Here is a 230686-nt window from a genome sequence, read left to right as displayed (position 1 = left end):
CAAGGATTTTAGGGGGAATGTCAAGCGGTGAAAGGATTAGGCTTGTAGAATATATATATTGAAATTCTGGTTCAATTATTCCTCAAGCGGAATTAATGCGGTAAGTAAAAAGCTAATCTCATCATTGTTACCATTGGAGAGCGGTAAATCAATCCAGGCGACTTGCCGTAGAGGATTATCTAGTTTTGGTGAGTTGCCAACGCTAATCGCGTAATGATAATTCATAAAACAACCAAGCGATTTAAGATATTTTTCTCTATTATCTGCTGTTGCATCTTTAGATGCTACAAATCGGTTATACATTGTATCATTTCCCCAATAACGTTTGTATGTTTCACCAAGAATGATGTTGTGTTTGGGGGAATTAATTTCCTCACCAAGATCAACTAGACGAATATTGGTATGCCAGCCTTTTAGATTTTCAAAAGTATAATCTTGGCGGCTAGGGATTTTCTTGCCATCTCGCAATTTGTTCCAAAGCTGATAAAAAGAGGTTAATTCGCCCGCATCTGATGGGGGCAATTCATCAAGATTATAGAAGTTCATGACGAACTGTCGATTGTTGAAAATATATTCAACTGATTTTAAAGGCATGTTACTCATAAAACTAACTATTAATCACCAATTCTTGGCTTGCCGTTTTCTCTTACACCGAAGGCACGGTTTAGTACAGTTGTGCTGTCTTCGGCCAATTTTATGGAATCTTCTAAGTACTGTAAGATTTGAATATTATTGTTTAAAACATGCTGTGCTTCCGGTCTATTATCATTCATGATTTTGGTCGCACGATAAATCACATCATTTCTGATGTGTTTTAATATATCCTCAAGCTTATGACCTTTCGGATTTTTATCTGACGATAGAAAATGTGTCATGTGTCCCTCTTGCTTTGATATAAATTGGTTTATCAATACTATGATTATAAACCATTATTATTAATGATGGGTAAAGAGGGCACATGACACACATTGGGGGAGGAAATTCCGGTCATACGGGGCATCCATCCAGCCCCGGTTTTATATGTTACCACTTAGATTACTGTTGATGTCGCAACTGCTGATAATACTTCTGATCCTTTGCCGATGACTGACATAATAGCTAGGCTGACAATTGCAAATCCAGCGAATACCTGACGACTATGAGTTTCTTGCTCTTTAGTTGTTGTTTCGATGTTGTTGCTTACTAGAGCCATGAAGCCGTTTTGATCGATTGCATCTTTATATAGGTTAAACATTTTAAATTCCTTTCAAGTTTATATCTTCTGTTTTGGTTACCTGTTTAGCTGTGTTGCTGATTAGGTGTTGTAGTTATATATAACACCAATACAAAAATAGTCAACAACATTTGGATAAAAAATGAAAGTTTTTTAAAAATCGTTTTTAATCAGTATGTTAGATTGATGATAATTTGAGGTGGGGTAGAGGGGTAGGTGTGTTATATGGGGTAAAACAGTGTTATACCTGTGGTGATTCTTGTGAAATAATACACCACTAACACAGTTAAAAGTTCCAATGATTGTTTAAAGTTTGGTATGCGGCAGTCGTACGATGGCAGTTGTACCCATTCCCAGATCACTATCAAGTTTAAAACTGCCACCATGAAGTTCGGTTAGCTTGTTTACAATAGATAGGCCAAGGCCGGTGCCTTCTTCGTTAATATTTGAATCTTGTTCGATTTGTTCAAATGGCTTGATGACTTGTTCAAGTTTATCCTTAGGGATACCGATGCCACTATCTTTCACATAAATGATAATATCATCTTCGATGGAAAGGGTAATGGATATACTGCCATTTTCCGGTGTAAATTTAACAGCATTGGAAAGAAGATTGATAAAAATTCTTTTTAAAGCGTTTTTATCTGCATAAATTTCATAAGACGATCCATACTGGGTAAGCGATATTTTTTGACGTTCAGCTGAGTTCTGAACCATCTTGACGGCCTCGGTAATACATTCATTTAAATCAAAGGGTGATTTAACAAGCTGCATTTTACCGGCTTCGATTTTTGAAAGATCAAGAATGTCGTTGATGATTGTCACAAGATGAAGGCCGCTATTATTAATATCTTTCAGATATTCTTTATATTTCGGGTTATCCAGTTTTCCGTAAATTTCTGCGGACATGACGTCGGAAAAACCGATAATCGCATTTAAGGGGGTACGCAGTTCATGAGACATATTTGCAAGGAATGTTGACTTTGCCCTGTTGGCATCTTCGGCTTCACGTTTAGCGACTTGGGCTTTTACGCGTTCGCCTTCAGCGATGGATCTGGATTTATGAAGTTCATTTTCGGTTTTAATACGCCTTGAAACTTCTTTCCTAAGGCTCGCGTTCCAGAATAATACAATCAATGTAAAGGTGATTAATACACCTGTAATGCTTAGAACTAATGTATAATCCTGTTTTGCTTGTGTGCGTGGGATCATCCATTCATTGTTTATGGTTGCTTTTTCTACTGCCGTGATGCTTGCCATCGCTTTTTTTATTACGCTAGACAATATCGTAAGGTCTTTTCTTATGCCAATGGTTTCAATAATTTCATACGGGCTACTTCCGGTGGCAATAATATCATCCATACTATGTTGGGCAATGATAGGGGTCACCAGTAAAGTGCTTGCGATAAAGGCGTCGGCCTGTTGATCATTAACGAGGTTTAATGCATCTGTGGCGGTTTCAGTTTCAATGATTTCAATATCTGGATAGTCATTTCTCAAAAAATCAGTGATTGCAAAGTTACTTACTTGGGCAATTTTTTTACCTCTTAAGTCTTGCATCGAAGAATAATTATTACCGCGAATAGAGAATATCATATTGTTAAGTGATAAATATGGGTCAGAATATGAAAGATATTCATCGCGTTCTGGCGTTGATGTTGTTGCCGAAATGATGTCGGCGGTTCCGGATTTGATCATTTCAAATCCTTGTTCCCAGGTCTCATTTCTTACCCATTCAAATCTGATGCCCAATAATTCTGAAAGTATATCAAGGTATGTTCCTGTAATCCCACTAATACGCCCATCGGGTGTAACAAATTCCAATGGTTCAATGTTCGGAAAAGAAGCAACCCTAATAATAGGGTTATTGTCTAACCAATTTCTTTCTTCTTCAGTTAAGCGGAAATTACCCGCTCTTAAGGAACTTGTCTGCCATTTATCCACGAGAAATTGATACTCGTTATCTGTAACAGCGCTCATTCCTTTTTCAATGATAGCCATTAATAAAGGGTTGCTATTATGTACTGCAATACGAAGCCGTGCATCACGGTTACTGTAGGTAAAAATTGCGCCGCCTAGAAAATCAAGGTTCGTATAGCGATTGGTTGAGATAGCGTGATTTACAATTGGAACACGTCCGGCATAAATATCAATAATGCCGCCACTTAATGCGACAAGTGCTTCATTGATATCAGTAAATTCCAGTATAGTACTTCCTGGGCTTTCTTTTTTAAGGACGTTTGCAGTACCAGAGTTTCGAATTGATCCAACAGCCTTTCCAGATAAATCCTCTACGCTTTCTACAGGAGCGCTTCCAGGTAGACCATAAAAACCAACGGGTAATTCAAGATAATGATCAGAAAATAAGAAATGCTTTTCTCTTTCTTCTGTGCGAATAACGCTATGGATAATATCCACTTCATTATTTATTGCCATAGAATGAAGGTCATTCCATGCTAAGCCATTTATATAGCTTGCATTAAGGCCAACCTTGCTTAGAACTAAGTTTAAATAATCAATGGAAAAACCAGAAGGGCGATCACCATCAACAAAATCAATAGGTGCCCAGTTCATCTGATTGGTAACGGTAAGCGTTGGATTTTCAGAAATCCATTGTTGTTCTTCAGCCGAAAGATTTAGCACGAAATTGTTGCTGGTCTGCGCAAAGGCAGAACCGAGCAATGTTGTAATGATAATTACAGCATAACCTAAAAGGGGTTTAATACGCCAACCCCCATTGGGTAACAAACTCATATATTCTTCCCCGTTATTCTCAATTGAGTAAATTTACATCAACTGGTGATAATAGGGAATAAGTATTAAGTCATTCTTAAAAAAGCGTATTAATTTATTGTGACGCTGCCTTGGCTGCCTTTTTACGCTCATGCGGAATTAGGAAACGTTTTCTAAGGCGAATGCTTTCCGGTGTCACTTCCACAAGTTCATCATCCTGAATATAGGCAATTGCCTGCTCAAGGCTTAATTTACGTGGTGGTGTCAGCTTGATCGCATCATCCTTACCCGCAGCACGGATGTTGGTTAATTGCTTACCTTTAAGAACGTTTACATCAAGATCATTGGAACGAGCGTGTTCACCGATGATCATGCCTTCGTATACTTCTTCCTGTGGGTGGATCATGATCACACCGCGGTCTTCCAGGTTAAAGAGGGCGTATGCAACTGCCTTACCCATACCCATGCTGATCAGAACACCAACGCGGCGGCCCTGAATTGGGCCTTTATATGGACCATAGCTATGGTATGTGCGGTTCATAATACCTGTACCGCGCGTATCGGTTAGAAATTCACCGTGATAACCAATTAATCCGCGTGACGGGGCGAGGAAGGTAATGCGAGTTTTGCCAGTACCACTTGAACGCATGTCTGTCATTTCTGCCTTGCGTTCGGCCATTTTTTCAACAACAACACCTGAATAATCTTCGTCAACGTCAACGATGACTTCTTCGAATGGTTCTGTTCGGCCGCCATTTTCGTCCGTTTGATAAAGAACGCGTGGGCGGGATATGGATAATTCGAACCCTTCGCGGCGCATTGTTTCAATAAGAACACCCAATTGAAGCTCGCCACGTCCGGCAACATCAAAGCTATCTTTGCTTTCTGCTTCGGTGATGCGGATGGCGACGTTACCTTCTGCCTCTTTTAACAGTCTGTCACGGATCATACGTGACGTAACTTTGTCGCCTTCGCGTCCAGCAAGCGGGCTGTCATTCACCGTAAATGCCATTGATAGCGTTGGTGGATCAATTGGCTGTGCTTTTAATGGTTCTGTTACCTCTGGCGCGCAAATGGTATCGGCAACCGTACCGATGCTAAGTCCAGCGATGGCGATGATGTCACCCGCGATCGCCTCATCAACCGGAACACGGTCAAGGCCATCGAATGACATAAGTTTGGTTGCACGTCCTGCTTCCACTTCTTCGCCAGCTTGGTTGATCACTTTAATCGGGTCATTGACCTTGATTTTACCGCTTTGAACACGGCCCGTCAGAACACGGCCCATGAAATTATCACGGTCAAGCAGTGTCGCAAGCATTGTGAATGGTTCATCAATGATTTCTTTTGTGCGCATGGCTGGCTTGTCATAATAATCAATGATCGTTTCAAAAAGCGGATCAAGGTTTTCCTGCGGCCCATCAAGTTCACGGGATGCCCAACCATCACGGCCGGATGCATATAACATTGGGAAATCAAGCTGTTCATCATTGGCGTCCAGCGATACAAACAGATCGAATACTTCGTCGTGTACTTCGTCCGGGCGGCGGTCAGCCTTATCAATTTTATTGATAACCACAATTGGCTTAAGGCCAAGTGAGAGGGCCTTACCGGTTACGAATTTGGTTTGTGGCATTGGGCCTTCGGCGCTATCCACGAGCAGGATCACACCATCCACCATATTAAGGATACGTTCCACTTCACCACCGAAGTCGGCGTGTCCCGGTGTATCGACGATATTGATGCGATGATCACCCCAGTCAACCGCCGTACATTTTGCAAAAATGGTAATGCCGCGTTCTTTTTCAATCTCGTTGCTGTCCATTGCCAGCTCTTCAACGGTTTCATTTTCACGGTACATGCCGCTTTGTTTAAACATGCCGTCAACGAGTGTGGTTTTGCCGTGGTCAACGTGGGCAATAATAGCAATATTGCGTAAGGTCATCTGATTTCGCCAATTGTTGGTGCCTAAAATAAAGTTGGCGCAGTATAGCGATCTTTTATGACATGTCTATTTAAAGATTTATTTAGTTGGAACTGGCGTTTCTAAGTTCCATTCCTGCCATTACTGTAAGGGCACGAATAATGGTCTCGTCGCTATCCTGCCAATGCCTGTAAGTGGATGTTGTTTCACAACAAATCAGGCCCGTTGGCTTGCCATTTGTATATATAATATAATCAAGTAATGATTTAATGTCATTGGGATTAAAATATGCGTCAACCAATTCAATCGTGTTGCGGTCACTTGTGACATCATCTGCCCTAATGGTGACTCCTTCGATCATTGCGGTGAAATAATTTGGAAAATCAGCCGCCAGAAGAACCGTATCTTTTAATTCGCGTTTTTTAAATTTATCAACGGAATGTTGGCATGTTATCTTGCTTAACCCATCATCAAAATACCAAATGCTGACAAGATCCACATCAAGTTGATCCAGAACATCCTGCGCCAGGGCGGACAAGATGTCTTTTTCCGGTAACGGTCCATCACTTTCTAATATGAGCTTCTTAATATTTTCCATATGTCTTTCAACTGGTTAAGTGAGCTTGTTTATATTGATAACAGTAATGACCATCCCTTTCAAGGTCATTCGACAACGGTGGTTTCGCTGTTTTCATTATCACTGGAAACCGTTTCATGTTCAAATTCACGGCCATGAACATATTTTTCAAACCATGTCATTTCCAAATTCATTTTTCCAAGGCGGTGGCGTAATTCGCGCCAACCATGCCCTTCGCGTGGCACGATATAAAGGTCGCTTTCAACACCATTTGATTTTAACGCGCGGTATAATTCAATTGATTGTTCCTTGGGAACGCGGACATCAGCACCACCAACAATGATCATTGTTGGTGTTGTGACCTTTGCAACGTCTTTTAACGGGGAATGATCCCAATATGTTTCAATTGGTGCGTCAGTTTGCCACGGTGTGCCGCCAAACCATGGTGTGCGGTAAATGCGCGTGTCCGATTGGCTATACATGGATATCCAGTTCACGGTACCGGCGGCGGATGATGCCGCCTTGAAGCGGCCCGTGTAGGTGATGATTTTATTGGTCATATGACCACCGGCGCTATATCCCATTTTGACCATTTTATCGCCATCAACAATTCCGGCTTCGATTAAATGATCAACGCCTGCCATTACATCAAGGTGGGATTGATTGAAATAGCTATCCACCATATCACGGACGAAGTCATCACCATAGCCAAGGCTACCGCGGTAATTTGGTCTTAAAATCACATAACCATGTGCCGCAAGTATCGGTGCGTATGATGTGCTGCTAAAAAGTCCACCCCATTGATCCGATGCTCTTGGGCCACCGTGGGTTTGCACCACAAGCGGGTATCTTTTGCTCGCGTCATAATCATGGGGGTAATAAATGGTGCCCTCAATATCTACGCCATCGGCGCCTTTCCAACGCACGATGTCCTGACGTGGCAGGTCAAAATCACGCTTAAGATAATCATAAATGTTTGTGATACGTGATGGTTCATTATCATTTGATGCCATGTGCCAGAAATCACCATTGTTATGTTCTGATCTGATGGACATAAGGTGATGATTACGGCGCGCATTATAATGCCAGCTTGAAACGGTATGATCACCGTTTGTTAATTGCTTAATTTCTGCGCTTTCAAGGGTATATTCAAATAATTCGTTGTGAACACCCATGTTCGCTTTGAAATATATGCGTTCACCGTCCTGCGACCAATGTGCCTGTTGAATATCTTGATCGAAATTACCCAGCATTTGACGTGGCGTGCCGCCATTCGCAGAAATTAAAAATAGATTATTTTCAAAATAGGGGACATCATTTTCATCGGTCCATGACAGATAAAGCACCGTTTTATTATCCGGGGAAAGTTCCGCGCGCGATTCCGGGTTTTTATTTTCTGTGACCTGACCAGCGTTTGTCCCATCAGAATCCATGATCCAAATTTCACTTTCCAGTGCCGCATCAAGAAGCGGGTTTGGAGCACGGCTATGGACGATTTTTTTACCGTCTTGTGATTGTTTGTAACTCGTTACACTGAAATCACCATAGGTAAGGCGGGTTTCTAACCCTTCATCAACGGATACTTTCCACAGGTGCTTTTGTTTATAATTTTGTTCGAACTTGTAAATATCGTCGCCGCTTGCTTCGTTTTCTTGTTCCGTTTTTGATTTTGGTTGTGCGGCAATGAAATAAATTAGCGACCCGTCTTGGGACCATGTGGCCGATGTCACGGCGGTTTTATGATCGGTTAATCTTAATGCCTCGCCACCATCAGCGGGCATAATATAAACCTGATTTACATCATCGGCGCCACGTTTACTAATAAACATGATCTTTTTACCATCAGGTGACCATCTTGGGGATGTGGCGTTTGTGGCATTGGTTGATACCTGCATCATGTTGTTGCCATTTGTATCCACCTGCCAAATGCTGGTGACGTTTTTATTCTCTGCCCAATCGGCAACGCTTTTTACGAATAAAATTTTATCGTCATTTGGTGATAATTGTCCGTCACGTACGCTTGGGACATTTAATAAATCAACCATGTTCATGGTATCCGCGTGGGCGGTTATGGATGAAACACATAAAACGATTACGGCAAAAAGTCGCATGAATAAATTCCCCTTCTATATATTTATGGAAAATATCCTATCAGTTCATATGCTTATTGGCAATATGGCGGGTTTTATGAAAATATCCACGCAAAAAAGATTGGAAATGCTGGCATGATTAACCGAATAAGTGGCGTTGCATATTCATCATGCACCAGTCCAAGTATATCTTCCGAATAAAAAATCATGGTCAATATCACGAGGGAAAAACCAAGTGACGGATCAGTGCCGTGCATCTGCATGGCTACACTTAATATAATAAGGAAACCGGGATAAAGCGCCGATGCACCAAAAGGAAATTTGGGTTTTGGAAAATTAAGCACCAGATAAGCACCGAATGATGCAATCAAAATCATCATCAGATTTTCACTTAAAGGGATATTGGCGCCCTTAGCAACAACGAATAACCCCACCGCCGCCCAGAATAACGATACGGGCGCTTGTAACGCATTATATTGAATGTCTTCGAGTTTCAGGAAAAGGATGATTGATATAATGGTAATGAAAGCAAGCGCATATATATTGACCCGCGCTACGGGGAAATTTGCATTATTGGCATAAATCCAGAATACCACCAGTATCATGAGTGCAATATGAACTTGCGGTGATAACAGGTTCATTTTCGGGTATCGGTCCTGCAACATGCCAAAACATAATGAAATCAGACATATGAAAAACAATTGATCCGTATTCACACGGATCGGCAGGGTAGGGACGCCGTAATAAATCAACATAGTAATCATGAATGCGATAATAAGTGATGAATTGGCAAGGGTATGGCCGATCCCTTCGCCGGCAAAAAAACGGAATAGCGCATGACCAATAACGGTGATTGCCGCTGGTAATACCATCAACATCATTATCGGTTCATTGAAATTAAGCACTTGTTTTTCCCTTATTGTTTTTAGGGAATCTATAGGAAAGATATGACGCGAACAACCGCGAATTTAAAAGAACTTAAGTATAAGAAATGCCGAAATTCATAAATTTGGCAAAAAATAGTGATTTTTTTTAAAAAATCGTATGCGTGACATTTTTGCAAAATATGCCGTATTTTGGGGGTAAGGTGCTGAAAAATAAGCATATTTTCACGTTTTTCTTAGTGTGTCATATTTGCCACAGTGTGGTATTTTTGCACGGGCTAACTTATTGAAAAATAAAGACATTTTTCTACTTGCGTTAATTCTAAGAATAGGTAAATATAAGTTAACAACAGCGTTCATGGTGTAGGAACACTGTTACCGCTCTAAAGAGCATTTCCTCCCTAGACTTGGGCCATTCGGAAGAACCGGATGGCCTTTTGTTTTGTATAAAGCTAAATCAAATTTTCCATATCACGGTCGAGCCATTTCATCAAAATATTGAGCATGGATTTGGTTTGATGAAAGCCGGAATTTGGGCAGCGGTTATGTTCATCCATATAAAGTGATTTGTTAATTTCAATCTGAATGGCGTGTTTGTTTTCGGATGGGCGGCCGTAATGGTCGGTGTTATATCCACCGGCGAAAGGATCATTCATGGCAACGGAAAGGTCCGCATCTTCAAAGAAATGTTTAATGTATTCTGTAATTTTATCTGAACAGCTATTTCCATATAAATCACCGATGACGATATCGGGCTGGCTATGGATTGTTTTAATATCCAAAAATTCATTGGAAGGCATCGAATGACAATCAATCAGTAATGAATATCCAAAGTCATTGAAATTTTCGTTTAATAAGTGTTCAAGCTGTTTATGAACCGGGAAATAGAATTTGTTGATGCGTTCTTCGGCCTCTTTAAACGGGATCGTGTCCATATAAATATCCTGTCTTGTATAGGCGTATTTGGCAATTGATCCATAGCCAAGATCAACTTTGCGGCTGTGATCCAGCAGATGTTCGGGGATATCACCGGAAAACATGGTTTTATCCAGTTCATATGCAGCACGGTTCGTGTCCATGAAGCTGCGGGCATAATTATTGGCCATTATCGACGATCCATACTTCGGCGCATCATCAAACAGCCTATCAACAAAGCTGTCCCCCGAGCATAGAAGAATATGTTTATCAATTGAAATTTGATCAAGAAAATCATCAGGGAATAATTCACCGCTATGGGGCGAATTATAGATGATATTATTGCTTTTATTATCCGCAGATTTAATTGAAAATAAAACCATGCATTGAGGTTAGCGAATAGTTTAAAAAAAGAATAGATAAAAATTGAAATTATCGCTAGACTTAATGAATAAGTCCTGTAATCACAGGATGTTAAAAGTTTGTGGAGAAGACGGGACAGTGCCGCGTATATTATTAGCAGAAGATGATGAAACAATGCGTTCGTTTCTAAGCCGTTCGCTTGAAAAAGCAGGCTATGAGGTTGTGTCCGTTTCACACGGACTTGAAGCCATTCCACATCTTCGTGAAAATCATTTTGATTTACTTTTAACTGATATTGTAATGCCGGGGATGGACGGTATTGAACTGGCGCGTCAGGCGACAGCGATCATTGATGATTTACCGGTTATGTTTATCACGGGCTTTGCCGCGGTGGCCATGGACAGGACAAAAGAACGCCCGAAAAGTTCGAAACTACTGCAAAAACCATTTCATCTGCGTGATTTGGTGGATGAGGTCGAGCGGCTATTGGCTGCATAAAATTTTCTTTTAAGTTCACGATTATTTGATTGTAGATGACGGTCCAGTTCATCTATTCTGACAAAAAGTAACAATTCACCAAGAAAGAATAATTATGGGTATAAATGTCACCACATCAGTACAGGAAAGATATTCCGAAGGCGCAAACGCAAGACAGGCGGAATTATGTTGTCCAGTTGATTATAATACGGAATATTTGAAGATCATCCCGTCAGAAGTAATCGAACGCGATTACGGCTGCGGTGACCCGTCACAATATGTTCGTGAGGGGGACGTTGTTCTTGACCTTGGTTCTGGTGGCGGCAAGATTTGTTTCATTGCGTCACAAGTTGTTGGTGAAAAAGGGCGTGTGATCGGCGTTGATATGACCGATGATATGCTTGATCTGGCGCGCCGCAATGCGCCAATTGTTGCGGAAAAGATCGGATATTCCAATGTGGAATTTAGAAAAGGTCAAATTCAGGATTTAAAAACTGATATGGGATTGGTGGATGAATATTTAAATGATCATCCGGTAACGGACAGCGCGTCATATGCAGCTCTTCAAAATAAAATGGCGGAAATCAGGGAAGCATCGCCACTGATTGCAGATGATAGCATTGATATTATCGTGAGTAACTGCGTGCTTAATCTGGTATCGGATCAGGAAAAAAAGGAACTGTTTAAAGAAATGTTCCGTGTTTTAAAACCGGGTGGACGTATTGCCATTTCCGATATCGTGTCCGATGAATATTCGCCAGAACATTTAAAACGTGATGAGAAGCTTTGGTCCGGATGCATTTCCGGTGCGTTTCAAGAAGCGGAATTTGGTGAATTATTAGAAGAAGTCGGCTTTTACGGCATCACCATCGACAAGCTTGATCAAACACCATGGCAAGTGGTTGAGGGGATTGAATATCGTTCCATGACAATCCTTGCGTGGAAAGGGGACCCAGCCACGGAATATGATAAAAACCAAGCGGTTATTTATAAAGGGCCGTTTAAAGAAGTTACTGATGAAGAGGGGCGTACATTCCCGCGCGGCAAACGTATGGCCGTTGGGGATAAGACATTTGCCCGTATGCAAAAAGAACCTTACAAAAGCCATATGGAATTTGTTGAGCCGTTAATTGCTGTTACGGAAGATATTCCGCTATCCTGTTGTTCATTTAAAGAACGCACACCGGAAGAAACAAAACGCGGCGCAGAAAAGCTTACAACCGACCCAAGCCAAAGCAGCGGATGTTGTTAAGTCATTTACCGGAAATTTAGAGATAATAATAAGAGAGTTTAAATATGCTTGATTTCACAGCGCAGGAAGCTGCACCGGAAACAAAATATCTACGTGATTATAAAATTCCTGATTTCACCATCGAAACGGTGGACCTTAATTTTGACCTTCATGATAATGTGACACATGTTACATCACGTATGCATATTAAACGCCAAGGGGAAAAAGACGCGCCGCTCGTTCTGGATGGCAAGGATATCAAACTTATTTCCGTGATTTTGAATAATGCAAATGCGGAATATGAAGTTGATGATGAAACATTAACGATCCATAACGTTCCTGATGAATTTGACCTTATGATTGTGAATGACATTGATCCGGCAAGCAATACGGCCTTGGAAGGGCTTTATGTATCAAACGGCATGTTCTGCACCCAGTGTGAGGCACAAGGCTTTCGCCGTATCACATATTTTATTGACCGCCCTGATGTAATGTCAAAATATCGCGTGCGGATCGAAGCCAATAACGCGAAATACCCGATCCTGCTTTCCAATGGTAATGAAATTGAACGTGGGGACGCAGCAGACGGTCGTCATTTTGTTGTATGGGATGATCCCTTTCCAAAGCCAAGTTACCTATTCGCGCTGGTTGGTGGACGTCTTGGCATGGTTGAAGACAGCTTTACCACCAAAAGCGGCATGGATGTTGTCTTACGCATTTTTGCGGAAGAACAAGACTTGGATAAATGTCCGCATGCGATGGACAGCCTTATTAAATCCATGAAATGGGATGAGGACGTATACGGTCTTGAATATGATCTGGAAATTTTCAATATCGTTGCGGTAAGCCATTTCAATATGGGGGCTATGGAAAATAAATCGCTAAATATTTTTAATACCAAATGCGTACTTGCGAAGGCGGAAACCGCAACGGATACGGATTTCTCATTTGTGGAAGCGGTAGTCGCCCATGAATATTTCCATAACTGGACGGGAAACCGTGTTACCTGCCGTGATTGGTTTCAATTAAGCCTTAAAGAAGGATTGACCGTATTCCGTGATCATGAATTTTCATCGGATATGGGCAGCCGCGCCGTATGCCGGATAAATGATGTGCGTACATTACGCCAACATCAATTCGCCGAAGACAGCAGCCCAATGGCCCATCCGGTACGCCCGGAAGAATATATGGAAATCAATAATTTCTATACCATGACCGTATATGAAAAGGGCGCAGAAGTCATCCGCATGATGCACCGTATTCTTGGCCCTGAAAAATACAGAAAGGCAATGGACCTTTATTTTGAACGTCATGACGGGCAGGCTGTCACATGCGAAGATTTCGTTAAAGCGATGGAAGATGGTTCTGGCATTGATCTTTCTCAATTCAGACTTTGGTATAGCCAGGCCGGCACACCGGAGGTGGATGTAAAATCATCATTTAATAATGGAAAATATACACTAACCTTTTCACAAAAAATTCCGGATACCCGCGGTCAAACCAATAAGAAACCAATGCATATCCCAATTGAGCTTGGTTTAATTGACCGTTATGGCAATGAATTATTACCAAATGAAACGATCTTGCTTGATCTTAAAAAATCAGAACAAGAATTCACATTTGAAGGATTAGAGCACAAACCTATTCCATCTATCCTACGTGGGTTTTCTGCGCCGATTAAGCTGAATACGGACCTTACCCGTGATGAACAGATATTCCTGATCGGTCATGACAGTGACAGTTTTAATCGCTGGGAAGCGGCACAGGAAATATCAACCGATATTATTCTTAAGCTTGTTGATGACCTTGATAATGGCCGTGAACTTGATCTTGATTATGCATTTATTGATGCCATTCGACTTGTGCTGACTGATAAGTCACTTGATAAAGCATTCATTGGTGAAATGCTTGCGCTGCCATCAGAAGGGGTGCTTGGCCAAAAGATGGATACTATCAATGTGGACGGCATTCATGAGGCACGTAAACTGGTGGTTGCTGGGCTTGCGACTGCGCTAAAGGATGAAATGCTTGCCGTATATCATGAATGCAACACGGGTGAGAGTTACGAATTTACACCAGAAGCCGTTGGTCGTCGTCGTCTAAAGAATATGGTTCTTGGATATTTAATGGAAATTGCCGATACGGAAATTTATCAAATTTGCAAAAACCAATTCTATAACGCCAATAATATGACCGATGAAATTTCGGCGTTTACCTTCCTTGTGAATAGCAATAGCCCTGACCGTGATAAGGCGATTACAAATTTTTATGATAAATGGCATCATGATCAATTGGTACTTGATAAATGGTTCAGTGCACAAGCCATGTCATCAAGGGAAGACGTGTTGGACCAAATAGAAAAACTTAATGAACACAAGGATTTTGATCTTAAAACACCAAACCGTGTTCGTTCGTTGATCAGTGTTTTCTGCGGATTAAATCAGGTTCGTTTCCACGATAAATCAGGCAGGGGGTATGAGTTTTTAGGCAAGAACATCAAAGCACTCGACCCGTTAAACCCGCAAATCGCAGCGGGACTGGCCAAGCAGCTTACACGTTGGAAATCATTTGATGAAAACCGTCAAAACATGATGAAAAAGACATTGAATGATATTTTAGCACAAGACGGTCTATCCAAGAATGTCCATGAAATCGTTTCAAAAAGCTTAGATTAGGTATTGTTTTGGCACTATGCCGCAATAACTCTATTAGCGGGAAGGGTGATCGTTGCACGGGTGCCTTTCCCGACTTCGCTTTTTATGCTGAAGTTACCGTCATGTAATTTGACAAGGTTTTGCACGATAGAAAGCCCAAGGCCAGTGCCTTCTTCTTTCAAATACTGATTATCATGTGCCTGATCAAACGGGTGGACAACATGGTCAATACGGTCTTCTGGAATGCCAACACCGGTATCAATAATTTCAATCATCAGCTCACCTGTGCCATTGATGTTGGTTTGACAGTAAACTTTACCATTTTCAGGGGTAAACTTAACTGAATTAGAGATCAGGTTAATGATGGCGCGCATAATGCAGTGGGCGTCACCCTTGACGACGATTTTTTCGATATCTTTTTGACAATGACATGACATTTCAACGCCTTTGGTGTTGGCCAGCTCTTTAAACATATCCAGTGCATCATCAAGGCATTTGTTTATGTGAAATTCTTCTTCATTCAGTTTCCATTTTCCGGCTTCGATTTTCGAAAGATCAAGTATGTCATTAATAACAGTTGCCAGATGCTGACCGCTGTTATGGATATCTTTTAGATATTCACTGTATTTCTCATTTTGTATCTTGCCGAATGTTCCTGATGACATGACCTCTGAAAAGCCGATGATGGCATTAAGCGGTGTTCTGATTTCATGGGACATATTGGCAAGGAAGGCTGACTTGGCACGACTTGCTTCTTCGGCCTCTCGTCTAGCTGTTTGCATTTCCAGTTCGGCTTCTTTGCGTCGCCCAATCTCATTTCTTAATTTGCCGTTCCAAATCAACACGAATGTAATTACTGCAATCGCGCCAATTATAAAACGGAACAGAAGGCTATAATCGCTGACAGGCGCGATTTGCGTTGCCATCCATTTTTTGGAAATTTCGTTATGTTCAATTTCAGTGATTGAATTCATCGCTTTTTCAATTGCACTGGATAACAAGGGTAATTCTTTTCTGGTGCCTATGCTAATGAACGCTTTAAACTCACTTTCACCAATAATGTTCACATGCAACAGTCCTTTTGATGAAATAACGCTCGCGGCGGATGGGATGCTTCCGGCATATGCGTCTGCTTCACCGTTATTAACGGCTATAAGTGCATCTTCAACAGATGTATATTCAGTGATATTTATATCCGGGTAATTTTCTTTAATGTATGTGGTGATTGCAAAACCTGCGACTTGTGCAAAATTAAACCCGCTCATTGCTGATAAATTGGCGAACGAGCTTTCATCGGACCTGGCGAAAATAAACGTCGAAATTGTCAGATATGAACTTGAAAAATCAAGATATTCAAGTCTTTCCCTGTTTGGGCTGGCTGCAGAGAATAAATCTGCTTCGCCGCGTTTAAGGCTTTCAGCACCATCTTGTATGGTTTCATTACCCAGCCATTTAAATTCAACGTTTAATTTATTAGCAATTAAATTTAAATAGTCGCCGGATATGCCGGAAATGTTACCGTCCTGATCAATATATTCAATTGGTGCTGCTTGTGGGTCTGCGGCAACAAGAAAGGTCTGGTTTTCTGATAAGAACTCAAGCTCTTCTTGAGTAAGGCCGATATTTTCAATCTCGTTATATTCATTTAGCCAACGTTGCGATATGACTGATAATTCTTGTTCAGTGACGGCGTAGGCCGCCTTGATTAGAATATCGGTTAAAATTGGAATGTCATTTCTGACCCCTAATGCAAGTAGGTCCCCTGAATGTTCCTCTGGGAAAAACTGTCTGCCGATAACTTCTACACCGGAAATGAAGTGTTGGTTCAATGTGTAGTTACCCACGGGAAGCTGGGCAACAAAGATGTCAATTTCATTTGCTGAAATTGCGTTTAAACCTTCTATTATTCCTGAATATTCACTTAAATTAAATTCGGGATGTTCTGTTTTATAGATTTCTGTTGTTAACCATCCGGTTACTGCGCCCACCCTTTGACCATTTAAATCTTCAATTGATCTGATCTGGTCGCTTCCGGTACGTCCGAAATATACGAGAGGCACATTCATATACGTTGGGGTAAAATTCATATGCGCCCTTCGTTCTTCGGACGGTGTCAAGCTATGCATGACATCTATTTCCCGCTGTTCTAACATAAGAACAAAATCGCCATGGCTGGCGGCATTAACAAATTCAAGCTCAAACCCGGCCTTATTTGCAACCAGTTTCATATAATCAATGGAATAACCTGTTGGCACACCTTGACGGAAATAATGTAAAGGTGGAACATCGATGGCACTACCAGCGCGCAGTACAGGGTTTTCATTAATCCAATTTAGTTCTTCTTGTGTGAATGAGACGTCTTGAGCCTTTACAGGGTTAAGGTAACCATGCAACGAAACCCCCAATAAAATAATCCATACTATAAATTTACTCAAAACATGCTGCTCTAGATTTATTATTCTTAACTTTTAATTGTAGAGCATTTTAGTGACTAAATAGTTAACATGTATAAAAAAGGCTACTTTAAAAGAAAAGTAGCCTAATTTATTCTAAGTTATTGATTTTACTTATTGCTGGTGTTTGATGTCACCATGAACAATAGTTAAAACAGCATTGGATGACATGATTTGATCCTCTGGAATGACCATTAAATCCTTATCAAATACCACAAGATCAGCAAGCTTACCCATTTCAATGGAGCCAAGAGCATCTTCTTGGAATGCAGCATATGCGCCCCAAATGGTTAGCATTTTTAAGGCTTCTTCACGTGTTACCGCATATTCAGGGTGCCATCCTTGGGCTGAGAAGCCATTAAGATCTTTACGGGCAATGGCCGCGTAAAATTCAATACGAGGATCACCAATTTCAACCGGCTGGTCTGAGCCGCCAGGAATAATGGCACCTTTATCAATGAATACGCGCCATAGGTAAGCGTTCTTAAGGCGTTCAAGTCCAAGGCGGTCTTCGGCAAAGTGAAGATCGCCAATCGCATGTGACGGTTGCATTGATGGCAGAACATCAAGATCGATGAAACGGTCAACATCGTCCGGCTGAACATTTTGTGCATGTTCAATACGCCAGCGAACGTCATTCACTTTACGCTGTGATTTCGGGACATTGTTAAATGCCATTTCATATGCATCAAGAACCTTACGGTTTGCATCATCACCAATGGCATGAGTTTCAATTTGAATGCCGGCTTTTAGTGCGCCTTCTAGTAATGGCAGAATTTCTTCCGGTGTATAACGCATCAAACCACGCGTATCATAATCAGCATATGGTTCGATGAATGCTGCACCGCGTGATCCAAGGGCACCATCCATTACGATTTTAATATCACGAACGGTTAGATAATGTTCCGGATCAATGATTGCACCATCCGCAACCAGCTTGCTCGCGCTATCGCCGTAACCCATTGCGTCATAAATACGGTGAGCGAGCTTCCCTTCATCACGAAGTTCTTTCATCAGGTTAAAGGATTCCCATGAACTGCCCGCGTTTTGGAAGCCAGTCCAGCCAAGTTTAACATTACGTTCAGTACCAGCCTGGATTGCACGTTTTACATCCGCAGATGTCGGTGCAGGGATAAGCGGACGCACGTAACGCATTGCCGTATCAATCAGCATGCCTGTCGGTTCACCATTTTCATCAAGATTAATATGTCCACCAACCGGGTTTTCACTTTGCCCTGTGATTTCAGCCATATTCATAGCGACCGTATTAATAACGGATGCATGGCCGTCAGCACGGGTTAGGTAAACTGGACGATCAGGTACGATTTCATCAAGATCCTGACGGGTTGGGAAACGTTTTTCCGGCCACACTTTTTCAATCCAGCCACGGCCGACGATCCATGGTTGATCCGGGTTTGCATCAGCATATTCCTTAACCGCGGCAAGCATTTCAGCAAGACTATTGATACCTTGAAGGTTCAGGTTTACTTCGCGGAAACCAACGCCGGAAATATGTCCGTGGGATTCAATAAAACCCGGATAAACGGCCTTACCCGCCAAATCAATAACATTTGCATCGCCGCAGGCATAACGTTCTGCACCACCATTATCGCCGACATAAATGAATTTACTGTCTTTAATGGCAATGGCTTCTGCAGATGGGTTGTTGTCATTAACCGTATAAACGGTACCGTTTGTTAAAACGATATCTGCCGGTGTACAAACGGCATTTGATGCAGATGTTTCTTTTGATCCTCCGCTTCCTTGTTCTGCGGAACAAGCAGCAAGCAGCCCCATGGCCGCAGTGGCAAGCAATATGTTTTTTATCATATTATTTCCTCGTTAAATTTTGCGCGATTTTTGATTTTTAAATTTTGTCACATGCAAGATAGAACGTATATGCTGCAGATTACAACGAGTTTTTACCGAAAAGGGGGGATTTAAAGGGAAAATGAACAAAAAAAATACGGGAGTTAGAAAATATGGGTGATTTATTTCCTAACTCTCGTACATGTAGTTCGTTTTTTTACTGCATCTAAGTTTATGTGCCCAAATATAAAAAATATATTTTCCAAACTGTAATTTAAAAAATACCCCTGCCAAGATTTTTTATAAGTTATAAATCTAACCTACATGATCTGACGCAGTAAAAGAAAACTACCCTGCCAATGTTTCTGGAAAATGACTAAATAAGTACTTTTGTGTAATTTATTGTAATGAATTGTAACCAAATGTAACCAAAGGACTGTTTATTTGATTATTTATGCGATTCAAATTATAAATCATTGATTAATAATAATGAATTATTCGGATGATGATCAAGACCTTACTACATATTATTTTTGGATTATGTTTGTTATCGGTATCTGCCGATGCGCAAACTTATGTTCAGCCAGATGGTAGTGAAAATGATCTTCTTGATACGCCGATCTTAACCACGGAAGAAGTGGAATGGATTGCAAACAATCCGAAGATAACTGTTACTGCAAAATTCAATGCCGCCCCAATTGAATTTATGAGAGCGGGTGAACCCGCGGGTTTTTCAATTGATTACTTTCGACTTGTTGCCGAAAAAGTCGGTTTAGAGCTAGAGTTCGTCACAGATGAAATATGGGCAAACCTTATCACAAGGCTTGAAAACCGTGAAATTGATGTTTCTCATAATATTGTTCAAACACCGGTACGTGAAAGTTTCCTTGATTTTTCGCCGCCATATCTTGAATTGTTACCAGCTGTGTTTGGTAGCACATCGCACGAAGATATTAACTCTGTTGAACAGTTAAGAGGTAAAAGAATACTGGTTCTTAAAGGGTGGGCAGCAACAAGACAGTATAAAGAAAAATACCCTGATTTAGAATTTATTGATGTTGATAATTCAACGTCCGCGATGCTTGCTATTGCAAATGGTACGGGTGATTTGTTCTTTTTGCCGTTGTTAATTGGTAAATATGTAATCGACAGTGAATTTATTCCCAATGTTAAAGTGCTTGGCAACCTTGGCTTTATGAATATTCCAAATATGGATTATGTTCGTATAGCGACACGTAATGATCAACCGATGCTTGGTTCTATTATTCAAAAAGGAATGCTCAGTATATCGGAAGAAGAATTTAAATCATTAAAAGATAAGTGGTTTTTGCCGGACCGTGCGGATAGTGATTTATTGCTTACCCCGTCAGAAGAAGATTGGTTGGCAAAGAACCCGGTTGTTAGGGTGGCGGTTGATCCAACGATTTTACCTGTTGAATTCATTGACGAAAATGGCGAAATTTCGGGAATTTCAGGGTCTTATATTAATATTTTAAAGGAAAAACTCGGGCTTCAGTTTGAATGGGTGGAAAATAATAATTTCCGCCAAGGACTGGCCATGAGCTAAATAAACAAGCCGATGTCATAACCGCGATTACCCCGTCAATGGATAGGGAAAAATACATTGATTTCACCGAAGTATATATGACGCTCGACAGTGTGATTTTTGCCCGCGAAAATGAAGATGTATTTGTGGATTTGTCTGGCCTTAGTGGCAGAACGGTTGCACAAGTTGCAGGTTTCAGGGTCACCAGAAGAATTAAAGAATTTTACCCCGATATCAATGTGATTGAAGTTGCAACAATTCCAGAGGCTTTAAAGCTCGTGTCATCGGGTGAGGCTGATGCCTATGTCGGAAGCGTGCCGATCACGTCCTATAATATCGCCATGGAAAATCTGACGAACTTGGTGACAGTTGGTAGTACGCCATATTCGACAAAGATCGCAATTGGTATTCGTTCTGATCTACCACATTTAAGTAGCGCGGTGAGAAAAGCCATCGATAGCGTAACGGTACAGGAAAAAGCGGAAATCAACCGTCAATGGATCATGCTTGAAAAAGCGCCGGACCCAGATTATTCGCTTATATTAAGGATTATTGGGGCTTCGCTTATTATTATTCTTTTATTCTTGTTATGGAATTACAGTCTTCGTAAAGAAATCTCACTTAGAAAGTCCAGTGAAGAACGTTTTAAGCAAATTGCAGAAACTGTTGATGGTTTATTTTATATCCTGAAGCCAAATATGAGAGATATTGAATATATTAGCCCTAATTTTGAGGAATGGACAAAATTTACCTGCGAAGAAATTTATCAGGATCCATTTATCTGGGATCAGATTTTACACCGTGAAGACAGGGATTTTTATAAGAATGCAATAGAGCGCGTTATAAAAAGCGACTATAAAGCCAAAATTCCCGATTATAGAATTGTTCATAAGGATGGAACCGTCAGATGGTTATCAAGTCAAATTCATCCAGTTTATGAAGAGGGAAAGATAAAAAACATCATTGGTTTTTCAAGCGATATTACTCAAAGTAAAATATCATCATCCAAACTTGATGAAATGAGTAACCAGTTCCAAAATGCCTTTGATTATGCGACCAATGGCATGGCCCTTATTTCCATTGATGGCAATTTTTTAAGGGTTAATGATGCGCTTTGTAATATTTTGGATTTCAGCGAAGATGAGATGCTTGAAAAGACACTTATGCAAGTAACGCATAAGGATGATCTTAAAAACAGCATGTCAATGATGAAAGAGGTTCTAAAGGGCATCCGTCCATCATTTGAACTGGAAGAACGTTACGTACGTGCTGATAATAGTATTGTGCCAGTTCAATTTAATGCGTCTTTGGTTCGTGATGGGGAAGGTAAACCAAAACATTTCGTGGCGCAGTTCCAGGATCTTTCCGAGCTTAAAGAAAGGGAAGACCAGCTGCGTCATTCGCAAAAAATGGATGCTGTGGGCCAACTTACGGGTGGTATTGCCCATGACTTTAATAATATCCTTGGTATTATTCTTGGAAATCTCGAAATTCTGGATAGTACGATTGAAGCAGAAGCAAAACAAAAAAGCAGATTGCAAAAAGCGATTAAAAGTGTGGATCGGGGCAGTAATCTGATCAAAAAGCTTCTTAGTTTTTCGAGGAATTCATCACCGCAAAGAGCGGTTACCAACGTCAATGACTGTATTCGAATTTTTCAGGATTCTATGAGCAAATCACTTGGTCATACTATTCAGTTTGAAACATCATTATTAGAAAACTTGTGGCCGGCGGAAATTGACGAAAGTGAATTTGAGGATGCAGTATTAAATATCTGCCTTAATGCACGAGACGCGATGCCGAACGGCGGTTCGTTCACCATAAAAACAGAAAATGTTGTGCTCAATGAACAATATGTAGAAAGAGTATCAGATAGTAAAATCGGCGATCATATTCTTATATCTTTTACTGATACCGGTGAGGGGATAGCCCCAGCGATTAAAGATAAAGTTTTAGAACCATTTTTCACAACCAAGTCAGTGAATAAAGGCACCGGTCTTGGTTTAAGCATGGTTCACGGGTTTGCGCAGCGTACAGGTGGGCATCTACGAATTCATTCTGAAATTGGTGTTGGTACAACGATCAATTTATATATCCCGCGTTCTTATAGAGCATTCGAAGCGGATGAAGAGGTAAGAGAAGAACAAGTATTATTGCCAACGGGTAAGGAAAAAATACTTGTTCTTGATGATGAAGAAAACCTATGCGAGGTGGCTGAGAACCAGCTTAAAAACCTTGGTTATTCGGTGTTTGCGGCCAATGATAGCAAGACAGCGATAGATATCTTGAAAAAAAACAGCGATATTGAATTATTATTCAGTGATATCGTTATGCCAGATGATGATGATGGATATAAGGTTTCCCAAATTGCGCGGGAATTAAATCCATCCATAAAAATTCTATTGACCAGTGGATATTCAGATAATGTCGAGGTTGATGTGTCAGGAAGCAGAATTAAAGAAGAATTGAAAAGAAGTGTGCTTGCAAAACCATATAGCCATCATGAGCTTGCCTTTGCGGTAAGGCGCACATTGGATAGATAAATTCGTTATTCAATTTTTCCGATGAACATATAACCTACTTGCCTGATGGTGCGAATATACTGTGGGTTTTTTGCATCATCTTTTAATTTACGGCGTAATTTGGCGACCATAACATCAAGGCTTCTATCGAAGGGAGTATAATCCCTTGAATTGGCACCGATATGATCTAATAACTGTTCACGGCTTAATGTGCGGCCTGCTGCTGAAATCAGTGCGCTTAAAATTGCATATTCGTGTCCTGTGATAGCGATGTTTTCACCATCTGGAGCAAATAAAGTTCTTGAATGGGTATCAAGCTTCCAGCCGTTAAATACAATCATATCGTCGTTCTGGGCAGCCCCGGAGCCATTATCATTATTGCTGGACGATCTTCTTAAAATGTTTTTAAGGCGTGCGACCAATTCATGGGAATGGAATGGTTTAGTGATATAATCATCAGCACCAAGCTCAAGGCCGACAACTTTATAGTTAATGTCACCTTTACCCGTTAGAAGAACGATAGGGATATCATTGCCTTCTCTTAATTCTTTTAAGGCCGATAGACCATCCTGATCCGGAAGTGATATATCAAGAAGAATAAGAGATATATTGCGGTTTTCAAGATGGCTGTACATCTCGTTCACATTTTGCGTTTCGAGCACTTCAAAACCATTCAGTTCCAAAAGTGCTGAAACGACATCTCTAAATTCGTCTTCATCATCAACTATCAGGATGACATCTGACATTAATAACTCCCTATTAAATGTCCCCCAATTTATAAAATTCAAAGGCAGTATAATGAGTATTTATCATGATGTAAAAAACAAAATGTACATAAATTGTTGTTTTTTGAAACAATATGAAACTTATGTGATCACGTTAAGTGCTTTATTTATATAAGGTTTTTCTGATATTGTGCCTGAGGGCGGGTGTTTATACATGCATACTGGTTTGTTTTAATATGTCATAAACATTCCAAATTTTGCGGAAAGACCACGAAGCGGTGTACCATTTTCCAATCCTTCGACGTATGAAAAGTTTTTATAATATTTATCAAATAAATTATTGGCTTTAACATAAAGCTGTACATTATCATTCACTTGATACGATAACTTGGCATTAAAATGGGTAAAGGCATCAATATTGATGTTTTCAGGGTATAAGTTGCCATCGGCTAGCTTGGAAATAAAACCGCTACGATAAAATCCGTTTATATTAAAATTCCATTGGTTCAGATTATAATTTAAAACCCAAAAGGCCTGTTTTTCAGCAACGCCAACTTCATCGGCATTGTTCATAATAGAACCACCAACTTTTAATGTTACATTTTCAACGGGATTAAATAATGCTTCTGCTTCCCAACCGGTATTTGTGATTTTATTTAAGTTCTGTGCCTGAAATGCGTTAAAACCTTCGATGATGTCTTCTACGAGAACGGGTTTGATGACGTCCGACAATTCATTTCTAAACCATGTAATGGTAAAAATGCTTTTACCAAAACGCTGTGAAATGGATGCTTCAAATGTTGTGATATGTTCAGGATTAAGGTTAGGGTTACCAACCGCATTGGTGGCAATTTCTGAATCTGTTTCTGCAATGGTTGGCGCCCTGAATGCTTGTCCAAACAATCCTTTGACTGTTGTGTCATCCGTTAATTTATAAACAACACCGCCACGAAGACTTATTTTGCTGCCAATTTCTTTATGATCATCGTATCTTATGCCACTTGTTATAGATAAATTGTCGGTTGGTCGCCATTGACTTTGCAGGTAAGTACCAATGATTTGTTGAGAGGTGGCATCAATAAGATAATATTCATCAGGGTTAAGCGGTAATCCATACCCGCCAAAGAAACCAATGACATGCTCGTCGCCGGGGATAAAATCCACGCCATCGCTTGCAAAAAAAGCATCCTGATCCCAGTTACCCTGAAATGAATTTCGATCAATGCTGTTTTCTTTAAAATTAGCGCCCATTGTAATGGTATGATTTTCTGCATGTTCCCAATTGGCAGAAAAACCAATACGGTAATCTTTACCTTCGCGGTAATTGCCACCTTCGGCGTCAACCTCGGCCCCGTTAGTCCATACTAAGTCCGCAGCAGCGGATGCAGGGAATAATAGTGACCTAAAATCAGATTGGAAATATTTGAAATCGGCATATGGTTCAATTGTAAGTTTAGGATTAACTTGATACGGATAACGTGCGGATATAATCACATTATGGGTGTCGGTTCTTTGTTTGCCGCTTAAGTCACCCTGAGCACCGCCAGCGACAAATTCACCCATGCGTCTATAGAAAAAATAACCGTTTAACTGTAGTCCGGAAATGTCGAGATTTAACGCACCATCAAAGCCTTTCACAGGGTCTTTGGTTGGGTTTAGTTCGCCAAAATGATTGAAGAATGGTTCATAATATTCGCCGTCATCTTCAAAATACTTGCCCGATATGGATGATTTAATCGTTTCCCATTCAGCGCTGTTTTGAAAGCTGACCTCTCTGGCATAGAAGGAACCATAAGATGCGCTTATGTTATTGCTGTCTTTACGGGAAATGATGTTTACAACACCGTAAAGTGCACCTGATCCATAAATCGCTGAACCGGGGCCACGGATAACCTCTATTTGTTCAATGTTTGAAACGCTCATGAAAGGAAGGCCTTCGGCGGCCCCGCCACAAACACTGTCATTTACTGCAACATTATCAAGCAGGAATAAAACCCCATTTCCACAGGGGCCCGTTGATCTTCCACGGAAAATGGCACTTTTACCAAGTGCATCACTGCGGTTGGTATAGGCGCCCGGAATAAAATTAAGAAGGTCTTCAACCGTATCGACACCCATGCTCATGATTTCTTGACGGGTATATACAGTGACGGAAGAGGGGGCTTCCATTGCTGTTTGTGGTGTCAGTGTCGATACAGTCGTTCTAATGTTTAGCAATTCTTCGATTGAATAATTGGTAAGGTCGGTATCTGGCAATGTATCATTTGCCGATGCCCATGAACCTAATAGAACAGAAGCATATATTGAAAGTGGTGTAAGCCTTTTCATTTTATATAAGCTAATCTCTCGTTATCCTTTCAATCCCCAAGAGGCGCTAATTAAAAATAACTTTAAATCTAAAATAGTTAACTTAAAGTTATTTCTGATAAACAATTTTTCCATTTACAATTGTCATCACATTTTCAGCACTCATAATCTGATCTTCTGGAATGGTCATAAGATCTTTGTCAAAAATACTGAAATCAGCAAGTTTACCAACTTCGATAGAACCAAGCACATCTTCTTGGAATGCGGCCATTGCACCCCAAATTGTAAACATTTTTAGTGCTTCTTCACGGGTTACCGCATATTCCGGATGCCATCCGTCAGCAGAAAAACCGCTTAAGTCTTTACGGGCTACAGCTGCATAAAATTCAATGCGTGGATCACCAATTTCAACAGGCTGATCCGAACCGCCGGGGATAATTGCGCCCTTATCAATCATTATACGCCATGGATAAGCATTGGCAAGTCGTTCACGTCCCAAGCGGTCCTCTGCGAAATGAAGATCACCAATCGCGTGGGATGGTTGCATTGATGGGATGACATCAAGGTCAATGAAACGGTCCTGATCATTTGGTTGAATGTTCTGCGCATGTTCAATACGCCATCTTGCATCTGCCACTTTACGTTTTGATTTTGGCACGGCTTTGAACGCATCTTCGTAAATATCAAGCATGATGCGGTTCGCCCCATCGCCGATGGCATGTGTTTGAATTTGAATGCCGTTTTCAAGTGCCTTGATGATCAATGGCATCATTTCTTCCTGTGTAAACATCGGAAGACCTTTGGTGTCATAATCGGCATATTTATCAATGAAAAGCGCACCACGGGAACCAAGTGCACCATCCATCATCATTTTGATACCACGTGTGGTTACATAATGTTCAGGGTCAATGTCTGGCCCTTCTTCAGCCAGTCTTTCGGCATTTTCGTCCATCCACATTACTTGATATAGTCTATGTGCAAGGGCACCTTCTGCACGAAGCTCTTTGGCAAGTTCAAGGCTTTCGTAAGTACTTCCAGCATTATGGAAACCTGTCCAGCCAAGGGATGCATTTCGTTCTGCGCCACGTTTTATGGCTGCTTTTGTTTGCTCTCTATTTGGTGAAGGGATTAGGCTGCTAACGATGTTCATTGCGTTATCAATCAACATACCTGTCGGTTCACCATTGTCATCAAGGTTAATATGGCCACCAACCGGATTTTCAGTTGTGCCTGTGATACCGGCCATTTCCATGGCTTTGGTATTGATAACGGCACTATGGCCATCTGCACGGCCAAGATATACGGGACGGTCAGGAACAATTTCATCAAGATCCTGACGTGTTGGGAAGCGACCTTCCGGCCAAACTTTTTCGATCCATCCGCGGCCGGATACCCATTCTGCATCCGGGTTTTCATCAGCATATGCTTTAACGGCAGCAAGCATTTCAGCAAGACTATCAATACCTTGCAGGTTCAGGTTTACTTCACGGAAACCGACACCTTCCAAATGTCCGTGGGATTCAATAAGTCCTGGATAAACGGCCTTACCAGCGAGGTCGATGATATTTGCATCACCACATGCATAACGTTCAACACCGATATTATCGCCAACATAAATAATTTTATTACCCAAAATGGCTGTTGCTTCTGCGGTTGGTTGGTTGTCGTTAACGGTATATATTTTACCATTCTTAAGAACGATATCAGCATCAACACAGCTTTGTGCAAATGATGTTGTTGTCATTAATGCAGTTAATGCTGCGGTTCCTAATATTTTTTTAATCATATTTTCTACTCTTATTTTTGATAAACAATTTTTCCGTTAACGACCGTCATGACATTTTCAGCTGTCATAATCTGGTCTTCTGGGATGGTCATTATGTCTTTATCCATAATACTTAGGTCAGCCAGCTTTCCAACTTCAATACTGCCTAGAATATTTTCCTGAAACGCGGTATGCGCACCCCAGATGGTTAACATTTTTAGGGCCTCTTCACGAGTTACCGCATATTCAGGGTGCCATCCTTCACCGGTATAGCCATCGAAATCTTTTCTGGCAACGGCGGCGTAAAATTCAATACGTGGGTCGCCAATTTCAACTGGCTGATCAGATCCGCCGGCAATAATCGAACCCTTGTCAATTAACGTACGCCATAGATAGGCATTGGCAAGTCGCGGAATGCCCAATCTAATGCCGGCAAAATGAAGGTCACCAATGGCATGCGACGCCTGCATTGACGGAATGACGTCAAGGTCAATAAAGCGATCAACGTCTTCTGGTTGGATGTTTTGTGCATGTTCCACACGCCATCTTGGATCTTGAACGGCACGTTGTGATTTTGGAACCGCTTTAAAGGCTTCCTCGTATAAATCCAGAATTATCCTGTTGGCGGCATCACCAATGGCATGTGTTTCAACCTGGAAACCCATTTTGATGGCTTTTAACAGAACGGGTCTGATGTCTTCACTTTTTGTGATGATTAACCCTTTGGTATCATAATCGGAATATGGTTCAAGCAATGCCGCACCCCGTGACCCAAGGGCACCATCAAGCCTTACTTTAATGCCGCGAACGGTGACAATATTATCTTTGTCGACCTCTATCCCGCGTTCATAAAGGGTATCGAGTTCTGGTCCAAAGTTCACAGCCACAAAAACACGGTGGGCAAGATTGTTTTCTGAATATAATTCCTGAAATAATCCGATGGTGTCGTAATTACTGCCTGCATCTTGGAAATTGGTCCAACCCATACGGACATTACGTTCTGCACCCATGCGAATAGCATCTTTTCGTTCAGCTGCCGTTGGGGCGGGGATAAGTGGATTGACAAGATCACGTGCTGTATCCACCAATATACCAGTAGGTTCACCATTTTCATCTAGGTTGATGGCGCCGCCTTGCGGTGATTTGGTCTCACCAGTAATGCCCGCAAGTTCAAGTGCCATTGTGTTTAATACTGATGCATGACCGTCAGCGCGACCAAGCGATACAGGACGGTCAGGAATAATGGCGTCCAAATCATCTTTGTTTGGAAAACGCCCTTCCGGCCAATTTGTTTCGATCCAGCCTGTGCCGGTAATCCATGCGCTATCTGGGTTTGCATCGGCATGTGACTTTACAGCCTCCAGCATATCCGCGAGGCTGCTTATCCCCTGAAGGTTTAGATTTTTTTCACGAAAACCCACTCGCATTAAATGACCGTGGCTGTCAATGAAGCCCGGGAAAATGGTTTTACCCGTCATATCAATCACATTGGCATTTCCACATGCATAACGCTCCGCACCAATATCATCACCGACATAAATGATTTTATCACCACGTGTTGCAATGGCAGATGCAGTAGGTTGATTATCATTGACAGTATAAACAGTTGCCCCTGTCATTACGATGTCAGCAGGCTTGCAATCCTGTGCCATAACAACGCTCGTCATAGCACTAAATAATAGTAAAGATTTTGTGATCATTTTCGTCCCTTTTATATTTGGATCAGGATAAAACGATCATGCGACCGATATCAATAAAATTATACGGTGGATTGAATATTATTTTTGCGCTAAATGTAATTCACGTATCTTCTTATCGGGAAAATAAAAAATATGAATTTGGGCATAAAGAAAATTGGCATATTCGGGGCGGGGATTATATCGCTGTCAGGTCTGTTGCTAAGCAGTGCATCCGCGCAAGCGGTGGCCGAGGCACTTATGCCAGAAATGGAAGAAATGACCGAGGAAGTCTATGTCCTAAGAGAACCCACAAAAGAAGAATTAAAGAGGTACGCCATCAATGCGGAAATTGATGAACTGTGGGATAGAATTTTTGATAATTCTGGTAACTGGTTGTTACGTCAACAAATTGCAAAAAAATACATTCTTCTTGGGAACGCGGATATCGCTCTTCATGAATTGAAACGTGCTGAACAACTCGGTATGCCAAGAAATTTGCTGCTTGGCGATATCGGTAAAACATATTTGATCACCAAGCAATATGATTTAATTGGCGAAGAGATCCTTATCGAAGAAGCCGCACCGGAAATTCATGGTGAAGTATATTTGGTGCAAGGGTTGATGCATAACGCCCTTGGTCAAAAACGTCAGGCATTTCTTAAATTATATCAAGCAAGTATTTATTTGCCTGATCAATATGATTTAAATGCATCGCTTGCCAGTCTTTATAATGATATGGGGGAATATGAAAAAGCGGAACTTAATGTCGATAAGGCATTAAATTTTGAACCCCGTAAAGCAGAAATTCTTTTATTAAAAGGAGAGCTGGTTCAAAGGCGCGCTGGATCAGAAAAATCATTAAAATATTTTGAACTGGCCAATTTTTATGAACCGGAAAATACCGAAACGGAAAGCAAGCTTGCTGGTGCCTATTTCAATTTAAGAAATCATGATGAAAGCATGAAATGGGCCCGTAAAATACTGGCCAGAGACCAACGTAACCCATATGCCAATTTCATGGTTGCGGCACTATTCGCTGAAGGCAACAATATCAGAACAGCCACCAGATATTTAAATCAGGCAGGATTTAATGCTTATTTAAATTCTGTTCCGGCGCTTTTGTTATGGGGTAAGCTTGGATATGCAACAGGTGATTATGACCGTTCTGTGCGTTCTTTATCCAGATTAAAAGAAATCGACCCGTTACATATTGAAGCAAGCAGAATACTTGCTGCGTCAAACTTAAAATTGGGTAACGGTATGGGCGCGGTTGACGCGCTATTGGACCTAAATGAAAATGGCCTTATGACCGGGCTTGATTATTATTTAATCGGCAGTGCTTATTCGCTGGTGAGGGAATATGATAATGCGGCCTTATTTATGGATAAGGCGGTTACTGACGGTGTATCAGCATTAAGTGCTGCGGATAATCAATATGCAGATGAATTTGGCCGTGAACAAAATTTTGGTATTACCATCGATTTTGCGGAAATTTTAAACCAGAATAATGCGGATGATTACCGCCTTGTGATTGAGGCGTACCAAGCATTGGAAGATAATGATTTTGAAAGTGCGTTTGATAGTGCAGCACGTTTGATCGATGCGAACCGTCAAAACCCGCTTGGTTATTATTTGATCGGCAGGTCTTATCAGGGGCAGGGGCAAGCCGATGATGCCCGCAGTAATTTCAGCAGAGCATTACAGTTAGACCGCAATTTTCATCAGGCAAGGTTAGCGCTTGCGAAAATTCAATTTGAACGTGGCAATGAAAATGATGCGGTTCTTTCATTAAACACAATTCTTTCCCGTGATGAAGAATATCTTCCGGCATATGATTTGTTATATGAATTCGCCATGATGCAGGGGGATTTTATCCGCGCAGAGCGTTATTTAAGAACGGCGACAAGCGCACGTGCCGATTTGATGGAACCGCGTTTGAAATTAATTAATTTTTATTTTGATCGCGGCAATGTTAACGGTGCACGTAATAACGCATTCAGATTAACGGAAATTTTCCCTGATCATTATCTGTCGCATAAAATGGCCGGTAAATCATTGTTGCTCGGTGGAAATGCAGAACAGTCGCTGACATTCCTTGAGCAATCAATCGCAAAAAATGCCAGCGACCAAGAAACGTTTTTATTACTAGCACGCGCGTATATGCAAACAAGTGAAATGCATAAGGTAAGACCTTTATTGGTGTCTGGTTTGGAGACGGTAAAAGACAGACTTCCTTTGGTTTTAGAGCTCGTAGAACTTACCAAAACTGATCGCAATTTCCAAAGTGGTTATCATTATATTGATCAATTGAAACTGGATGAAACCACGATTGCGGTGGCATATCTTTATCAGGGGGAGCTGAATTTACTGGAAAATCGTGTTGATGATGCGATGAACGCATTTAATAAGGCAAAGGACGCTGGCGCAACAGAAGAACAAATCGCAAGCGTTCGTAATAATATGCCGATTGTTGGGTTGCAGGTGAATTAATGCGTGTTCTGCATGTGCTTGAACGGTCGCTTCCTTTTGTTAATGGATATACTTTCCGTGCACAGCGCTTGATCAAAGCATTACATGATAATGATATTGAAACAATTCAGGTAACAGGCATTCACCATGATCAATTTCAGAAAACCAAAGAATATGTTGACGGGGTAGAGTTTGAAAGAACGGCCAAAGGCATAAACCCGCTTGTGAAAATCCCTTACGTGGATCAAAAAATAGCAGCATCAAAATTAAAGAAGAAAATTTCAAAAATACTATCGTCTAATAAAGTCGATCTTATCCATATTCATGGGCCAGCTTATAATGGAATAGCGGCGATAAATGCGGCAAAAAAGCATAATATACCGCTACTTTATGATTATGATCTGTTTTTAGAAACGACTGATTTAAAAGACAGTGTTTTGGATCATGTTGATCTTATTACAGTGTCGACGGATGCGGTAAAAAATGATCTTGAAAGATCCGGGGTTAACGAGCAAAAAATAGCGGTGATCGAAGATGGAATAGTGCCATGTGATGTTGAAATTACAGAAGATGAATATAATGATCTTCGTGCGCGCTTGAATTTCGAAGGGATGACCGTTTTTGGCTATATTGGTTTTTTCCATGATTATGAAGGGGGGGATATTTTAATCAGGTCCATGCGAAGTATCATGCTTAGGGAACCCAATGCTTGTTTATTGATTGTTGGGGACGGTGATATGGATCAGGAATGGCAACATTTGGCATCAAGAAAAATGCTTGGGGACCGTGTCATTTTTACCGGTTTTGTGCCACAAGAAAAGATACCCAAGTTCCTTGATCAAATCGATATATACGTATCCCCGCGTCAAAAAGTACCACATTCGGAAAGTGTGGTTCCAAATAAATTAAAAGAAGCCATGCAAAAAGGTAAATTGGTTTTGGCATCAAATATCGGTGGCCACCGAATGGTCATCGAAGATGGCAAGAACGGCTTTTTATTTAAGGCGGGTGACCCAATTGCGCTTGCGGAAAAATACGGTGAAATGCTTGAATGTAAGGATCAATGGGATAGCATCAAAAATAATGCGAAATTGGATGCGCAGGAAAAGTACGACTTTAATCTATCCATGGAAATACTGATCAATAATTATAATCGTTTGTTAGGGAATGTTTAATGCAGGAAATCCGTCTTAAAAGCAGCATAAGAGTAGCCGCGGAAATAAAAAGATGTGAAGCTGAATTTATTCCTGCAATGGTGCTGCATAAAGGGGACGAAGAAAGAGGACAGATCATCATAAAGCAGTATGTGCATGGAATGGGTGCCAGAATATATTCCGAGACCCGTGATATGGATGATAAGCTTATTTGGCATGAGCCGCTCGGCGAAGGATATATGGAAGAACAAAAGGCCGATGACTATATCGTCAGACAAAAAAGTTTTGATGAGGATTTATGGGTGATAGAAATCGATGATCCAAAAGAGAAATATGTAGTTGGAATAATTGAATGAATAATGTTGAAGAATTATATCAACAGGGTGTTGAATTATATAGACAACAAAAATTTATAGAAGCAAAAGATATCTTCTTAAAGGCCAGTAAACTTGTGCCAAATGATCCGCAAATTGCTAGAATGCTTGCTGTTCTGTTAGCGCAGCTTGGCAATTTTAAAGAAGCGCGAATTTATTTTGAAATTTCCCTTAAATATTCAATAGAAAAACCGTCCCTTCAGTTTTTAAATAATTACGGTCTTATTTTAAGAAAAACAGGTGATAGCAAAGAGGCGATAAAAATATTCCGACAGATCATATATCGTGATAAAAATTCCGCAGAGGCGTGGACTAATCTAGGGGGGTGTTACAATGCATTTTTTCAATTAAATGAAGCGGTAAAATGTTTTGAAAAAGTTAGAGAAATTGTAAAAGATGACCCTAATATTTTAACCCGTCTTAGTTTCAGCTATCATAGTCTTTGTATGTGGGATAAGGCGAAAGAAGTTGATAGTAAGTTAGTTGAAATTTCGAAGTCTAAAATGGCGATAGGAGAACCTTCGCCGCTAAATGTCCATTCTGCATTCTTTTTAGATATTGATGGTTTTCTTTTTAAGGAATTAGCTGAAAATCGTTGTTTTCATATGAAAAAAAAACAACAAGCAAGTGGTATATTTCTACAACAAAGACCTAGTAGAGATAATCATGGTCGCATTAAAGTTGGTTATGTTTCATCAGCATTAAAAAGACATGCAACAGCGTTTTTGGTGCAAGATTTGTTCAGGCATCATGATTATGATAAATTTGAAGTCTTTATATACGCCCTAAATGTTAAAGGGGAATGTCCGTATTATGACAAGATTTCATCGTCCGGCGCGCATATTTATGAATTAAGTTCAAAAAGTGAATTGGAAGTTGCAGAATTTATCCAAAGTCATGAAATTGATGTATTGATTGATCTGGATGGTGAAATCAGCAGAAGCCAGCCGGGCGTGTTTTTATTGAAACCGGCGCCGGTTCAAGTTACTTGGCTGGGGACACCGGTGACATCTGGTGCGCCGTGGATGGATTATATATTGGTTGATGATGTGATCGTACCGATAGAGCTTGAAAATCATTATACTGAAGAAATACTTAGAATGCCAAATAGCTTTTTCTTTAATAGCTGTACATCCTTGCCATTAATAGAAAGCAAAAAAGAAGATTGGAATTTGCCAACCGATAAATTCATTTTCGCGAGTTTCAATATTAGCCGTAAAATTGATCAAACATCATTTCAAGCATGGTGTTCAATCTTAAAGGGTGTTGAAAATAGTGTTCTATGGATTCTTGTTGATGATGAAATGACGCTTAAAAATCTTCGTAAAGAAATGAAACAGCAGGGCGTGGATGCAGATAGGTTAATTATTGCGGATAGACTATCAAATGAAGATCATTTGTCACGATTGCAACATGCTGATTTGATGCTTGACTGTTTTGTTTGCAATGCACATACGACCTGTGTGGAGGCGCTTTATGCTCATCTTCCAGTGTTAACAAAAATTGGGGAAACATTTATTTCCCGGGTCGCAGCTAGTATTTTATCGGCCGGGAAACTGGATAGTTTGATTACCCATACTATTGATGAGTTTGTTGAAAGGGGTATTGAAATTGGCAATTCTGCAGAAGAATTGGCGCGACTTAAAAATCATTTAAGTGAAAATAAAAATGATTTGCCTGTATTTGACCAAAGACAATGGGTAAAAGATTGGGAACAAATATTACAAGAAATTACCCAAAATAAGGGTTTATGCTGAATGTCTGATGTTAGAAGGTTATATCAACTTGGTATGGGCCATTTTAAAAGTAAAAAACTGTTCGAGGCCAAAGAGTGTTTTGAAAAAGCCAATGTAATAGCCCCTAATGATCCAAAAGTATCAGAGATATTGGGATATTGTTATTATTTGCTCGGGGATTTTGCCAAGGCAAAATTTCAATACGAAAATTCAATAAAAAATTCTCCTAACGGCGCAACAAGTCAGCAGCTTGGTTTATATGCAAATTTATTGCTGGATATTAATGATGAAGCAGGGTGCGAACATTTTTGTAAAATGATCCTTGAAAAAGATCCTGGATATATGCCCGCTTTAAAAACTCTGGGGGATATGTACCGCGCAAAGCATAATCAGACAGATGCAATAAAATGTTATGGAAAAATCATTGAGAAAACACCGAATGATTATTCAACGCTAACGAAATTAAGCGGTTGTTATCATAGTATCTGTTTATGGGATAAAGCAGAAGGAGTCGATAACAGGCTGATCGATTTTTGCGAAGAAATATTTGAAACCGGAATGGCATCGCCCGTTGATATTCATTCGGCTTTAATGTTTTCAGAAAATGCTGATTTTATGAAGAAAATTGCGGTTAATCTTAGCAATGCGTATATTGAAATTCAGAAAAAAATGGGGGTGGAGTTACCACAATATTCCACGGTATAAGAATAACAAAAAAAGAAGAAAGAATAAAGGTTGGCTTTCTTTCTGCTGCCTTATCAAAGCATGTCACCGCCATTGTTTTAAACAGTTTTTTTGAACATTTTGATCAAGCGAAATTTGACGTTATTGTGTATGCGGTTAACCCAGATCACCAATGCCCTAATTATCAAAAAATCAGTAAAAGTGCAGAAAACCTGATTGAATTTAATTCACAAAGTGATGAAGAAATGGTGGATGTTATAAAAAAACATTCTCTTGATGTTCTGGTTGATCTGGATGGTTTTGTGGGCGCTAAAAGACGTGGTGTGTTTAGCCAAAAACCAGCACCAATCCAGATTGCTTGGATGGGGACGCCGGCGACAGCTGGTGCACCGTGGATTGATTATGTTTTGATTGATAATATTATCGCGCCTAAAGAGCTAGAATATCAATATACTGAAAAAATATTGCGGATGCCGCATTCGTATTTTTTCAATTCAATGTCGTCTTTAAAAAGAAGTGTAAAAGACCGTGCATATTGGAATTTGCCAGAAGGCAAATTCGTTTTTGCCAGTTTTAATATTAGTTGGAAAATTGACAAAGAGACATTCTTGGCATGGTGCGAGATATTGAAGAAAGTGGAAAACAGTATTCTTTGGTTGTTTCTTGAAGATGAGCAGGCAATTACAAACATAAAAGATACATTGGAAGAAAATGGGGTAGATAGTAATCGGTTACATTGTACCGGCCGTGTTCAAAATGATATTCATCTTGCCCGTTTTGATCATGCAGATTTAATGCTGGATAGTTTTATTTGCGGGGCACATACAACATGTACGGAAGCATTATATGCAGAACTTCCCGTACTAACTAAAATAGGCACAACATTTCATGGTAGGGTAGCAGCAAGTATTATCAAAGCTGCTGATATGGAAGATTGCATAACAAATTCCAAAGACGAATATATCGAACGTGCTATTGAAATTGCGACAAAGGATGGCGAGCTGGAAAGATTGAAAAATCATCTGAAAGAAAATAAAGATGAATTACCTTTATTCGATCAAAAAAGGTGGGTTCGCGATTTTGAAGAAATACTGATACATATATTAGAAAAATAAAGAAACAAGAAAAACATGTCTACGAATGTCAGATCTCTTTTTGAAGAAGGGCTTAAATATTATAAAGCAAAAAACAACTTTAAGGCGAAAGAATGTTTTTTAAGTGTTTGTAAGAATGCGCCTGATTTTTGGCTGGCTTATGAAATGCTTGGGCATGCCTCTTTTGCAACGGGCGATTTTTTATTAGCGAAAAACAGTTTTGAAGAAGCCATACGCAGAGCCGGAAATGGTATTGGCACTGAACTATTGGTGAAATATGCACGCGTTCAAATCGAGCTAAGAAATTTTAAAAGTACCGAAGAAATATGTAAATATCTTGTTGATCAGGATCCTAACTTAACTGATGCCTGGATGGTGTTGGGGGATTGTTATAAATTACAATTTAAAACAAACCTCGCAATGGATTGTTTTGAACACATATTCGAACAAGATCCCACAAATATTAATAATATGGTCAAATTGCACCGTTGTTATCATGATATGTGTATGTGGGATGATGCGAAAAAGCTTGATGATAAATTATATTCCATAAGTTCAAATTTAATGCAGACAGGTGAAGCGGCCCCATTAACTGTTTATGACGCAATGAAGTTCATCGAAAATGGCAGTTTTATGCGTGACTTGGCGGAAAATGAATGCAAAAAATTTATTGATATAATGGAACGCTCGGGTGTTACCTTTACTCAATATCATACTGAAGCTAAGCAGGTAAAAAAGAAGGGTAAAATTAAGCTCGGCTTTTTTTCTTCTTGTTTATCTAGGCATGTAACGGCTTATGTACTTTTTAATTTCTTTGATCTCTTTGATCGTGATGTCGTCGAAATTCATATTTTCCCTGTAAATCCTGACCAAACCTGTACGCATTATGAAAAAATATCAGGCGATTGTGATTATGTGCATGAGCTAATTTCAATGACCGATCAGGAAATGGCAGAGAAAATTGCATCAACTGAAATGGATGTACTTATTGATCTGGACGGGTTTGTCGGAAATCGCCGTATGGGGGTGCTTGCTCAAAAACCGGCCCCAATTCAAATTGCTTGGCTTGGAACACCTTGTACGACTGGAGCAACATGGAATGATTATGCTTTAACGGATCATGTAATTGCGCCAGCTGAATTGGAAGATCATTATACTGAAATGCCACTAAGGATGCCGAATAGTTATTTCTTTCCAAATATTCAGGGTGACGAAGCCAAGGAACTTGGACGGGATTATTGGAATATTCCGGAAGATAAGTTTGTTTTTTGTAGTTTCAATAACAGCTGGAAAATTGATGAAGCAACATTTCTTGCTTGGTGCGAAATATTAAGAAGGGCAGAGGATAGTGTACTTTGGTTAATGTTGGAAAATGATGAAACAATCGAAAATGTAAAACAAAAATTACAGGATAATGGCATAGACCCGAATAGACTTTATATTTCGGGAAGGGTTGAAAATACAGAACATTTATCTAGGTTTATATGTTCAGATTTATTACTCGATAGCTTTATTTGTGGGGCACATACAACGTGCATCGAAGCATTAGGGGTTGGCCTGCCTGTGCTTGCTAAAATTGGCAAGCCATTTTATTCGCGCGTTTCATCTAGCATGTTAAGTGCGGCAGATCTGGAAAGTCTTATTACCCATACAAAAGAAGAATATATTGAACGCGCAGTTGAAATTGCAAAAAATCCTGATACCCTTGCGGCGTTAAAAACACATTTAAAAGAAAATAAAGACACATTGCCATTATTCGATCAGAAGAAATGGGTGAAAGACTTTGAAGATATTCTGGTCTCTGTCGTAAAAAGGGAAAAATAATTACATGGAAGCGACCATCAATTTCGGGGTGTGGGCATTATTGCCATTACTATTAGCATTAATCACAGCCTTCTGGACCAGAAGCGCGATCTTTTCACTTTTCGCAGGTTGCTTGGTCGGTGTGATGATGATGGGATATAATCCAGATGAATTTATGATGGGACTTGATCCTGCGGGTGGTTTTGTGAATTTGGTTGCCGCGAGCCTTGATGGTGAATTTATCCGCATCTGTGTGATTATTATCTTTATCGGAATTCTTTTTGAACTCTTTAAACGGGCAGGGGTGCTTGTTGCATTCGCTAATAAGGTTTCCAAAACAGGCACCAGCCCGAAAAAGGTGAAATTCACCACATGGATGATGGGTTTCTTTATTGTTGATGATTATTTTAGCCCGTTGATGACTGGTCCGATTATGCGCCCCTTAACAGATAAGGCGCGTATTTCCCGTGAAAAGCTTGCGTTTATTTTGGATAGTACGACGGCGTCCGTTTGTGTGCTTGTACCATTTATGTCATGGGGGGCTTATATCGGTGGCTTAATCGCAAAGGAAGGTGGCCCTGTGAATGGTGCGGAAGAGGCAATAACATTATTTGCGTCATCCATTCCTTATAACATTTACCCGATGCTGTTGATTTTCTTTACTATGTTGATTTGTTTGGAAATCATTCCTGATTACGGCTTTATGAGAAAAGCGGAAAAGCGTGCCCGTGATGAAGGAAAAGTACTGCGTGATGGCGCCATTCCAATGGTCAGTGATGAAGGCGATGATATATTCGATCAAAAATTTGAAAAGGCTTATTTGTTCTGGGATTTTGGATTACCAATTTTCATGGTGTTCGGTACGGTGATTATCACTTACTTTATGTTCGGTAGCTTAATGATCCTTGAAGCCTTTATCATGGCGGTGATTTATCTTGGCTTTTCGCTATATTTCAAAAAATATGTAAAAGATTTCAGCGACCTTACCGAAATCGGTATCAAGGGCGCGAAAAGTGTCATGTCCGCGATTATCATTACCGCGCTTGCCTATTGTATTAATACGGTGACCAAGGGGCTTGGCGCTGCGGAATTTATCATGGCGCTAAGCGATGGGTTCATGACGCCGTCATTACTCGTGGCGTCGACGTTTTTCTTAACGGCGGTGATTTCATTTTCAACCGGAACATCATGGGGCGCATTTGCATTAATGATCCCGTTCGTTCTGCCGATTGCATATGGCTTTAGCGGTGGTGTTGCTCATGACCCGATTGTTTATAAAGTAATCGCGGCCGTGGTTGGCGGTGGTATCTTTGGTGATCATTCATCACCGGTTTCCGATACATCGGTACTGGCGTCCGTTGGTGCCGGCAGTGACCATATGGACCACGTGATTACCCAGCTTCCGTACGCGTTAACCGTTGGTGCGGGTACGATTGCGCTTTATCTGGTGATTTAATTTAAAAAAAGTGCATTTTTTTTAAATCTGGCCCTTGAAGTATTAAACCCTATCCACTATCTGTTCTGTGTGGCTTTTAGCACTCCTGTTCTAAGAGTGCTAAAAGCGTAAATGTAATTAACTTTAACAACCTAAATCAAAGAGGGTTTCAAAATGGGATTTCGTCCATTACACGATCGCGTACTTGTACGTCGCGTTGAAAATGAAATTAAAACAGCTGGTGGAATTATCATTCCTGATACAGCACAAGAAAAACCAAGTGAAGGTGAAGTTGTTGCCGTTGGTAATGGCGTAAAGGGCAATGACGGTTCTGTTGCTGCGCTTGACGTTAAAGCGGGCGACAAAGTGCTTTTCGGTAAATGGTCAGGCACAGAAATCAAGGTTGACGGTGAAGAGCTGTTGATCATGAAAGAAGCTGACATTCTTGGCATTATTGAATAAGAAATTTTAAGAGGAATATATAATTATGGCTGCTAAAGACGTAAAATTCGGATCAGACGCACGTGCACGTATCGTTGCTGGTGTTGATATCCTTGCAAACGCTGTAAAAGTAACACTTGGTCCAAAAGGCCGTAACGTACTTCTACAAAAATCATTCGGCGCACCACGTATCACGAAAGACGGTGTATCTGTTGCAAAAGAAATCGAACTAAAAGACGTTTATGAAAACATGGGCGCACAAATGGTTCGTGAAGTGGCATCACGCACAAACGACGTTGCGGGTGACGGTACAACTACTGCAACTGTTCTTGGTCAAGCACTTGTTCGTGAAGGTTTCAAATCTGTTGCTGCAGGAATGAACCCAATGGACCTACGTCGTGGTATTGATCTTGCTGTTTCAAAAGTAAGCGCATCACTTAAAGAGCGTTCAAACCCAATTTCAACATCTGAAGAAGTTGCGCAAGTTGGCTCAATTTCAGCAAACGGTGAAACTGAAATCGGTGACATGATTGCAAACGCAATGGAAAAAGTTGGTAAAGAAGGCGTTATCACAGTTGAAGAAGCTAAAGGTCTGGATTCAGAGCTTGACGTTGTTGAAGGTATGCAGTTCGATCGCGGTTACCTTTCACCATACTTCATCACAAATGCTGAAAAGATGTCTGTGGAACTTGAAAACCCATACATCCTTCTTCACGAAGCTAAACTTTCAAACCTACAATCAATGCTTCCACTTCTTGAAGCTGCTGCACAATCAGGTCGTCCGCTACTTATCATCGCGGAAGACGTTGAAGGTGAAGCACTTGCTGCGCTTGTTGTGAACAAGCTACGTGGCGGTCTTAAGATTGCTGCGATTAAAGCGCCTGGTTTCGGTGATCGCCGTAAAGCAATGCTTGAAGACATCGCGATCCTAACAGGTGGTCAGGTTATTTCTGAAGATCTTGGTATCAAGCTTGAGACAGTAACACTTGATATGCTTGGTACTGCTAAAGGCGTTAACATCACGAAAGAAGACACAGTGGTTGTTGACGGTGCTGGCGAAAAAGGTGACATCGAAGCACGTTGCGCACAAATCCGTGCACAAGTTGAAGCAACGTCATCTGATTACGACAAAGAAAAACTTCAAGAGCGTCTTGCAAAACTTTCTGGCGGTGTTGCCGTTATTAAAGTTGGCGGTGCAACAGAGATCGAAGTTAAAGAACGTAAAGACCGAGTTGATGATGCGCTTCACGCAACACGCGCAGCTGTTGAAGAAGGTATCGTACCAGGTGGTGGCTCTGCGCTTCTTTACTCAACACGTGTACTTGAAGGCCTAGAAGGCGAGAACGCTGATCAAACAGTTGGTGTTAATATCGTTCGCCGTGCACTAGAAGCACCAGTTCGTCAGATCGCTGAGAACGCTGGTAAAGACGGTGCGGTTATCGCTGGTAAGATGATCGAACAGGATGACAATTCATTCGGTTACGACGCACAAGGCGAAGAATATAAGAACCTAGTAGAAGCTGGTATTATCGACCCGACTAAGGTTGTTCGTACTGCGCTTGAAGATGCTGCATCAGTTGCCGGTCTATTGATCACGACCGAAGCAATGGTTGCTGATATCCCATCTGATGATGCTGGACCTGCAATGCCTGATATGGGCGGCATGGGCGGCATGGGTGGAATGGGCGGTATGGGCGGTTTCTAAACCCCTATATAATACAGCACTTTACATCTATTACTTAATGTACTATATAAAGGTCAGGGTATTTCCCTGGCCTTTTTTCATGCAATGGTTAACGTTGTCTTAATTTGGCTTTAATTAAATTGTAAACATTTTGGTATAAAAAAAAGATAAGGCGATTCCCATTATGGATAGCCCATGCTTTTAAGAGAAAAGACATGAATAAATGTACCGATATATATAGTGTAGAATACTATCTGCAGGCGGCAGGCAAGCCACGTGCAGCGAAGACTTTTTCAAAAAAGCTGTTAAAAAAGCAAAAGAATTTCAAAATTCTTGTTAGAGATGATGTTAAAGATAGCGTCTATCTCGTTGATGCTTAACGCTAATTTATAGTTTTACACCCATTCTACCGGCGAGGTCCTGAATAAATTGAAAGGCCACGCGACCTGATCTTGCGCCTCTGGTTCTTGACCATGTGAGTGCTTCTGCGTGTGCGTCATCGCGGTCATACTTGATGCCGAAATGATCAAGGTATCCGTCAATCATCTTAAGATAATCATCCTGATTACAGCTATGGAAACCAAGCCATAGGCCGAAACGATCGGATAGGGATACTTTTTCCTCTATCGCTTCTGATGGGTTAATGGCTGTGCCGCGTTCATTTTCCATCATATCACGGGGCATAAGATGGCGACGGTTTGATGTAGCATAAAAAATCACATTCTTTGGTCTGCCTTCGATGCCGCCTTCGAGTACGGCTTTTAATGATTTATAGTTACCATCATCATGATCAAACGACAGATCATCACAAAATAAAATACACTGACGACCACTGTCGCGAATGATTTCAAGTAGTCGTGGTAGGCTTGGGATATCTTCACGGTGAATTTCAATAAGCGCTAAATTGCCCACCTTCGCATGCAGTGCTTTCACAAGGGAACTTTTACCCATGCCGCGAGCCCCCCACAGTAGGGCATTATTGGCCGCATACCCGTTTGCGAATTGTTCCGTGTTTTTAAGCAGAATATCACGAACATGATCAATCCCCTGAAGCAGGTTAAAATCAACGCGGCTGACATTATGAATAGGGTCAAGGCGGTCGGGATCAGCATGCCAAACAAATGCATCTGCGCCATCAAGCGTAGGTTTAACGCTATCATTCGGTGCAAGACGTTCAAGGGCATCCGCTATTCTGTTTAGGGTTTTATCGTTAATTTCTGCCATATTGATCCCAATCTATAATTTTATCGGCTTTAACCTTGTTTTTAACGCGCCATACGCTTATATCCAATAGATAATTTTTTATAAATATAAAAGGAATATCGAAATGTTTATTTCTGAAGCATATGCACAAACAGCCGGGGGTGGTGATGGTGGCCTTATGGGGTTATTACTATTTGTACTAATTTTTGTTGTTTTTTACTTTTTGCTCATCCGTCCGCAGCAAAAACGCGCTAAAGAACATCAAGCCATGGTCGGCGCCTTGAAACGCGGTGACAAAGTGGTTACATCAGGTGGTATCGTTGGTAAAGTCAGCAAGGTTGTAGATGACAATCATGTTGAAGTTGAAATCGCAACTGATGTTAAAGTTAAAATCGTTCGCTCAACAATCGGGCAGGTTATTGACAAAACTCAACCGGCCAACGACGATAAAAAATAAACATTTATTGGATTAAACGATGCTTGATTTTCCAAGATGGAAGGTAATTTCAATTGCGCTATTTTCCCTTATCGGGGTGATGCTTGCGGTGCCGAATTTTCTTTCTGATGAACAAATCGAAAATTTACCGGGCTTTATGCCATCAAGTCAGGTGACACTTGGTCTTGACCTTCAGGGTGGTGCGCATTTCTTGATGGAAGTGGACACAGCCGGTGTTATTTCAAACATGCTTCTTGACCGTGGACAATCCATCCGTGATCTATTAAGTGATGAAAGAATTCGTCATCGTTACCGTGTAAACGGCGATCGTTTGATCTTTACCCTTACCAATCCGGAAGACCGTGTCCGTGCACTTGAAATTATTCAAGGGACAGTGACACAGGTTGGTATTGACCTGATGACCGGCGCAAGTTCCCCAGATATTGAAATCGCAGAGGGAACAGGCGCGGTAATTAATATCAATATGTCTGAAGGTGCGATTGAAGAAAAGAAAATCCAATCTGTTGAACAGTCAATTGAGGTTATCCGCCGCCGTATTGATGGCACAGGTACCAAGGAACCGACCATTCAACAAAATGGCCTTGACCGCATTTTGATCCAATTGCCAGGTGTTGAAGATACAACTTATTTCAAAAATATCTTAAGTGAAACGGCACAAATGAACTTTCATCTGACCAATCTTACGGTTAGTCAGGAAGATATTAATCGTGGCCGTGTGCCGCCACGCACAACCATTTACCCATCCCTTGAAAAAGATGAAAATGGCGCACCACTTTTCCAATATGCGATCCGTGATGAAGTGATGGTTTCCGGTGAAGATCTTGTGAACGCCAGTTATTCCACAGATGAAAATGGTCGCCCGGCTGTCAGTATCAATTTCAATTCAAAAGGCGGGAAACAGTTTGCCGATGCGACGCGCGCCAATGTGGGTAAACCATTTGCCATCGTTCTTGATAACGAAGTGATCAGTGCGCCGAACATTAATTCAGCCATCCTTGGTGGATCGGCGATCATTATGGGTAGTTTCACTGTGGAAGAAGCAAATGACCTGGCATTGCTGCTTCGTGCGGGTGCGCTTCCTGCGCCGCTCAATTTGCTTGAGGAACGTACCGTTGGGCCGGGCCTTGGTGCGGATAGTGTGGCGGCAGGTCAAATTGCCTCTCTTATCGGACTTGCGGCCGTGATGATTTATATTGTCTTAAGTTACGGTTTCTTTGGTGTTATTGCCAATGTGGCCTTGATTATCAATATCTTCATGATTTTTGGTGTGTTGTCCTTATTTGGCGCTACGCTGACGCTGCCGGGAATTGCCGGTATCGTTCTGACGATCGGTATGGCGGTTGACGCCAACGTGCTTATTTTTGAACGTATCCGCGAAGAACTGCGTCGTGGTAAAAATGTATTATCGTGTATTGATGTGGGTTATAGCCGTGCGTTTAGCACCATTATGGATGCGAACGTAACGACGCTTATTGCGGCACTTATTCTGTTCCAATTTGGATCAGGCCCGGTGAAGGGGTTTGCGGTGACACTTGCCGCGGGTATCTTTACATCCGTCTTCACAGCGGTCAGCCTTTCACGTTTGTTCATTGTAACCTGGGCACGTAAGAAAAAGCCCGCCAGTTTGAAGCTTTAAGGGAAGGGTATTTGATATGTTACTTAAATTAGTCCCACAAGACACAAATATTCCTTTCGTTAATTTCAGAAAAATTGCTTATGTTTTTTCTGTTTTGATGATTGTTGCATCAATTGGTTTATTTTTCACAAAAGAACTTAACTTCGGTATCGATTTTAAAGGTGGGTTTCTTATTGAAGCACATCTGGATAAAACTGCTGACCTTGCGCATATCAGGGGGTTAACAGGTGATTTGGATCTGGGCGATGTTTCCATTCAAACCTTTGGTGCGGATAATCAAATTTTGATCCGTATTGAAGAACACGAAACAATGTCCCTGAACGAAGTTGTTAATCTTGTTCAATCGACATTGGAAGCTGGTGTTGATGACAATATTGTTTTCCAACGTACTGAATCAGTAGGTAGCGTAGTATCAGGAGAGCTTATCCAATCCGGTATTATGTCGGTTGGTTTGGCGATTGGTGCCGTGCTTTTCTATATCTGGATCAGATTTGAATGGCAATTTGGCCTTGGGGCGGTAATTGCGCTGGTTCATGATATTATTTTGACAATTGGTATGTTTGCTTTAACGCAATTGGAATTTAACCTTTCTATTATTGCGGCGATCCTCACCATTGTTGGTTACTCGCTTAACGATACGGTGGTTGTGTATGACCGCATCCGTGAAAATTTACGCAAATACCGTAAGAAAGAAATGCCGGAACTGATTAATTTTAGTCTTAATGAAACATTGGCCCGTACGGTGATGACATCTGTGACGACCTTAATCGCTCTTGCTTCACTATATTTCCTTGGCGGTGAAGCGATTAGAGGATTCACAGCGGCGATGATCTGGGGTATTTTCGTTGGTACTTATTCATCTGTATTCATTGCGTCACCAGTATTACTCTGGTTTGAAATTCGCCGTGAAGAGGAAGAAGAGATGACCAAAGACGGAAAAGAAATCATTCCGGAACAATTCAGATAATGGAATTTTCAGAAATTAAATCTGGTGAAGAAGCCTTCATTGCCGGTTATGGTAATGGGGGCTTTCGTATGGGGGATAGCCGCTTTGAAGGAAGTATGCTGATCACACCAAAAGGATTTTACCCATGGGATGTGACATCAAAAGAAGACATCACCGTAGAAAGCTTAGAAAAAATTATCGAATTTAAAGACGAGATTGAAATGCTGATCATCGGCATGGGCGAAGGGATGGCATTCTTACCGAAAGAGGTTCGCCTTGGGTTAAAGGAAAAAGGCATCGTTCCTGAAATGATGGACACGGGCGCCGCCGCGCGTACCTATAACGTGTTACTATCCGAAGGGCGCCGTGTTACGGCCGCGCTGATTGCCGTTTAATAAAAACTATCATTTGACAGTGACGGTATTGTAAGACATTCTTTCCAAAAATTATAACTATAGGAAGGGGGAATTATGTCTCTGTGTTATCATCAAACATTTTCTGTGTTTAATGCGCTATCTGATGGTGTGCGTGTAATGAAAAATGAATTTCAGTTTTTTGGTGTTCTAGTTGTTCTTTATGCACTGCTTGCATCGCTTCCTTATATTTTGTTTTATCAAAATGTGGATTTAAGCGATCCAGCAGAGGTACTTGAATTTATACAAAATGGTGATGTTCCATTTGTAGCAATTTATGCATTTTATTATATTTTATATGCAATTTTTATCATCATAACGCTCGATAAAACACATGCATCATTCCACGATATTTCATTTAGCGAATACCCATATATATCCCGGGCAATTAAGGCGGTTATCCCTGTCATCGGATTATATATCCTTTCGATGATTTTAACCGTACTTGGGTTATTATTATTAATTATTCCAGGGATTATTGTGATGCTGACGCTTTATCTATCTATTCCGGCAAAGCTCGCAGAAAATATCGGAATACTTGCTGCCCTTGATAGAAGTAAAGACCTGACCAAAGGGAATCGCTGGGCAATATTGGGCACTGTCCTTGTGCCAGTAATTCCAATGGTGGTTGTGTCCTTATTACTTATGACTATTTTGCTTGGTGATCTGCAGGCAACAGGAGATGTATCCCCGTTATTCCAATTCCTAAATGCACTAGTAAGTAGCTTGTTTGCCGTTTATTTTGTTGTTGTCATGGGGGTGATTTACCAACAAATTGTCGCTGAGCGAAAATTCATGGCGGATGAAAGTTATTAATTTAAAAGCCGGGCTAGTTATAGCCCGGCTTTATTCGTTTTAATTAGACCACTTAATTTGAACGAAGTGCATGAACCGGATTGGCGCGGGCGATTTTTAGGGCGTGACCAATTACGACACCCCACGCAATCAATAACGTGATACCGCCAGCGAATAAAAAGTAAGCGAGGCTGATATCAATCCGGTAAGCGAACGTGCTAAGCCATTCTTCCATATTCAGATAAGCAACAGGCCAGGCAATGATGTTGGCAATTAGCACTGGTTTTGAAAACTGAATAATAAGCAGTTTTACGATATCCAGTACCGTTGCCCCCAATACCTTGCGAATGCCAATTTCACGGGTGCGGCTTTCGGCGACGAATGCGGCAAGGCCGTATAATCCAATGCTTGAAATGAATATTGATAGCAATGAGAATGTCGCGAAAATTTTCGTGCGGCGCGTTTCATCGATATAGAGCGCATCATAAACATCTGTCGTCAGGTTAGAAATAAGTGGCACATCTGGAAGAACTTGACCCCAAACTCGTTCAAGACGCTGGCCCATTTCACCGTTATAGGCATCATTTAAATGAACGGTGATGAAATCAAGCCCTGCTTCGGTTGCGAAGTAAACTTGTGGGGTAGGTGTTTGACGGGTTGATTCCGTATGCAGATCATTAACCACGCCAACAATTGTAATATCGATTGGGCGGTCATTTGCCGCGCGGATGACTTTACCGATTGCATCATCTGCATTTTCATAACCGGCAAGTTTAACCAGTCCTTCGTTAACAACGGCGCTACGGGTGATAGGTAGATTGTCATTTTCCGGAATGGTTTCAAAATCACCGATGAAATCATTTGAAAATAAACGACCTGCGACCGGTATCACGCCATATGTTTTAAGAAAATCTGCATCCATATACATGGTTTGGATGTTTACGGGTTCGGCATTATTACTTTCCGGCAATAAAAAATTCGCGAAATTACCATATTGATTTGGGAAACTATCCGATGAAATACCGACCGATTTTACACCGGGAATATTGGCGATTTGTTCTTTCAATAATTTGGATGCAGGGGCAACCTGATTAAACCCAGAACCAGAAAGAACAATTCTGTTTTCTTTTTCAAATCCGGCGTCGATATTTTGCGAATAAAGCGTCTGCGCATAAATAATCAATGTTGAAATGATAAGCCCGATTGAAATGGTAAACTGAACAACGAGTAATATATGACGCAGTTTTGTTGAACCGGGGATATCGGATTTATTGGCAAGCAGGATTTTTGCCGGTCTAAAGGATGATGAAACAAATGCAGGATAAAAACCGGCACATATTCCAACAAATAAACTAAACCCGAGTAAGGTGATGGCTTCAAGTGGGTTACTTAACGGGTAAAGGGTAATATTTTTTCCTAAGAAATCATTATAAAGTGGCAACAACATTTCCACCACTGCAACGCCAATAATCATGGCGATGAAGCTTGTTAATATAGTCTCACCAAGGAACTGGGCAATAAGCTGTTTTCGATTTGCACCCATGACTTTGCGGATTGATACTTCTTTTGCTTTTTTAATGGCTTGTGCGGATGCAAGGTTGGTGAAATTGATGCTCGCCATGATTAAAATCAAGATGGCGATCATTGAAAATGTATTTACCGTTTTAATATCACCGCCTGGTTTAAGGGGGCGCAGTGCCGTGGATTTTAAATGAATATCCGCAACGTTGATCATGCTGAATGTAAAACGCGGTGTTTTGTCAGCGTCATTATTTGCTGTAATCGGTAGTGTTCTTGTAAAGCTCGCGAAATTATTTTGAAAGCTCGTAATGTCCGCCGTTTCATTAAATTTCACATATGTGTGATTGGTTAATGAATTCCAGTCTTCTGTAACCCATGGCCAGTTCACATATCTTGATGGATCGAGAAGGGCAATGAAAGTTGAATTTAGATGGCTATTTGATGGGATATCGTCAAAAACAGCAACGACCTGATAATCAATGCGACTGGCGCTTGGGGAATGATTAATATCCAATATTTGGCCAATTGGATTTTCAGTGCCAAAATATTTTGTGGCCATAGATTTACTTATTGCGATGTTGTTGCTGTTTGATAGCACGGCGTCGCTAGCTCCCATGTTAAAAGGGATATTGAAAATATCAAAGAAGCCCTGGTCAACATAATGCACGGTTTCATTAAATTGTGACGTTCCGCGGCGAACCGAGGTTTCATTGGGGTAAACGCGAACAGCGTGTTCGATTTCATTTTCAAAACGGGTATTTAATTCTGGTGCCATCCGACCGGGGGTATAGGCAACCTTAACCGGTGCGCCGCCCGGCGGGGTTGCGGTTGCTTCTAATTTATAAATACGGTTGTGACCCGTTAACCATTTATCATATCCCAATTCATCACGCACAAATAATGCGATCAGGATCACAATGCTTAAGGCAACAGAAAGCCCGATGACGTTAATCAGGAAATATTGTTTATCTTTTAATATGCCGCGTAAGGCCGTTTTGAAATAATGGTTTAACATGCTCGTTCCAGTTTTGATAAATATACTTCCCGAATAACAGCAAATATTATGCCAGAATGAAAATGATGAATTTTCAATGGGTTATGAAAATGCATATGTGGCAACTGTTCATTTTCGGACATCATTGTGTTCGTTATTGAACATCTGGGCGGTTCAAAGCTGTAATATTTCTATCGAATTATTCTTATCAATCACGAAAACAGAATTGGTTGGTAATTTCCGCCAGTTTTCACGTACCTTGCTAAGAGGTTCGCTGGCAAAGATAACAGCGTCATCGGTTTCTGAATAATAAAGCGATGGTGCCGCATCAATTTTACCACATGTTGCACGGGTCAGAATAATATTTTCCCCGTCCGTCATGGCGAAATTGAGCATAGAATGGGCGGTGATTTCAAGTTCACTTAATGCATGACGCAGATTTTCAATCATCAACATCATATTGGCGCCTAATGTGTCCGCAGATGCGTTTTTATCAAGCCCGATTTGATTTAAGAAGTATGCGAAACTAAATTCGCTATCGGTATTGCCCTCAATTAAATTAAAGGCATCATCGGAAAGGTCTTTCATTAATCTGCGTCTGATTAATTTAAATGAATTGATAAATCCATTATGCATCCAAAGATAATTACCATATCTGAAGGGATGGCAATTTAATTCCGTGACCGGCATGCCAATGGTCGCGTCCCTGACATGGGCAAAAAAGCATGATGTGACAATTTTTTCAGATAGGCGTCTTAAATTTCTGTTGCTCCATGCCGGTTCAATGCTGGTGAAAACACCGGGTTCAGGATCACTATGTTCCGGATACCATCCAAGGCCAAAACCATCACCGTTAACAGGTTTGATGCTTTCTTTTGCGTCGATTGATTGGACAATAAGGGAATTTTCGGATCTGATTAAAAGATCCGCGACAGTAATAGGATTTCCTTTGTAACCAACAAAGCGGCACATGTCATATTCCTTTCATATAAAAAGAATAAAGCAAAAGCATGAATAAAGATTTAAGGCGGTTTTTGGGGGAACGTATCGGCCTTCTTCAGACTCGCTATTTTACAAATTAAATATTATAGTAACAAAAAATAAAGTTTTATAAATTTATAGTAGTCATATCAGGTAAGTAATATTCGAGTGTACGACCCATGAACAATGTCATTAAAAAGAGGATGAATAACATTAGGTATTTGTTCCTAATATTTATTATGACCGTTTTTCCTGTTTCAATTATGGCGCAGGACGCAGAGGATGATACGAATATTGTCGGTTTAACCGATGCTGAAAAAGCATGGATTGCAGAGCACCCCGTTTTAAGACTGACCAACCAGATGGACTGGCCGCCATTTGATTTTGTCCTTGGCGGTGAACCCGCGGGATATTCCATTGATTATATTAATTTACTTGCTGAAAAAATTGGTGTGCGCATTGAATTTACCAATGGCTATTCATGGGAAGAATTAAGCGGTAAAGTCGCAAATAAAGAACTCGATATCCTTCATAGTGTCGTTAGATCACCTGAACGGGAAGAATTTCTTGAATTTACCGAGGCTTATATTGCCTTACCGATGGTGTATTTCGGCCGCGCTGGATCCGATCCGATTAATTCTATAAATGATTTATCCGACAAAAGAATTGGCGTGATCGAGGATTTCGCCCATTTTGATATTTATAAACGCGATTATCCCGATTTTAATTTGGTTATTCAGGAAAATATTAAAGAGGCACTCGTCGCGCTTTCCGCCGGTGAAATTGATGTTTTTTCAGTAACGCTGCCGATTGCTAATTATGCAATTACCAAAAATTTTATTCCGGGACTTGCTGTTCTTGGGCGCGATCATTTACCGGAATTTGCATCAAACATTGAATTAAGATTTGGTGTGCGCAAAGACTGGCCGGAACTTGTTCCAATCCTGGAAAAAGGGATGGCGGCCATTTCATCACAAGAACTTCAGGATTTATCGAACAGGTGGCAACAAGAATATGAATTAAACCCTGAACTTGAATTAACCGCAGAAGAACGCAATTGGCTTGCGAATAATCCGGTTGTGCAGGTTGTTGCGGATCCGTTTATCGTGCCGCTGGAACTTATTGATGAAAACGGTAATATTTCGGGTATTTCCGGGGCATATCTGGATAATATTGCAGAAAAATTAAATGTAACATTTCAGTGGGCTGGAAATAAAGATTGGCCAGAGGGAATGGCAAAAGTTGAAGCAGGCGAAGCAGACGTGCTTTCGGCGATTGTATCAACGCCGGAACGTAGACGTTTTCTTGAGTTTACGGATTCATATATATCGCTTAACAATGTGATTTTCGCACTTGATGAGGGTGAATTTTTTGGCAATATGAATGGCTTAAACGGCAGGACAATTGCGCAACTTAAAGATTTTTCAGTTACCGAATTTATCAAGCAGGATTACCCTAATATCAATATAATAGAGGTGGATACAATTGGTGAGGCCTTGTCGCTTGTATCAAACGGAAGTGCTGATGCATATATCGGTGACCTTACAACCACATCATATTATATGGCCGCAGAAGGGTATGCAGGACTTGTTGTTGCGGGTGATGCACCATATCAAACGGCAATTTCAATGGGAATTAGAAATGAATTGCCATTACTAGCCAGTTCCATGCAAAAGGCAATCATTTCCATGACGGAAATTGAGAAAATCGAAATCAGCAGAAATTGGATGGCGTTGCGTGTTGAGGTGAGTCAGAATAATGAATTGATCTATAGAATTATTGCAATATCAGCGATTGCGTTACTTGCAATTTTATCATGGGTGATGATTTTGCGTCGTGAAATTGCCAGAAGAAAAGAAACAGAAAAAAAACTGATCATTTCCCAAAGACAGGCTCACAAGGCCAATCAGGCGAAATCAACATTTCTCGCGAATATCAGTCATGAATTAAGAACCCCGTTAAATGCAATCATTGGGTTTTCCGACGTGATGAAATCCGAAGTATACGGCGCCATTCCACAACTGAAATATAGAGAATATCTTGAAGATATTCACAGCAGCGGTAACCATTTGGCCGATGTAATTAAGGATTTGCTTGATCTATCGAAAATTGAAGCCGGTAAAATGCAACTGGCCGAGGTGGATTTTGATATCAAAGCTTGCATTAACGAAACTGTGAAAATGATACAGGGCGCGGCAGATGCAAAAGAAATTAAAATTAACAATCAATTAGCTGGTATTGAAGAACCATTTATTTTTTATGGCGATAAGCAAGCATGTAAGCGGATCTTTATCAATTTGCTGTCTAATGCGGTTAAATTCACCAAAAATGGTGGTGATATCACGATTACGGCGGAATTGAATGATGAAGTTGGCAGAATTGAAATCAAGGATACGGGTATTGGTATCCCGGAAGACCGCATTGAACATGTGTTAACCCCATTCGGGCAAATTCAGGATGACCATGAATTAAACGAAGAGGGCACAGGGCTAGGGCTGGCCATCGTGACCCAACTTGTTACCATGCATAACTGTCGTTTTAGACTTGAAAGTGAAGTTGGTGTTGGCACCACAGCCATTATCGAACTTGATATGGACAGGATTTCTTAAAGGCAATAAAAAGCCGGACTTAAAAAAGCCCGGCTTTTTTGAATTCATTATTTCCAAAAATTACATGATTGGGTTTTGAGCCGAAATCATTGATGCAAGCATTGGAATTGAAAGCATTGTGTTTGTGCGGCTGAATAGCATCGCTTTGCGTGCTGCTGCCGGTTTTGCTTCTGCTGGTGCATCAACAATGCCAAGTGCGATTTTCTGATTTGGCCAAATAACGAACCAAACGTTGAACCACATGATTGTACCAAACCACATGCCAAAGCCAATATTAGGCATTTTCAGTGTGTAAGCATCAACCAGATAGCCATTAAACATGGCAAGGAAGATACCAAATACAAGTGTTGCCATCGCAGCCCAGCGGAACCAGAATAGTGCCTCAGGTGCGATTACTTTACCAATTGCCGGTTTTTGATCATCCGGAATTTTCGGCATGCTTGGAATTTGTACAAAGTTAAAATAATAAAGCAGACCAATCCAAAGAATGCCGCTTAATACATGCATATAACGAATTATAAATAATACTGTTTCATCCATAGTGTGCCTCCTTACATATTGTCCATCATGTCAGAAACGGCCTTTTCCGGCGCGCTCATCTGACTGTCATAAATTGCTTCAGTAGCGAAAATCATCACGATTGTAATGACAACTCCCGCTGCGATGGTAAGTGGCAGTGATTCTAGGATTTTAGCCATTTGATACCCTCTCCGTTGTTTTAATAATTATTTGTCCCTTGCTCGGGTTTACCCTGTTCATTTTTAGAACGGTGCTAAATTTAACAGTAAATTAACCTTAGGTCAAAATGTCTCTTATTTTTTAAAATAATTAGATGGTATTTTTCAGTCATTTAGGTGGTAAACGAATAAAATAATGGGTATAAAACCAAACATGGCTGAACTTGAAACATACTGTGCAAAACAGATTAAACAATATGATTACGACCGCTTTTTGGTGACACTTTTTGCACCAGCAGACGTTCGTGAGGACTTGTTTGCGCTTTATGCCTTTAACCACGAGGTCGCAAAAATCCGTGAGGCGGTATCAGAACCAATGCTTGGTGAAATAAGGCTTCAATGGTGGCGGGAATCTATCGATGGCATTTATGACGATAACCCCAGAAACCATGAAGTTGTGTTGCCACTATCCGCCGCCATTAAACGCAGCGGCATTGCAAAAGACAGATTTATGGCGATCATTGATGCAAGGCAGGCCGATATTTATGACGAAAATCCGAAAACGGTTTCGGAATTCGAAGAATATCTTGGTAATACGTCGGGAAATCTAATGCGTCTTGCGGCGCTGATGATCGGGGAACGTGATGAAAAGGTGCTTGAGCTATCCTATGATCTTGGTATGGTTTGGGGGCTTGTGGGCACGTTACGGGCCATTCGTTACCATATTTCCATGAATAAATTATCATTCCCACAGGATGCGATGGATAGCTTTGGTGTTAAAAAGAATGATATTTTCGCCGCAGAGAAAAATGAAAATCTTTCCAAAATGATCGAAAGCTTCTGCATGTCCGCAACCGGATATCTTGATCAAATCGCGAATGAAAAGGGAAGGCTTTCCAAAGAAACCAAAAGCATATTCCTGCTCGGCGCATTAAGCCGCAGTTATTTGAATATGTTTAAAGCAGCAGGTTATAACCCGTTTGAAATCAATGAAAAGGCGAGTACGTTTCAACGCCAATGTCGTTTGTTTTTTAGTGCGCTGTTGGGTCGGATATAAAACCATAAAAAATTGTCACCCTCGGACTTGATCCGAGGGTCTCGAGATACTCGGAACAAGTCCGAGTATGACTGAAGTGGGAGCATTAAGAATTTAACCAAACCTCTAACGCATCAAGCGCCCGTTTTGATTTAAGCGGTTTTCTGAACTTGCGTTTAATCTTGACCATACGGCCATCAACCATATGTTTCTTTTCTTCAAGCGGCGGCATAATACCGAAATTCACATTCATTGGTTGGAATGTTTTGGCGGTGCCGGCCCCTTCGATGTGGCCGCCGGTGATGTGATTGATCAGCGCGCCAAAGCCGGTAACGATTGGCGGGGCGGTGATTTCTTCGCCCAAGGTTTCCGCCGCCAGGAAACGGCCCGCCATAATGCCCATGGCGCCGCTTTCCACATATCCTTCAACGCCTGTGATTTGTCCGGCAAACCTTATGCGCGGCATTGATTTTAATCGTAATTGATCATCAAGCAGTTTCGGGCTGTTGATAAATGTATTTCGGTGAAGGCCGCCAAGCCGGGCGAACTCCGCATTTTCAAGGCCAGGTATTTTCTTAAAGATTTCCTTTTGGAATTTATATTTCATCTTAGTCTGGAACCCGACCATATTATAAAGGGTACCAAGCTTATTATCCTGACGCAGTTGCACAACCGCATAAGGGCGTTCATCAGAATGCGGATTGGTCAGGCCAACAGGTTTCATTGGCCCGTGGGCAAGCGTTTCCTTACCACGTTCAGCCATGACCTCGATGGGCATACAGCCTTCAAAAAACGGGATATCCTGTTCCCAATCTTTATAATCCGATTTTTCAGCGTCGGTAATTTCATCAATGAATGTGTAATATTGATCTTTGGTCATCGGCAGATTGATATAATCCGCGCCATCCCCCTTGTCATAACGGCTCTGGAACCATGCCTTATCGAAATCAATGCTTTCTTTATAAATAATCGGCGCAATCGCATCAAAAAACTGCAATTCATCAACACCCGTGATATCAAGCACAGCTTTCGCGAGCGCGTCAGAGGTGAGGGGGCCAGTGGCAATAATCACATTGCCCCATTCCGTTGGTGGTATGGTGTCCACTTCACCACGTTCGAGTGTGAATAATGGATGAGCCAGTAATTTCGATTGAACATATTCACTAAAACCGTCACGGTCGACGGCAAGGGCGCTTCCGGCGGGGACTTTGGTTGCCTCTGCGGCTTCCATCATCAATGAACCAAGGCGTCGCATTTCCTCATGCAGCAGTCCAACCGCATTATTTTCCATATCATCTGATCTAAAGCTATTGGAACAAACCAGCTCCGCAAGGCCATCTGTTGAATGTGCGTTGGTGGTTTTAACACCACGCATTTCGTGCAGGATCACAGGAATATCACGCTGTAACAATTGCCACGCTGCCTCAGTCCCGGCCATGCCGCCGCCAATAATATGTATAGGTTTAATGCTCATATTTCCATCCATCAAAATCGTGAGCGGCTTTTAGCACTTTTTTTATGAGGGAGGAATAGAAAAATGTCCCACAAAATGAAACACCTGCACTTGGGCAAATGCAGGCGTATCAAAATGGAGTAAGTTGAGTATTATGGTATTACAGTTTTGGGCATCTGTAATATTGTAACTATCAACCAAGAAGGTTAACAAAAGGTTAACGAATGTGATAATTTTATAAAATATTTGCCAAATATTGACCTGTATAGCTGTTTTTGACCTTTGCGACGTCTTCTGGCGTGCCTTCGGCGATGATTTGGCCGCCACCACTGCCCCCTTCTGGGCCGATATCGAGAATCCAATCAGCGGTTTTAATCACATCCAGATTATGTTCAATAATGATCACCGTATTGCCCTTGTCGACAAGCGCTTGTATGACCTCTAGCAATTTTTTGATGTCTTCAAAATGAAGGCCGGTTGTCGGTTCATCAAGGATATAAAGCGTGCGTCCCGTGGACCGTTTCGATAGTTCCTTGGAAAGCTTAACGCGCTGCGCTTCACCGCCCGATAGGGTGGTGGCCGCTTGGCCGATTTTGATATAATCAAGGCCCACTTTCTGCATCATTTTAATCTTGTCACGCACGCTCGGGATCGCGGAGAAAAATTCAAGACCATCTTCCACGGTCATATCAAGGACATCGGAAATCGATTTCCCTTTAAATTTTATCTCAAGCGTTTCACGGTTATATCGTTTGCCTTCGCAAACATCGCATTTCACATACACATCAGGTAAGAAATGCATTTCGATCTTGATGACGCCGTCGCCTTGGCATGCCTCACAGCGGCCGCCTTTAACGTTAAAGGAAAAACGGCCCGGTTTATAACCGCGTGACTTTGCCTCTGGCAGTCCGGCGAACCAGTCACGGATCGGGGTAAAGGCGCCCGTGTATGTGGCCGGGTTTGAACGCGGTGTGCGGCCAATGGGGGATTGATCGATTTCAACGATTTTATCGATAAACTCTAACCCAGTGATGTCCTCATGTTTTCCAGGGACAACGCGGCTGCGGTTAATTTTCCGCGCGACCGCCTTATATAATGTATCAATGGTAAGCGTCGATTTACCGGAACCGGAAACCCCCGTGATACAAGTCATGACGCCAAGCGGGAATTTCGCGGTAACATTTTTAAGGTTATTACCCGTTGCGCCCTTAACCACGATTTCTTTTCGTTTTTTGCCAGCCATATGGCCTTTACGGCGTTCGGACGGAACGGCGATCGATAGCTCCCCGCTTAAATATTTACCCGTCAGGCTCTTTTTCGACTTCATGATTTGTTTTGGCGTGCCTTGGGCGACGACCTCACCGCCATGAACGCCAGCACCCGGGCCCATATCAATGACATGGTCGGCGGTCATGATCGCTTCTTCGTCATGTTCCACCACCAGCACTGTATTACCCATATCGCGCAGGTTCGATAATGTTTGTAATAACCGGTCATTATCGCGTTGATGAAGGCCGATTGACGGTTCATCAAGCACGTATAAAACACCCGTTAAGCCGGAACCGATCTGGCTAGCGAGGCGAATACGCTGGCTTTCGCCGCCGGAAAGGGTGCCTGATGTGCGGCTAAGGTTCAGATATTCAAGGCCGACATTATTTAAGAAACCAAGACGTTCTGTTATTTCTTTAAGCACACGGCTGGCAATTTCATTATCTTTATCGGACAGCTTGTCCGAAAGATTTGTGAACCATTCCAATGATTTACGCACCGAAAGTTCGGTGATTTCGCTAATGTGTTTACCGTCGATTTTGACCGCTAAGGCTTCTTGCTTTAATCGGTGGCCATCACAGGCATCACAGGTGGTCGATGATTGATATTTCGCAAGCTCTTCACGCATCATATTACTGTCGGTTTCCCGCCAGCGACGTTTGATGTTGCCAATCACCCCTTCGAAGGTTTTCTTGACCTTATAATCTTTGATGTTGTCACTGTTATAGGAAATCTCGATTTCTTCATCACCGCTACCGAACAGCAGGACATCCTGATGCTTTTTGGAAAGCTTATTCCATGGTGTGTTGGTTTTAAATCTATAATGTTTAGCAATACTTTCAAGCGTTTGCGCGTAATATGGCGAATTGGATTTGCCCCACGGCGCAAGTGCCCCTTCGGTTAACGCCAGCGACTTATCCGGCACAACAAGTTCAGGATCAAAATATAATTTTTCACCAAGTCCGTCACAGGTCGGGCAGGCGCCAAACGGGTTATTAAAAGAAAATAGCCTTGGTTCGATTTCCTCAATTGTAAAGCCGGAAACGGGGCATGCGAATTTAGCGGAAAATAAAATGCGTTCCCCTTCCGCGCCGTCCTTTGTCGCTTCTTCAACAACCGCGAGGCCATCTGTTAAATTAAGCGCGGTTTCCATACTATCGGCGAGGCGGGTTTCTAACCCTTCACGCACCACAAGGCGGTCCACCACAACTTCGATATCATGTTTGATTTTCTTATTTAAATCGGGAACATCTTCGATTTCGTAAAATTCACCGTCGACCTTAACCCGTTGAAAACCTGCCTTTAACAGTTCCATGAATTCTTTTCTATATTCGCCCTTACGTCCCCGTACAATGGGCGCGAGCAGGAATAAACGCGTGCCTTCCTCCAGCTCCATTACACGGTCTACCATCTGACTAACCGTCTGGCTGGTGATTGGAAGACCCGTCGTGGGGGAATAAGGAACACCAATGCGCGCATATAATAAACGCATGTAATCGTAAACTTCGGTCACCGTGCCGACGGTGGAACGCGGGTTGCGGGACGTGGTTTTTTGTTCAATGGAAATGGCGGGCGATAGTCCCTCAATATGATCGGCGTCCGGCTTTTGCATCATTTCAAGGAATTGGCGCGCATAGGCAGAAAGGCTTTCCACGTATCTGCGTTGCCCTTCGGCATAAATGGTATCAAACGCCAGTGACGATTTACCCGAACCCGAAAGACCGGTTATCACCACCAGTTTGTCACGGGGAATGTCCACATCGACGGATTTAAGGTTATGTTCTTTTGCCCCGCGCACGGAAATTTTGGTGAGCATCTTTTCGACCCTATTTAATTCTATTAATCCCGAATTTAAGGGATTCTCTCAATATGTAAAGTTCTTATTTTGTTCTTTTTTAAAATATGTTATAAAATGCGTAAAAAAGAGCTTTGTCAAAGACGCATTTCTGTCTATGGTGAAGCATATTAGATTCGAAATTTATAAGAAAGGCACATCATGGCGGGGAGCGTAAATAAAGTAATTCTGGTGGGTAATTTGGGACGTGATCCTGAAATCAGGCACACCAATGACGGTTCACCAATTGCGCAATTAAGCATTGCCACATCCGATAGCTGGAAAGACCGCGCCACTGGCGAACGTCGTGAACGCACAGAATGGCACCGTGTGGTGATTTTTAACGAAAATCTTTGTAAAATCGCGGAACAATATCTGCGTAAAGGATCAAAGGTTTACGTGGAAGGCGCACTTCAAACCCGTAAGTGGACGGACCAAAGCGGCGTTGAAAAATACACGACAGAAATCGTACTGCAACGCTTTAACGGTGTGCTAACCATGCTTGACGGCCGTAACGAAGGCGGCGGCTTTGGTGGCGGCGACAATGGCGGCTTTAACCAAGACAGCGGCGGATTCGGTGGTGGATCTGGCGGCGGAATGGGCGGCGGCGGTTCTGCCCCGGCAAGCGGCGGCAGCGATTTCGACGACGACATTCCGTTCTAGGATAGAATAAATAAGAGCCTCGGTTACGCCGGGGCTTTTTTATTATGGGGCATATTATTGAAGAAAGGTTTTTATAATGGGATCAGGATCAACAAGACCAAACACAGCCGACGATAAAATGATCGCCGCGTTAGAGCGCGGTGACCAAGGAAAATTCACCGACAGAAAACCACCCAAGATTAAAGAAAACAGGCTGATGAAAGAAAAACAAGCCCGCGCCGACGAAGCTCGCAACAAAGCCAACAAATTAAAAGCTTTAAGACTTGCCGCCGAAGCAGAGGCGAAAGCGAAGAAGAAGTAAAGTATAATACAACGTTTTATTGGGGATATCATGGGTGTGTCATCGCAAAATATTATGACCTTTGGAGTGTCTAATGCAAGAGCTGTCTTTAGCATCATAATTTGGTCATTCTTATCAATAGTACTATCTATGTTTTTATTTGAGATTTGGAGCGAAGCTGCCTCAAAAGCTATATATTCAACGTTATTTTTTCACGTTATTGTAACTTTAGTTGCATTAGTAAAGATCATAGATTTTTTAAGGGGAAGACCAAAACTTATTATTAATGATAAAGGTTTGGTATACAAATTTACTTTTAGAGAGTTATTTTGCCCTTGGGATGATGTGGGTCCTTTTTCTGTTGGTGTACAAAGAATATTTTTCAATAAATTTGTTTATATATGCGCTTATAAAAGAGAAAATTATGAAGTATTAAAAAGGCATAGCAGTTTAAATAAAGCAGGCTTATTTAATGCTGATATACAATTATTGGTGAAAGATCTTGATGATGGGAAAAATGAGAAACGGGCAAATTCACTCGTTAATCACATTAATAGGTATCGAGAACTATATCACTCACCTGTAAGAAATGATTTGTATATTCCAAATGAGAGTAAGAAGAGAATTATTCGTGGAAAAATAATAATGCAGATTGCTTCTGTAGCTGTAATAATTTTGATGATGGCGTTGTATGTTTTTGCTAAAATATATTGGTGAATAACTCTAACTTATTACACATGTTAGGATATAATTTTATCAACCTTCGAAAGCGTCACATCCGCATCCAAATAATCATGTTCAATGAAATGATGGTTTCCGTTATGGGCGAGGACCAGTGATGGAAAGCCGCGGTGGGTTAATTTTCGGGATAGCATGATTTGCCCCATGAGTTCTTGATTGATCTCATCAGAATTTAGGTCTGATTTAAATTTTTCTATGCCCATTGATAATTCATCAGCCAGTCCGATTAAGACATGATCATCGGACGGGTTTAATGCGTGTCTGTAATAGGCCGTTTGAATGGCGGCGATCATTTCTTTTTCGTAACCTTGCGCACGGGCGGCGAGGACGGCGCGGCAGGCGGGGTATGTTGACCGTCTGGGGGTGTTATTTTCCCAAAAATCAAAATTAAATTCTGTGCCAAGCATTTCATTGATTTTATGCCATGCGCCCTTAACCATCCGAGTGGTTGCTTCAGGCATTGGTTCATCGCTATCGGGGGCGAGGCCACCGACAACATATTCAACGGCAATGTCATCCGGTAATTGATCCATGATTTTTTGCCATGTGGGCGCAAAGCCATAACACCAGCTGCACATTGGATCATGAATATAATATAGGGTTGATGTCATTGAATGGTTTCTCCTGTGAACTTATCAGAAACTATTCGCTTTAAGGAATAAAGGCAACCTGTGAAGGCTGCCTTTATCGTTTGTTATTCTTATAGATAGCTAAGCCACCAGTCCTTGCGCCGTGCCTTAACGTGTGCAACCCACTTACAGAACGGGTAAAGCGTGGCGATCACGAGTATCCAAACCGCATAAACACCAACAAGATCGGTGCCATATGTGGGCGGATAGAGGAAGAAGAAACGGGTCATTTGTCCGATTTCAAATCCCTGATAAAGACCGAATAGGATGCTTAATGTGTGAATCAGGTAAAAATGCGCCACATAAAAAGCGAACGGAACCCGGCCAAACATAACAAGTGTGTCTTTAATCCATCCTGTCCATTTATCCGCAAGCGCACAAATAATTGCCACCGGCCCAAGCGTGATTAGAAGAAACAGAAAGCTTGGCGGATATTTGCTGACATGCATAAAATCAAAAAATGTCGCCAGTAATCCCTGTTCCTGTATCTGCCATGGGTTTGGTTCGCCGTATATATCAAGCGCGCGTAAAATGATGAATAACGCAATGGAAATGATGCCCACTTTCATCAAATATTTATCGCGTGATGATGGTTCTTTTTTAAATATGTATGCCGCACCATAGCCCAACAACATAACACCGACCCACGCAAGTAGCGGATACATATTCATCACGTAAAAAGGCCCAAGTGCGTGCGAGCCACGCCCATGCAGGAATAACCAAAACGGGTCATTGCCGCTGCCCATGGAACCAAGCGGCCAAATGGGATCAAGCAAATGTTGGAATATGATGATGGCGATACCAGTGAATAAACATACCCGTGCCCCCAGATATTGGAAAAAGGCAAGGATTAACATCGCAATCCCCATTACCCAGATCACTTGAATAAAGGCAATGGTTAAGCCGCCCATGGCCGCTTCACCAAGTGGGCGAAAGGAAAGGGCCGTTGATATAATCGCGATTTCCACGAATAATAACCATAACCCCCGTTTAATCAGGAAGTTACGGATTTCCGTCTTTGTTTTGCGCCCTTCCATTAATCCAATGGATGTACCCGCCAGAAACACAAACGCAGGGGCACAGAAATGCGTGATCCAACGCGTGAAATAAAGGGCAGGGCCGATATCCGGCTGTGATAATGGTAAGGCAAAGCCACCAACCATGAAAAAATCCCTGGTGTGGTCAATTGCCATGATCAAAAGAACTAATCCCCTGACCATGTCGATGTTGCTTAACCGATATGATCTTTGATCGGTTGCGTTAGAACTGATTGATTGTGTCATGATGTTCCCCATATGACTTGAATGTCATTTTTATTTTTTATTCTGTGCGTGTGCAGTGGATTATTTGAACGCCATCGTACCAGTTTTCACCGTCATCAAGGGACGCTGATCCTTTCCAGATAAAACCTTTATCGGTGATATCGTTAAATTCAATTTTCCAGCGTAGGTCCGGAACGTCGGCTTCGAACATGATTTTATCATCTGTAATTTTAACGCCGCCTTTATCATCCATTCCCAATGCCATCCAGCTTGATGCTTCGGGGTCAAACCATCTCATAACCCATTTGTTTGCAGCAGAATCATAGCTTCTGAAATTGCTGCCTCTGCGGATTGTGGTGCCATTTTCATCGATTTCGCGGTATGCGTCGGCAATGGCAAACCCGTCCAGAATATACTGACCATCCCAAAGGGCGGTATGTTCATCAACACTACCGTCGCGCTGATATGTTTTGCTTAGACATTTATGGCTACCCACCAAGAATGAAAAATCGGAAAGGTCCGGTTTTGGTGTTACTTCTTGTGCAAGTGTGATGGTTGGTATGGTGATTAAAACACCAAGTGTAAGTAAAGATTTCATAATAATTTCCCATTTATATTTTGTGTTGGCGAGAACATAATCGCCACATGGCAATAGTTTCAAATGAAATGAATTCACATAACTGTGATTGAATGAGAGGATTGGTTTACAACTGACATATTTTTATATTTCGATAAATATTGAAATATAATTCGAATCCGGTTATATATGAATTTATGAAACAGGAATTAGCAGTAAAAAGAATGGCGGAACTTGGGCATGACACACGCATGTCGGTTTATCGCTTGCTGGTGAAGGCGGGCAATAATGGCCTTCCAGTTGGTGAAATTCAGGAACACCTTAATGTTTCCGGGTCAACACTATCGCACCATATCCACCGTTTGATGCATGCAGGACTTGTCCGTCAGGAAAGGGACGGTAGAACGCTTTACTGTTTTGCAGAACTTGATGCCTTGAAAGAGGTGGTGAACTTTTTAGACGCCGAGTGCTGTACTTTGTGATGTCATACTCGGACTTGTTCCGAGTGTCTCGAGACCCACGGGATTTTTTATAACTTTGGCCCGAGGGTGACGGTTAAGAAAAAATATACAAGCGGAGCAATCCGCTTTTTTAAAAATTAATATTTCGATAATTTTGGAAATATAGAAAGGATTTAAATAATGACACCGGAATTTGAAATGATGCTACTGGAAAGTGGCAAGATGTTTATTGAATTATTTGTTGAGCTAACTGTATTGTTTCTCGCGATCAGTTTTGGTGTGGCGTTGATTAATCAAAAATTACCAGCTGAGAAAATACAAAGAATACTTGGTGGGCAAGGTGGTCGTGGGTATTTCGTTGCAGCGGGGCTTGGGGCCGTTACACCATTTTGCAGTTGTTCGACAATTCCGATGCTTGTCGGGCTGTTAAAGGCGCGGGCAGGGTTTGGCCCGATTATGACCTTTTTATTTACGTCCCCACTGCTTAATCCTATTGTTATTGCGCTATTTATCCCTGTTCTGGGCTTGGAAGTGACCATTTGGTATGCTGTGCTTGCCTTAAGTGTTTCTGTCGCTGCTGGCATCATTCTGCAGGCTTTGGGCTTTGATCGGTATATCAAACAAGAAATGCTTGTTGAAAAGCAATCTGGTTGTGGCACACCAAAATCATGTGGTGCTGCGGTGGCGGAAATCCAAACACCAACCATCTGGCAAAAAGCATGGGATGAGTGCTGGTCGCTGTTTAAACAAATGATGCCTTATATGGTAATCGCAATGGCTATCGGTTCTGTTGTGCACGGTTTTGTGCCAGCTGAATTCTTTGGTGATGTGGCTGGTCCGGATAACCCGCTTGCCGTACCAACAGCCGCTGTAATTGGTATTCCATTATACATCCGTGTAACAGCGTTACTTCCGTTAATCGGGTCCTTTGTCGCAAAGGGTGTCAGCATCGGTGCAATCATTGCGTTGGTGATCGGTAGCGGCGGGGCAAGTTTGCCTGAATTAATCCTCTTGAAAAAGCTCTTTAAAGCACCACTTTTGATTGCTTTTTTGATGGTGATTTTTGTGATGGCGATTATCGGTGGATATGCGTTTAATTTATTCCTGAGCGTATAATATTTTTGATATTTTAAGTTATTGAAAATAAAGGAGTATTTGCAAGATAAAATTGTATAAAAAATAATTGTCAAAAAACCGTAAAAATATGGTCCAATTGCTTGCTATGGGGGGATAAATTTTGTATAAATTTTGGATGAATTTTATCAGGTGTTTTTATAGGGAAGTTACCTGATGGGAAAAGTAAAAACACATTAAGCAAAAGGGCCATATTTTGACCGATAATAATGCTGCTGAATCGTCTGATTTGAGTATCTCCAATATCACTATTGAAGAGGAAATGAAGAATAGTTACCTAGATTACGCCATGAGCGTGATTGTATCCCGTGCGTTGCCGGATGTGAGGGACGGATTAAAACCGGTACACCGCCGTATTCTTTATTCCATGTATGAAAATAATTATGATTGGACGAAACCTTACCGTAAATCGGCCCGTGTGGTCGGTGATGTGATGGGTAAATACCATCCCCATGGTGACAGCGCGATTTATGATGCTATGGTCCGTATGGCACAGGATTTTTCATTACGTCTGCCGCTAATTGACGGGCAAGGTAACTTTGGTTCCATGGACGGTGATCCACCCGCCGCGATGCGTTATACGGAAGCCCGTATGGCGAAATCCGCGAGTGGCTTACTCGAAGATATCGATAAAGATACAGTAACATTTCAGCCAAACTATGATGAAAGCGAACATGAACCAACTGTGCTTCCTGCACGTTTTCCTGCACTTCTCGTGAATGGTGCAGGCGGTATTGCGGTTGGTATGGCAACGAATATTCCGCCGCATAACCTTGGTGAAGTGTTGGATGCCTGTTGTGCATATGTTGATAATCCTGAAATTACACTTGAAGAATTAGTTGAAATCGTGCCTGGCCCTGATTTCCCGACCGGTGGTCTTATTATGGGCGGTGCGGGTGCCAGAAGTGCTGAAATGACAGGGCGTGGCTCTATTGTTATGCGCGGCAGAACCCACATCGAAGAATTCAAAAAAGATCGTGAAGCGATTATTATTACCGAGGTTCCATACCAGGTTAATAAATCACGCATGATTGAAAATTTCGTGGATTGCGTTAAGACGAAACGTATTGAAGGCATTTCAGATATCCGCGATGAAAGTGACCGTGATGGCGTGCGCGTTGTTGTCGAAGTAAAACGTGATGCAGTGGCGGATGTGGTTCTGAACCAGTTGTTCCGATATACACCATTACAAACAAGCTTTGGTGCCAATATGCTGGCGCTTTGTGCTGGTCGTCCGCAAGTATTGAACCTTCATAATATTATTGAACAATTCATCCGTTTCCGTGAAGAAGTGATCACCCGCAGAACCAAATTTAAACTTGGTAAAGCCCGTGACCGTGCCCATCTTTTGGTTGGTCTTGTGATTGCGGTTAATAACCTTGATAAGGTTGTTGCCATGATCCGTAAAGCGCCAAACCCCGCGGCTGCACGTGAAGCATTGCTTGCGGAAAACTGGGATGCGGTTGATGTGGCCGGATATATTGAGCTGATCAACGAACCGGGCCGTGATATCGTCGACGGAAAATACAAACTTTCCGAAAAACAGGTTCGTGCGATCCTTGAATTAAGACTTCACCGTTTAACGGCACTTGGCCGTGATGATATTGGTGATGAACTTAAAGAGCTTTCTGTTGAGATCGAAGATTACATCGATATTCTGCGTTCGCGTGAACGCCTATACGGCATTATGCGTGAAGAGTTCGTAAATTATAAACAAGAATTTGCAAACCCGCGCCGTTCTGAATTTGCGGCTGATGCCTTCGGGTTCGAAGATGAAGATCTTATCCAAGTAGAAGACATGGTCGTCACCGTGACAAACACAGGTTATATTAAACGTGTGGCCCTTGATACGTACCGCGCACAGCGTCGCGGCGGTAAAGGTCGCAGTGGCATGAGCACCAAAGACGAAGATGTATTAACAAACGTCTTTGTGTCAAATACACACGTTCCGATCTTGTTCTTTAGTAATCTGGGGCAGGTTTATAAACTTAAAGTATGGAAATTGCCGCTTGGTGGCCCAACATCCAAAGGAAAGGCGTTAATTAACATCCTTCCTCTGCAGCAGGGCGAAACAATATCCACGATCTTACCTCTTCCGGAAGATGAGGATACATGGGAAGATCTACATGCGATTTTCGTTACTGCAAAAGGTAACGTGCGCCGTAATTTGCTTTCTGATTTCTCAAACGTGCGTGCAAATGGTAAAATCGCCATACGCCTGTCGGAAGATGACAAACTTGTTGGTGTTGCTGCATGTTCCGAAGATGACGATGTATTGATGGCGGCCAAGGGTGGTAAATGTATCCGTTTCCCAGCGACGAAAGTGCGTTTGTTTAAAGGGCGTAATTCAGATGGTGTTCGCGGTATCAAACTTGCGGATGGGGACGAGGTTGTATCCATGTCGATCCTGCATCATGTGAATATGGATCAGGAACAAAAGGTTGCTTACCTAAGGTACGCTGCGGCGAAACGCCGTGGTGAAAATCCGGAAAAACCAGCGGAAATTGATGAAGAGCGCCTCGCGGCACTTGAAGAACGTGAAGAGTTTATCTTAAGCATCACCGTAAACGGTTATGGTAAGCGTACATCATCATATGAATACCGTGTCACCGGTCGTGGCGGTAGCGGTCTGATCAATATTGAAACGTCAGCACGTAACGGCGATGTGATTGCCGCATTCCCGATTGAAGAAAGTGATCAATTGATGATGGTTACCGATCAGGGACGCTTGATCCGTGTGCCTGTTCATGATGTTCGTGTCGCAGGCCGTAATACACAAGGTGTGACGCTGTTTAAGGTTGGTGACGACGAACATATTGTTTCTGTTGACCGAATTACCGATTCAGGTGATGATAGTGACGAAAATAGTGACGAGGCAGATGGCGAAGAAAGTGCCGAAGGTGCGGATAACGCTGAGACAGCTGCAGAAGACACCGGTTCAGAGGAAACATCATCCGAGGAGTAAGCAATGGCTGCTCAGAAACGTATAGGGTTATACCCTGGAACATTTGACCCAATCACGCTTGGTCATATTGATATTATCAAGCGTGGTGCCAGTCTGGTTGATCATATGATTGTCGGGGTTTCCAATAATCCTGGCAAAAATCCACTTTTTACCATTGATGAACGCATTGAAATGACGCGCCGGGAAATGGATGTCATTTCAAAAGAAAGTTCTGCGACCATCGAAGTGATGCCCTTTAACAGTCTGTTGATGCATTTCGCGGAAGAGGTGGGTGCATCCGTTATTATCCGCGGGCTTCGTGCGACATCGGATTTTGAATATGAATTTCAGATGACCGCCATGAATGACAAACTGAACCCGGATGTGGAAACGGTCTTTTTAATGGCTGATCCATCGTTACAGGCGATTGCCTCTCGACTTGTGAAGGAAATTGCCATATATGACGGTGAGATTGCCAAATTTGTGACACCTTCTATTCGTATTGATGTGCTAAAGAAACTTGGCAAAATTTAATTTTTAACAGGACGAAATGATGAAAAAATCTATTAAGGCTTTTGTGGCCCTGATTATGATGTGTGTTATGCCATTTGCTGTAAATGCGCAAAATGCGGATCTTGATCCTGAAAATACAATTTATCTTGATCTGGAATATGGTCGCGTTGTGATTAAGATGTACCCTGAAGTGGCGCCAAATCATGTGGCCCGTATCAAGGAATTAACACGCGAAGGGTTTTATGACGGGCTTGTGTTTCACCGTGTGATTGATGGCTTTATGGCGCAAACCGGTGATCCTGATGGTCTTGATCCGGATTTATCCGGTCGTGGTGGTTCCGGTCAAAATATTGACGCGGAATTTTCCGATCTTTCTCATTATAAAGGAATGGTTTCAATGGCACGTGGCAATGATGAAAATAGTGCGGATAGCCAATTTTTCATCGTGCGTGGTTTTTCACCGCATCTTGACGGTCAATATACCGTTTGGGGCGAGGTTGTTCAGGGTATGCGCTACGTTGATAAAATCAAAATCGGTGTGGTGGCGCAAGGTTTGGCCGACCCTGACAAAATTATTAAAATGCAGGTTGCTGCAGACGTTAATGAATAAGGAATAAACAATGAGTATGGAAGATACTTTATATCTTGACCTTGAAGCGGGTCGTGTAACAATTGAACTTTACCCTGATGTGGCACCAAAACATGTGGCCCGCATTAAGGAACTTGCCCGTAACGGTTTTTATGACGGTCTTACATTTCACCGTGTAATCGACGGCTTTATGGCACAGGGCGGTGACCCTGATGGCACTGGTATGGGTGGTTCTGGTCAAAAAATTGACGCAGAATTTTCTGATAAACCACACCACCGTGGTGCGTGTTCAATGGCCCGTTCTATGGACCCTAATAGTGGCGACAGCCAGTTTTTCATCTGTTTCGGTGATGCATCCTATCTTGACGGTCAATATTCCGTATGGGGTCAGGTAACAGACGGCATGGAACATGTTGATGGCCTTAAGCGTGGCGAAGGTATGGATTTCTGCATGAATGGAAATCCTGACAAGATCGTGAAAATGCAGGTTGCTGCAGACGCGTAAAGGCTTTCCATGAAAGTTGATCAGTTCGATTTCGAGCTTCCAAAAGAGCTCATCGCAATAAGACCCGCCCCGTCCCGTGACGGGGCGCGGTTGCTTGTGGTGAATGGAAAATCAATAAGTGACAGCAAGGTTACTGAATTGCCGGATAATATTAATCCCGGTGATTTGATGATTTTCAATGACACCCGTGTGATACCAGCACGCCTTAAGGGCAAGCGTGGCATCGCGAAAATGGAACTGACGCTGCATATGAATATGACAGGCGGTGTATGGAAAGCATTCGCCAAACCCGCAAAGAAATTAAAAGTGGCCGATGTTATTAATTTTGATGGTGGTCTTGATGCGTTATGTACCCATAAGGGCGACGCCGGTGAGGTCACAATCAAATTTAATAAATCCGATGATGAATTAAGTGATGCGTTAAAAACGGCGGGTGTGATGCCACTACCGCCCTATATCGCGTCGCAGCGCCCGGTTGATGCACGTGATGAAGAAGATTACCAAACCATCTATAGCAAAAATGATGGTGCGGTCGCGGCACCGACTGCAGGGCTTCACTTTACTGAAAATCTTCAGAATGCTTTAAAGGAAAAAGGTGTTAATTCGGCTTATGTCACGTTGCATGTGGGCGCGGGAACGTTTTTGCCCGTTAAGGTCGATGATACCGAAGATCATAAGATGCACGAAGAATACGGCGAATTATCCAAAGACGTCGCCGATCTGATTAATGAAACGCATGCGCGTGGTAACAAGGTGATTGCGGTTGGTACAACGTCATTACGGCTTCTTGAAAGTGCGACGGATGAAGATGGCGTTACCCGTGAATTCGCCGAAGCAACCGACATATTCATCACGCCGGGTTATAAATTTAGATGCGTCGATATGTTGATGACCAATTTCCATCTTCCGAAATCGACATTATTTATGTTAGTAAGTGCCTTTGCCGGATTTGAAAATATGAAAGCGGCATACGCACATGCCATTCAAAATGAATATCGTTTTTATTCATATGGCGACAGCAGCATTTTATTCCGCGAGGACAGATAAATGACATTCAATATGGAAATCCATGAAACCGATGGTAATGCCCGCACAGGCGTGATTAACACGGTTCGCGGTGAGATTAGAACTCCTGCATTTATGCCGGTCGGCACCGCCGCCACCGTTAAGGCAATGAAACCGGAAACCGTGCGTGAAACGGGTGCGGATATCCTGCTTGGCAATACTTACCATTTGATGTTACGTCCAACAGCGGAACGTATTCATAACCTTGGTGGCCTTCATAAATTTATGAATTGGGACCGCCCGATTTTGACGGACAGTGGCGGTTTCCAAGTAATGTCACTCGCGAAACTTCGAAAAATTACGGAAGAGGGGGTAGCTTTCCAATCCCACATTGACGGCAGCAAACATATGTTAAGCCCGGAACGCAGCATGGAAATTCAACGCTTGCTTGGGTCCAATATTGTGATGGCTTTTGATGAATGTACGCCTTATCCGGCAACGGAAAAGGAAACGGAAGAAAGCATGCTGCTTTCCATGCGCTGGGCGCAGCGTTCCTATGATGCGTTTCATAATGGTTCTGAACATGCGGAACAAAACGCGCTATTCGGTATTGTACAGGGCGGCGTGTTTGAGCACCTGCGTCATCAATCGGTTGCCGCGCTTAAGGAAATTGATTTTCATGGCCTTGCCATTGGTGGTCTTGCTGTGGGTGAGGGACAGGACGTGATGTTCGAAGTACTTGATTTCACCATGCCTGTGATGCCGAAAAATAAACCACGTTATTTGATGGGGGTGGGTAAGCCCGATGATCTTGTTGGGGCGGTGGAACGCGGTATTGATATGTTTGATTGCGTAATGCCGTCCAGATCAGGCAGAACCGGACAAGCATTCACAAGACGCGGTACGGTGAACATGAAAAATGCCCGTCATACTGATGATCCGCGCCCGATTGATGCTGAATGTAAATGTTCGGCGTGTCGCAATTACAGTCGTGCATATATTTCGCATTTGATCCGTAGCGGAGAGATTCTCGGTCCAATGTTACTGACCGAACACAATTTAACCTATTATCAGGACCTTATGGCCGGGATGCGTGAAGCAATTTCACAAAAAAAGCTTAGTGAATTTGTTGAAAAATTCCACGAAAACCGCGCCCTTGGCGATATTGACGCAGTGTGATAAAATTTTTTACAAAAATAAGTCAAATTTCTATTGACGATTAAAGGAACTGGCCTTATGTTCCGCTCACCTCTTCATGAGGGCCCGTAGCTCAGCTGGTAGAGCAACTGACTTTTAATCAGTAGGTCACAGGTTCGAACCCTGTCGGGCTCACCAAAAACTCAAAAACCCGCTTCGTGCGGGTTTTTTTGTTTTTGATGTGTCGCATCAGGTTTGATCCTTGTTCGGTTCCGAAGCGTAGCGCAGGAGACGGAAGGAGCAAAGCGACTGACGACAACCCTGTCGGGCTCACCATTTTTCAAAACCCGCCTTCTGGCGGGTTTTTTGTTTTTAGAATAGCTTGAATGAGTTTTTGTCATAAATCATACAGTTATGCTGATTATTTGTTGTATTTAAAATTTCTTTTCCGCATTGAAATGTGATCAAAAAAATGCTTTGCTTCATTAATAATATTTAATTCAGGAATAAAGATAATGAAACGATCACTTTTAATGGCGGCGGGGATACTAACTGCTTCTTTTTCAACATCAATTGCGGCACCGAAAAACATCATTCTTTTAATCGGTGATGGTATGGGCGAGGCAGAAATCGCACTGACACGTGCCTATGAATTTGATGGTGAAGCGGGGCTTTTTGTGGACACCATGAAAAACCGCGGTTCTGTGATCGTTAAGCAAAAAATGGTTCATGACCCAAGCAAGATAGAATTTGCGGGCGAAAGCGCCAGTGGCGGTACGACCATTTCAACCGGAAACCGCACGAGTTCGGGACGCGTTGCCGTACGCGCAGAGGACGGCGCCCCTTATGAAACCATCCTAGAGCAAGCAAAGGCAAAAGGCTTTAAAACGGGTCTTGTCACCACTTCAATCATTACGGACGCGACACCGGCATCATTCGCTGCCCACGCGCAAAACCGTTATTGTTTCATGGTTGGCTCAAGCGCCTGTAACGAATTCGGTGATACACCGATCGTTGAACAAATGCTTGATACCAATGTTGATGTGATGCTCGGTGGTGGTACAAACCTTTTACCAGCATCCGAGGCAAGTGGCGGCACTGTCGAAGAAAAGGCAAAATCACACGGATACACGGTGATTACCAAGCGTGATGAATTAATGAACCTTGAAACGGGAACAAAGACATTTGGTGTATTTTCAAACGGACATATGCCAGTTGAATGGGTTGGCCCAGGTGGTAAGGGTGCCGATTTTGTTGAGGTTGACGAAGACAGAGTTGTGATTTTCCCAGAGCCAGCGGCATGTGAAATTAATCCGGCCCATGCGGGTATGCCAAGATTAGAAGAAATGTCAAAATACGCCATGGAAAGCCTTAAAAATGATGATAAGGGTTTCTTCCTGATGATTGAGGGCGCATCGATTGATAAACAGGCGCACGTGGCAAAACCTTGCGGTACCATTGGTGAAATGCTTGCATTCGATAGAACCGTTGAAATGGCGGTTGAGTTCGCGAAAGAAAATGGTGATACAGCCGTTATCGTGACCGCCGACCACGGGCAAGCCACACAAGTGATTTACCGCCCGGAATCATATGATGGTTCACCGTTTCGCCGTGATCATATCCCGGGCCTTTATCAATTACTGCTTTCAAAAGGCGGTAATGAAATTGGTGCCTATTACGGTACAAACAATATCAATGACCAATCACACACAGGTGTTAATGTTCCGGTTTATACATTTGGCATGGATAACGCAGAAGACTTGATGGGTGTTATTCAACAAACGGAAATTTATCCGGCCATGAAAAAATTCCTTTTTGATTAGGGGACATGATGAAAAAAACGTTTCTTTCAACCGCCGCGGCATTGATTATGCCAATGATGGCTGCTGAGGCCGCACCGAAAAATGTGATCCTTTTAATCGGTGATGGCATGGGTGAGGCGGAAATTTCCGCGACCCGCAATTATGAATTCGACAGCGGTGCGGGGCTTTTCCTTGATACAATGGAAAATACCGCGTCAGCGATCGTGATTTCCAAACGCAATGATAATGCGGATAATATCGCGTTTGTTGGTGACAGCGCCAGTGGCGGCACAGCGCTTGCGACAGGAATGCTTACGAGCGTACGCCGAATTTCAACCACAGCGCAGCATGGTAAGCCGATGAAAACCATCGCGGAAGAGGCGAAAGAAAATGGATTTAAAGTCGGCCTTGTGACAACGGCGGTGATCACCGACGCGACCCCCGCAGCATTTGGATCACATGTGAATAACAGATATTGCATGTACGCCGGACAAGAGGCATGTACGGACGGCGAAGCACCGATCATTAATCAATATCTTGATCTGGGTGTTGATGTGATGATGGGCGGTGGATATAGGTTGCTTCCGGCCCAAAAGGACGGAACAACGGTTGAAAATGACGCAAAATCAAAAGGATACACCATTGTTAAATCGGCGGATGACCTTGATGGTGTGACAGCAGATAAAGTATGGGGTGTCTTTTCCGATTATCATTTGCCACGTACATGGAAATCTGTTGACGGCAAGCCTGCTGAAAAAGTATCGGTTGGTGCAGACGGTAATGTGATTTTTCCAGACGCAGAAAGATGTATTGTAAATCCGGATCATACGGTCGCACCGTCACTGGAACAAATGACCGAAAAGGCCTTATCATCATTATCCAGTAATAATGATAAGGGTTTCTTCCTGATGGTTGAGGGCGCATCAATTGATAAAGCGGCCCATGACGCGGATATTTGTGGGTCAATGGGTTCAATGCTTGAATTTGACCGCACGGCGAAACTGGCGGTTGATTATGCGAAAAATCATCCGGATACGGTGGTGATAATCACGGCGGATCATGGTGGCTCAACGCAAAATATCCATCATCCATACTATGAAAATTATATACGCACCGCTGAAAATCTGCCGGGATTATATGAAATGTTGCTTTCAAAAGGCGGCAATGAAATGGTCATTTATTACGGTACGGATAACGCCGATGATCAGGCCCATACCGGTATTAATGTTCCGGTTTATTCATATGGTTTGCCGCAAGACATGACCTTTAAAGGAACTATTCGTCAAACGGACATCAAGGGTGTGATGGCGAAATTCCTGTTTGATTAATCATCAATTTTTTTCGGGCGATGATTTTCATCTAGGGCGACGAAGATAAAGTCGCCCTCGGTGACTAGTGTTTCGTCTTCTGTATCACGGCTGACCACGGTTACTTCAATATGGATGGTTAGTGATGTTGTGCCCACTTTTGTGATGTCGGTATAAACGCTCATCCAGTCGCCGACATTGACGGGTGCGTGGAATTTCATGGCCTCAATGGCGACGGTGGCCACAGGGCCGCCCACCCGGCGGATGGCTTCGATCCCGGCGGCGCTATCCATTTGTGATAAAATCCAACCGCCAAAAATATGGCCGTTTGAATTAATGTTGCTATGTTTAGGAAGCGTGCGAATGGTCGGTTGGCGTTTATATATTTTTTCCATTGTGTACCCTTAAGTCATGATTATCCATATGAATAATTATGCAATAACACCGTGAAAATACGAAGCGAATTATGAAAAGTACTTCGTAAAGGGTTGATTTAAAATGATATCGGATGCTTCATCCGCGGGTACAGCCTTGGAAAACAGGAACCCTTGCCCGTAATGGCATCCAAGTTCTTTTAATTTCTGGCATTGGGCCTCTGTTTCGATGCCTTCTGCGACCACGGTCATACCAAGCGATTTGGCAAGGTTAATGATAACCTTGACCATATTGATGCCTTCGTCGCCCTTATCCATTTTGGAAATGAATGCGCGGTCGATTTTAATGCTGTCGGCGGGAATTTGGCTTAAATAAGAAAGCGATGAATATCCGGTGCCGAAATCATCAACGGCTAGCGTTATACCCAGGGTTTTTAAATCAAGCAGGATGTTTTTCGCCACATCGGAATTTTCCATGATGGTGGATTCCGTGAGTTCCAATTTTAAATTTTGCCCGCTTAAATCCCATTGTGCCAAGTTATCACGCACAAGCGGTGTGACGCTTTCTGAAATAATATGGCTGCTAGAAACATTCACTGCCTTTTGTAATGATGACGCGAGCGGATTGGCGTCAATCCAACCCTTAAGGTCACGGCATGCCGTGGCCGTTACCCATTCACCAAGCTTGATGATAAGGCCGGTTTCTTCGGCAATGGTGATAAATTCGAGTGGGGAAATGTAACCACGTGATGAATTTAACCATCGTGATAGCCCCTCAAACCCCATGATCAGTCCATTTTGCATATTCACTATCGGCTGATAATGAAGTTCCAGTTCATTTCTATCAAGCGCTTCACGGAATTCGGTTTCCAATTTGATTTTTCGCGCGGCTTGTGCCTGAATTTCCTGATTGAATATAATGGTTTGGGTTGAAGAAGTGCTGCCGTTGTTTTTCTTCATCGCCAAATGCGCATTTTGCATCAATCGTTCGATGGTGGATGATGATGCAGCACCCGTTGCAATGCCAATGGCCACGGAAATATGAATATCATTGCCCGACACAAGGCGTTTATTATTGATGTGATGATGTATTGAATTAGCGAGGTTGCCAGCTTCGCGTTTTACATTTTCAAAATGAACTTCAGAAAGAAAGATGACAAATTTATCGTTACTAAAACGTGCCAGTTCCGCATTTTCATGAACCAGGCTTTTTAATTCTGCCGATAACGCCTTTAATACCTTGTCACCAAACTCATATCCGTAACTTTCATTGACCCGTTGCAGACGTTTTACATTGATGAATAATACGGCGGCGTCCGCGCCGGATGTTTTGCTATATTCCGGGTGTTCGGCGGCAATGTCATCAAATGCATTTTCCAGATTTTCATAAAATTTTTGTTTGTTTGGTAAACGGGTTAGGGGGTCATAATGGTTATATTGTTCAATTTCGATATCAAGCTGTTCTTCTTCGTCGTAATGGCTTGTGATGATGCTCATTTGACAGACGTCACCATCCTTACACAGCAGCGGAATGATTTTGCAAATAAGCGTCGTGTCACGACCACCGAGTTTCAGTTTCCAAATGAAAGCATTCGGCGAACTCTCAACATAAACATTCTGAATATTTCGAAATAATTCATCATCATTGATATCGTCACCCCAAAAAATGTTGGAAATCAGGTCACCAACCGGTCTTGCTGTTTCATTATTCACAAGCTTAAGAAATTCTTCGTTGGCTGAATTTAAATGAAAAATGCCGTTATCTTTTACCCCGACAATGGCGATGCCGTCATTAATGGGGCTGGTTATATCAAATGAATTTTTACGAGAAGAAAGGGCCGGTTTTTCATTTCTGAAAAGAAAAGCACTGGTGCCTGTTTGACCTGACATATACGATACCTAACCCTTTAAAACCTTTCAAAAGAATACGCGATGATGGTGCATAAGCGCATTCAAGAATCACTTAGATATTAGAATGCGCTTATTAGGTAAAAATTTAGTAAAATTCTTTAGAATTCCAGTTTAACTGCACCCGCTTGTGGAACCGCATGTATCACATTTAAGGCACGTACCGTTCCTTACCATGGTGAAATTGCCGCATTCGGCGCATCCGTCCCCTTCGTATCCTTTCATTTTGGCTTCGAGGATCTGATTTGAACGGTCATCATGTTCGATGATTACGGTTTCTTGAACTTCTTCTGCGCCAACTGCGATTTGCGTGTCTTCGGATATTTTCAGTGCTTTTGTCTTTTTTGTGGTTTCAACGGTTTCCTGTTGCAGCACATAAAGATTACTTTTCCTGACGTACCCGGTACTGGTCAGGCCAATGACACGGTTAAGCGCATCACCGGTTTCGGCGGTGGAGCTTTCATCGGAAATATCATCATCACCGCTTCCCATGCTATCGGGCATAAGGTCATCCGGTACCACATGGGCGAGGTCGGTTCTACCAAGATAAGACACCGCCAATTCACGGAAAATATAATCAAGAACCGATGTTGCCATTTTAATGGCGTCGTTGCCGACCACCTGACCGGATGGCTCAAACCGCGTGAATGTAAAGGCATCCACATATTCATCCAGTGGCACCCCATACTGAAGCCCGATGGATAATGCGATGGCGAAGTTATTCATTAAGCTTCGGAATGCGGCGCCTTCTTTATGCATGTCGATGAATATTTCACCGAGTGTGCCATCATCATATTCACCACTACGCAGGTACACTTTATGGCCGCCAACGGTTGCTTTTTGTGTGTAACCCTTACGGCGGGTTGGCAGTTTGCGGCGTTTGGCCGGGCCTTGTTCTATCACGCGTTCGACGATTTTTTCCGCGACCGCCTTGGTTTTTTCATGAAGCGGTAATTCTTCGATTTCCTCTTCCTCAAGGATTGCGGCGTTTAATGGCTGACTTAATTTTGAACCATCACGGTATAACGCATTTGCCTTAAGCCCCAGTTTCCATGAAAGGGTGTATGCTTCCATGCAATCTTCGACGCTTGCATCATTCGGCATATTGATTGTTTTGGAAATCGCACCGGAAATAAACGGTTGTGCCGCCGCCATCATGTGAATATGGCTGTGGGCGCTTAAGAAACGTTTTCCTTTTTTGCCGCATGGGTTTGCGCAATCAAAAATGGCGATATGTTCATCTTTTAAATGTGGCGCGCCTTCAAGGGTAAAGGTACCGGCTGCATATTCATTGGCGGCGTTAATTTGTTCTTTAGTAAAGCCCAATTCTTTCAACATGTTGAATGATGGGTTGGATAGCTGTTCGGTGCTAATTCCAAGAACGTCTGTGCAAAATTCATCACCAAATGTATAACGGTTAAAGGCAAACGTGATGTCAAAGGCATCCTCGATCGCACCGCTTAATTGATCAAGCTGCGCGTTTGCAAATCCTTTTGCTTTTAAACTGTCCCAATTGATATGCGGGGCGTTTACAAGATTGCCGTGTCCGACGGCATATCTGGAAATTTCATCGATTTGTTTTGGTGAATAACCCAGCGTTTTAAGTGCTTCGGGTACCATTCGGTTGATGATTTTGAAATAACCACCACCAGCAAGTTTTTTAAATTTCACCAGTGCGAAATCAGGTTCAATACCTGTTGTATCACAATCCATCACCAGGCCGATTGTGCCTGTTGGTGCTATCACGGAAACTTGTGCGTTTCTAAACCCGTGTTGTTCACCATATGCAAGGGCCATATCCCATGCGCGGCCCGCCGCAACCGCAATATCATCAAACGGGCAATTTTTAATATCAAGCGGGGCAGGGTGGATGTTTAACCCCTTATAATATGATTTACCCCATGCGGCAGTTCGGTGATTATGGATCACCTGTAGCATTGGTGTTTTATTGTCTTCAAATTTTGGAAATGCACCAAGACGGGCCGCCATTTCCGCCGATGTTTTATAACTGACCCCAGTCATCAGTGCACTGATTGAACCACAAAGGGCGCGGCCCTCAACACTGTCATATCCATACCCACATGACATAATCAGCGCACCAATATTGGCAAAGCCAAGACCTAGCGTGCGGTATTCATAACTGCGCATAGCAATTTCGCGTGATGGGAATTGTGCCATCATCACGGAAATTTCAAGAACGATTGTCCAGATACGTGTAGCATGTTCAAAACTTTTAACGTCAAATTCGCCGTCACGGGTTTTAAATTTCATCAGATTTAATGACGCGAGATTACATGCGGTGTCATCAAGGAACATATATTCGGAACAAGGGTTCGATGCACGGATTTCACCACTGTTAGGGCATGTGTGCCAATCATTGATGGTGGTGTGGAACTGTAAACCCGGATCAGCACATTGCCATGCGCTAAGGCCGATATCATTCCAAAGGTCACGTGCCTTTACGGTTTTGAAAATTTCACCATTGGTACGGTTGGTAAGGTTCCAATCGGCATCATCATCAACCGCTTTCATAAATGCGTCGGTTACACGCACGGTGTTATTGGAATTTTGCCCCGATACGGTCATATAAGCTTCTGAATCCCAATCGGTATCATAGGTTTCAAAATCAATTTTGGTAAAGCCTTGTTTTGCAAAACCAATCACACGTTGAATGGTGTTTTCCGGTACCATATCACGGCGTGCGTTAAGGATCGCGGTTTTAAGTTCCGCATTTTCTTTTGGATCACAGGCATTTTCAAGTCCATCTAAATGACAGGCTGCCATTATCGCCTTTGCATGTTTTTCTGTGACCTTTGACCCGGTGACAAGGGCGGATACTTTTTGTTCCTCAACCACTTTCCAGTTGATGAAATCCTCTATATCCGGATGATCAACATCAACGATTACCATTTTTGCAGCACGTCTTGTGGTGCCGCCGGATTTAATCGCACCAGCTGATCTATCGCCAATTTTTAAAAAGCTCATAAGCCCTGATGATGCGCCACCACCGGAAAGGCTTTCGCCCGCACCACGGACATTGGAAAAATTGCTGCCTGTGCCGGAACCATATTTAAACAGGCGCGCTTCACGGGTCCATAGGTCCATGATGCCGCCATCACCAACAAGATCATCATTTACCCCCTGAATGAAGCAGGCATGGGGTTGCGGATGTTCATATGCGCTTGCGGATTTGGTCAGATCACCCGTATTTGGATCAACATAAAAATGTCCTTGCGACGGGCCATCAATGCCATATGCCCAATGAATACCGGTGTTAAACCATTGCGGTGAATTTGGCGCACACATCTGGCTTGCAAGCATAAAAACAAGTTCGTCATAAAAGGCACTGGCATCACTTTCTGTTTCGAAATAATTGCCTTTCCATCCCCAATATGTCCATGTACCGGCAAGGCGGTGGAAAACTTGTTGTGCGCTTGTTTCCGGACCGTATTTTTCATCATCCGGTAATTTTTCAAGTTTTTCTTCATCGGCAACATGGCGCCAAAGCCAGCTTGGAACACCGTCTTCTTTGACGGGTTTTAGACATGCTGGTACGCCCGCTTTACGGAAATATTTTTGCGCGATGATATCAGACGCAACCTGGCTCCAGTCATTTGGGACTTCGAACCCTTTTAATCCAAATACGACTTCGCCGTTTGGATTGCTAATTTCGCTGTCTGTTTTTCTAAAAGCTATATCGGCATATGCACCGAGGTTCGCGTCTGTATAATTTCTTTCTATCTTCATTCTTCCCGCCTTAACATTTATGTCCCTTTGGGTGTTTTTTAAGCTTATCAAAGGGCACTTCGTTATTATTGCTGTTATGTTTGGTGGATATGGTGGAATTCTAACTGAATCGGCTTACCGCGCAAAGTGTTTTTTAATATATTTTGTGGTTGACGAGTGGTTATAATCTATATGTTGTGTGTTGGTGAGTCGCCGGAATTTTGATGAATTTCCACATTTTCATAATGAAAATAGGCCTTTACGCATAAGAAACAGCCCAAATGCCATATTATGGTCATTGTTATCCGCCAATGTTACCGTTAAATGTGAAATATCGGCTTTGCTGAGTGCTTTAATGGTTGTTCTTCTGGACCCTTCGGGGTATAGAAAGGGTTAGCAATTTAACTTTAGACAGGATGATCATGTTTGTTAATATTATAAAACGGGTTTTCGGCTGGTGGCATGTGGCAACAATCGGCACAACGATTTACACAAAATTTAAAGGTGTAAAAGTCGGCGAAGATGCGCATGGAAATGAATATTACACATCTAAAGACGGTAAAAAACGCTGGGTTATTTTCGTTGGTGAAATCGAAGCATCAAACATTCAGCCAGATTGGCATGCTTGGCTTCATAAGATCGTTGATTATACACCGCTTGAAAAACCACGTACGATTAAAAGCTGGGAAAAAGAGCACAAGCCAAACCAAACTGGTACGCTCGGTGCATATTCCCCAAGTGGCGCCCTTTCAGAAGGTGGCGTGCGCAAGGGAACAACTGGCGATTATGAGGCCTGGACACCTGGCAGCTGAACAAAGTTAAATCAGGAGCGAATAAATGAGAAACAACCTTGTTGAAACAATGATGGGCGCTGCGGTCCTTGCGATTACCGGCGGGTTTCTTTTTTTCGCGTTTAGTAATGCTGGTGTTGGCAGTGTAAACGGCAGCACATATTACGCAAGCTTTGATAAAATTGACGGCCTTGCCACTGGCGGCGAAGTAAAAATCAGCGGTATTAAGGTCGGCACAATCGTCGGTAGCCACCTTGACGCGGATACATATGAAGCGGTCGTTGAAATGAATATCGATTCATCTATTGAACTACCAGAAGACACATTCGCCAAAATCACATCAGAAGGTTTACTTGGTGGTAATTATCTTGTGCTTGATCCGGGTGGGTCAGACATTATGCTTGAAGATGGTGATACCATTTATGAAACACAAGGGGCAGTGGACCTTCTTGGGTTAATCAATACATTTGCGGGCAGCGGCGATAACGAAGAGTAACGCCCATGTTACGCAAATTATTCCTAACTATTTTACTATTATTCCCAGCGTCATTGATGGCGCAGGAAGTGCCCGTTGTTACCCTTGGCGCGCTTAATAAAATTACTGCAAAACTTGAAACCATTGAAGTGGTGCAAGACCAAACAGTGAAGTTCGGCACCATGGAAATTACCATGCGCACATGCAGTTCCAATCCACCGGAAGAAACACCGGAAAGTGTTGCTTTCCTTGAAATCGTTGATCTTGGCCATTCCGGCGAAGCAAACGAAGTATTCAAAGGATGGATGTTCGCATCAAGTCCGGCTGTATCATCGCTGGAACATGCGGTTTATGATGTTTGGGTCACTGATTGCAGAATTGTAGATCCATCCGCATCTTCAGAAAGTGAATAAAAATCACTATCCTCGACCAATAAGGCTTCTTTTAATCTGCTGCGATATTCCATACGCGGGATTTCTATGGCGCCAAACTGGCTTAAATGATCCGTTACAAATTGGGTATCAAGCAATTTATACCCACCGACCTTAAGCCGCACCACAAGGTAAACGAGCGCGATCTTGCTTGCGTCCGTGACATTATGAAACATGCTTTCGCCGCAGAATGCGCCATTTAACGACACACCATATAACCCGCCCACCAGTTCATCATCTAGCCAGCATTCAATGGAATGGGCATATCCCATATCATGAAGTTCTGCATATTTGGTAAGGATCGTGCGGTTGATCCATGTGCTTTTACGGTCTTTATGCGGTGTCGGCATAGCACAGTGACGCATTACATCACGGAATGCTTTATTGACGGTGACTTTAAATGGGTTCTTGCGGATTTTGCGGGCAAGTTTTTTGGGGACATGGAAATCATCAAGCGGGAATATGCCGCGTTCTTCGGGATCAACCCAGAATACTTCTTCCGCATCGGGCCCTTCGGCCATGGGGAATATGCCCTGCATATAGGCACTAAGGAGGAGCTCAGGAGATATATTCATGTACCCCTCCTTAAATTCAGTGTATTAGCTTGTCTCAGTTAAGCTATCCAGATATTTTTCAAGCCAGTGAATGTTATAATCACCATTGATGAAATCATCTTCGCGGATAAGCTTTTGATGAAGCGGAATTGTGGTTTTAATGCCGTCAATCACATATTCTTCCAGTGAACGACGCAGACGCATCAAACATTCATTACGTGTTTTACCATGAACGATCAATTTCGCGATCATGCTGTCGTAATGTGGTGGAATGTGGTAACGGGCGTAAAGGCCGCTATCCACACGCACATCAAGACCACCCGGTGTATGGTAATCTTTTACCTGGCCAGGGGATGGCATAAATGTAAACGGATCTTCGGCGTTAATGCGGCATTCAATGGCATGACCAGAGAACTTAACATCATCCTGCTTGTGTTTAAGCTCAAGCCCGTCGGCAACCCTGATTTGTTCTTTCACAAGATCAATACCAGTGATCATTTCCGTAACCGGATGTTCCACTTGAAGACGGGTATTCATTTCAATGAAATAAAATTCGCCATTTTCATAAAGGAATTCAATGGTGCCCGCACCACGATAACCAAGTGTTTCAACCGCTTTACGGCAAATTTCACCGATTTCATCACGCTGTTTTGAATTAAGCGCCGGTGATGGGCTTTCTTCAAGAACTTTTTGGTGACGACGTTGAAGCGAACAATCACGTTCACCAAGATGCACCACGTTTCCGTGGGTATCAGCAAGAATTTGAATTTCAATGTGACGTGGTGTTGTCAGGAATTTTTCAAGATAAACCGTTCCGTCACCAAATGCTGCTTCTGCTTCGCGTTGACAGCTTGTTACTGCAACTTCCAGCTCATCTGCGCTTTGAACGATCTTCATTCCCCGACCGCCGCCGCCAGCTGCTGCCTTAACGATCACAGGGTAACCCATGTCAGCGGCAATTGGTGCTGCGTCTTCGTAGGTGTTAATTTCACCTTCGGAACCCGGAACAACCGGAATACCAGCATTTTTTACGGCTTCTTTCGCGGAAATTTTATCACCCATCAGGTTGATATGATCTGCAGTTGGGCCGATAAATTTAATGCCGTATTTTTCAACGATTTCTGCGAATTTTGCATTTTCGGAAAGGAAGCCATAACCCGGGTGGATCGCATCCGCGCCGGTGATTTCCGCGGCAGACATAATCGCAGGGATATTTAGATAACTGTCAACGGATGCTGGTGGGCCGATACAGACACTTTCGTCCGCAAGGCGCACATGCATTGCTTTTTCATCAGCCGTTGAATGAACAGCCACGGTTTTAATGCCCATTTCGTGACAGGCACGATGGATACGTAGGGCAATCTCGCCGCGGTTGGCAATAAGGACTTTTTCAATCATGGACGTCCCCGTTATTCGATGATGACGAGTGGTTCGCCGTATTCAACCGGCTGTTCGTTTGAAACAAGGATTGCTTTAACCGTACCCGCTTTTGCAGCGTGGATTTGGTTCATCACTTTCATTGCTTCTACGATCAGGATTGTTTGACCTGCTGAAACTGTATCACCAACCTTGATAAATTCGTCCGCTGTTGGATCAGGTGATGTATAAATTGTTCCCACCATCGGCGAGAAAATCGTACCAGGATGATCTTCTGCTGGCGTATCTGCCGCGGCTGCTGGTGCTTCTGCGGCAGCTGGTGCTGCTGCAGGTGCTGGGGCCGCTGCAATTGGCGCAGGGGCAGCAACGGATACAACGGAACCGCCACGTGATAATTTGATTTTTCTTTCCCCATCTTCCACTTCGATTTCAGAAAGATCAGTGTCATTCAGCATTTCAGCGAGTTCACGAATTAACTTTGTGTCCACTTGCATTTTTGCCATTATTAATAATCCTTTTAACTATGAACTTGATTGTGTTTACGAGAGTATATCAGAAACGGCGTCAACCGCCATTAAATAACCAACGGAACCGAACCCGGTAATCATACCAACCGCCGCCGGCGAGATAAAGGAATGATGACGGAATTCTTCGCGTTTGAAAATATTTGATAAATGTACCTCGACACAGGGCGTGTCAACGGCAAGCAGGGCATCCATAATTGCAACCGATGTGTGGGTAAGGGCGCCCGCATTAATGACGATGGCGTCATGTGCGTCACGTGCTTCCTGTATCCAGTTAACGATTTCACCTTCGGTGTTGGATTGACGAAAATCAATAGTAAGGTCAAGCGATGATGCCTTGGCCGACATTTTGTCTTTAATGTCGTCAAGTGTCTCTGCACCATATATTTCCGGTTCCCGCGTCCCCAACAAATTTAAATTGGGACCATTAATCACCAATATTGATTTTGTCATATTTCCCTGCTGACTTATTATCATTAGGTATGTATATAATACTTAAATTATGATTTGAAAACAGTTAAAGGCATTAATAATGATAAATGTGACCATTAACGGCGACACGCACAGCATGGATGAGGCATTACCGCTGATTGATTTACTGGGCAAGTTTGAAATTGATCATGAAAAGGTGGCGATTGAACACAACCGCGAAATCGTCCCCAAAACCACTTTTGCCGATGTAACGGTCGGTGATGGTGATAACCTTGAAATTGTACATTTCATTGGCGGCGGTTGAAGAATAACTTAAATAGACGGATTTAGATAACATGAGCGACACATTAAAGATCGCGGGAAAAGAATATAATTCCCGCCTTATCGTTGGTACGGGCAAATATAAAGATTTCGAGGAAACAAAACTCGCGGTCGAGGCATCCGGCGCGGAAATCGTCACGGTCGCTGTGCGCCGTGTTAATATCGCGAACCCGGGCGAACCAATGCTTGTGGATTATCTTGATCCAAAGAAATATACATACCTGCCGAATACGGCCGGATGTTTTACCGGTGATGATGCGGTGCGCACACTGCGCCTTGCACGCGAAGCCGGCGGATGGGATCTTGTGAAGCTTGAGGTCCTTGGCGATCAAAAAACATTATACCCGAACATGCCGGAAACCGTAGAAGCCGCGAAAACGCTTATCGCTGAGGGCTTCCAAGTCATGGTTTATTGTAACGATGACCCGATCCAGGCCAAAATATTAGAAGACATCGGCTGCTGCGCGATTATGCCGCTGGGCGCACCAATTGGTTCCGGCCTTGGTATCCAAAACCCGGTGGGCATCCGCATTATCGTGGAACAGGCAAATGTACCAGTACTCGTTGATGCTGGCGTTGGCACCGCAAGCGAGGCCGCCCAAGCCATGGAACTCGGTTGTGACGCCGTTCTAATGAACACCGCCATCGCAGAAGCCAAAGACCCGGTACGCATGGCCCGCGCCATGAACAACGCCGTTAAAGCGGGACGTGACGCGTATCTATCAGGACGTATGCCAAAGAAACTATACGCCGACCCATCATCACCGCTTGCTGGGTTGATTTAGGATAATCGAAATAAAATTTGAAGAATGAAAAGCTAACGCTCTGTGAAGATTGTTATGGATTCTTTTAATCTATACATCGGAACTGGTTGACCATCTTTAATTGCAGGGGCGTATCGGGATTTTTTTATTGCCTCTGCAAGTGCGTCAGCAAGTTCAATATTGATTGTAGTAAGTGGCGTAATATTTGTTGTAAAACCATTTTTATCCACATCAAACCTCACTGACGCGTGATGCGATTTTCCACGTCCTTTTACATTTGAAGGGAGGATAGGGAATTCAGCGTATAAAGCTCTTTTAGGGTCACCAAAACCTTCTGGTCTTTTTTTAGCATATGCAACGAGGTGTGGTGTTGCTTTATCCGTTTTTCCATCTTTGCTATAAATATTTATGAGGGATTCGTGGGCTAGTAAAAGAAGTTCTATATCTTTAGTGTTAAGGTTTTTATCTAAAATTTCAATCGCGGAATTAAAAAACTTGATAGTAGCAGCTTTGTTGTTTCTTCTTTCGCTTATGAATGCCATCGACATAAACATTATGCCCAAATTAGGTTTGTCTTCAGTAAATAGTTTATCATATAGCTCCCAAGAAATTGTATACGGAGTTTTATCCTGATCTTTAGCTAATATCCCATAAAGCTTTCTACTAATTACATAATATAATTCTGACCTAATTCTCTCTTCATCGTAAACTTGTTTTATAATTTCTTGCAAGTTGTTTACATAAATGCTGTTGTTTTTAATTTTGAGAGAATTAAACCCAGCATTTATAAACAATAAATATTGGAATAAATATTGTTCTTCTATTTGCGGAGATAGCTTGTACAGGGTTTCGAAATATTCTTCATATAAATCGAAGGCCTTGCGTTCGTTTTTATTGTTATCAGTTTTGCCTTTTATGTCGTTTAAATCTGCTAGGTTAACTGAGCATATTTAAGAAGTGTTTCAAGATTTCTTTTGTCGTATTTCTTTCTAATATTTGATGATGCCTCATGCACTCTAACGTGCATTTCATGGAGGCCTTCAATGCCTTCAGGGTTTTCAAATACTTCATTCGTTTCTTCATACAGTTTTACAAATATTGGCTTTTCATTTTCTTCGGCAAAAACAGAAAAATTAAATATTATGAATATAAGAAAGATATATGATTTTTTAATCATCTACTGTGAAACTCCATAAACGAAATTTAGTTTTGCGCCAATTGTTTCGATTAGTTCACCGTCTTTGACGCTTGGGGCGTATCTATATGATCTGGCGGCTTGAATGGATGGTCTGTTAAATTTGACGTTATCGCTATCAATGACTTTGATGTTACTGGTTCTGCCATTTTTATCGACATCAAATTGAAGCAATACTTCGATTGGCTCTTTTTGTAAGCGGCTTGCTTGTCTTGGGCCGATAGGTGGGAATTTTGGATTAATTCGGTAAAGTGGTGTGATGAATTGATCGAAATCCTTTGGTCTTTCGATGGCGATTGCTTGACAATGTAAAGTTGCTGCATCTGATTTACCCATTGATTCATAGAGGGCCACAAGAAAAGCATGAGTGTTTTGTTTTAATGAGGCCCCTTGTTCAGGGTTTTTGTCAAAGACATCAAGTGCGGCGAGTAAATTTCTTTCGGCTGATTTTTGTCTGCGTTTTGTCATTTCACGCTTTGCCATCCAGAAATAGCTTTTCCCTACTTTGAAATGATCTGGCCCATGTGCATTAAGGTAATGCTTATTGGCCCGTTTGAAATAATTATGAGCATCGTTAAAATCGCGATTGTTATAAAGTGCCATAGCAATTGAAAACTGGATGTCACCATGTTCTGCATCTGAATAATCCAGTTTCTGGCTTGCGTTATGAATATTTTTCGCGTGAAGGGTGGCTCTTTGTTGGTTAGATTCAAGGGAGAGTGATTCCAGATAATTTAGGTAAAAATATATATAATCTTTGTCTTTTTTCGCTTTTATTTTGTCTATGATTTCTAGGTATTGTTCGTATAATTCCCATGCTTTTAATCGTAGGTCAGGGTGTGTGTCATCCTTGCTTTTATATGCATATATAGTGGCGAGGTTCACAATACTTGCTGCCGTGTTGGGATTGTTTTTTCCGTAATATGGCAATGATAAATCATAAACTTTTTGGGCAGCCTTTATAATGGCATCAACATCTTTAGTTGACTGGCTAAGATGTGAATATTCCGAAAAAGCAGCTTCGATTTTTTGTAAATCTGTCATATCCGCTGCCTGTTCGGCATAGACGGGAGAAATAAAAATGACAAGTAGTGATAAAATTCTGATCATATCACATTGCTTTCATGTACATATATTTTCTACTGGCTATTCCAAATTGCAATACGGCCATTACATTTGGTACTTCAATTCTCGTGCCATTTTCGGACTGCGGGATATATCGAAATCCTTCGACAGCTTTTATTGCATTTTCTTCAAACACTGAGGAAGATGATTCCACCACTGTGATGTTTTTTGTCTTTCCTTCGGTATCAATCGTCAATTTGATAACAACATAACCGCCGGCACCGTGACGCCTTGCGGTCGAGGGATATAGTGGTTCTTTCCTTACAATCGGTAGAAACATTTCTTTTGGATTGTTAGCAAATTTTGTAACCTGTTCGCCGTGTGATGCAGCCAAATCATATTTACCTGTTTCTACATATAATCTCGCTAAGTTTTTATGGGAATTTGCGAGGATGTTTTTATCTATTGTTTCTAATTCTTCATAATTTTTGAGGGCTAATTGAAAACCTACCTCAGCATCCTTGTAGTTTTTATTGTCGAAATGAATGAGCGCTTTACCGAGATAGGCATTTGCAAGGGTTAATTTATTCGTGTTTTCAATGGTTTCAAGTTTGTTTAGTGCTGAAATAAAAATTTTAAGTGCTTTTGCTTTGTCGTCTTTCAGATAACGTTGATTTGCTACAAAGACCTCAATTTCTGCTTTTTTCAAAACTGGAATATTACTTTTTGATGCCATGGATAATAAATTGTTTAGATATTTATTTTTGTACCATATCCCATGAAGTGCCATTTCGGTGTTGATAAGTTCTATATAATGATCAAAGTATGTTTCATCTTTTGGCGTTTTAGATTTGTCTAAAATTTTGAAGTATTTCTTATAATATTCGCTGGCAATCTCTTCATATTCATAAATTTTCCCATTACTGGTTTCATCGTATAAACGTGCCATATTATAGTGAACAATTGCATTATTTTTGCTGTTTCTGCCATAAGCTTTCGGAGCAATTTTTATAAGTTTTTTTCCTACTGCAACAATTGGTTCTATGTTCTGTGAACTTGAATATAGTTCATTAAATTCTTCGTATAATTTTTTAAATTCTGCCTTGTCCGTTGCTTGATCGGCGAATGCGTAAGAGGAGAGGAGTAAAGAGAATAATAGAAGATATTTGATCATTACCTTGACCTTCGATATTCAATTCGCGCTTTAGCATTTTCTGTAATAATCAGTTCGCCATTTTGCACACTAGGCGCATATCTCCATTTTGAAATTGCTTCGAGGCTATTTTTTTCAAAAATTGCTGCAGAACTTTCTAAGATTTTCACATCTTGTGTGTTTCCATTTGTATCAACATTAAATTCGACGAGAACATATCCTTCTCTGCGAGTGGACGGATAGTCGGGAAGTTTTCTGTATAATGGATCAATTTCTTTATCAAAATCTTTTGGACGTTCAATGGCTACAGCCTGACAATGTTTAGTTGCTGCGTCAGGGTTTCCCATTTCTTCATATAAAGCGACAAGGAATGCATGAGTTGATTGAGCAAGTGTATTTCCTAATTCACCATTCTTTTCGAATATATCAAGCGCTTTTAAGAACTCTTTTTCAGCTAATTCTCTTTTATTCCATCCCATGTCAATTTTGGCGATTGAAAATAAATTTTCACCAATTTTAAAATGATTTTCTCCATAAGCTTTTTCATAATTTAAATTTGAATCTTCATGGAAATCTTTTGCTTCTTGGTATTGGCGGTTTTTGAAAAGAATATGAGCTAAACTATTCTCAATTTTCGCCAATTCTTGTGGCTCGTAGTCTAATTCTTTAGCAATTTTTTGTATTTTTCTAGCTTCACTTTTAATGCTTTCCTCTACATGATCGTCAACACTTGCTTTCAGATATACTAAGAATTGATTGACGTATGTTCTGTTTTTGGGCGCATCAATTCTATCAAGAATTTTAAAATATTTTTCCAAAAGGATTGTGGTTTGGTTCTCTAATTCTACATTATGCTGTTCTAAATCTTTTTCTATATAAAGGCTCGCCAGATTATACGTCACAACGGCGGTGTTCATATGGTTCTTGCCATATGCCTTGGGTGCGATTTTGATTAGTTTTTCGGCGACCTCGATGATTGGGTCGATGTCTTCGGAACTTGAATATAGTTCATTAAATTCAGCGTATAATTTTTTAAATTCGGCCTTATCCGCGACTTCATCAGCGAATACCGGTGTGATCAGCAGGCTTAATATAAATATAATTCGGGTAAGCATCATTTCCCCCAATAAAATGTTGATTTCGCAAAATTATAGCGGGGATGGAAATTGAATTCAAATATTTATATGGCGCGTTTTTCAATGGCGGGGTATTTGACCAGTAATGTTAAGGCTCGCAGTACGATAAACACTGTATACGCGGCCCAAAGGCCGTGATTTTCCCACATTGGGATCAGGGTATATACACAGATAACATAGAAACCCGTGGATATGATCATGCCGTTGCGCATGTCGCTGCCGGCGGTGGCGCCGATGAAGATGCCGTCTAATTGAAAGCTCCAGATCGATAGGATCGGCAACACGATAATCCAGATCAGATAATCATGGGCGATTGTCCTTATGGCCTCAATATTCGTGAGGGCATTGATCATCATTTCACCGAATAGGAAATAAATAATGCTAAAGGCGCTGGCGGTAAAAATCGCCCATTTGCCGGAAATGATCACCGCGGCGCGCAGGCGTTCTTTTGACTTGCGGCCGATTTCTTTGCCGACCAAAACCTCTGCCGCTTGTGCGAAGCCATCAAGACCATATGCGGTTAGGTTCTGAATATTCATCAGTATCGCATTGGCCGCAAGTATTTCGGTACCGAAACGAGTGCCGAGCAATGTAAAGCTCGCAAGCGTTAACGTCAGGCACATAGTGCGGATGAATATGTCGCGGTTTAATGAAAACAGCTTTTTAAAAGCGGCCATATTCATGATGTCTTGTAATACATCGGCACCAAATAACGGCAGTTTCGCATTTAATCTGTTTTCCCGTTTCACGTAATAAAGGCAGATGATAAATGCCGTGCTTTCCGATAAAACGGTGCCAAGTGCCACACCATCCGCGGTCATGTCAAAGCCGTACACAAATAGGAAATTCAGAAGTATATTACTAACGTTCATGTATAGGTGGATGTATAGAACCTCTTTCGCGCGGCCAATGCCCAGAAGCCAACCCGACGCCACATAATTCATAAGCGCAAAGGGCGCACCCCAAATGCGAATGGTAAAATACAGATGGGTGAGGGCGGTGACATTTTCTTCCGCTTCCATGAACATAATGAATGTGTTTATGAGAAGGGCTTGTAGTAAAATGAAAATAAAGCCGATTACCGCTGCACTGATGCAGCCACGTATAAACAATTGATTTAACGCCAGTTCATCAGACCTGCCGTAGCTTTGCGCCGATAATCCAGTGGTGCCCATCCGTAAGAAATTGACCCCGTTATAAAGGATGCTAAACGCCATCGCGCCAAGCGCAACCGCCGCTAGATAACGTTCATGAGGCATGTGTCCCATGATGAAACTGTCGGTTAATCCAAGCAGCGGTGTGGATAAATTCGCAAGCACGGCCGGGATTGCAATCTGCCACATTTGTCGAGATATTTCGTGATTGTTTTGAGCAAGTGACATTTTGTAATGGCTTAGATAAGAAAATGTGTTGTAATATTGACGAACTTTTGTTGAAAAATAATAGTTTTTAAGATAAATGAACAGCAAATTATTTTTATATATTATTTTACATGTAAACTTTTATATGTAAATTTGTTTCAAAAGTAACTATTAATCGTTACTGTTTAATGAAACAGAATAAATAAAGGCCATAGAAGGGTTATGAGTATGAATGTAGAAACATCAGCCGAGAATTATGTGGAACAGGATTCCGTATGCGTCCGTTTTGCAGGTGATTCTGGCGATGGAATGCAGCTTACCGGGACACAGTTTTCCGTTGTGACTGCGCTTGAAGGAAGCGACCTTTCAACGTTTCCTGATTTCCCCGCTGAAATTCGCGCACCTGTCGGCACCACATTTGGTGTTTCCGCGTTCCAGATCAATTTCGGATCTGTTGAGGTGTCAACGGCGGGTGATGCACCAGACGTACTTGTATGTATGAACCCTGCGGCTCTTAAAGTAAGCCTTGGCGGTCTTAAAGAAGGTGGTCTGATCATCCTTGATGAAGGGGCGTTTAACCAACGTAACCTTGATAAAGCAGGATATGAAGCAAACCCGCTTGAGGATCATACGCTTGATGGCTATCAGGTTCAAAAGCTTGATATCACGAAGATGACCCTTGAATCCGTGAAAGAATACGGCCTTGGTAAAAAGGATGCGATCCGTTCCAAGAATATGTGGACGCTTGGATTGATCCTATGGATGTTTGGCCGTCCACGTAAACCGATCACAGATTGGTTAGAGCAGAAATTTAAAAAACTTCCGGATGTGGCGGCGGCCAACGTTGCCGCGATTAATGCGGGCCATGCGTACGGCGAAACCGCAGAAGTTTCAAGCAACCTACGTCGTTATAACATCGGCGTTCATAAGGAAGAACCGGGCGAATACCGTACCGTGAATGGTAACCAGGCTCTTGCGTGGGGTCTTGTTGCGGGGTCGCAACTTGGTGACATTCCGTTGATGCTTGGATCATACCCGATTACGCCTGCGTCAACATTGCTGCATACGTTATCAGGGTTAAAAGAATTTGGCGTAACCACCTTCCAGGCGGAAGATGAAATCGCCGCGATTTGTGGCGCGATTGGTGCGTCATTTGCGGGTCAGCTTGGTATTACATCAAGTTCCGGCCCGGGTATCGCGCTAAAGACCGAAGCAATGGGCCTTGCGATCAGTACGGAATTGCCGCTTGTGATTGTTGATATTCAACGTGCGGGCCCGTCAACCGGTCTTCCGACTAAAACGGAACAGTCTGATTTATTCCAGGCGGTTTGGGGCCGTAACGGTGATGCACCGATTTGTGTGCTTTCCGCGTCAAACCCGCAGGACTGTTTCGATGTGGGTATCGAAGCGGTACGTATCGCCACCAAATATATGACACCGGTGATGGTGCTTTCCGATGGTTATATCGGTAACGCGTCCGAGCCATGGAAATTACCGGATATCAACGAACTTGATAAATTCCCTGTAAAACATCACACGGATACAAAGGATTTCCACCCGTTTAAACGTGACCCGGAAACGCTTGCGCGTCCGTGGGTTAAGCCGGGCACAGAAGGGCTGATCCACCGTATCGGCGGTATTGAAAAAGATTATAACAGTGGCCATATTTCATATGATCCGGCGAACCACCAATTGATGTCCGACACACGTGCCGACAAAATCATGGGCATTGCCGATGATATTCCATTACAGGAAGTGTCACAAGGCGAAGAGGGCGGTAAGCTTTGTGTTGTTGGATGGGGTTCAACACGTGGCGCCATCCATCAGGCGGTAAAACGTTGCCGCAAAGAAGGCGTTGATGTTTCCCATGTCCATATCGGTAATATCTGGCCATTGCCAAGAAACCTTGAAAGCTTGTTGAAAAGTTATGACAAGGTAATTGTTGCCGAAATGAATAAAGGGCAGATGAATAAGCTGCTTCGTGCGGAATATCTGCTTGATGCTGTGTCACTGACCAAAGTATCAGGACAGCCATTTAAAATTACAGAGATCCAAGACTGTATCCGCGAACATGCAGGAGATGCGTCATGAACAAACAAGCAGACGTTAAAAAATTAACATTCAAAGATTTTGAAACCGATCAGGAAGTACGCTGGTGCCCGGGTTGTGGTGACTATGCGATCCTGAAAGGCGTTCAAATGACGCTTGCGAACATTGGCGCGACACCGGAAAACACAGTGTTTATTTCCGGTATTGGCTGTTCGTCACGTTTCCCGTATTACATGGAAACATACGGTTTTCACACAATTCACGGCCGTGCGCCGGCGGTGGCGACGGGTGTTAAGCTTGCGAACCCTGACCTTGATGTATGGCTTGTGACCGGTGACGGTGACGGCTTAAGTATCGGTGGTAACCATATGCTGCATGTGCTGCGTCGTAATGTGGATATGCAGATCATGTTGTTTAACAACGAAATTTATGGTCTGACCAAGGGACAGTATTCCCCGACATCAAAACCAGGCACAAAATCACCGTCTACCCCGATGGGTTCTGTTGATTTGCCGCTGACACCATGTTCATTTGCGCTTGGGGCGGGGGCACGTTTTGTGGCCCGTGGTATTGATACGGCGTTAAAAGCGCTTCCGGGTACGCTGGAACGTGCACGCGATCATAAGGGCGCATCATTTGTGGAAATTTATCAAAACTGTATCGTATTTAACGACAAGGTTTTTGAACATTTCACCAACAAAAAAGAAGCCGAAAACACACAAATCCATGTTGAACATGGTAAGCCACTGATTTTTGGTAAAGAAAAGAACATGGGTATCCGTTTCAATATGGATCAATTTGCCATGGAAGTGGTCACCATCGGTGAAAACGGCATCACAGAAGATGATATTCTGATCCATGATGAAACCAATAAAATGATGGCACATATGCTGGTGCAATTAACCGCACCGGAATTCCCGGTTGTTTGCGGTGTGATTTACTGTGAACCAGCGGAAACATACAATGACGCCGTCCATCAACAAATGGACGCCGCCAAAGCCGCCAAGCCAGCTGATTTCAACGCCCTGATCCGTCAAGGCCGCACCTGGACGGTGGAATAAGCATTATCAAATAATTTGTATTAAGGGGCCATTGGCCCCTTTTTTTATGATGGGACGATCAATGCGGAGAGTTCAATTCTCTCCAGCAGCACCAGTTTTATAAATTTTCTATACGTAGATTATTTTTAAATCTGACTTCTTTTTTGTGTGAAAACTTTTAGCGAACTCAATTACTTCTTCGATCGTTTCGTCCGGATGGCTAGTTGTTGTAATAAATCTAATATTGGTTCCATCCCCCACGGCAATTTCGTCCATAATATCTTCCCAAAGTTCACAATCCTTACCAACAACACAAAATAATTCATATTCTTGGTCTAATAAAGACATCAACATATCATCATGACTCTTATCGTATCCACTTTCTGAGACTAGAAGGAACTTAGAGTATTCCTTATTAACTTTACTAGAGAGCATCTTTAAATTTCCAAACCTTGATGAAAGTACAGTCAGAAGCCTCATTGAAATGCCAATCCACTACAACATATTCAGAAAATATTGGGGCATGATAGGAACCAAGATATGTTCTTAATATAAAGTGAACTTCGTCATTGTTTAATGTTTCTTCTATTTCGTAGTGTACTGAATCACGTATACTATACAAGTCACTACCCCAAGATTGGATTTGTCCTCTAGCGGCTCTATCCAGAATGTATTCTTTAACTGACTCTACATTTGTCCCAATTGGTGTAGACAATAGTATTTCACTTCTTAGCTCATCACTTGAACGGCGAAGCGGATTATTTGCAATATTGAGAACAATCGCCCCAATCACTAAGAGAAAGGGTATTCCGATTTTCAAGAGCTTGTTGGACATGAATTTCTAACCCCCTGTATAATTATTAAAACCATACTGGTAATTAAATTGAAAGGCAATGTATGAATAGTTTGAATACATACTTGATCACAGGTCACACAACTGGTGCACAATTGACTAAGTATAAATGTGATAACATTTTTATTCTCAATAACTTAAAGGATAAATGGGCTATTCCCTCCTGCAGCACCATTTTTCTTGCTCTTAAGAAAACTCCTTAACGCCTTTACGCCAGAAATGTATGGATATCAAAAACAACATTAATGGTGGCATTAATCCAAATTCATCGCCATACCAATATGTGTCCTGGGTGTTGATCGTCAGGGATGAGAAATATTTTTGTAAAAATACATTGCCGGACATGTGAAATATTACTGCTGTCCATAGGCTATTTGATTTAAGGCGTAAGTAAGTCATGATCACGGATGAGCTCATGATATAAAGCGTGAAACAAAATAGCTGAAAATAGAGGGGCGTGTGTGAATTGCCATAGATGCCGACATACATAAGCGGCCAGTGCCAGATGGACCATAAAAAACCACTGACCAATGCCGTGCCCTTAAATGTCATGGATTTCATAAGTTCCGGGATTAAAAAGCCGCGCCATGCAACTTCCTCGCCCAATACGGATGGTAATGCGAGCAAGAATGTAATAGTTGCGGTGATCGCAAAATGAAAAAAGATAATCCCGTAATCATTCCAGTTCGTTAAGTTATAAGCTTCTTTTTGTTCTGCAATAAAGTCGGTGTTATACCATTCACCAAAGCCAAGTGACCAAATCAGTATGTATCCAAACCCAATGGCGAGTAACGGTATAAAATAGCTTTGATACTGGTATTTCCACGGTCCCCATGACCACCCCAGTGAAGCTATGGGTATTTTTCTAATCCAGCATGTCGTGATGGCCGCCACACCAACAGAAAGCATAAGCGGTGTTGCCTTACCCAAACGAAATATCAGCCAGTAGCCAATAACATAAAATATGGTCGTTAAAACGATAAACAGCCCCAATGTTATTGTCGTGTCTTTCTTAAATGCCATGCTTCACTTTCAATTATACTTTAGGCGAGCAAAATGCTCTTTTTATTACAATAATCATTATGAAAATTGCTGTCATTAATAATTTTATGTCAACTTAGTTGACAATAATGCATCGCCATGATATTTCACATTAATGAAGAAAAATAATGATGAATTATATCAGTCCATTCAACTGACCCGGCCATTGTTGCGACACATAACAGGTGCCGTTGAAAATGAAATCAGTAAGTTTGATATTAGTGTCGGTCAAAGGGCGATATTGGAAGTTTTATATAATAATGGGCAAAGCGCCGCGCCGGTTATTACGACATCCTTAAATGTGAAACGTCAATTTACGTCACGTATTTTAATTGAACTATTGGATAAAAAGCTTGTTAAAAAATCCGCTAATCCCAAAAGCAAGAAGTCACCTTTATATGAATTAACAGGGGCAGGGGGGAAGGCGATTACTGATATCAGGAATGATGAAACCGAATTGTTGGATGGTTTTTCAAAAATGTTCAGTGATGATGACCTTAAATCCTTTTGCAGGGTTCAATCAGCTTTAAACGATTGGTTCCGTGACCTAGCGACAAAAAAGGAAGTGTGACATGTGGGGAATTCCTCTTTTTATAATTATAATGCTTATTCTATATACCTTTTGGACAATGCGTCTAAACCAAACGCCGACAAAGGGCGAAAAGATCGATATTACGACCCGTTCAAATAAAGCATTGCTCGTCATCGATTTACAGGATGATTTTACATCCAATTTCGAAACGGATAAATATACGCCGTCCTATCTTAAAGGGCGGCTTGATCAAGTAAATACGTTGAGTGTTGAATATAATGATGCACAGCATTCGGTCATCACGATCCGCCATATTTTCAATGGATGGTATATAAACTTACTAATGAAAATACTTGCCGGTGGGAAGGGTTGCGAAAACTCAAATGGTTTAGGGCTGGATAATCGTTTAAAAATTAAATCTGATTTTGAAATGATCAAGTCGGCAGGTGATGCATTTTCAAATCCGGATCTTTTAGAATATCTGGCAAAAAAGAATATCGGAACATTATTGATTTCTGGGCTGGATGGGAATTACTGCGTCAAAAATACCAGTTTAGGGGCGTTAAACCGCGGCTATAAAGTTGAAATATATGATAACGCAGTGCTATCGACATCCGATACCCAATGGGCCAAAGATAAAGAATTACTCATCCGACAAGGTGCAACGATTATTGAATAAATTTTATTCAGAAAAAACAGCGTCAAAATGAATTAGCCATTTATTATCCACTTTTTTCCAAATAACCAAGTAAGGCCCGTTTATTGTTATATCCGCTTTCCCTTCTTCCTTGATTACGGTTGTCCATCTTCCTTTTTCATAGGCCATATTTTCCGCCACATCTAATTCAGTGGTTTCAAGGCTAAGATTTAATTTGGCGGGCCCGGATGTTTCGGCGGTAATGTTGGCGCGAATGGCATCTTTGCCAACAGAGGTTGGAAAACCGGAAACCATAACGCGCGCGTCTTTCGTATGAAGCGCTGCAACCGCATCCGCATTACCGCTATTATACCCATTTTCATATTTCGAATTTTGTATCTGAATTTGTGCGGCAACATCATCATTGGCATATGCGATTGGTGCAATGATAATGGATAGGAACCACATGGATATGATTTTGATAATATGCTTCATGATTTTTCCTTTTGGTTTAGGTTATAATGCTTCTATGGATCGGATGATTATTAAATCTTTTCTCTGCGCCCAGAAACACGAATGATCCCCATAACGCCCATAATGAAAATAAGGCGGCGAGGGTGCTGATGCCCCAATTTAATATGCCGCGGTCGATGATGGATATGTTTGGTGATTTGGGTTTATACAGCACATCAACCGTTTCCCCACGGTCATATAGTGGGGTACTTGATCCGATGCTGTCGGTGAATTCGTGTGTTTCACCGTTTTCGTCCATAAAGCGGATGATGGCGTAATATGTATAGCCGGTATTATCGCTGTTATCATGTGTTTCCATGCCGATGATGGTGCCGGATGTGCGTAAGCCATTTTCGGTCATATCGATCATTTCCTGCCCGCTGTAATATCCCCAGTACCCAAGCCCGATTGATATTAAAAATAGCACCAGCGTTGTTACCTTGCTGTATTTCAAATGGGATTTTGCATGTTTGATGATTTCGGGTTTTGTAAGGATTTCGCCATTAATCTCATGAGGTTCGGATGTCGGTTTTTTGCCCGCTTTAATATCGCGCCAGAATTCAGATAATAATTCGCGGTCAAATTTACTGTGGGTTATTTTGCGGTAAAAATGAAACACCTTTTCCCCACCAAATAGAATTCCGGCGAGGATAAAAAGCGCCATCATGTAATTAAATTCAAATTTTTTAATGGCCAAATTCATGATGAATAGACCGGGTACGAGGAACATTGTGCCAAACACAAACCAGATCATTGTGGGGCGGCGTATTTTTTTCGGGTTATCCGGCATGATCATCAAATTAACATGGGTGCCGGGTAAACGGCTTAAAATGGAACTGGAACCCAGTGCGCTATCCTGTTCAAGTTCTTGGCCGTCGTGGGTTTTATATTTAAATACGGAATAAAAATATTTGCCTTGTGCCTTAACGGCGGTGATCACGCCATCAATCCGTTCGGATTTTAACCGCCAGTAAATCTCATAGCCCAGAAATGCAGTGCCAAAGGAAATAAAAGCCACACCCATAAGAAGCAGACCTAACGTTTCCCATGTATTGAAAAAAGAAAATAATGTATCAAAAATAAAATCAAACAATGATTAACCCCGATGTATTTTAAAGTCAGGGTATCAAATTATTGAAAGCAGGTCTAATGCTGTCTTTATGTGGTTGTTACAATCGCGGATAAGATATGCGTTACATTTTCACCGTCATTGGCCATCGGAAGCTCGATCCATAATGACGGTATCAGGCTGCCATCATGTTTTGGTATTGCGCCGTAATTGATGCCGTAATGATGATTGTAAAGATACCCAAGATATTCGAAATATTTATCGACCGTGTCTTGAGAAGGGGGCATTCCTTCTTCGATTTGTTCGTAAATTGTTTTCTCGCCCCAATATTGTGCAAACACATCACCGATGATGATGTTGCGTTTCGGGGCATCGATTGTTTCCCCAACATCTTGGATGCGAATATTAGAATGCCACCCTTTAAAGTTTTCAAATTTGAAATCTTTCCAAGCAGGGAGCTTTTTATTCCCTCTTACGTCATCCCAGATTTCGTAGATGGGGGCAAGTTTGGATGCTTCATTAGAAAAGCTGTCATTAACGCACAAAAGATGGCATTTCAGATTATTTTCATTTTCCTGAAAATTAATGATTTTTTTGCTTAGTGACTCAAGTGACATACTTATTGGTCTTCGTAATTATTCATTAGTGCAAAGTTATATCTTTTAACAATTGGACTATCAACACTTTAATTTTTAAAGCTTGTGGTGGAACAGGTGTATTTCTTTTCAATTCTGTCATAAAAAATTAAAATATGTTCTATTTTATATTCGATTTTCCATTTGTGATCACAGATGCCACACGACGTCTCACGTTAAATTGAACTGGCTGTGATTTCTTTGTTATTTAATGCCCTAAGTATGTGATTTTATTGGTCACTTATTTACACTAACACGTTAATTCAAGTGATTATTTTTTGACGTTTCTCTGATGTATCTTTTTCTGCCACTAAAAATGTTTTTAAGGAAGTTTCCAAAAAAACATTTTTATAACAATTAGTTAAGGATAGTTATCATGGGTAAAACTCGGGAAGTTTTTAAAAGAAAATTGAAAATGTCACTATTGGGGGGATTGTTGGCCACAACAATGTTATCCCCAACATATGCGCAATCGAATGATGAGAGCCGACTTGCGGAACTGGAAAGTAAATTATCGCAAGCACTTGAAATGATTTCGTCATTACAAACCGAAATCACAGCACTTAAAAATTCAGAAACGGAAAACGTCGAAACGCTTTCTATTCCAGAAGAGACAGTAGAGCTGGTTCAGGAAAATACAGAGCGGTTGGAAGTCGTCGAAGATGAATTATTAGAGCTGGAAGACAAGACCGGCGATAGGGCACTTGTGCAATCATTTGATGCGCTGTCGCTTGATATCGGTGGGTTTCTTCATTCGGCGGTTACGCACGTGGACGGCCGCGATGGATCAGCGACAAGTTTTAACAGGCAAACATTTGAAATATTGATGCGTGCACAGCTTGGTGAAAATTGGTCAGCATTTCTCGCGCAGGCCTTCATCCGTGAATCTGCGCCGATTTTTCAGGATGATGAACAAAGAACGGACCCAACTTTCCAAATTCCGGGTGCAGGTATTTCACCAACGGTGATCGCATGGGCAAATTATAAAGCATCGGATGCCTTGAATGTACGGGTTGGCCGTTTCATTACGCCGCATGGCATTATTAACGTTGATCATTTCCCAGCAATCTTGCTTGATCCGGAACAGCCACAGTTTTTAAGGCCGTTTGGCGGCCAAAGCATGTTTGCTAATTTCATGACTGGGGCCAATATCCACGGTCAAACATTCACCGATAATGGCAGGCTTAAATATGACCTTTATGTCGGTAGTTTTGTCGGCAATCCGGAAAGCTTTAATTATGGGGGTCGTGTTGGATATACGTTTGGTGATACGGGCATAACCGTTGGTGCAAACCTTGGTGGCGGGAGCCGTGTTCGCCCAAGCCTGATCGGCGGCCAGAGTTCTGATTATATCCTTTATGGCGCAGACCTTCTTTATGACAAGGGGCCGATACTTTGGAAGAGTGAGATTTTCTACACGAATGAAGATCACCTATCTGACAGATTGGCGTTTTATACACAACCGGCATATCGCTTGAATGATCAATGGACTGCCTTTTACAGGTTTGATTTCTTTGATGACGGCAATGACAGGGGGAACCAGATTGAACATGCGGTTGGCTTGAATTTTGTCCCGACCAAGAATGTTCGTCTTCGTGGGATAGCGACATTCAAGAACTTCGAAGCCGTTGAAGAAGGGCTGCCTAATGGCCCAATTTCAGAAGCCGACGTGCGCTCATATCAATTGTCAGCAACATTCTCATTTTAGGAAGGTATCATGAAAAATTTTAGTATTAGAATATTTGCAATTTCCACATGGGTTATGTTAGCAGCCATCACAAATGCCACTGCCATGGAATATGCGGTGATTATCAACAGTGAAAATAATCTTTCCGGTGATGAAGAGAACTTAAAAAAACAAGTGCAGCGCGTTTTCTTAAAACAGCAAACCTCATGGGGCAGTATCGATGCTTATCCAATCGGAAGGCGCGAAACAGATGAGGTTTATGCCCATTTTCTGAGCGATGTATTGAAAATGAATGAAATTGAATTTCAAGCATATTGGCTTAGTTTCAAGCAACGTGAAGGCCAAACCCCACCTAGAAAAATCGGTACAGTTAGCCGCATTATTAAAATGGTCGAGCGCAAACCGGGCGGCATCAGTTTTGTTGATATGTCGAAGGTGGATTCATTACCCGATACGGTGAAAGTCTTGTTCCATTTTTAACAGTGACCGTTCATAACCATAGATTAAAAGCACTAAAAATCATTTAGCGTTTTTTTTGTGCAGGGTTTCTGCACCTTTTGCGTATAATAGGGTGAACGGTAACAATTGGTGGTACCTGAATGGGAACAGATGCAATAACCGACGAAGATTTAATGCTGCGTATCGGGGATGGTGATCAAACAGCATATGGCGTGCTGGTGGATCGGCACCTGTCGTTGAATCTGGGTTATGCCACAAAGCTTCTGGGTAATGCCGCAGAAGCAGAAGAAGTCATGCAGGAAGCGTTCATTCGCGTATGGAAGCATGCCACCAAATGGGATCCGGCCCGTAAAACCAAGTTCACAACATGGTTTTATCGGGTGGTTACCAACCTTTGTTATGACGTTTGCAGGAAAAGAAAACCACAGGAAAAAGTGGATGTCCTGGAAAATATCCCGTCCAATGATGCGGGAGCAGAAAATGTGATAGCCGTTGATCAACGTTCTGCGCAAATAAAAGAGGCCCTTGAAAAACTGCCGTGGCGGCAGAACACAGCCATCATGCTTTGTTATTTTCAAGGGTTATCGAATAAACAGGCGGCAGAGGTGATGGAAGTGAGCCTTAATGCACTAGAATCTTATCTGGTAAGAGGAAGGCGCAAATTGGCGGATATTTTAGGAAACGACAAAGACATGCTGTTAAAGGAAATAAGCTAGGTCGTTTTGTCCTAAGGAGAACGGAAGATGAATGAAAGTAAACTGAACGAATATCTGGACGAATATGCCAGAAAATATAGCCCCGAACCAAGTCGGGCGCTCGTTGACAGTATTATGGATATTCCGCGTGAAGTGGAACAGAACCCGGTCTTTAGCTTGCCAAAACGGTTAAGCGATTGGTTCTTGTTCCTTGTGCCGCGACTGTCGGGTCTCACGGCGGCGTGTGCCCTTGGTCTTTATATGGGGAGCGCAGGTGGTACAGCACTGGCCGAAGATGAAATCGCAGAAATCGAACAGGAAGCTTTTAACATCGCGGGTGGTGAAACCGTTCTTGATGAAAACACAGAAACATTGCTTGATCTGGAAGAGTTTATATTTGTTGAGGAAACAGTAGAATGAAGAATTTATCACTTAAAATCAATTGGATAAGTATAGTGATGCTCTTGTCGTTAGGGGTTAACTTCTTTGTGATTGGTTATCTTTATGCCGGACATAAGGCGAAAGAATTACGCATGACGCGGCTTTCGTTTGATCATTCGATTTCCAAAATTGTTGAACCGCTTCCAAAAAGCGGAAAGCATGAATTTTATGTCACCATGAAAAGCAAGCGTGCCGACCTTATTCCGATTTATAAGGATATTATGGCGCAGCGCACCGCGATCATGCATATCATCGCCGCAGATCAATTCGATCCGGCTAAATTCCGTGAAGCGATGGATGCCTATCACAACAGATACCAAAGCATGATTGGCGAAAGTCAGGAAGTGATGGTTAAAATTGTTGGTGGATTAAGCCTTGAAGAAAGAAAAGCCGTTCTTGAGCGTTATAAAAACCCACCAAAAAGATCATACCGCGGTCGTGATGGTGATAGAAACCGTGATAGAAGACGTGATGACGATGATGATAATAGAAAATCGTCAACTGAATCAAAATCTGGCGAGGCTAGTTTCTTTTAATTCAAAGAGGTAATTATAATTTACCACAATTTTTGCGATTAAATTAGTGATTGATTTACCAAAATAGGGTATCATGACCCCATGATTGATCATATTTCAACATCGATACCACCACTGCATAACGCGGGAGAGGGGAATAAACCCTTGTCCGGCAATCGTGGTGCTGCGGAAAAAGCAGAATTCAAACCACCGGAAAATGCCGGGGCGGCGTCAGAACTAAGTGAAGAGCAGCAGAAGCAGGTCGATGAATTAAAAAAACGTGATCAGGAGGTCCGCGCCCACGAAGCCGCCCATAAAAATGCAGGTGGTCAATATGCGGGCAGTGCTTCATACACATATACTGTTGGCCCCGATGGGAAACGATATGCCACGGGTGGCGAGGTTCCGATTGATGTTGCCCCGGTTGAAGGGGACCCGGAAGCAACCGTAGCGAAACTTGATGTGGTGATTGCAGCAGCCCTTGCGCCAGCAAAACCATCCGCACAGGATAGACAAGTTGCCGCCGCCGCAGTTGCCGCAAGAAACAAAGCGCGCGCAGAGCTTGCCGCCAAGGAAAAAGAAGAACTTTCCGGTGAAGGTGACGTTAAGGAACCTTTCGATGTTAATGACTTTGGCAGTACGCCACAGGCGTCCGTTAATAAAGCCTACGAAGGCGGATTGAACCTAGGGCAGGAAGTGCCGAATACAAGCGGTGTTAACTTCAGCGAAGTCAGTTAAAAGTATACATTCAGTATAGTTATATTTTTTTTACATATTTGTTAAGTCGGTTAATCTTTTTTTAGATATTACGGTGTAATCTCAACGTCTAAGCGAGGTTGAGGCGTGGGCGATCTTAATATTATGATCGCTTCAATTGGAGCAAAATGTAATTTTTAAAATTAATTTAAACAGATTGGGTATTAATCTTAAAACCTTATTGATTTGCGTGATGTTGTTTATCGCGCTTGTTCCGCTTGCGGTGCATATATTCAGTATCACCAATTATTCTCAATTCTTCATTGATTATGAACGTAAACATAAAGAAGACGTTCTTCGTTCCGTTGTCATCAATACGACCACTTCTATTCAGGAAGGTGGTTCAAGACTTGTTGGTGATATTATCACCAGTGATGAACAATTTTGGGCGGCATTAAATGATAATAACTTGAATCAATATTTTGATCAGGTGACACAAGAAACTTTTTACGCAAAAAATAACATGAATATTATCGGCCTTGCGGTCGTTAATGAAAGTTATGAACATGTTGGTGGTTTTGGTCTTGATAAATTTGATCCGGATTTAATGAATAAAATTCTAACCAACCATTATACCCAATCAGAGGATATAAGATATCAACCGGGCGGTGTTTATCGCCCCAATATCAACAATGAACCATCATATGTTATGGCCTACCCATTGGAAGCGACGGATTATAAATATTCATTGGTGATTATGGTTTCTGTTTGGGAAGGGCTTAAGGGCATATCCAATTTTGTACTGGCGGATGTGGAAATCACAGGTCAGAATGATGAAGTTTTATTTAGCGAAAAACTTGCCCGTCCTGCTGATGAAAATACCACTGATATTCAAAATAACGACCCGATTGTTGTGCGGCTTGATTATAATGGCGGGCAAAATTTCATTAATATCTATGCATATGGCAGCGATGATGATGTGATCATCAGGTCGGATAATCTTAAATATATTTCAATTGTGGTGGCTGTGCTTTGTATTCTGGTTGTCTGGGTGATTGGGACATATATTCTGAAACATAACTTGTTTAATCGCATCGAATATTTTTCAGATATGATGAAAAAAATCGCCAAGGGCGAGGTGGTAAAACCGGTTGAGGTTCATGATGATACTGAATTTGCAAGATTAACCCGGGAATTACACCACGTTATTGCCTATAACGAAGAACGCACCCGCATTAAGGAAGAACTGGAAGCCGCCATTGATCAGGCAGAAGTCGCCAATACCGCCAAGTCGGAATTCCTTGCGAATATGAGCCATGAATTAAGAACGCCATTAAACGCAATTATCGGATTTTCAGAAATCCTTTCAAGCGAAGAACTGGATGAGTTTAGCCGAACAAAGACCCGTGAATATGCAAAAGATATTCATGATAGTGGTCGCCACTTGTTAAGCATCATTAATGATATTCTCGACCTTTCCAAGGTGGAAGCTGGAAAGATGCGCTTTTTTGAAAGCGAGGTCGATTTAATTGAAACATGTGACGCGGCCATCAGGTTGATTTCTAATCAGGCACGCGCAAAGGATTTATCGGTTTCACTGGATATCGATCAAAGCTTGCCGCTGATTTATGGCGATGAACGAATGATCCAACAGATTTTAACCAATCTGTTATCCAATGCGGTGAAATTCACACTTGCGCTGGGACAGATTATCGTTTCGATCAAGCAAGCGGAAAATGGCGATATCGTCATGAGCGTCAAGGATAATGGTATCGGCATTGCAAAGGAAAAAATTGATGATGTGTTTGAACCATTCCATCAGATTGATACCAGTTATGATAAATCAGAAATGGGTACCGGACTTGGATTGTCACTTGTGAAGTCATTCATTGATCTTCATGATGGCACGGTTAATCTTGAAAGTGAAATTGGCCAATATACGGTCGTGACTGTCACATTCCCATCCGCCCGCGTTATTCGCGAAGACGAACAACCCGTTAAATTTAAAGCGGTTTAAATTATCATCTTTCTGTGCTAACCAGTCATTATGACAGACAGCACATACCATATTCCCAAAAAAACTGTGATGATCGAAGATGTGATTAAACGCAGCCGTTTTATCGCCCATATCGGCCATACCCCCGATGTTAAAAGCGCACGGGAATTTATCGCGAAAATCAAAGAAGAATACCCGGACGCGGGCCATAATTGTTGGGCATATGTGGCGGGTGCGCCGTGGGATAGTCAGGTGCTTGGCTTTTCCGATGATGGGGAACCAAATGGAACCGCGGGTAAGCCGATGTTAAATGTGTTGATGGGATCGGGCATTGGTGAAATTACGGGCGTGGTAACACGGTATTTTGGTGGTACCAAACTTGGTACAGGTGGCCTTGTGCGTGCATATGGTGGTTCGTTAAAACTGGCGATGGAAGAACTGGTCACGGGTGAAAAAATACCCGAAGTATACGTCACCGGCATTTCGGAATATAGCCATCAAAGCCTGATTGATAAATTACTTGAAAATTATAACATCATCGAACGCGACGTCCAGTTTACCGATAAAATCAGCTGGGACCTAAAAATGGACGCCCGCGAAGCTCCGCTCGCCATCGCCGAAATTTTCGACAAAACAAGCGGGCGCATTCAGTTTGAGGTATTAGAGGATTGATGCATTAATTCTGTTGATCAGCCTCTTGCTGTAATCTTTTTAGTCGCTCAAATTTTTCCGGACTATCGGGAATATGACCTTGGTTTAAATCAACTTCTGTACCGTTTCTAAGCCATTCTTCAGGAAAATCTGCGGCCTTAATTGAATTGCTATCACGATATGATGAACCGATGGATTTTCTTTCTGTGTATGGTACGACATGTTCACCGTCTTGATTGCTTGTCAGTTCATATAAACGTTTTCTAAGCGCGATTTTAACGTCAAGTAGATCAGGATCATTCGCCAGATTATTCATTTCGGTTGGATCATTGATTATATCATAAAGCTCTTCACGGTCCCAAACACCGTGATATTGGATTAATTTATAACGGTCTGTGCGAACAGCAAATGTTGTCGGGGTTTGCGGGAAATTATATTCCCAGAAATATTCATAAACAAATTCATTGTTCCATTGATCATCATCCGGATTATTATCGGCTAGTTTCTTGAAACTGCGCCCTTGGAATTGATCAGGTTTTTCCACATCGGCGATTTCCAGAATGGTTGGTGCAATGTCAAGATTGGCAACAACCTGATATACGGTTTTTCCTTTTTCAAAACCCGGCCCCATCGCCAGCAATGGAACACGCATGCTTTCTTCATATGCATTTCGTTTGTCAATAAGGCCGTGTTCACCAAACATAAAGCCATTATCACCCATAAGCATGATTATGGTATTTTCCGTAAGATTTTTTTCTTCTAACCATGCCATTAACCGGCCGATGCTATCGTCCACTGCCGATAAGGTTCGGTGATATTGCATTTTATATTTTCCCACATCCAGTGTGCTGTGATAGGGGAAATCAACACCGTGCCAGCTGCTGCGTTGGTCTTTAACCCAGCGAGGCTTGCCTTTATAGTTTTCTTCCGTATTGGCCATATTGTCGGGTAATTTTACCTGTTTACCATCATATTGATTTGCATGGCGCTTCGCAGGTTCAAAGTCCGCATGGACCGCTTTATGGGAAAAATAAAGGAAAAACGGTTCACTTGTATCAAGATCATCTAACCAATCAATGGCATAATCCGTTAATTCATCGGTGATATACCCTTTTTGATTAACGTGTTTGCCGTCTACATTCAGTTTTGATTGGGTGCCGTTTTCATTGATGGGGTAATAATTTCCCTGGCCTTCGAAACTTATCCATTTATCAAAGCCGGGTTGGGGCTGATCCCCTTCAGCGCCCATATGCCATTTTCCTATAAAGGCGGTTTTATAACCCGCGTTTTGTAAATATGATGGGAAAAATATTGTTCCTTCGCGGATAGGGGCGTTGTTATCGACAACCCTGTGGGTATTGGCATATTGCCCCGTCAAAATTGTGGCGCGACTTGGGGAACAAAGTGCGGTGGTTACAAATGCATTTTTAAAATGAACGCCATTTTCGGCGATGGCATCCATATTCGGTGTATCTAATAACGGGTTTAATATACCAAGTTCATCATAACGTTGGTCGTCGGTTAGAATATAAATAATATTAGGACGTTTTGATAAATCCTGCGCAAATAAAATCACGGTGAATGCCGAATATAATAAAAATGAAATGATTGAAAAATAGATGTTTTTCATTGATTGTTTCCCTCTTGAAAATCCCTTGATTATCATGTGCGTGTATTTTTAAGATGCTTGTTATCTTCAGTGTAAACGATTACACTCGATGTTGCAAATCACGGTTAAATCGCAAAATTACAAGGGAAAAAATATGGGTAAGATTTTAAAAACAGTGTTGTTCTTTATGATTTCTTCGCAGCTTGCATATTCAAATGACAATGTTGATAAGGTTGCATCAACAAAGGGCTTGGTTGCATTTTGGGATTTTAAAAAATCGGATCAGAATGCCTTTAAATCCTATTTTGATAAAGACGTGACCCATAAAGAATTTCCCGTGTATTTGCGCCGTATTGGTGATCAAAACCGTTATGATGTAAAGGGCTGGCCATATCATGATGAATTATCAAAAGTTATCATTGACCAGACAGGGCCATTTGGTCACGGGATCAGGTTGAATAAAGGATATATTTATGGTGAAGTGCCGCGCTCTGAATTTGATGGTAGCGAGCTTGATTTAACCGGGAAAAAGCCGTTTACCATGGTTGCGTGGGTAAGGTTTGACGGTAATCGCCATATGGTTGCCGGTATTTGGGATGAGGGGGGATGGAACCGTTATGCCGGCGAAAGACAGGCCGCGTTATTCGCAGGACTTTTTAACCAGAAAGGTGTGATTGCGCATATTTCATCAACAGGGGCCGCCAGTTATCCGCAATCGAATGTTGATGGCGCACAATACGCCAGAATAAGGGCCATTGACGGTCAAGCATTTGAAAATGAAAAATGGGTCGCTATCGCGATGACTTTTGATCCGGAAAATGGCGTTGTTAAGGCTTATTTGAATGGGGAACTTACGAAATATAGAATTCCGGACCCGGTGACGGAAGATGTTATGCAAAACGCGGTCATTCCGCTTGCCAACCCATTCACCTTTACGCAGGCTTTGTACGGTCCTAAAAACTTTCAATTGAAATTTAATGGTTATGATTTTCATAATAATCCAATTAAGGAGCATTTCCTGTGGGTCGATTTAAATGATAAAAAAATCGTGTATGATCAGACAGGTAGCGATCCTGAAAAACGGTTTCGTTTGACATTTGATGTTGAACGGGATGGGCGGTCAATTTTTGTTCATAAAATCATGAAAGAAGTGACCAAGAAAACTACAATAGGGATTTCGCAAGCGGTCAATGTGAATGACAAAATTATCACGGGGCTTGAAGAATATCGAAATGGCAGTTGGGTCAAGGTCGGAACAAATGTTGAAAAGATAGTATCAGAAGGGGCACCTTTTACATTTGCCCGTGCATTGGGACTTGATGAAGATGGCATTGATCACGGATCAAGCGAACTTTATATGGACGGTGTCGCCGTATTCAATCGGGTCCTTTCTGCAGATGAACTTAAAGGGATAAGTTTTGTTCCGTGAATTGACATAACAGCAGCTGCATTCAATTCGAGGTATTAGAAGATTAAAAGGATATATCGTTGAAAATATCGCATAATAAAAGAAAAGCCGTTTGGGGGCTGATGGTATTGGTCGTCGTGGTTTTATCACTTTTACCCCAAGATAATATTCCAGTAAAAATGCCATTTACCGATAAAACAGCGCATTTTGTGACTTATGCTATTCTTTCCTTTTTCGCGCTTTTATCGTCTAGACAAAAACATTCTTTATTCGCGATTTTAGCGGTGCAAATTTTTATAGGTACTTTTTTGGAAGGCGCCCAATCATTCGTTCCTGGTCGCATGCCGGAATTCCTTGATATTGTTGCAAACAGTTTAGGTGTGTTGCTTGGGGCAATAGCATATTTTATCTTTCGGAAAATTAAGCCGATTGAGCAAAAATAGAAACGGCAGTCAAAATAACCAACTCGAGAGAATCCGCTTTCGATTATAAGCGGACGGTCAATTATATAGTTTCCAAAATACTTGCCCTAGCACTGCGAAAATTATGATCATTATGAATTTTATTGCCAAACCGTTTTTTGTTTTACTATCTTCACTAATTTCATTAACGGCATCATCATTTGTAATTAGTTCCCCATGTTCTGTTATCTCACCGATAATTTTTTCCAAATTCTTCTTGAACCTTTTTTTCATCATTAACGGCTCAAATGGAAATCCGCTATTTCCAACTTTAACTTCTATGCACTTATTGTTAATTTTTCTCAAGAAAACATTCATCTGCAGTGCTTCAGAATTATAGTTAAACTCGAGCGCTAGTGATGCTCCTCTCTTAAATTTCCATATCTCTTGGTTGATTTGTTTCTCACTGAAGCCATTTGAAATAAAGGATTTCCTCAAACGAGAGAAGTCTCCATCAAATTCTACATTATCACTAACATAACAACTAATTATTTCAATTAGAGACAATTCCTAAATTCCTTTTTTACTTATGCTTAGTTAAAATTTATAGGATAGTTTCCAATGAGCGTCTACCTAGCAAAGGAAATTGTCACTAAAACATTAATTACAGACATTAAGATCGAAATTTTAAAGTTACTCACCTTAAATGATTGTCGCATTATATATTAATGCAATCGAACGTCCGCTTGGTGGCCAAAGCGGACATTCTGAATCAAAGCGCCTTGATGATATCTTCGACCATTTTCTTGGCATCACTGAAAAGCATCATGGTGTTATCACGGAAAAACAGTTCGTTTTGAACGCCGGCGTAACCGCTGGCCATGCCGCGTTTAACGAATAACACTGTGCCAGCCTGTTCCACGTCAAGCACGGGCATGCCGTAAATGGGGCTGGTCTTATCGGTTTTTGCGGCCGGGTTGGTGACGTCATTGGCGCCGATTACGAATGCAACATCGGTTGCGGCAAATTCGCTGTTGATGTCTTCTAGCTCGAACACTTCGTCATAGGGCACGTTGGCCTCGGCCAGTAACACATTCATATGGCCGGGCATACGTCCCGCGACCGGATGAATGGCGTATTTTACGGTCACGCCTTCTTCCTTAAGGGCGTCGCACATTTCACGTAAGGCATGTTGTGCTTGCGCCACGGCCATACCGTATCCGGGAACGATGATCACCGATGATGCATTTTTCATGATGAATGCCGCATCATCAGCCGCGCCTTGCTTCACGGGGCGTGTTTCAATTTCACCGCTGCCCGCGGCCGCGTCATCACCACCAAATCCGCCAAGGATCACGCTAATGAATGAACGGTTCATAGCGGCACACATAATGTAACTTAGGATCGCACCGGATGAACCCACAAGCGCACCCGTTACAATCAATGCATTATTTTGCAGGGTAAAACCAATACCCGCCGCCGCCCAGCCGGAATAACTATTCAGCATGCTGACAACCACCGGCATATCCGCACCACCAATTGGAATGATGATCAGGAACCCGATCAGGAAACTAAGCCCGATGATGATCCATATAAGATTACCGCCACCCATGGCCGAAACATTGTCGGTTGAAAACATGAATATCAGCGCGAAAATGGCAATGCCGATACCGGCGTTAATCAAATGGCGCATTGGTAACAATATCGGCGCGCCGGACATGTTGCCATTTAGCTTAGCAAAGGCAATCACAGAACCGGAAAATGTTATGGCGCCAATCGCTGCACCAAGTGACATTTCAACGCGGCTTGCGACAAAAATATTGCCCATGGCATCCGTAATACCAAAGCTTGCCGGTTCAAGGAATGCTGCCGCCGCCACAAGAACAGCCGCAAGACCCACAAGTGAATGGAACGCGGCCACAAGTTGCGGCATGCTTGTCATGGCAATGCGGTTGGCGATGATAAGCCCGATACCGCCACCAACGGCGATGGCAATGATGATCCACGTGTATGAAACAATTTCCGGATTGGCGAGGGTAGTAATCACCGCAATCGCCATACCGACCATACCGTACATATTGCCCTGCCGGGAACTTTCCGGTGATGAAAGACCACGAAGAGCCAGAATGAATAAAACACCAGCAACAAGGTAAGCAATGGCGGTTAAATCAACGATATTTTGTTCGCTCATGATTTATCCCCTTTGTTATCTGACTGCGGTTTTTTCTTATACATGCTCAACATGCGGTTGGTGACGGCGAAGCCACCAAAAATATTTACGGCGGCAAGACCAATCGCGATAATACCGAGGATTTTTGCCATCGACATGCCATCCGGCCCCGCGGCAATAAGTGCACCAACAATAATTACCGATGAAATGGCGTTTGTTACCGCCATCAGTGGTGTATGCAGGGCGGGTGTTACGCTCCAGACCACGTAGTATCCAACGAATATAGCGAGCACGAATAATGATATTTGCGATACAAAGGGGGACATTGATGCAGTACCCATGGCCGTATCAACCATTTGATTAACTTGATCCATCTTAGTTCTCCCCTGTTAAGCGTTCATGAACGATATTGCCGTCTTTGGTGATCAATGTGCCTTGTATAATTTCATCATCCCAATCAATGGAAAGGCCATTTTGTTCTTCGTTTACAAGTGGCGTAATGAAATTAAGCAGGTTTTTCGCGTATAGCGCACTTGCATCGGCGGCAAGGCGGCTTGCCATGTTCAAATGGGCAATGATCGTGACACCATTTTCCGTGGTGTATGTTTCACCGGGGCGTGTCTGCGTGCAATTACCACCCGCAGGGGCGGCAAGGTCCACAATGATTGATCCGGGTTTCATGGACGCAACCATGTCATCATCAATGAGTACCGGGGCAGGGCGCCCGGGGATTAGCGCCGTGGTAATCGCGATATCCTGTTTCTTAAGCGTTTCCGCGATCAGTGCTGCTTGCGCGCGTTTATAATCGTCGCTCATTTCTTTGGCGTAACCGCCTTCGGTTTCGCCGGTTTCATCGCTTTCGACCATTACGAATTTACCACCAAGGCTTTCAACCTGTTCTTTTGCGGCGGCGCGCACGTCGGTGGCGGAAACAACCGCACCAAGCCTTTTGGCGGTGGCGATTGCCTGTAAGCCCGCGACACCAGCACCCATCACCATGACTTTAGCCGGGGCAACCGTGCCGGCGGCCGTCATCATCATGGGGAATGCGCGGTTATATTCTGCTGCCGCATCAATCACGGCCTTATATCCGGCAAGGTTTGATTGGCTTGATAATACATCCATGCTTTGCGCACGGGTGATGCGCGGCATAAATTCCATGGAAAAGGATGTAATATTCCCCGCGGCATAGGCGGCGTTATGATCCGCACTTGCGGTTGGGTCCAATGTGGAAATCAGAATGGCACCTGATTTAATCAGGGATATTTCATCAATATCGCCTTCAGATGCCAATAATGGTTTTTGCACCTTAAGGACAATGTCGGCGTCTTGATATGCGCTTGCGGTGTCATTTGCCACATCTGCGCCCGCCTGTTTATAATCATCATCTGAAATGCTGCTGCCTAACCCGGCGCCACTTTCAACGGTGACGTTAAAGCCAAGGGCAATATATTTTTTGATGATGTCCGGTGTTGCGGCGACACGATTTTCATGCGCACGCCTTTCTTTTGGGATTGTTATTCTCATTTTTTCCGCCTCTCAAGGGGATCAATTCTTGCCGTCATTTTTGGCTCGGCTGGCGATTGATCTATGCCTTATGAGAAGAAATATTAACAGAATTTGTCCATTTTTTTAAGTAAGAAATTCTTATGCCACGTTTATAAAAAATAGCGCCCTTTGCGACGAAGTGACATTTTTTAGCGATAAGGCGACATAAATGTTGCTTGAAAAATGAAAAACCATCTATAAGTTTAAGTTATGAAAAACGAGAGAGGTTTTAAATGATTTACTTGGTAGCAATTATCTGTCCACCACTAGCATTGCTTTTTAAAGGCAAAATTTTTCAAGCAATTCTAAACGGCGTGCTTTGGGGCATTAGCGCTATTTTATTTGTTCTTTCGCTTGGGTTCCTAGGCGGACTAACATTCCCGATCTGGATTGTGACGATCATCTGGGCCATCCTAACTGTTAGAGGGGCCAACGAACAGGAACGTCATCAGGAAATCGTTGACGCGATCAAATCCAATAAGTGATAAACAAATCTTTTTGTTGAAGTTAAAGCGATTGGTGGGAACCTTGAGGGGGATAGGTGAGGCCCCCACCATTTGCAACCAAGCTTGTTAAAGGCATGGTAACTTTCGCTTTTTTGACGGTATAGTGGGAAAGAAATCACCGTCAGCACAATTATTACTCAATAGAACTATTTTAAATATATCTTTTAAATCTTAACAAAAGATTTATTTTTAATATATCTTTTGTTGGGCATATTCTTATTTGCGTTTTAGATAAGATTAGGTTGAAACATATAGAAAAATATAATGCAATCTAGCGGACTATGATGTTTTAACTTTTATTGTTACGAAAAATCAGTATATTTGTACGTAAGACGTTGAAATAAAATGTTCAAATAAGGGGGGCTTCCTGTGCTTGTTTCTAATAACTATAATCAAAAAATCGAACAAAAGGAAAAATTATCCTTTAAATCTAATTTACCTGAGGCAATTGCTAATAATAAATTGTTCAGGAATTTGGTTTTATTGATGTCTACGACTTCTCTTGCAGCTTGTGGTGGTGGTGAAAGACCAATTTTTGGCGACCCTACTGGTGATGGTGGTACGGGAACAGGAACTGGAACTGGCGGCGGCAGTGGCGGTGGTTCTACCGGAATTTTGATGGTTGAGGGTACAGCTGTTGAAGATCAGGTGCTTGAATTAACCGGTGGAATATCTGGTGTGGATGCCGATGAGCCGATTACATATGAATGGTTAAGAGACGGCGTGCCAATTGTTGGTGCCACGGAAAATTCATATACCCTTACCCAAGCCGATGTTGGCACAATTATTTCATCATCAGTTACATATACTGATACGCTTGGCAATATTCAAAATATTACGTTTACGGGAACAACCGCTGTAGAAAACGTAAATGACGACCCAGTTGGTGAGGTTACAATCACAGGCACACCAACAGAGGGCGAAACGTTATTGGTTTCAAATACGATCGGTGATGAAGATGGTCTTGGTGTAATCTCTTACCAGTGGCAGCGAGATGGCGTTGATGTTTTGGGTGCAACGAATACAACCTATGAACTGACGCAGGATGATACAGGCAGTGTAATTACAGTTGTCGCAAGTTACACTGATGATTACGGCACTGATGAAACAGTCGTTTCTGAAGGTACTTCGGCGGTTCTTAATGTGAATAATGAGCCAACTGGTGAAGTGATCATTTCGGGTACTGCGACAGAAGACGAAACGCTGACTGTATCAAATACAATTGATGATGTAGATGGACTTGGTACAATCACATATCAATGGCAACGTGATGGTGTTGACGTTGAGGATGCAACAACGGATAGCTATACGTTAACCCAAGATGATGTTGGTGCAACTATGACTGTTGTTGCGACCTATACAGATGGTGAGGGTACAGTAGAGACTGTCACTTCCGATAATACAAGTGCCGTTTTGAATGTTAGTCATTCCACAACAGGTACAGTAACTATAGCGGGTAGCGCAACAGAAGGTGCGACGCTGATTGCATCAAATACCCTTGCGGATGAAGATGGTCTTGGTGCCATCACTTATCAATGGCAAAGTGATGGTGTTGATATTGCGGGTGCCACAGGTGTTAATTATTACCTGACCCAGGATGATGTGGGGTCCGTGATAACAGTTGTTGCAAGTCATACAGACGGTGAAGGAACCTTGGAAAGTGTTTCTTCATTCAGTACTGACGAAGTAACAGAGCTTTCAGCGCTACAACTTTCCACATTGGATGGTAGATTTGGTTTCCGCCTTGATGGTGATGAAATAGACGGTCAAGTTGGCTGGTCTGTATCGGGCGCGGGTGATTTTAATGGTGATGGATATGATGATTTAATCATTGGTGCCAATCTGGTTAATGCGGATGGTACGGATACAGGCGCGAGCTATGTATTGTTTGGCTCTAATGATAATTATGGTGCCGATGGGATATTAGGAACACCATATAGTCTTTCCAATTTTAACGGAATTAATGGTTTCCGTCTTGATGGTGTTGGCGAGGGTGATGAAAGCGGTTTTTCAGTATCCAATGCTGGTGACGTTAATGGTGATGGTTATGATGATCTGTTAATCGGTGCTTATGCCGCTGATCCGAATGGTGATCTTAGCGGCTCGAGCTACGTGGTGTTTGGTAATGTATCCTTTATGGGCGCGTCATTTGATCTGTCGAGCCTTGATGGTACCAATGGTTTCCGCATTGATGGTGAAGCCGTTGGCGATGAAAGCGGATATTCGGTATCCAATGCCGGTGATGTTAACGGTGATGGCTTTGATGATATAATTATTAGTGCGCCTTCTGCTGATCCGAATGGTGATGGCAGTGGGTCATCTTATGTCGTTTTCGGTCAGACAAATTGGACAGCCAATTCAGGTGTGTTTGATCTATCGTCCATTGATGGTTCAAATGGTTTCCGTCTTGATGGTGCTGCTGTGGGTGATGCAAGCGGCTATTCAGTATCCAATGCTGGTGATGTTAATGGTGATGGTTATGATGATGTGATCGTAAGTGCATATTCAGCCGACCCGAACGGCAATTCAAGCGGTTCAACATATGTGGTTTTCGGTGATGATGATTGGACGGCGGGTTCAGGTGTTGTTGATCTTTCATCAATTAATGGAACAAATGGTTTCCGCCTTGATGGTGAGGCTGCAGATGATGAAAGTGGTTATTCCGTATCATCAGCGGGCGATTTCAATGGTGATGGTTTCGATGATATGGTCGTAGGCGCGCGTTATACTGATAACAATGGTAATGCCAGTGGATCTACGTATGTGGTGTTTGGTGCTGCTGATTGGACAGCCGGATCAGGTATATTTGACCTTTCCACGCTTGATGGAACAACTGGCTTTAGGTTAGATGGCGAAGCAGCCGGCGATGAAAGTGGTTATTCAGTTTCTAATCTAGGTGACATAAATGATGATGGCTTTGATGATATTATCGTTGGTGCTTACGCCGCAGATCCAAACGGTGATGATAGTGGTTCCAGTTATGTGTTGTTCGGTACTGATACCGGTATACCTGCTGTTTTTGATTTTGAAGCCCTGGATGGTACCAATGGTTTCCGCATTGATGGTGAAACTGCTGGTGACCAAAGTGGCTGGTCCGTTTCTGGTGCCGGTGATTTAAATGGCGATGGTTACGATGACTTTATCGTCGGCGCGCATGGCATAGATTCAGATGGTGCAAACAGTGGATCTGCCTATGTTATATATGGTGGAACACAATGGTCATATTCTGTTGAAGATTGTGGTGAAGTAGTCACAGGCGATAACGCGAATAACGTTCTGATAGGCACTTTCTGTGATGATATTATTTATGGTCTGGATGGTGATGATATTCTTAAAGGCGGATCAGGCCAGGATACTCTATATGGCGGAAAAGGCATTGATCAGCTATATGGTGGTGGTAATTATGATATCTTCGTGTTTGAGCCTGGTGAAACGGTTATAACTATCAGCGGTGTAATCGATGACGGGGTCATAACGGGTTATGATACCATATATGACTTTGAAGTAGGGGACGGTACTAATAATAGTGAAGCTATCGATATTAGCGTTGAAGGTCACGATTACTTGGCTTCAGATATGTATTATTTGAATTTTGTGATTACGGATGGAAATGGTTTCGATAGTTCATTGACCATTGACGGATCAACCATAAAATCTCATTCTATAGTAAATGGTGTCATTAGCTTTGATGATCAGGATGATTTTACAGAAGCGCTTGAAATAAGCACTAATAGTGATATTGCAGCAGTTGTTGAATATCTTCAAAGGCAAAATTTTGTTAATCCACTATTAATTGACGACGATCATCATCCGACTGTAGCCTTTGATGTTGGTGCTGATACCTTCATTTTTTCTCAGGGACATAAAAGCGGTGAAGATAGTCTTGATATGCTTATTCGTCTTGAAGGGGTTCAGGTGGACAGTTTGAGCCTTAATGAGATTGCTACTGAGTTTGGTCTTTATATCTTATAAATTTCTAATTCAGAAACATCTTTATGATTGCCGTAACGATTAGCCCAATTATATCTGTGGGCTAAGGAAATTGCCTGAATAATTTTGGGGGGGTGTTTTCGAAATCACCATTTAAATAATGATCGACGATTTTGTCATCATAATGATCATAAATAAGTTTTAAATGTTCTGGTTTCCAGCGGCTACCGAGCCATAGCATGCCTGGGGTTTTGTGAGCCTTTTTTTCTAAAGTTTCATTATCACTTAAATGGTGGATTAATGTCGCGATTTCATCGCCAAGCTTTAAAACTGCGCGCGCCGCAAGCATATGAAGCGTATCGCCGGGCACAAGGTCAGATGCGCATTGATGAACTACATCACCCGCATCCAGTTGATTGGTCAGGTCATGAACCGTCATGCCCGTCATTTGCGGTTCTAGCATATAACTAGGCCAAAAATGGGTGATCGCCCCTTTATACCATGGGGATAACCCGCCATGGCAATTCCATTTTTCACCGGAAACACATGCAAGTGTTTCATCATCAATCATGTGACATCCATATGTAATCAGAAGATCCGGGTTTATTTCTTTCAAGATAGAATGAACACGAGAACCGTTCAATTCGGATAGTTCGATTTGTTCAAGCCTAGTATCTGGCCAATTAATTTTACCAAACATTTCTGCTTCAACGCGGTCCCGTTCTGCGAAATGGTGGTTGAATAATTTTTTTATATCATCATCCAAATGATCAGGTGGGCTAGGGATAAAATTTTCACGATTTTCAATAATAACAGCAGAAAGAAAACCGCTTTCATGAATTTTTCTGGCGATAAATGCATGTCTTGGGTGGTTTCCTGTTATAAAAACGACTTTCATGATCTGTCTCTTATATAATTTTATTCAGGTTTAAATTTAATCAGACCTTCTTCACTTAATCTATCAACGACAGGCTTTAAATCGTCTAGGGTGCATTCGCATTTCCTGGCAATTTCGTAAAGACTGTTTTTCCCATCGGCATAATTCAGCAAAGTCAAAATTCTATTTAATATAACACGGCCATCAAATCTTTCGTCGGATGATGCCGTCCATGTATGTTGTGAATTTATAGATGGGTATAGATCACGTTTTCCAAGTTGAGGTTCACCATAAGGTGCTTGATTGATGGGATATTCAGCCTTTTCCATCATGATCAGCATTTCTTCAATTTGATCAACAGATGATATAACGCTTTCGATGGTCATGAACTCTTTCGTGTCCAGCGAATTGTGGTATCCATCATATTCCCCATAAACCGTTCTGGAAACTTGCCCCATTGGAAGATTAAGACCCGGTGCACAGAACTGACGTTCGTCCGAACCATGAATGGGGCTAAACGGGGTGACTTGCCATTTTTCCGGCTGGGTAAACGATTTATAATTAAAAATCTGATCGAAGATGGAATTGCCGTCACGGCTTGATTTAATGCGTATTTTTTCTTTTGGACCGCCAACACAGGTTAAAATCAAACCTGCTTCCAGATTATCTTTAAGATGTTCATGGTATCTGGATAAAAAACAAATGGAACCAATGGTTTCAGGATTTAATAAAAAACGGTATGTGTATTTCCGGTTTTTCCAGCTTTTGATCCGGTTATATAAGGCGAGCAAGGCAAGCGGACCGCTTAATTCATTATTGGCAAGGGATGGATGACATAAATAGCTGGTGAATAAAATTTCACGGTCTGTTTCCCCTTTCAAAAGTGATTGCGCAAACGGAACGCCGCCATCAACAAATTCTGATTTAATTTCAACTTTGTAATCGCCATCCTTTAATGCGGATCTTTGCTTTTCAGAAAGGCAGAAGCCCCATGTACGGTTATAATAACTGGTGACATAGGGAACCGCATCCGGGAGGTCTGGAAGACTGTGTAAATGATTTTGAAGTTCGGATAGTGGTAATGTTACTTCAATTGGTTCCGAATAATTTACAACATGCAGGTTTAAATCATCTGTATCGCAAATTAATTTACCATCGGGCCCCCATAAACGGGCGCGTTCAAAATGCCATTCTGGCGGTACTGTCCAGTCAAAAACGCTGGTGCCTGTTTTGCATTTTTCAATTTCAAGCGGCATATGTTTGCCCAAAATTTCAAATGATTTTTCAATGCCGGGGCCGGTAATGGATCGCATAATGGGAAACAAATCATCGAATGATTTATTGAGTAGATCAAATTCTTCCTGATTTTTTCCCATTATTTTCCGTAACTTATTGATTGTTGTTCAAGTTACTCTATCGTTCTTGAAGGTTTACTTCAAGAAAGTAATTACCCGCGGATCATGCCAAGGGCGTGTGTATATACATCAAGCAGGGCTTCTTGTTCCTGACGGTCATTTTCATCCATTTTGCGAAGGCGCACGATTTGGCGCATGATTTTTGGATCAAAGCCGGTTGATTTTGCTTCTGCATAGATATCTTTGATATCGTCGGCGAGTGCTTTTTTCTCTTCTTCCAGTCGTTCAATGCGTTCGATGAATGATTTAAGGGCATCGGCCGCAATGCCGCCTGCTTCTACGTCTACCATTTAAGTATTCCTTTAAATTATAATTTTGATTTCATTTCTTTATTTTTCTGAAGGCTTTCGTCCATCAGTTTCATTTGTTCGTCGGTGGCGGGCTCTTGATATTTATCTTTCCATTCACCGTAAGGCATGCCGTAAACGGTTTCGTATGCCTGATCCTTGTCCATATCAACGCCGCGTTCTTGTGCCTCTGCCGCGTACCATTTGGAAAAACAGTTTCTGCAAAATCCGGCAAGGCCCATCAGGTCGATATTCTGCGCATCGGTGCGCATTTGAAGATGGGCGATGATGCGGCGGAATGTGGCGGCTTCGATTTCGGTTCTTGTTTTTTCGTCCATTGTTGGCTCCTAATAATGAATGATATCGGCCATTTCTGGCATGTCGCGAATGATTTCAATATCTTCGGCGAGAATGCGGCTCCATTTATCGATGCCTCTTTGATGGTCGATTTCATTTTGTCTGATTTCAATATTCACATGGGGGAAACCGTGGCGGGTGCCATGTTGGTTCATGGTGTGATTTAATTCCTGTCCGCTGTAGGGTTCATTATCCCCGACGGTAAAGCCACGTTTTTTAAGGCTGTTAATCAGCGCCGCTGCCGCGCGTTTATCGCGGTTCCAAAGCATCCCTGTGTGCCAAGGGCGGTCAAAATCATTCATGCTTGGGGTAAAGCTGTGCATGTTGAAAATGATCGGGGCTTGCGCGTCATTCGCCTTATTTTGAATAAGTTTATCCGTGTTGTCGTGAAATGGGTGATAAAATCGGTCAATGCGTTTTTGTGTTTCGATGTCGCACAGATCTTTATTGCCGTGAATTTCATGGCCATCGCTTATTTCCGGGATAAGGCCCGCTTGATCAAGGGCACGGTTTGCATCGATCAAAAGACGCGAAAATTTTGCCAGTATCGCCGGTGCATCCAACATTTCGGCAAGATTTTTTGTGACTTCTGCGATGCCGATATCCCATGCAATATGCATTTCCAGCTGTTCATCACTTAACCCAAGCTGATTATATTCAGCAGGGATGTGATTGCTGGCATGTTCCGAGATCAGAACAATGTTGGCTTTGCCATCAGGATTTATTAATTCAAAAGGCATGTTTGTCCGTTTAAAGTTTTCGTGAATCGATTGTGTATTTTTATATCGAACTTTTAAGATAAGTGTAAAAATTTTTTCATTAAAATTACAGTTTTCTTCTGTACAGCTGACTATCACTATGTATTAATAACTGCCGTAAAAAATAATACTAAATAAAAGTGCGAGAAGATGTCTTTGAAAAATCACACAAAATATATGAAAAGCTTAATGGTTACGGGGTTAATAGCTGCCGGGGGCATGGGGTTATCCATAACTGGTGCGGTTGCGGCCGCATGTAACGATGATATGAATTGTAAATCATCATGGACAACCATCACCGCCGATCAAAAACAGGAAATTTTCGCGTACGCAGAAGATTATAAAGCATTCATGGATAAGGCCCGCACAGAACTTAGTTTCGTGACGGAAGCCATTAAAATCGCAGAAGCAAACGGATTTAAGCCGTTAAAAGACGATAGCCCAATGACACCAGGTGCAAAATATTACGATAACAACCGTGACCGCGCCATTTCATTAATCGTGATTGGTGAAGATGATTTTACCACTGGTTTCCACGTTGTGGGTGCCCATATCGATAGCCCGAGGTTAGAGCTTAAAAATGTACCGCTTTATGGAAAGGGCGAATATGCGCTTTTCCAAACCAATTATCACGGGGGAATGAAGCGCCACCAGTGGACAAATATTCCGCTCGCGATTATGGGGCGTGTGGATAAAAAAGATGGAACAACAGTTCAGATTAACATTGGTATGGATGAAAATGATCCGATCTTTATGATTCCGGAAGTATCACCACATACGGACCGCGGTTACGGTAATAAAACAGTAGCCAGTCATTTAACAGCCGAAGATATGGACCCAATCGTCGCCCATATTCCGGGACCAAACGGCGATGACGTGTCAAATCAGGTGGAAGCATTTCTAAAAACAACATATGGCATTTCACGTGGTGATCTGGTTTCTGCGGAACTGGCGCTTGTGCCAGCAATGAAATCACGCGATATGGGTTTTGACCGCAGTATGATTGCGGCCTATGGCCAGGATGACCGCCTTGCTGGATATGCCAACGTTCGCGCGATCCTTGAAATCGATCGACCAAATAAAACAGCCATTGCCCATCTTGTTGATAACGAAGAGGTTGGCAATGTGAACAATACCGGTGCAAAATCGCAGTATTTTTCAAATCTAATTTCGCGTCTTATTGAGGCAAAAATGGGTGATGATATGCGTGAAACTTATGTGCGCCGTGCATTATCCAACAGCCGCATGATTTCCATTGATGTAAACCCGGGAATTAACCCAATGCGCCCAAGTGCGTGGGAACCGCTCAATGCGCCACGTCTGGGATATGGTGTTAACTTAAAACTTTATGGCCGTGGCTTTAATGCCAATTCAGAATATATCGCGTACATCAGAAAAACACTGGATGATGCGGATGTTCCATGGCAAACAGCGACTTATAAGGTGGGAACTGCTGGCGGTGGCACAATTGGCGGCGAATTCGCACGTCAGGATATGAATGTGATTGATTTCGGTGTGCCTGTATTATCCATTCACACACCATATGCGGTAAGTGATAAGGTGGATGTATGGAACCTGTACCGCGCATGCCACGCATTTTTTGATAGATAATAAAAACATAACAAGGGAAGTTAGATGCATCGTAATAGACGCACCCGTATTATTGCCACATTGGGACCGGCATCAAATACATTTGAAACCATTAAAAAGCTATCAGAAGCGGGTGCAGATGTTTTCCGGCTGAATATGAGCCACGGCGATCAGCAAGGGATCGCTGATCTTTACTCTACCGTGCGTGATGTGGAAAAGGAAACTGGCCGCCCGATCGGTGTACTTGCGGATTTACAGGGGCCAAAATTACGGGTTGGTGTTTTTGCTGATGATTGCGTAATGCTGGAAGAGGGAAAGTCATTCATTCTGGATATGAGCAGTGAACCCGGTGATGTATCACGCGTTGAATTACCACACCCTGAAATTTATCAGGCGGTTCAGCCAAAAACAGAACTTTTGCTGAATGATGGAAAAATCAGATTACACATTGATAAGGTCGAACCGGAAAAAATCACAACAACAATTCTTGTTGGTGGCGAATTATCCGATAGAAAAGGCGTTAACGTGCCAAGCGCGATTTTGCCGCTGGCTGCATTAACGACAAAGGATAAAAAAGATCTGAATTTCGCGCTTGATCTTGGTGTTGATTGGGTTGCGCTTTCATTCGTTCAGCGCCCCGAAGATGTTCAGGAAGCAAAGGACATCATCAAAGGACGCGCGAGCATTATGGCAAAGATTGAAAAGCCATCGGCCGTTCATGAAATTGATGCCATTCTTGATCTTGCGGATGGCGTAATGGTTGCCCGTGGTGACATGGGTGTCGAACTTCCGATGGAACAGGTACCCGCAAAACAAAAGAAAATCATCCGTCACGCAAGACGTGTTGGTAAGCCGTCCGTGGTGGCAACACAAATGCTCGAAAGCATGATCACGGCACCGGTGCCGACCCGCGCGGAAGTATCCGATGTGGCAAATGCCGTGTTTGATGGTGCGGATGCGATTATGCTTTCGGCGGAATCTGCCGTTGGTGATTATCCGGAAGAGGCCGTATCAAGTATGAATAGAATTGCCAGATCCATTGAAAGCGAGCCTAGCTACTTAAGAATGCTGGATAAAGATGATACGGTACCAGAGGCAACAACAGCTGATGCGATTACGTCGGCAGCGAAGCAAGTCGCCAAAACCATCGAGGCAGAAGCGATTGTGACCTATACTGGTTCCGGATCAACTGCATTAAGAGCGTCCAGAGAGCGCCCACAGGCACCACTATTGGTGTTAACGCCGAATATCGCCACAGCCAGAAGACTGGCGCTTGTATGGGGATTAAATTGCGTTTATTCGCAGGACGCCGTGAACTTCCAAGATATGATTGATAAGGCCTGTCACGTCTGCTGTGATTATGGTTATACGACATTAGAAGATCGAATCGTGATCACAGCTGGAATGCCGTTTGGTACGCCAGGAAAAACCAATGTGTTAAGAATCGCACGCGTGCAGGATTATCACCTGAAGGATTAATTTCACTTTAAAATTAAGGATTTAATGAGCGGGGGAAATATTTTTCCCCCAAAAAGGAAGAAGGCCGAGCCCTTGGGGGGGAAGCTCGACCTTCTGTTTGAAACGGACAATGTCCGTTACAAATAGATATTACAGAAATGAGATTTTACTGTCAACTATCCTTTGTAAATTATTTAACAAATTAACCTTGTCTAGCTTTGAAGCGACGGTTTGTTTTGTTAATTACGTATGTACGGCCTTTACGACGGATCACACGACAATCGCGGTGACGACCTTTTAAGGACTTAAGTGAGTTTACGACTTTCATAATTTATCTCATCTGTTTAAATTCATATTTCGGTCTTTCGACCCGAAGGGATCATTGCCCTTCAAAACTTTGGAGGGAAACTATAGTGGGCGCGTTTAAAAGTCAATGAAATATATAACAAAAAATGAAAAAAATATGATAGTCTTTTTACAAGAATAAAAAATGATGTTTTTCTATCCCTTTTATTAGTTGGTATTTAGTATTTTTCATAATGTTAACAATAAGTTAGTATATTGTGCGTATTAATCAATAATCATAATAAAAAAAAGAGTGCCACATGAGCGACGTTGAACAAGAAGAAAAAAAGCCGTTAAAAGCGGTCGGTGTTGTCACAGAAACCCTTGGAAATGGCCTTCGTGCAATTTGTAATCTTGAGACTCTAAGGGAAATGTCGAGTGTAGATTATAACGATGTTGATCTTTCCCCGGGGCAAATCGGTACTATACTTAAAATCAAAGTGGCTAAAGGATATTTGTTTGTAACCGTGCGCGGTATCAAATCATTACTTGAAAATAATTTACCAACAAATCAGGTCTCGATGCAGCTGGATTATCTGGGGCACGGTATGCTTGCACCAATGACAAGATCGGGCATGACGTTCGACCGCGGTGTTAAGGATTTCCCCGTCCCAGGTGAAAAAATCTACCCCGTTACCACTAAGGATGTGGAAGCAATTTTTGGCTTTAATGATAGAAATCATTTCCATTTGGGGCAGGTCTTCCCGCAACATATTACCCCGGCATCATTTGATATTAACGCACTCTTAGGAAAGCATTTTGCCGTGCTTGGTAGTACGGGTACCGGTAAATCATGTACGGTCGCGCTCATTATCAGGCGGATTGTTGAACGTTTGCCCAAAGCGCATATTATTATGCTTGATCCGCATAACGAATATGAAACGGCCTTTTCTGATTGTGCGGAACATTTTGACATTAAAAATCTGCGCCTTCCTTATTGGATGATGAATTTCGAAGAACATATTGAAATGTTTATCGGAACTTATAAAGCCAATACACGGATGACAGAAATTGATGTGCTTCGCCGTGCATTATATGCTGCACGAGTTGATAATTCAGATTTTCTTTCACCAGATGAAATTACAGTTGATACGCCAATTCCTTATAAGCTTTCATTTTTGATCAAGTTCCTTGATGAAGAAATGGGCAAACTTGAAAACCCTGATAACATCACACCGTTTTTAAGAATTAAGAATAAAGTCGAAGAGCTAAGAAAAGATACGCGTTTTTCATTTATGTTCTCGGGTATGCTTGCCAATGATAACTTAGGCATGACATTAAGCAATTTATTCCGTTTTCCGGTTGACGATAAACCGATATCAACAATTGATCTTTCCGGTGTGCCATCGGAAATCGTGAATGTTGTGGTTTCTGTGATCAGCCGTGCCGTATTTGATTTCGCAGTTTGGAGCAGAGGCGACGACGCCAGTCCGATTTTGCTGGTCTGTGAAGAAGCACACAGATACGTACCTACTGACTTGTCGACTGTTTTTGCATCAACCAAAAAAGCGATTGAACGTATCGCGAAAGAGGGGCGTAAATACGGTGTTTCCCTGGGGCTTGTGTCACAGCGTCCTGCGGATGTTTCTGAATCAGCATTATCCCAGTGCGGTACTATATTCTCGATGCGGCTGAATAACGAACGTGACCAAAATTTCGTTGCACACGTTATGCCAGAAGGAAGTAGCGGTTCGCTTGCGTCGCTTTCATCACTTCAGAATAGAGAGGTCCTCGCGGTTGGGGAAGGGGTTGTGGCACCGGTCAGGATGCTTGTGGATAAATTGGAAGAAAATCATTTACCAAGCAGTGGTAGCCCCGATTTTGCAACCGACTGGCAACATACGCTCGAAGATCCTGATTTTGTTAATAAAACCATTTATAATTGGCGTAAATTCGGCCGCGGTGAACGGTAATTAAATTTTCAAAATCACTTTTCCAATGACGTCGCCACTTTCGAGGTGGCGATGTGCGTCTGCGGCCTGATCTAGTGGGAATGTTTTATTTACAATCGGTCCGATGTCACCTTTTTCAATGAAGGGCCAGATATGTTCGCGTAGATTCCTGGCAATATCCCCTTTAAAGGCATTATCACGGGGGCGTAACGTTGATCCGGTGATCGTCAGTCGTTTTAACATGACGGGTAATATGTTAAAGTCCACCTTTGGTCCGCCTTGTACGGCAATTATGACCAATCGTCCGTCCGGTGCCATTGATTTCACATTATCGGTCATATATTGGCCTGCCACCATATCCAGTAATACGTCTACTCCGCGTCCATTTGTATATTCCATAATCATTTCACGGAAATTTTCGGTTTTATAATTGATGGTGAATTCAGCGCCTAGTTTTTTACAAAATTCACATTTTTCATTACTGCCGGATGTGGTGATCACTGTCGCGCCATGTGCTTTCGCCATTTGAATGGCTGTTGTGCCAATGCCGGATGTACCACCGTGAATAAGGATTGTTTCATTTGGCTTTAAAGAAGCACGATCAAAAATATTGGACCAGGCGGTGAAATATGTTTCCGGTATTGCCGCTGCATGTGCCATATCAAGCCCCGCTGGTACAGGTAAGCAGCTATCCATGTGTGCAATTGTGTATTCCGCGTAACCGCCGCCGGATAATAATGCGCAGACCTTATCGCCAATATTCCATTCGGTTACATTTTCACCGATTTCAACAATTTCACCGGAACATTCAAGACCAAGAATGGGTGACGCACCGGGTGGTGGTGGATAAAGGCCATTACGCTGGACAATATCAGGACGATTGATGCCGGCATATTCAACCTTGATTAAAACCTCAACCGCCGCAGGGGCTGGCTTTTGGGTGTTTCCCATTTCCAGAACTTCCGGCCCGCCATCGCCATTCGTAATCACGGCTTTCATATTCATAAATGTTTCCTTGATTGACTATTTCATTAATTTATAAAGAATATAGTGAAGAATTTAAATGGATAAATAGGCTCATAAAAATGAATGATGAAGAACTGGATATCCCAAAAGGATCAATATTAAAACAACTGAACGAAGAAGACCTTACCGTTCATAGTGTGGAAGCATTAAATGACAGGGTGGCTGTATTAAAAGCGGAAATTCTGCGCACGGAAAGCGAAATTCAGAATAAAAAGAACGCATACGCCGATGCGGATAGTTTCTTTAAGTAAGAAAGAAACAAGCCCCCGCGGGAGGAACTACAGGGGCTTGATCTTTATTTGGGGGTTATGCAGCGTTTTCGTCGACTATTTTTGGTTTCGCGACTGTTTTGCCAATTTTAATCTGACGTGGTTTTAGGTGTTCCGGAATTTCACGTTGAAGATCAATCATGAGCAATCCGTTTTCAAATTCAGCGCCAAGAACCTTTATTGTTTCCGCAAGGCGGAAATGACGTTTAAAGGCACGTTTGGCAATACCGCGGTGCAAAAAGCGTTCTGGATCGGCTTCTTCTTCGCTGCCGTCGGCGGTTATGGAAAGAACGCCACCATCAAGTTCGATGACAAGGTCGTCTTCTGAAAAACCGGCAAGCGCCATTGTGATGCGGTAATCATCTTCGCTGATTTTTTCGATGTTATATGGGGGATAGGAAACATCGTTGTTTCCCACTGCATTTTCAAAAACCCGGTTCATATGGTCAAAACCAATTGTGGATTTAAGAAGTGGGCTAAGATCAAGTGTTCTCATATTTTTTTATCCTTTATGTTTAAGCGATAAGTGCTCGCAAATACCTCTTGGTCAGATGCGATATGTTTAAATTTTGTAAGGTGTTGCTTGTCATCCCATTGTGGCAATGACCATATTTTTGCCTTACAATTAATAGATAGGTGGGGAATAATTCTTTTCAAGTACGTAAAAAATAAATCATAAAAAAATAAAGGGGATTTTAAGGAATTGGTTCTATAATTTATTAATCTTACTTACCAAAGGACAGATATGTTAGAAGACGCCATAGACAATGACGGACAATTAAAGGCAGAAATTCTTGAAGAATTATATCAGGAAGCATTAGAACTGAGCAGCTCTATTGTCGAGTATCTGCAATCCAATAAAAAGACAAGTCTGAAGACCATTGGTGCGGACCTGATGGGCTATTATACCCTTGAATGTAACCGTATGACCACAGGTGTCATGCAGGCGATGTCATGGTGTCTTATGCAAAAAGGGGTGCGTGGCGGCGAATTAAGTGTCAGTGACGCGGCCGAAAAGAAAAACCGCCTTAGCGATAATCACATGTTTGATGTTCCCATTGGATGTGATACCGATAAATTCCCACCGCAATTCATTGAATATTCCCTTAGGGTTCGTGACCTTTACGCGAAAATTGTGCGTATCGACAGGGTGCTATATGACGGCGGTGTCGTGGAAGAAAACCCCGTTCATAACTTAATTGACGAGATCGAGCGCAAGAGTTAAGCGCGAAACGAAAAAAGGCCTTCCGAATTTTCGAAAAGCCTTCTTAAAATCTTATCTTCTAAAAGAATGTTACTTCTTTTTAACGCCGAAGTTTGCAAAGCGTTTGTTGAATTGTGCCACACGACCTTTGTCAGAAACTTTCTTCGCGCCACCTACCCATGCAGGGTGTGATTTAGGGTCAATTTCAAGTGTAAGCGTATCGCCTGCATTGCCCCATGTTGTGCGTGTTTCATATGTTGAACCGTCAGTCATCGCAACGGTAATTGTGTGGTATTCTGGATGAATATCTTTTTTCATAGCTAATCTCTTTTCTATCTCTTTGAGCAAAATTCCAACTCTGCTCGAGCAAATTAATTGCGCTTATATACCCAAGTGGCTGTCCGGTTGCAAGCGGGAATCTGGTTTATTAAGCATTTTTCATGAAAAAAATGAATTTTTCACGTTCTTTCATTGTTCAGTACGCATCTAACTGCTATATCCCCTTCTTGAATATATTTATTTAATACTTAATTAGATTTCATGGCTGATCAGAAACAAAGCAACGGCAGGACGCCGGATAAGGACGAAGCACCGCGCGGTAAGGTAAGCGAAGCAAAGCTGCTTTGGGTGTTTCTTTCCCCCTATAAACCAACGATTATAAAGGCGTTGATTGCGCTTGTGGTTGCGGCGGGTGCGACGCTCGCGATTCCGCAGGCTATCCGTCAAATCATTGATCAGGGTTTTTCTTCGGTCAGTATTGAAACCATTAATTTATATTTCCTAGGGTTGATGGGTATTGCGCTCATCCTCGCGATGGCGACATTTGCACGTTATTATATGGTGACGTGGCTTGGGGAACGGGTCGTCACCGACATCCGCAGCGAAGTTTTCGCAAAAGTTTTAACCTTAAGCCCGGTGTTTTTTGAAAAGAACCGCTCTGGCGATATTCTTTCTCGTCTTAATACCGATACGACCGTCATCCAATCGGTTGTGGGCTCAACCGCATCCGTGGCGCTTCGCAATCTGATCACCATGATTGGTGGTCTTGTTATGATGCTTTATACCAATTGGTTATTAACGGCATATGTGTTCATGTTGCTGCCGTTCATTGTGGCGCCGCTTATTGTGTTGGGTCGAAAAGTGCGCAATTTATCACGCACATCACAAGATAAAATCGCCGACGCAAGCGCAACTGCCAATGAAACCATTGGTGCCGTTCAAACGGTGCAAAGCTACACACAAGAAGCATTTGAAAATAAGAAATATTCATCCTCTATCGAGGTGGCATTTGGCGCGGCCATTAACCGCACCCGTATGCGGGCGGTGCTCACGTTTCTAATTATCCTGCTGGTGTTTGGTGCAGTGGATCTTGTGTTATGGCTTGGTGCCCGTGATGTGATACAGGGCAACATCAGCAGCGGTGAACTGACCGCATTTGTGATTTATGCCGTGCTTGTGGCCGGCGCCATGGGCGCATTATCCGAAGTATACGGTGAACTGCAGCGCGCCGCCGGTGCCGCAAGCAGATGTCTTGAGATTATTTCCACTGAAAGTGAAATTCAGGCGCCGGAAAATCCGGCAACATTCCCGGAAGTAAAGCAAGGAAGCCTTGCGTTTAAGGATGTGACATTCGCATACCCATCGCGCCCGACAGAAAACATCCTTGAAGATTTTAATCTTGAGGTAAAAGGCGGTGAAACCGTCGCCATCGTTGGCCCGTCTGGGGCTGGTAAAACAACAGTATTTCAATTGCTGCAACGTTTTTACGATCCGCAGGCGGGCGGCATTTCAATCGACGGCGTGACGTTAACAGACGCCGACCCGATTGAGGTAAGACAGCATCTTGGTGTCGTAAGTCAGGAAACAATGGTATTCGCCACCACCATTGCGGAAAATATCAAATACGGTAATCAGGACGCAACCGATGAAATGATCGCGGAAGCAGCCCGCGCGGCCCGTGCCGATGAATTTATCGACCGATTACCGGAAGGAATGGAAACATTCCTTGGTGAACGTGGTACGCGCCTTTCGGGCGGTCAAAGACAACGTGTTGCCATTGCCCGCGCGATTTTACAGGACGCGGAAATTCTGCTGCTGGATGAGGCAACATCGGCGCTTGACGCGGAAAATGAAAAACTTGTGCAAGCAGCCCTTGATAAATTGATGCAGAATAAAACAACTCTTGTAGTCGCACACCGCCTCGCCACTGTACAAAAAGCCGACCGCATCGTCGTCATGGACCACGGCAAAATCGTCGAAAGCGGCAACCACGAAGAACTAATCAAAAAAGGCGGCCTCTACGCCCACCTTGCCGGACTTCAGTTTGGGGTTTAGGTAGTATATATCGGATTAAGTCGATAGGATTTGTGGATGCTGAATCAAGTTCAGCATGACGTTGTTTTTATATGGATATCTAAACAATAAACGTCACCCTGAACTTGATTCAGGGTCCATGTCACTGAGTGATTTTCTTGTATAATTCTTTCCAGAAAGGGGGATGAGTGAGCTGAGAACAGGCCTCTTAAGGAATATAAATTCAAGGTAGTGGATACCAATTTCTTCTCACTTATTTAGAACTACACAGGTGCTTCACCTGCTCTCATATTTTCTCCATATTAAGATAAGGTTTCCGTAATGAAATTACCTACTCTTAGGTCCTGAATAAAGGCAGTATCAGGCTTCTTTAAGGGTGTCCGGCTCATTCCTAATGTCCAGGCCTTAAGTCATTTCTATATCGCTCAAGCTTATCCCTGTTAAAGCACCTCCAACCTACTGCCTTTAAGTCAGCCTAGAGTTCAGGAAACTTATTAGAAAGTCCATAAGGATTCTCCTTTTTCCTGTGATTAATAGGGACTTAGTATATGTAATAGATGTTTTTGCAACTTCAAGAGGAGTTGTTAGATTTTTTAATAATCCTAACAAGTCATCCCAAACTTGATTTGGGATCCACGGAATCCTATCAATGGATAGATTTTTCAGCAATTGGCGTTTTCATGGATTCCAAATCAAGTTTGGAATGACTATTTGTTTAGGTTGCTCGAGATCCTGAACCGAGTTCAGGGTGACATTATAATAAGAAAGGTTTGCCTATTGTGAATAGTAGATCTTTCCTTATTTTGTAAGGTAGAGAACGAAAATTGTCTAATACCCAATCATCCCTTATTTTTTCAAAGAAACGATTTTCATTTAAATTATTAAGAGCCAATATAGGATGTTCATGATACATTAACGAAAATATCTTTTTTAAGGCTTTACAGGTTTCATTGTAAAATTCTTTGAAATCAAATTCATATGTATTATTGGCATAACCTAAATATATAATATAATTTTTAAATTCTATTTTTAATATAGGATCATGATTTTGATCAAGAATATAGTAATCAGCATTCTTTTTAACACTGCTTAAGCATTCATGGAGTGTGTTAAATAAATCTAACAAAAATTTGAATATTTTCACGTTGTTTATATTATATGTATAGTTATCAAAAGTAAGAAGTAAATTGCCTTTAAAGTATTGGTTTGAAAGAGAATTAAGATCTAAAATTGAATTATTGTTATAGCATTCTTCATCTATATTTAGATCACCAACGTGAGTAATTTCAAAATCAATAATATCGGCCATCGTTAATCTACTTCTGATCCAACCGCATCTCGATCCGTCTATTCCGACTATACGCCTCTTGCGTATCGGCCGGATCAAGGGGGTGGAATTGTCCAAAGCCGGTGGCGGCTAATCTGTCGGCGGGGATGCCGCGGCTGATTAGGAATTTTACGACCGATAATGCACGTGCGGTCGATAGGTCCCAGTTTGACGGGAATTGCGCCGTGCGGATCGGCAGCACGTCCGTATGACCATCAACACGTAAAATCCAGTCCACATCATCGGGGATTTCCGCCATGATCGCGGTTAACGTATCGGCGAGCTTTGCCATTTCGGCCTGGCCACCAGACCCAAGGGTTGCGGAGCCAGAACCGAACAGCACTTCCGATTGGAAAATAAAGCGGTCGCCCTGAATACGGATATCCTGACGGTCACCAAGTGCCTGACGGAGCCTGCCGAAAAATTCAGAACGGAATTGATTTAATTCATTGACCTTGCTCGCGAGCGCGGTGTTAAGACGGGAACTTAGATTTTGAATGACGGCCTGTTGTTCTAAATCTTTTGCTTCTGATGCCTCAAGTGCCTCATTTAGCGCAGCGAGCTGCTGACGTAATGATGCGAGCTGTGCATTTAAGGTCGCGACTTGATCTTGCGCGCGTTTTGAAAGCTCACGTTCACTGCTAAGATTTTCCATCGCCACATTATAGCGGTTCTGAAGATCGGCGATGGTTGATTGTTGTTCGCTATTGGAACGGGACACACGGCCGGATAGTCCCTCTGCCTCCGCGAGGTCGGCCTCTAATGTCTGGATGCGGCGTTGCATTTCTTCGCGGCTGCTGTCGGCCATTTGAAGGCTTGCGGATAATTGCGCCACATTTGAACGCAGGTCATCATTGGCTTGGCGTTGCAGGTTTAAAAGATCACTTAATTCAAGCACTTGTGTTTCAAGCTTTTCTAATGCCTCATCACGGCCGGAGAGGGCTTGTCCTAAGAAAAACTGCGCCAGCGCAAAAATCGAAAGCAGGAAAATGATCACGAGTAGCAATGTGCTTAACGCATCAACAAATCCGGGCCATGTATTATCGGTTGAACCACCGGGGCGGCGGCGTCCCTTGGAAAGCAGCGCCATATTAATCTTCCCTCTTGGCGGTCAGGGCTGGCTTTTTGTTCCCCTTTGGCTTTATTTCCGGCATTTCGTAATCAGTTTCTTCGGCGGAAACGGTTTTCACCGGTTCTTTTGGTTCTGGTGCTGGCTGTGCAAGTGCCGCTGATGGGGCAGGGGCTGCGACTTTTGCGCTGCCGTCCATGGCGGCGCTGATGGTACGCGCAAGAACACGGATTTCCGAATGTAGGTTATCGGCAAATTTATCCTGTGATTTAATGGTTTCATCGGTCAGTGTTTTAAGCTGAACATCAATGTTGCGCAGGTGGTTTTGGCTGACCTCGTCACCACCATCCTTTAACGCACCAAGGAATGTGACCATTTGTTTCATCACCGAACGCATTTCCGTCTGATGATCCACAAGCGACGATAATTGAATTGAAAGATTGGTAATCGCTTTATTGACTTCTGCGCGGTTTTCTTCTGATTTTGAAATGACCTTATGCAGGTTATCTAGGCTGTCGGCAGATTCCTCTAATAACGCGCTAACATACGCCGGAACGGATGCGTCACCGGCTTCAAGGGCGATGTTTGAACCCGCACTTGAAAGTTTTGTGATGCCGGAAAGCCAGTCTTCAAGGTGATTGAAAAATCTGCCCTGTGCTTGCCCGGTTTGAAGGTCAATAAACCCAAGGATCACGGAACCTGCAAGACCGAATAATGATGAACTAAAGGCCGTACCCATACCCGCAAGCGGCGCGGCGAGGCCCTCTTTCAAATCTTCGAACATTAATGAAATGTCATCTGTGCCCACTTGTAAGCTGTTGATGGTGTCACCAATGCTGCCGATTGTACCCAGAAGGCCCCAGAATGTACCCAGTAGCCCTAAGAATATAAGCAATCCGATGATGTAACGGGTGATCTCGCGTCCCTCATCCATACGGGCGGCGACGCCATCAAGGATCGTATTCATGGACGCGGTTGATAATGATAGTTTCTTGCTACGCTGTTCGTTCATCATGGTTGCCATGGCGCCAAGCAGGGCCGGTGCTTCCGGTGGTACTTCGCTGCTGTCGGCTTTTTTAAATGTTTCAAGCCATCCAACCGCAGGGATCAGTGTGATAGTTTGACGCATGGAAATAACAATACCGGCCACTAAAACAAGTGCAATTAAACCATTAAGGCCCGGGTTCGCCGTAAAGGCAGATTGCATGGTCGGGAATAAAACGGCACAAACGATAATCACGCCAATAAGGAATATAATCGTGCGGTTCAAATATTTCTGCGGTTTAATCATTTTTACTATGGCTCCCTGTATCGCCGAATGGTCTTGATATTTGCATTAAAGAATAGCGCATAGCGCCTTATTATCAATGTGTTTTTTATCCAGTTTGACGAGATGTTATCAATGTTGGCCGCCACTGTCCAAGAATTAGTTGGCAATATTATGACGGGAATGGGGTTTTTTGTAGGTTTCCCTTAATTGGTCATAGCCCGACTTGATCGGGCTATCCATACCGGTATAGATTTTTCTTGTAATGGATTACCCGATCAAGTCGGGTAATGACAACAGAGGAGAATGCATCAATTGACTTGCCCGTCAATTCGCGTAAAATTGCGTAAAAGGGGGGCGATATGATCCATTACCACATTATCATCAGAAGAACAAAACTTACCAATCTACCTATATCAATAAATCCTTTATCCTTAATAACTAAAGGCTAATTGTGAGATAGTTTATGAAGTATTCTTCCTCATATTTTTGGATAATAATATTTTTCTTTTGTGGCCTTATTTTTTATGGATTTTGGAGTTTAGCTTTTAAAAAAATAGAACGGGATTACCCATCATATAAATGGAACCAGAAACTTGAGGTGGAAGTAGATACTCCAGAAGGAATGATTGTCGGGGCGTCTGTTGTCAGGGCAGGTGTGCTTTTTCAACCAACATTTGGACTGCCTGAAGCTTCACGGATTTCTGAAACCTTAACTGGTGAAGCGACCATTGTAGAACTTCCAAATGAAAAATATTTGTTTGTACTGCTTGGTGACCCCGTCGCCATGGCTCAGCATAGTTTTAAAGCAGAAATCCATGGCAGTTTTGATGCAAGGATGGGTGACATGATTGATTATTACCCGAAACTTCATGTTCTTCGAACGAAGGTGCCGCTTCTGCGTGATCGATATCCGCTGTTTGTCACCTTTGATGATTTGAATGATCCAGCTTCAGTAAAGTTGGTTGATCCAGATGATCTTGTCGCCACTTTTGGGGAAGGATATACCCTTAAGTCCGTTACGCTTGAGATTACGGATGAAGAGGTGACAAGTGGTGGTGTGGAGAAGGTATTGCCATGGATAAATAGTGAAACAGTATTGAAAAATCCAACGTGGCGTTCTTTACCGACTTTGTCGCAAAAAACTATTAGCGGTTTAAAGAAACCTATTGGCAATAAATAATGAATTCGCTGGATCAATCCCGCCTGATTGTGATCCTTAGTCTGTCCATGGGGTTGTCGCCTGTTGGTCCTAATGCGTGGAGGGCGATTTTGTTTTCGTTTATTCCTTCACCTTCGATGGCGATTTTGGCTTCTAACGCGCGGTTGAATGCTTTACGCATGGCGCGCTGGTGTGCGGAATTTTCGGTCATGTCGCGTCTGGCCATGGGTGGGGTGGCGTAGCTGTAAATATGAATGGGCAGGTTCATTTTTTTCACCTTAATAAGCCACCTGCGTAATGATTTCATGTTTTCTTCTTCAAGCAAGATTTGCTGCGGATGAAAACTGATCAGTAATGGTTCGATATTGGTGAGCGACCCTGCGTTTAAGAAAATTTGCGCCTGTTCGCTTGGCGTGGGTTCAGGAGGCGCGCTTTGCGCAAAAGAAAAAGCCGGCAACATCGCGAGCCAAAGCGCAGAGCTTAAAGCAAGGTGTGTTAACGGCTTTTCATTCATTTCTATTTAGGCCTTTTAAAAGTGAGTTACTTCTGTTTTTCTCACTTTTGTTTCTCTCTGTGGGCCTTTCTGGCGTTCGATAGCAATTTCGTTACTTTACCATGTATATGCCCGTTTGTGGCAAGAATTTGTCCGGTTTGCAACATTTTTGCTCGTCCATCGAATTCGCTAACCATGCCGCGTGCTTCGCGGACCATCAAAATTCCGGCGGCGATATCCCATGCTTGAAGCCCTTCTTCCCAGAAACCGTCATAACGGCCAGCCGCAACCCACGCAAGATCAAGGGCCGCTGAACCAAAGCGGCGCACGCCGGATACTTCACCCATGATGTGTTCAAGGTTGGTTAGGAATGTGTCCTGATGCGGTCTTGCGTGAAACGGAATGCCCGTTGCAAGCACGCTTTCGGTTAAGTTTTTACGGCCCGATACATTCAAGCGGCGATTGTTAAGGTACGCGCCGCGGCCTTTCTCCGCCCAGAAAAGATCATCGGAAACCGGGTTATAAATAAGCGATGCGACAATTTCACCACCCTGTTCAAGGGCAATGGAAATGGCGAAATGCGGAATGCCGTGCAGGAAGTTTGTTGTGCCATCAAGCGGATCAACAATCCAGACGCTGTTGCTGTTGTCCTTTGGTGGAATGTCTTCGCCTTCTTCGCGGATGAAACCAAATTGCGGGCGGGCGTATTCCAGTTCTTCTGTAATGATTTTTTCGGCCTTAAGGTCGGCTTTGGATACGAAATCCGCTGGCCCCTTCCTAGAAACCTGAAGGTGTTCGACCTCGCCAAAATCGCGGGCTAGGCGGCTGCCGGCCTTGCGGGCGGCTTTTTCCATTACGTTAATGAGGGCAGATTGTAATGCCATGGGGGTATCCTTAAATTACTTAACGCGCTCGTTATATGTGCCGTCTTCGGTGTTGACCTTGATCTTGTCATCTTGGTTGATGAAAGTCGGTACCATCACGCGCATGCCATTATCAAGCACAGCCGGTTTGTTGGATGATTTTGCTGTTTGCCCCTTAACAACTGGTTCTGTTTCAACGACCGTTAATTCAACTGTCGCCGGAAGATCAACACCAAGCGGTGTTGTTTCATAATATTCAACAACCACTTCCATACCGTCCTGCAGGAAATCTGCCTTGGCACCAAGGAATTCTGCTGAAATTTCGATTTGTTCGTAAGTTTCAGTGTCCATGAAAGTGTACATTCCGTCTGCTTCGAACAGGAATGTTTGGTTCTTTTGTTCAAGACGAACTTTTTCCACCTTTTCCGATGAACGGAAACGTTCGTTTAATTTACGACCGTCCAAAAGGTTCTTAAGTTCTACCTGTAAGTATGCGCCGCCTTTACCAGGTTGCGTGTGTGCGATTTTAATGGCAGCCCAGATGCTGTCCTGATGTTCGATTACATAACCGGGGCGAATAGTATTGCCAGGTATTTTCATGGTTTCACCTATTTAAAAGAGCTCTAAAATAATTTGGCGATAATTACCACCAAGCTTAATGTTTTGCAAGTTAATATGATCTTTTTGGATCGACCTGATTTAATGGGTCGGCGCCGCTTTTAATACGGTTGTAATTATCCAGTATCTGCCTTGCGACGCGGCCCTTATCGGTCGGGCTCGAAATATGCGGTGTCACATGGATTTTCGGATGACGCCAGAACGGATGATCCGTAGGTAATGGTTCTGTCGCAAATACATCGAGAAGCGCACCGGATAAATGTTCCGATGATAAGGCATTCATCAGGTCGTCTTCCTTTAAATGATCGCCACGGCCAACGTTTATCAGGAACGCACCCTTTTTCATGGCGGCGAAAAGATCCGCGTTTAAAACGTGTTTTGTCGTTGGTGTTAACGGCAGCAAGCACACAACAATATCCGCACCCGCAACGGACGCGTTAAGCTGGTCATCACCATAATAACTTTTGACATTATCGATATTTTTTTCAGAACGGCTCCATCCCGAAACGGAATATCCATTCACATCCAACAATTTTGCCGTCGTGCTGCCCAGTTCACCAAGGCCAAGGATCGTGACATTCTTACCAGTCAGGAAATCCATTGGGCGCCAATGACTTGCGGCCTGTTGTTCACGGTAATAGGTAAGGTGTAATCGGTGGTTTAATATGGCCGCAAGAACGAATTCCGCCATTTGATCCGATAATGTGTCATCAACAAAACGGGTGATCGGAACCCCTTCCGGCAATGATGGATCGGACAGGATATTTTCCACACCCGCGCCATATGACGCGATCAGTTTTAAATTCGGAAAATCATTTAATACGCCCTCATCATGTTTCCAGACAATCACACATTCAATATCGTCCTTATTGCCGCAATCTGGGTAAATGCGCACCTCGGGACAATCATCAAATTGTTTCAGTTTGCTTTCAAGAAGGGTCGGGTCAACTTGGTTTAGTAAGATTAAAATAGCCATGATTACACTTTATAAATAAGTTTCAGAAAAATCATTTGTATAAAAATTCAAATGTATAAATAGTTGAATTGAATATACCTTTTATCAAATTAAAAACAATAGGGATAACGTTCAATAGCCCTTAATAAAAGTGCATATTAACTGAACCAATGGTAATGGGTCACCGTATAAGAAACATGGACATGATTTTAAAAACAATTACCGCAGATAACCGGGTGCAACGCGGTTATCAATATACCCTTACCGAAGAAATGGGCCAGAATTTCGCGGACGGGTTCCAGCCGCATTTTACCCCGCAGCAGATGTTGGAATATGGTGTTTTTGAAGGGTGTTATTTAAACAGCGCCCAAAATGAATATCCGGCCAGTTGGTTTGAAAAGGCAAAATTGTCTGATCATCCTGATCCCGATATTAATCTTTTTAAAATAAAAAGCAGGCAGCCATTACCCGTATGGAAGGCGAAGGGATGGATCATCGGCCCCGATCCGCGTGGCTGGTTCGAATGGTATTGCCGATATTACATGGGCCGCCGCATTGCGGGGGTGGATGAAAAACAAATTAAACGGTGGCGCGCCTTTAAAAGGCACGCGGCGCAGGTCAAGAAAAACTGTGACCCGGGGAATATCTGGTGCCGCCCGAAACAGCGACAAGGATTGCTGCAATGGGCTTATGATCCCTTTATTTAAGGGCGCGGATTTAAAGATCAGAAAAATATTGATTATATGAAAAACTGATTTATTGTTTTCATGAATGGGGAGTAATCATTGAATAACAAAACAACAATCGATCAATCGAATATGCTGATGCCAATGGTGGTGTTTGCCGTGTTGTTTTTTGTGTTCGGCTTTATCACGTGGCTTAATGGTTCGCTTATTCCTTTTTTGAAAATCGTTTGTAACCTTAATGATTTTGAAGCGTTATATGTGACGTTTACTTTTTATATTGCCTATACGGTGATGGCGTTTCCCATGGCGGCGATTTTAAGACGCACGGGTTACCGTAACGGTATGGTTCTGGGGCTGATGATTATGGTTGTGGGGGCGCTTTTGTTTGTTCCGGCGGCAATGGCAGCAGAATATTTTTTCTTTCTTGGTGCGCTTTTTATCCTTGGCACGGGGTTAACCATTTTACAAACGGCGGCCAACCCGTTCATCATTTATCTGGGGCCACGGGAAACGGCGGCGAAACGCATCGCGGTTATGGGGCTGATTAATAAGGTCGCGGGTGTTGTGGTGCCGATCGTATTTTCCGCGCTGGTGTTAAGCGATGTTAATGACGCATCGGAATTCGCCATTCTTGTGTTATCGGAAGCCGAGGTGCAGGAATTATCAGAACGCCTGATCATGCCATACATCGGCATGGCGGTGATTTTTGTGGTGCTTATTGGCCTGCTTTATATGGTGAAAATCCCCACATTGGGTGATGAACTTGAAAAAGAAAGTGATAATGACGAAAAGAAAAGCATTTTCGATTTCCCCCATACAGTGCTGGGCGCGGTGGCGATCTTTTCTTATCTGGGGGTAGAGGTAATCGCGGGCGATACCATCAACCTTTATGGTTCCACCCTTTATATGGAAGAATTTTCGGTACTAACCGCATTCACCATGTCGTTTATGGTGGTTGGGTACATCATCGGCGTCGCCGCAATCCCACGGGTCGTGAACCAGAGCCAGGCACTGGGTATTTCAGCGTTTATAGGCGTGATGTGCATCATCGGTGTGGTGATGAGTTCCATTGATGATTTTTATATTTCAGAAATCCTGTGGGGATGGACCGGATTGGTGACCCTACCAAACAGCATCTTTTTCGTGGCAATGATGGGCCTTGCGAACGCAATGGTCTGGCCATCGGTGTGGCCGCTTGCGCTTGATGGCCTCGGTAAATTTACCGCACAAGGGTCGGCGCTCTTAATCGTCGGCGTCGCCGGCGGCGCATTAATCCCGCTCGCCTTCGGTCGCTTGACGCTGATGTTCGGTGAAATGCAACTGGCGTACCTGATCTGCGCGCCATGTTATTTATACATCCTTTTTTATGCGTTTAAGGGGCATAAGATTAGGCAGTGGAAATAAATATACAAAAGAGAAATAAGAGTATTGGGTTTTTGTGGATTTACTGCTTTTGTTTTATTTATGACATGCTATTAAATAAATTTGATACATCATTATATCTAGATTTACTTAAGCAATTTTTATAAAAATAACCTGGTACAAATATTGCATTTTTTTCAGGATTATTTTCTTCATAAAAGATAATGATTTCATCACCTTCTTTCGGTAAATTAAACCCTTTGTATTCTGTGTTCTTAAAAGATTTAATCCACTGAATTCCCTCATATTTTTTTTCATTTACATAAAATTCTGCATTAATTCTCCAACCTGATCCTACTACGAAAGGAAAGGGCGAATATTGTGCATATGTAATTTTTCCAACAGCAATTTTCCCAAAATTAAGTAACTTTGAAGGAAATAACACCATTGCTTTAATGAATAAACCGAACAAAAATATAATGACTAGAAGCACAGAAAAATCTTTTATACTTTTCTCTAGAAGTCCCATTTTAATTAGCAAAGCTAATAGTAAGGCACTAATAAACAAAGATAAAATAAATATCCAAAAGGGTAACCTTTTGTATCCGATCATCCCTTCTGGTCTAAAATCATCTTTTGCCTTAAGATTATCTATGTAAATTTTCATTTCTGGTAACAATTAATATTCCTATAGCTAAAGACCAAGGTAGTAGATGCACTTGATTTCTATATCCTCCACTACTTCACTACATCCGTCTTAAGCTTCTGATATAAATACCCGATCCCAATCAACGCGCCGCCGAGGCCCATGAAGGATAGGGCGCGGGAGAGGCCTTCTAGTTCGCTCATGTCCCCAAGGAATACTTTTAAGACGACGACGGATAATACACCAAGTCCGGCGAGGCGGATTGTTTCGTTTTTGCGTTTAAGGCCAACGACCAATACGGCAATGGCGTATAGTAACCACACAAGGGAATAGCTGTAAATTTCCCAGTCGTTTTCTGGGGCATATCCGCCGGATGGGTGGAAGAAATGCCTGATTTCCGCGCTAAGCCAGAGCCAGAAACCAAAGAAAGCAACCGCGCTATATAATTTAAGGCTTTTGCTTTTGCCCGATATTTTTGCGAGATATGCCTTAACCCCATAAAGCAGGGACGGGATAAAAATTTGCAGGAATTGCAAATTGAAAATGATGATCGGCTGTAAATCAATGGTGCCAAAGAACACATTGTTGGCAATGCCGCCCCCGATGATTAGGCCGAATAATGACACCACGGTCATAATGCGCCTTAAAATACCCAGAAGCTTGTCTTGATCCTTAATTTCCCGCCACATCAATATCACGGTGGCAATGGACCAGTTGATGGATTGCAGCGCGATTTCAAGATCGGTTGGCCCCGATGACAGTTTGTTTGTCTGGCTAAACAGGGCGCGGATTTCAAGGGTGACGAAACTGATTAATAAGATGATCCATCCGGCCTTTAATGTGGTCATCAAGCGGTCATTTTTATCGCCATCGTTAAAGATTTTCGATGCCAGATAAAATAAACCTGCGGTTAAGCCGTACCCATAAAATAACCAGTTGATCGCAGGCAGTCTGCCCGGTTGATAATCAAAAATGGATGCGTTTAAGAACAGACGGGCGAGGATCACGGCGGCAAGGATAAATGCCAAATGACGCAGGCCCCGAACCCCCGTTTTTTGCCAGATGTATCCAAGCGCCACAAGTTCCAGCGCAAGGGCGAAACTAAGCCATGCTTCGCGAAGCACGAAACTGATACCCAGCGCAATGGCGGTGGTTGCCCCCGCGGCATATGCGGCAAGGACCGCTTGATTATCCGTTCCCATCGTATCGCGGATGATTTTTGTGCCGAATGTCAGCAGCAGCGCCACCACAACCGCAATCGCGCCAAATGGCAAACTGGTTTCAAGGTTAAACATGCGCCAATAGGCAATCACCAATATGGCGACAGGCACCAGATTACCCATGCTCGCCCATAATGCCGGTCTTGCCAGATGTTTTAAGCGCAAGAATATCGCCATGCTAATCAAAACACCGAACCATAATGACACGGTTACAAAGGTCTGCGTGCCGGGTTCGGCAATTGGTGACCAGATAAAGGTACGAATATCCGGTTCCGATAATATTCTTTCAATTTCAACCAGACTTGGCACATGCCATGTGGCCAGTAAAAACAGCACGCCGAATATTGCGAACACACCGCCCGCGTCATTTTCCTGATGTTTATGGACGGCGTATGCCTGCCCAATGACACCGATGCTGATGATGAATAATCCGATCGATGAATAATGTTCAAGCCGCACGATAGACACAAGCAGAATAACCGATAATAAACTGGCTAGGTCCGACATGATCGTGACCGGATGGGCGGGGATTAATCCTTTTAATGTTAAATTTTCTGATCTTGCCGCGCTCGCGCCACTTAAAAGCATTGCGTTTAATGCGCTTAAGGCAAGCAGGTACGCGCCAACAGGAACAATGTCACCCACTTTCCAGTTGCTGAATATCCAGATCACGGCCCATAACATCGCCAGTAATATGGTGACACCAGCCACATCGATCCATGCCCGTTTTCGTGCGCACCATAATGTGGCTCCGGTAATCACCATCAGGTACGGGAACAACGCCCAAGCATTGCCTGATCCGGTCGATACCAGAATAGGAATAAAAAAGCCGCCAATCATCCCAAGATAGGCAAAAAAGCGCCCATGATATATGGCAAGCCCGGTGGATAGGAAACTTAGCGCCGTAAGCCCAGCGAATGCCACAAGCGGCGGTATCAAATCATATAACCCATATGATGCATAAACGGCGGCGAATGCGGTGAATATACCCGCGGCCGATATGGCGGACGGAACATAATCCGGTAAATCACTTAAAAGCGGCGTTTTAACACGGCGTTGACGTAACCCTTCGCCGCCAATGGCCATGATCACACCGATGATGGTGCCCATGGTGACGCGCACACCGGGGCTTAATAACCCCGCATCAATGGAATATTTAACGAGGAACCCACCACCAATGGCAAAGGCAAGCCCGCCAAGCCAGATCATCCATTTTGATGAAATTTCCTTTTCAATCTCTTTAAATCGGGATTTAAGGGTTGGTTTGGGGCTTGATACTGTTTCTTGTTTTATGGGTTTAGGGGCGGTTTCTGTGGCTTGCCAAGGTTTTTCTTCTGAAATTTCTGCTTCTTCGACTGTTTCAGGGGCGGGGGCGACACCGTCATTTAATCTTTTTTCAAGATCGGCAAGCTTTTTCGCGAGCCAGTCCATATTGCTTTTTAATTTTTTGTTATCTGCATGTTGTCTAAACATGAAAATAATCATGCCGATCAGAACAATAAACAATAAAGAAGAAGACAAAATATTCCCCTAAGATTTTATTTCTTAAATTATATTTATGGCCCAGAGTGTAACATAATAAAGTAAGATGACAAGGGACGGTCTTCTTTGACGTTTGGTGTGTTAAATGCTACCATGCTAACACATCAGAGAACGGGAGGACGTTATGAAATTCTTACCCTTGTTAGTCCCTTGTGCCCTGCTGATGCTCACAGCATGTGATACTGAGCAAACAAAAATAGCCGAAAAGAATACAGAAACAGAAAATATTGCAGTGGATACGGGACCGGATTTTGATCTGGTTTCAACACCTGTTGGCAGCGTCAGTTTCACGACGGGCTGCCATGCGGATGCATCCGAACTTGTGGAACGTGGCGTCGCCCTTATGCATCATATGATGTATGACGAGGCACGCATGGTGTTCAGCATGGCTAATGATACCGATAGCGGTTGTGCCATGGCCTATTGGGGGGAAGCAATGACATACGTAAACCCCTTATGGCCGGGGGCAGCATCGCCGGAATTAATGGCGCGTGGGTTGTCGCTGATTGAAAAGGCGAAATCAATCGGCGGCCATAATGAACGTGAACAACTTTATATCCAAACGGGTGCAAATTATTTTGTTGATGGCATTACCAAAACCGAAAAAGAGCGTTTGAAACGTACGGAAATGGCGTGGAAAATATTACACGAAACCTATCCGGAAGATTTGGATGCTAAGGCATATTACGCGCTCTTTATGATTGCGACATCGGATATCGCCGATCCTGACCTCGTCGGGCAACGAAAAGCAGCCGACCTCGCGTTTGAGGTGCTCGCTGAAAACCCGGACCACCCGGGCGCCCATCATTATGTGATCCATGCCTATGATAATCCGGTGCTTGCGGGCGATGCCCTTGAAACGGCGGATAATTACGGTGCGATGACACCGCGTGTGCCACATGCGACCCATATGATGACCCATACATACACAAGGCTCGGGTTATGGGATAAGGCCATTGAATGGAATAGCATTTCTGCGGAAACCGCACTTGCTATTTGCATTGAAACCGGTGAGGTCAATTTACATTATACCCATGCGCTTGATTATCTGGCCTATGCCTATTTGCAAAAAGGGGATGATGCATCGGTGATCAGGGTGCTTGGGGATGCGGATGAATTAAAACCGCCCTATAGCGAACTTAACCGTGCGGCGTCGGCTTATGCCTTTTCCGCGTTACCGGCCAGATATGCGCTTGAACGTCGTGATTGGCAGGCCGCATCGGAAATCGCCCCAAGGATGCCGGTAAGTTTCCCATGGGAAAAAGCGCATGACCAATATGTGGCCATTTCCCACTTTGCCAAGGCACTTGGCTTATCGCATATGGGTAAATTTGAAGAGGCAGAAGTCGAAATTGAAAGACTTCATGATATGCATGAAGAACTTCTTGAAACGAGCCCATATTGGGCAGGGCAGGTTGAAATTCAAGAGGTTGCAGCGCGCGGCTGGCAGGTTTATTTAAGCGGGGATCATGATTATGGTCTTTCGATTATGCAAAGAGCCGCTGATCTTGAGGCCGCAACCGAAAAGCATGCTGTAACACCAGGTGAAGTGCTTCCGGCGGCGGAACTTTATGGTGATATGTTGCTTGCGTCTGAAAAATATGAAGAAGCGCTGAATGCCTATAAAATCGCCCTTAACAGAAGCCCCGGCAGATATAACAGCCTTCACGGTGCCGCAACCGCCGCCATGGGAATGGGCGATAGTGACCTGGCAGAACAATATCTCGCTGAACTGCGCCGCAACACAGAAAACGTTGAAGGCGGAAGAAAAGTGGCCAGTGACGTTAATATGCTGCTTGCTGGGTTATAGTTTTTAATAAGCACTTATATTTAAATTCGTCACTCGCCGCTTTGTTCGGTGGGTGGCGATTTAATTTGTAATGCCTTTAATGGGTATAGGATAAAAAATGGTATTGAAGAAAGAAAACTAAGTTTTTCTGATCTTAGTGAATTATTAGATTACACTTTTATTTGACAAATATTTCTCAATAGCTTCTCCGCTGCTTTTTGCAACTACTTCAGCAGATATAGAATAACCGTTTTTTATCAAGTTATTGATTTTCCATTGGTTACCTTTAGTGCCAAATAGAATGAAGACTAATAAATTAGCTATGTATGCAGGTATCAATGTACCAGTCGAAGAAACTTCATTAGTTAATAATGAGCCAACTAATAGCAATAAAAAGTTACCAATATAAAGATAGGCGAACCAACCTATGGCAATCAGGTACAACCTTTAGGTAAGAGCCCAAAATCCTTGAAAGAAAAGTGCCCACAAATTGAAACCACTCTTTATGGCTATTAACTCTTCTCCGTTTTTTTCTAATACTTTCCAGTTTTGTTGAAAAAAATCTAGATTGATATGTTTTCTATAACCTAAACCTTTCATCACTCTCATACATACAATAGGCCAAGTTACAAATAAAAATACAAGTTGCAAAAATAATAAAGATTCCTTTTGAAAATCACCTTTTCCTATTTCTTTTTCTATAATGGTTCTTGCAATAAGCCAAAAATATAAGGGTCCTGAGAAAAGGTGGGTAGAGATTACAAATAATTCATCAGCGGGAGTAATATGTTCCATCGGTAGCATTGTACCGATTCCAGTATAATCGTAATAATAACCTGCTACAATTAAGATATGTACACTTGTAATGAATAGTAATGTTAATCTAATTTTCGGAATTTTTATATCTTCAAAACTGAATATTACACTTGTTGTCCAAAAGACATAAAAACATGCCGTGATTTTTCCAAAATTTTCATCAATCTGGTATAAAATAGAGCTCTGATCTGCTCCAATAGATGAAACTACCAAAATAACGTAATAGGATAATGGAATGATTATTATCATTGCTTTTAGAATGTTATTCATTTTTTCCCCATTAATTAATGATATTACCAAAATCATTGAGGTCAGAGTTATTAGATGTGAATTGATTTGAAGAAAACGATGACACAATATCCCCCACGAGTTTTGTTTTTAAAATTATTCGTAACTTACCATATTTGCAGGTGATGGCAAGGAGGTGGGCTCATAACAATATCCTCAAAAAAAATGGCCCGCTATATTTAACGGGCCAGTGTATTTGTAAAACACAAATAGGAGGATAAAATCTTAGGCGTCAAAGCCTTCAAAAATTTCTGTTGAGAAATAACGTGATGCGCCATCGGCGAAGATGGTGACGATGCGCTTTCCTTTAAGTTCCGGACGCTTTGCAAGGCGCACGCAGGCAACCGCCGCCGCGCCGGATGAAATACCGACCGCTGTCCCTTCAAGGCGGGCGAGGCGGCGAGCCATTTTAATGGCGTCTTCATTTTCAACTGTTAGAATTTCATCGATAATATTAACTTCAAGCACGTCTGGAATATGACCGGATGATAGCCCTTGTAATTTATGAACGCCAGAACGCCCTTCTGATAATACAGGGCATGATGCAGGTTCAACGGCGATGCCCTTGATATTCGGGTTGCGTTCTTTAAGGGTGCGGCTTACGCCGGTGAATGTTCCGCCGGTACCGATACCCGCCACGAAATAATCCAGTTCACCGTCTGTGTCTGTCCAGATTTCTTCGGCGGTGCCGTTTGCGTGGGCCATTGGGTTTGCAAGATTTTCAAATTGACCAAGCTGGATCATGTTTGAATTTGCGGCTTGTAATTCGGCGGCCTTATCAATCGCGCCTTTTGTGCCTAGCTCTTTTGGGGTTAGCACGACATTGGCGCCATAAAGTTTTAATAGACGGCGGCGTTCGATGCTCATGTGTTCCGGCATACAAATCGTCACCGGAATTCCACGCATGGCACAGGCCCATGAAACCGCCACGCCATTGTTTCCTGATGTTGCCTCAACAATTTCGGTGTCATCCGTAATCAAGCCACGGTTAATGGCATCTTCGATCATGGCCATTGCCGGGCGGTCTTTAACAGACCCGGCTGGATTGACAAATTCGATCTTGGCAAGGATTTCTGCTTCTAACCCTTCTTCCTCCATTAAACGGGAAAGGCGAACCAGTGGCGTGCTGCCGATGAATTCAGAAACATCATTGTAAATTTTACCGCGACCAACTTTTTGGATGTCTGCTTGATATGTCATTTAAGTTAAATTCCGTCTGTTAAAAGATTCGAATGGAACATAACGTATTTTGCAGGACAAGTCCAATTTGTGTTACAATGTTACACTAATATTATTATCGTTTAATGTGTAATTTTTGGTAATATTTGCTAATTTATAATTTTTTAGAAGTAATATTTTCTAAAATATTATACAAATACGCAATATTGGAAAATAGAGTTGTTATTTTGATGTGTGTGCGATTTTTGGGTTAAATTGTCGTCATAAACGAAAAAAGCACCACTCTTGCAAGTGATGCTTTTAAATAGGGATGTGATTAATGATTAATCTTCGTCGTAATCGTCATAATCAACGGCGACACCATAATCCGGGTCATCCGGTAATTGTTCAACAAGGCTGCCTGTTTTATGCAGTAGTGCCTTACAATCCGGGCTTAAGTGGCGCAATTTTATTTTCTTGTTTCTGCGGGCGTATCGTTCGGTTAATGCCTCGATCGCTTGCAATCCGGAATGATCCCACACGCGGGATTTCATGAAATCGACGACCACTTGGTCAGGGTCATCTTTTGGATTGAACATTTCCTGAAAACCGGCTGTGCTACCAAAAAATAGCGGGCCACGGATATGATAAAATTTGCGGCCATCTTCGCGCAGTTCCGTGCGTGCTGTGACACGTTTTGACGCACGCCATGCAAATACAAGCGCGGAAACAATCACACCAACAACAACAGCAACCGCAAGATCGCTATAGACGGTAACGGCTGTTACCAGCAAAATGACAAAGGCATCATGACGTGGCACTTTATGCAGGATCTTAAGGCTCGACCATGCGAATGTACCGATCACCACCATAAACATCACGCCAACAAGCGCAGCCACGGGGATCTGTTCAATCAGGCCTGACGCCCATAGAATAAAGCAAAGCAGGAAAAGCGCCGCCGAAAGGCCTGAAAGACGCATGCGGCCACCGGATTTAACGTTGATCATGCTTTGGCCGATCATGGCACAACCGCCCATACCACCAAAGAAACCAGTAACAAGATTCGCGGCCCCTTGTGCGGCACATTCACGGCTTGCGCCGCCGTGAGTTTCTGTCATTTCCGCAACAAGGTTTAATGTCAGCAAGCTTTCGATAAGGCCGATTGCCGCCAAAATCACACTGTATGGCAAAATGATCATTAATGTTTCCCAGTTCAGTGGCACATCAGGAATGGCAAATGATGGCAGTGACCCACTTATGGACGCGAGATCACCCACACGCGGCACATCAATGTTAAAGAAAATAACAATCAGTGATACCGATAAAATTCCCATTAATGGTGCAGGGATGCTGCGGATAAGCTTTGGTGCGGACCAGATGATAAACATGGTCAAACATACAAGCCCCATGGTCAGATAAAGCGGCGTACCCGTCATCCAGACAAGGTTACCTGTGGCATCTTCCATTTTAAATTGGCCAAGCTGGGCCAGGAAAATCACAATCGCAAGACCGTTCACGAAACCAAGCATCACCGGATGCGGCACCATACGAATAAATTTACCAAGCCGGAATGCGCCAGCCAGTATTTGAATGATCCCCATCAACACCACAGTCGCGAATAAATACTGAACGCCGTGCTGCGCGACAAGGGCAACCATCACAACCGCAAGGGCACCCGTCGCACCACTGATCATACCCGGTCGACCACCGAAAACGGCTGTAATCAGGCCAACGATAAAGGCGGCATATAAACCCACAAGCGGATGAACGCCCGCGACAAAGGCGAAGGCGACGGCCTCTGGCACAAGGGCGAGGGCAACGGTTAATCCGGCAAGGATTTCAGTGCGGTACTGCGCGAATTTGCCGTTTGATTCCGGTTCAACAATAGGTAGGTCAGGGGCCGTTTGCATGGCTATTTCCTTGGAATGATAAACAATTATTGTAACAAGCGCCGCGCACTATAGCGATCATTAAGTGAAAAGCAACCAATATTAGGTGAAAGCTTTGTTAATATCATATATCGAATGGTTGTGTGTTTGATGAGTTTTTATATTAAAGAATACTAAAATAATCGGATTGTATATTATATTCAATCTTGACACGAGTATCATTTAATGGTTTCTAGTGTATGGGGTTGTTGTTTAGTAGTTTGTTTGTCGGGAAATATGAATAGTTTTTTTAAATATGACTCTGATTATCTTGAACACGGTCATTTATTAAATGTTTCAAGTTTAAAGCGTTTTTCGCTGCCGGTTAGTTTGCTTGGCTTTCTTATTTATAATTTCGCATATGGTGATAGCAGTCTTTATGAAAGATTCGCATACCTTAATCCTTTAAAAATGTCATTTACATTTGGATGCACTTTCCTTGTGATTTGGTGCGTCGTTATGTTGGTTAAAGAAAATGTCATTATCCAGAAAACGGCAATTTGGATTGCTATTTTTTCTGCGTTTGCCTTTTCTTGTGCGATGGGGCTTATCGGCCTTGAAAACCGTGAAGGCATCATAACCATTTCAATCGTTTATCTTATGGTATCTTTCGCCATTACGACACGGTTGGGATATCTTATTTTATTATTGGTTGTAAATGCCGGGATTTTTTATTTTGTCGCGACCGCAGTTTACGGGTTTCCGGCAACATATTTTGTCATTTCACTATTTTCTTCGACCTTACTTGGTTGTCTGATTTGTTACAGTATGGATAAGCAGCGCCGCGAAGTTTTTTATAGCCATAAAAAGCTAACCGAAAATATGAATGCGCTGAATAAAGCACTTGATATTAAATCAACTTTCCTCGGTCATATGAGCCACGAATTAAGAACGCCGCTTAACGCCATCATTGGTTTTTCTGATCTTATTCAAAACGCAGAAAAAATGAAGGTTTCACAGGATAAAGTTAAGGAATATGCAGCACATATCAATAATGGCGGCACCCATCTCTTGACGCTGGTGAATGATATTCTTGATCAAAATAAGCTAGAGGCCGGTGAAGTTACCGTGCAAGTTGAAGAAATCGGCGTCTGTGAAACAATTGACGGATATTTGGATGAATTAAGACCGATATCGTCCAATAAAAAACAGGAACTTGATCTCGTTAGTTGTGCGCCGGAAACCAAAATTCACACGGACCGCAGGATTTTCAAGCAGATCATTTATAACCTTGTTTCCAATGCACAGAAATACACACCGGAAAAAGGCCGTGTGACCATCAACATAGAAAAAAGAAATGGCGACAATGTCGATGTTATCGTTAAGGATACCGGTAAAGGGATGAGACAGGAATTAATTGATCAAATTGAAAATTCCGAAATTTTACTGCAGTCACATTTTATTTCCAATGCGGAAGGCACCGGACTTGGTTTAATTATTGTCAGTCAATTACTTCATAGAATTGGTGCAAACATTAAAGTGAAATCAGCCGTTGGAAAGGGCACGGAAATCAGATTGGAATTTCCGGTGAATTTTGCGGTTAACTGATTTTGTGGTTGTGAAACCATTATTTCCAGGATTTGATTTCTTTTATTCTTTGTTCATCAATACCAAGGGATTGAAGGAAGTCTGTGTGCGCTTCGGGTAGGTCGTTTTCAAAATTGATGTGCCACTCGCGTTGTGCGTTATCATCCATGCCGCAGCTTTCGAGGATTTTAACCCATTGTTCAACGTTCATGTTTTTGGATTTGCTGGGTAATGCTTTATCACCCAGCATTTTAATGATTGCTTGTTGTTGTGCACGTAAGGTGCTGATTTCACAGTTTAAACTTTCCAGTCGTTGCTCAAGGATGTTTGTGAAATCATTCTCGTTTGATTTTAAAATGTCGGCGATGGCCTCAAGCGAGAGCCCAGCATCGCGGTAACGGGCAATTTTCACCATGCGGTCAAAATCAGCCTGTGAATAAAGGCGGTAATTGGCATTTGTTCGCTCGCTAGGTTTTAAAAGGCCGATTTTATCATAAAAAAGCAGCGTGCTTCTTGATAAGCCGAATTCCTTTACCAATTGTCCGATTGTGTACATACATTCCTCAATGCTTTATTTGATGACTTATCTTATCACCTTGATGCAAAATGTGCTTTAATTTTATCATCTGCAGCGACGATCAAATCACGCCACGCAAGCATTTCATCTGCATATGCATCCGCATCCCATTCGGCCAGCGATTTATTTCTATCTTCACCAAGGGCGGTTAATTGATAGGTGACTGTTACGACTGAACCACCGTTGTTATTTGACTTTAATGTAACATCGACGGTTCCGACATCATAATCTGGCATCATGCGCATATAACGGGCGTGATGATTATTACGGTCATATTTCAGTACAAGCCACGTCGTTGTGCCGCCATCACGTGTTGTTTGAAAAACCGATCCTTTTTCAAAACCATCCCCATTTAAAATGACGGGGTCCCAATTAGGGACCCATAATGCCTCACCCGGACCGGTAAAAAGGGGCAGTGCATCGTCAGGTGTCATATTTATTTCAAATGATCCAGTGTGATTGACGGTGATGGCTTCTGTGGTCATGGGTGTAGTTTCCTGTGAATTTGCAGTTGATGTAAAAAGTACCAAAAATGCGATAAGTGGAATTAACAAAAGATTTTTTTTCATGGTGCCTCAAATTTTTAATGTGTGAAAACCAGTTTTCTAAACTATGAAGTAATAGTCAGGTCAACAGGTTTTGACGAAAAATGTGAGGAAAAATGCGCTCTTGACCAATAAAACATCATGTTGCATATTCCCGTTTAGCGATTCAATTTTATTTATTTTTTAACTGCGGGTAACTGTTTTGGGTAAAGTTCGTTTATTTTTGTCATTATCGTTTCTTGTTCTGCTTACTGCCTGTTACGGGGGGCGTCAGGAAAATTATTATCAGTCATATGTCGATGCAGCAGCGTCCGATAATCTTGTCGCGCTTAATCAGGGCGATAAGCCGGAAGTGATCTTTTCAGAAAATATTGAAGCCGATAAAGAAAAATATAAAGCCCAAGGTTTTGTAATCGTTGGTGAATCTTCGTTTGAAAATCGTGAACAATACCGTTCAATCAAACGCAAACATGATTCACATGTTGCCCGTGCCGTTGGTCAAGCAATGCGCGTTTCAGCGACACATGTTCTTTATAACCGTACTAAGGTGAACGAGTATATTTCGACCGCTTTTTCAAAAATTGACGGTCATAAAATAAGTCATTACGAAGAATATCAAAACCATTCCGTTTATCTGGTAAAGAACAAGATTTAGAAAAATCTTTCTACCATAATGGCTTATCTTTTTAATGGGTCTTAATAACAATATTGTTATTAAAAAATCGCATAAAAGCTCATTTTTTACTGTTATGTTATAACCTTATTTGCTATAGAGGGGGCATTCAATAACAATGCACTTTTTTTATGGGAACAAAATATGGTGGATCAACCGAATAACGGTATTTCGAAACGTGATTTTTTACAGTCAATTGGTATGATTGGCGGCTCGGCTGCGGTATATACGGCGCTTCAAGGGTTTGACCTTGCGCATGCGTCGCAACGTACTGAGCCACCGGTATTGGAAAATTCCGGTAAGGGTAAGAAAATCATCGTTCTTGGTGCTGGTCTTGCGGGTATGGTTACTGCGCTTGAGCTAACCAAAAAGGGATATGATGTCGATATTCTTGAGGCACGTGATCATTCCGGTGGTCGTGCGCAATCAGCAAAGCGCGGTACTGTGCTTGAAGAAAGCGGTGGCGAGCGTCAGGTTTGTAACTTTTCAGAAGGTCATTACCTGAATTATGGCCCATGGCGAATTCCTGCGGAACATAAGGCGACCCTTCATTATTGCCGCACACTTGGTGTTCAGCTTGAACCAATGATCAATAAAGCCGTTCATTCGCTTTATTATTCTGAAAATACAGATGGCCCGCTTAAAGGTGTGCCTGTACGTCAGATCGAACTTGATGTTGACCGTGCCGGTAACGTTCAGGAATTAATGGCGAAAGCTGCTGATGATGGTTACCTTGATGAAATGTTAAGCGCTGATGATAAAGAAATGCTTCTTGATTATTGTCGTTCAACGGGCCTTCTTGACCGTAAGGAATTGAAATATATTCCAAATAAGGCACGCGGATATGATGAATATCCGGGTATTGGTGATGATCCGGGTAAGTTTTCAACCCCACAAAGCTTAACGAATATGCTTCAATATAAGGTTGGATCACTATTTGAAATGGCCGATCACCCGGCGGTAATGTTCCAACCAGTAGGCGGCATGGTACAAATTCCAATGGCACTTGAACGTGCGCTTCCAAAACGCATGATCCGCTTTAATTCGGAAATTACCAACATCGCACAAACAGAAGACGGTGTTGAAATCACATATAAAGACACCAAAAACGGTCGCGAACGCACGGCGAAGGCGGATTATTGTATTTCAACAATTCCGTTTACCGTATTGCCGCAAATCCCAAATGATTTCGAAGAAGAAACAATGGACGCACTGAAAAGCGCGCGTTCCGCACCTGCATTCAAGCTTGGCCTTGAAATGAGCCGTCGTTTCTGGGAACAGGACGAAATGATTTATGGTGGTGTTACTCGCACGGACATCGAAGGTTTCCGTGAGATTAGTTACCCATCATCAGATCTGCATAGCGATGGCCCGGGTGTTATCCTTGGTGCTTATTGTTGGGGCCGTGAAGCGGTGAAATTGAGTAATATGACACCGGCGGAACGTGTAGAAGCCGCGCTTGAGGTTGGTGAAAAACTTCATCCAGGTAAATACCGTAAATATTTCACCGGTAACGCAATTTCCATCGGTTGGCATAAAGATAAATATATGCTTGCCGGTACCGTTGGTTGGTCACGCCGTAACCGTACCAATAAATTACCAAAATTGATGAAGGGCGAAAAACGCGTTCTATTCGGTGGTAACGGTATCGCACCATATAACGCCGGCTGGATGACAGGCGCGATCGAAAGCGCATGGCACGTTGTTGAACAACTTGATCAACGCCTAAGCAAAGCTTAATCGCCAATTACATATAATCAATAAGCCATCCATGCGGGACAGTGTGGGTGGCTTTTTTGTGTGTTTGAAATACACTTTAACACAAAATAGATAGTCACCCTCCGACTTGATCGGAGGGGCCAGGAGTGTTGGCTTAACTTTGATAAGGACTACTGGATAGCCCGATCAAGTCGGGCTATGACGGTTAATGAGGGGGTAAAAACAAAAAATAACCCGCCAGATGGGCTCTGGCGGGTTAAAAGTCATTATGTGACTATCAGTTTATATTACCAGGGGAAGATAATATTTAATTTTATTATTATTGTTATTCTGTACTCAATTACTAGAGATGCCCTCTGTATCCAATGGATACTCCCTTAATTAGTTCATTTGTGCGCGCACTTCGGCGCGTAGGTTATCAATTGAAACCAGATTATCGTTTACTTCGATGTTCCAGTATGTCCAGCCGTTACAGCTTGGTGCGCCTTGTACCTTTGCGCCAACCTGATGGATGGATCCTTTGTTATCGGCGCTGATCAGTGTGCCGTCTGCGCGTACTTTTGCTGAATGGCGCTTGTTTGGGCCATAAAGGATCGTACCCGGCTTAATCATACCGTTATCAATCAGTGTTCCGAACGCCACACGCGGTAGGGCGCGTTTTGCTGGTGTTACTTCAAGCTCTTCATCGCCAAGTGGCTCGACTTCAGCAATGCGGTCAGTGGCAAGGCTTACGTATTTGTCTTCGCGCTCAAGGCCGATGAAATGGCGGCCCATGCGTTTTGCAACGGCGCCTGTTGTGCCGCTACCGAAAAATGGATCAAGCACCACGTCGCCTTTATTGGTTGATGAAAGCAGCACACGGTAAAGCAGGGCTTCCGGTTTTTGTGTGCTGTGGCCTTTGTGACCATTTACCTTAAGGCGTTCTTTGCCGGAACAAATCGGCAGCGTCCAGTCAGAACGCATTTGAACATCATCGTTAAAGGCCTTCATGGCTTCGTAGTTAAATGTGTATTTATTGAACCCTTCGCCCTTATTACACCAAAGAAGCGTTTCATGGGCGTTGGTAAAGCGTGTGCCACGGAAATTCGGCATTGGGTTTGTCTTGCGCCATACAATGTCGTTCAGTACCCAGTAACCGATATCCTGTAGGATTGAACCCACGCGGTAAATATTATGGTAAGAACCGATCACCCAAATGGTGCCTGTGTCCTTAAGAACGCGACGTGCAGCCGTTAGCCATTCGCGTGTAAATTTGTCATAAACATCAAAGCTTGAAAATTGATCCCACTCGTCATTTACGGCATCAACATGTGAATTGTCCGGACGGTGAAGTTCGCCTTTAAGTTGCATGTTATACGGAGGATCAGCGAAAATTACGTCCACTGATTTTTCCGGTAAGCTGTTCATAAGCTCGATACAATCACCCTGAAGGATTTGATCAAGTGGTAATGTTGTCGGGGCGGATTTCGCAGCTGTTTTTCTTTTTGTTTTTGTCATGCTTTTCGCTTCTTATTGTTTTTATTCGAAAATCGTTATGACAGGAATCATGAATCATTTGACGAATCACGTCAAGCAGTTTTTTTATTGGAATCAACGTTTTATGTGAATTTCTTAACGAATTAGGTCACGAATTGGCGCAAATGATTTTCTGTGAAAACGACTCGGACCCACTAGATTTAGTGCTTCGATATGGGCCTTGGTACCATATCCAGAATTCTGATTCCAGCCGTATTCAGGATGAATTTCGTGTAATTTTTTCATTAAAAAATCGCGTTTTTCTTTCGCGATTATCGACGCTGCGGCGATGGAAACGGATTTTTGATCACCTTTTATGATCGCCGACGCGGGTGCTTCGAACGTGGGAAGGCGGTTGCCGTCCACCAGAACATGATCTACTTTTCGGGGTAAATTGGCGACGGCGCGCTGCATGGCAAGCATGGTCGCATGCAGTATATTTAACTCGTCAATTTCTTCGAGTGATGCTTCGCCAAATGCACATTCGGCGCATTCCAGAATCTCTTCTGCGATGATGGCTCTTTTTTTGGCACTCAACTTTTTTGAATCGTTTAAGCTGTGGGGGATATTTGCCGGGTCAAGGATAACGGCGGCGGTGATCACGGGGCCGGCGAGTGGGCCGCGGCCGACTTCATCCACGCCGCAGATGATTTTTTCCGGCGCGCCAAGCTCAAGTTCAAGATTATATGATGGTTTGGGTGTTTCCTTTTTCATGGAACGACTATAAGCTTGGGCGAATTCATAATAAAGAAGAAAAAATGTCTATAACCATAATCATACCCACACTTAAGATTGATGCTGATCTGGAACGCTTGCTTGATGTTCTTCCGGATGATGTGATTATTGTAAACGGCGGGCATGAGACATATTCATTTAAAGACCGCAATGTCATCAATACCAATCCGGGGCGGGGATTACAGCTTGCGTCGGGCGCGCGGTTCGCCAAGGGCGATTGGTTATTCTTCCTGCATGCGGATAGTCAGTTAAAACGCGGCTGGATGCAGGAAATGGCGGATCATATGGAAAACCACCCTGATAAGGCATTTGCCTTTCGCTTACGGTTTGATGATGATGGCTTTTTTCCGCGTTTGTTGGAATATTGGGTGCGGTTCCGGTGTTGGGCATTTGCAATGCCATACGGGGATCAAGGCCTATTTATATCACGGGAATTATATGATGAAATTGGTGGTTATAATGATATGCCGTTGATGGAAGACGTGGATATCATTAAGCGCATCGGAAGATCGCGACTGCGTGTGTCGGACCATGAAATCATCACATCTGCAGAAAAATATAATAAATACGGTTATATCATTCGCATGTTCCGTAATGGTTTTTGTTTGGCCCTATATAAATTGGGCGTTGATCCCGCAACGATAAAGAAGATTTACTGATTATGCAAAAAGGGACTTTGGTTATATTCGTTAAAGCGCCGCAGATGGGCCGGGTCAAAACCCGCCTCGCGCGCGATATCGGCAAGTTTCGCGCATGGCGGTTTTATCGCCGCACGGTTTCGGACTTAATCAAACGGGTGGGAAGCGGAAATTGGAACACGGTTCTTTGCGTATCGCCGGATGGCTATAAAGGCGGATTTTTTGATGCGCGTTACTCCATCATCCCCCAAGGCGGCGGCGACCTGGGGCAGCGCATGCAACGTGTGTTTGATGAATACGCATCCGGCCCACTCGTCCTAATCGGCGGCGATATCCCAAGTATTGGGAAGCATCACATCAAAAACGCATTCGACGCATTACGAGACAGCGACATCACATTCGGCCCCGCCACCGACGGCGGCTACTGGATGGTCGGCATGCGCAGGCGAACAAGACGCATCAGCCCCTTTTTCGACGTACGCTGGTCCACCAAACACGCCCTATCCGACACGGTAGAAAACATCGATCCGATTAATCGTATATCATTCACGGATATGCTCAGTGATGTGGATGAGGGCGGGGATCTTTAAAACAGCAAAAAACGTCCTTCCGGCGAAGGCCGGAATCCAGTACCAACAAAAAACAAGCACAATCTTAAAAATATGGAGCAATTTACCTTATGAAAAACCCTTTTGTTTATATAATGGCTTCGAAAAGAAACGGGACACTTTATGTTGGTGTGACGTCTGATTTGGTTAAGCGGGTGTTTCAACACAAAGAGGGTACATTTAAAGGCTACTCGAAAACATATGGTACCGACATGCTTGTTTATTATGAACAGGCAGAAAACATGGAAGTCGCCATCGTCCGCGAGAAACGAATGAAAGACTGGAAACGACTGTGGAAAATCAGGCTGATCGAAGAAATGAACCCTGACTGGAAAGATTTATATTATGACATCAGGGATTAATTCGCTGGTTCTGGATTCCGGCCTTCGCCGGAATGACGAATTTTTTTACATCTACCCCAACAATACAATCACCATCGGGATTGTCACCACCGACAGCAACGTCTGCAGTGATGTTATCGTTGCCATGAGCGGGGCATCGCCGCCCATTTGTTTGGCAAGCGGGTAGCTGGCGGCGCCGACGGGGGATATGGCGAAGATTACGGCGCTTAACATGACCATTTGCGGCAGGCCGTAATAGGTGGCGAGGGCGTATGTTAGTCCCGGGAAAATGAATAGCTTACCAACAAAGGGGGCGAGGGTTGGTGCGATTTGCCATGATCCGGCCTTTAAATTCAATCCGGCACCAACACACAGCAGCGCCACCGATGTGGTTGCGTCGCCGATATATAGGGTCAAGTCATGGATGATTGGCATGTTGCCGAGCCCTGCCATATTAAACGCGATGCCGAGGGCGATGGATATAATCAGCGGGTTACGGCGCAAATCGCGCATGATGTTTTTTATGCCCGATCCACCCGGTGATAACATGATCGTCATGGATACATTGACGACGATGTTGGTCACGGTCACAAGAATGGCAATGATGATGGCGCTGATCATTGCTCCTTCTTCGCCGTAAAGGCGGCTTATGACCGCGAGGGCGAGGAATGCATTATGCCTGCCGCCGCCCTGCATGATGGATGTGATGCTTGGTTTTGACAGTTTCATCATCCGCCCGATCCAGTATGATACGGAAATGGCGGCGATAAACCCGCCAAGGATTGCCACGGAAAGCGGGCCAAATTCAAAACTATCCAGATCAATCACCGATGTCCGGTTAAATAAAAGACACGGGAACAAAACCCAGTAAGCCAGCCTGTTCACATGATCCCACGCGCTGTCGTCCTTAATTAATACCTGCCTTAATACATACCCGAGCAGGATGATTAAGAAAATCGGGAAGATCAGAAAGGTTAGCTCGAGCATTTTTACACCTGAAACGGGATGTCGTTTTTCTTTGTCACTGTTCTTAAGGAAAAGTTTGATTTGATCTGTGATACGCCGGGCAGGGCGGTTAAAACGTCCATGTGCAGCTTTTCATAATCGGATGCGTCCGATACGATTACCCGTAACATATAATCCGCATCACCGCTCATCAGATAACATTCCATGATCTGCGGGCATTCGCGTACGATGCGTTCGAATTCGGCGAGTAGTTCCTTGGTTTGTTTTTCGACGGTGATTTGCACGAACACATTATCGGGCAGGTCAGCCGCCGTTTGATTAACCACGGCCACGTACCCTTCGATCACGCCTTCTGCCTCAAGCCCCTTAACACGGCGCAGGCAGGCGGACTGTGAAAGACCAACACGGTCGGCGAGGTCGGCGTTACTGATCCTGCCATCGTTTTGAAGGTTTTCCAGAATCGCATGATCGATCTTGTCTAGTTTCAGATTTCGAAATTTATGTCTCATAATTTCACATATACGCAAGAATATGCGAAAAATCAAGCAAAACGCGCTGAAAAACGCAAGGACATTTACCGCAGATTTGGATATATTGTGTCCACGTTAACTCACAGAGTAAATTCACAAATCATTTTAAGGGAAAAGTAATTATGATTATCGGATGTCCTAAAGAAATTAAAGTACATGAATACCGCGTTGGTCTTACACCATCAAGCGCATCAGAGCTAATCCGCAACGGTCACACAGTGATCATGGAAACAAATGCCGGTGCCGGTATCGGTATTTCAGATGCTGACTACGAAGCTGTTGGCTGTGAAATCATCGGTTCTGCAGCTGAAGTTTTTGAAAAAGCTGAAATGATCGTAAAGGTTAAAGAACCACAACTTAACGAATGTGCGATGCTTAAGCCTCATCACCTATTGTTCACATATCTTCATCTTGCGGCAGATAAGCCACAAACAGAAGCGCTAATGGCATCTGGCTGTACAGCGATTGCCTATGAAACAGTAACGGCTGATGATGGTTCGTTGCCGCTTCTTGCGCCAATGAGTGAAGTTGCAGGACGTATGTCAATCCAGGCTGGTGCACACGCACTTCAAAAAGCATCTGGCGGTCGTGGTATTCTTCTTGGTGGTGTACCTGGTGTTGCCCCTGCGAAGGTTGTTGTTATCGGCGGTGGTGTTTCAGGAATGAATGCGGCTGAAATGGCAGTTGGTCTTGGTGCTGACGTAACAGTATTTGACCGTAACATTGATCAAATGCGTTATCTTGATCAACGTTTCCGCGGTTCTGTGAAAACAGTTTACTCAACACAGCACGCTCTTGAAGAAGCGGTTAAAGAAGCTGACCTTGTGGTTGGTGCGGTTCTTGTTGCCGGTGCAGCAGCACCGAAGCTAGTAACAGCAGAAACAGCAAAACAAATGAAACCGGGTGCGGTTCTTGTTGATATTTCAATCGACCAAGGCGGTTGTTTTGAAAATTCAAAACCAACAACACACGCAGAGCCAACATTCGTTGTTGATGATGTTGTTTATTACTGTGTGGCAAACATGCCTGGTGCTGTTGCATACACATCAACATATGCGCTTAACAATGCGACACTTCCGTTCGCTGTTCAACTTGCAAACAAAGGTTGGAAGCAAGCATGTCAGGACGATGCGCACCTTGCTAACGGTATCAATATTCAAGGCGGAAACGTAACATTTGAAGCTGTTGCAACAGACCTTGATCTGCCATACAAAGCGGCTGAGCTTTAAGACCGAATTCGGCTTAAAAGTCTACATAAAAAGTTTAAAAGGGAAGGACGTTTGTTCTTCCCTTTTTTTTGAAATAACGATAAGTTTGTCGACTTATTAATAGGACATATACTAATGGTTGATAAATTTAAAGAAACTTCACTTCGTTACCATACGGAACCAACGCCGGGAAAAATGGCGATTGTTCCAACAACCCCGCTTGCCAACCAACGCGACCTTGCGCGTGCATATTCACCGGGTGTTGCCTTTGCCTGTGAAGCGATTGTTGATGATCCGGCCGCGGCCGCAGATATGACAATTCGTGGTAATCTGGTTGGTGTTATTACCAACGGTTCGGCCGTGCTTGGCCTTGGTAATATTGGCCCGCTTGCCAGTAAACCGGTGATGGAAGGGAAGGCCGTATTATTTAAAAAATTCGCCGGTATCAATGTGTTTGATATTGAAATTGATCAACCTGATCCTGAAAAATTGATTGATACGATTGCGGCGCTTGAGCCGACCTTTGGTGCCATCAACCTTGAAGATATTAAAGCGCCAGAATGTTTCGTTGTGGAACAAGCTCTTAAAGAACGCATGAATATTCCAGTATTTCATGATGATCAACATGGTACCGCCATTGTGGCCGCAGCGGCTATTTCAAACGGCCTAAGGATCGTTGAAAAAGACTTGGCGGACGTAAAACTTGTCGCTACGGGCGGTGGTGCCGCCTCGCTTGCGTGTCTTGATCTGCTTGTGACAATGGGACTTAAAAAAGAAAATATCACACTGATTGATTTAAGCGGTGTTGTTTATGATGGACGCGAGGCAAACGAATATAAGAAACGTTATTCGCGTGATACTGATGCTCGCACACTTGATGACGCGATTGGTGGGGCGGATGTGTTCCTTGGTCTTTCTGCGCCGGGTGTGCTGACGGGTGATATGGTTAAGAAAATGGCCGATAAGCCGTTTATTTTAGCACTTGCAAACCCCACACCGGAAATCACACCGGAAGAAGCAAAAGAAGTAAGACCGGACGCGATCATCGCAACCGGAAGATCCGATTATCCAAATCAGGTAAACAACGTGCTTTGTTTCCCGTTTCTTTTCCGCGGCGCACTTGATGTTGGTGCAACGGAAATCAATGATGAAATGAAGAAAGCATGCGTGTGGGCGATTGCCGATCTGGCGTACCGTGAAAGTTCCGATGAGGTTGCGGATGCTTACCGCGGCGAAGATTTAACATTTGGTCCGGAATATATTATCCCAAAACCGTTTGATCCGCGTCTGATTATTGAAATTGCGCCAGCGGTTGCCCAGGCGGCAATGGACAGTGGTGTTGCCACAAGACCGATCGAAGATATGGATGCTTACCGTGAAAAAATCGGTAATTTCATCTTTAAATCAAACATGTTGATGCAGCCGATCCTTGAAGACGCGAAAAAAGATCCGAAACGGGTCGTATATGCCGAAGGTGAAAATGAAAATGTGCTGCGTGCGGTTCAAGCCGCCGTTGACGAAGGCATGATCCATGCGACACTTGTTGGTCGTCCTGACGTGATTGCGAAACGTGTTGAAACGCTTGGATTAAGATTATCAGAAGGCGTAGATTACGAAGTGATCAACCCGCAGCAAGATGATCGTTACCGCGAATTTTATAAGGCGTACCATAAAATTGTGGGCCGCAAGGGTGTTTCCAAGGAAGCCGCCAAAACAATCGTGCGTACAAACACCACGGTGATTGCGGCCATGGCCGTGAAGCTTGGATATCATGATGCAATGATTTGCGGCACATATGGACGTTTCGATTTCCATATCCGTTATATTATCGACATTATCGGACGCAAAAACCCACAGCAGAAAATCTCGACGTTAAGTGTCTTGATCTTGCCAGGACAGACACTGTTTATCGCGGATGCCTTTATGGATATTGATCCAACCATGGACCAAATCGTGGAAAGCACGATTGCGGCGTCAAAGCAAATCGAACTGTTTGGTATTAAGCCGAAAGTGGCGCTGCTGTCCCATTCGAACTTTGGTTCATCAAAAGCACCGAATGCGGTTAAAATGCAAAAGGCCGTTAAAATTCTGCGTGAACGCGCACCGGGGCTTGAGGTTGACGGGGAAATGCACGCGGATGCCGCACTTAATGAAGATCTTCGTCGTCAATTAATTCAGGATTGCGCCCTTAATGGTGCGGCGAACTTGCTTGTGTTCCCATCACTTGATGCGGCCAATAGTGCGCTGGGCCTAGTGAAAAGTGTTGAGCGTGGCTTGCTTGTTGGTCCGATCCTGCTTGGTACGGCAATGCCGGCGCATATCGTGACACCGGGCGTAAGTGCACGTGGTATCTTGAACATGACAGCGATTGCGGTGAAAGATGCGCAAAATCTTGAAAAAGAAAACAGTCATCAATGGCCGATTTAAAAGCCAGATGACAAATAAATTAACAAGGGCCGGTTTAATCACCGGCCTTTTTTTTATAAAACTGCAATCAGGTGACCAACCAATATAATAGTCACAATAATACCAAGATACATCAACGGCCCCCATGGAACACGCCATGGCTGGTTGATTTCCGGTGGTTTATTCATGTTTTTACGGGAAACAATTATTAATCCCACCATAAAAACGATTGCAATAATAGTAATTTCTAAACTCATAGGCGGTATGTATAATTATCAATGGTTTAAATAGCAAGCATGCATATTTTAACTTTAAATAAAAAAGTGATTTTTTTAGTTTTGTTAAGCTTTTGTTAATATTATTTTTGGAAATATAATAACATTACGAACGAAAATTATTATTTTCTAATATACAGGACTATCATTGGGGGAAAGGGTACGGGTATGCCAAACGAAAACAGAGATATATTTTTTACAGAACATGAATTGAAACAGGCACTTACTGGATTCGCTGCGCGTAAGGGTGCAAAATTCAAAGTGGAAAATATAAATGATTTTCTGGTTAATCATAAGGCGCTCGCCATTGCGATGAAGGTATTTGACCCGACTGTGCAAAAAGAAGGCACTATCAAATTCACCAACCCTGAAATTGCGGCGGCGATGATGGGATATTGCATGCAGTTAAAAATTCCGCTGCCACGTTCTGGTAAAAAATCATTGCAAACAGATGGTAAAGAACTGTTCCTGAATATTAAGGTTTCATAAGCATTATTTCGTACATTAACCGTTTTTGCTTTATAAAATCATTCTAAACATATATATATTATATATAAATAACGAAATAAGGGTAAAAGAATAGGTATGCCGCTTGAGGTAAAACACATATATTTTACTGAATCAGAGCTAAGAAAGGCTTTGGTGAATTTTTCGGTATTAAAACGCCAATTTCTTGAAATAGAAGATGTCAAAGAAACCGTTATCGATAAAGCTGATAATGTCAAAGTGACGCTGCATGTTGATAAGGCGCTTGAATTTGAAGATGACAAGCTTACATTTTCACATGCCGAGGTCGCGGCATCATTGTTTGCATTTTGTATGGTTTCAAAAATTCCACTTCCGCGTCGCGGGCTAAAGGAATTACATGCGGACGATGAACGTGTTTATTTAACAATTCGTCTTGAGGAAGAGGTGAATTTTGAGAAATATGTCATCACCAACACCATGAAAAACCAATCTTCGGCGGGCTAAGAACTATTTAAATTCAGTGTAAATTTAGTAGTCCAGACATAAATTTAAGCTTTTTCACACAATATCTTGTTTTATCTTTGACCTTTCGGGCGAATCTTGTTATTTGAGCGTTCTTTGTTGGATAGGAAAAATTTATGAATATTCGCGAAGCACTCACATTCGATGATGTCCTGCTTGTTCCACAAGCGTCTGAAATACTCCCGCGTCAAGTACAGTCAAAGTCTGCCTTAACCAAAAAGATCACATTGAACATCCCGCTTATTTCAGCGGCGATGGATACTGTGACCGAAGCAAACATGGCGATTGCCATGGCACAGGCCGGTGGTCTTGGGGTAATTCATAAAAACCTTTCCATTGCTGAACAAGCCACAGAAGTTCAGCGTGTTAAAAAGTTTGAAAGCGGTATGGTTGTTGACCCATTAACGATCCACCCTGATCAAACCCTTAACGAAGCATTTGAATTAATGTCCCGTGCTAAAATTTCCGGTATTCCGGTTGTTGAACGTGGTAACGGTAAATTGGTTGGTATTCTTACCAACCGTGATGTTCGTTTCGCAACAGACATGCAGCAACCAGTTAGTGAACTGATGACAGCCGAAGGGCTTGTTACTGCAGAAGCAAATGTTTCAACAGAAGAAGCAAAACACCTTCTTCACCAAAACCGCATTGAGAAAGTAATCATCGTTGATAACGATTATAAATGTATCGGTCTTGTAACGGTTAAGGATATTGAAAAAGCAAAACTTCATCCGGATGCCTGTAAAGATGCGGATGGTCGTTTACGTGCTGGCGCTGCCACATCCGTTGGTGATGATGGTTATGAACGCGCAGAAGCATTGATTGATGCTGGTGTTGATTTCCTTGTTGTGGATACGGCACATGGTCATTCACGCGGTGTGCTTGATACAATTGAACGCATTAAAAAAGAATACCCGGATGTACAAATTTCCGGTGGTAACGTCGCAACAGCGGACGCGGTTCGCGCACTTGCGGATGTTGGTGCCGATGTTGTTAAGGTTGGAATCGGACCGGGTTCCATTTGTACAACACGTATTGTTGCTGGTGTTGGCGTTCCGCAATTAACGGCCATTATGGATGCGGTTCAAGCAGCACAAGACGTTGGCGTTTCCATTATTGCTGATGGTGGTCTTAAAACATCAGGCGATATTGCCAAGGCAATGGCCGCTGGCGCCAATGCGGTAATGGTTGGTTCACTGCTTGCTGGTACAGAAGACGCGCCGGGTGAAGTATTCCTTCATCATGGTCGTTCATATAAATCATACCGTGGCATGGGTTCCATCGGTGCCATGAGCCGCGGTTCCGCAGACCGTTACTTCCAGGAAGATGTATCAGATAATCTGAAACTGGTTCCGGAAGGGATCGAAGGACAAGTGCCTTATAAAGGGCCAACAGGCAATATGATTCATCAGCTTGTTGGTGGACTTAAGGCGGCAATGGGATATACCGGAAGTGCAACCATTCAGGATTTCCATAAAAACGCTGAATTCGTCAAGATATCCGGTGCGGGACTTAGGGAAAGTCATGTTCATGATGTGACCATCACCCGAGAGTCGCCAAACTATCCATCCAATTAGGAATTATACATGTTACCATCCGCAAGAATAGAAGCCGTAGTTGAACTAACGGCTGAGGTCGCGCATTCCCTAAAGGAAAATGGCCCAGCTGCGGATGTATTGGTGCGTAAATATTTCAGCACTCGCCGTTATGCGGGATCAAAAGATCGCCGTCGGGTGACGACGCTATTATATGATATCGTTCGTCGGTGGGGTTTCTTACATGATATTGCTGATGGTGACGCACGTAAAATGGTGATGGCGGAACTTGAATTTGCGGGTGATGATCCAAAGAAATATTTTACCGGTGATAAACATGCGCCTGATCTTATCACCGATGATGAAGTTTCATTTTTACAAAATATTGAAACGGAAAAATTAGAACATCACCGCTTGAATTACCCTGCGTGGTTAGAAGGGCCACTTAAGGAACGATTTGGCGATAAGTTTGTTCAGGAAATGAACGCCCTTAATGACCGTGCGCCGTTGACGTTGCGCATTGTCAGGGACGCGAAAAAGATATTCGAATATCTGGATGAAAAGGATATCGCCTATAGAAAAGGTATCCATGCGAACAGCGCGATAATCATCGAAGAACATGTTCAAATCCGTGATTGGCCCATTTACCGTAAAGGTATGGTGGAAATTCAGGATGAAGCCGCGCAACTTGCGGTGAAATATGTTGAACTGCGTCCCGGGCAACAGATCATGGATTTATGTGCCGGTGCAGGTGGTAAATCGTTAACAGCCGCAGGGTATATGCAGAATAAAGGGCAGATTTATGCCTTTGATATTTCTGAGAACCGCCTTAAAGATTTAAAGGTTCGCGCGAAACGTTCCAATCATCATATTTTCCAGTCATTTGTATTGACCCCGAAAAACCGCGACCGAAAGCTTGCGGAATTTGAAAGTAAAATGGACCGTGTGATCCTAGATGTCCCGTGCAGCGGCAGCGGCACATGGCGCAGAAATCCTGAAAACCGTTGGCGTTTAACGGAAGCCGGGCTTAATGAATATATTAAGACACAACGTGATTTAATGATCGAAGCATGGGATGCGGTAAAACCGGGCGGCAGGGTCGCTTATATGACATGTTCCTTGCTTAAATCAGAAAATGAAGACCAGATTGAATGGTTCATGAATGAATATGAAGATGCCAAAATTATTCCAATCCGTAAAAACGGTATTGAACAATTGGATGGCACGCTACAATTAAGCCCGTATAGTCGTGGTACTGACGGTTTTTTTGTGGCAATCCTAGAGAAACCAGCTATAAAACCCGAAACTAAATAAGAGAGCGAATTAAACATATGACCGACCGTATTTTAATTATTGATTTTGGTTCCCAAGTAACACAACTAATCGCCCGCCGCGTTCGTGAAAGCGGTGTTTATTCGGAAATCGTTCCGTTTAACAAAGCAGCAGAAGTATTAGAAGAATTTAACCCGAAAGGTATCATCCTTTCCGGTGGCCCAAACAGCGTTTATGACATTGAAACACCACGTGCACCAGAAGCAGTGTTTGAAATGGGCGTTCCTGTGCTTGGTATTTGTTACGGTGAACAAACTATGTGTGAACAGCTTGGCGGTAAAGTTGAACCATCAGATGAACGTGAATTCGGTCGCGCGTTTATCAATGTGAAAAAAGACAGCCCGCTGTTTGATGGTTTCTGGGAAGTGGGTAATGATTATCAGGTTTGGATGAGCCACGGTGATAAAGTAGACAGCATTCCGGATGGTTTCGACGTGATTGCGACAAGTGGCAATGCGCCATATGCAGCAATCGCCAACGAAGAAAAGCAATTCTACGGCGTACAGTTTCACCCGGAAGTGGTTCACACGCTTGACGGTGCAAAATTACTTGAAAATTTCGTCAAGAAAATCGTTGGCTGTAAAGGCGATTGGACAATGGCATCTTTCCGTGAAACGGAAATCGCCAAAATCCGTGAACAGGTTGGTGAAGGGCGCGTAATTTGCGGTCTTTCCGGCGGTGTTGATAGTTCCGTTGTTGCGGTGCTTTTACACGAAGCCATCGGCGATCAATTAACATGTGTGTTTGTTGATCACGGCCTTATGCGCGCAAACGAAGCTGATCAGGTAGTGACATTGTTCCGTGAACATTATCATATCAACTTAATCCACGTTGATGCGGAAGATATGTTCCTTGGAAAACTTGCTGGTGTTGATGATCCGGAAAAGAAACGCAAAATCATTGGCGGTCTTTTCATTGATGTATTTGAGGAAGAAGCAAAGAAAATCGGCGGTGCCGATTTCCTTGCGCAAGGAACACTTTATCCGGATGTGATTGAAAGTGTATCATTCACTGGCGGCCCAAGTGTCACTATCAAATCGCACCATAACGTTGGTGGATTGCCGGAACGTATGAATATGGATCTTGTTGAACCTTTACGTGAACTGTTTAAAGACGAGGTTCGCGCCCTTGGTCGTGAACTAGGACTTCCGGAAGCATTCATTGAACGCCATCCGTTCCCTGGGCCAGGTCTTGCGATCCGTGTTCCGGGTGAGGTGACAAAGGAAAAATGCGACATCCTGCGTAAAGCGGATGTGATCTATCTTGATGAAATTAAAAAAGCCGGCCTTTATAACGAGATTTGGCAGGCATTCACAGTACTTTTACCAGTTCGTACAGTGGGTGTGATGGGTGATGCACGTACATATGAATATGTTTGTGCGCTGCGTGCGGTAACATCAACCGACGGCATGACTGCGGATTATTATCCATATGAACATGATTTCCTTGGTCGCGTTTCAACACGTATTATCAACGAAGTACGCGGCATTAACCGCGTCGTTTATGATATTACCTCAAAACCACCTGGAACGATTGAGTGGGAATAATTTTATACTGAATAATTAAAAATTACTTGGGGGAAATAAAACAAACTGGGTATTGCTTTGATTATTTCGCATGAACATAAAATTATATTTTTAAAAACCAAAAAGGTTGCGGGAACGTCATTTGAAATGGCGTTATCCAAATTTTGCGGCCCTGATTGTATTATCACGCCTATATCACCTGTGGATGAAAAAGAGCGGACTTTACTGGGTTTTCGGCCGTCACAAAATTATCTTGAAAAAGATAGGGTTGGTGTTGGCGTAACGGGACATCCGAATTGCAATATACGGGGCGATTTTGCAAATCACGATACGGCTGAAAAAATATTTCATCAGATCAGCGATGAAATGTTCAATGATTATCTAAAAATTTCAATTTACCGTAATCCGTTGGATTTTCTTATTTCTTATTATTATTTTTATATGAGAAATCTTCCCGATGCCAACAGAGTGCCATTTAAATATTGGGTGGCAAACAATCACCACCGGATTAAAGAAAATTACCAAATTGCACCAGAAACAGGCCCATATGCGGCTGATATTATTATGCAATACGAGAATATTGATTCAGAGATAATGAAATTGGACCGCTTGCCATCTGGGTTTGTGGATTTGTTTTTTAGACTAAATGCCAAAGGTAATTTTCGCGATGCGAAATCCAGAAACACCTATGAATTTTATATGGAAAACGGCTTTACCGAGCAAGAATTGAAATTTCTGCGCAACGTGAAATAAATTACTCATATGAAATTGTTACAGAATATATAAAATTTAGAAGACGATTATCTGGTACTATTGAATAAATTTAACTGTCAATGTGATTATTCTAAGCTAATATAGTTTCTGGATAGGCTAATTATATGTAAAGGGGATGGATAATTAATAAAAATATGCTGAAGGCTTTTAAAGAAGAAATTATTCATAGCTATAAAAAGGATTTCCCAAATAATCAAAATGATAACATTATTGATTTAATAAAGGGTATTGATTTTGAAGATGGCGATAAATGGAACTTGGAATTTTATTCCAGCCCGGCATCCAAGGAGCATTATAGAAATTTTTTAAGCTGGTTATTTGCGACTTTTAACCAGAATGAATTAGAATTTAGAAAATCACTTATTGAAAAACTAAATCTAAAAAAAGGCCAAAAAGTATTAATTACGGGCTGCGGCTTTGGTGATGATATAGAAATCTGCAAACTTCAAGTTGGTCCTGATGGGGAAATACATGCCCAGGATTTAAGTAAAGAAATGGTAACTGAAGCGGCAAAAAATAATGCCAGTGATAATGTTATGTTTAGCATTTCAAATGGATTAAACCTGCCATATAACGATCAATACTTTGATGCAGTTTTTCATTTTGGTGGCATTAATCTATTTGGAGATATTAAAAAAGCGATTATGGAAATGACCCGTGTTTGTAAGGTTGATGGTCAAGTCGTATTTGGAGATGAGGGGGTAGCGGAGCATTTAAGAAAAGAAGATTATGGAAAAATCGCTATAAATAATAATAGTTTATGGTCTTATGATCCACCCTTAGAACATCTTCCTATAAATGCTTTCGATATAGAATTAAGTTATGTATTAGGGAATTGCTTTTATATAATTTCTTATAAAGTCGGCGAAGGTGAACCATATATGAATATTGATTTAATTCATAAAGGTTTAAGGGGCGGTAGTGCGCGTACGAGATATTACGGACAATTGGAAGGTGTAAGCGATAAAGCAAAGGAAAAAATCGTTAGACTTGCTAAAAAGAACAACATTTCCATTTCTGAGTTATTAACTAATACGATACTGGATTTAAAAGAATAATCGCAATTAATAATGGTGTTTTGATGAGCGTGGAAACAATAAATATTAATGATGAAAATAGTAAAAACTCGTTGAATGAATTTCTTCAAAAAGAAGTAGATGTAATTATTATTAAAGATTTTTTTGATAAAGCATTATGTATGGATGTCGTCTCGACTATGCATGATGAATTGAAACATTTACCAATGAGACAAAGACATGATAATTGGTTTTATTCAATTGATGTCTTGCCACAAAAAGTACAAACCTCCAGGATATTTAGAACATGGAATTCAAGCAGCATAGAAGATATTAAAGAAAAGCCGGTAAGTACCCTGTTTAAGGAGATGTCCGAATTTCAAAATCAATTTATATCTTCACATGATAAAATGCAAAGCGATATGTTTATACAGCCTCAGATAATTCATTATCCGAAAGGTGGAGGTTTTTTTGATTGGCATTATCATCCAAGGTTTCCTGTTAATTACGGTTTGATTGTAAATCTTTCGGAAAAAAACAAACATTTTTTTCAAGGTGGAACCGAGATAGAATGCGAGGATGGTAGCGTCATTAAAGTTGAAGAGTACTCGAATATTGGTGATCTTATTTTATTTAAATTCGATTTAAAGCATAGAGTTGCTTCATGTGATCCTGATGAAGACTTAATATTTGATAAAAATGGTAGATGGACTGCCGTGTTGCCTATTCTTCCGAAGTAGATCACATGTAATGAATGGAATTTGCTAAAAAATTATTTGAATATTGCAATTGTCTGATTGCGTTTGTGTGTGTGGTCGGTTATTTTGTCGCCTTATGTATTTATGAATTAACAGGAGACCTCCGTGTCGGACGAGTTTATTCGCGAAGTAGATGATGATCTTCGCCAAAAACAAATAAATGATTTATGGAAAAAATACGGTAAATTTGTAATCGGTATGGCTTTTGGTATCGTTGCAATTGTTGCCGGACGTGCCATTTATACATCGGTCGTTGAAGGCCAATATCAGGAACAAGCAAGCCTTTATGAAGAAGCACTTCTTCAAAATGCGGATCAGATGAGTGCATCCCTTAACCAGGTTGCAAATGGTGGTGTTGCCGGTTTTGAATTGTTAGCTACTCTTAAAAAAGCGCAGCTTGCTATCGAAGCGGATAACCGTGAAGAAGCAATCAGCATTCTGGATGGTTTTGCCAAAAATTCTGATATGTCGCAAATTTATAAAGATATGGTCAATATTCAAGTGGCACTTCTTGAAGTTGATACAGCATCCCTTGACCAGATCCGTTCACGTCTTTCGCTGATTTTAAACGGTGATAACAGATACGGTTATATGGCCACTGAAATTATGGCACTTGCTGAACTTAAAGCTGGTGAGACTGATGCTGCGAAAACAAGACTGGAAACATTAATCGGTGATGTTGATGCACCGGGTTCCATCAAAACGCGCGCAGAACAATATTTAAGTGTAATTGAATAGTCCACAGGAATGACAATGACCAATAAAAAGAAATTATCACACAAAATGAATGACTATTTTACATTTATTGGTTTAGCGGCCATGTCAGCCGTGCTTACTGCCTGTGGTACAACATCAGCAGATAATTCTAGAAACTCGATCGAAGGGGAAAGAATTTCCGTTTTGACCTTTGAGCAGGAATTATCCGTTGATCCATTACTTCAAAGCTTACGTGTTTCTTTACCAAAGCCATACACCAACGAAGATTGGGCGCAAGCGGGCGGTAATGTTCATCATTTAAATCAACATTTGCAAATTGCCGATGTGCCAAAGCGCATCTGGGCGCGTGACATTGGCGCGGGTAGCAGCGGCCGTAAGGCACTGGTTTCTGAACCTGTCGTAAAAGATGGTGTTTTATATGCCATTGACGCGGATGCCAAGATTACAGCGCTTGATGCCAATACAGGGAATGTTTTATGGGATAGAAAGTATTCCATGGAAAATGAAACACCGATGCTAAGTTATGGTGGTGGTGTTTCTGTTGGTGATAATGCGTTGTTTTTTGTTACGGGTTATGGCCATTTCGGTGCGCTGAATCTGAATGACGGTAGTGAAATTTGGGTCGAAGACATCGGCGTTCCGATGCGTGGGTCGCCAACATATGCGGATGGGCGCGTATTTGCCATTACCCATGATAACCATATTTTCGCTTACGAAGCAGACACAGGGAATTACATCTGGGACGAGGTGGGCATTGCTGAAAATGCGGCGCTTGCCGGCAATGCAAGCCCGGCTGTGTTTGGTAATACGGTTATTGTTGCCTATTCATCCGGTGAAGTTTACGCCATGCGTGTTGAAAACGGCAGTGTGCTTTGGACGGATACATTAAACCGTCAGGGACAAATGACAGCGATGTCGAGCCTTCGTGATATTGATGGCCACCCGGTCATTTATGATGGCCTTGTTTATGCCATTAGCCAAAGCGGCCGTATGGCAGCCATTAGTCTGCGTAGCGGTATTCGTGTATGGGAGCAAAATTATGGTTCTGAACATATGCCGTGGATTGTGGGCGAATATATTTACATCGTCACCACAAATTCAGAAGTTATCTGCGTCACCCGCAGGGAAGGTCGTATCAAATGGATCACGCAGTTAGAACGTTTTCAGGATCCGGACATTCGTAAAGAACCAGTATATTGGAATGGTCCTGTTGTTGCCGGTGACCGTGTGATTGTTACGTCATCCCATGGATATGCACTGACATTATCACCATATACCGGTGATGTTGTTGGCGGCATCAGGTTGCCGGATGATGCATCAAAAGCACCAATTGTTTCAAACGGTACATTATATTTCATGGTCGATGACGGTGAAATTATCGCCATGCGTTAAACATAACGCCCGCGAATATTATTTTTTAGAATTGAGTAATCATGACATTCACAGTTGCAATCATTGGTCGCCCGAACGTTGGTAAATCAACGTTGTTTAACAGGTTGGTCGGTAAAAGACTGGCGCTGGTGGATGATACACCCGGTGTAACTCGCGACAGACGTGACGCCATGGCGTCATTGGGTGAATTTAAATTCCGCATTATTGATACGGCTGGCCTGGAAGAGGGTAAAGGAAACACCCTTTCCGCAAGAATGCGTCAACAAACAGAAGTCGCCATTGAAGAAGCCGATTTTTCAATGTTTATGATTGATGCGCGTGCGGGCATTACCCCGCTTGATAAACATTTTGCTGATATCCTGCGCCGCGGGAAAAAGCCAACCATCCTGATCGCCAATAAAGCAGAAGGCAAGGCAGGGGAAAGCGGCCTTTACGAAAGTTATACATTGGGACTTGGTACGCCAATTCCGCTTTCTGCGGAACATGGTGAGGGCTTAGCGGACCTAAGTGACGCATTTGATGAAACCTTAAGGAAGCTTGGAATTGACCCATTCGCAGAACCCGTTGAAGAGGTCGCGGTAAAATCCATCATCATTGAGGGCGAGGTCACAGAAGAAGATGAATTATTAAGCGAACAGGATGACGGGCTGCCGATGCAGCTTGCTATTGTGGGTCGTCCGAATGTGGGTAAATCCACGCTGATTAATAAAATCCTTGATGAAGACCGCATGTTAACGGGGCCGGAAGCGGGCATCACCCGTGATTCCATCGGTGTTAATTATACCTATGAAGGCCGTGAAATGCGTATCTTTGATACCGCAGGGATGCGCCGCAAATCAAAGGTACAGGAAAAGCTCGAGAAATTATCGGTCGCCGACACCATTCGCGCACTTAACTTCGCGGAAGTGGTTATTCTGATGATTGATGCGACACAGCCGTTTGAAAAACAGGATTTAACCATCGCCAGCCTGATCGTTCAGGAAGGGCGCGGTCTAGTGATTGGTTTAAATAAATATGATCTTCTTGAAAACCGTCAGGAAGTGATGAAAGACATCGCCCATAAACTTGAACATTCATTGCCGCAAATTAAAGGCATTCCGATTGTGCCCGTTTCCGCGCTTACCGGGCGTGGTGTTGATAAACTGATGAAACAGGTCTTTTCCGCTTATATGCTTTGGAACAGACGCATCAGCACATCGAAACTAAACAAATGGCTTGCTGAAACGATTCAGTATCATCCTGCGCCATCCGTTAAAGGGCGTAGAACAAAAATGCGTTACATGACGCAGGTAAAAACAAGACCACCAACATTTGCAATTTTTTGTAACAGACCGTCCGATGTGGCCGACAGTTACATCAGATATTTGCAAAATGAATTAAGATGGGATTTCGATTTACCGGGCGTACCGTTAAGATTGATGCTAAGAAAGGGTGACAACCCTTACAAAAAAGATTAAACAATAAATACACAAACTTAGGAGAATTATTAAAATGATTAGTTATGCAATGGTCGGTTCCAGAAATTTACCAAAATCAGGTGAGTTTTTCGATAAAGTTCTTGGTGTTGTTGGCGCCGAGCGCATGATGAAACGCGACACAGCCATTATGTGGGGCGTTGGCGAAGGTAAACCATTTTTCGCAGCATGTCTTCCACATGACGGACAAGAAGCAACACACGGTAACGGCACAATGATTTCATTTGGCTGTGAAACAACAGACCAAGTTGATGCAATGTATGCAGCTGCACAGGAAAATGGCGGTACATGTGAAGGTGCACCTGGTCCACGCGGCGAAGACGAGCAATATTACGTTGGTTACTTCCGTGACCCAGATGGTAACAAATTTGCTGCTTTCCATATGGCAGGTTAATTACCAATGATGATCGGCTATACGATGGTCGGCGTTAAAGATATGCAAACGTCGGCCGCATTTTATGACAAGGTTCTGGGCGCAATGGGCGCTACCAGAAAGATGGAATATGAAAAATTCATCCTTTGGAACGATGCGGCTGATAATCCTTCCTTTTCTATATGTATTCCGTTTGACGGTAACGAAGCCACCGTTGGTAACGGTTCCATGATTGCTTTTCCGGTGTCTGGCCCGGATGAAGTCCATAAAGTATATGATATTGCCATTGAAAATGGTGCTACTTGTGACGGCAAGCCCGGCATGCGTGATGGCGGCTATTATATCGGCTATTTCCGTGATCTTGACGGCAACAAACTTGCGGCGTACCATTACCCCCACGACGACCACCTATAAAAGGTGAATTTACAAGTGGGAGGAACAAATGATCGGTTACACGATGGTCGGTACGCACGACCTTAAAGCTGCGGGCAAATTTTATGATAATGTACTTGGGGTTCTGGGCGCGAAACGAAGCCTGGAAGGGGATACTTTCATCGTCTGGAGCGTCACACCCGACCAACCATCCTTTTCCGTCTGTCTACCTTTTAACGGGCAGGAATCATCATCCGGCAATGGTGTAATGACCGCATTCAATGCCATGTCACCGGAACAGGTCGATGAATTTTATCAAATCGCCCTTGATAACGGCGCAACATGCGAAGGAAACCCGGGCGAACGCACGCCGGGCTTTTACATTGGATATTTACGCGATCCGGATGGTAATAAATTTGCAGCATTTAATTTTACCGGTGAGCTTGGCGGGTAAACATACCATTTAAATTTCTCTACCCTTGTGGTATTTTAAACCTATAAGAATTGCTTATTGCAGAGTTCAGAAAAATGAATTAATGATTGGCGATAATCAATATGGGTATATAATACACGCTGTCAGGTAGAAATTAATGTCAAATTCAAATGCTATTGGTGCAAGTGGTAACAATGTTGGTCGCATGGCTTCCATCGGTTTTGCGTTGCTGCTCATGTTTGCGGTTTATAACGTTGCCGGATTAACAAATACGCTGTTATCGATGGTTGGCGTGATGATCGGGCTGGTACTTGTGTTTGGCCATTTTGGCTTTACCGGTGGGTGGTCAGCATGGATTTATCGCCGTGATGGCCGGGGCATCAGAGCGCAGATGTTAATTCTGGCGCTTGCAGCAATTATTTTTTACCCCATATTATCATCAGGCAGCCTGTTTGGTTCTCCTGTTCGGGGCTTTGTGCCGCCCATTGCAGCGGGCACCATTATCGGAAGCTTTGTATTCGGTGTGGGAATGCAGCTGGGCGGGTGTTGTGCTTCTGGTGCGTTATCATGGACAGGATCGGGCAGTTCCCGCGTTAACATGACGATTATCGGCTTTATCATTGGTGGCGTATGGGCATCAAGCGACAGCGGTTTCTGGCGGTCATTGCCGGGCGTGCGTGTCAATCTGACCAATGAATTCGGTCTTGCGGGCGGGCTTGGTGTTACTTTACTTATTTGTGCGTTGATTGTACTTGCGACACTTCATTTTGAAAAGAAGCGCCACGGCAGAATTTTGAAAAATGAAACGGATAATTCATTTTCCAGTATCGCGGATGTTTTAAAAGGAAACTGGCCGATATTGGCGGTTGTTGGTGGATTGGTGCTGGCGAATTTCTTGACATTATCCCTCGCCGGAAGACCATGGGGCGTTTCGAGTGCCTTTTCATTATGGGGGGCAAAAATGCTTAGCTTTACGGGCGTGGATTTATCAACATGGTCCCATTGGCAAGGACGCGAAGCCCTTGAGCAGTCAGTCTTTTTCGATATTACATCGGTGATGAATTTCGGCATTCTTGCGGGTGCCTTTATCGCGGCGCAAATGATGGGTTCTTTTAATGTGAAATGGAGCGATCTTGATTTCAAACTGATCGCCGTGTCCATTATTGGTGGCATAATGCTGGGTTATGGATCATTAATCGCATATGGATGTAACATCGGGGCATTCTATAGCGGTGTCAGCAGCGCCAGCCTTAGTGGCTGGATCTGGTTCGCGTCGGCATTTATGGGCAATATCGCCGGAACAATGATCAAACGTCGCTTGCAGCTTTAAATTATTGGCTTCTGCATAATTATTCAGCAGGTTTTTCTGTGCACTTTTCCGGCGTAAACAAAATGGCTGCGATTGCAGCACCTTCTTTGTCGTAATAACGGAAATCGACCTCAATCCCCATGGTTCTTAACTGTGTCATGACACCGCCATCACAGTACTGGCTATACTGTTGATCAAATATAGCCTTGGCAAATAATCCTTCGCTTAAATCTGTAGCAAGATAATTGATCATAGTATAATTATACAGCAGCCTACCGCTGGATTCACCAATGCCATCAAGTCTTGTCTCCGCGTCGAGCATCATCGGTAGTTCAAGCGTGCCTTCCGCACCTTTTCTGATGGTGTAAATATCCTTAAAGCCAAGTTCTTGCGCTAAAGTAAACTGGCTTTGAAATGCCAATGACATAATAGCGATTATTGTAAGTCGTTTGAAATTAAATGCTTTTACCAATTTTAAATCCCCTTGATGGTGGTTTTTCTTTATTGTGTAACATGGTTTGTCTGGTTTTAATATATCAGTCTTCTATACCTCTTAAAAAGCTAACCAGATTATCACCTAACTCATCACAGATGTAACCGCCTTCCTGTACCATCAGGATAGGGGTGTCGGTGTAGGATGCGATGATTTTGGCCATTTGGTTATATCCTTCGGTGGTGACCGCAAGGCCCGCGAATGGGTCCCCTTCGTATGCATCAAGACCAAGGGCGATGACAACCACTTCCGCGCCAAAGTTTTTGATTTTTTTCATGGCGTCTTCAACGCATTCCATGAATGGGTCATCACCAGAACCAAGGGGAAGGGGGTAATTGATATTGTATCCTTCGCCAGCGCCCGTGCCGATTTCATCCGTATAACCCCAGAAAAACGGGTAAAACCGTTCCGGATCAGCATGGACCGATAACGTCAAAACGTCGTCGCGGTCATAGAATATTTCCTGTGTGCCGTTGCCGTGATGTAGGTCCACATCAAGAATGGCAATTTTTGAATATTTCTTTAGTAAATTTTGTGTCGCAATCGCCGTGTTATTGAAATAACAAAAACCACCCACCGTGTCCTTTGATGCATGATGCCCGGGTGGGCGACATAATGCATAGGCATGTTTTTCACCATTTAAGATCATTTCACTGGCCTCTATCGCTGTCCATGCGGACCAGAGAATGCTGTGCCATGTGTCTTTTGAAATGGGGGCGGATGTGTCGGTTGAATGGTATCCGGCTTGCGCGGCAACGGATTTCGGGTAACCGTTGTTGCGGTTTAACGGATGAATGTTCGGGATGATTTCTTCTGATGCGCCGGGAATGCGGGACCAGCGTTCGTGGGCCCGTTCAAGATAGGAAATATATCGGTCATCATGAACCGCGCGAATGGCATCAAGGCCATAATCACCCGGGCGTGTGATGCTGTGGCCGTGTTTTTCAAGGGCGTTTTTTAATATGTCTGCGCGTTCCGGTTTTTCCGGTGTTGATGTGATGACGCCGTTCACCAGAAAGCTTTTCGGCGCGTGGGCCATCTGTTCTTCGGCAAAAACACATTTCATGATTATAATTCCTTATTTAATTCATTAAGGCTGTCGTTAATGATGGATAGAATATCGTCGATTTGTTCTTCGGTTACAATCATTGGTGGGCAAACAAGGAAATGATCACCGCTGTAGCCGCCGCGCGTGCGCCTTGAATAAATGATCAGCCCCTTATCATAGGCAATATTGACAAGTTTGCTGAAGGCTTGTTTTTCCGGTGCTAACGGTTCCATAGTCTCACGGTCGCTGACCAGTTCAAATGCGGTAAGTAGCCCTTTACCACGCACGTCACCGATAATGTCATGGTCATTCATTAATGTGTTAAGTCCCGCAATCAATCGGTCGCCCATGCCCGCACAATTTTCCATCATGTTTTGATTATAAATTTCATCAATCACCGCAAGCCCCGCCGCACATGCGATCGGGTTTCCGGCGTACGTATAGCCATGCTGAAATCCGCCGCTATCCAGAACCGTATCAACGATTTCCTGTTTCGCGGTCATGGCGCCCAGGGGAACGTAACCCGCGCCGAACCCTTTTGATGTGGCGATGATGTCGGGGTTGATATTCCAATGTTCGCACGCCAGGAATTTTCCGGTTCTGCCGACACCTGTCATAACCTCGTCATATATAAGAAAAATACCAAATTCATCACAAATATCACGAATGCGTTTATAATAACTATCTGGTGCCACAAGTGCGCCTGTGGACGCCCCGCCAACCGGTTCCATGATAAAGGCAAGAACATTGTCCGCGCCAATTTCCAGAATTTTATCATAAAGATAATCCGCATACTTAAGTCCCAGAATATCATCGGGCAAGTCATCCGTATCAAGATAACAACTTGGGGACGGGATATGTGGCACATCCATTGTCATCCCTTTAAACGGATCATTTAACGGGCCATAACTGGTCAGTGATAACGCACCCATCGTGCCGCCATGATATGACGGGGAACGGGAAATGACCTTTGTTTTATTAAGATCACCTCGTGCATATGCACATTGTCTTGCCAGCTTTACCGCGCTTTCCACGGCTTCTGAACCACCGGAAACGAAAAATATTTTATCATGGCCATCGGGGCTTAATTCAGCGACACGGGATGCGAGCTTTTCCGCGGGTTCATTTTCAAAATGAAGGCGGTAACCAAACGTGGATTTTTCCATTTGCGCTTTCATCGCCGCCAGTACATTTTCATTACTGTGGCCGATGTTTGAAACCATGGCCCCGCTTGAGCCATCAATATATCGTTTGCCATTCACGTCCCACATGTAAATGCCCTCTGCGCGATCAAGCATCGGTTTACGGTCACGTGTTTGATAAAAAAGGTGTGATTTCATTTTCATTTTCAACTGGTTGACTAAATAACTTCCCCCCTGCATTATGGATGAAACAGTTAGAAAAGAAACCTAAAAAATGGCGAAAAAGAAAAATATTATTATCACCTGCGCAGTGACAGGTTCCATCTATACTCCGACCATGAGCGACCACCTTCCGGTGACGGGCTCAGAGATCGCAACAGCGGCAATCGATGCGGCGGATGCCGGTGCATCCATTGTTCATTTGCATGCACGTGATCCGGAAAACGGCCGCCCCAGTGCCAAGGTAGATGATTTTATGGGCTTTATCCCGCAAATTCATCAGGCAACAGACGCGGTGTTAAATATTTCAACGGGTGGCAGTTCGTTAATGACGTTGGATCAACGTCTTGCGCCCGCGCGCCATATCGCGCCGGAAATGTGTTCACTTAACATGGGGGCGATGAATTTCGGTATTTTTACCTTAAAAGACAGGTATGATGACTGGAAACATGATTGGGAACCGGAATTACTGAATGCGACAAGAAGCACCACATTCAAAAACACATACGAAGACATCGATAATATCTTAAGCGACCTTGGTGACGGGCAGGGGGCAAAGTTTGAATTTGAATGTTATGACATGGGCCATATTGATACGCTGGGTTATTACCTTAAAACCGGCAAAGTAAAAGCACCGCTTTATATTCAGTTTGTCATGGGGGTAATGGGCGGTATTGGCGCCAGCCCGGAAAACCTTATGGCCATGAAAAATCATGCTGACCGTGTTTTGGGCCCGGAAAATTTTGAATTTTCGGTGCTTGGGGCGGGCTTGCAACAAATACCACTGGCGACAATGGCGGTGATTTTAGGAGGCAATGTACGCGTCGGGTTAGAGGACAGTTTAATCATGCCTGATAAGCAGCTTGCCACCAGCAACGCAGCGCAAGTTCAAAAAATTCGCACAATTATCAAGGAATTAGGGTATAATATAGCTGAGCCGGATGAGGCACGCGAACGATTGGGACTTAAAGGAAGGGACAAAATAAATGCTACAAAGTGATTGTCCAAAAGGGAATTTAATTGAAACGGGCGGGAACCTCGTTGATCTTTCCATGTGTGATCAGATGGGCCATATGACCGTACGCGAATATGCGACCGTTTTTGATGAGGCCAGTTATGAACTGGTGAAAGCATGCGGGCTTGAATTGGACGGTGAAACCGGGTTTGTTGACCTGGAAATGAATATGAAATTCATCAATGAAATCCGCGAAGGTGGCGTGTTTTACGTAAAAAGCGGCTTTGTGAAGCTTGGCACATCGTCATTCACCGCTATGCACTATATGTTCAGCAGTCTTGATGACAGCCTTATCGCATCATGCGAGGAAAAAGCCGTCATCTTTGATCTTAATAAACGGAAATCAGAACCCATGAGTGATGAATTTAAAAAGCTCGCGTCTGGTTTCTTGGTTGATTAAAAGAAGAAGTTATTCTTATCTTCTTTCCACATTTTATAATCCGCGACGATACCATTGTCGGTGAATTCTTCGGAACATAACTGCAGCATTAATGGCATCAAGTCTTCTGGTGTATCCAGTGAATTTGGATCTTCGCCTGGGGCCGCTTTCGCGCGCATTGCCGTTCTGATTGGCCCTGGGTTTAAAATATTCACACGCAGGTTTGACATTTCAACTTCCTGCGCATAGGTTTTTACCAGACATTCCAGTGCGGCTTTACTGGTCGCGTAACCGCCCCAGAAATGACGCGGGTTTCTAGCGACATTGGATGAACCCATAAAGACGGCACGGCCATGGTCCGCGGCGCGTAATAGCGGATCAAGTGATCTGATCAGGCGGAAATTGGCGGTTACATTGATATTCATCAGTTTATCAAATGTTTTTGGTTTAAGATGGCTAACCGGTGTGATGTCACCAAGGAAGCCCGCGTTACCCACCAAAATATCAAGCTTGCCCCATTTTTCATAAATCACCCCACCAAGACGGTCAATGGCGTCATAATCGGTTAGATCAAGCGGTACTAATGTCGCGTTTTCACCGCTGACGGCTTTGATTTTATCATCTAAGTCTTCAAGCGAACCAACGGTTCTGGCGATTGCGATGATGTGGGCGCCTTGTTCAGCAAGGGCGACAGCAGTAGCGCGGCCAATGCCACGTGACGCGCCGGTTACAATGGCGACTTTTCCTTGCAGGGTCATGCGCGGCTATCCGTTAATAATGAAAATTGTTTATCCGCATCGGATGCATTGTTATCGGTTAGTGGTGTTGGGTATTCACCGCTAAAGCAAGCATCGCAATATTGTGGGCATTCTTTGTTACGGTTATCTTCGCCAACCGCACGGTAAAGCCCATCAATGGAAATGAATTTAAGGCTGTCTGCGCCGATATGTTCTGCCATTTCATCAATGGTCATGTTGGATGCGAGTAGCTTTTCTTTATCCGGTGTATCAACACCGTAATAACATGGATCGGTTGTTGGCGGTGATGCGATATACATATGCACTTCTTTTGCGCCAGCTTGGCGAACCATATCAACGATTTTAACCGATGTTGTACCGCGAACGATACTATCATCAATTAGCACAACAATCTTACCGTCAAGCTCACCACGGTTTGCATTATGCTTAAGCTTTACGCCCAAGTGACGAATGGTATCAGACGGTTCAATGAATGTACGGCCCACATAATGGTTTCTGATGATACCCAGTTCAAACGGAATGCCTGCTTCTTGAGCGTATCCGATGGCGGCGGGAACGCCACTATCCGGAACAGGAACAACAAGGTCGGCATTTAACTGACATTCTTTCGCCAGTTCACGGCCTATGTTTTTACGAACCTTATAAACGCTGGTGCCGCTTGTCAGGCTGTCTGGACGTGAGAAATACACATGTTCAAAAATACACGGGCGCGGGCTGACTGATGGAAATGGTTTTGTGCTTTCCAGTCCCTTTTCAGAAATGGTGACAACTTCGCCCGGTTCAACGTCACGGATATAATCCGCGCCGATAATATCAAGTGCACATGTTTCCGAGGCAAAAATATAACTGTCGTCATGTAGCTTACCAAGAACAAGCGGACGCACACCAAGTGGGTCACGCGCACCGATCAGGCAATCTTCAGCAAGGGCCACGAATGCAAATGCGCCTTCAATCCGGCGCATTGCATCAATAAATTTATCTTGTAAGTTCAGATATGTGCTTGTCGCGATCAGATGGATGACAACTTCTGAATCGGATGTTGATTGGAAAATCGCACCTTTTTGCACAAGCTGCTTACGTAGCGTAAGTGCATTGGTCAGATTGCCGTTATGGGCAACGGCGAATCCGCCGCTTGCAAGATCAGCAAATAATGGCTGAACATTACGAAGTCCCGCACCGCCCGATGTGGAATAACGGACGTGGCCAATGGCACTGTTTCCGGGTAGTGACGAAATCACCGGCTGGGTGTTAAAGTTATCCGCAACGTGGCCAAGCGACTTGTGGGAATAAAACTGTCCTTCATGGAAACTAACGATGCCGGCGGCTTCCTGTCCGCGGTGTTGCAGTGAATGAAGCCCAAGCACCGCATGGGTCGAGGCTTCCGGTGTATTATAAACACCAAAAACACCACATTCATCGTGGAATTTATCGTCATCAAATGGTGACGTGGTTAAAGGAAGGGGCGAAGAATTCGAAGGCGTATGATGATCCGTCATTAATCCAACTCTTTATGGGGTCAATATGCCCCCTATATATTGCTAATTGTCTTATTTGTGAACTTTTTTTTTATGTATTTGAACTTTCTTTTATTAATTTATCAAGTTCATCACGATTTTTCTGTTCATATCCGGCGTCACCGCTTTCGGTTGGGAACGACGGAACCATATCTTTCAAGCGGTCTAGCGCTTCCATATCTTTTCTACGTTCTTCGAAATCAATGTCATCTTTATATGGGTTTAATGCATTGATAACGCTTGCGCCATATTCAATAAGCGGTCTTGATTTTGCCTCTTCAAACCATTCTGGGTAATTGCCCGGTGAATAAAATGGTGTTGTTAGTAAGTAAAGAAAACTTACGATCAACATACCGCGCAGCATGCCGAATAATGCGCCAAGGCCACGGTCAAGTGCGCCAATATGGCTTTCTTTGATCATTTTACCGACCATCACCGCAATGAATTTGAAAATAATCAAACTGAATATACCCAGCGCGGCATAGGTGATCATGCTGGCCATAAAGTCCGGCTGAACGAAATCAACGATAATGGGATAAAGATAAGGATGGCCTTGTAAGGTCACGATAATCGCTGCAACCCATGCAACAAGACTAAGTGCTTCTGTGGTGAACCCACGGGTAATTGCGATAACAACGGATGCGCCGATAACAATTAATACTGCAATATCAATAGCGTTAATGGTCTTATCCTTTCTCTTATTCACCAAGATTTGGTGCGATTATATCCACAAGTTTGATCAGTTGGTCAAGCTCGGCTGTTTTTATTTTCTTATTTTTAAACTTCATTTTTGACGGAATAAAGGCTTGGGTAAAGCCAAGCTTTTCCGCTTCTTTTAATCTGGCGTCCGCTTGTCCGACTGGTCTGATTTCCCCGGACAGCGCGATTTCACCAAAAATAACCGTTTCTTCGGCGATCGGGTCACCGGATAATGATGATATAAGCGCCGCCGCAACCGCAAGGTCGGCTGCTGGTTCTGAAATTTTAAGGCCGCCCGCCACATTTAAATAAATATCAAAGGCCCCAAGCCCAAGACCACATCTGGCATCAAGCACAGCGATAATCATCGCAAGACGCGCGCTATCCCACCCAACAACAGCGCGGCGAGGTGTGCCAAGGGAACTTTGCGCCACAAGTGCTTGTACCTCAACAAGCATTGGGCGTGACCCTTCCATGCCCGCAAATACGGCGGAACCAACCACATCACCGTCACGGTCCCCAAGGAATAATGCAGACGGGTTTGATACTTCGGACAGCCCCAGTTCACCCATTTCAAAGACACCGATTTCATCAGTGCCACCGAAACGGTTTTTCACCGCGCGTAAAATTCTGAATTGATGGCCGCGATCCCCTTCGAAATAAAGAACGGTATCAACCATATGTTCCATCACGCGTGGGCCAGCAATTTGTCCGTCTTTGGTGACATGCCCGACCAGAAGAACGCATACATTTTTCTTTTTCGCGAACCGGATTAATTCCTGCGCGGATGTGCGAACCTGCGCCACCGTTCCGGGGGCGGATTCGATGGTGTCCGCATACATGGTCTGGATACTGTCGATCACCACAACATCCGGGCAGTCGCCCTTTGAAAGGGTGGCAAGGATATCGCGAAGATTGGTTTCTGATCCCAGTTCAACATTACTTTCCGCAAGTCCCAGACGTTTCGCACGCATTCTAACCTGGGCCACGGATTCCTCGCCGGAAATATAAACGGTTTTATGGCCGCCATCGGCAAGCTTGCTCATGGATTGTAAAAGAATGGTTGATTTACCAATACCCGGATCACCACCGATCAGGATCGCTGAACCGGGCACAAGGCCGCCGCCAGTAACGCGGTCAAATTCACCAATGCCCGATTTCATTCGGGGCAGGGCTTCGTCTTCGCCCTTTAATGCGGATAATTCAATGATGTTGCCTTTGGCGTTTGATGATTTGCCAAGGCCGGTAGGGCTGTTTTCCGATGCTTCCTCAGTAAGGGTATTCCATTCGCCGCACCCTTCGCATTGGCCCGCCCATTTTGAATATGTGCTGCCGCATGAATTACAAACATAAATGCGTTTTGGTCTTGCCATATCCTAAAATTATCCTTTCAGGATTTCCATTTTGATCGGCCCTTCGGCCTTACCGTTAATGAATTGGTCAATATAATCATTGCCGCTTTGGTCGATTTTGTCTTTTGGTCCGGTCCAGATCATATCTCCATGATACAGCATGGCAACATTATCGGCGATTTTTCGCACAGATGACATGTCATGGGTAATGGTAAGTCCTGTTGCACCCACATCTTTTACGCATTCAACGATTAATTCGTTAATCACATCAGACATAATTGGGTCAAGGCCCGTTGTCGGTTCATCAAAGAATATAATTTCCGGGTTCGCAGCAATAGCACGGGCAAGGCCCACACGTTTCTGCATTCCGCCGGATAATTCCGCCGGGCTTAATTTACCCACATCGGGGCTAAGGCCCACGCGGCGAAGCTTTTCAATGGCGATTTCTTTTGCGTCTTTACGGTTATAAAGGCGCTGCGCCAGTAAGCCGAACGCCACATTTTCCCATACAGGTAAACTATCGAACAGGGCCGCACCCTGAAACAGCATGCCGAATTTATTTAAAACTTTTTTTCGGTCATTGGGTTTGATGCCGACCATTTCTTGACCATCAATTTTGATGCTGCCGCCATTGGGTTCCAAAAGCCCCAAAATACATTTAAGCGTCACTGATTTACCGGAACCGGAACCACCAATAATCACCATATTTTCGCCCGGCATCACATCAAGGTCGATGCTATTTAACACAACCTTGTCACCAAAGCGTTTGTTTAGGCCCTTTAGGCTTATTTTCGGAACGATATTATTCATGATGAAAAGAACATCTCCGTCACGACATAATTGGATAGCAGGATCATAATACAGGCGGAAACAACCGCATTGGTGGTTGAAATGCCAACCCCTTGTGCGCCGCCACGGGTATTAAATCCGTGATAACATCCCATTAATGAAATAAAGAAACCAAACACGGCCGCTTTGGTTAAACTGGCCATCACGTCAATTGCTTCTAAGAAATCAACGGTGGATTTAATGTAATTGCCGCTGTTAAAGCCAAGCTTCGCGGTTGCAAGCAGATACCCACCAAGCACACCAATTGTATCCGCAACAACAACAAGCATCAGCGGCATCATAATCACGGTCGCAAGAATGCGCGGTGCGATTAAATATTTAAAAGGATCGGTTGAAAGGGTGGTAAGGGCGTCAATTTGTTCCGTCACACGCATGGTGCCTAGTTCCGCCGCCATGGATGCGCTGACGCGTCCCGCGACAATAAGGCCGCAAAGCGTCGGGCCAAGTTCACGGACAATACCAATCACCACGATTGTGGGAAGCGTGCTTTCTGCGTTGAAACGGGAACTACCCTCATAAATATTAACCGCGAGCGCCGCACCGGTGAACAGTGTGGTTAACCCGACAACTGGCAATGAATAATAGCCAATATTCATCATTTGGCGGAATAATTCACGGGGATAAAAAGGTGGCAAGAATATATGGCGAATACCATTAATGGCGAAAAGCCCGACACGACCCGCTGCCCGTAAAAAAGAAAATACAACCCGTCCGATGACGGCCAAGAAATTCATTAAGCTTAAACCTTATAATATTTTTTATAACGCGGACCGATGCCCGTCATTAATTCATAATGCCCTAGAGTAGAGTTTTCGGCCACCATTTCAAGTGTTATATTTGGCCCCAGTATTTCTGCATAGTCTGTAACGGTTACGTGGTTAAATTTATCGTCCGTTATGTCAATGGCGATCATATCCATGGATACTTTACCAATTACATCTGCCATGTGACCGCCGACCCATACTTTGGCCTTACGGTCGCTTGTTTTTAATGTACCGTCGGCATATCCCACATTCAGAAGCGCGATGCGTGATTTTTCCGCCGCCGTCCATAATGAATTATAACCAACCGCCATACCCGGTTCAATTTCACGGATTTGCAGGATTTTTGCCCGTAATTCAAATGCTTGTTTAATACCGTTTGGACGCACTGGCAATCCCGGATTGCCGCCATAAAGCATGATACCGGGACGCAGTAGATCAAAATGATAATCACGGCCCAAAAATACACCGCCGGAATTACATAGACTGCCTTTCGCATTCGGCAGTTGATAACGAACGCGTTCGAATTTATCCAGCTGCATTTCATTGCTTGGGTGACGCGCTATTTCCGATTGGATAAAATGGCTCATGACCAGATCGATATTTAAATCATTGGGTGTGTTCAGGAATTCTTCGGTTTGGCTTTCGGTAAATCCAAGGCGGTTAATCCCCGTATCAAAATGAACACCGCATGGTGCCTTTTTCCCGTACCACAATGCCACCTGTGACGGGTCATTCAAAATCGGCGTGATGTTATGATCCAGATAAGTATCTACCTGATCCGCGAAAAGGCCGTTAAACACATAAATTTTTGCGTCCGGTAAAATGTTGCGTAATGTCACGCCCTCAACCAGACCTGCCACAAAGAAAGTATCGCAATCCGTATTATGATAAAGGGCAGGGGCGACCTTATTCGCGCCAAGGCCATATGCGTCGGCCTTAACCACGGCGGCGCAAGTTGCACTGTCCGACTGGCTTTTTAATGTTTCATAATTATTGATGATTGCCGCAAGATCAACGTGTAGTTCCGCTGACGCGTTCCCAAGAACCTGATCGATGCTCATTACTCAAATTTTTCCGGTAGATGGTCTTCATCAACTGGTAAATCACTAAACTTGGTGATTTCCGCTTCGAATTTAAGCTCGATGATGCCTGTTGGGCCGTGACGCTGTTTACCAATGATAAATTCCGCCATGCCGAATAGTTTCTCACCTTCTTCAAGCCAGGTGATATGTTCCGGTGTGCCGGGGTCAGGTTGCTGCTGATTATGATAATATTCGGGACGGTACACGAATGTCACCATATCCGCGTCCTGCTCAATGGTTCCAGATTCACGAAGATCAGAAAGAAGCGGGCGTTTATTATCACGGCTTTCGATAGTACGGCTTAGCTGCGAAAGCGCAATCACCGGAATGGCGAGTTCCTTCGCAAGGCCCTTAAGACCACGTGTGATTTCGGAAATTTCCTGCACACGGTTTTCACTGCCGCCCTTGCCGGACCCACGTAGAAGCTGAAGATAATCAACAATCACAAGACCCAGATTATGCTGTCTTTGCAACCTTCTAGCGCGGGTTCTTAAGGCACCAATGGAAAGGCCCGGTGTATCATCAATGAAAAACGGAAGGCTTTCGAGTTCCACAGCAACGCGGGAAAGGCGGTTGAACTGATCCTGATCCAATTTACCCTGACGCATGTCCTGTGATGATAATTGTGCCTGTTCCGCAAGAATACGGCTGGCGAGCTGATCCGCTGACATCTCGAGCGAGAAGAAACCAACAACGGCCCCTTTGTTTTCGCTGTCGGGAACACCCAGTTCTTTATCATGTTTATATGCTTTGGCAGCATTAAAACCAATGTTGGTGGCAAGCGCCGTTTTACCCATAGCCGGACGACCCGCAACAATTAAAAGGTCAGATTTATGTAATCCACCGATTTTACGGTCAACACTGTTAAATCCTGTTGTAACACCGGCCAATTCACCCTTACGGCGAAGGGCGTTACCGATCACATTCACGGCGGTGATGGCGGATGTTTTAAAATCTTTAAAGCCGCCCTCTGTGGTGCCGCTTTCGGCCATGCCGTATAATTTTTTCTCGGCTTCTTCGATCTGTTCTTTTGATGTTTCTTCAACATCAAACTCGTATGCCTTATTTACAATGTCGGTACCCAGATCAATAAGACCGCGTCGCATGGAAAGATCATAAATAAGCAGGCCATAATCAACCGCATTGATGATGGTGATCGCCGATGCCGCGAGTTTCGATAAGTAAATACCGCCGCCCACTTCGTCGAGTAGTTCATCTTTTTCAAAAAACGGCTTTAACGTCACGGGGGTGACCAATTGCCCTTTTTCAATCATCGTTGAACAGGCAGCGAATATTTTCTTATGAGCACCGTTGGCAAAATGTTCAGGAAGCAGGAAATCCTGTACTTTTTCAAGTACTTCATTGTTAACAAGGATCGCGCCCAAAAGCGCTTGTTCCGCTTCCAGGTTATGAGGAATTTCCTTATAGGAAATGTCCTCTTCCGCAACAGCATGCGGGTCCATTTCATCACGATCATTATCCTGAATGATCGGCATTTCCGTTAAATCTGACATTCTAAAACTCGAAAAAGTATTGTTGAAAAAAATTATATTCGATTTATTTATTATTCTAAACAAAAAAATAATAGCTTTTTTATTTCACAATTGAATATTGGGAATCCTTAATGACAAATTATAATGACAAAGAATGGTATTCAGTGAAAATTGAATTGATTTGTAATGTTAGCAATAAGAATACAGATGATGAAACTTTGTATGAAGAAAGTACCAGGATTTATAAAGCTGATAGTGAAGTTCAAGCTAAAATAATAGCTGAAAAAGATATAAGAGAAAATATCTGTGAATATAAAAACCCTGATGGCGATAATGTCTCTTGGGAATTTATTAAAATACTGGATGTCCAAGCATTATATGAAAAAGAGATTTTTGAGGGGATGGAAGTATACTCTCATTTAAGATGGGGAGTTGCTTTGAAACAAGGTTCGTCACTCTGAACTTGTTTCAGAGTCTCTTGCACGAGATGCTGAAACAAGTTCAGCATGACAGATGAGGGCTAGAATATTTCTTATAATTATATTTGCCTTGGGTTTTATAACCTTCTTGGGGCGTTATTGATATGTTAATGACTTTTGATTACTATTGCGATTAAGGCTTTATACACCTTTAAGTATACCATGGGGACAAACCTTATTTAAGAGAATGGCTTTGATGGTGGAAGTAGTGACGTTTAGAAATAGCCTGTTCGTGTTTTTGTGCGTAATATTAGGTTATTCTAATGTATATTCTCAGGGCTCTGTTGATTTAAACTTAACAGAGGAAGAGCAGCAATGGATTGCAGAAAATCCTGTGATAAGAGCTGCGAATGAAAGAAGTTTTTATCCGTTTGATTTCACAGATGAAAATGGCGGGGCCGCCGGTTTTTCTGTCGATTATTTCAATTTATTAGCAAGAAAAGCAGGCATAAACGTTGAATATGCCAATGGATACTCTTGGGGTGATCTTTTGGGCATGCTTGAAAGAAAAGAAATCGACGTTGCCCCATCAATTATCCGTAATACTGAACGGGAAAAATTCCTGATTTTCACCGAACCTTACGTCAATTCACCGATGATTTATATCGGGTTAGGGGGATCAGACAGGATCGAAAGTTTAAATGATTTGCGTGGCAAAAGGATTGGTGTTGTTAAGGGCGGTGTCCCGGATATTACATATAGTTCGCGTTATCCGGAACTGGATATCGTCAGGTTTAATAATATATTAGAATCCTTAAGCGCATTAAAATCAGGTGAAACGGATATTGCGGCCGTCTTAAAACCGGTTGCAGAATATTATATTGGTGAAAGCCCCGAAGATAACATTGAAATTATTGGTGATCGGTTTTTCCCGGATACAGGTAACGAAAGTAGATTACGTGTTGGTATTCGAAATGATTGGCCGATTTTAAGGTCAATTCTGGAAAAGGCAAAAGATGCCATTAGCCAAAATGAATATCAATTTATTGCCAATAAATGGAATTTACATTCTTTGGTAGAAAGGCGCATTGCCCTTACACAGGAAGAACTTAAATGGCTTTCGAACACAGATAAAGTCAGGGTCGCTTTTTCTACTACGCAACCATTTTCAATAGTGCATGAAGATGGTGAAATAGATGGCATGATTGGGGATTATTTAAAAATTTTCAGTGAAGAATTAGGCATACCGTTTGAATGGGTTGGCAATGAAACCTGGGCAGAGGGAATGGAAATGTTAGGTCGCGGTGAGGTTGATCTTTTGCCGCTGATTATTTCCACGCCGGAAAGAAGAGAGGTTTTATCATTTACAGAGCCGATATTTTCATCGGCGAGGCTAATATTCGCGCGTGATGGCAATGATATATTTGCCAATATGGAGGCTCTTAGTGGGCGAAAGATTGCACAAGTTGCTGGAATTGCTGCGGTTAAGATGATCCGCGAAGATTATCCCGAAGTCGAAATCGTCGAAGTCGCAGATATCCCTGAAGCATTACATCTGGTCAGTACCGGTGAGGTAGATGCTTATGTAGGCGGTATTCCATTTACAGCTTATCATATTGTTAACGGCGGCTATTCACAGATTAAAGTCGTGGGTGACACACCGTATATCTTGGATTATTCGATGGGTGTAAGCACGGAAAAACCGTTGCTGGCCAGTATCATGAAAAAGGCCGTCAATTCAATTTCCCCAAGAGAAAAAGCGGAAATCACCAGAGATTGGTTATCGTTAAGCATTGAAGAGCAACCGAATTATGAATTGCTGGTAAGGATCGTTTTATCTTTTGCTGCGGTAATTCTGATCATTATGCTTTGGAATTATAAATTAAGAAACGAAGTTAAACGAAGGAAAGAAACCGAAGAAAAACTTATCCGTTCCCGCAAAGCAGCCGAAAAAGCAAATAAGGCAAAATCAACATTCCTTGCCAATATGTCGCACGAAATCAGAACGCCGCTTAATGCCATAATCGGTTTTTCCGATGTTATGTTAATGGATGCTGACTGGAATAAAAAAGAGGCAACCTATAAAGATTATATCAAAGACATTAATTATAGCGGACAGCATTTAGCCACTGTTATCAATGACATACTGGATTTATCAAAAATCGAAGCCGGAAAATGGACATTAAACGAAGAAGATTTTTCAATAAAAGACACCATTGAAAAATCCATCATGATGCTTGGCCCCGAAGCCGAACAAAAAGATATTAAAATTATTTATGACAATGAAGATAATGACGAAAACCTGACGCTTTATGGTGATCCACATGCCATTGACAGGGTCGTGATAAATTTACTGTCGAATGCTGTTAAATTCACGGATAATGGCGGCGAAATTAAAATCAATACACATGTACTAGTTGATGATACCATTCAAATTCAGATATCAGACACCGGCATCGGCATTGCACCGGATAGATTAAAATATGTGATGATGCCGTTTGAACAGGCCCGCGGCGAATATGACCTTAATCAAGAGGGTACGGGCCTTGGCCTCGCGATTGTTAAAAAGTTGGTGGACCTTCACGGTGGAATATTCAAACTCGAAAGTGAGCTGGGTAAGGGAACCACGGCATCAATGCTCTTTTCCGCGAAACATTAATCTTTCTTGTAAATATAATCGCTCTGGTCTTTATAACTCATAACCTTGCCAACTTCATTGCGCAGGAACGTCATGACATCGGCTTCTGTCCCATCATCATTAAGACGGATGAATTTATCACCTTCTAAATGGCGGAATTTGGTGATGGCGTTTATGGGGTTGCTGCTTGAAAGATAAAATGAAATCAGGTTGTCACCCCATTGCATAATATAGCTTTCATCGCCCCATGGTTGGTTATCATAAAACCCTTGATATTCACTGAAATCATATTGGGATGGGGCATTATCCGCTTTTAACACGGGGCCAAAGACATCCATCATCACATAATTGATTTGCAGTGGTGATGTATCATGGGTGTTCATTAAAGTAACCGCCCCCAGTTTTGCACCCGGTTCAATGGTCGTTTGTGATGTGTGGCCAGTCATGACACCGCCGTGGCCGATATATGATTTGCCGCCGCGGTAATTTGTGCGAAACGCATAACCCACATCCATGCTTGATCCCGTATCCACGGCGTGGGCGCGGGTCATTTCACGGAATGTGCCTTGTTTAAGGACTTCATCACCCTTGCCATCAATAGCACGCAATTGCCACATCAGGAATTTGGCAAGATCATTTGCTGATGATGAAATTCCGGCGGCGGAAGTTGTTGCCTTTGTATCGATAAAGGGAACTTCCATTCGGGTTTGTTTGCGGTCTAATTTACCGTATCCAACCGCCAGTTCATTACCGTGTTTACTTGCGTCCACATTGGTAAATGTATTTTCAAGGCCCATCGGTTCAATGATTTGTTCGTGTACATATTGATGATAGCTCACACCCGATGCGCTTTCGATAATTTGACCAAGCAAAATAAACCCAAGGTTCGAATATTGATATTTTTCATTCACCGGATAAAGCGTTTCGATTTTCGATGTACCCTGTTTTAGTTCGTCAAGTGACGGAAAAGGATATCCGTCACGATATGACCAATAGGGAAGATCCGGTTCATAGGGCAGGCCGCTATTGTGGGTTAGTAATGATTTAATGGTAATGGGATCGGACTGGTCAAATTTTTGTTTGATATTGTACCAGTCGATATGTTTTTCAATCGTATCATCAAGGTTTAATTTACCTTGATCACGCAATTTCAATATGGCGAGCGCTGTAAATAATTTCGAATTGGACGCAATACGGTAAAGCGTATCAGGAGTCGCACCCCCGAATGAACGAGAATAGATAAGTTCCTGATCATTCACAAATGAAACGGAAATACTGGGCCATTTATTATAGTCTTTCTGCGCATCAAGCCATGTATCCATCAAATGTGTTGCCTGCTCAATGGTTTGGGCATTTGTTTGGATGATGGCAGTGAATATACAAAGTGATGCGATAAATAAATGACGCATGAATGGCTCCCGATAATTTATTATGATTAGGGGTACAAGGAATGCTACCCAAATTCAATGTTAAATAAATTGTTGGGGAAGGGATTGGAATGTAGGTCATTATGAGATTTTTTAAAAACGTATCGGTAAAGATGCGCTAACGATCACGTCCGGTGCATCATCGGTAATGCCAAAACCTGCCGATAATGATAAAAATACATTTCTATTTAATATAATACCGGTACCTAATGAAACGATACCAACCGTTGATTTTGAGTTATCAATTTTAATACTATCTATTTCAAGTTCATTTTCAAAAGTGAAACTTAGTCCGGTGCTTAAGGTGATTTCCGGTGTCGCCGCCAGATTAACGCCGCCGCCAATGCCAAAAATACCACTACGTTTCGCGGCAATATCATTGACTGTGTTTTCAAAGTGATGTGTGTATGAAACATTGCCATAAAACGCGAGCGGTGCAATTCTTTTCACTGCTGAAAGACGTCCAGATATTTTATGAAACCCAGATCCCAGCGGAATACCTGCTTCACGAAAATCATCACCTGACGGAATACTGTAACGTACGCTTCCAACGACTGATGGGTTGTTTGATCCGGATATAAATGATTTCCATAATGTGAATGACGTATCACCAATTCCATTGTTGCTGCCGCGATCATCAATATTTCTGTCAAAATAAGGAAGAGTAGCACCGATCATAAAACCACCAGGAAGACCTAGTCTGGTATCGATAGAGGCGCCATAAATTGTTTCTTTGTTTTGTAATGCATCTCTTCCGGTATGTGACCATGAAAGAGTTGGTGTTATTTCAAAAACATATGGCGCTAATACTGCTGCTCCGTTTCTTTGTAAAGCGCGTTCTAATGCACGGTCCATTTCCGGGTCGTCTAATGCAACACTTACTGCAGGGCTGAGCGTTCTATCTTGCGGTGGTTGTAATTTTCGACCTTCTAATTCAGCTTCAAGTGCTTCTATTCTATCTTTTAAAAGGCTGTTTATTTCTTGTTGTGCTTTTAGTTCGGCTTCCAATTCTTCGGGTGTTTGGCCAAAGGATATTTGGGAAAGGCCAAATGAAAAAAGCGTAATATAAATGAACTGCTTCATTATTGCCTCCTTTTGATGACAAAGGCGATACCTGCAATCCATGCATTTTCGAATTCATTCTTACTCATAGTGCGGTTCCCATAGGCGGGATCAGCAATCATTATGTTACCTTTGGTGTCTAATCCGTTAAAAACCACATAATGGTTATATCCATGGATGCGAAGTGGGATTATAGGGGTGTTAAAGTATTTGATGTCAGAAAGGTTTAGGTCATAAAAACCTGATGCACCGTAACCAATTTCAGTTGCGTACTTCTTCATATCCAACATTGAAAAACCGCCACGATATCTGACTTTTAATGGTTCTGTTTTTTGCAGGAGTCCCGTTGCGACTTGATGTTCACTAACAGGGTCATTGAATGTGTATGTAAGAATGGTGGCCATCGCGGCCGCTGCGCAACTGGTATCCCATTGTTGCATGATGATGTCTTCTTCACGAATTTCTTTAAGTGATTTTGTCGCACCAAAGGCATGAGAAGTATTTGAAAGCAGGATAACAGATATTGCTAAAAGTAATTGCTTCATGGTTGCACCTGAAAGAACATAGGGCTGCTATAAACATAGCAGCCCTGTTAAAGAAACGATTAACGGTACATATCTGGCGCGCCACCAACAACGCCAGGATCATGATCAGCTGCCAAACCTAGTGGGTCTGGATCTGAACCATTACCTTTGCCTTTGTTGCCAAAGAGGTAAGTTGCTTGAACAATACCGCGACCATTTGCTGCGCTTGATTTTGCAAATCCAGGTGATAGATAGGCTTGTGTTTGGCCAGTCCATCCTGGATTGTCTGGCATAGTACCAGCTGTTAATGCATCAAGTTGAACATCATCAAGCAGTTTTGGTTTTGAAATTTCTTCTGCGATTGCTGAAGTTGTGAAACCAATTCCGATAGCGGTTAAGACAATAAGTTTTTTCATGAGTTTATTCTCCAATAAAGGTTTAAAAATTACCCCCTGCTGTAAAGCCTATATGCTTCTGGAAACGTTACACACAGGACCAAATAAGCTCATGTATTTTGCTACGGAGGGGAAATGTTATTGGATTGAAAAAAATGAAATAAAACGACAATGTATTGATTTTACTTATAAAAAAAGGCGGCCAATGTGACCGCCTTTTCAAATTCTTTTCGAAAATTAAGCTTATTCAGCTTTCTCTTCTTCAGCGTCTTCAGCAGGAGCTTCTTCTTCAGCAGCAGCTTCTTCAGCTGGTGCTTCTTCTTCAGCTTCGTCGCCTGTAGCAGCTGCTTCAGCGTCTTCTTCGTTTTCGAAGTAATCTTCAACTGAGATTTCAGCTTCTTCTTCTTCAGCGTTTACGTCACCGCCAGCTGCTTGAATTTCAGCTTCTTCAGCAGAACGTGCAACGTTAACAGTAACTGTTACGTCAACTTCAGCGTGAAGACGAACAACAATGTCGTTAAGGCCAAGAACTTTGATCGCGCGATCAAGGATAACTTGGTTTTTGCCAACTTTGAAGCCTGCTTCTTCAACTGCAACGGCGATATCGCGTGCTGTTACAGAACCGAAAAGCTGTCCGCTTTCACCAGCTTGACGAATAAGAACAACTGAAACGTCGTCCATTTTCGCTGCAACTGCTTCTGCTTCAGTTTTTGCTTTAAGGTTGTTTGCTTCGATTTCTTTACGTTGTGCTTCGAAAATTGCTTTGTTCGCTGCTGTCGCGCGAAGAGCTTTTTTCTGTGGAAGAAGGAAGTTACGTGCGTAACCGTTCTTTACTTCAACGATATCACCGATCTGGCCTAGCTTGTTAACGCGTTCTAAAAGGATAATTTGCATTGTATTTCTCCTTACTGGTTAACATAAGACATAAGTGCAAGGTTACGAGCGCGTTTAATTGCTTTTGCTAGTTCGCGTTGTTTCTTTGCAGATACGGCAGTGATACGGCTTGGTACGATTTTACCACGCTCTGATACATAGCGGGAAAGAGTACGTACGTCTTTGTAATCAATCTTTTGTGCGTGTTCGCCAGAAAACGGGCATGTTTTACGACGACGGAAAAATGGACGGCGTGCGCCACCTGATTGCATAGCCATTATGATGTTCCTTCTTTTTTGTCTTCACGTGGTCTTCTGTCATCACGTCCACGGCTGTCACGGTCTTTAGAACGAAGAACGACACTGTCGCCTTCTTCGTGCTCTTCAACGCGGATAGTCATGTAACGGATCACATCTTCATGAAGGCGAGCATTACGCTCAAGCTCAGCAACTGCTGCATGAGGGGCATCAATGTTCAAATGTACATAGTGACCTTTTTTGTATTTCTTAATACGGTAAGCAAGATTACGAAGGCCCCAAGACTCGGTCTTGGCAACTTTACCACCATTATCCTCAAGGATTTTGGTGAATTCAGCTGTAATCGCATCAACCTGTTGAGGTTGGATATCCTGCCTAGCGATATATGTGTATTCATATAAAGACATTTAGCATTTTCCTTAATTAAGCTTTACGTCGGGGCGATAACGAATATCAAAAAATCGCATTACAAAATTAACCGACCATCCCACGAATTTTCGTGAGAAGGGCGCAATATACATGAAACCCTTGGGAAGGCAAGGGATTTATACATAAAAAGATCGCTTTTTTGAAATATTTTTCAGCCATAGTTTCTTGACAGTCTGTACTCATTTGCTATGTGTTGGGTAAATCTTAAATTACAGACAAGGGACAGGGTCATATGACAAGAGCATTTGTATTCCCGGGCCAAGGCAGTCAAGCCGTCGGCATGGGGAAGGACTTAAGCGATAATTCAAGCGTAGCAAGAGACGTATTTAACGAAGTAAATGAAGCACTTAGCCAAGATTTATCAGGGCTTATGTTTGATGGTCCGATTGAGGATTTAACGCTTACATTTAATGCGCAGCCGGCCCTTATGGCGGCCAGTATAGCGGTTGTTCGCGTTCTTGAAAAAGAATTTGATGTTAATGTTGCGGATAATGCGGGTTATGTTGCCGGTCATTCGCTTGGTGAATATTCCGCGCTTGCTGCAGCGGGAACGCTTAGCCTTTCTGATACGGCGAAGCTTTTAAAATTACGTGGCGAAGCAATGCAGCGTGCCGTTCCGGTTGGCGTTGGCGCCATGGCAGCGATCATGGGCGCTGAATTTTCCGTGATTGAGGAAATCGCCGCCGAAGCAGCCGACGGCGAAGTTTGTACAGCGGCAAATGACAATGCCGATGGTCAAGTTGTGATCAGTGGCCATAAAGGTGCGGTAGAACGCGCGATGGAAATCGCGAAAGAGCGCGGCATCAAACGCGCCATTCCATTACCGGTAAGCGCACCTTTCCATTGCCCGCTTATGCAGCCTGCAGCCGATGAAATGGCCGCGGCATTGGCGGATACAACATTTAACGCACCATGCGTGCCGGTTATTACAAACGTAAGCGCAGACGCGGTAAGCGATCCGAATGCATTACGTGATCAGCTGGTGGAACAAATCACGGGCCGTGTTCGCTGGCGCGAGAGCGTTCTTAAAATGGGTGAACTGGGTGTCACTGATTTGGTTGAGCTTGGAACTGGTAAGGTGCTTGGTGGCCTTGTGCGTCGCATCAATAAAGAAATCAAAGGCAGAAGCATTCAAACGATGGCTGACATCGAAGCTTTCGCAACAGAATTAAAATCATAATTGGAGAACAGGTTTAATGTTTGATTTAACAGGTAAATGCGCACTCGTAACTGGTGCGTCAGGCGGACTGGGTAGCGCGATTGCACGTGCATTACATGGTGCAGGGGCAAAAGTTGCGCTTTCCGGTACACGCGAAGAGCCATTAAAAAAGCTTGCGGATGAACTGGGTGAGGGCGCATATGTCGTTCCAGCGAACCTTGGTGATATGGATAGTGTTGCAGCATTACCAAAAGCGGCAACAGAAGCGATGGGTACGATTGATATTCTTGTGAATAACGCGGGTATCACACGCGATAATATTTCAATGCGCTTAAAAGATGCGGATTGGGATGATGTGATGCAGGTGAATTTAAAGGCTGCCTTTAAATTAACGCAAGGCGTGATGCGCGGTATGATGAAAAGTAAATCAGGCCGTATTATTAATATTACATCGATCGTAGGCGTAACCGGTAACCCGGGACAGGTGAATTATGCCGCATCAAAAGCAGGCATGATCGGCATGTCAAAAAGTTTTGCCCATGAACTGGCGAGCCGCAATATTACCGTGAACTGTATCGCGCCAGGCTTTATCGAAAGCCCAATGACAGACGAGCTTACGGACGATCAAAAGTCATCATTACTGGTGAATGTTCCAGCAGGACGCCTTGGTAAAGGTGATGAAATTGCAGCGGGTGTTTTATACCTTGCAAGCAATGAAGCAGAATATATCACAGGCCAAACTTTGCACATTAATGGTGGCATGGCGATGATTTAGGGCTTTGCATTTATAAAATATATATGTTAGGAAGCCTTCAATATTGAATTTTGATTCGTAATCATTAAATATATTTTACGAATTTGTTGAACCGGGTTTTTTGTTAAGAACCCATTTAAATTTGAGGAAATTAATATGAGCAATGTAGCTGACCGCGTTAAAAATATCGTTGTAGAACACCTTGGTGTTGAAGAAGATAAAGTGACTGACACAGCAAGCTTTATCGACGATCTTGGCGCAGATAGCCTTGATACTGTTGAGCTAGTAATGGCTTTTGAAGAAGAATTTGGTTGCGAAATTCCAGATGACGCTGCTGAAAAAATTCTTACTGTTAAAGACGCTATCGAATTCATCGAAGCAAACGGCTAATTACAGCACTTCGCTCTGAAGAATTGAAAAGACCGCGAGTCAGATTATCTATAAAAATTAGATAAAAATGATGTTCGCGGTCTTGTTATATCTGCCGAATTTGGGTAGCATCACAATCCATAAATCAATAATAAAAAGGTTTAATGAATGAGACGAGTAGTTATTACCGGACTGGGGCTGGTATCTCCATTGGCTTCGGGGGTTGAGGAATCATGGAAAAGACTTATTGCTGGTGAAAGTGGCGCAGGGCCAATCACCCGCTTTGATTCCGAAGGGTTAACTTCACAGGTTGCATGTGAAGTACCACTTGGGGACGGTACAAATGGCACATTTAATGCCGACGACTGGATGACACCAAAAGAACGCAAACGTGTTGACGACTTTATTCTTTACGGTATTGCGGCGGCTGAAATGGCCATTAAAGATTCCGGTTATAAAGCCGAAACAGAAGCACAGCAATGGCGTTCAGGTGCGCTTATTGGTGCGGGTATTGGTGGTCTTCCTGGTATTCAGGCGGAAAGCCTTAATATGGATGCACGTGGCGTTCGCCGCGTAAGCCCGCATTTTATTCCACGTTGCTTGATCAACCTTGTTGCGGGTAATGTTTCCATTCGTCACGGCCTTAAAGGGCCAAACCATTCTGTGGTTACGGCCTGTGCATCAGGTACGCACGCCATTGGTGATGCGGCGCGTCTTATTGCGCTTGATGATGCCGATGTGATGGTTGCGGGTGGCGCAGAAGCGGCGATCTGCCGTGTTGGTGTTGCCGGATTTAACCAGCTTAAAGCGTTAAGCACGCATTTCAATGATGAACCACACCGTGCGTCACGTCCATATGACCGTGACCGTGATGGTTTCGTCATCGGCGAAGGCGCGGGTATGTTGATCCTTGAAGAATATGAACACGCGAAAAAACGTGGCGCAAAAATTTACGGTGAAATCGTTGGTTACGGCTTAAGTGGTGATGGTCATCACGTAACAGCACCGGCACCAGACGGTAACGGTGGTTACCGCGCGATGGAAGCGGCCATGAAACGTTCTGGTCTTACACCAAGCGACATTGGTTATGTAAATGCCCACGGTACATCAACACCACTTGGTGATGAAATTGAATTTAATGCTGTGAAGCGCATGTTCGGTGATGCATCAAGCAACCTTGCCATGTCATCAACAAAATCAGCCATCGGTCACTTGCTTGGTGCGGCTGGCGCGGTTGAGGCGATCTTCAGTGTACTTGCAATGAACGAAGGCGTCGTTCCACCAACGCTTAACCTTGATAACCCATCAGACGGGATCGAAGGCATCAACCTTGTCCCACATGAAGCACAGCAAAAGAAAGACATCAATGCGGTTCTTTCAAACAGCTTTGGTTTCGGTGGTACAAACGCATCGATCATTATCAAGCGAGCTTAATGACCGGTATAAAAAAATATATCATTTTGTTATTTGCGGGCAGCGTCATTTTTATGGCGCTGTTTGCGTATCTGGGCTATGCGGCCTTTCACAATCCTTCTGACATCACGGAAGACAGCGTTTACCTTGTGCCAAAGGGGCAGGGGTTGATCCGCACCGCCAGATTGCTTGAAGAACAGGGATTGATTGACAATCAGGATATCTTTAAAGCGGGCGTGATGATCAAGGGACAGGAACGCAGCCTTAAGGCCGGTGAATTTTTAATACCGCCCAAAAGTTCCATGAATGATATTCTGGAAATCTTGGTCAAGGGCGACGTTATTCAACACAGCCTGACGATCCCGGAAGGATGGACCAGTTATCAAATCGCAGAATATTTAAATGAAAATTATTTGCTGAATGATGAACTGACGGCATTACCGGCGGAAGGAAGCCTGCTGCCGGAAACATATAATTTTACCCGTGGCACCAGCCGCATTGATATGATCACCCGCATGCAACAAAGCCAGACGGATTTGCTGGATGCCTTATGGGAAAACCGTGCGGCCGATCTGCCGTTTGGAACGGTTGAAGAGGCCATTATTCTGGCATCCATCGTCGAAAAGGAAACCGGTGTCAGTGGTGAACGCGCCCATGTGGCGGGTGTGTTTGTTAACCGCATGCGCCGCGGTATGCGTTTACAATCGGATCCAACCATCATTTACGGCATCACCCATAAGGGTTTCTTGGGTCGCGGCATCAGACGCAGTGAACTTAATGATGCGGATAATATTTATAACACCTATCAAATTGATGGCTTACCGCCAACACCCATCGCCCACCCGGGCCGCGCCGCACTTGAAGCCGTCCTTAACCCCATGAGCACAGATGATCTTTATTTTGTTGCTGACGGCACAGGCGGTCACGCCTTTTCAACCACACTCGCCGAACACGAACGCAACGTCGCCAAATGGCGCCGCATCGAACGGGAACGGAAGTAAAGATTTCTTTATTCCGCAGCTGTCGTTAGGAAGTCGTCATCTGATCCTTCTGCGAGCTCTTCAAACAGATAGGTCGAAAGATAACGTTCGCCCGTATCGGGAAGAAGCGCAAGAATGGTTGATCCGTCCGGGGCGTTTTCTGCGACCTTAAGTGCGGCGGCCATTGAACCACCCGCGGAAAGGCCGACAAAAATTCCTTCTTCGGTTGCGAGTTTTAATGCGGTGTTTTTTGCGTCCTCATCCGTGACGGTGATTAATTGGTCCACTGCTTTTTCATTTAAAACTTCAGGAATAAAATTTGGTACAACCCCTTGAATTTTATGGGGGTTCCAGCCCTGTCCATTCATCATTTGTGCTTGTTCGGGTTCATAACAAATGATGTTTGTTTCCGGGTTTTTAGCTTTTATGACTTCGCCGACGCCGGTAACCGTGCCGCCCGTTCCCCAACCGCACACGAAATAATCAAGTGATTGATCATCAAAATCATTTAATATTTCAACCGCTGTTGTGTCCCGGTGAATTTGCGGGTTAGCTGGGTTTTCAAATTGGCGTGCCAGAAACCAGCCGTGTTCTTCTGCCAGTTCTTCTGCGCGTTTTACCATGCCGGATGCTTTATCGGCAGCGGGTGTTAATATCACTTTAGCCCCTAACGCACGCATGATTTTACGGCGTTCAACGGAAAAAGTTTCAACCATTGTCGCAACAAACGGGTATCCTTTTGCAGCACACACCATGGCAAGGGCGATGCCTGTGTTTCCTGATGTTGCCTCAACCACAGTTTGTCCAGGTTTAAGGGCGCCTGATTTTTCCGCGTCTTCTATAATCGCGAGCGCGAGGCGGTCTTTCACCGATCCACCGGGGTTAAAACTTTCAAGTTTGATATAAAGATTAATGCCCGCAGGCGCCATTTTATTAATTTTAATGACCGGGGTGTTTCCTATCGTTTCACTTATATTCTGATAAATCATGACCGTTCTCCTCACGCGTATTATGCAACGTCAAATTGAAATTGGCAAATTGGTGGGGTTCAGTGAAACTATTAGAGAGAAAAATATATCTCCATAATCACTACTGACATAATGCTGTCAGTAGGGGGTTGCTATATCCATATCTCCAACAGATTTTAAACTTAAACAACAGGAGAGATAAGATGATTGGATATAACATGGTCGGGACAAAAGACTTGGCAAAAGCGGGTGATTTTTTTGATAAAGTGTTTGGCGTGCTTGGCATCAACAGAATTATGGACGAAGATAAATTTATCGTATGGGGGCGTTCCATGGAAGATTCATGTTTTTCCGTATGCTTGCCATACGATCAAAAGGACGCAAAACCGGGCAATGGCACAATGACAGCATTTTTTGCGGAAAACGAAGAAACCGTGAAAAAAGCTTATGAAGCCGCAATGGCAAATGGCGCAACATGTGAAGGTGAGCCGGGCTTGCGTGAATTTGGATATTATGTTGCCTATTTCCGTGATCTGGACGGTAACAAATTTAATGTATTTTATTCTGCGGCGGCGCATGCATAATTTTTTACTTTAATTATTGAATTGCTGCTGCCATTATACTGACAAAATGGCAGTGGCTTTTCCCATTATCAAAGGAATAAAATGCGACGATCAGACAGGTTATTTCAAATTATTCAAATATTAAGACGGGCGACCAGACATCCGATCACGGCACATGAACTGGCGGAGGAACTGGAAACATCGGTGCGTACCGTTTACCGCGATATCGCTGACCTAATGGCGCAGCGCGTGCCCATCCGGGGTGAGGCAGGCATGGGGTATGTGCTGGAAAGCGGATATGACATGCCGCCCTTGATGTTAACATCAGAAGAAATTGAGGCTGCGCTTCTTGGGGCGCAGTGGGTTGCCAATCAGGGGGATGCGGCGCTTGCGGGTGCAGCGAAGGATTTGATTTCAAAAATCGGTGCTGTGATACCGGAAGAAATGCAAACCGTGATCCTTGAGCCCATAACCATGGCGCCCGGTTGGTCCAATAAAAAAAGCGACAACATAGATATGAAGCAGTTGCGTTTCGCGATCCGTAATCGCCATAAATTGAAACTGGATTACCGTGATGAACATGATAACCCCAGCAGCCGCGTGATCTGGCCGATTGCGGTTGCCTATTTTGAAACGGTGCGTCTTATTGTTGCGTGGTGCGAGAAACGCGAAGATTTTCGCCATTTCCGAACCGATAGAATTAAAGAATGGGAATTGCAGGATGATCTTTTCCCCGGCCCACTTGCGAGGTTAAGGAACGAATGGTGGGAACAGCAAAAATGCGAGCAAGCGCCATAATTATTTGCTGGGTAATTTCCTTAAAATCTTTTCCAGTAAAAATTCAGGGATCAGATTAAACACAAAGCTGGTGATCAGTTTCATTTGCCATGGGAAAGTGATTAGCCCTTTGTCTTTGCTAAGTCCCGCCCGTATGATTTTGGCGGCTTTATCCGCTTCCATGAAAAAGGGCATCTTGAAATTATTTTGATCGGTGATGTGGCTTCTGACGAAACCGGGGCAGATCACGTTAATCTGGATGTTTTGGTCATGATATTGACCGCGTAATGCTTCGCCATAGGCCTTAACGGCGGATTTGCTGGCGGAATAGGCGGGTGATGAAGGCAGGCCACGAAAGCCCGCAATCGATGAAACAATGGCGATTTGGCCACGCCCCTTTTGTTTCATCGTTTCCAATGCCGGTTCCACCGTATTAAACACACCGTCCACGTTTGTACTGAATATTTCCCTAATGTCACCACCGACACCGCTTGAAATCCCCGCATTGGCAATCACAATATCAAGGTGCGGGATACTACTGATCCAATCCTGCATGGCTTGCTTTTCGGTTACATCAATGATTTTCGTATTCACGGTCGCGCCCTTAGAAGCGCAGGCGGATTTTATGTCATTTAAGCGCTCTTCATTTCTGCCGCTTAAATAAAGCGTTACGCCATCCGCGGCATATTCTGTTGCGAGGGCAGCGCCGATGCCGCTGCTTGCGCCGGTAATCAAAATGGATTTAGGGTTTTTCAAAACTTAAGTTCCTGCTATACCTATAAAAATCAACAACAACAATACTGACTATTATGACATTATCAAGCATGACGGGTTTTGGCCGCGCAACAGGCCATTTTGAACATTACAGCTGGGTCTGGGAACTTAGAAGTGTGAATGGCAAGGGGCTTGATGTGCGTATGCGTATCCCACCAGGGCTTGATGCGTTTGACCAATATATTAAAAACACGGTCAAAAAAGCGATGACACGCGGAAACATCAATGTTTCATTGCAGTTAACCAAGGACAGTTCAGACACGGATGTTAAGGTCAACGAAGCAGCGCTTGATAAGCTTGTATCGGCCGCAAAACATGCATCGGTTCATCATGGTCTGCCGATGCCGTCATTGGATAGCTTGTTATCCATTCGTGATGTGGTTGAAATCACGACGGCAGAAGACAGCGAAGAAATGATCAAGGGACGCGACGCCGCATTACAACAAAGCTTTGATGAAGCACTGGCCGCGTTAAAATCCGCCCGTGATGAAGAGGGCGTCGCCACCAAAAAAATGTTATCCGATGTGGTGGGTGAGGTCGAAGATTTATTAAACCAAGCCGAAAAAATCGCCGCCACGCAACCGGAACAGTTAAAGAAAAAATATATGGAAAAGGTTGATGCCTTGCTTGATAACAGTAAAGGCCTTGATCAGGAACGCCTTGCGCAAGAAGTTGTTGTTCTGGCGACCAAAGCAGACACCAAAGAAGAAACAGACCGTCTGCGTGCCCATATTGCATCTGCAAGGAATTTATTGAATGAAACGGGACCCGTTGGCCGTAAATTTGATTTCCTAACCCAGGAATTCAACCGCGAAGCCAACACATTATGTTCCAAATCAACCGATATCAGCCTTACCAATATCGGTCTATCCCTAAAAACCGCAATCGATCAAATCCGCGAGCAAGTTCAAAATGTCGAGTAATATTAAGAAAAGAGGACTTCTCCTCGTACTATCATCTCCTTCGGGTGCTGGAAAATCAACGCTTTCACGGTTGCTTCTGGAAAAGGATGACAACATTAGTATGTCCGTTTCCATGACGACGCGTGCACCACGCCCGGGTGAGGTGCACGGTGTTCATTATAATTTCGCGACCCAAGCAGAATTTGATGCGCTTGTTGCGGAGGACGGTTTTTTAGAGCATGCGACGGTGTTTGAAAATTCATATGGCACACCCGCAGCGCCAGTTGAAGCAGCGCTTAAAGACGGCAAAGACGTTCTTTTCGATATTGATTGGCAAGGGACACAACAGCTGAACCAAAGGGTTGGTGCTGATCTTGTACGGGTGTTTATTTTACCACCAAGCAAGGCGGAACTGTTAAACCGACTTAAAACCCGCGCGCAGGATAGCGACGAGGTGGTCGCAAAACGTATGGCAGAGGCCAACGCGGAAATCAGCCACTGGGCGGAATATGATTATGTCATTATCAATGATGACCTTGAAAAGGCGGAATCGCAACTATTCACGATCCTGAACGCAGAACGTATGAAACGTGCGCGTCAATCGGGTTTAACTGATTTCGTCAATGACCTTACCCAAGATTAAGCGCGGTTAAATCAAGCTTTCCACCCTTAACTGGTGGACACCAGAAATATGCACCCGTGATCGGTACTGTGAATTTAAAGATGGCGTCTAAAATACCGTCATCTTCGCCCATCATGCGTTCCATAATGGCTTCAAATGCATCAAATGAATGACCGAAAGCTACAAACATAAGACCGCCATCCATACCAACAGCCCATGGCATTGAACGCCTTAACATAAAGGCTTCTGGCTCGAAATCTTCTTGTGCGGAACGCTTTACATGTGCGGATTTTGGGGCGTCATATTCTTCGTTGTTGCTGATGTGGCGGCCGATGGCGTCGTCTTTTTCTTCCGTTGACATTTCATCAAGAATTTCAAAATCATGGATCCATTGCTGCACGGCAACGAAACTGCTGCCGTTAAGGCCGTCTATATCGTTTTTAACAATGGCGGCATTTACAGCATCATCCCCTTCGGGGTTTTCCGTGCCGTCTTCGTATCCGCTTAAGTCACGGTTTTTATCATATTGGAAACTGTCAATGGCACTGGTTAGCTCAAATGCTGGATGGCAGATTTCTTCCAAGGCAAGTGACAAATGAAAAAGCTTGCCACGGTCATCGCCCCTTAACCAAATCCATAGATCATCCGCCGTTGTCGGGACCTCGATCTCACCAGCAGCAAGAGCAGGCATGTACCTTAAGCCCGGAATTTCCGTATCCAATGATTGAATAACATTTTGGCCAATACCAATGGCATGTTTGGTGATATCAACTGTGTCAGCTAACTTTTGGAGCACAGACGGGATGTTTTCCGCATCCGTAATGGCAAACGTAATATAGCGGGCGAGACTTGTTTCTTCAGCGAGGATAGCGGGTTGGGCAAGTTCCATTATGGTCTCCTTATTTTTATTGATTTTGACCTATTTAATATTGATTGGCAAGTCTGCAGAAATCGTCAATTGAAAGTTCTTCTGCGCGGGCTGTTTCTTTAATGCCTGCAGCTTCTAATTTCGGGATTGGATCGGTACCAAGCCCTTTAAGGCTGGCGCGTAACATTTTTCGGCGCTGGTTAAAGGCTGCGGAAACAACACGTTCCAGTGTTTTTTGCTTTGGCGCGTCCGCTGCTTCATCACGTGGAATGATTTGAACGATGGCCGATGTTACCTTGGGTGGTGGGATAAAGGCCTGCCTTGGAATATCAAAAAGAATACGGCAATCGGCACGGTACTGGCATAATACGGACAACCGTCCGTATGCCTTGGTGCGTGGCTCTGCGATGATGCGTTCGCCCACCTCTTTCTGGAACATCAGGGTTAATGATTTAAACCATGGTTTCCAGTTTTCCCCTGTCATCCATTTAACCAATAACGCGGTTCCCACATTATAAGGCAGATTGGCAACGACATGGACGTCTTTACCGCCTGTGTCACCAATCAGGGATGCTTCATCCATTTGCATGGCATCGCCCTCATGCACCGTAAGGCGGCCATCATAGGCATCCGACACTTTTGCAAGGGCGTCAATACATCGATGATCCATTTCAACGGCGACAACACGGCTTGCACCGTTCATGAGTAACCCACGGGTGAGGGCGCCTGGTCCCGGGCCAACCTCGTAAATAATAGAATTTTCAAGATCGCCCGCTGAACGCGCGATTTTTCCGGTTAAATTTAAATCCGTTAGAAAATTTTGCCCGAGTGATTTTTTGGCTTGTAATCCATGTTCATTGATCACATCACGCAGCGGCGGTAAACCATCATCATACATGGTTAGTATTCTTCCTGCTGCGGTAAAAATTTGGACATTCTATCGGCCAGCTTCATGGAATTGATGATGCTGGTTGGGTTTGCCACATTGCGTCCAGCAATATTCAGCGCGGTTCCATGATCGGGTGATGTTCTTACAATCGGCAGTCCAAGTGTCACGTTAACGCCCGCATCAAAATCGATGGTTTTAATGGGGATCAGCGCCTGATCATGATACATACAAAGGGCGACATCATACCTATCGCGGGCCGCTTTATGGAACATGGTATCTGCCGGAAGCGGGCCGACAATATCAAGCCCTTTATTCTGTAGCGCCTGTATAGCGGGTAATATAATTTGGCTGTCTTCTGTACCCATTGAATTATTTTCGCCGGCATGCGGGTTAAGACCGCTTACCGCGATGCGTGGGGTTTTAAGACCGAAATATTTCTTCATAGAATCGTGAATGATGCCGATCGTGCGCACAAGAAGCGCATGATTAATAAGTTCCGGTACCTTATGAAGTGGTTCATGAATGGTAAGCGGAACGACGCATAATTCCTCGCTCGCGAGCATCATAACGGGATGGAATTCTTCCTGTAAATGATATGTACATCTTTCCGCCAGATATTCCGTATGTCCCGGTGAATTAAACCCTTCCGCGTAAAGCGCAGCTTTATGAATTGGGGCTGTGACCATAGCGCGGGCCTGGCCCATGATGATGTAATCAACGGCCTTATCAATGGCACCAATAACCATAGGGGCGGTACTTGCTTGTGGTACGGCGAATTGGCATTCACCATCAAGTTCCAAATCAATCACCGGTAATGCCTTGTTATATACCTGATAACATTCGCTTGGTGACTGTATGATTTCGATCGGGATTGGCAGCTTGATTTGATTTGCGTGCTGTTGAATGGACGTGGGGCTTCCGATCACAAAAAAGGGCGGAAGATTATGTTCCCGTCTTTTAAACCAGGTTTTTATGATAATTTCAGGGCCAATGCCAGAAGGTTCACCAATGGTAACGGCAATGGGCAGTCTGTTTTCTTGTCCCTCCATGGCACCCTTCTTTTATATTATCTGTAATCGATAATTGCGTCTCTTCTAAGGTCACGCAGGTGACGTCTTGCAAAAAGCTGAAGACGTGTACGTGTCATATTATCCAAAATAGTATCAAAATCAGGGTTCATTTCCTGCGCAACGGATTTGCCGCATACAACAAATGATCTGTATCCACCTTCTTCGCGGATTACGTTGGTACCTTCATTGGTATCCAGTGGTATGATTTGTTCTTTAACACCAGGGTTCAAATCGCCAACTCTGATTCCGCCGATAGTTTCAATGATGCCACCACCAATGCTCGCCGCATTCGCTTCGATGTTGGTGCAGAAATTTTCATCACCATATGCTGCTTGTAGCTTGTTATTAAGGTCATTAGCGAACTGTTCAGATTCTTCTTCCTGTTCAAAAAACATGGTGACAAGGTTCACTTGGTTGTCATCTTCTGTAACGGTTAGGATTTTTCTTTGGTCTGTTACCTGAAGAATATAAATACCATCTTCAGTGATTACAGGTTCAGAAATTTCACCTTTTTCCATCGAAAGAATTTTATCTCTTACTTCAACCGGAATTTCAGTTTCCATGACCCAGCCCATATCACCGCCAACGGCCGATGTAGATGACTGTGAGAACTGTTGTGCCATAGCATTGAATGGTGCCTCTGCCTGAAGCTGTTGATAGATTGCGTTTGCGGTTGCAATGCTTTCCTCTCTTGCTTCATTGTTTGTAACCAGAAGGAAAATTTCACTGACGCGGTATTCGTCTTTACCGCGGTTTTGTTCCAGTGTTTCAATGGCATTATACACTTCGTCATCAGTGATGTTTACTTGTGGCTCAAGAAGGCCGTTTACAACACCCTGCCATGATATCGTACCGTTCAATTGAAATAATAGTGAGCTTTTCTTAATGCCAGCAAGTTCAAGCTGTTGTTCAAGTTGTTCACCGGTAATGCCGACTTGCGCAGCATAATTTTCAAAGGCGCCTTCTAACTGGGCATTGTCCATAACGGCATCATATTCGCTGGCCTCTTGTAACTTAAGATGGTCATCGATTAAGGCGTTCATGGCTTGGTTTTGAAGAATTGCTTGTTGCTCACCGGAAACAGTTGTTCGGCCACTGAACAGCATTAACAGTAATGCTCGCTGTCTTAAATCATAAACACTGATAAGATCGTCATTAACAAGGGCAACAATTTCCTGAACATCATCAAGTTGTGCCTGTTGTTGAGCAAATAAGCTTTGTGTAGAAAATAATGAAAATCCAGCCGAAGCGATCAGTAAATTTCTGATATGTTTCTTATAGTTAATCATGGTCATACTATTCTTTTATTTCCTGACAATTTGCTCAATATAAATTTTTAACACGCCTTTATATATCGAAAAGAAATTCTGTTCTATAATTATGTTCATTTTATGCCAAAATATTATTATCCGCCAAGGTTTTTAAGCACAATTCTGAAATGGACGGTGCTTGACGGGGCGATATCACGGTCACTGGTAAAGCGACGTTCGTATGTTAGGCCAAATTCAAGGCAGTCATCCTGATAAATAATACCTGCGTCATATGAAATGGTTTTATCATTCAAAAGATCCTTAACCCATGAGCCACGCGCGGACCAGTTTTCATCAAAGTTTACACTAAGACCCGTACCGATTTCGCGTCTGTTTTCAAGCTCTGTACCAATAAGATCTGCGGCATTTTCAAGATCAAGGTCAAGATACCTGACCGATGCTTTCATCCATTTGGGGCCGCCCGATAAAAGCATTTCATTACGTCTAAGCGCCAAAGAATTTTTATCAAGTCTGAACCTGTGGACATAATCAATATATTCACCAATCGTCAGGTCAACACGTCCTACAAAGTCAGATGCCTTACCTTCGTATCCGGAACCAACCGGAAATGTTTCGGTGTTATTAAGGCGCACGCTTTGACCGATCGTGGCGATCATGTTGACGTTATCGGTATATAAATTATAACGAAGGCCATAATTCATGCGCGTTCCACCTTCCCAGCGGTCATAACCGTTAAAGCGGTTGTGGCTGAATAGGTTGTTTTCATCAAATTCGAAATTGCGGCTGTCTTCGTTGGAAAAGTTAACAACATTTTCCGGTAGGTTCGGTTTTGTTGGCGCAACAATAATCGAGAACATCGGCTCTAACACTTGGCTATTGCTGCCGGTCGATTTTAAGAATGGCATGCGCCAGTCAAACGCGAGTTTTGGCAGAAATCTTGAATGACCACCTTCTATGCCGGCATATTGGATTTGGTCCGGAAAATCGGTGTTGCTGTTATTATAAAAATCATTTCTGACACTTGCGGTAATTTTATAAAAATCACCTAAGCGTGATTGAAACGGAAGTTCCCATCCGGCTTTTGTGCTGAAACGGCGGCTGCGCATCCCTTCGGCGCGGTAAACCTGTACGCCGCTTGCGTCAAATGTGATCTTACTGTTTAAAAAACCAGTGTCCTGATTCATGTTAATGGCGAATGATGGTAATGCTTGCGCCGTCAGGTTGATGTCATCTTCTTCGTCTAGGCCCTGAAAAACATAGGTGCCAACGGTCGCATAGTTTTTATCCCAGAACCGTTCGATTTTGGCGTGGCTTTGCAGCACGTCTGATCGGTCATTGTAATAACGTCTTAAATAGGTATCATCAGATACCCAATTGACCGCATAATCCCATTGCCAGTCACCGCCAAATTTTTCCAGACTGTTTAAATCAAACGCGCCTTTGGAAAAAATATGACCACGCAATTCATGGTCGCCAGTTTTATTAAAGTTATTATCACGTTCATTGACATTGGCAATGGATGCGGTTGTTTCAAAAATGCCGTTACCAACATGTTTGCGGTGGGTTCCTGCAAACACGACACCTTCGCGGCTGGTGATGATTGGCTCAAACGTAAAATCCTGTGACTGGCCAAGGTCAAAATAATATGGAATTTGGATATAAGCACCGAGTTCCGTTGAACGGCCCAGTTTTGTTGGTGGTAATATGCCGGTTCTTGCGCGAACTGTTGGGTCAGGATGCGCGAAATAGGGGGAATAAAAAACAGGAATTCCCGCAATTTCCAGCCTTACGTTTTGATAACGGATTGTTTTATCATCACTATCGTGGGTTATTTCATCGGCTTTAATATGCCAGGTCGGTTTTTCATCACCACTTTCAAGACACATTTCACAAGGGCTATAGGTCGCGTTTCTAAGAACGGTTAAACCACCCTGTCTTTCACCATTAAGGGCGATTAATCTTGAACCATCGGTAAAAATAACGCGTGTGTTATTGATAAAGCCCGATTTGAAGTCACCATTAAGCACGGCATCTTCCATATAAAGGATATTACCATTTGTTTCGGTGATGGTGATGCCGCCGTCTGCTTTAACCTCGCCCGTGGACGCGTTATATGTAATCATTTCCGCGTTAAGGCGGTTACCGTTTTGATGTAAAATAACATTTCCGGTTGCGGTAATGACATTGGCGTCTTGATCATACACAATTTTATCAGCCGCAAATTCAATTTGGCTGTTTTGGACTATTGCTGTTTCTTGGGCAGATGCCACAGCAGAAAGACCGCTGGACGTCAGAAAAGATAGTGCCAATATTTTTAGTGTTTTGTTCATGAGGCCCTAATTACATATTTTTTTCACGATGGTACAGCGAATAAAATTAAAATCCACAATATTGTTATCTATTTCACTTGATAAGCGTGAATTCACACTTTATCTCTTTAATGAATGAACTTCTATAAAAGCCAAGCTAGACGAAATTGAGGCAAAAAATGAAAATAAACTTCACCGAAATTGACAAGGATTACGCAAACATCGACGGGGCCGTTGTAGTATTCTCGCTAAAGAATGATGACGGATATGAATTCCGCCCACCAGCTGTGGATCTTGATAAGGCAACAGACGGCGCATTAACTAAGGCGGCAGAGGCAACCGATTTTAAAGGTAATTTCGGCCAAATGATTGAATTAATTGCCCCATCTGGTGTGGCAGCAAGCCGAATTTTGCTGGTTGGTCTTGGTGAAATGGATAAATTAAATCCGTTAAAAGCAGAACAAATCGGCGGCAAAGTCATCGTGAAATTAATGTATTCCGGTGAAAAGAATGTAACCGTGGTTGTTGGCAAAATGGCCGAAAGCGCGGCCCTTGGTATGCGCCTTCGTGCATATAAATTTGATAAATATTTCACAACCGAGAAAAACATCAAAAAACCATCCGTTGAACAGGTCACATTCCAAACGCACGGCGCGGACGAAGCAGCGGCAAAATTTGAAACAATGGATAGGGTCGCTGATGGTGTATTCTGGGCCCGTGATCTTGTGACGGAACCGGGTAACGTTGTTTATCCGGAAAGTTACGCCGCGCAGATTAAAGAACTGACCAACATGGGGATCGAAGTAGAGGTCCTTGATGAAGACACAATGGAAGATTTGGGTATGGAATCCCTTCTAGGTGTTGGGCAGGGTAGTGCCAGTGAATCATTGATGGTTCTTATGCACTGGAAAGGATCTGATAATCCGGACGAAGCACCAGTTGCATTTGTTGGTAAGGGTGTGACATTTGATACTGGTGGTATTTCCCTTAAGCCCGGTGCGGGCATGGGGGATATGAAGTTCGACATGGGCGGTAGTGCCGCCGTCGTTGGCGCGATGAAGGCAATCGCTGGACGTAAGGCCAAAGCAAACGTTATCGGTGTTGTTGGTCTTGTTGAAAATATGCCGTCCAGCACAGCGCAGCGTCCGGGTGATGTTGTTGGTTCCATGTCCGGTCAAACCATTGAGGTCTTAAACACAGACGCGGAAGGCCGTCTTGTACTGGCGGATTGTCTTTGGTACACGCAGGACCGTTATAAGCCAAAATTCATCGTTGATCTTGCTACATTAACAGGCGCGATGATGGTGGCGCTTGGGCAGGAATTCGCAGGCATGTTTTCAAACAGTGACGAACTTTGTGAAATGCTGGATCAAGCCGGTAAAGATGTGGACGAGCCATTATGGCGTATGCCGCTGACCGACGGGTTTGATAAAATGATCAATTCTGATATTGCGGATATGAAGAACATTGGCGGAAAATATGGTGGCAGTATCACGGCTGCACAATTCCTTCAGCGTTTTGTGAATGAAACACCGTGGGCGCATCTTGATATCGCGGGCACAGCATGGCGCCAAAAACCATCTGATGTTGCGGAAAAAGGGGCGACCGGATATGGCGTGCGTCTTCTTGACCGTTTGGTGCAGAATAACTTCGAAGATTAATTTAAGAAGATTAATTCAAGATGGAAATCAGTTTTTATCATCTGACATTACAGCCACTTCATGTTGCGCTTCCCAAACTTTTATCAAAGGTGCGGGAAGCGAATATGAAAGCGGTGATCAAGGTTCCCAGTGTCGTGCATATGGATGACATTGATCAGGTGTTATGGACATTTGATAAAGAATGTTTCCTTGCCCATGATACGGAAAAGGGAAAATACCCGGAAGATCAGCCAATATATATCACCACGGGTGATGATAATCCGGCAAGCGCGGATGTGCTTGTATTGACGGACGGGGCAACGACAGAATTATTATCCGGTTATAATCGGGTGCTTGAAATGTTTGATGGTAACAACCCAACTGCGGTGGAAGAGGCACGTGAACGCTGGAAAGGGTATAAAGACAGTGGTTATGATCTTACCTATTGGCAGCAAACAGAAAATGGCGGTTGGACCAAGAAAGCCTGATCATATAATTCTCGCATAACTTCACTTAAATGTTATTTCATGGATGCATCATCATTTGATACTATGCATCCATGTTTAGATACTTTCTGATATATTTTCTTTTTCAAACGTACGCTTTTGCCGCGGGGCATTTAAGCGACAATTTCCGTATCAGTAGCGATGTGCTGGGATATGATATTCAATACCGTGTTTATACCCCAGAAAATATTGAAAACTTAAATGACATTCCAAGCATTTATGTCACCGATGGCCATGATTACATCAAACATGGCCGCATGGTAAAAGTACTGGACCGATTAATCGCCGCTGGAAAAATGAAGCCGGTTGTTGCTGTTTTTGTTGATGCCCGTGATCCCGATAATCTTAAAATCAACAGACGCAAGGACGAGCTATGGTGCAATGAAAATTATGCACGCTTTTATGTCACGGAACTTGTAAAGCAAATCGAACAAAATTATCCGGTCAGTCAGTCCCGTGATGACCGTGTTATTCAGGGTGTTTCATTTGGTGGTTTCAATGCGGCCTGTTTCGGACTTATGGCATATGGCACATTTTCCGGCATTTCCATGCATTCACCGGCCAATAGCTATTTCTTAAAATTGCTGACCGAAGAATATAAAAAAGCGGATCATTTACCCCTTAAAATGTTCATGAGCGTCGGCAATGAAAACGATAACAGACGCGCGGTGCGCCGCTTTAAAAGACAGCTTGATGAAAAAGGATATGATTTAAACTATATTCAGGTGAATAAGGATCACGTCTGGGAAAATTGGCGGCCATTGATGGATGATGCGCTTTTAACATTTTTTGCTACGCGTTGATTTTATCCTCAAGTTCCATCCAACGCTCTTCTGCTATTTCTAACGCTTTCTCAAGGTCGGCTTTTTCTTTTGTGAATTTTTGTAATGCTTTTGCGGCATTTGGGTCGGCTTGATCATAAAGTTTTGGATTATTCAGCGCGCGATTATATTTTTTAATCTCAGCCGTTAATCTCTCGACTTCTGTTTCTGTGGCATCAAGCTCGGTTTTTAATTTTTTAAGATGAACGTCATCGGCCTTTTTGGGTGGCTTGGCTGGTTTTTCTTTTTTCTCTTTTTTCGTGTTCGCGCCTTTATTGGTTAAAACCAGCTTCTTATAATCGTTGATGTCACCATCGAACGGATTAACGCCGCCATTTTCAACGACCATGATACGGTCTGCGCAGGCCTCAACCAGATAGCTATCATGGCTGATCAGGATCACGGCGCCTTCATAATCATTAATGGCATGGATTAGGGCTTGCCTGCTATCCATGTCCAGATGGTTTGTCGGTTCATCAAGGATGATCATCTGTGGTGCATGGAAACTCATCAGCGCGAATAAAAGGCGCGCTTTTTCACCACCGGAAAGGGTTGCGATTTTATTATCTGCTTTATCCTCACCAAAACCGAACCCGCCAAGTCTTGCGCGGACTTGTGTTGTGGTTTTGCCCTTCATTAACTGGGCAAGGTGGGTAAGGGGGGTGCCGTTTGGATCCAGTTCATCCTGTTGATGTTGTGCGAAATAACCGATGCCCAGTTTTCTGGAACTTTTAACGGTACCGTCCATTGCATCTAATCTGCCCGATATCAGCTTGGCAAAGGTGGATTTACCGTTACCATTTTGCCCAAGCAGCGCAATACGGTCATCCATATCAATACGCAGGTTCAGGTTTCTCAGGATCGGTTTGCCGTCTTCGTATCCGACGGCGGCTTTTTCCATATTGATGAGCGGTGGTGCCAGCTCCGTCGGATTTGGAAAATTAAACTGAACGGTATGTTCTTCGGCGAGGGCCGCGAGCGGTTCCATCTTTTCCAGCATTTTAATACGGCTTTGGGCCTGTTTTGCCTTACTGGCTTTATAACGGAAACGGTCGATATATTTTTGAATATGTTCGCGTTCGGCAGTTTGCTTTTTTATGGCCGCGCGTTGAAGTTCCCGTTGCTCTCGGTATGTTTTTTCAAATTTATCGAAATTACCGCCATAAAAACTAAGGCTTCGTTGTTCAAGATGGACAATGCTGCTTGTGGAACTGTTAAGTAAGTCACGGTCATGGCTGATGATCAGAATGGTGTATGGGTAATTCCTGATGAAATTTTCAAGCCATAGCACGCCTTCGAGATCAAGATAGTTTGTTGGCTCATCGAGTAACAATAAATCAGGGCGTGTGAATAATGTGCAGGCAAGGGCCACACGCATGCGCCAACCACCGGAAAATTCGCTGCATGCTCTTCGTTGTGCATCGTCATTAAACCCAAGTCCCGATAGAATGCTTGCTGCGCGGGCCTCGGCATCATAGGCGCCAATATCCTGTAATCGTTCATGAATTTCCGCAATTCGGTGCGGATCATCACATGTTTCGGCTTCACTATGAAGGGCGTTTAATTCCTTATCTGCCGCGAGCACCGTTTCAAGCAGTGTTTCCGGGCCGCCGGGTGCTTCTTGGGCCACTTGTCCAATGCGGGCGTTCTTCTGGATACGGATATTACCGTCGTCACTTTCCAGTTCCCCAAGGATCAATTTATAAAGCGTGGTTTTACCAGCACCATTGCGCCCGACAATACCAACCTTGTGTCCCGCAGGAACAGTGACACTGGCCTTATCAAGGATCAATTTTCCGGCAATTCGGTATGTGAGGTCGGTAATTTGTAACATGCATGGGGTTTTAACAGATCACCTTAAAAAAACAATCACTAAAAAAACATTGAAGTTTGGCGAAATACCCACTATAAGGCGCGCAATTATTGGTAAAACTTTTTCAAGGAATAAAAAATGGCACTACAACGTACATTTTCAATCATCAAGCCTGATGCAACAAAACGCAACCTAACAGGCGCAATCACAAAAATGCTTGAAGACGGTGGTCTTCGTGTTGTCGCAAGCAAGCGTGTTCACCTTACTCGTGAAAAAGCTGAAGGCTTCTACGCTGTACATAAAGAGCGTCCATTCTTCGGTGAACTAGTTGAGTTCATGATGTCAGAACCAGTTGTTGTTCAGGTTCTTGAAGGTGAAGATGCTGTTGCACGTAACCGTGAAATCATGGGCGCAACAAATCCAGCAGAAGCAGACGAAGGCACAATCCGTAAAACATACGCACTGGACATCGGTGAAAACTCAGTTCACGGTTCAGACAGCCTTGAAAATGCAAAAATCGAAATCGAATATTTCTTCAACGATTCAGAAATCGTTGGTTAATTAGAGATATAATGTATTTGAAAAGCCGCTTGCAGATGTGCAGGCGGCTTTTTTTTATGGCTAATGGGCGAATAGCACCGGTATTTCCTGATTGTTAAACAGTGTTTTTGTCACACCGCCATATATCAGTTCCGCAAGCCTTGTATGTGCCCAGGCACCAGCGACAATCAAGTCCGCATTATTTTCAAGACATATTTCCATAAGCTTTGCACCCGGGTCATAATGTAAACCTTCCGTCATGCCTTTCACATTTACATCATGATGAGCAAGATATTTACACACATCCGCGGTGACGATTTCATCCTTTTTTTCTTCTGCGATCGATAACACCGTTACATTCGCTGCTTTTTTCAGCAATGGCATGGCGCCATGTACGGCCCTGATGCTTTCCTTGCCGCCGTTCCATGCGATGAAGATATTCTCTGCGAATGTATCCTCTCTCGCGACTTTGGGAACCGCGAGCGTCGGTATGCCGCAATCAAGAATGAATGACGGTATGTCGCCCATCACATCACCAAGTTCATCTGATCCTTGTGGCACAATCGCAAGGTCGGCCGTTCGCGCGTGCGCCTTTAAATGGGAAAGGAAATCGCCTTCTTCCTCGATCCATTCATATTCAAGCGGCACTTGATCAAGTGTTCTTATGAATGCTTCCTTATCACGTCTTAACTCTTCGGCTTGATTTTCCAAAATCTGTTCATAGACATCATATGTCAGATAATGATGTTCCGTGATTGCTTGCAAGGATTGTAGTGTTGGTACGATCCTTAATCCTTTGATATGTGATGAAAAATCACGCCCAATCCTTAACGCCATTTTTTCACATGGTGCTGATTGTTCGACCCCCTCAACGGGAAGTAAGATTGTCTTGTACATGTCTTCCTCCTAAGAATTACTATAGGTGGATTCTATACAAATGACCAGAAATTGTCCTTGATTTGGGTTAAGTTTAACCCGTTAAGCGTTATTTCGCTTTTTCATTTTCAAGCAGGTTTTTAATGTTTTCGGCTTGTGGGTGTTTTTCACCAAGGGCGGCCGCAACCATGTCATATGCTTGCTGGTAATGTTCGACGGCCTTGTCATGATTTCCCATGCTGCTGTATACGGATGCCATGTTGTTTATCACTGCAGCGACATTTGGATGACCTTCACCGAAACTATCCTGATCCAGTTTTTTGGCATTTTCCAGAAATTCAATGGCCTTTTCCGGTTCACCGTTTTTCATGGCGAGGTATGCGACGCTATTGAAAAATGTTGAATTGGTTGGATCAAGTTGCGCTGCATTTTTCATATGAACATATGCGGTTTCCAGATCATTTTTCATCATGGCGATTTTTGCTTTGTCTTCTTCGGCGACAGATTTGTTAATGTCTTCCGCGCTTGGTGCTTGTGCGTAAGCAGAAAATGAAAGTGCGGCAGTGATTGCAAAAACGGCGATATTTTTCATGATAATAATGTCCTTAAATCTTGCGATTATTCTTAAATATAAATGATCAGGATCACAAGTTTTTTTCATAACTTGAAAATTTGACTAAAATTAGGTAGAATAACAATTACTGTTCAAGTTTTTATTATCTGTAAAATAGTTTCGGGGCCGAAAGGAATTATAAAAAATTCCGGCATGGAGGAATATTCGCTTTTTTTAATATAACGACAAATAATACTTGTCAATTTGTACCTCTCTCTTCAATATAGCGACGGAAGTTATGAGAGGTTTGGGAAAAAATAGCTAATATGGCACGCCAATATTCGATTAAAGATGAAAACTGGTTACCGTATGCCAAGCAAGACTTGTTGGGGTATCGTAACGACGCAGCACGCCTTAGGGCCATTGTTGACAGTCAGCCTGACTGTGTAAAAATCGTCAGCCGTGATTATAAACTTGTTGATATGAACCTGGCCGGTCTTGAAATGATCGATTGCTATCATATGGACGAAGTGCGCGGTGCAGACCTATTTGGTGTTGTCGACGAGGAATACCACAGTGTTTTTAAGAAAAGCATTGATGATGCCTATGCCGGTAAAACCACCGATGTTGAATTTAATATAACCGGACTTCGTGGTAGTAAGCGCCGCATGAGCCAACATTGCGCCCCCATATATAATAGTGAGAAGAGCGGTGAAATTATCGAGGCTGTTGCCGTTTCCCGTGACGTCACTGATCAATATGAAGCTTATATCGCCCTTGAAGAAGCAAAATTTATGGCGGAACGCGCCAACAATGTGAAATCCAATTTCCTTGCGACCATGTCCCACGAATTCAGAACGCCACTGAACGCTATCATTGGCTTTTCTGAAATTATTAAATCCGAAAGCTTTGGTAAAATCGGTAATGACCGATATAGGGATTATATTGCCGATATTTATGAAAGCGGTCATCATCTGTTGGATTTGATTAATGATGTGCTTGATATTTCAGAAATCGAGGCCGACAAACGCATACTTACGAAAGAAATGATCGATGTTGATGTTTTTATTCAACGTTGCGTCAGTTCGTTAAAGGTCATCGCCCAGCGCCGCGAGGTGGAAATCAATCTTGATATCGAAGAAGATCTGCCGGAATTATTCGCCGACAGGCGTTCATTAAAACAGGTTTTAAATAACCTGATTTCAAATGCGATTAAATTTTCCACCGAAAAAAGTGCTGTTCTCATCAAGGCGTCCCACAGAAGAGATCATATGGTGATTAAAGTCTGTGACGAAGGGATCGGCATCCCGGAAAAAGATTTAAGAAAAATCACCAATCCGTTTTTCCGCGGTCAGGAAGAAGCCATGATCGCCGCACCCGGCACAGGGCTTGGTCTTTCGATTGTGAAATCATTGGTTGATGCCCATGGTGGAACGTTGATGTTCGAAAGCCAGGAACATATCGGCACGATTGCAACCGTGACTTTTCCGATCCTTTGCCCTATAAGCGAGCGAAAAGAATACTAACCTGGCGAAAAGAATGACACTTTCCATTTATGTTGATGCCGATGCCTGTCCGGTTAAAGACGAAGTGCTGCGTGTGGCGTACCGTCATGAAGCGCAAGTTTTTTTGGTGAGCAATCAATGGATGCGCATGGACGTTGGGCCTTTGGTGCAAAAAATCGTCGTATCAGAAGGCGCGGATGAAGCCGATAACTGGATCGCGGAACAAATTGGTGAAAAGGATATCGCCATTACGGCTGATATTCCGCTTGCGGATAGGTGTCTTAAGAAAAATGCGCTTGTCATTGGGCCAACGGGTAAGGAATTTACCAACGATAATATCGGTGTCGCCCTTGCGGTGCGTGATATTCGCGCAGAACAGCGCGAAATGGGTGAGGGCAAACAAGGCCAAATTCGCGGTCATTATAATGCGGCGTTCACCAAACAAGACCGTTCAAATTTCCTGCAGGCGCTCGAACGTTTGGTTCAAAAGAATAAATAATTGTTCAAATCCTGAAAACAATTACATTCAATGATGGCCGACGCCGTTTTTTCGGTTGTCTCCTTTAATATCATTCTGTACAGTTAATTGTATAAAATATACGATCCATTCTTGGGAAGACTTTAAAGGGGAGATGTTATGAAAAAAACATTGCTGATGATTATGTGCGCGATGATTTCTGTCACGGGACAGGCGGCCGCGGAAATTTCAATCGATGAAGATACACTGTCAGGGTTAGAACTTAGAAACCTTGGTCCTGGGTTTATGTCCGGGCGTATTTCACATGTGGCGGTTGACCAGAATGACACAAGCACATGGTATGTGGCTGTGGCATCCGGTGGATTATGGAAAACGGTAAATTCCGGTACAACATGGACACCGATTTTCGATGATTATGAAGCATATTCAACGGGTTATGTGACAATCGATCCTGATAATTCCAATGTCATCTGGCTGGGCACAGGGGAAAATAATGCGCAGCGCGCGGTCGGTATGGGTAATGGCGTTTATAAAAGCCTTGATGCCGGTAAAAGCTGGACCAACATGGGACTTCATACATCCGAGCATATTGGTAAAATCCTGATCGACCCGCGTGACAGCGATGTTGTTTATGTGGCCGCACAAGGTCCGCTTTGGGATAAGGGCGGTGAACGCGGTCTTTATAAAACCACTGATGGCGGTGAAAATTGGGAACTGATCCTTGAGATCAGCGAACACACCGGTATTTCAGATGTGGTGTTCCATGACAGCGATCCTGATACGATTTATGCGTCATCCTATCAACGTCGTCGCCATGTGGCGCGTCTTGTTGCGGGCGGCCCGGAATCAGCAGCATATAAATCCACGGACGGCGGTAAAACATGGAAAAAAATTATGAAAGGCCTGCCGACTGGTAATGTGGGACGTATTGGCCTTAACATTTCACCGCAGGACCGCAACGTACTTTACGCCATGATTTCCGCAGGTAGCCAAAGCGTTTTTTTCCGTTCAAGCGATGGCGGTGAAAGCTGGAACAGAATGAGCAACGAACTTAACGTTGACCCGCAGTATTACACAGAAATATTCGTGGACCCAAGCCGTTTTGACCGTGTTTATTCGGTGGATTTCAACACCCGTTATACCGATGATGGCGGTGCAACATGGCATGATTTAAGCTGGGAACATATCCATTCGGATCATCATTTCATCTATCTTGATCCAAAAGATCCGAATTACATGCTGCTTGGTACTGATGGCGGTTTATATCAAAGCTGGGACCATTCAAAAACATGGAATTATATTGATAACTTACCGCTGGCGCAGTTTTACCGCGTTGCTGTGGATAATGCAAAGCCGTTCTATAACATTTATGGCGGCACGCAGGATAACGCCACACAAGGCGGCCCAAGCCGTACCATCAATTATAACGGTATCACCAATGCGGATTGGTTTAACACCATCGGCGGTGACGGTTTCGGTGTTGAAATTGATCCGGATAATGAAAATATCGTCTATACGCAATCGCAATACGGAAACCTTGTTCGTTTTGATAAGGCAAGCGGCGAAGTACAAAATATTCAACCGCAACAGGAAGAGGGGCTACCACCATTTAAATGGCACTGGAATGCACCAATATTAATCAGCCCGCATGACGGTAAACGTCTTTATTTTGCGGGTAATTACCTGTTCGTCAGTGATGATTACGGTAGCACATGGAAAAGGATCAGTGATGATTTAAGTCGTGGTATTGACCGTAACACATTACCAATTATGGACCGCGTTTGGGGGCCGGAAGCACTTCATAAAAATTCGGCAAGTTCACGCTGGGGCCAAATCGTTGCATTCGATGAATCCCCGGTTGTCGCGGGACTTTTATATGCGGGTACCGATGACGGATTATTGCAGGTTTCTGATAACGGCGGTGAAAGCTGGCGTAAAATTGAAGAATTCCCAGGTGTGCCGGAATATGCATATGTTTCTGACGTGATGGCAGATAAACATGATGCCGACACGGTTTATATTACCTTTAACCATTATAAAAGCGGTGATTTTACCCCATATGTTTTAAAAAGTACGGACCGTGGTCGCCGCTGGACATCAATCGCATCAAACCTGCCGGAACGTCATACGGTCTGGACCATCATTCAGGATCATGTTGATCCGGAATTACTTTTTGTGGGTACGGAACTTGGTCTTTGGACATCGGTTAATGGTGGTGATGACTGGGTAAGATTAAAAGGAAACGTGCCGACAATCGCGTTCCAGGATATCACCATTCAAGAAGATGAAAGTGATCTTGTCGCCGGAACATTCGGCCGTGGTTTCTTTGTGCTGGATAATATTGATCCGCTGCGTCATATGGATGATGAACGCATTGCGGATGCAGCAAGCCTTTACCCGGTGAAGGATGCGCCACTTTATATCGAAAAAGAAAGACTTGTTTGGGGCCGTAACGGTACACAGGGTCATGCATACTATTCCGCGCCGAACCCACCGGTTGGTGCAGTCTTTACGTATCATTTATCAGAAAGCATGAAGACCGACAAAGAACGCCGTGTTGCTGCCGACCTTGAAACAACAACGGCGGGCGGTTCAACGTCATACCCTGATATGGCGACATTACGCGCAGAAGCACTGCAAAAGAAACCGCAAGTGTTCCTTGTTGTGCGTGACGCGTCAGGCAATATCGTTGCCCGTGTTAAGGGGAACAGTTCAGCCGGTCTTCACCGTATCAGTTGGAACGGTCGTTATCCGGGGCTTGAGCCAACAAGACTAGGTGATGCGAGCGAAAACCGTTGGGGCATTGGCCCATACGGCGACATGGTATTGCCGGGTACATATTCAGTGTCACTTGTGAAATATCAGGATGGTGTTGAAACATCGCTGACCGGTTCGGAAGGCTTTGCGCTTTACCCACTGAATAATAAAGCGCTTCCGGCGAATGATCCGGCGGGCTTACAGGCATTCCAACGTGATGTGCGTAAATTACAGCGCGCGGCCCTTGGTTCCGCCCGTGTGGTGAATGATGTTGAAGAACAGCTTAAGTACCTTGAAAAAGCAATGCTTGAAACACCAAATGCAACGGCGGGCATGTTTGCGTCGCTGCGTGAAATGGAAATTGAATTGGCAGCATTAAAGATCACACTGATAAATGATCAGATGTTATCGGATATGAACATCCAACGTGCGCCATCGATCCTGTCACGCATCAGCCGCATTGTCGGTTCATTCTGGAGCTCAAGCAGCGATCCATCAACAAACCACCGTGACAGTTATAGGATTGCGGCGGAAAAATTCACAGATGTGCATCAAAAATTAAACACACTTGTGAATGGCCCGTTACGCGACCTGCATAACCAAATGGAAGCTGCCAACGCCCCATGGACACCAGGCCGCGGCGTTCCGCAG

Annotated in this window: 214 protein-coding genes, 1 tRNA gene and 3 pseudogenes (1 of these 218 only partly in view); 112 read left to right on the top strand and 106 right to left on the bottom strand. The window is 43.2% G+C overall.

Going from position 1 to position 230686, the window contains the following annotated elements:
- Positions 1-75 precede the first annotated feature (75 nt).
- The 9 genes from KW060_RS09800 to KW060_RS09760 all read right to left on the bottom strand — a co-directional run bounded on the left by KW060_RS09800 (position 76) and on the right by KW060_RS09760 (position 10719).
- Positions 76-546, bottom strand: coding sequence for a hypothetical protein (locus KW060_RS09800; protein WP_274757242.1), 471 nt, complete (start codon positions 544-546; stop codon positions 76-78).
- A 68-nt stretch (positions 547-614) separates the two neighbouring features.
- Positions 615-875 carry a hypothetical protein gene (locus KW060_RS09795; RefSeq protein ID WP_249034645.1) on the bottom strand — a complete coding sequence of 87 codons (261 nt, stop codon included), beginning with the start codon at positions 873-875 and terminating at the stop codon, positions 615-617.
- Between the two features lie 155 nt (positions 876-1030).
- Positions 1031-1234, bottom strand: coding sequence for a hypothetical protein (locus KW060_RS09790; protein ID WP_249034644.1), 204 nt, complete (start codon positions 1232-1234; stop codon positions 1031-1033).
- A 285-nt stretch (positions 1235-1519) separates the two neighbouring features.
- Positions 1520-3967 carry a transporter substrate-binding domain-containing protein gene (locus KW060_RS09785; protein WP_249034643.1) on the bottom strand — a complete coding sequence of 816 codons (2448 nt, stop codon included), beginning with the start codon at positions 3965-3967 and terminating at the stop codon, positions 1520-1522.
- Positions 3968-4061: 94 nt separating this feature from the next.
- Positions 4062-5891, bottom strand: coding sequence for a translational GTPase TypA (gene typA, locus KW060_RS09780; protein WP_249034642.1), 1830 nt, complete (start codon positions 5889-5891; stop codon positions 4062-4064).
- 82 nt (positions 5892-5973) lie between these two features.
- Entirely contained in the window at positions 5974-6468 is a 495-nt protein-coding gene (locus KW060_RS09775) for a GAF domain-containing protein (RefSeq protein WP_249034641.1), read from the bottom strand.
- Between the two features lie 65 nt (positions 6469-6533).
- Positions 6534-8558 (bottom strand): S9 family peptidase, encoded by a 2025-nt coding sequence (locus tag KW060_RS09770; protein WP_249034640.1) that lies wholly within the window; start codon positions 8556-8558, stop codon positions 6534-6536.
- Positions 8559-8632: 74 nt separating this feature from the next.
- Positions 8633-9442: a hypothetical protein gene (locus KW060_RS09765; protein ID WP_249034639.1), complete on the bottom strand. Its 810-nt coding sequence runs from the start codon at positions 9440-9442 to the stop codon at positions 8633-8635.
- A 431-nt stretch (positions 9443-9873) separates the two neighbouring features.
- Complete coding sequence (locus KW060_RS09760) at positions 9874-10719, bottom strand: N-formylglutamate amidohydrolase (protein WP_249034638.1); 846 nt, start codon at positions 10717-10719, stop codon at positions 9874-9876.
- Between the two features lie 88 nt (positions 10720-10807).
- Here KW060_RS09760 and KW060_RS09755 point away from each other — a divergent pair, with 88 nt between their 5' ends.
- The 3 genes from KW060_RS09755 (at position 10808) to pepN (ending at position 15082) form a co-directional block, all read left to right on the top strand.
- Complete coding sequence (locus KW060_RS09755) at positions 10808-11197, top strand: response regulator (protein WP_250646653.1); 390 nt, start codon at positions 10808-10810, stop codon at positions 11195-11197.
- Positions 11198-11291: 94 nt separating this feature from the next.
- A complete protein-coding gene (locus KW060_RS09750) occupies positions 11292-12428 on the top strand; it encodes a methyltransferase domain-containing protein (RefSeq protein ID WP_249034636.1) in 1137 nt (378 codons plus the stop codon).
- A 44-nt stretch (positions 12429-12472) separates the two neighbouring features.
- Complete coding sequence (pepN, locus tag KW060_RS09745; protein ID WP_249034635.1) at positions 12473-15082, top strand: aminopeptidase N; 2610 nt, start codon at positions 12473-12475, stop codon at positions 15080-15082.
- Between the two features lie 14 nt (positions 15083-15096).
- Here pepN and KW060_RS15945 read toward each other — a convergent pair.
- From KW060_RS15945 to KW060_RS09735, 3 genes and pseudogenes are all read right to left on the bottom strand, one after another.
- A pseudogene (locus tag KW060_RS15945) lies at positions 15097-15792 on the bottom strand (sensor histidine kinase); the annotation flags it as partial.
- 201 nt (positions 15793-15993) lie between these two features.
- A pseudogene (locus KW060_RS15940) lies at positions 15994-17454 on the bottom strand (transporter substrate-binding domain-containing protein); the annotation flags it as partial.
- Positions 17455-17628: 174 nt separating this feature from the next.
- Complete coding sequence (locus KW060_RS09735; RefSeq protein WP_249034633.1) at positions 17629-19344, bottom strand: amidohydrolase; 1716 nt, start codon at positions 19342-19344, stop codon at positions 17629-17631.
- Positions 19345-19825: 481 nt separating this feature from the next.
- On the opposite strand from KW060_RS09735, the gene KW060_RS09730 reads away from it, so the two are divergent.
- From KW060_RS09730 to KW060_RS09720, 3 genes and pseudogenes are all read left to right on the top strand, one after another.
- Complete coding sequence (locus KW060_RS09730; protein WP_250646650.1) at positions 19826-20890, top strand: transporter substrate-binding domain-containing protein; 1065 nt, start codon at positions 19826-19828, stop codon at positions 20888-20890.
- 11 nt (positions 20891-20901) lie between these two features.
- Positions 20902-21360, top strand: a pseudogene (locus tag KW060_RS09725) (hypothetical protein); the annotation flags it as partial.
- Positions 21361-21372: 12 nt separating this feature from the next.
- The gene (locus tag KW060_RS09720; RefSeq protein WP_274757349.1) at positions 21373-23412 is read left to right on the top strand and encodes a hybrid sensor histidine kinase/response regulator; all 2040 of its coding nucleotides are present in this window, start codon (positions 21373-21375) and stop codon (positions 23410-23412) included.
- A gap of 5 nt (positions 23413-23417) precedes the next feature.
- Here the strand turns inward: KW060_RS09720 and KW060_RS09715 are convergent, their stop codons facing one another.
- The 4 genes from KW060_RS09715 to KW060_RS09700 form a co-directional block, all read right to left on the bottom strand.
- Complete coding sequence (locus tag KW060_RS09715; protein ID WP_249034632.1) at positions 23418-24137, bottom strand: response regulator; 720 nt, start codon at positions 24135-24137, stop codon at positions 23418-23420.
- Positions 24138-24347: 210 nt separating this feature from the next.
- Positions 24348-26444: a TonB-dependent receptor plug domain-containing protein gene (locus KW060_RS09710; protein WP_249034631.1), complete on the bottom strand. Its 2097-nt coding sequence runs from the start codon at positions 26442-26444 to the stop codon at positions 24348-24350.
- An 88-nt stretch (positions 26445-26532) separates the two neighbouring features.
- Positions 26533-28209, bottom strand: coding sequence for an amidohydrolase (locus tag KW060_RS09705; RefSeq protein ID WP_249034630.1), 1677 nt, complete (start codon positions 28207-28209; stop codon positions 26533-26535).
- 11 nt (positions 28210-28220) lie between these two features.
- Positions 28221-29888 carry an amidohydrolase gene (locus KW060_RS09700; protein WP_249034629.1) on the bottom strand — a complete coding sequence of 556 codons (1668 nt, stop codon included), beginning with the start codon at positions 29886-29888 and terminating at the stop codon, positions 28221-28223.
- A 132-nt stretch (positions 29889-30020) separates the two neighbouring features.
- Between KW060_RS09700 and KW060_RS09695 the strand changes: the two genes are divergently transcribed.
- The 11 genes from KW060_RS09695 (at position 30021) to KW060_RS09645 (ending at position 43121) form a co-directional block, all read left to right on the top strand.
- A complete protein-coding gene (locus KW060_RS09695; protein WP_249034628.1) occupies positions 30021-32357 on the top strand; it encodes a tetratricopeptide repeat protein in 2337 nt (778 codons plus the stop codon).
- Positions 32357-33511 carry a glycosyltransferase family 4 protein gene (locus tag KW060_RS09690; protein WP_249034627.1) on the top strand — a complete coding sequence of 385 codons (1155 nt, stop codon included), beginning with the start codon at positions 32357-32359 and terminating at the stop codon, positions 33509-33511. Before KW060_RS09695 ends, KW060_RS09690 begins: the two co-directional genes overlap by 1 nt.
- On the top strand, positions 33511-33846 hold the full coding sequence (locus KW060_RS09685) for a DUF1491 family protein (protein ID WP_249034626.1): 336 nt from the start codon (positions 33511-33513) through the stop codon (positions 33844-33846). Before KW060_RS09690 ends, KW060_RS09685 begins: the two co-directional genes overlap by 1 nt.
- The gene (locus KW060_RS09680) at positions 33843-35621 is read left to right on the top strand and encodes an O-linked N-acetylglucosamine transferase, SPINDLY family protein (RefSeq protein WP_249034625.1); all 1779 of its coding nucleotides are present in this window, start codon (positions 33843-33845) and stop codon (positions 35619-35621) included. Before KW060_RS09685 ends, KW060_RS09680 begins: the two co-directional genes overlap by 4 nt.
- Positions 35622-36305 carry a tetratricopeptide repeat protein gene (locus KW060_RS09675; protein ID WP_249034624.1) on the top strand — a complete coding sequence of 228 codons (684 nt, stop codon included), beginning with the start codon at positions 35622-35624 and terminating at the stop codon, positions 36303-36305.
- Entirely contained in the window at positions 36290-37399 is a 1110-nt protein-coding gene (locus KW060_RS09670; protein WP_338050565.1) for an O-linked N-acetylglucosamine transferase, SPINDLY family protein, read from the top strand. Before KW060_RS09675 ends, KW060_RS09670 begins: the two co-directional genes overlap by 16 nt.
- 15 nt (positions 37400-37414) lie before the next feature.
- Positions 37415-39202 carry an O-linked N-acetylglucosamine transferase, SPINDLY family protein gene (locus tag KW060_RS09665; RefSeq protein WP_249034623.1) on the top strand — a complete coding sequence of 596 codons (1788 nt, stop codon included), beginning with the start codon at positions 37415-37417 and terminating at the stop codon, positions 39200-39202.
- A gap of 4 nt (positions 39203-39206) precedes the next feature.
- Entirely contained in the window at positions 39207-40637 is a 1431-nt protein-coding gene (locus KW060_RS09660) for a Na+/H+ antiporter NhaC family protein (RefSeq protein WP_249034622.1), read from the top strand.
- A 153-nt stretch (positions 40638-40790) separates the two neighbouring features.
- Positions 40791-41078, top strand: a complete 288-nt coding sequence (groES, locus tag KW060_RS09655) for a co-chaperone GroES (protein ID WP_249034621.1) — start codon at positions 40791-40793, stop codon at positions 41076-41078.
- 25 nt (positions 41079-41103) lie between these two features.
- Positions 41104-42762, top strand: a complete 1659-nt coding sequence (groL, locus tag KW060_RS09650; protein ID WP_249034620.1) for a chaperonin GroEL — start codon at positions 41104-41106, stop codon at positions 42760-42762.
- A gap of 194 nt (positions 42763-42956) precedes the next feature.
- The gene (locus KW060_RS09645) at positions 42957-43121 is read left to right on the top strand and encodes a hypothetical protein (protein WP_249034619.1); all 165 of its coding nucleotides are present in this window, start codon (positions 42957-42959) and stop codon (positions 43119-43121) included.
- A 7-nt stretch (positions 43122-43128) separates the two neighbouring features.
- Here KW060_RS09645 and KW060_RS09640 read toward each other — a convergent pair whose 3' ends face one another.
- Positions 43129-43965, bottom strand: coding sequence for an ATP-binding protein (locus KW060_RS09640; RefSeq protein WP_249034618.1), 837 nt, complete (start codon positions 43963-43965; stop codon positions 43129-43131).
- A 103-nt stretch (positions 43966-44068) separates the two neighbouring features.
- On the opposite strand from KW060_RS09640, the gene yajC reads away from it, so the two are divergent.
- The 5 genes from yajC to KW060_RS09615 all read left to right on the top strand — a co-directional run bounded on the left by yajC (position 44069) and on the right by KW060_RS09615 (position 48212).
- Complete coding sequence (gene yajC, locus KW060_RS09635; protein ID WP_249034617.1) at positions 44069-44401, top strand: preprotein translocase subunit YajC; 333 nt, start codon at positions 44069-44071, stop codon at positions 44399-44401.
- Between the two features lie 19 nt (positions 44402-44420).
- Positions 44421-46037 (top strand): protein translocase subunit SecD, encoded by a 1617-nt coding sequence (secD, locus tag KW060_RS09630; RefSeq protein WP_249034616.1) that lies wholly within the window; start codon positions 44421-44423, stop codon positions 46035-46037.
- 16 nt (positions 46038-46053) lie between these two features.
- A complete protein-coding gene (gene secF / locus KW060_RS09625) occupies positions 46054-47004 on the top strand; it encodes a protein translocase subunit SecF (RefSeq protein ID WP_249034615.1) in 951 nt (316 codons plus the stop codon).
- Positions 47004-47378 (top strand): Mth938-like domain-containing protein, encoded by a 375-nt coding sequence (locus KW060_RS09620; protein ID WP_249034614.1) that lies wholly within the window; start codon positions 47004-47006, stop codon positions 47376-47378. Before secF ends, KW060_RS09620 begins: the two co-directional genes overlap by 1 nt.
- Positions 47379-47453: 75 nt before the next feature.
- Entirely contained in the window at positions 47454-48212 is a 759-nt protein-coding gene (locus tag KW060_RS09615; RefSeq protein ID WP_249034613.1) for a hypothetical protein, read from the top strand.
- Positions 48213-48264: 52 nt separating this feature from the next.
- Here KW060_RS09615 and KW060_RS09610 read toward each other — a convergent pair whose 3' ends face one another.
- Positions 48265-50727 (bottom strand): ABC transporter permease, encoded by a 2463-nt coding sequence (locus KW060_RS09610; protein WP_249034612.1) that lies wholly within the window; start codon positions 50725-50727, stop codon positions 48265-48267.
- Between the two features lie 153 nt (positions 50728-50880).
- Positions 50881-51678 carry a class II glutamine amidotransferase gene (locus KW060_RS09605; protein ID WP_249034611.1) on the bottom strand — a complete coding sequence of 266 codons (798 nt, stop codon included), beginning with the start codon at positions 51676-51678 and terminating at the stop codon, positions 50881-50883.
- Between the two features lie 248 nt (positions 51679-51926).
- On the opposite strand from KW060_RS09605, the gene KW060_RS09600 reads away from it, so the two are divergent.
- The gene (locus KW060_RS09600; RefSeq protein WP_249034610.1) at positions 51927-54296 is read left to right on the top strand and encodes a transporter substrate-binding domain-containing protein; all 2370 of its coding nucleotides are present in this window, start codon (positions 51927-51929) and stop codon (positions 54294-54296) included.
- A gap of 60 nt (positions 54297-54356) precedes the next feature.
- On the opposite strand, the gene KW060_RS09595 is transcribed toward KW060_RS09600, so the two are convergent.
- Together KW060_RS09595 and KW060_RS09590 are read right to left on the bottom strand one after the other, a co-directional pair.
- Positions 54357-54836: a urate hydroxylase PuuD gene (locus KW060_RS09595; protein WP_249034609.1), complete on the bottom strand. Its 480-nt coding sequence runs from the start codon at positions 54834-54836 to the stop codon at positions 54357-54359.
- A gap of 11 nt (positions 54837-54847) precedes the next feature.
- Positions 54848-54994 (bottom strand): hypothetical protein, encoded by a 147-nt coding sequence (locus KW060_RS09590; protein WP_249034608.1) that lies wholly within the window; start codon positions 54992-54994, stop codon positions 54848-54850.
- Between the two features lie 175 nt (positions 54995-55169).
- Here KW060_RS09590 and KW060_RS09585 point away from each other — a divergent pair, with 175 nt between their 5' ends.
- On the top strand, positions 55170-56030 hold the full coding sequence (locus tag KW060_RS09585; RefSeq protein WP_249034607.1) for a phytoene/squalene synthase family protein: 861 nt from the start codon (positions 55170-55172) through the stop codon (positions 56028-56030).
- Positions 56031-56115: 85 nt separating this feature from the next.
- Here KW060_RS09585 and trmFO read toward each other — a convergent pair whose 3' ends face one another.
- A complete protein-coding gene (gene trmFO / locus KW060_RS09580) occupies positions 56116-57483 on the bottom strand; it encodes a methylenetetrahydrofolate--tRNA-(uracil(54)-C(5))-methyltransferase (FADH(2)-oxidizing) TrmFO (RefSeq protein WP_249034598.1) in 1368 nt (455 codons plus the stop codon).
- 214 nt (positions 57484-57697) lie between these two features.
- On the bottom strand, positions 57698-60547 hold the full coding sequence (gene uvrA / locus KW060_RS09575; protein WP_249034597.1) for an excinuclease ABC subunit UvrA: 2850 nt from the start codon (positions 60545-60547) through the stop codon (positions 57698-57700).
- Between the two features lie 180 nt (positions 60548-60727).
- Here uvrA and KW060_RS09570 point away from each other — a divergent pair, with 180 nt between their 5' ends.
- The 3 genes from KW060_RS09570 (at position 60728) to KW060_RS09560 (ending at position 62225) form a co-directional block, all read left to right on the top strand.
- Positions 60728-61228, top strand: a complete 501-nt coding sequence (locus KW060_RS09570) for a single-stranded DNA-binding protein (RefSeq protein WP_249034596.1) — start codon at positions 60728-60730, stop codon at positions 61226-61228.
- 76 nt (positions 61229-61304) lie between these two features.
- Positions 61305-61529, top strand: a complete 225-nt coding sequence (locus KW060_RS09565) for a hypothetical protein (RefSeq protein ID WP_249034595.1) — start codon at positions 61305-61307, stop codon at positions 61527-61529.
- A gap of 30 nt (positions 61530-61559) precedes the next feature.
- Positions 61560-62225: a hypothetical protein gene (locus tag KW060_RS09560; RefSeq protein WP_249034594.1), complete on the top strand. Its 666-nt coding sequence runs from the start codon at positions 61560-61562 to the stop codon at positions 62223-62225.
- A gap of 23 nt (positions 62226-62248) precedes the next feature.
- Here KW060_RS09560 and KW060_RS09555 read toward each other — a convergent pair whose 3' ends face one another.
- The 3 genes from KW060_RS09555 to KW060_RS09545 form a co-directional block, all read right to left on the bottom strand.
- Complete coding sequence (locus KW060_RS09555; RefSeq protein WP_249034593.1) at positions 62249-62860, bottom strand: DsbA family protein; 612 nt, start codon at positions 62858-62860, stop codon at positions 62249-62251.
- Positions 62861-62949: 89 nt separating this feature from the next.
- Positions 62950-64161, bottom strand: coding sequence for an acetyltransferase domain-containing protein (locus KW060_RS09550; RefSeq protein WP_249034592.1), 1212 nt, complete (start codon positions 64159-64161; stop codon positions 62950-62952).
- 37 nt (positions 64162-64198) lie between these two features.
- Positions 64199-64738, bottom strand: coding sequence for a hypothetical protein (locus KW060_RS09545; RefSeq protein WP_249034591.1), 540 nt, complete (start codon positions 64736-64738; stop codon positions 64199-64201).
- A gap of 176 nt (positions 64739-64914) precedes the next feature.
- Between KW060_RS09545 and KW060_RS09540 the strand changes: the two genes are divergently transcribed.
- The 11 genes from KW060_RS09540 (at position 64915) to KW060_RS09490 (ending at position 76135) form a co-directional block, all read left to right on the top strand.
- Positions 64915-65199 carry an ArsR/SmtB family transcription factor gene (locus KW060_RS09540; protein WP_249034590.1) on the top strand — a complete coding sequence of 95 codons (285 nt, stop codon included), beginning with the start codon at positions 64915-64917 and terminating at the stop codon, positions 65197-65199.
- 159 nt (positions 65200-65358) lie between these two features.
- Positions 65359-66294 (top strand): permease, encoded by a 936-nt coding sequence (locus tag KW060_RS09535; RefSeq protein ID WP_249034589.1) that lies wholly within the window; start codon positions 65359-65361, stop codon positions 66292-66294.
- Between the two features lie 214 nt (positions 66295-66508).
- Positions 66509-69277 carry a DNA gyrase subunit A gene (gene gyrA / locus KW060_RS09530; RefSeq protein ID WP_249034588.1) on the top strand — a complete coding sequence of 923 codons (2769 nt, stop codon included), beginning with the start codon at positions 66509-66511 and terminating at the stop codon, positions 69275-69277.
- A gap of 3 nt (positions 69278-69280) precedes the next feature.
- Positions 69281-69790 carry a pantetheine-phosphate adenylyltransferase gene (coaD, locus tag KW060_RS09525; protein ID WP_249034587.1) on the top strand — a complete coding sequence of 170 codons (510 nt, stop codon included), beginning with the start codon at positions 69281-69283 and terminating at the stop codon, positions 69788-69790.
- A gap of 19 nt (positions 69791-69809) precedes the next feature.
- Complete coding sequence (locus KW060_RS09520; protein WP_249034586.1) at positions 69810-70379, top strand: peptidylprolyl isomerase; 570 nt, start codon at positions 69810-69812, stop codon at positions 70377-70379.
- Positions 70380-70389: 10 nt separating this feature from the next.
- Complete coding sequence (locus KW060_RS09515; protein WP_249034585.1) at positions 70390-70863, top strand: peptidylprolyl isomerase; 474 nt, start codon at positions 70390-70392, stop codon at positions 70861-70863.
- Positions 70864-70872: 9 nt separating this feature from the next.
- Positions 70873-71910, top strand: a complete 1038-nt coding sequence (gene queA, locus KW060_RS09510; RefSeq protein ID WP_249034584.1) for a tRNA preQ1(34) S-adenosylmethionine ribosyltransferase-isomerase QueA — start codon at positions 70873-70875, stop codon at positions 71908-71910.
- A complete protein-coding gene (gene tgt, locus KW060_RS09505) occupies positions 71911-73047 on the top strand; it encodes a tRNA guanosine(34) transglycosylase Tgt (protein ID WP_249034583.1) in 1137 nt (378 codons plus the stop codon).
- A gap of 80 nt (positions 73048-73127) precedes the next feature.
- Positions 73128-73203, top strand: a tRNA-Lys gene (locus KW060_RS09500).
- Between the two features lie 317 nt (positions 73204-73520).
- A complete protein-coding gene (locus tag KW060_RS09495; RefSeq protein ID WP_249034582.1) occupies positions 73521-74828 on the top strand; it encodes an alkaline phosphatase in 1308 nt (435 codons plus the stop codon).
- 8 nt (positions 74829-74836) lie between these two features.
- Complete coding sequence (locus KW060_RS09490; RefSeq protein WP_249034581.1) at positions 74837-76135, top strand: alkaline phosphatase; 1299 nt, start codon at positions 74837-74839, stop codon at positions 76133-76135.
- Here the strand turns inward: KW060_RS09490 and KW060_RS09485 are convergent.
- From KW060_RS09485 to KW060_RS09475, 3 genes are all read right to left on the bottom strand, one after another.
- Positions 76132-76509, bottom strand: a complete 378-nt coding sequence (locus tag KW060_RS09485) for an acyl-CoA thioesterase (protein ID WP_249034580.1) — start codon at positions 76507-76509, stop codon at positions 76132-76134. The genes KW060_RS09490 and KW060_RS09485 overlap by 4 nt on opposite strands.
- A 69-nt stretch (positions 76510-76578) precedes the next feature.
- Complete coding sequence (locus KW060_RS09480) at positions 76579-78378, bottom strand: putative bifunctional diguanylate cyclase/phosphodiesterase (protein WP_249034579.1); 1800 nt, start codon at positions 78376-78378, stop codon at positions 76579-76581.
- A gap of 132 nt (positions 78379-78510) precedes the next feature.
- Complete coding sequence (locus tag KW060_RS09475) at positions 78511-82143, bottom strand: vitamin B12-dependent ribonucleotide reductase (RefSeq protein ID WP_249034578.1); 3633 nt, start codon at positions 82141-82143, stop codon at positions 78511-78513.
- Between the two features lie 401 nt (positions 82144-82544).
- On the opposite strand from KW060_RS09475, the gene KW060_RS09470 reads away from it, so the two are divergent.
- Genes KW060_RS09470 through KW060_RS09460 form a run of 3 tightly spaced genes read left to right on the top strand, consistent with a single transcriptional unit; the run spans position 82545 to position 83801 of the window.
- Entirely contained in the window at positions 82545-82934 is a 390-nt protein-coding gene (locus tag KW060_RS09470; protein ID WP_249034577.1) for an NADH:ubiquinone oxidoreductase subunit NDUFA12, read from the top strand.
- A 25-nt stretch (positions 82935-82959) separates the two neighbouring features.
- Positions 82960-83409, top strand: coding sequence for an outer membrane lipid asymmetry maintenance protein MlaD (gene mlaD, locus KW060_RS09465; RefSeq protein ID WP_249034576.1), 450 nt, complete (start codon positions 82960-82962; stop codon positions 83407-83409).
- A 5-nt stretch (positions 83410-83414) separates the two neighbouring features.
- A complete protein-coding gene (locus tag KW060_RS09460; RefSeq protein WP_249034575.1) occupies positions 83415-83801 on the top strand; it encodes a DUF2155 domain-containing protein in 387 nt (128 codons plus the stop codon).
- Here the strand turns inward: KW060_RS09460 and aat are convergent.
- Genes aat through aroQ form a run of 4 tightly spaced genes read right to left on the bottom strand, consistent with a single transcriptional unit; the run spans position 83738 to position 86727 of the window.
- Positions 83738-84394 carry a leucyl/phenylalanyl-tRNA--protein transferase gene (gene aat / locus KW060_RS09455; protein WP_249034574.1) on the bottom strand — a complete coding sequence of 219 codons (657 nt, stop codon included), beginning with the start codon at positions 84392-84394 and terminating at the stop codon, positions 83738-83740. The two genes, KW060_RS09460 and aat, sit on opposite strands and share 64 nt — an antisense overlap.
- 24 nt (positions 84395-84418) lie before the next feature.
- Positions 84419-85771, bottom strand: coding sequence for an acetyl-CoA carboxylase biotin carboxylase subunit (gene accC, locus KW060_RS09450; RefSeq protein ID WP_249034573.1), 1353 nt, complete (start codon positions 85769-85771; stop codon positions 84419-84421).
- 11 nt (positions 85772-85782) lie between these two features.
- The gene (gene accB, locus KW060_RS09445; protein ID WP_420833186.1) at positions 85783-86244 is read right to left on the bottom strand and encodes an acetyl-CoA carboxylase biotin carboxyl carrier protein; all 462 of its coding nucleotides are present in this window, start codon (positions 86242-86244) and stop codon (positions 85783-85785) included.
- Between the two features lie 45 nt (positions 86245-86289).
- A complete protein-coding gene (aroQ, locus tag KW060_RS09440; RefSeq protein WP_249034571.1) occupies positions 86290-86727 on the bottom strand; it encodes a type II 3-dehydroquinate dehydratase in 438 nt (145 codons plus the stop codon).
- A 79-nt stretch (positions 86728-86806) separates the two neighbouring features.
- On the opposite strand from aroQ, the gene thiS reads away from it, so the two are divergent.
- On the top strand, positions 86807-87010 hold the full coding sequence (gene thiS / locus KW060_RS09435; protein ID WP_249034570.1) for a sulfur carrier protein ThiS: 204 nt from the start codon (positions 86807-86809) through the stop codon (positions 87008-87010).
- Between the two features lie 31 nt (positions 87011-87041).
- A complete protein-coding gene (locus tag KW060_RS09430; protein ID WP_249034569.1) occupies positions 87042-87812 on the top strand; it encodes a thiazole synthase in 771 nt (256 codons plus the stop codon).
- 32 nt (positions 87813-87844) lie between these two features.
- Here KW060_RS09430 and KW060_RS09425 read toward each other — a convergent pair whose 3' ends face one another.
- The 6 genes from KW060_RS09425 to KW060_RS09400 form a co-directional block, all read right to left on the bottom strand.
- Positions 87845-88522 (bottom strand): energy transducer TonB, encoded by a 678-nt coding sequence (locus tag KW060_RS09425; protein ID WP_249034568.1) that lies wholly within the window; start codon positions 88520-88522, stop codon positions 87845-87847.
- Between the two features lie 200 nt (positions 88523-88722).
- Positions 88723-88968 (bottom strand): hypothetical protein, encoded by a 246-nt coding sequence (locus tag KW060_RS09420; protein WP_249034567.1) that lies wholly within the window; start codon positions 88966-88968, stop codon positions 88723-88725.
- A complete protein-coding gene (locus KW060_RS09415; RefSeq protein ID WP_249034566.1) occupies positions 88969-90030 on the bottom strand; it encodes an energy transducer TonB in 1062 nt (353 codons plus the stop codon).
- A 67-nt stretch (positions 90031-90097) separates the two neighbouring features.
- Positions 90098-91225: a TonB family protein gene (locus KW060_RS09410; RefSeq protein WP_249034565.1), complete on the bottom strand. Its 1128-nt coding sequence runs from the start codon at positions 91223-91225 to the stop codon at positions 90098-90100.
- A complete protein-coding gene (locus tag KW060_RS09405) occupies positions 91225-92322 on the bottom strand; it encodes a TonB family protein (RefSeq protein WP_274757241.1) in 1098 nt (365 codons plus the stop codon). The genes KW060_RS09410 and KW060_RS09405 overlap by 1 nt, the downstream gene beginning before the upstream one ends.
- A 62-nt stretch (positions 92323-92384) precedes the next feature.
- Positions 92385-93683, bottom strand: a complete 1299-nt coding sequence (locus KW060_RS09400) for an MATE family efflux transporter (RefSeq protein ID WP_249034563.1) — start codon at positions 93681-93683, stop codon at positions 92385-92387.
- A gap of 240 nt (positions 93684-93923) precedes the next feature.
- Between KW060_RS09400 and KW060_RS09395 the strand changes: the two genes are divergently transcribed.
- The gene (locus tag KW060_RS09395; protein ID WP_249034562.1) at positions 93924-95792 is read left to right on the top strand and encodes a 2-oxoacid:acceptor oxidoreductase subunit alpha; all 1869 of its coding nucleotides are present in this window, start codon (positions 93924-93926) and stop codon (positions 95790-95792) included.
- A complete protein-coding gene (locus KW060_RS09390; RefSeq protein WP_249034561.1) occupies positions 95789-96811 on the top strand; it encodes a 2-oxoacid:ferredoxin oxidoreductase subunit beta in 1023 nt (340 codons plus the stop codon). Before KW060_RS09395 ends, KW060_RS09390 begins: the two co-directional genes overlap by 4 nt.
- A gap of 108 nt (positions 96812-96919) precedes the next feature.
- On the opposite strand, the gene KW060_RS09385 is transcribed toward KW060_RS09390, so the two are convergent.
- From KW060_RS09385 to KW060_RS09375, 3 genes are all read right to left on the bottom strand, one after another.
- Entirely contained in the window at positions 96920-97225 is a 306-nt protein-coding gene (locus tag KW060_RS09385; RefSeq protein WP_476704314.1) for a DUF7684 family protein, read from the bottom strand.
- Positions 97215-97625, bottom strand: coding sequence for a hypothetical protein (locus KW060_RS09380; RefSeq protein ID WP_249034559.1), 411 nt, complete (start codon positions 97623-97625; stop codon positions 97215-97217). The genes KW060_RS09385 and KW060_RS09380 overlap by 11 nt, the downstream gene beginning before the upstream one ends.
- A 204-nt stretch (positions 97626-97829) precedes the next feature.
- A complete protein-coding gene (locus KW060_RS09375) occupies positions 97830-98666 on the bottom strand; it encodes a CPBP family intramembrane glutamic endopeptidase (RefSeq protein WP_249034558.1) in 837 nt (278 codons plus the stop codon).
- 133 nt (positions 98667-98799) lie between these two features.
- On the opposite strand from KW060_RS09375, the gene KW060_RS09370 reads away from it, so the two are divergent.
- Complete coding sequence (locus KW060_RS09370; RefSeq protein WP_249034557.1) at positions 98800-99255, top strand: MarR family winged helix-turn-helix transcriptional regulator; 456 nt, start codon at positions 98800-98802, stop codon at positions 99253-99255.
- Between the two features lie 58 nt (positions 99256-99313).
- Positions 99314-99895 carry an isochorismatase family protein gene (locus KW060_RS09365; RefSeq protein WP_249034556.1) on the top strand — a complete coding sequence of 194 codons (582 nt, stop codon included), beginning with the start codon at positions 99314-99316 and terminating at the stop codon, positions 99893-99895.
- 3 nt (positions 99896-99898) lie between these two features.
- On the opposite strand, the gene KW060_RS09360 is transcribed toward KW060_RS09365, so the two are convergent.
- The 3 genes from KW060_RS09360 to KW060_RS09350 form a co-directional block, all read right to left on the bottom strand.
- Entirely contained in the window at positions 99899-100348 is a 450-nt protein-coding gene (locus tag KW060_RS09360; protein WP_249034555.1) for a YybH family protein, read from the bottom strand.
- A gap of 16 nt (positions 100349-100364) precedes the next feature.
- A complete protein-coding gene (locus KW060_RS09355; protein ID WP_249034554.1) occupies positions 100365-101459 on the bottom strand; it encodes a DUF3592 domain-containing protein in 1095 nt (364 codons plus the stop codon).
- A 65-nt stretch (positions 101460-101524) separates the two neighbouring features.
- The gene (locus KW060_RS09350; RefSeq protein ID WP_249034553.1) at positions 101525-102052 is read right to left on the bottom strand and encodes a hypothetical protein; all 528 of its coding nucleotides are present in this window, start codon (positions 102050-102052) and stop codon (positions 101525-101527) included.
- 433 nt (positions 102053-102485) lie between these two features.
- On the opposite strand from KW060_RS09350, the gene KW060_RS09345 reads away from it, so the two are divergent.
- From KW060_RS09345 to KW060_RS09310, 8 genes are all read left to right on the top strand, one after another.
- Entirely contained in the window at positions 102486-103778 is a 1293-nt protein-coding gene (locus tag KW060_RS09345) for a hypothetical protein (protein WP_249034552.1), read from the top strand.
- Between the two features lie 9 nt (positions 103779-103787).
- Positions 103788-104237, top strand: a complete 450-nt coding sequence (locus KW060_RS09340; RefSeq protein ID WP_249034551.1) for a hypothetical protein — start codon at positions 103788-103790, stop codon at positions 104235-104237.
- Positions 104238-104356: 119 nt separating this feature from the next.
- Positions 104357-104932 (top strand): sigma-70 family RNA polymerase sigma factor, encoded by a 576-nt coding sequence (locus tag KW060_RS09335; protein WP_249034550.1) that lies wholly within the window; start codon positions 104357-104359, stop codon positions 104930-104932.
- A gap of 27 nt (positions 104933-104959) precedes the next feature.
- Complete coding sequence (locus KW060_RS09330; RefSeq protein ID WP_249034549.1) at positions 104960-105331, top strand: hypothetical protein; 372 nt, start codon at positions 104960-104962, stop codon at positions 105329-105331.
- Positions 105328-105888: a periplasmic heavy metal sensor gene (locus tag KW060_RS09325; protein ID WP_249034548.1), complete on the top strand. Its 561-nt coding sequence runs from the start codon at positions 105328-105330 to the stop codon at positions 105886-105888. Before KW060_RS09330 ends, KW060_RS09325 begins: the two co-directional genes overlap by 4 nt.
- Before the next feature lie 81 nt (positions 105889-105969).
- Positions 105970-106605, top strand: a complete 636-nt coding sequence (locus tag KW060_RS09320; protein WP_249034547.1) for a putative metalloprotease CJM1_0395 family protein — start codon at positions 105970-105972, stop codon at positions 106603-106605.
- A gap of 136 nt (positions 106606-106741) precedes the next feature.
- On the top strand, positions 106742-108580 hold the full coding sequence (locus tag KW060_RS09315) for a sensor histidine kinase (protein ID WP_249034546.1): 1839 nt from the start codon (positions 106742-106744) through the stop codon (positions 108578-108580).
- Between the two features lie 30 nt (positions 108581-108610).
- Positions 108611-109231, top strand: a complete 621-nt coding sequence (locus tag KW060_RS09310) for a YigZ family protein (protein ID WP_249034545.1) — start codon at positions 108611-108613, stop codon at positions 109229-109231.
- A gap of 4 nt (positions 109232-109235) precedes the next feature.
- Here KW060_RS09310 and KW060_RS09305 read toward each other — a convergent pair whose 3' ends face one another.
- Positions 109236-110840, bottom strand: a complete 1605-nt coding sequence (locus tag KW060_RS09305; RefSeq protein WP_249034544.1) for a sulfatase family protein — start codon at positions 110838-110840, stop codon at positions 109236-109238.
- A 133-nt stretch (positions 110841-110973) separates the two neighbouring features.
- On the opposite strand from KW060_RS09305, the gene KW060_RS09300 reads away from it, so the two are divergent.
- Both KW060_RS09300 and KW060_RS09295 read left to right on the top strand, forming a co-directional pair.
- Positions 110974-112248, top strand: a complete 1275-nt coding sequence (locus KW060_RS09300; protein ID WP_249034543.1) for a LamG domain-containing protein — start codon at positions 110974-110976, stop codon at positions 112246-112248.
- Between the two features lie 59 nt (positions 112249-112307).
- Complete coding sequence (locus tag KW060_RS09295; protein WP_249034542.1) at positions 112308-112670, top strand: VanZ family protein; 363 nt, start codon at positions 112308-112310, stop codon at positions 112668-112670.
- A gap of 57 nt (positions 112671-112727) precedes the next feature.
- Here the strand turns inward: KW060_RS09295 and KW060_RS09290 are convergent, their stop codons facing one another.
- From KW060_RS09290 to KW060_RS09275, 4 genes are all read right to left on the bottom strand, one after another.
- Positions 112728-113195: a hypothetical protein gene (locus tag KW060_RS09290; protein ID WP_249034541.1), complete on the bottom strand. Its 468-nt coding sequence runs from the start codon at positions 113193-113195 to the stop codon at positions 112728-112730.
- A gap of 205 nt (positions 113196-113400) precedes the next feature.
- Entirely contained in the window at positions 113401-114819 is a 1419-nt protein-coding gene (locus tag KW060_RS09285; RefSeq protein ID WP_249034540.1) for an NAD(P)(+) transhydrogenase (Re/Si-specific) subunit beta, read from the bottom strand.
- The gene (locus KW060_RS09280; protein WP_249034539.1) at positions 114816-115172 is read right to left on the bottom strand and encodes an NAD(P) transhydrogenase subunit alpha part 2; all 357 of its coding nucleotides are present in this window, start codon (positions 115170-115172) and stop codon (positions 114816-114818) included. The genes KW060_RS09285 and KW060_RS09280 overlap by 4 nt, the downstream gene beginning before the upstream one ends.
- A gap of 1 nt (position 115173) precedes the next feature.
- Positions 115174-116325, bottom strand: coding sequence for a Re/Si-specific NAD(P)(+) transhydrogenase subunit alpha (locus KW060_RS09275; protein ID WP_249034538.1), 1152 nt, complete (start codon positions 116323-116325; stop codon positions 115174-115176).
- Positions 116326-116579: 254 nt separating this feature from the next.
- Here KW060_RS09275 and KW060_RS09270 point away from each other — a divergent pair, with 254 nt between their 5' ends.
- Together KW060_RS09270 and KW060_RS09265 are read left to right on the top strand one after the other, a co-directional pair.
- Positions 116580-116831 carry a hypothetical protein gene (locus tag KW060_RS09270; RefSeq protein WP_249034537.1) on the top strand — a complete coding sequence of 84 codons (252 nt, stop codon included), beginning with the start codon at positions 116580-116582 and terminating at the stop codon, positions 116829-116831.
- A 507-nt stretch (positions 116832-117338) separates the two neighbouring features.
- Positions 117339-120824, top strand: a complete 3486-nt coding sequence (locus KW060_RS09265) for a hypothetical protein (protein WP_249034536.1) — start codon at positions 117339-117341, stop codon at positions 120822-120824.
- Between the two features lie 61 nt (positions 120825-120885).
- Here the strand turns inward: KW060_RS09265 and KW060_RS09260 are convergent, their stop codons facing one another.
- From KW060_RS09260 to KW060_RS09240, 5 genes are all read right to left on the bottom strand, one after another.
- Positions 120886-121680: a formyltransferase family protein gene (locus KW060_RS09260; RefSeq protein WP_249034535.1), complete on the bottom strand. Its 795-nt coding sequence runs from the start codon at positions 121678-121680 to the stop codon at positions 120886-120888.
- Positions 121681-121700: 20 nt separating this feature from the next.
- Positions 121701-123035 (bottom strand): DUF4910 domain-containing protein, encoded by a 1335-nt coding sequence (locus KW060_RS09255; protein WP_249034534.1) that lies wholly within the window; start codon positions 123033-123035, stop codon positions 121701-121703.
- A gap of 71 nt (positions 123036-123106) precedes the next feature.
- Positions 123107-123364: a DUF2312 domain-containing protein gene (locus KW060_RS09250; RefSeq protein ID WP_249034533.1), complete on the bottom strand. Its 258-nt coding sequence runs from the start codon at positions 123362-123364 to the stop codon at positions 123107-123109.
- A gap of 17 nt (positions 123365-123381) precedes the next feature.
- Complete coding sequence (locus KW060_RS09245) at positions 123382-123699, bottom strand: DUF1244 domain-containing protein (RefSeq protein WP_249034532.1); 318 nt, start codon at positions 123697-123699, stop codon at positions 123382-123384.
- 9 nt (positions 123700-123708) lie between these two features.
- Positions 123709-124458: an N-formylglutamate amidohydrolase gene (locus KW060_RS09240; RefSeq protein WP_249034531.1), complete on the bottom strand. Its 750-nt coding sequence runs from the start codon at positions 124456-124458 to the stop codon at positions 123709-123711.
- Positions 124459-124695: 237 nt separating this feature from the next.
- Between KW060_RS09240 and KW060_RS09235 the strand changes: the two genes are divergently transcribed.
- Both KW060_RS09235 and pyk read left to right on the top strand, forming a co-directional pair.
- On the top strand, positions 124696-126087 hold the full coding sequence (locus KW060_RS09235; protein WP_274757240.1) for a zinc-binding metallopeptidase family protein: 1392 nt from the start codon (positions 124696-124698) through the stop codon (positions 126085-126087).
- Positions 126088-126111: 24 nt separating this feature from the next.
- Entirely contained in the window at positions 126112-127545 is a 1434-nt protein-coding gene (gene pyk, locus KW060_RS09230) for a pyruvate kinase (protein WP_249034529.1), read from the top strand.
- 181 nt (positions 127546-127726) lie between these two features.
- Here pyk and ykgO read toward each other — a convergent pair whose 3' ends face one another.
- Positions 127727-127852, bottom strand: a complete 126-nt coding sequence (gene ykgO / locus KW060_RS09225) for a type B 50S ribosomal protein L36 (RefSeq protein WP_249034528.1) — start codon at positions 127850-127852, stop codon at positions 127727-127729.
- A 277-nt stretch (positions 127853-128129) separates the two neighbouring features.
- On the opposite strand from ykgO, the gene KW060_RS09220 reads away from it, so the two are divergent.
- Entirely contained in the window at positions 128130-129782 is a 1653-nt protein-coding gene (locus KW060_RS09220) for an ATP-binding protein (protein WP_249034527.1), read from the top strand.
- Here KW060_RS09220 and KW060_RS09215 read toward each other — a convergent pair whose 3' ends face one another.
- Positions 129783-130766, bottom strand: a complete 984-nt coding sequence (locus tag KW060_RS09215) for an NAD(P)H-quinone oxidoreductase (protein WP_249034526.1) — start codon at positions 130764-130766, stop codon at positions 129783-129785.
- An 80-nt stretch (positions 130767-130846) separates the two neighbouring features.
- Here KW060_RS09215 and KW060_RS09210 point away from each other — a divergent pair, with 80 nt between their 5' ends.
- Positions 130847-131038, top strand: coding sequence for a DUF1192 domain-containing protein (locus KW060_RS09210; protein ID WP_249034525.1), 192 nt, complete (start codon positions 130847-130849; stop codon positions 131036-131038).
- Between the two features lie 55 nt (positions 131039-131093).
- On the opposite strand, the gene KW060_RS09205 is transcribed toward KW060_RS09210, so the two are convergent.
- On the bottom strand, positions 131094-131552 hold the full coding sequence (locus KW060_RS09205) for an Hsp20 family protein (protein ID WP_249034524.1): 459 nt from the start codon (positions 131550-131552) through the stop codon (positions 131094-131096).
- A 249-nt stretch (positions 131553-131801) separates the two neighbouring features.
- Here KW060_RS09205 and KW060_RS09200 point away from each other — a divergent pair, with 249 nt between their 5' ends.
- On the top strand, positions 131802-132281 hold the full coding sequence (locus KW060_RS09200; RefSeq protein ID WP_249034523.1) for a DUF1465 family protein: 480 nt from the start codon (positions 131802-131804) through the stop codon (positions 132279-132281).
- A 69-nt stretch (positions 132282-132350) separates the two neighbouring features.
- On the opposite strand, the gene rpmE is transcribed toward KW060_RS09200, so the two are convergent.
- A complete protein-coding gene (gene rpmE, locus KW060_RS09195) occupies positions 132351-132578 on the bottom strand; it encodes a 50S ribosomal protein L31 (RefSeq protein WP_249034522.1) in 228 nt (75 codons plus the stop codon).
- A gap of 222 nt (positions 132579-132800) precedes the next feature.
- On the opposite strand from rpmE, the gene KW060_RS09190 reads away from it, so the two are divergent.
- Positions 132801-134594, top strand: coding sequence for an ABC transporter transmembrane domain-containing protein (locus KW060_RS09190; RefSeq protein ID WP_249034521.1), 1794 nt, complete (start codon positions 132801-132803; stop codon positions 134592-134594).
- Between the two features lie 733 nt (positions 134595-135327).
- Here KW060_RS09190 and KW060_RS09185 read toward each other — a convergent pair.
- The 3 genes from KW060_RS09185 to KW060_RS09175 are packed head-to-tail and all read right to left on the bottom strand — an operon-like array spanning position 135328 to position 138260.
- Positions 135328-135882: a hypothetical protein gene (locus KW060_RS09185; protein WP_249034520.1), complete on the bottom strand. Its 555-nt coding sequence runs from the start codon at positions 135880-135882 to the stop codon at positions 135328-135330.
- Positions 135883-135889: 7 nt separating this feature from the next.
- On the bottom strand, positions 135890-136990 hold the full coding sequence (locus tag KW060_RS09180) for a peptidoglycan -binding protein (protein ID WP_249034519.1): 1101 nt from the start codon (positions 136988-136990) through the stop codon (positions 135890-135892).
- 1 nt (position 136991) lies between these two features.
- Entirely contained in the window at positions 136992-138260 is a 1269-nt protein-coding gene (locus tag KW060_RS09175) for a MotA/TolQ/ExbB proton channel family protein (RefSeq protein WP_249034518.1), read from the bottom strand.
- A 442-nt stretch (positions 138261-138702) separates the two neighbouring features.
- Here KW060_RS09175 and KW060_RS09170 point away from each other — a divergent pair, with 442 nt between their 5' ends.
- Positions 138703-139419, top strand: coding sequence for a hypothetical protein (locus tag KW060_RS09170; protein ID WP_249034517.1), 717 nt, complete (start codon positions 138703-138705; stop codon positions 139417-139419).
- Positions 139420-139432: 13 nt separating this feature from the next.
- On the opposite strand, the gene KW060_RS09165 is transcribed toward KW060_RS09170, so the two are convergent.
- The 4 genes from KW060_RS09165 to KW060_RS09150 all read right to left on the bottom strand — a co-directional run bounded on the left by KW060_RS09165 (position 139433) and on the right by KW060_RS09150 (position 142348).
- Positions 139433-139912, bottom strand: coding sequence for a hypothetical protein (locus KW060_RS09165; RefSeq protein ID WP_249034516.1), 480 nt, complete (start codon positions 139910-139912; stop codon positions 139433-139435).
- 41 nt (positions 139913-139953) lie between these two features.
- On the bottom strand, positions 139954-140775 hold the full coding sequence (locus KW060_RS09160) for an inositol monophosphatase family protein (RefSeq protein ID WP_249034515.1): 822 nt from the start codon (positions 140773-140775) through the stop codon (positions 139954-139956).
- A gap of 15 nt (positions 140776-140790) precedes the next feature.
- Positions 140791-141354 (bottom strand): elongation factor P, encoded by a 564-nt coding sequence (gene efp, locus KW060_RS09155; RefSeq protein WP_249034514.1) that lies wholly within the window; start codon positions 141352-141354, stop codon positions 140791-140793.
- Between the two features lie 70 nt (positions 141355-141424).
- Positions 141425-142348: a 2-hydroxyacid dehydrogenase gene (locus KW060_RS09150; protein WP_249034513.1), complete on the bottom strand. Its 924-nt coding sequence runs from the start codon at positions 142346-142348 to the stop codon at positions 141425-141427.
- Positions 142349-142530: 182 nt separating this feature from the next.
- On the opposite strand from KW060_RS09150, the gene KW060_RS09145 reads away from it, so the two are divergent.
- Both KW060_RS09145 and KW060_RS09140 read left to right on the top strand, forming a co-directional pair.
- Positions 142531-143034, top strand: a complete 504-nt coding sequence (locus KW060_RS09145) for a hypothetical protein (protein ID WP_249034512.1) — start codon at positions 142531-142533, stop codon at positions 143032-143034.
- A 78-nt stretch (positions 143035-143112) separates the two neighbouring features.
- Positions 143113-144417, top strand: coding sequence for a sugar MFS transporter (locus KW060_RS09140; protein WP_249034511.1), 1305 nt, complete (start codon positions 143113-143115; stop codon positions 144415-144417).
- Between the two features lie 58 nt (positions 144418-144475).
- Here the strand turns inward: KW060_RS09140 and KW060_RS09135 are convergent, their stop codons facing one another.
- On the bottom strand, positions 144476-145054 hold the full coding sequence (locus KW060_RS09135; protein WP_249034510.1) for a hypothetical protein: 579 nt from the start codon (positions 145052-145054) through the stop codon (positions 144476-144478).
- 59 nt (positions 145055-145113) lie between these two features.
- A complete protein-coding gene (locus KW060_RS09130) occupies positions 145114-147762 on the bottom strand; it encodes a DUF2339 domain-containing protein (RefSeq protein WP_249034509.1) in 2649 nt (882 codons plus the stop codon).
- A 145-nt stretch (positions 147763-147907) separates the two neighbouring features.
- Here KW060_RS09130 and KW060_RS09125 point away from each other — a divergent pair, with 145 nt between their 5' ends.
- Positions 147908-149593 carry a tetratricopeptide repeat protein gene (locus KW060_RS09125; protein ID WP_249034508.1) on the top strand — a complete coding sequence of 562 codons (1686 nt, stop codon included), beginning with the start codon at positions 147908-147910 and terminating at the stop codon, positions 149591-149593.
- Positions 149594-150019: 426 nt separating this feature from the next.
- Here KW060_RS09125 and KW060_RS09120 read toward each other — a convergent pair whose 3' ends face one another.
- The 3 genes from KW060_RS09120 to KW060_RS09110 form a co-directional block, all read right to left on the bottom strand.
- Positions 150020-150658, bottom strand: coding sequence for a hypothetical protein (locus tag KW060_RS09120; RefSeq protein ID WP_249034507.1), 639 nt, complete (start codon positions 150656-150658; stop codon positions 150020-150022).
- A gap of 243 nt (positions 150659-150901) precedes the next feature.
- Positions 150902-151876, bottom strand: coding sequence for a cysteine synthase A (cysK, locus tag KW060_RS09115; RefSeq protein WP_249034506.1), 975 nt, complete (start codon positions 151874-151876; stop codon positions 150902-150904).
- Between the two features lie 302 nt (positions 151877-152178).
- The gene (locus KW060_RS09110) at positions 152179-153744 is read right to left on the bottom strand and encodes a SulP family inorganic anion transporter (protein ID WP_249034505.1); all 1566 of its coding nucleotides are present in this window, start codon (positions 153742-153744) and stop codon (positions 152179-152181) included.
- Positions 153745-153999: 255 nt separating this feature from the next.
- Between KW060_RS09110 and KW060_RS09105 the strand changes: the two genes are divergently transcribed.
- The gene (locus KW060_RS09105) at positions 154000-155310 is read left to right on the top strand and encodes a sensor histidine kinase (RefSeq protein WP_249034504.1); all 1311 of its coding nucleotides are present in this window, start codon (positions 154000-154002) and stop codon (positions 155308-155310) included.
- A 19-nt stretch (positions 155311-155329) separates the two neighbouring features.
- Here the strand turns inward: KW060_RS09105 and KW060_RS09100 are convergent, their stop codons facing one another.
- Both KW060_RS09100 and KW060_RS09095 read right to left on the bottom strand, forming a co-directional pair.
- Positions 155330-155845 carry a MerR family transcriptional regulator gene (locus KW060_RS09100; RefSeq protein ID WP_249034503.1) on the bottom strand — a complete coding sequence of 172 codons (516 nt, stop codon included), beginning with the start codon at positions 155843-155845 and terminating at the stop codon, positions 155330-155332.
- 35 nt (positions 155846-155880) lie between these two features.
- A complete protein-coding gene (locus KW060_RS09095; protein WP_249034502.1) occupies positions 155881-156435 on the bottom strand; it encodes an SRPBCC family protein in 555 nt (184 codons plus the stop codon).
- A 178-nt stretch (positions 156436-156613) separates the two neighbouring features.
- On the opposite strand from KW060_RS09095, the gene KW060_RS09090 reads away from it, so the two are divergent.
- Entirely contained in the window at positions 156614-157066 is a 453-nt protein-coding gene (locus KW060_RS09090; RefSeq protein ID WP_249034501.1) for a hypothetical protein, read from the top strand.
- A gap of 162 nt (positions 157067-157228) precedes the next feature.
- Positions 157229-158824: a flavin monoamine oxidase family protein gene (locus KW060_RS09085; protein WP_249034500.1), complete on the top strand. Its 1596-nt coding sequence runs from the start codon at positions 157229-157231 to the stop codon at positions 158822-158824.
- Between the two features lie 360 nt (positions 158825-159184).
- Here the strand turns inward: KW060_RS09085 and KW060_RS09080 are convergent, their stop codons facing one another.
- The gene (locus KW060_RS09080) at positions 159185-160300 is read right to left on the bottom strand and encodes a site-specific DNA-methyltransferase (RefSeq protein ID WP_274757239.1); all 1116 of its coding nucleotides are present in this window, start codon (positions 160298-160300) and stop codon (positions 159185-159187) included.
- Positions 160301-160414: 114 nt separating this feature from the next.
- Positions 160415-161032, bottom strand: coding sequence for a ribonuclease HII (locus tag KW060_RS09075; RefSeq protein ID WP_249034499.1), 618 nt, complete (start codon positions 161030-161032; stop codon positions 160415-160417).
- Between the two features lie 44 nt (positions 161033-161076).
- Here KW060_RS09075 and KW060_RS09070 point away from each other — a divergent pair, with 44 nt between their 5' ends.
- From KW060_RS09070 to KW060_RS09060, 3 genes are all read left to right on the top strand, one after another.
- On the top strand, positions 161077-161712 hold the full coding sequence (locus tag KW060_RS09070; RefSeq protein WP_249034498.1) for a glycosyltransferase: 636 nt from the start codon (positions 161077-161079) through the stop codon (positions 161710-161712).
- 2 nt (positions 161713-161714) lie between these two features.
- A complete protein-coding gene (locus tag KW060_RS09065) occupies positions 161715-162281 on the top strand; it encodes a TIGR04282 family arsenosugar biosynthesis glycosyltransferase (RefSeq protein WP_274757238.1) in 567 nt (188 codons plus the stop codon).
- 89 nt (positions 162282-162370) lie between these two features.
- Complete coding sequence (locus KW060_RS09060; protein ID WP_249034497.1) at positions 162371-162661, top strand: GIY-YIG nuclease family protein; 291 nt, start codon at positions 162371-162373, stop codon at positions 162659-162661.
- A 51-nt stretch (positions 162662-162712) separates the two neighbouring features.
- Here KW060_RS09060 and KW060_RS09055 read toward each other — a convergent pair whose 3' ends face one another.
- Positions 162713-163627, bottom strand: coding sequence for an AEC family transporter (locus KW060_RS09055; RefSeq protein ID WP_249034496.1), 915 nt, complete (start codon positions 163625-163627; stop codon positions 162713-162715).
- 2 nt (positions 163628-163629) lie between these two features.
- The gene (locus KW060_RS09050) at positions 163630-164115 is read right to left on the bottom strand and encodes an Lrp/AsnC family transcriptional regulator (protein ID WP_249034495.1); all 486 of its coding nucleotides are present in this window, start codon (positions 164113-164115) and stop codon (positions 163630-163632) included.
- 143 nt (positions 164116-164258) lie between these two features.
- Between KW060_RS09050 and ald the strand changes: the two genes are divergently transcribed.
- Positions 164259-165365: an alanine dehydrogenase gene (gene ald / locus KW060_RS09045; RefSeq protein WP_249034494.1), complete on the top strand. Its 1107-nt coding sequence runs from the start codon at positions 164259-164261 to the stop codon at positions 165363-165365.
- Positions 165366-165479: 114 nt separating this feature from the next.
- Positions 165480-167771: an NADP-dependent malic enzyme gene (locus KW060_RS09040; protein ID WP_249034493.1), complete on the top strand. Its 2292-nt coding sequence runs from the start codon at positions 165480-165482 to the stop codon at positions 167769-167771.
- A 53-nt stretch (positions 167772-167824) separates the two neighbouring features.
- Here the strand turns inward: KW060_RS09040 and KW060_RS09035 are convergent, their stop codons facing one another.
- Entirely contained in the window at positions 167825-167971 is a 147-nt protein-coding gene (locus KW060_RS09035) for a hypothetical protein (protein WP_249034492.1), read from the bottom strand.
- Positions 167972-168193: 222 nt separating this feature from the next.
- On the opposite strand from KW060_RS09035, the gene KW060_RS09030 reads away from it, so the two are divergent.
- The 15 genes from KW060_RS09030 to KW060_RS08960 all read left to right on the top strand — a co-directional run bounded on the left by KW060_RS09030 (position 168194) and on the right by KW060_RS08960 (position 182048).
- Positions 168194-168514: a hypothetical protein gene (locus KW060_RS09030; RefSeq protein ID WP_249034491.1), complete on the top strand. Its 321-nt coding sequence runs from the start codon at positions 168194-168196 to the stop codon at positions 168512-168514.
- 153 nt (positions 168515-168667) lie between these two features.
- Entirely contained in the window at positions 168668-168997 is a 330-nt protein-coding gene (locus KW060_RS09025) for a hypothetical protein (RefSeq protein WP_249034490.1), read from the top strand.
- Positions 168998-169131: 134 nt separating this feature from the next.
- Positions 169132-170592 (top strand): IMP dehydrogenase, encoded by a 1461-nt coding sequence (guaB, locus tag KW060_RS09020; RefSeq protein WP_249034489.1) that lies wholly within the window; start codon positions 169132-169134, stop codon positions 170590-170592.
- A gap of 9 nt (positions 170593-170601) precedes the next feature.
- The gene (locus tag KW060_RS09015) at positions 170602-171864 is read left to right on the top strand and encodes an RsmB/NOP family class I SAM-dependent RNA methyltransferase (RefSeq protein ID WP_249034488.1); all 1263 of its coding nucleotides are present in this window, start codon (positions 170602-170604) and stop codon (positions 171862-171864) included.
- A 17-nt stretch (positions 171865-171881) separates the two neighbouring features.
- Entirely contained in the window at positions 171882-173429 is a 1548-nt protein-coding gene (gene guaA, locus KW060_RS09010; protein ID WP_250646639.1) for a glutamine-hydrolyzing GMP synthase, read from the top strand.
- 57 nt (positions 173430-173486) lie between these two features.
- Complete coding sequence (locus tag KW060_RS09005; RefSeq protein WP_249034487.1) at positions 173487-174161, top strand: sulfotransferase family 2 domain-containing protein; 675 nt, start codon at positions 173487-173489, stop codon at positions 174159-174161.
- Between the two features lie 155 nt (positions 174162-174316).
- On the top strand, positions 174317-175240 hold the full coding sequence (locus tag KW060_RS09000; RefSeq protein WP_249034486.1) for a class I SAM-dependent methyltransferase: 924 nt from the start codon (positions 174317-174319) through the stop codon (positions 175238-175240).
- Positions 175241-175263: 23 nt separating this feature from the next.
- The gene (locus KW060_RS08995; protein ID WP_249034485.1) at positions 175264-175938 is read left to right on the top strand and encodes a hypothetical protein; all 675 of its coding nucleotides are present in this window, start codon (positions 175264-175266) and stop codon (positions 175936-175938) included.
- 123 nt (positions 175939-176061) lie between these two features.
- Positions 176062-176694, top strand: a complete 633-nt coding sequence (locus tag KW060_RS08990) for a tetratricopeptide repeat protein (protein WP_249034484.1) — start codon at positions 176062-176064, stop codon at positions 176692-176694.
- 15 nt (positions 176695-176709) lie between these two features.
- The gene (locus tag KW060_RS08985; protein ID WP_249034483.1) at positions 176710-178065 is read left to right on the top strand and encodes an outer membrane protein assembly factor BamB family protein; all 1356 of its coding nucleotides are present in this window, start codon (positions 176710-176712) and stop codon (positions 178063-178065) included.
- Positions 178066-178106: 41 nt separating this feature from the next.
- A complete protein-coding gene (gene der / locus KW060_RS08980; protein ID WP_249034482.1) occupies positions 178107-179522 on the top strand; it encodes a ribosome biogenesis GTPase Der in 1416 nt (471 codons plus the stop codon).
- A gap of 34 nt (positions 179523-179556) precedes the next feature.
- A complete protein-coding gene (locus KW060_RS08975) occupies positions 179557-179934 on the top strand; it encodes a VOC family protein (protein ID WP_249034481.1) in 378 nt (125 codons plus the stop codon).
- Positions 179935-179940: 6 nt separating this feature from the next.
- Positions 179941-180327: a VOC family protein gene (locus KW060_RS08970; protein ID WP_249034480.1), complete on the top strand. Its 387-nt coding sequence runs from the start codon at positions 179941-179943 to the stop codon at positions 180325-180327.
- 28 nt (positions 180328-180355) lie between these two features.
- On the top strand, positions 180356-180739 hold the full coding sequence (locus KW060_RS08965) for a VOC family protein (RefSeq protein WP_249034479.1): 384 nt from the start codon (positions 180356-180358) through the stop codon (positions 180737-180739).
- Positions 180740-180875: 136 nt separating this feature from the next.
- The gene (locus KW060_RS08960) at positions 180876-182048 is read left to right on the top strand and encodes a YeeE/YedE family protein (protein ID WP_249034478.1); all 1173 of its coding nucleotides are present in this window, start codon (positions 180876-180878) and stop codon (positions 182046-182048) included.
- Between the two features lie 19 nt (positions 182049-182067).
- Here the strand turns inward: KW060_RS08960 and KW060_RS08955 are convergent, their stop codons facing one another.
- From KW060_RS08955 to KW060_RS08945, 3 genes are all read right to left on the bottom strand, one after another.
- Complete coding sequence (locus KW060_RS08955; protein WP_249034477.1) at positions 182068-182499, bottom strand: hypothetical protein; 432 nt, start codon at positions 182497-182499, stop codon at positions 182068-182070.
- A gap of 64 nt (positions 182500-182563) precedes the next feature.
- A complete protein-coding gene (locus tag KW060_RS08950; RefSeq protein WP_249034476.1) occupies positions 182564-183586 on the bottom strand; it encodes a histone deacetylase family protein in 1023 nt (340 codons plus the stop codon).
- Between the two features lie 2 nt (positions 183587-183588).
- On the bottom strand, positions 183589-184908 hold the full coding sequence (locus tag KW060_RS08945; protein WP_249034475.1) for an aminotransferase family protein: 1320 nt from the start codon (positions 184906-184908) through the stop codon (positions 183589-183591).
- Between the two features lie 76 nt (positions 184909-184984).
- On the opposite strand from KW060_RS08945, the gene kce reads away from it, so the two are divergent.
- Both kce and KW060_RS08935 read left to right on the top strand, forming a co-directional pair.
- Positions 184985-185929 carry a 3,5-dioxohexanoate:acetyl-CoA acetone transferase gene (gene kce, locus KW060_RS08940; protein ID WP_249034474.1) on the top strand — a complete coding sequence of 315 codons (945 nt, stop codon included), beginning with the start codon at positions 184985-184987 and terminating at the stop codon, positions 185927-185929.
- Positions 185916-186344, top strand: a complete 429-nt coding sequence (locus tag KW060_RS08935; protein WP_249034473.1) for an acyl-CoA thioesterase — start codon at positions 185916-185918, stop codon at positions 186342-186344. The genes kce and KW060_RS08935 overlap by 14 nt, the downstream gene beginning before the upstream one ends.
- Here the strand turns inward: KW060_RS08935 and KW060_RS08930 are convergent.
- From KW060_RS08930 to KW060_RS08895, 8 genes are all read right to left on the bottom strand, one after another.
- Positions 186341-187081 carry an SDR family NAD(P)-dependent oxidoreductase gene (locus KW060_RS08930; RefSeq protein WP_249034472.1) on the bottom strand — a complete coding sequence of 247 codons (741 nt, stop codon included), beginning with the start codon at positions 187079-187081 and terminating at the stop codon, positions 186341-186343. The two genes, KW060_RS08935 and KW060_RS08930, sit on opposite strands and share 4 nt — an antisense overlap.
- Entirely contained in the window at positions 187078-188577 is a 1500-nt protein-coding gene (gene purF / locus KW060_RS08925; RefSeq protein WP_249034471.1) for an amidophosphoribosyltransferase, read from the bottom strand. The genes KW060_RS08930 and purF overlap by 4 nt, the downstream gene beginning before the upstream one ends.
- A 70-nt stretch (positions 188578-188647) precedes the next feature.
- Positions 188648-189301, bottom strand: a complete 654-nt coding sequence (locus KW060_RS08920; protein ID WP_249034470.1) for a CvpA family protein — start codon at positions 189299-189301, stop codon at positions 188648-188650.
- Entirely contained in the window at positions 189294-190667 is a 1374-nt protein-coding gene (radA, locus tag KW060_RS08915; protein WP_249034469.1) for a DNA repair protein RadA, read from the bottom strand. The genes KW060_RS08920 and radA overlap by 8 nt, the downstream gene beginning before the upstream one ends.
- 9 nt (positions 190668-190676) lie before the next feature.
- Positions 190677-191456 carry an ABC transporter ATP-binding protein gene (locus tag KW060_RS08910; protein ID WP_249034468.1) on the bottom strand — a complete coding sequence of 260 codons (780 nt, stop codon included), beginning with the start codon at positions 191454-191456 and terminating at the stop codon, positions 190677-190679.
- Entirely contained in the window at positions 191453-192229 is a 777-nt protein-coding gene (locus tag KW060_RS08905) for an MlaE family ABC transporter permease (protein WP_249034467.1), read from the bottom strand. The genes KW060_RS08910 and KW060_RS08905 overlap by 4 nt, the downstream gene beginning before the upstream one ends.
- A gap of 5 nt (positions 192230-192234) precedes the next feature.
- On the bottom strand, positions 192235-193320 hold the full coding sequence (gene alr / locus KW060_RS08900; protein WP_249034466.1) for an alanine racemase: 1086 nt from the start codon (positions 193318-193320) through the stop codon (positions 192235-192237).
- Complete coding sequence (locus KW060_RS08895; protein WP_420833184.1) at positions 193320-194804, bottom strand: replicative DNA helicase; 1485 nt, start codon at positions 194802-194804, stop codon at positions 193320-193322. The genes alr and KW060_RS08895 overlap by 1 nt, the downstream gene beginning before the upstream one ends.
- Positions 194805-194965: 161 nt before the next feature.
- On the opposite strand from KW060_RS08895, the gene KW060_RS08890 reads away from it, so the two are divergent.
- Both KW060_RS08890 and KW060_RS08885 read left to right on the top strand, forming a co-directional pair.
- Positions 194966-195295: a DUF4288 domain-containing protein gene (locus tag KW060_RS08890; protein ID WP_249034464.1), complete on the top strand. Its 330-nt coding sequence runs from the start codon at positions 194966-194968 to the stop codon at positions 195293-195295.
- Between the two features lie 205 nt (positions 195296-195500).
- On the top strand, positions 195501-197912 hold the full coding sequence (locus tag KW060_RS08885; RefSeq protein ID WP_274757237.1) for a transporter substrate-binding domain-containing protein: 2412 nt from the start codon (positions 195501-195503) through the stop codon (positions 197910-197912).
- Here KW060_RS08885 and KW060_RS08880 read toward each other — a convergent pair.
- The 7 genes from KW060_RS08880 to rpsF form a co-directional block, all read right to left on the bottom strand.
- The gene (locus KW060_RS08880; protein ID WP_249034462.1) at positions 197909-199300 is read right to left on the bottom strand and encodes a serine hydrolase domain-containing protein; all 1392 of its coding nucleotides are present in this window, start codon (positions 199298-199300) and stop codon (positions 197909-197911) included. The genes KW060_RS08885 and KW060_RS08880 overlap by 4 nt on opposite strands.
- A gap of 111 nt (positions 199301-199411) precedes the next feature.
- A complete protein-coding gene (locus tag KW060_RS08875; protein WP_249034461.1) occupies positions 199412-200401 on the bottom strand; it encodes a transporter in 990 nt (329 codons plus the stop codon).
- Positions 200401-200925, bottom strand: coding sequence for a C39 family peptidase (locus tag KW060_RS08870; protein WP_249034460.1), 525 nt, complete (start codon positions 200923-200925; stop codon positions 200401-200403). Before KW060_RS08870 ends, KW060_RS08875 begins: the two co-directional genes overlap by 1 nt.
- 59 nt (positions 200926-200984) lie before the next feature.
- Positions 200985-201320 (bottom strand): hypothetical protein, encoded by a 336-nt coding sequence (locus KW060_RS08865; protein ID WP_249034459.1) that lies wholly within the window; start codon positions 201318-201320, stop codon positions 200985-200987.
- A 222-nt stretch (positions 201321-201542) separates the two neighbouring features.
- Entirely contained in the window at positions 201543-202193 is a 651-nt protein-coding gene (gene rplI, locus KW060_RS08860) for a 50S ribosomal protein L9 (RefSeq protein WP_249034458.1), read from the bottom strand.
- An 11-nt stretch (positions 202194-202204) separates the two neighbouring features.
- A complete protein-coding gene (rpsR, locus tag KW060_RS08855; RefSeq protein WP_249034457.1) occupies positions 202205-202450 on the bottom strand; it encodes a 30S ribosomal protein S18 in 246 nt (81 codons plus the stop codon).
- Positions 202450-202836: a 30S ribosomal protein S6 gene (gene rpsF / locus KW060_RS08850; protein ID WP_249034456.1), complete on the bottom strand. Its 387-nt coding sequence runs from the start codon at positions 202834-202836 to the stop codon at positions 202450-202452. The genes rpsR and rpsF overlap by 1 nt, the downstream gene beginning before the upstream one ends.
- A gap of 254 nt (positions 202837-203090) precedes the next feature.
- Between rpsF and fabD the strand changes: the two genes are divergently transcribed.
- From fabD to mltG, 5 genes are all read left to right on the top strand, one after another.
- Entirely contained in the window at positions 203091-204038 is a 948-nt protein-coding gene (gene fabD / locus KW060_RS08845) for an ACP S-malonyltransferase (RefSeq protein WP_249034455.1), read from the top strand.
- A gap of 16 nt (positions 204039-204054) precedes the next feature.
- The gene (gene fabG, locus KW060_RS08840) at positions 204055-204792 is read left to right on the top strand and encodes a 3-oxoacyl-[acyl-carrier-protein] reductase (protein ID WP_249034454.1); all 738 of its coding nucleotides are present in this window, start codon (positions 204055-204057) and stop codon (positions 204790-204792) included.
- Positions 204793-204927: 135 nt separating this feature from the next.
- Entirely contained in the window at positions 204928-205161 is a 234-nt protein-coding gene (locus KW060_RS08835) for an acyl carrier protein (protein ID WP_249034453.1), read from the top strand.
- Positions 205162-205308: 147 nt separating this feature from the next.
- Positions 205309-206574, top strand: a complete 1266-nt coding sequence (fabF, locus tag KW060_RS08830; protein WP_249034452.1) for a beta-ketoacyl-ACP synthase II — start codon at positions 205309-205311, stop codon at positions 206572-206574.
- Positions 206574-207554 (top strand): endolytic transglycosylase MltG, encoded by a 981-nt coding sequence (gene mltG, locus KW060_RS08825; protein WP_249034451.1) that lies wholly within the window; start codon positions 206574-206576, stop codon positions 207552-207554. The genes fabF and mltG overlap by 1 nt, the downstream gene beginning before the upstream one ends.
- A gap of 8 nt (positions 207555-207562) precedes the next feature.
- Here the strand turns inward: mltG and cysK (KW060_RS08820) are convergent, their stop codons facing one another.
- Positions 207563-208522: a cysteine synthase A gene (gene cysK / locus KW060_RS08820; RefSeq protein ID WP_249034450.1), complete on the bottom strand. Its 960-nt coding sequence runs from the start codon at positions 208520-208522 to the stop codon at positions 207563-207565.
- A gap of 182 nt (positions 208523-208704) precedes the next feature.
- Here cysK (KW060_RS08820) and KW060_RS08815 point away from each other — a divergent pair, with 182 nt between their 5' ends.
- Positions 208705-209085 carry a VOC family protein gene (locus KW060_RS08815; protein ID WP_249034449.1) on the top strand — a complete coding sequence of 127 codons (381 nt, stop codon included), beginning with the start codon at positions 208705-208707 and terminating at the stop codon, positions 209083-209085.
- 81 nt (positions 209086-209166) lie between these two features.
- A complete protein-coding gene (locus tag KW060_RS08810; RefSeq protein ID WP_249034448.1) occupies positions 209167-209862 on the top strand; it encodes a helix-turn-helix transcriptional regulator in 696 nt (231 codons plus the stop codon).
- On the opposite strand, the gene KW060_RS08805 is transcribed toward KW060_RS08810, so the two are convergent.
- Complete coding sequence (locus KW060_RS08805) at positions 209863-210597, bottom strand: SDR family NAD(P)-dependent oxidoreductase (protein WP_249034447.1); 735 nt, start codon at positions 210595-210597, stop codon at positions 209863-209865.
- Between the two features lie 53 nt (positions 210598-210650).
- Between KW060_RS08805 and KW060_RS08800 the strand changes: the two genes are divergently transcribed.
- Together KW060_RS08800 and gmk are read left to right on the top strand one after the other, a co-directional pair.
- On the top strand, positions 210651-211538 hold the full coding sequence (locus KW060_RS08800; RefSeq protein ID WP_249034446.1) for a YicC/YloC family endoribonuclease: 888 nt from the start codon (positions 210651-210653) through the stop codon (positions 211536-211538).
- Positions 211528-212160 carry a guanylate kinase gene (gmk, locus tag KW060_RS08795; RefSeq protein ID WP_249034445.1) on the top strand — a complete coding sequence of 211 codons (633 nt, stop codon included), beginning with the start codon at positions 211528-211530 and terminating at the stop codon, positions 212158-212160. Before KW060_RS08800 ends, gmk begins: the two co-directional genes overlap by 11 nt.
- Here gmk and KW060_RS08790 read toward each other — a convergent pair.
- The 5 genes from KW060_RS08790 to KW060_RS08770 all read right to left on the bottom strand — a co-directional run bounded on the left by KW060_RS08790 (position 212147) and on the right by KW060_RS08770 (position 218567).
- Complete coding sequence (locus tag KW060_RS08790; protein ID WP_249034444.1) at positions 212147-213028, bottom strand: Dyp-type peroxidase; 882 nt, start codon at positions 213026-213028, stop codon at positions 212147-212149. The two genes, gmk and KW060_RS08790, sit on opposite strands and share 14 nt — an antisense overlap.
- 34 nt (positions 213029-213062) lie before the next feature.
- Positions 213063-213905, bottom strand: a complete 843-nt coding sequence (rsmA, locus tag KW060_RS08785; protein ID WP_249034443.1) for a 16S rRNA (adenine(1518)-N(6)/adenine(1519)-N(6))-dimethyltransferase RsmA — start codon at positions 213903-213905, stop codon at positions 213063-213065.
- 2 nt (positions 213906-213907) lie between these two features.
- A complete protein-coding gene (gene pdxA, locus KW060_RS08780) occupies positions 213908-214945 on the bottom strand; it encodes a 4-hydroxythreonine-4-phosphate dehydrogenase PdxA (protein ID WP_249034442.1) in 1038 nt (345 codons plus the stop codon).
- 17 nt (positions 214946-214962) lie between these two features.
- Positions 214963-216261 (bottom strand): peptidylprolyl isomerase, encoded by a 1299-nt coding sequence (locus KW060_RS08775; protein ID WP_249034441.1) that lies wholly within the window; start codon positions 216259-216261, stop codon positions 214963-214965.
- Between the two features lie 110 nt (positions 216262-216371).
- Positions 216372-218567: an LPS-assembly protein LptD gene (locus KW060_RS08770; protein WP_249034440.1), complete on the bottom strand. Its 2196-nt coding sequence runs from the start codon at positions 218565-218567 to the stop codon at positions 216372-216374.
- 158 nt (positions 218568-218725) lie between these two features.
- Here KW060_RS08770 and KW060_RS08765 point away from each other — a divergent pair, with 158 nt between their 5' ends.
- The 3 genes from KW060_RS08765 to KW060_RS08755 all read left to right on the top strand — a co-directional run bounded on the left by KW060_RS08765 (position 218726) and on the right by KW060_RS08755 (position 221495).
- Positions 218726-220207, top strand: a complete 1482-nt coding sequence (locus tag KW060_RS08765; RefSeq protein ID WP_249034439.1) for a leucyl aminopeptidase — start codon at positions 218726-218728, stop codon at positions 220205-220207.
- Between the two features lie 20 nt (positions 220208-220227).
- Positions 220228-220674, top strand: coding sequence for a DNA polymerase III subunit chi (locus KW060_RS08760; RefSeq protein WP_249034438.1), 447 nt, complete (start codon positions 220228-220230; stop codon positions 220672-220674).
- Positions 220675-220745: 71 nt separating this feature from the next.
- On the top strand, positions 220746-221495 hold the full coding sequence (locus KW060_RS08755; RefSeq protein ID WP_249034437.1) for an alpha/beta hydrolase: 750 nt from the start codon (positions 220746-220748) through the stop codon (positions 221493-221495).
- Here the strand turns inward: KW060_RS08755 and KW060_RS08750 are convergent.
- A complete protein-coding gene (locus KW060_RS08750) occupies positions 221485-223347 on the bottom strand; it encodes an ABC-F family ATP-binding cassette domain-containing protein (RefSeq protein ID WP_249034436.1) in 1863 nt (620 codons plus the stop codon). The two genes, KW060_RS08755 and KW060_RS08750, sit on opposite strands and share 11 nt — an antisense overlap.
- A 117-nt stretch (positions 223348-223464) precedes the next feature.
- On the opposite strand from KW060_RS08750, the gene ndk reads away from it, so the two are divergent.
- Positions 223465-223887 carry a nucleoside-diphosphate kinase gene (gene ndk / locus KW060_RS08745; RefSeq protein ID WP_249034435.1) on the top strand — a complete coding sequence of 141 codons (423 nt, stop codon included), beginning with the start codon at positions 223465-223467 and terminating at the stop codon, positions 223885-223887.
- A gap of 60 nt (positions 223888-223947) precedes the next feature.
- Here ndk and KW060_RS08740 read toward each other — a convergent pair whose 3' ends face one another.
- Both KW060_RS08740 and KW060_RS08735 read right to left on the bottom strand, forming a co-directional pair.
- On the bottom strand, positions 223948-224763 hold the full coding sequence (locus KW060_RS08740) for a universal stress protein (protein WP_249034434.1): 816 nt from the start codon (positions 224761-224763) through the stop codon (positions 223948-223950).
- Between the two features lie 88 nt (positions 224764-224851).
- Positions 224852-225334 carry a tetratricopeptide repeat protein gene (locus KW060_RS08735; RefSeq protein ID WP_249034433.1) on the bottom strand — a complete coding sequence of 161 codons (483 nt, stop codon included), beginning with the start codon at positions 225332-225334 and terminating at the stop codon, positions 224852-224854.
- A gap of 287 nt (positions 225335-225621) precedes the next feature.
- Between KW060_RS08735 and KW060_RS08730 the strand changes: the two genes are divergently transcribed.
- The 3 genes from KW060_RS08730 to KW060_RS08720 form a co-directional block, all read left to right on the top strand.
- Entirely contained in the window at positions 225622-226821 is a 1200-nt protein-coding gene (locus tag KW060_RS08730) for a PAS domain-containing sensor histidine kinase (protein ID WP_249034432.1), read from the top strand.
- 13 nt (positions 226822-226834) lie between these two features.
- Positions 226835-227299 carry a YaiI/YqxD family protein gene (locus KW060_RS08725; protein WP_249034431.1) on the top strand — a complete coding sequence of 155 codons (465 nt, stop codon included), beginning with the start codon at positions 226835-226837 and terminating at the stop codon, positions 227297-227299.
- Positions 227300-227437: 138 nt separating this feature from the next.
- Positions 227438-230686 carry the 5' portion of a VPS10 domain-containing protein gene (locus KW060_RS08720; RefSeq protein ID WP_249034430.1) on the top strand. Its footprint extends 15 nt past the window's final position, so 3249 of the gene's 3264 nt are visible here — the first part of the coding sequence; its start codon is at positions 227438-227440; its stop codon lies beyond the right edge, outside the window.

Source organism: Pseudemcibacter aquimaris, from assembly GCF_028869115.1.
Classification (GTDB): Bacteria; Pseudomonadota; Alphaproteobacteria; order Sphingomonadales; family Emcibacteraceae; genus Pseudemcibacter; species Pseudemcibacter aquimaris.
The sequence above is the reverse complement of the archived record's forward strand: the minus strand, read 5'-3'. Positions and strand labels throughout refer to the sequence as shown.

What these genes read in the sequence shown, in the direction of transcription:
- KW060_RS08775 (WP_249034441.1), bottom strand. Translation starts at nt 216,261, where the DNA reads ATGACCATGATTAACTATAAGAAACATATCAGAAATTTACTGATCGCT.
- KW060_RS09750 (WP_249034636.1), top strand. Translation starts at nt 11,292, where the DNA reads ATGGGTATAAATGTCACCACATCAGTACAGGAAAGATATTCCGAAGGC.
- efp (WP_249034514.1), bottom strand. Translation starts at nt 141,354, where the DNA reads ATGAAAATACCTGGCAATACTATTCGCCCCGGTTATGTAATCGAACAT.
- KW060_RS09555 (WP_249034593.1), bottom strand. Translation starts at nt 62,860, where the DNA reads ATGACATCAACCCTATATTATATTCATGATCCAATGTGCAGCTGGTGT.
- KW060_RS09305 (WP_249034544.1), bottom strand. Translation starts at nt 110,840, where the DNA reads ATGAAAAACATCTATTTTTCAATCATTTCATTTTTATTATATTCGGCA.
- KW060_RS09430 (WP_249034569.1), top strand. Translation starts at nt 87,042, where the DNA reads ATGAGCGACACATTAAAGATCGCGGGAAAAGAATATAATTCCCGCCTT.
- KW060_RS09270 (WP_249034537.1), top strand. Translation starts at nt 116,580, where the DNA reads ATGATTTACTTGGTAGCAATTATCTGTCCACCACTAGCATTGCTTTTT.
- KW060_RS09150 (WP_249034513.1), bottom strand. Translation starts at nt 142,348, where the DNA reads ATGGCTATTTTAATCTTACTAAACCAAGTTGACCCGACCCTTCTTGAA.
- KW060_RS09040 (WP_249034493.1), top strand. Translation starts at nt 165,480, where the DNA reads ATGGTTGATAAATTTAAAGAAACTTCACTTCGTTACCATACGGAACCA.
- KW060_RS08810 (WP_249034448.1), top strand. Translation starts at nt 209,167, where the DNA reads ATGCGACGATCAGACAGGTTATTTCAAATTATTCAAATATTAAGACGG.
- KW060_RS09370 (WP_249034557.1), top strand. Translation starts at nt 98,800, where the DNA reads ATGAAGAAAAATAATGATGAATTATATCAGTCCATTCAACTGACCCGG.
- KW060_RS09285 (WP_249034540.1), bottom strand. Translation starts at nt 114,819, where the DNA reads ATGAGCGAACAAAATATCGTTGATTTAACCGCCATTGCTTACCTTGTT.
- KW060_RS08910 (WP_249034468.1), bottom strand. Translation starts at nt 191,456, where the DNA reads ATGAATAATATCGTTCCGAAAATAAGCCTAAAGGGCCTAAACAAACGC.
- KW060_RS09060 (WP_249034497.1), top strand. Translation starts at nt 162,371, where the DNA reads ATGAAAAACCCTTTTGTTTATATAATGGCTTCGAAAAGAAACGGGACA.
- KW060_RS09120 (WP_249034507.1), bottom strand. Translation starts at nt 150,658, where the DNA reads ATGAATAACATTCTAAAAGCAATGATAATAATCATTCCATTATCCTAT.
- KW060_RS09350 (WP_249034553.1), bottom strand. Translation starts at nt 102,052, where the DNA reads ATGTCACTTGAGTCACTAAGCAAAAAAATCATTAATTTTCAGGAAAAT.
- KW060_RS08760 (WP_249034438.1), top strand. Translation starts at nt 220,228, where the DNA reads ATGGAAATCAGTTTTTATCATCTGACATTACAGCCACTTCATGTTGCG.
- gmk (WP_249034445.1), top strand. Translation starts at nt 211,528, where the DNA reads ATGTCGAGTAATATTAAGAAAAGAGGACTTCTCCTCGTACTATCATCT.
- fabG (WP_249034454.1), top strand. Translation starts at nt 204,055, where the DNA reads ATGTTTGATTTAACAGGTAAATGCGCACTCGTAACTGGTGCGTCAGGC.
- mltG (WP_249034451.1), top strand. Translation starts at nt 206,574, where the DNA reads ATGACCGGTATAAAAAAATATATCATTTTGTTATTTGCGGGCAGCGTC.
- KW060_RS09080 (WP_274757239.1), bottom strand. Translation starts at nt 160,300, where the DNA reads ATGACAAAAACAAAAAGAAAAACAGCTGCGAAATCCGCCCCGACAACA.
- ald (WP_249034494.1), top strand. Translation starts at nt 164,259, where the DNA reads ATGATTATCGGATGTCCTAAAGAAATTAAAGTACATGAATACCGCGTT.
- KW060_RS09075 (WP_249034499.1), bottom strand. Translation starts at nt 161,032, where the DNA reads ATGAAAAAGGAAACACCCAAACCATCATATAATCTTGAACTTGAGCTT.
- KW060_RS09640 (WP_249034618.1), bottom strand. Translation starts at nt 43,965, where the DNA reads ATGGCAGAAATTAACGATAAAACCCTAAACAGAATAGCGGATGCCCTT.
- KW060_RS09375 (WP_249034558.1), bottom strand. Translation starts at nt 98,666, where the DNA reads ATGGCATTTAAGAAAGACACGACAATAACATTGGGGCTGTTTATCGTT.
- pyk (WP_249034529.1), top strand. Translation starts at nt 126,112, where the DNA reads ATGCATCGTAATAGACGCACCCGTATTATTGCCACATTGGGACCGGCA.
- KW060_RS09160 (WP_249034515.1), bottom strand. Translation starts at nt 140,775, where the DNA reads ATGGCATTACAATCTGCCCTCATTAACGTAATGGAAAAAGCCGCCCGC.
- secF (WP_249034615.1), top strand. Translation starts at nt 46,054, where the DNA reads ATGTTACTTAAATTAGTCCCACAAGACACAAATATTCCTTTCGTTAAT.
- KW060_RS09055 (WP_249034496.1), bottom strand. Translation starts at nt 163,627, where the DNA reads ATGCTCGAGCTAACCTTTCTGATCTTCCCGATTTTCTTAATCATCCTG.
- cysK (WP_249034450.1), bottom strand. Translation starts at nt 208,522, where the DNA reads ATGATTTATCAGAATATAAGTGAAACGATAGGAAACACCCCGGTCATT.
- KW060_RS08890 (WP_249034464.1), top strand. Translation starts at nt 194,966, where the DNA reads ATGACAAATTATAATGACAAAGAATGGTATTCAGTGAAAATTGAATTG.
- KW060_RS09700 (WP_249034629.1), bottom strand. Translation starts at nt 29,888, where the DNA reads ATGATCACAAAATCTTTACTATTATTTAGTGCTATGACGAGCGTTGTT.
- KW060_RS08970 (WP_249034480.1), top strand. Translation starts at nt 179,941, where the DNA reads ATGATGATCGGCTATACGATGGTCGGCGTTAAAGATATGCAAACGTCG.
- KW060_RS09240 (WP_249034531.1), bottom strand. Translation starts at nt 124,458, where the DNA reads ATGCCTTTTGAATTAATAAATCCTGATGGCAAAGCCAACATTGTTCTG.
- KW060_RS09000 (WP_249034486.1), top strand. Translation starts at nt 174,317, where the DNA reads ATGCTGAAGGCTTTTAAAGAAGAAATTATTCATAGCTATAAAAAGGAT.
- KW060_RS08865 (WP_249034459.1), bottom strand. Translation starts at nt 201,320, where the DNA reads ATGAAAAAACTTATTGTCTTAACCGCTATCGGAATTGGTTTCACAACT.
- KW060_RS09495 (WP_249034582.1), top strand. Translation starts at nt 73,521, where the DNA reads ATGAAACGATCACTTTTAATGGCGGCGGGGATACTAACTGCTTCTTTT.
- KW060_RS09215 (WP_249034526.1), bottom strand. Translation starts at nt 130,766, where the DNA reads ATGAATATGAAAGCCGTGATTACGAATGGCGATGGCGGGCCGGAAGTT.
- KW060_RS09255 (WP_249034534.1), bottom strand. Translation starts at nt 123,035, where the DNA reads ATGGGAAAAAATCAGGAAGAATTTGATCTACTCAATAAATCATTCGAT.
- KW060_RS09585 (WP_249034607.1), top strand. Translation starts at nt 55,170, where the DNA reads ATGGGTATAAAACCAAACATGGCTGAACTTGAAACATACTGTGCAAAA.
- KW060_RS08740 (WP_249034434.1), bottom strand. Translation starts at nt 224,763, where the DNA reads ATGTACAAGACAATCTTACTTCCCGTTGAGGGGGTCGAACAATCAGCA.
- KW060_RS09720 (WP_274757349.1), top strand. Translation starts at nt 21,373, where the DNA reads ATGCTTGAAAAAGCGCCGGACCCAGATTATTCGCTTATATTAAGGATT.
- KW060_RS09335 (WP_249034550.1), top strand. Translation starts at nt 104,357, where the DNA reads ATGGGAACAGATGCAATAACCGACGAAGATTTAATGCTGCGTATCGGG.
- ndk (WP_249034435.1), top strand. Translation starts at nt 223,465, where the DNA reads ATGGCACTACAACGTACATTTTCAATCATCAAGCCTGATGCAACAAAA.
- KW060_RS08765 (WP_249034439.1), top strand. Translation starts at nt 218,726, where the DNA reads ATGAAAATAAACTTCACCGAAATTGACAAGGATTACGCAAACATCGAC.
- fabD (WP_249034455.1), top strand. Translation starts at nt 203,091, where the DNA reads ATGACAAGAGCATTTGTATTCCCGGGCCAAGGCAGTCAAGCCGTCGGC.
- rpmE (WP_249034522.1), bottom strand. Translation starts at nt 132,578, where the DNA reads ATGAAAAAAGATATTCATCCAGAATACCACACAATTACCGTTGCGATG.
- rpsF (WP_249034456.1), bottom strand. Translation starts at nt 202,836, where the DNA reads ATGTCTTTATATGAATACACATATATCGCTAGGCAGGATATCCAACCT.
- KW060_RS09280 (WP_249034539.1), bottom strand. Translation starts at nt 115,172, where the DNA reads ATGGATCAAGTTAATCAAATGGTTGATACGGCCATGGGTACTGCATCA.
- KW060_RS08875 (WP_249034461.1), bottom strand. Translation starts at nt 200,401, where the DNA reads ATGAAGCAGTTCATTTATATTACGCTTTTTTCATTTGGCCTTTCCCAA.
- KW060_RS09400 (WP_249034563.1), bottom strand. Translation starts at nt 93,683, where the DNA reads ATGTGGCAGATTGCAATCCCGGCCGTGCTTGCGAATTTATCCACACCG.
- KW060_RS08755 (WP_249034437.1), top strand. Translation starts at nt 220,746, where the DNA reads ATGTTTAGATACTTTCTGATATATTTTCTTTTTCAAACGTACGCTTTT.
- KW060_RS09790 (WP_249034644.1), bottom strand. Translation starts at nt 1,234, where the DNA reads ATGTTTAACCTATATAAAGATGCAATCGATCAAAACGGCTTCATGGCT.
- thiS (WP_249034570.1), top strand. Translation starts at nt 86,807, where the DNA reads ATGATAAATGTGACCATTAACGGCGACACGCACAGCATGGATGAGGCA.
- KW060_RS09570 (WP_249034596.1), top strand. Translation starts at nt 60,728, where the DNA reads ATGGCGGGGAGCGTAAATAAAGTAATTCTGGTGGGTAATTTGGGACGT.
- KW060_RS09795 (WP_249034645.1), bottom strand. Translation starts at nt 875, where the DNA reads ATGACACATTTTCTATCGTCAGATAAAAATCCGAAAGGTCATAAGCTT.
- fabF (WP_249034452.1), top strand. Translation starts at nt 205,309, where the DNA reads ATGAGACGAGTAGTTATTACCGGACTGGGGCTGGTATCTCCATTGGCT.
- KW060_RS09485 (WP_249034580.1), bottom strand. Translation starts at nt 76,509, where the DNA reads ATGGAAAAAATATATAAACGCCAACCGACCATTCGCACGCTTCCTAAA.
- KW060_RS08815 (WP_249034449.1), top strand. Translation starts at nt 208,705, where the DNA reads ATGATTGGATATAACATGGTCGGGACAAAAGACTTGGCAAAAGCGGGT.
- KW060_RS09730 (WP_250646650.1), top strand. Translation starts at nt 19,826, where the DNA reads ATGATGATCAAGACCTTACTACATATTATTTTTGGATTATGTTTGTTA.
- KW060_RS09325 (WP_249034548.1), top strand. Translation starts at nt 105,328, where the DNA reads ATGAAGAATTTATCACTTAAAATCAATTGGATAAGTATAGTGATGCTC.
- yajC (WP_249034617.1), top strand. Translation starts at nt 44,069, where the DNA reads ATGTTTATTTCTGAAGCATATGCACAAACAGCCGGGGGTGGTGATGGT.
- KW060_RS08800 (WP_249034446.1), top strand. Translation starts at nt 210,651, where the DNA reads ATGACATTATCAAGCATGACGGGTTTTGGCCGCGCAACAGGCCATTTT.
- KW060_RS09540 (WP_249034590.1), top strand. Translation starts at nt 64,915, where the DNA reads ATGAAACAGGAATTAGCAGTAAAAAGAATGGCGGAACTTGGGCATGAC.
- KW060_RS09380 (WP_249034559.1), bottom strand. Translation starts at nt 97,625, where the DNA reads ATGTCCAACAAGCTCTTGAAAATCGGAATACCCTTTCTCTTAGTGATT.
- KW060_RS09470 (WP_249034577.1), top strand. Translation starts at nt 82,545, where the DNA reads ATGTTTGTTAATATTATAAAACGGGTTTTCGGCTGGTGGCATGTGGCA.
- KW060_RS09755 (WP_250646653.1), top strand. Translation starts at nt 10,808, where the DNA reads ATGTTAAAAGTTTGTGGAGAAGACGGGACAGTGCCGCGTATATTATTA.
- KW060_RS08930 (WP_249034472.1), bottom strand. Translation starts at nt 187,081, where the DNA reads ATGACCCTGCAAGGAAAAGTCGCCATTGTAACCGGCGCGTCACGTGGC.
- tgt (WP_249034583.1), top strand. Translation starts at nt 71,911, where the DNA reads ATGACATTCAATATGGAAATCCATGAAACCGATGGTAATGCCCGCACA.
- KW060_RS08735 (WP_249034433.1), bottom strand. Translation starts at nt 225,334, where the DNA reads ATGAAAAATATCGCCGTTTTTGCAATCACTGCCGCACTTTCATTTTCT.
- KW060_RS09460 (WP_249034575.1), top strand. Translation starts at nt 83,415, where the DNA reads ATGTTACGCAAATTATTCCTAACTATTTTACTATTATTCCCAGCGTCA.
- groES (WP_249034621.1), top strand. Translation starts at nt 40,791, where the DNA reads ATGGGATTTCGTCCATTACACGATCGCGTACTTGTACGTCGCGTTGAA.
- pdxA (WP_249034442.1), bottom strand. Translation starts at nt 214,945, where the DNA reads ATGGAGGGACAAGAAAACAGACTGCCCATTGCCGTTACCATTGGTGAA.
- KW060_RS09490 (WP_249034581.1), top strand. Translation starts at nt 74,837, where the DNA reads ATGAAAAAAACGTTTCTTTCAACCGCCGCGGCATTGATTATGCCAATG.
- KW060_RS09235 (WP_274757240.1), top strand. Translation starts at nt 124,696, where the DNA reads ATGGGGTTATCCATAACTGGTGCGGTTGCGGCCGCATGTAACGATGAT.
- KW060_RS09165 (WP_249034516.1), bottom strand. Translation starts at nt 139,912, where the DNA reads ATGAATGAAAAGCCGTTAACACACCTTGCTTTAAGCTCTGCGCTTTGG.
- mlaD (WP_249034576.1), top strand. Translation starts at nt 82,960, where the DNA reads ATGAGAAACAACCTTGTTGAAACAATGATGGGCGCTGCGGTCCTTGCG.
- der (WP_249034482.1), top strand. Translation starts at nt 178,107, where the DNA reads ATGACATTCACAGTTGCAATCATTGGTCGCCCGAACGTTGGTAAATCA.
- KW060_RS09330 (WP_249034549.1), top strand. Translation starts at nt 104,960, where the DNA reads ATGAATGAAAGTAAACTGAACGAATATCTGGACGAATATGCCAGAAAA.
- KW060_RS09050 (WP_249034495.1), bottom strand. Translation starts at nt 164,115, where the DNA reads ATGAGACATAAATTTCGAAATCTGAAACTAGACAAGATCGATCATGCG.
- KW060_RS09065 (WP_274757238.1), top strand. Translation starts at nt 161,715, where the DNA reads ATGCAAAAAGGGACTTTGGTTATATTCGTTAAAGCGCCGCAGATGGGC.
- accB (WP_420833186.1), bottom strand. Translation starts at nt 86,244, where the DNA reads ATGCAAGTGGACACAAAGTTAATTCGTGAACTCGCTGAAATGCTGAAT.
- KW060_RS09535 (WP_249034589.1), top strand. Translation starts at nt 65,359, where the DNA reads ATGACACCGGAATTTGAAATGATGCTACTGGAAAGTGGCAAGATGTTT.
- KW060_RS09705 (WP_249034630.1), bottom strand. Translation starts at nt 28,209, where the DNA reads ATGATTAAAAAAATATTAGGAACCGCAGCATTAACTGCATTAATGACA.
- radA (WP_249034469.1), bottom strand. Translation starts at nt 190,667, where the DNA reads ATGGCAAGACCAAAACGCATTTATGTTTGTAATTCATGCGGCAGCACA.
- KW060_RS08905 (WP_249034467.1), bottom strand. Translation starts at nt 192,229, where the DNA reads ATGAATTTCTTGGCCGTCATCGGACGGGTTGTATTTTCTTTTTTACGG.
- KW060_RS09405 (WP_274757241.1), bottom strand. Translation starts at nt 92,322, where the DNA reads ATGATGCTTACCCGAATTATATTTATATTAAGCCTGCTGATCACACCG.
- KW060_RS08885 (WP_274757237.1), top strand. Translation starts at nt 195,501, where the DNA reads ATGGCTTTGATGGTGGAAGTAGTGACGTTTAGAAATAGCCTGTTCGTG.
- KW060_RS09565 (WP_249034595.1), top strand. Translation starts at nt 61,305, where the DNA reads ATGGGATCAGGATCAACAAGACCAAACACAGCCGACGATAAAATGATC.
- KW060_RS09210 (WP_249034525.1), top strand. Translation starts at nt 130,847, where the DNA reads ATGAATGATGAAGAACTGGATATCCCAAAAGGATCAATATTAAAACAA.
- KW060_RS09770 (WP_249034640.1), bottom strand. Translation starts at nt 8,558, where the DNA reads ATGCGACTTTTTGCCGTAATCGTTTTATGTGTTTCATCCATAACCGCC.
- KW060_RS08870 (WP_249034460.1), bottom strand. Translation starts at nt 200,925, where the DNA reads ATGAAGCAATTACTTTTAGCAATATCTGTTATCCTGCTTTCAAATACT.
- KW060_RS09205 (WP_249034524.1), bottom strand. Translation starts at nt 131,552, where the DNA reads ATGAGAACACTTGATCTTAGCCCACTTCTTAAATCCACAATTGGTTTT.
- KW060_RS08975 (WP_249034481.1), top strand. Translation starts at nt 179,557, where the DNA reads ATGATTAGTTATGCAATGGTCGGTTCCAGAAATTTACCAAAATCAGGT.
- KW060_RS09475 (WP_249034578.1), bottom strand. Translation starts at nt 82,143, where the DNA reads ATGAAGATAGAAAGAAATTATACAGACGCGAACCTCGGTGCATATGCC.
- KW060_RS09550 (WP_249034592.1), bottom strand. Translation starts at nt 64,161, where the DNA reads ATGACACAATCAATCAGTTCTAACGCAACCGATCAAAGATCATATCGG.
- queA (WP_249034584.1), top strand. Translation starts at nt 70,873, where the DNA reads ATGAAAGTTGATCAGTTCGATTTCGAGCTTCCAAAAGAGCTCATCGCA.
- KW060_RS08945 (WP_249034475.1), bottom strand. Translation starts at nt 184,908, where the DNA reads ATGAAATCACACCTTTTTTATCAAACACGTGACCGTAAACCGATGCTT.
- KW060_RS09100 (WP_249034503.1), bottom strand. Translation starts at nt 155,845, where the DNA reads ATGTACACAATCGGACAATTGGTAAAGGAATTCGGCTTATCAAGAAGC.
- KW060_RS09675 (WP_249034624.1), top strand. Translation starts at nt 35,622, where the DNA reads ATGTCTGATGTTAGAAGGTTATATCAACTTGGTATGGGCCATTTTAAA.
- KW060_RS09615 (WP_249034613.1), top strand. Translation starts at nt 47,454, where the DNA reads ATGTCTCTGTGTTATCATCAAACATTTTCTGTGTTTAATGCGCTATCT.
- KW060_RS08880 (WP_249034462.1), bottom strand. Translation starts at nt 199,300, where the DNA reads ATGCGTCATTTATTTATCGCATCACTTTGTATATTCACTGCCATCATC.
- KW060_RS09560 (WP_249034594.1), top strand. Translation starts at nt 61,560, where the DNA reads ATGGGTGTGTCATCGCAAAATATTATGACCTTTGGAGTGTCTAATGCA.
- KW060_RS09620 (WP_249034614.1), top strand. Translation starts at nt 47,004, where the DNA reads ATGGAATTTTCAGAAATTAAATCTGGTGAAGAAGCCTTCATTGCCGGT.
- KW060_RS09515 (WP_249034585.1), top strand. Translation starts at nt 70,390, where the DNA reads ATGAGTATGGAAGATACTTTATATCTTGACCTTGAAGCGGGTCGTGTA.
- KW060_RS09170 (WP_249034517.1), top strand. Translation starts at nt 138,703, where the DNA reads ATGAAGTATTCTTCCTCATATTTTTGGATAATAATATTTTTCTTTTGT.
- KW060_RS09520 (WP_249034586.1), top strand. Translation starts at nt 69,810, where the DNA reads ATGAAAAAATCTATTAAGGCTTTTGTGGCCCTGATTATGATGTGTGTT.
- KW060_RS08965 (WP_249034479.1), top strand. Translation starts at nt 180,356, where the DNA reads ATGATCGGTTACACGATGGTCGGTACGCACGACCTTAAAGCTGCGGGC.
- KW060_RS09260 (WP_249034535.1), bottom strand. Translation starts at nt 121,680, where the DNA reads ATGAAAGTCGTTTTTATAACAGGAAACCACCCAAGACATGCATTTATC.
- KW060_RS09600 (WP_249034610.1), top strand. Translation starts at nt 51,927, where the DNA reads ATGACCGTTTTTCCTGTTTCAATTATGGCGCAGGACGCAGAGGATGAT.
- KW060_RS08725 (WP_249034431.1), top strand. Translation starts at nt 226,835, where the DNA reads ATGACACTTTCCATTTATGTTGATGCCGATGCCTGTCCGGTTAAAGAC.
- KW060_RS09145 (WP_249034512.1), top strand. Translation starts at nt 142,531, where the DNA reads ATGATTTTAAAAACAATTACCGCAGATAACCGGGTGCAACGCGGTTAT.
- KW060_RS08730 (WP_249034432.1), top strand. Translation starts at nt 225,622, where the DNA reads ATGGCACGCCAATATTCGATTAAAGATGAAAACTGGTTACCGTATGCC.
- KW060_RS09605 (WP_249034611.1), bottom strand. Translation starts at nt 51,678, where the DNA reads ATGTGCCGCTTTGTTGGTTACAAAGGAAATCCTATTACTGTCGCGGAT.
- rpsR (WP_249034457.1), bottom strand. Translation starts at nt 202,450, where the DNA reads ATGGCTATGCAATCAGGTGGCGCACGCCGTCCATTTTTCCGTCGTCGT.
- KW060_RS09595 (WP_249034609.1), bottom strand. Translation starts at nt 54,836, where the DNA reads ATGGATGAAACAGTATTATTTATAATTCGTTATATGCATGTATTAAGC.
- KW060_RS08770 (WP_249034440.1), bottom strand. Translation starts at nt 218,567, where the DNA reads ATGAACAAAACACTAAAAATATTGGCACTATCTTTTCTGACGTCCAGC.
- aroQ (WP_249034571.1), bottom strand. Translation starts at nt 86,727, where the DNA reads ATGACAAAATCAATATTGGTGATTAATGGTCCCAATTTAAATTTGTTG.
- KW060_RS09310 (WP_249034545.1), top strand. Translation starts at nt 108,611, where the DNA reads ATGACAGACAGCACATACCATATTCCCAAAAAAACTGTGATGATCGAA.
- KW060_RS08995 (WP_249034485.1), top strand. Translation starts at nt 175,264, where the DNA reads ATGAGCGTGGAAACAATAAATATTAATGATGAAAATAGTAAAAACTCG.
- KW060_RS09645 (WP_249034619.1), top strand. Translation starts at nt 42,957, where the DNA reads ATGAATAAATGTACCGATATATATAGTGTAGAATACTATCTGCAGGCG.
- KW060_RS09250 (WP_249034533.1), bottom strand. Translation starts at nt 123,364, where the DNA reads ATGGTAGACGTAGAAGCAGGCGGCATTGCGGCCGATGCCCTTAAATCA.
- KW060_RS09665 (WP_249034623.1), top strand. Translation starts at nt 37,415, where the DNA reads ATGTCTACGAATGTCAGATCTCTTTTTGAAGAAGGGCTTAAATATTAT.
- KW060_RS09395 (WP_249034562.1), top strand. Translation starts at nt 93,924, where the DNA reads ATGAGTATGAATGTAGAAACATCAGCCGAGAATTATGTGGAACAGGAT.
- KW060_RS09545 (WP_249034591.1), bottom strand. Translation starts at nt 64,738, where the DNA reads ATGAAATCTTTACTTACACTTGGTGTTTTAATCACCATACCAACCATC.
- KW060_RS09800 (WP_274757242.1), bottom strand. Translation starts at nt 546, where the DNA reads ATGAACTTCTATAATCTTGATGAATTGCCCCCATCAGATGCGGGCGAA.
- KW060_RS09200 (WP_249034523.1), top strand. Translation starts at nt 131,802, where the DNA reads ATGTTAGAAGACGCCATAGACAATGACGGACAATTAAAGGCAGAAATT.
- purF (WP_249034471.1), bottom strand. Translation starts at nt 188,577, where the DNA reads ATGACGGATCATCATACGCCTTCGAATTCTTCGCCCCTTCCTTTAACC.
- KW060_RS08960 (WP_249034478.1), top strand. Translation starts at nt 180,876, where the DNA reads ATGTCAAATTCAAATGCTATTGGTGCAAGTGGTAACAATGTTGGTCGC.
- KW060_RS09760 (WP_249034638.1), bottom strand. Translation starts at nt 10,719, where the DNA reads ATGGTTTTATTTTCAATTAAATCTGCGGATAATAAAAGCAATAATATC.
- KW060_RS09710 (WP_249034631.1), bottom strand. Translation starts at nt 26,444, where the DNA reads ATGAAAAGGCTTACACCACTTTCAATATATGCTTCTGTTCTATTAGGT.
- KW060_RS09480 (WP_249034579.1), bottom strand. Translation starts at nt 78,378, where the DNA reads ATGTCAGGTCAAACAGGCACCAGTGCTTTTCTTTTCAGAAATGAAAAA.
- KW060_RS09015 (WP_249034488.1), top strand. Translation starts at nt 170,602, where the DNA reads ATGTTACCATCCGCAAGAATAGAAGCCGTAGTTGAACTAACGGCTGAG.
- KW060_RS09410 (WP_249034565.1), bottom strand. Translation starts at nt 91,225, where the DNA reads ATGATCAAATATCTTCTATTATTCTCTTTACTCCTCTCCTCTTACGCA.
- KW060_RS08935 (WP_249034473.1), top strand. Translation starts at nt 185,916, where the DNA reads ATGCTACAAAGTGATTGTCCAAAAGGGAATTTAATTGAAACGGGCGGG.
- KW060_RS09265 (WP_249034536.1), top strand. Translation starts at nt 117,339, where the DNA reads ATGTCTACGACTTCTCTTGCAGCTTGTGGTGGTGGTGAAAGACCAATT.
- KW060_RS09385 (WP_476704314.1), bottom strand. Translation starts at nt 97,225, where the DNA reads ATGCTCTCTAGTAAAGTTAATAAGGAATACTCTAAGTTCCTTCTAGTC.
- KW060_RS09035 (WP_249034492.1), bottom strand. Translation starts at nt 167,971, where the DNA reads ATGGTGGGATTAATAATTGTTTCCCGTAAAAACATGAATAAACCACCG.
- alr (WP_249034466.1), bottom strand. Translation starts at nt 193,320, where the DNA reads ATGAGCATCGATCAGGTTCTTGGGAACGCGTCAGCGGAACTACACGTT.
- coaD (WP_249034587.1), top strand. Translation starts at nt 69,281, where the DNA reads ATGGCTGCTCAGAAACGTATAGGGTTATACCCTGGAACATTTGACCCA.
- KW060_RS09345 (WP_249034552.1), top strand. Translation starts at nt 102,486, where the DNA reads ATGTCACTATTGGGGGGATTGTTGGCCACAACAATGTTATCCCCAACA.
- KW060_RS08985 (WP_249034483.1), top strand. Translation starts at nt 176,710, where the DNA reads ATGACCAATAAAAAGAAATTATCACACAAAATGAATGACTATTTTACA.
- KW060_RS09085 (WP_249034500.1), top strand. Translation starts at nt 157,229, where the DNA reads ATGGTGGATCAACCGAATAACGGTATTTCGAAACGTGATTTTTTACAG.
- KW060_RS09220 (WP_249034527.1), top strand. Translation starts at nt 128,130, where the DNA reads ATGAGCGACGTTGAACAAGAAGAAAAAAAGCCGTTAAAAGCGGTCGGT.
- KW060_RS09190 (WP_249034521.1), top strand. Translation starts at nt 132,801, where the DNA reads ATGGCTGATCAGAAACAAAGCAACGGCAGGACGCCGGATAAGGACGAA.
- uvrA (WP_249034597.1), bottom strand. Translation starts at nt 60,547, where the DNA reads ATGCTCACCAAAATTTCCGTGCGCGGGGCAAAAGAACATAACCTTAAA.
- secD (WP_249034616.1), top strand. Translation starts at nt 44,421, where the DNA reads ATGCTTGATTTTCCAAGATGGAAGGTAATTTCAATTGCGCTATTTTCC.
- KW060_RS09095 (WP_249034502.1), bottom strand. Translation starts at nt 156,435, where the DNA reads ATGAAAAAAAATCTTTTGTTAATTCCACTTATCGCATTTTTGGTACTT.
- KW060_RS09680 (WP_249034625.1), top strand. Translation starts at nt 33,843, where the DNA reads ATGAATAATGTTGAAGAATTATATCAACAGGGTGTTGAATTATATAGA.
- KW060_RS09735 (WP_249034633.1), bottom strand. Translation starts at nt 19,344, where the DNA reads ATGATAAAAAACATATTGCTTGCCACTGCGGCCATGGGGCTGCTTGCT.
- KW060_RS09695 (WP_249034628.1), top strand. Translation starts at nt 30,021, where the DNA reads ATGAATTTGGGCATAAAGAAAATTGGCATATTCGGGGCGGGGATTATA.
- KW060_RS09245 (WP_249034532.1), bottom strand. Translation starts at nt 123,699, where the DNA reads ATGGACGAAAAAACAAGAACCGAAATCGAAGCCGCCACATTCCGCCGC.
- rsmA (WP_249034443.1), bottom strand. Translation starts at nt 213,905, where the DNA reads ATGTATGATGATGGTTTACCGCCGCTGCGTGATGTGATCAATGAACAT.
- KW060_RS09175 (WP_249034518.1), bottom strand. Translation starts at nt 138,260, where the DNA reads ATGATTAAACCGCAGAAATATTTGAACCGCACGATTATATTCCTTATT.
- KW060_RS08835 (WP_249034453.1), top strand. Translation starts at nt 204,928, where the DNA reads ATGAGCAATGTAGCTGACCGCGTTAAAAATATCGTTGTAGAACACCTT.
- KW060_RS09785 (WP_249034643.1), bottom strand. Translation starts at nt 3,967, where the DNA reads ATGAGTTTGTTACCCAATGGGGGTTGGCGTATTAAACCCCTTTTAGGT.
- guaA (WP_250646639.1), top strand. Translation starts at nt 171,882, where the DNA reads ATGACCGACCGTATTTTAATTATTGATTTTGGTTCCCAAGTAACACAA.
- typA (WP_249034642.1), bottom strand. Translation starts at nt 5,891, where the DNA reads ATGACCTTACGCAATATTGCTATTATTGCCCACGTTGACCACGGCAAA.
- trmFO (WP_249034598.1), bottom strand. Translation starts at nt 57,483, where the DNA reads ATGAGCATTAAACCTATACATATTATTGGCGGCGGCATGGCCGGGACT.
- KW060_RS08790 (WP_249034444.1), bottom strand. Translation starts at nt 213,028, where the DNA reads ATGGAACTTGCCCAACCCGCTATCCTCGCTGAAGAAACAAGTCTCGCC.
- guaB (WP_249034489.1), top strand. Translation starts at nt 169,132, where the DNA reads ATGAATATTCGCGAAGCACTCACATTCGATGATGTCCTGCTTGTTCCA.
- ykgO (WP_249034528.1), bottom strand. Translation starts at nt 127,852, where the DNA reads ATGAAAGTCGTAAACTCACTTAAGTCCTTAAAAGGTCGTCACCGCGAT.
- KW060_RS09340 (WP_249034551.1), top strand. Translation starts at nt 103,788, where the DNA reads ATGAAAAATTTTAGTATTAGAATATTTGCAATTTCCACATGGGTTATG.
- rplI (WP_249034458.1), bottom strand. Translation starts at nt 202,193, where the DNA reads ATGCAAATTATCCTTTTAGAACGCGTTAACAAGCTAGGCCAGATCGGT.
- cysK (WP_249034506.1), bottom strand. Translation starts at nt 151,876, where the DNA reads ATGACATATCAAGCAGACATCCAAAAAGTTGGTCGCGGTAAAATTTAC.
- KW060_RS09320 (WP_249034547.1), top strand. Translation starts at nt 105,970, where the DNA reads ATGATTGATCATATTTCAACATCGATACCACCACTGCATAACGCGGGA.
- KW060_RS09185 (WP_249034520.1), bottom strand. Translation starts at nt 135,882, where the DNA reads ATGGCCGATATTATTGATTTTGAAATTACTCACGTTGGTGATCTAAAT.
- KW060_RS09690 (WP_249034627.1), top strand. Translation starts at nt 32,357, where the DNA reads ATGCGTGTTCTGCATGTGCTTGAACGGTCGCTTCCTTTTGTTAATGGA.
- kce (WP_249034474.1), top strand. Translation starts at nt 184,985, where the DNA reads ATGGCGAAAAAGAAAAATATTATTATCACCTGCGCAGTGACAGGTTCC.
- KW060_RS08750 (WP_249034436.1), bottom strand. Translation starts at nt 223,347, where the DNA reads ATGTTACAAATTACCGACCTCACATACCGAATTGCCGGAAAATTGATC.
- KW060_RS09415 (WP_249034566.1), bottom strand. Translation starts at nt 90,030, where the DNA reads ATGACAGATTTACAAAAAATCGAAGCTGCTTTTTCGGAATATTCACAT.
- KW060_RS09125 (WP_249034508.1), top strand. Translation starts at nt 147,908, where the DNA reads ATGAAATTCTTACCCTTGTTAGTCCCTTGTGCCCTGCTGATGCTCACA.
- KW060_RS09110 (WP_249034505.1), bottom strand. Translation starts at nt 153,744, where the DNA reads ATGCAAACGGCCCCTGACCTACCTATTGTTGAACCGGAATCAAACGGC.
- KW060_RS09685 (WP_249034626.1), top strand. Translation starts at nt 33,511, where the DNA reads ATGCAGGAAATCCGTCTTAAAAGCAGCATAAGAGTAGCCGCGGAAATA.
- KW060_RS09105 (WP_249034504.1), top strand. Translation starts at nt 154,000, where the DNA reads ATGAATAGTTTTTTTAAATATGACTCTGATTATCTTGAACACGGTCAT.
- KW060_RS09070 (WP_249034498.1), top strand. Translation starts at nt 161,077, where the DNA reads ATGTCTATAACCATAATCATACCCACACTTAAGATTGATGCTGATCTG.
- KW060_RS09030 (WP_249034491.1), top strand. Translation starts at nt 168,194, where the DNA reads ATGCCAAACGAAAACAGAGATATATTTTTTACAGAACATGAATTGAAA.
- accC (WP_249034573.1), bottom strand. Translation starts at nt 85,771, where the DNA reads ATGATTGAAAAAGTCCTTATTGCCAACCGCGGCGAGATTGCCCTACGT.
- KW060_RS09180 (WP_249034519.1), bottom strand. Translation starts at nt 136,990, where the DNA reads ATGGCGCTGCTTTCCAAGGGACGCCGCCGCCCCGGTGGTTCAACCGAT.
- KW060_RS09390 (WP_249034561.1), top strand. Translation starts at nt 95,789, where the DNA reads ATGAACAAACAAGCAGACGTTAAAAAATTAACATTCAAAGATTTTGAA.
- KW060_RS09365 (WP_249034556.1), top strand. Translation starts at nt 99,314, where the DNA reads ATGCGTCTAAACCAAACGCCGACAAAGGGCGAAAAGATCGATATTACG.
- KW060_RS09715 (WP_249034632.1), bottom strand. Translation starts at nt 24,137, where the DNA reads ATGTCAGATGTCATCCTGATAGTTGATGATGAAGACGAATTTAGAGAT.
- aat (WP_249034574.1), bottom strand. Translation starts at nt 84,394, where the DNA reads ATGAATATATCTCCTGAGCTCCTCCTTAGTGCCTATATGCAGGGCATA.
- KW060_RS09275 (WP_249034538.1), bottom strand. Translation starts at nt 116,325, where the DNA reads ATGAGAATAACAATCCCAAAAGAAAGGCGTGCGCATGAAAATCGTGTC.
- KW060_RS08895 (WP_420833184.1), bottom strand. Translation starts at nt 194,804, where the DNA reads ATGGACCCGCATGCTGTTGCGGAAGAGGACATTTCCTATAAGGAAATT.
- KW060_RS08950 (WP_249034476.1), bottom strand. Translation starts at nt 183,586, where the DNA reads ATGAAATGTGTTTTTGCCGAAGAACAGATGGCCCACGCGCCGAAAAGC.
- KW060_RS09360 (WP_249034555.1), bottom strand. Translation starts at nt 100,348, where the DNA reads ATGAAGCATATTATCAAAATCATATCCATGTGGTTCCTATCCATTATC.
- KW060_RS09420 (WP_249034567.1), bottom strand. Translation starts at nt 88,968, where the DNA reads ATGATTAAAAAATCATATATCTTTCTTATATTCATAATATTTAATTTT.
- KW060_RS09610 (WP_249034612.1), bottom strand. Translation starts at nt 50,727, where the DNA reads ATGTTAAACCATTATTTCAAAACGGCCTTACGCGGCATATTAAAAGAT.
- KW060_RS09660 (WP_249034622.1), top strand. Translation starts at nt 39,207, where the DNA reads ATGGAAGCGACCATCAATTTCGGGGTGTGGGCATTATTGCCATTACTA.
- pepN (WP_249034635.1), top strand. Translation starts at nt 12,473, where the DNA reads ATGCTTGATTTCACAGCGCAGGAAGCTGCACCGGAAACAAAATATCTA.
- groL (WP_249034620.1), top strand. Translation starts at nt 41,104, where the DNA reads ATGGCTGCTAAAGACGTAAAATTCGGATCAGACGCACGTGCACGTATC.
- KW060_RS09590 (WP_249034608.1), bottom strand. Translation starts at nt 54,994, where the DNA reads ATGGCTAAAATCCTAGAATCACTGCCACTTACCATCGCAGCGGGAGTT.
- KW060_RS09300 (WP_249034543.1), top strand. Translation starts at nt 110,974, where the DNA reads ATGGGTAAGATTTTAAAAACAGTGTTGTTCTTTATGATTTCTTCGCAG.
- KW060_RS09775 (WP_249034641.1), bottom strand. Translation starts at nt 6,468, where the DNA reads ATGGAAAATATTAAGAAGCTCATATTAGAAAGTGATGGACCGTTACCG.